The sequence below is a fragment of the Pseudomonas sp. PDM02 genome (assembly GCF_014852285.1).
Taxonomy (GTDB): Bacteria; Pseudomonadota; Gammaproteobacteria; order Pseudomonadales; family Pseudomonadaceae; genus Aquipseudomonas; species Aquipseudomonas migulae.
This window is the reverse complement of sequence record NZ_JACVBL010000016.1, coordinates 1-164736: the sequence shown is the minus strand read 5'-3', so window position 1 is coordinate 164736 and position 164736 is coordinate 1. Positions and strand designations below refer to the sequence as shown.

The following is a 164736-nucleotide window of genomic DNA, read 5'->3' as shown; positions in this document are numbered from 1 at the left end:
GTGCATCTGATCCACCGCGTCGCCTGGATCGCCAGCAAGCCGGCTCCTACAGAAACGCGCACCGCGTTGTGGCGATAGATATGGGACAATACCCGCCACTTTCAGCCATACCCGAATCGACAACGCCCATGACCGCCCCCCGCACACCCCGCCCTGCGCGCAAGAAGCCTGACCCCGCCACCCCGGCCAAAGCCGTGGAACCGCGTGAAAAGGCCAGCTTGCACCCGCGCAACCGCCATCAGGGTCGTTACGACTTCCCGGCGCTGATCAAAACCACGCCGGAACTGGCGAAGTTCGTGATCATTAACCCGTACGGCAAGGAAAGCATCGACTTCGCCAGCCCGGACGCGGTGCGGGTGTTCAACCGGGCGCTGCTGAAATCGTTCTATGGCATCGCCCATTGGGACATTCCGGCCGATTACCTCTGCCCGCCGGTGCCGGGCCGTGCTGATTACGTGCACTTCCTGGCCGACCTGCTGGCCGGCGTCAATGACGGCGAAATCCCGCGTGGTGCGCCGGTCAAGGTGCTCGACATCGGCATGGGCGCCAACTGCGTCTACCCGCTGATCGGTTACAGCGACTACCGCTGGCACTTCCTCGGTTCAGAAATCGACCCGACGGCCGTGGCCGCCGCCAAAGCCATCGTCCAGTCCAACGGTCTGAACAAAGCCATCCAGTTGCGCCAGCAGACCAATCCCAAGCACATTCTGCTGGGCTTGCTCGAACCCGGCGAACGCTTCGACCTGACCATGTGCAACCCGCCGTTCCACGCATCGATGGACGAAGCGACCAAAGGCAGCGAGCGCAAATGGCGCGCCCTGGGCCGCGCCGACCCGAAACGCAAACTGCCGGTGCTGAACTTCGGCGGTCAGTCGGCCGAATTGTGGTGCGAAGGTGGCGAAGCCCGTTTTGTGACACAGCTTATTGCCGAGAGCGCGCACTTTCAGCACAAAGTGCTGTGGTTCAGCACCCTGGTCTCGAAAGCCTCGAACCTGCCGGCGATTGAGACGGCGCTGAAAAAGGCCGGGGTTCTGGAAAGCCAGGTCGTGGAAATGTCCCAGGGCCAGAAGCAAAGCCGCTTCGTTGCGTGGACCTTCCAGACCAAATCCGAACAGCAGGTCTGGCGGCGCGAGCGTTGGGCCAGTAAAAGCTGATTAACTGACCAACAACGATTAACTGTGGGAGCGAGACCGGCTTGCCGGCGATGGCGGTGAATCAGTCGACATCATTGTTAACTGACACGCAGCCATCGCCGGCAAGCCGGTCTCGCTCCCACATTGGTTTTGCGGTGTTTGCGAGCCCAACGCCAAATCACAGGCACAAAAAAACCGTGCCCGGATCACTCCGGAGCACGGTTTTTTTTACTGCGTCTTACTTGTTAACAGCGTCGGTCAGGCCTTTGGCCACAACCAGCTTGATAACTTTCTTGGCAGCGATTTCGATGGCAGCGCCAGTCGAAGGGTTACGGCCGGTACGGGCAGGACGCTCAGTCACTTTCAGCTTGCCGATACCTGGCAGAGTGATTTCGCCGCCGTTTTCCAGCTGATCGGCAACGATTTGGCCCAGTTGGTCCAGAGCGTTACGCGCGGTGGTTTTTGGCGCGTCGATAGCTTCAGCGATGTCGGCGATCAGTTGGTCTTTAGTAAGAGCCATGTAGTGTTCCTTCCCTATCAAATTCATATGGATTGCAGAGTGCAGTGTCAGCCATCGAGCCCGATCTTCTGGATCTGGCACCCTCGGCCAATAACCACGGGATCGGGGTTATAGATACCGAAATCAGGGTTTGGTTCGACCTGACAAATGCTGAATGCACGCTTAACGCAGTGACTTCGCGTAAGACCGGGCAAAACTAGCACAGAGACGGGGAAATATCCGCCTCTAGCTACCCATTTGGTCAGCTTTATTGCTCTAAAACAGGAAAAAACTGCATAAGGGCCGTCGGTCGGCTACGAATTGCCCTTCGCACCACGCCAAAACCAGCGGTTGCGGTACACTTGGCACTTTTTTGGGAGCCTGCCCTGCTCTCTCCAACCAGCCGTATCAAACAGCCGAGAAGCCCATGCCGATCCGTCATTGCATCGTCCACCTGATCGACAAAAAACCCGACGGCACGCCCGCAGTTCTCCACGCTCGCGACTCTGAACTGGCCGAGTCGAGCGCCATCGAGAACATGCTTGCCGACCTCAACGAGAGCTACAACGCCAAACAAGGCAAGGCCTGGGGTTTCTTCCATGCCGAATCCGGGGCGCACCCGTTCAGCGGCTGGCTGAAGGAATACCTCGACGGCGGCAAGGACTTCACGGCGTTCAGCCGCGTGGCGGTGGAACACCTGCAGAAGCTGATGGAAGAGTCGAACCTCTCGGTGGGCGGCCACGTGCTGTTTGCGCATTACCAGCAGGGCATGACCGATTACCTGGCGATCGCGCTGCTGCACCACAGTGAAGGCGTTGCCGTGACCGATCAGCTGGACGTGACCCCGTCCCGCCACCTCGATCTGGGCCAGTTGCACCTGGCGGCGCGAATCAACGTCTCCGAGTGGCAGAACAACAAACAGTCCAAGCAGTACATTTCGTTCATCAAAGGCAAGAACGGCAAAAAGGTTTCGGAGTATTTCCGCGACTTCATCGGCTGCCAGGAAGGCGTCGACGGCCCGGGTGAAACCCGCACCCTGCTCAAGGCGTTCAGCGACTTCGTGGAAAGCGAAGATTTGCCGGAAGAGTCCGCCCGCGAAAAAACCAAGACCCTGGTGGATTACGCCAGCAGCCAGGCAAAAATGGGTGAACCCATGGGCCTGGAAGAACTCTCGGAGCTGATCGACGAAGAGCGCCCAAAAGCCTTCTACGATCACATTCGCAACAAGGACTACGGGCTTTCGCCTGAGATCCCGGCGGATAAACGCACCCTGAACCAGTTCCGCCGCTTTACCGGTCGCGCCGAGGGTCTGTCGATCAGCTTCGAAGCGCACCTGCTGGGTTCGAAGATCGAATACGACGAAGAAGCCGGCACGCTGATCATCAAAGGCCTGCCGACTCAGCTGACTGACCAGCTCAAGCGACGCAACTGATGCTGGGCAGCGTGCTGAAGAAATTCCTGCTGATCCTGCTGGTGGTCGTGGTTTATCAGAACTGGGGCAAGATCGAGCGGGTGTTCAACCCATCGCAGGTGGTGTCGGAGCAGACTCAGGCCAAGGCTAACGTCGTGCTCTATGCGACTGAATGGTGTGGTTACTGCAAACTGACCCGGCGTTTTCTTGATCAGAAAGGCATTCCGTACAAGGAATTCGACATCGAGAAAGACGCCGAGGCGCGCAAGGCTTATGAAGCGTTGGGTGGCGGCGGGATTCCGATCATCGACGTCAATGGAACGCTGATTCGCGGGTATGACCCGGATACCATCCTCGCGGCCTTGAAGTAACTCTCCGGCCCCCACAATCCCCTGTAGGAGCCGGCTTGCTGCGGGCGGCGTTCCGACGATAGCGGTGTATCAGTCAACAAATTCATCGACTGACCCACCGCTATCGTCGGAACGCCGCCCGCAGCAAGCCGGCTCCTACAGGTCGGTGTACGTCGTTAGCTGTTAGTGCGCTCGATACGAAACCCGAACCGCGGAAAGTGCACATGCACCAATCCGCCACGCTCATCCTCACGACGCACGATCAATTCCTCACGCCCGGCAAACAGCAACTCCCCGGCCACCGGATCAACACCGTAATCGGTCGCCGTGATAGCCACCTGCTGACCCGTCTCAAACCCGTTCGGCTCTTCGAACTGCTCATCCGGCAACGCGGCAGGCGTGGCATTACGCGCCACCGCCAGCGCCTCCTCGGATGTCATCTCGCTGAACGCACCATGCCCGAAACCCAGGACCCGTGCATGCCACGCGGCAACCGCCGGGTACGCATCGACCAGCGGTGCAGTCACCGGTGTCGCTTTCAGGAACCACAGCGAATGAGCCAGGGCGAAGTCGGCAATCGACGGTTCACCAAACAGGAAGTCGCCCTGCTCGCGCTGCAGCTGTTGCTCCAGGCGTGCCATGATCGTCGGCCATTGGTGCCGCGCCTGTTCGGCCGACAACTTTGTCGCACTGCCACCGCTGAAAAAACTGGCGCGATCGGCGAGGAACGCCTTGATTGCTTCCGGCGGCAAATGGCCGAAACGCACCGCGACCGACGCAGGCTGAAACACCAGGCTCACGGCATGCTGGAACACCACCGAATCCGCCCACGCGGCGAAGCTCGCGGTGATCATTTCCTGACCTTCCGGGAAGAACGCCGGCAAGGCTTTTTCCTGCTCCAGTCGACGAGCGATCAGCGACGTGTCGCAATAAATATCCGCACCAATCTGCAACACCGGCGTCTTGCGATAGCCACCGGTCAAAGCCGTCAGATCGGGTTTTGGCATCACCGGCGAGATCTTCACCGAGCGCCAGGACAGGCCCTTGAAGCCGAGCAGCAGGCGGGCCTTTTCGGCGAAGGGGGACGTCGGGTAATGATGAAGAATCAACTCGGACATGCTCGGCTCCGCCGCACGAATCAGGAATCTGCAGCTTAGCGCGCAATCCGCGAGCAGCCTACAGATCTGCCTGATGGGAACTGATCAATCAGATTGATAAGTCCGCAGCAAAGGTCGCCACCAGACATTCCTTGGCGCTTTTCTTGAGTTTTTTGATCAGCCGTTCCTGGCGCAGCGCTTCGCTTTTGTCGCGGCAGACTTCGGTGTAGACCAAGGCCACCGCCGGGCTGGAAAGGAAGAACCGCGCGCCTTTGCCGCTCTGGTGAGTGGCGAAGCGGCGGACGGGATCGTCGCTGATCCCGCAGTAGAGCGAACCGTTGGCCGCGCGAACGAGGTAGACGAACCAGGGTTTGCTGACGGGCAGCGTCGGTTCGGCGGCAATGGCGGCGGGTTCGCTCGGCGTGTTCACGTGACGATCAGGGCTTGAAAGAAAACAAGCCGCGATCTTATCAGCGACTGGCCTGAAATGCCTTCAGCCCCTTCAAGGCCTGAGCACGAACGGCGTTTCTCACCAGCGGTGTCCAGCCCAGCAGCAGGCCCTTGAACCCCAGCGCCTGACGCGACCAGGTCCACAGATCAAAACGGTCGTGATGCTCGCAGATCTTGCCGTCGCGAAACACAAAACGCGCCTGAATGTCGTTGACCACGGTATTGCCGGTCTGGCTGAACAGGTACGTCGCCACCCAATGCGCGCCGCCGCTGCGATCATCGCTGCGCACGTTATCGAAAGTCAGGGAAAAATCCTTGGCACGAGTGGTGAGCATGCGCCACATGTCGCCCGCGTCACGCCCGCGCAACTCGCCAAATGCCGGATCACTGAACACCACGTCGTCGGTGTAGCAGGCGCTCATGGCCTCGGCATCCAGGCGCTGGAAGGCCTCATAGAATCGGGTGATCAAGGCGTTGTGGGCATCACTCATGGGCAAGCTCCCTGGTTTGAAAATGGGTTTCGTAGAATTGCCTGCACGATAGTCAACTAATGAACGGAACACTACCGGCATTCGTGGCGGGAATACCCTCAGGTGTGCCGAAGCCTAATGCACCATGCCACTCTCACGGGCATACGCAAACAGGTCCACATCCGTGGAAATGCCCAGCCGCTGCATGGCCATGTTTTTCTGTTTGCTGATGGTCGATACGCTGCGTTTGAAGTAGCCGGCGATTTCACTGACGGTCATTCCGCTGGCGAGCATTCTGACCACCTCGTGCTCTTTTGCCGACAGCGCAGCGCAACTCGACCGGGCCCGGGCGTCGGCCTGAAGCAGTGCCGTGCGCAACGACTCGCTGATGTACCGGCGCCCTTCAGACACGGATTTTATCGCCATCGGCAACTCCTTCGCCGACGCGCCTTTGGCGATGATCGCCACCACGCCTTGTGCGAACGCCGCCCTCAGCGTGGTGACGTTGGCAAACATCGTGACTAGAATGATCGGCATCGTCGGGTAGCCACGTCGCACCCGGCTCAGCATCTTCAGCCCGTCGGCCTGCAAGTTGCCCGGCATGCAAAAGTCGGTGATCAACAGATCACAAGGCGTCGTGCACAGCAGGCTCAACAGGCTGTCGGGACCATCAGCCTCCCCCACCACCACACATGTCCGGTTCAGATCGACGAGCATCCGCAAGCCGATACGAACGACCGGATGGTCGTCAGCAATGATTACGCGCATTGTCGGATTTATCCTGTTTGGTGACTGGAATGCGCGAAAAATAGCGCCGTCCTGTTCCTACCACAACGCCCTTTCCCGACCGTAAAACCGCATCGCCCAATGTAATCGGGGGGGTGTTCTTTCTCCTATAAAACAAAAAGAACCGCCCTACGCTTACAAGCTACATCGGCCACACAGAAGGACTACAGACAACGCGATGCAGGAGGGCGATTTGTAGCCCGCAACACGTTTTCATACACCGGGCCGTTCGTTTTCGTATTAGTTGCATTCCGCCTGGCTACTTCGATCGATAGATTGCGCCCTGTCCATAACAGGGCAACTCCCAACAATCGTTCATCAAGGAAGAGCCAACACATGAACAAGCGTTTATCCCTTCTGACTGCTGCTTTGCTGCTGACTGGTGCCTCGTCGGCGTTTGCGGCGTCCAGTACTGACCTGACTGTGACGGGCATCATCACTCCTGTTGCGTGCACACCGAGCCTGGCCAATGGTGGCGTCGTCGATTACGGAAAAAGATCCGCGAAAGACCTGAATCCGACCACACCCACTCACCTCGGAGTGGAGATCCTTCAATTGAACGTGAACTGCAATGCCTCCACACGGTTTGCAATCAGCACTTTCGACAACAGGAAAAACACCGCTAGCGGTGCTAGCTTCGGTTTGGGCCAGATCAATACGAATGAAAAACTAGGCGGATACGATCTGGGGTTCCGAAACCCGGTCGCCGATGCCCCTGTATCAGTTTTATGGTCGGGAAATGAGGGCGACACTTGGGATCGGTTCGACGCTGACACCGTCATCGCACCTCATCACTGGATCGCGTTTGGAACCCGTACAGACACTGTCTGGGCACCTGACTTCCTCCAAAACGTGACGCTGGATGTAGCGATTGACACCATCATCGCCCCCGCCAACAGCCTGACCCTCACCGACGAAGTCACACTCGACGGCTCCGCAACGCTCCAGATCGAGTACCTGTAACCCTCCGTCATCAACGAGCAACGCCAGCCCCACGGCGTTGCCCGCTCACTCAAAGGACGACCCATCATGGACAGATGCTCCCTCGCTCTATTGACGCCCCTGTTGATCACCTGCGCTCCCGTGGCCTTGGCCGCCAGCAGTACCGACCTGAGCGTCACCGGCCTGATCACCCCCAGCGCCTGCACACCCAGCCTGTCCGATGGAGGCATCGTCGACCACGGCAAATTGACAGTAAAAGACCTGAAACCGGACCAGCCCACAGCCCTGGAAAACGGCACGCTGTACCTGGACGTGAACTGCGATGGCGCCACGCCGTTTACCCTGACGACGATCGACAACCGCGAAGGCTCTTCCGCCTTCCACCCTCATAGTCACGGACTGGGCGTCGTCAACGACGACCAGAACCTGGGCAGTGTCAGGTTCGGCCTGTTCGATACGGTGGCCGATGGGGCGACGGTGAGAACCATCATCTCCCTCAACGACGGTGCCACCTGGCGAGTGTCTTCCTACCTGGGGCACGCCGGCCGGACCGCGTTCGCGGCGTTGACCGACCTGACCACACCGATCGCCATCAAGGATTTGCGTGCGCGGCTCACGGCGTTTACCACCATCGTTCGCGCGAATGACCTGACGCTGACCGACGAAATCCCCATCGACGGGCATGTCACCGTGCAGTTGAACTATTGATAGGCCGGTGTTCCCGGCTCCATTTTTTCGAATATTCAACGAGACACTTCATGACGATGTTTTCCAGAGTCACCCGTCATCTGTTCCATTCCAGCCTCGGCGCATTTGCCCTGCTGCTGAGCGCACAGGCTCAGGCCGACGGCATGGTGCCGAACACTTCCGTGGTCATCGTCAACGAGGCCGACGGCGAAGCGTCCGTGTCCGTGACCAACACCGATGCCAACCTGGCGTTGATGCACGTCACCCTCGAAGACATTGCCGAGGACGGCGAATCGCTGGTGTTCGTGACGCCGCCGCTGGCGCGCGTCGAAGCGGGCAAAACCCAATTGGTGCGGTTTATTCTGCAATCGGAAAAGCCCCTGCTCACTCAGCGTTTGAAACGGGTGATCTTTGAAGGCATCCCCCAGGGCAAAGCCCCCGCCGAAGCCGGGCAGGCCCGAGTCGGCGTGACGGTGCGCCAGAACTTGCCGGTGATCCTGCACCCCAAAGGCCTGGCGCCCAATCGCACGCCGTGGACCGACCTGCAATGGTCGCTGAAGGACGGTCAACTGACCGTGCGCAACGACACGCCTTATGTGGTCCGCCTGGGCCAGGAGGTGCAATTGTTGCCGGCGGCGGTCAACGCAATGTTGCCGAAAACCTACGTGCTGCCCGGTGAGCACATCAGCATCAAGGTGCCCGAAGGCGCCGCCACGCAGGTGCGCTTTCAACCGGCAACGGTCTACGGTTTTGCGGTGCCGCATTACGAGGCGCCCATCCAGTCCTGAACCACTCTGACGGCGTCATCACGGACGGATGAGCGCACATGTTTCAAGGCGACGGCCACCTGGCCGTTGCCACAGGTGTGCCTATAGCCGCACACCGCAATAACCCAAGTGAACCCGATGAACACAGTATCGATTTACCGTGATGGCGAAGCCGTGCCCGTTATTTGGGCCGCCGCTCGCCCTTATCCATGGCGGCGGCGAACCCCAGTGGCGTTGCTGCTGAGTAACGCGCTGATGATGCTCGACGCCCACGGTGAGGCGTCGTTACCGGCGTCGTTCGACAAGGACACGTTGCTGCAGCGCGGCATCGATCCGGCGCTGGCGACGTTGCTGATGCAGGCGCCGCAGTTCACGGCCGGCCGGCACCCGGTCACGCTTACCGTCAACGGTCAGCGCCATGGCCGGGTCGACGTCACGTTCAATCGCGAAGGGGCATTGTGCTTCGACCGCGCGCTGCTCGATGCGGCGAACCTTACGGTGCCCGCGCTTACGCTGGACGATGGCCAGTGCCACGATTTTCTTGGCAGCGCGCCGCAGGCCGTCATCGAACCGGACCCCGCGAACCTCGCCCTGTCGTTGATCGTGCCCACCGACGCGATACGCCCCACGGCCCGGGACTTTTCCGGTTACCAAACCGGGGGTATTGCCGGTTTGATCAACTACGACGTCACCGGTTTGCACAGCCGTTCAGGGGACAGTTCGAGCCGCTACGCCTCGGCCAACACCGAACTCGGTTTCAATGCCGGTGACTGGATCGTGCGCAGCCGTCAGGTACAGACCTGGCAGGACGACATCTCCCGCACCACGCACATTGCGGCCTACGCCCAGCGCACCTTCGCCAGTCAGGAAGCGGTGCTGCAGGCGGGTCAGATCAACCTCTACAACCCGGTGCTCGCCGGTGCGCAGATCACCGGCGTGCAAGTGCTCAATGAGCAAGCGCTGCAGGTCGAAGGGCAAAGCGCGGTCATTGAAGGAATCGCCAACAGTCAGGCGCAGATCGAGGTCCGCCAGAACGGCTCGCTGATCCATTCCACGGTGGTGCCCGCCGGCCCGTTCGCGCTCACCAACGTGCGACGGCTCAACACGCGTTCCGACGTGGAAGTCACGATCAAGGAGGCCGATGGCAGCGAGCGCAGTTTTACCGTGCAGGCCGCGATGCTGGGGGTCAGTTTGCCAGCGCCCGGTTACTCGCTGGGGGCCGGCCAGGTGCGCAGTATCGGTGACTCACAGAGTGACGATCCCTGGGTGATCAGCGGCGGCTGGAGCGGTGCGCTCACCCCGCAAGTGTTGCTCAGCACCGGCCTGACCGGCGCCGCCGACTATCGCGCGGCGGGCGCCAGCGTCGGCCTGTTGCCCTCGCCCGCCACCCAGGTGCAAGCCACGCTGACCGGCGCGCACGCCAGCGGCAAGCAAGCCAGTCAGGGACTTCAGGCGGACCTGAGCGTCTCGTACCGGTTGAGCGAGCAGTGGGCGCTCAATGCCGGCAGCTCTTACCGAACCCTCGGCTACCGGGAACTGGAAGAGGCGGTGTTCGACAACACGTCCGACAACAGCAACTCCCGTTACCGCGATCAGCAGAGCGCAGCCCTGTCGTGGTCGCACCTATGGCTCGGCGCCTTCAGCAGCGGCTTCAGCCGCTCCAGTTCGTTCGACGGCCAAAGCAGCGGCCGCGCCCTCGCCTCCTGGGGCACCAGCATCGCTGGCGTGTCGGTCTCGGCGACCGCCGAATGGCAGGTCAGCGGCGCCAGCCGCAACGATGACAGCGTCTACCTGAACCTCAGCATTCCGCTGGGCGAGAACCGCCGGGCGCGCACCTGGGTGCGCAGTTCCGCTGGCGAGTACCGCAGCGGCGTCGGCTTGAGTGAGCGGGTCAACGATCAGCTGGGTTACCGGGTCGGCGTCGAACACGACACGCGTAACAAACAGGTGCAATCCACGGCTGGCGTTTCACTGCTGCCGCGCTACGCCCAACTCGATCTCAACTACACCCGCGCCGACGATGAACGCTCCAGCTATCAGGCCAGCGCCCGTGGCGGCGCGGTGTTGCACGGCGGTGGCATGACGCTGTCGCCGTACCCGGTGAGCGACACCTTTGCGCTGCTGTCGGTGGGCGACATGGGTTCGGTCAAAGTGTCGACGCCCAGCGGTCCGGTGTGGACCGACTGGCAAGGTCAGGCGGTGATCCCGCAAGTGGCGGCGTACGGCCGCAGCCCGGTGGAAGTCGACACCAAAACCCTGCCGCGCAACGCCGACATTCACAACGGGCTGGCGGTGATTTCGGCCGGTCGCGGCGCCGTCGACAACGTTGAATTCGGCATCACGATGACCCGTCGAGCCTTGCTCAAGGCCACCACCGCCAACGGCGCACCCCTGCCGCGCGGGGCCGCCGTGAACACCGAGGATGGCGAGTTCGTGACCCTGGTGCAGGACGGCGGCCTGGTGTTTTTGCCCAACGCCCTCGACCGCCGTGCGCTGTGGATCAGCGCGCCGGGGCTGGAGCGCTGCGAACTGCGCTTCGAACTGCCCGCCGACGCGGACACCAACGCGTACTACGAAACCGCCCCCGCCAAGTGCCGAGCCCTCTGAGGATGACTTCATGAACCTGTCGCGCTATCTGCTTTTGACCCTCGCGCCGCTGGCACTGGGCGGACTCACGTCACTGGCCTCGGCGTCCACCGACGACTGTCAGTTCAACCTGAGCCAGCCGGAGCTCGATTACGGCTTGATGAACCGGGCGATCCGCCCCGATGCGGCAGCGGAACGACACCTCGGCGAGCGCCCGCTCAGCCTGACCGTGAGCTGTGCGCAGCCCATCGACATGAGCCTGTTCTATCGGGCGATGGCCGCGACTGCCGAACGCTTTCACTTTGCCGAACGCGGCAGTTATCAGGTACGCATTCGCGACGCTGTGCTCGACGGCCAGTCGGTGGAAATCGGCTTGATTGCCGGGGCCGGTCAGCCACCGACCAAAACGGCATCGAACCTGATCTGGCGACCGGAACACGGGATCGTGCCGGTGCAGGCCGGCGTGCCGGTACAGGGGCGCAGTTTTTCGGCGCAACTTGAGCTGACCGCCTGGGTTCAAGAGCAAGGCATGCAGGTGCGTGACGCGGTGACCTGGGAAGCCTTCGGGGTGTTCGATGCCATCGGCGCCGGACGCACCCGCGAGGCGACCTTGCGCGCCCGTTTCGCCCCGGCGGCCTGCGAGCCAGTGCTGTCCAACGGCGGCGTGGCCGACTTCGGCACCCTGTCGAAAAAAGACCTCAACGCCGACAAGGACACGCGCCTGCCACCCAGGTCGTTGACGCTGATGATCGGCTGCGACGCGCCGGCCTCCTTCGCCCTGATCATGCATGACAACCGCTCAGGCTCGACGACGCTCGACAGCGAGTTTTACTACGGCCTGGGCAAGGACAGCCGCGGCAACAAGATTGGCCAGTATTCACTGAACGTGGACCCGGCTCGCGCCAATGCCGACGGATTCGCCCGCCTCTATCAAACCGACTCCTCCACTGCGGGCTCCGCCTGGAACACCGGCAGCGCCAACCCGATCCCCATCGGCCAGACCCGTTACCTGGCGTTCACCGACAGTGCCGGCAGCAACGCCGGCCCGGCGCTGATCCAGAACCTCAGCACCACGGTGACCGTGGACGCCGTCATCGCCCCCACCAACAGCCTGGATTTGAGCACCGCCATCGAGCTCGATGGCGCGGGGACGATCGAGATTATTTACCTGTGACACCCAACCCGATCCTGCTGGATCCGGGGCGCAGTTGAGCGCCTCGGGGCAGTCAGGGCAATAACCATAGAAGTGAGCAAGAAATGTTTAAAAAGTACTTTGCAGCACTCTCCGCCACCGCGTTGATTGGCGTTGCGCCTTATGCGCTGGCGGCTTCGAGCACTGATTTGACGGTGACGGGCCTTATCACCCCGAACGCATGCACCCCGACGCTTTCCGGGGGAGGGATCGTCGACATCGGCAAAATCTCGGCGAAAGATCTCAAAATGACTTCAAACACTTTGGTAAACACTCAGCCAATGCAGCTCACCGTAGCTTGTAACGCAGCGAATAAGTTCGCGCTGAATGCTATTGATAACAGAGCCGCGACCTCGCTGGCCGATAACGCGTTCGGTCTGGGGGAAACCAACGCATTTGAAAAACTGGGTATGTTCCAGGCAGTTATCAAAAGCGCTTTAGCAGACGGGAAGACTGTTCAAGCGATCTATTTACAAAGCGCAGGGTATTGGCCCCGCACAAATCACATAGGCCCCGGTGAGCTGACATCGGTCGGTGCGGGCAGCCCCATTCCCGTCAAAGACCTCACGATGGAGCTGGAAATCCAGACCTATATCGCCCGGGCGGACAGCCTGACCCTGATCGATGAAGTCACTGTCGACGGTTCAGCAACATTTGAAATGAAGTACCTGTAAGCCATGCACCTTGCCCGAGGTCACGCTTCGGGCAAGGACTGATTGCGCTCACCAGACACAGCGAAACCTGTCCCATGAAAACAATTCCACACGCGCTGACGATGGCGATCATCGCCCTGACGTCCCCACTCAGCTTCGCCGCCTCGTCGACGGACCTGACGGTCACAGGCCTCATCACTCCGAACGCTTGCACCCCGAGCCTGTCCAGCGACGGCATCGTCGATTATGGAAAGATTCCGGCCAAAGATTTGAAACAGAACACGTCCACCCCCCTCGAAGAAAGAACACTGACGCTGGGCGTGAAATGCGACGGCCCCACGCCATTCGCCCTGTTCGCCAAGGACAATCGCGCCGGCTCTTCCACGTTTCCTTCCAGCGTGTATTTCGGCTTGGGCAAGATCAATGAAACCCAGAATCTGGGTGGTTATTTACTGACGATGATCAATGCCGTCGCCGATGGCGAAGCCGTGCAGACCATCAAGTCCGTGGATGGGAAGAACGACTGGAAAGCCCAGTTTTTCATGTGGCCCGGACAATACATGTCGGTGGCGGCCATCAGTAATCCTGGCTTGCCGATCCCTATTCAGGATCTGACCCTGGAACTGGGAATCACTACTTCGATTGCGCGGGCCGACGGACTTGACCTGACCAACGAAGTGCTGATCGATGGTTCTGCAACGCTTGAGATGAACTACCTGTAAATCAGGGCGCCGCATTATCGGCAACGGTGATGCGACATCGGTACACGGCAACCCAAGAAAAGGACCTTCATGAATGAACAACTATCTCGCAACCTTCTCGGCAACTTTACTGATCAGCATCACGCCCATCGCTCTTGCTGCATCGGCGGTTGACCTGACCGTCAAAGGCACCCTCACCCCGCTCGCCTGCACACCGATGCTGTCCAACAACGGCCTCGTCGACTACGGAAAAATCTCCCGGCAGGACCTCAGCGTCGACAAACGCACGCGACTGCGCGACCAGACCCTCGACCTCAACATTCAGTGCAATGCACCCGCGCGTTTTGCCCTGCTGATGCGCGACAACCGCGACGGCTCGGCAATCGTCAACAGTGAGATTTACTACGGCCTGAACCACGACCACAACCAAAATAAAATCGGCTTGTATTCACTGAACTTCGATCCGGCCAGCACCGTGGTGGACGACCTGATGCAGGTCTATCGAACCGATTCCACCACGGGCGGCAAGGCCTGGAGTTCGTCGAACAGCCAGGCCATTCCGATTGGCGCCCGAAGTTATCTCGGATTCACTGACATTGCCGGGAGCAGCGCCGGCCCGATTGCCATCCGCACACTGACCAGCCGGGTGACGGTAGAAACGGTCATCGCGCCCACCTCCGAGCTGGACCTCAGCACGGAGGTGCAGCTCGACGGTTCGGCAACGCTGGACGTTGTTTACCTGTAGTCAGACCTTTTCGCTGACCACCTGCACGTACAGCGAACGCCCGGCACCGAGGCCGGCAAGGATGGCGCCGAGGCCGATCACAGCGAAGATCCAGCCCACGGCATTCCAGCCGCCGGTCCAGTCATGCACGATGCCGACCGCGAACGGCCCCATGGACGCCAGGGTGTAACCGAAGCCCTGGGCCATGCTCGACAGGTTGGCCGCCACGTGCGAATCCCGCGAGCGCAAGACAATCAGGGTCAACGCCAGGCTGAACGTTCCGCCCTGCCCCAGGCCGAGCAGGATCGCCCAGCCCCACAAGCCTTCGATGGGTGCGTAGAGGCAACCGAACAGACCGCCGAGGGTCAGCGCCATGACGATGACGATCGCCAGGCGCTGATCCTTGCCGCGCGTCGCCAGCCAAGGTGCGGCCAGCGAACTGGCGAGTTGAACGATCACCGAACCCGACAACACCAGGCCGGCCTGGGTCGGGGTCAGGCCGCGACCGATCAGGATCGATGGCAACCAGCCAAACACGATGTACGCCAACGAAGATTGCAGGCCCATGTACAAGGTCACTTGCCAGGCCAACGGGTCACGCAACAGACCGCGAACCCGGTAAGCCACGTTGTGGGAGCCGTGTTTCTGACCGACTTGCGGCAACCAGAACATAGCCGCCACCAGCGCCGGAATCACCCAGAAGCCAAGTCCCAACGCCCAGCTTTTGTCGAAGTGTTCGCTCAACGGCACGGTCGCGCCCGCTGCCATCGCCGCCCCCAGGCACAGGGCCATGGTGTAGACGCCGGTCATGGTCCCGGCGTGTTTGGCGAAGTCGCGTTTGACGATGCCTGGCAGCAAAACGCCGATCACGCCGATGCTCGCGCCGGCCAGCACGCTGCCGCCAAACAAGCCGATTTCACCGAACGAACTGCGCAGAATGATCCCGCCGGCCAATGTCAGAAGGATGCCCAACACCACGCGCTCAGCGCCGAAACGTCGCGCCAGAATCGGCGCCAACGGCGCAAAAAGACCGAGGCACAGCACTGGCAACGTCGTCAGCAAACCGGCCTGCGCCGCCGACAGGCCCAAGCTTTTCGAGACCTCGCTGAGCATCGGCGCCATGCTCGACAGCGCCGGACGCAAGTTCAGCGCGACCAGAATCAGCCCCAGCAACAACAGCCACGGGCGACGCAGGATTGGCTGACTTTGCTGGACCTGTTCGTCATCGGCCTCGGCGTCGATCAGCAGCTCTTCGAGCTCCGCCGTGCGTTTGGCTTCGGTGATCGTGCTGTGGCTGCTGGACATGGCGTTCTCGGTTTCAAGGTTCATTGATCAACTGCCTCGACAAGGCTTTCGCGCGTTCCGGGTCGCGTTGCTCGACGGCATCGAGCAATTCGATATGCAGATCGAACACTTCCTGGCGGCGTGGCGTGACGCTCAAGGTCTGGCGCAGTTGTGCGCCGACGACGCTGGAGAAATAGCGATACAACTCGCTGAGGGTGGGGTTGTGCGCGGCGTCTACCAGACGACGGTGAAACACCAGGTCGCAGGCGATGTAGCTGTCGAGATCGCCGTGGTAGTGATCACCGCTGACGTTGAGCGCTTCACGCAAGGCCACGAGGTCTTCGTCGGTCCTGCGCAGCGCGGCAAGGCCGATGGCCTCGACTTCAAGGATGTGCCGGGTTTCCCTAGCCTGCTCAAGCGAGCAGCGCGACAACGCTTTCAGGGTGTCCAGCGGATCGATCACCGCCCGCAGATAGCTGCCATCGCCCTGACGGATTTCGATCAAACCGGAAAACGCCAACACGCGCATGGCTTCGCGGACAGTGTTGCGGCTGATGCCCAATTCGGCAGACAGCTCAGGCTCGGTGGGCAGGCGCTGACCGACAGACCAGACGCCTTCGGTGATACGCAGGCGCAACTGGTCCAGAGCCTGATCAACCAGGGAACGTTTAATGAGTGGAGACATGTCTGACATAAGATTCGCCCTTTCATCCAATCATAGGATGAATTTTCTGACATGTTAGTCAGCATCGCCCCACAGGGCAAACGGTTTACACAAACCCTGTAGGAGCCGGCTTGCTGGCGATTACGGTCTGACATCCCACCTGGATGTCGCCTGACCCACCGCTATCGCCAGCAAGCCGGCTCCTACAATTGCGCGCCCGACTCGCCATTTCGCATGCGACACAAACCCTGTAGGAGCCGGCTTGCTGGCGATTCGGTCTGACATCCCACATGAATATCGCCTGCCCCTCCGCCATCGCCGGCAAGCCGGCTCCTACAATTCCGCGCCCGGCTCGCCATTTCGCACACGACACAACCCCCTGTAGGAGCCGGCTTGCTGGCGATTACGGTCTGACATCCCACCTGGATGTCGCCTGACCCACCGCTATCGCCAGCAAGCCGGCTCCTACAATTGCGCGTCCGGCTCGTTATTTCGCACGCGACACAAACCCTGTAGGAGCCGGCTTGCTGGCGATTCGGTCTGACATCCAACATGGAAGTCGCCTGCCCCTCCGCTATCGCCAGCAAGCCGGCTCCTACAATTCCGCGTTCGGCTCGCCATCTCGCACACGACACACCCCCTGTAGGAGCCGGCTTGCTGGCGATTCGGTCTGACATCCAACATGGAAGTCGCCTGCCCCTCCGCTATCGCCAGCAAGCCGGCTCCTACAATTCCGCGTTCGGCTCGCCATTTCGCATGCGACACAAACCCTGTAGGAGCCGGCTTGCTGGCGATTCGATCTGACATCCCACATGGATGTCGCCTGACCCACCACTATCGCCGGCAAGCCAGCTCCTACAATTCCGCGCCCGGCTCGCCATCTCGTGCATTGCGCAAACCCTGTAGGAGCCGGCTTGCTGGCGATTCGGTCTGACATCCAACATGGAAGTCGCCTGCCCCTCCGCTATCGCCAGCAAGCCGGCTCCTACAGGGATCGTGGTGTGTTTTTTCGGGCAAAAAAAACCCGGAACAGCGTCCGGGTTTTTTCACTGCCTGGCTTCGATCAGTGCAGGATCTGGCTCAGGAACAGTTTGGTGCGTTCGTTCTGCGGATTGTCGAAGAAGTCGTTCGGCGCGGCCTGTTCAACGATTTCGCCCTTGTCCATGAAGATCACGCGGTTGGCCACGGTGCGGGCGAAGCCCATTTCGTGGGTCACGCAGAGCATGGTCATGCCGTCTTCGGCCAGGCCGATCATGGTATCCAGCACCTCTTTCACCATTTCCGGGTCAAGGGCCGAAGTCGGTTCGTCAAACAGCATGATTTTCGGTTTCATGCACAAGGCACGGGCAATCGCCACACGCTGCTGTTGACCGCCGGACAGTTGCCCCGGGAATTTATGCGCCTGCTCCGGAATGCGTACGCGTTCCAGGTAATGCATGGCGATTTCTTCGGCCTGGCGCTTGGGCATCTTGCGCACCCACATCGGCGCCAGGGTGCAGTTCTGCAGGATGGTCAGGTGCGGGAACAGGTTGAAGTGCTGGAACACCATGCCGACTTCACGACGGATCGCTTCGATCTGCTTGAGGTCGTTGGTCAGCTCCACGCCATCGACCACGATGCGACCCTGCTGGTGTTCTTCCAGGCGGTTGAGGCAGCGAATGGTCGTCGACTTACCGGAACCCGACGGGCCGCACAGGACGATACGCTCGCCCTGTTTGACGTTCAGGTTGATGTCTTTCAATACGTGGAACTGGCCGTACCACTTGTTCACGCCCTGCATCTGAATAATGCCTTCAGGGCTCACAGGCTTTTTGATTGCTTCGCTCATTACAGAACTCCTAACGCTTGTGGCCAGTGTCGAGCTTGCGTTCCAGATGCATGGAATAGCGCGACATACCAAAACAGAAAATCCAGAACACCAGGGCCGCGAACACATAGCCTTCAGTGGCCATGCCCAACCATTTCGGGTCGGCGGCGGCTTGTTTGACGCTGTTGAGCAAGTCGAACAGGCCGATGATGATCACCAGGCTCGTGTCCTTGAACAGCGCAATGAAGGTGTTGACGATGCCAGGGATTACCAGCTTCAGGGCTTGCGGCAGAATCACCAGGCCCATGCTGCGCCAGTAACCGAGGCCCATCGCCGCAGCCGCTTCGTACTGACCTTTTGGAATCGCTTGCAGACCGCCGCGCACCACTTCAGCCACATAGGCCGACTGGAACAGGATCACGCCGATCAGCGCCCGCAGCAGTTTGTCGAAGTTCATGCCTTCAGGCAGGAACAGCGGCAGCATCACCGAGGACATGAACAGCACCGTGATCAACGGCACGCCGCGCCAGAATTCGATGAAGGTCACGCAGACCACACGAATCGCCGGCATGTTCGAACGACGGCCCAGCGCCAGCACAATGCCCAGCGGCAACGCACCGGCAATACCGACAGTGGCGATCACCAGGGTCAGCATCAGGCCGCCCCATTGGCTGGTCGCCACTTGGGTCAGACCGAAAACGCCGCCATGCAACAGGCACCAGGAAATGATCGGGTACAGCACCAGGAAGCTCAGGCCATACACGGCTTTACGGTGAAAGCGCGAGATGAACAATGGCGCCACGCCGATCACCGCCAGCCACACGGTCAGGTCCACGCGCCAGCGCAGGTCCATCGGGTAGTAGCCGTACATGAACTGGCCAAAACGCTGCTGAATGAACACCCAGCAGGCGCCTTCCTTGGTGCAGTCGGCGCGGGTGGTGCCGACCCAGTTGGCGTCGATGATTGCCCATTCCAGGATCGGCGGGACAATCAGGTAAATCAGATAGAACGCAAACAGGGTCAGCAGGGTGTTGAGCCAGCTGGAGAACATGTTTGCGCGCATCCATGCAACCACACCGATGCTGCTGCTCGGTGGAGGCATGTCAGGCTTGAAAGTATGAGTACTCATGCGCTTTTCCTTACCGCTCGATCAGCGCAATGCGCTTGTTGTACCAGTTCATCAGCAGGGAAATGCTGATACTGATCGCCAGGTACACGCTCATGGTGATGGCAATTACCTCGATCGCCTGCCCGGTCTGGTTCAGCACCGTACCGGCAAACAACGAAACCATCTCCGGATAACCGATACCGGCCGCCAGCGAAGAGTTTTTCGCCAGGTTCAGGTATTGGCTGGTCAGCGGCGGAATGATCACGCGCAGGGCTTGCGGGATGATCACTTTGCGCAGGGTCGGACCGTTGCGCAGACCCAGCGAGTGTGCCGCTTCGGTCTGGCCGTGGCTGACCGACTTGATGCCCGAACGCACGATCTCGGCGATGAACGCCGCGGTGTACACGGTCAGGGCCAGGGTCAGTGCCAGCAGTTCCGGGATCAGCACCCAGCCACCGACAAAGTTGAAGCCTTGCAGCTTGGGCATTTCCCAGTGCACGGGTGCACCGAAGATCAACGCGCACAGCGCCGGGATCGCAAAGAACAGCGCCAGGCCAACCCAGAACTTGTGGAACGGCACACCGGTCGCTTCGAAGCGTTTGGTGGCCCAGCGGCTCATCAGCACGATCGCGACAATGGCCACGACGATGCTGATCACAAACGGCCAGAAACCGTCCGCCATCAACGCGGCCGGCATGTTCAGGCCGCGGCTGCTGACGAAGAAGGTGTCGCCGAAGTTATGGCTGTTGCGTGGCCCCGGCATGGTCAGGAACACCGCGAAGTACCAGAACAGGATTTGCAGCAGCGGCGGAATGTTGCGGAAGACTTCCACATAAACAGTCGCCAGCTTGCTGATGATCCAGTTCTTCGACAGCCGTGACACGCCGACGATGAACCCGAGGATTGTCGCCAGGATCACGCCGATGAAGGTCACCAGCAGCGTGTTGAGCAGGCCGATGACAAACACCCGGGCATAACTGTCCGATTCGGTGTAGTCGATCAAGTGTTGAGCGATGCCGAAACCGGCACTGCGCTCCAGAAAGTCGAAACCGGAGGTAATGCCCCGGTGTTGAAGGTTGGTCTGCGTGTTGTCGAACAGGTACCAGCCCATCGAGACCACCGCCACAATGGTGATGATCTGAAATAGCCACGCACGCACTTTGGGATCGCTGAGGCTGAGCCTCTGCTTTGGTGCGCCGATTGAATTTTGCATGAAGTGCCCCGGATGTAATGGAACAGAACATCACCCGGTGGTTGGCCCACCGGGTGATAGAACCATCAGCGCACTGGTGGTGCGTATTGAATGCCGCCGTTGTTCCACAGAGCGTTCAGCCCGCGGTCGATGGCCAGCGGAGTGTCCTTGCCGAGGTTTTTCTCGAACACTTCACCGTAGTTACCGACTTGCTTGACGATCTGCACGACCCAGTCTTTCTTCACTTTCAGGTCTTTGCCGTATTCACCGTCGGTACCCAGCAGACGAGCGACGTCAGGGTTCTTGGTGCCTTTGGCTTCAGCTTCGACGTTTTTCGAAGTGATGCCGGCTTCTTCAGCGTTGAGCATGGCGTAGCCAGTCCAGCGCACGATGGCCAGCCACTCGTCGTCGCCATTACGTACGACCGGGCCCAGAGGCTCCTTGGAGATGGTTTCCGGCAGAACGGTGTAGTCGTTCGGGGTCGCCAGCTTGCTGCGTTGTGCGTAGAGCTGGGATTTGTCGGAGGTCAGCACGTCGCAACGACCGGATTCCAGCGACTTGGCGCTTTCATCGGAGGTGTCGAAAGTGATTGGGGTGTATTTCAGACCGTTGCCGCGGAAGTAGTCGGAAACGTTCAGCTCGGTGGTGGTACCGGCTTGAATGCAGATGGTGGCGCCGTCGAGCTCTTTGGCGCTTTTCACGCCCAGAGTCTTGCTGTTTACCAGGAAACCGATGCCGTCGTAGTAAGTGATGAAACCAGGGAATTTCAGACCCATGCCCGAATCACGGGAGCTGGTCATGGTGGTGTTGCGCGACAGGATGTCGATTTCGCCAGACTGCAGCGCGGTGAAGCGCTCTTTGGCGTTCAACTGACTGAACTTGACCTTGGTCGCGTCGCCGAAGACGGCAGCGGCCACAGCGCGGCAGTAGTCAGCATCGATACCGACGATCTTGCCATTGGCGTCCGGAACCGAGAAACCAGGCAGGCCATCGCTGACGCCGCACTGTACGAAACCTTTCTTCTGCACTGCATCCAGGGTTGCACCCGCCTGAGCGAACCCGCTGACACCGAGTACTGCGGCTGCAGACACGATAGCCAGGGTGGATTTCAACATCTTCATTCAAACCTCCAGTTTTGCTCTTGTTGTGTCGGAGCTTGAGTCCAGTCGCACCCTTATGAGGCGTAGTTGACCCGTGTTGGTTTTTTTTGGGGTCAACCGACGTAGGACCTGCGCTATGAGTCTAGTAGGAGAAAATCCAAATCATGGACCACTCACTTCTCACCAATCGGCCGAACGGGCTGTAGCCCTTTCACGTTCGCGAAGCCCGTAGCGGCCACTGGCGAACATCCATCACCGGATTTTTTGCTATCCCACCACGAACAATGGCCTGATAGTGTTACCGACAGGCGTGGGATTTTTCGTACAGGCTTCCTATAGCAAAGCCCGTACCAGACCGCTCGCCAAAGCGTTTAAGGGACAGGTCAATAGCAAAACTTGTAGCCTTGCGACATCTTCTTAACGGATCAACCAGACGCGCACTCATCTCTCGCACTCAATGAGAGCGCACGCACACAATTGGAGCAGCCATGACCGAGCCCTTGATTCTTGAACCCGTCAAGCCCGCAGACGCCTGCGTTATCTGGCTGCACGGGCTGGGCGCCGACCGTTACGACTTCCTGCCGGTGGCCGAAGCGTTACAGGAAACCCTGCTGAGCACTCGCTTCGTTCTCCCTCAGGCACCGACCTGCGCCGTCACCATCAATGGTGGCTACGAGATGCCGAGCTGGTACGACATATTGGCCATGAGCCCTGCACGCGCGATCAACCGCGAACAGCTGGAAGCGTCGTCGGACCGGATCATCAAATTGATCGAAGTACAGCGAGCCGGCGGAATAGACGCTTCGCGAATTTTCCTGGCAGGTTTTTCCCAAGGCGGCGCCGTGGTGTTCCACACTGCGTTCCTGAAATGGCAGGGGCCGCTGGGTGGCGTACTTGCCCTCTCTACTTATGCACCGACCTTCAGCGAAGGACTGGAGCTTTCGGCCAGCCAACAGCGGATTCCGGTGTTGTCGTTGCACGGTCAGTACGATGACGTGGTGCAAAACTCGATGGGACGGACCGCCTACGAGTATTTAAAGCAGCATGGTGTCACCGTGACATGGCAGGAATACCCAATGGGTCACGAAGTGTTACCCGAGGAGATTCGCGACATTGGCACCTGGCTCGGCGAGCGCTTGCGTTAACGGCTCAGCTGAAAAACAGCCCATTGATCCATCCCCCTACGCCGCGCCCGATTCTTGCATTACACTGGCCGCCGTATATTCCTTAACCAATTGATGAGATGACCGTGCTCAAAGCACTCAAGAAAATGTTCGGTAAAAGCGAGACTGAGCAGCTCGCGCCAGTCTCCAGCGCTCCGTCTCACAGCCCCAGCCACCGCACCGACGGTAATCAGCCTGGCCGGACCGCCCCCGTAGCGGCACCGAAACAAGAGCCTGTGGCGACACCGGCCGTCCAGCCTGTTGAAGCGGCGGCTGCCGAGCAACCACGCAGCGAAGCGCCGAAGCCCGCTAAACCGCGTCGTGAACCCAAGCCAAAAGCGCCGGTCATCCCCTGGAAACTCGAAGACTTCGTCGTCGAACCCCAGGAAGGCAAAACCCGATTCCACGATTTCAAACTTGCCCCGGAACTGATGCACGCCATCCAGGACCTCGGCTTCCCGTATTGCACGCCGATCCAGGCTCAAGTGCTGGGCTTCACCCTCGCGGGCAAAGACGCCATCGGCCGCGCCCAGACCGGCACCGGCAAAACCGCGGCGTTCCTGATTTCGATCATCACCCAGTTGCTGCAAACCCCGCCGCCGAAAGAGCGCTACATGGGTGAGCCACGGGCGCTGATCATCGCGCCGACCCGTGAACTGGTGGTGCAGATCGCCAAGGACGCCGCCGACCTGACCAAGTACACCGGCCTCAACGTCATGACGTTTGTCGGCGGCATGGACTTCGACAAGCAGCTCAAGCACCTCGAAGCGCGTCATTGCGACATCCTCGTCGCCACCCCGGGCCGCCTGCTCGACTTCAACCAGCGCGGCGACGTGCACCTGGACATGGTCGAAGTCATGGTCCTGGACGAAGCCGACCGCATGCTCGACATGGGTTTCATCCCGCAAGTGCGTCAGATCATTCGCCAGACGCCGCCAAAGAACGAGCGCCAGACGTTGCTGTTCTCCGCGACCTTCACCGATGACGTGATGAACCTCGCCAAGCAATGGACCACCGACCCGTCGATCGTCGAGATCGAGGCGCAGAACGTGGCCAGCGAAAACGTAGAGCAACACATCTACGCGGTGGCTGGTGCCGACAAATACAAACTGCTCTACAACCTGGTCAACGACAACGGTTGGGAGCGGGTGATGGTCTTCGCCAACCGCAAGGATGAAGTGCGGCGCATCGAAGAACGCCTGGTGCGTGACGGCGTCAATGCCGCGCAATTGTCTGGCGACGTGCCGCAACACAAGCGCATCAAGACCCTGGAAGGCTTCCGCGAAGGCAAGATCCGCGTGTTGGTAGCCACCGACGTGGCCGGTCGTGGCATTCACATCGACGGCATCAGCCACGTGATCAACTTCACCTTGCCGGAAGTCCCGGACGACTACGTACACCGTATCGGTCGTACCGGCCGTGCCGGCGCCGATGGCGTGTCCATCAGTTTTGCCGGTGAAGACGACTCCTACCAGCTTCCGTCCATCGAGGCGCTGCTGGGTCGCAAAATCAGCTGCGAAACGCCACCGACGCATCTATTGCGGGCGGTTGAGCGCAAGCGTCCGTAACAGCGGGTCGCAATAAAAGAAGCGCAGCCGGCAACGGACTGCGCTTTTTTTTCGTTCGTCGTTTTTTTTCAAAGGGAGCTTGCCCGACAGAACTAAAAGTCCATAATGGACAAATTAGTTTACTTGCCATTCCCGGAGCCGACCATGTCCAGCACGCCCTATGTGATCACCCAACCCCAGGCCCGCGAGCTGCTGGCACAGGTCGACGTTCCGCAGATCCTGCGCAAGCTGTTCCGCGACCTGGCGGCCGGGCAAGCGGTACAACCGGCGCAACAATTGGTGGAGTTTCCCAAGGGCGCCGGCGATTTCATCAACTACCTGGGCGTGCTGGCCGAAGACGGGGTTTACGGGGTCAAGACCTCGCCTTACATCGTCCGCGAACAAGGCCCATTGGTGACCGCATGGACTTTGCTGATGTCGATGCAGACCGGCGAGCCGCTGCTGCTGTGCGACGCAGGCGAACTGACCACCGCGCGCACCGCCGCGACAACCGCGGTGGCGGTCGATGCCCTCGCCCCGCTGAATGCAAACCGCCTGGCGATCATCGGCAGCGGCAAGGTCGCGCTGGCACACCTGCATTACGTCAAAGGCCTGCGCGACTGGGAAAGCATCCACCTTTTCTCGCCGAACCTGAGCGACCTCAGCCCTGAAGCCGTGGCGCAGATCAAAAGCCTCGACCCACGGTTGACCCTTGTCGACACGCGCGAAGCGGCCGTTCAGGACGCCGACGTGATCATGCTGTGCACTTCGTCTGCCGGCCCGGTGATCGACCCTTCCAGCCTGACCAAACCGGCATTGATCACTTCCATCAGCACCAATGCCCCACGCGCCCATGAAGTGCCGCCGCAGAGCCTCAATGACATGCAGGTGTTCTGCGACTATCGTCTGACCACGCCGGGCTCGGCGGGTGAAATGCTGATTGCCGGCGAACAGCACGGCTGGGACGCAAGCGCCATCGTCGGCGACCTGCCGGGCTTGATCAGCGAAAAAGTCCAGCGCCCCGGTTATGACCGTCACGTGTTCTTCCGCTCGATCGGCCTGGGCCTGGAAGACATCGCACTGGCCAATGCCATCTACCACCTTCAGCACTAACACCACCCCCTGTAGGAGCGAGGCTTGCCCGCGAAGGCGGTGTGCCATTAAACATATATTGAGAATGACACACCGCCTTCGCGGGCAAGCCTCGCTCCTACAGGGGGCACCGACACTATTGGCATTTGCGCTCGACAGGAGACATTCATGAGCCAGGCAGACTTCATCATCATCGGCGGCGGGATCGCCGGCGCTTCCACCGGTTTCTGGCTGTCGCAGCACGCCCGAGTGATCGTGCTCGAACGCGAATCCCATCCGGCCTACCACTCCACCGGACGCTCGGCGGCGCTATTCACCGCCGCTTACGGCACACCGCAGGTCCGAGCACTGACCCAGGCCAGCCGCGACTTCTTCGACGCCCCGCCTGCCGGTTTCTGCGAACACCCGCTGCTGACCCCGCGCGGCGAAATGACCGTGGACTTCACCGGCGACCCGGCCGAGCTCAACAACCAATACCTGAGCGCCAAAGCCACGGTGCCAGAGATGCAACTGCTCAGCGCCGACGAGGCCTGCGCGCGTCTGCCGATCCTGCGCCGGGAAAAAGTCCACGGCGCGATCTACGATCCGACCGCCAGCGACATCGACACCGACGCCTTGCACCAGGGTTACCTGCGTGGCATCCGCCGCAATAAAAGTGAAGTGCATACCGACACTGAAGTCCTGAGCCTGACCCGCGACGGCGAAGGTGTGTGGCAGGTTCAAACCAACAGCCAGACCTTCAGCGCACCGGTCATCATCAACGCTGCCGGCGCCTGGGCCGACAAGATCGGCGAACTGGCCGGCGCGAAGCCGCTAGGTCTACAACCGAAACGCCGTGCAGCATTCATCTTCGCCGGGCCGGAAGGCGCGGACATCCACCATTGGCCGATGCTGGTCAGCCTCGACGAGTCGTTCTACATGAAGCCGGACGCCGGCATGTTCCTTGGCTCGCCGGCCAACGCCGACCCGGTTGAACCACACGACGTGCAGCCCGAAGAACTGGACATCGCCATGGGCATCTACCAGATCGAAGAAGCCACCACCCTGACCATCCGCCGCCCGACCCGCACCTGGGCCGGCCTGCGCAGCTTCGTCGCCGACGGCGATTTGCTGTCCGGGTTCGATCTGCAGGTGCCGGGGCTGTTCTGGGTTGCGGCGCAAGGCGGTTACGGCATCCAGACCTCGCCCGCCATGGGCCAGGCCAGCGCCGCGCTGGTACGCGGCGAAGCACTGCCCGAGCAACTCAAGCGTTTTGGCCTGGACGCCGGGATGCTGTCCCCTGCTCGCTTGGGCTGACCGGCGTCCTCAGGTGACGTGTCGACACGATTACGGCAAACTTCCAGCGCCCTTTTTGCAGGGCGCTGACGCTGCCTGGAGCTCCATTGTATGAACGCACCTGTAAAAGACCCGGCCCTGGACAACTTCCGCGCGATCGCCGATGCAATCGCCACGTTGTTCTTCCCCCACGCCGAGGTGGTGCTGCACGATCTGCGCACACAGAAAGTCGACTATATCGCCAACAACCTGTCGAAACGGGAAGTGGGTGACGACTCGGCGCTGGAAGACATGCTCAGCGATGACATCAGCGAACGAAACATCGGGCCGTATGAAAAGTTGAATTGGGATGGTCAGAAAATTCGCAGCCTGAGCAGCGTGCTGCGCGACAGCGACGGTCATCCGCTGGCGGTGTTGTGCATCAACCTGAATATTTCGCTGTTCGAAAACGCCAAGGCCGCGCTGGACCTGTTCCTGTCGCCGAGCAAGCTGATCCCGCAACCGGACTCACTGTTCCGCGATGACTGGCAGGAGCGCATCAATACCTTCCTTCATGGCTGGCTGCGCGAACGTCAACTGAGCCTGAACCTGCTGACCCGCGACCACAAACGCGAACTGGTACTGGCCCTGCACGCCGAAGGCGCCTTCAAAGGCAAAAGCGCCTCGAACTATGTGGCCAACGTGCTGAACATGGGACGGGCGACGGTGTACAAACACCTGAAAGAATTGAAAGGCTGAAACACCCCGGATTGCCAGCGACACACGCCCTTTAGGAGCACGGCTTGCCGGCGAAGGCGTCCTCAAGATCGCCATCGCCAGCAAGCCGGCTCCTACAGGTTCCGCGTAAGTCACACGATGTTGATACGCCCCGAATCCGTAGGAGCCGGCTTGCTGGCGATGCGATTTCAAAGACGCCATCGCCGGCAAGCCAGCTCCTACAAGGTTCTGCGCCAGTCACACAACTCTGATGCGTCCCCAAATCTGTAGGAGCCGGCTTGCTGGCGAAAGCGATCTTGAGGACGCCTTCGCCGGCAAGCCTTGCTCCTACGGGTTTGATGTTTATTCCAACGCCGAAGCCGGGCCGAAGAACTCGTAGCGGCTTTGCTTCTCCGGTACACCCAAGGCTTTCAGGTGACGCTTCACCGCCGCCATGAAGCCTTTAGGCCCCAGGAAGTACGCATCCAGATCGCGCTGCTGTGGCAACCACTCACCCAGTTGCTCCTGACTCAACAATCCGACCTTGTGCGCCGCCGGGCTCACGCCGTCATCTTCGTCGTAGCAGTAGAAACGCTTGAGTTGCGGGTGACGCTCAGCCAATCCATCAATCCAGTCACGGAACGCATGAACGCTGCCATTGCGTGCACAGTGGATAAAATGCACCGGCCGCTTGGTTTCCAGTGCCGCTTCCAGCATCGCCAGGGTCGGGGTAATACCAACGCCGCCGCTGATCAGCACCAACGGTTTATCGCTGTCGCTCAGGGTGAATTCGCCCGATGGCGGGAACAGTTGAATGCTGGCGCCTACGTGCAGTTGATCATGCAAATGGTTCGAGGCGCGGCCACCGTGTTCACGCTTGACGCTGATGCGGTACTGGCCTTTGTTCGCCAGGGCCGACAGCGAATAGTTACGACGAATCTCTTCGCCATCGAGGATCAGTTTCATGCCGATGTACTGGCCGGGTTCAGCCGCGAGGATCGGACCTTTGTCTGCCGGCTCGAAGTAGAACGAAATGATTTCCGCGCTTTCCTCGACCTTGGCCGCAACGATGAACTCCCGCGCACCACGCCAGCCGCCCGGGGCCTGTTCTTTCTGGTCGTAGATGCTGGTTTCAGCGCCGATCAGGATCTCGGCCAATTGACCGTACGCCGCGCCCCAGGCGCTCATCACTTCCGGTGTGGCAATCTCTTCACCCAACACTTCGGAAATCGCACGCAACAGGCAGGTGCCGACAATCGGGTAGTGTTCCGGGAGGATTTGCAGCGCCACGTGCTTGTTGATGATTTTGGCCACCAGGTCGCCCAATTGGTCGAGCTGATCGATGTGGCGCGCATACATCAACACGCCGTTGGCCAGGGCACGGGGTTGATCACCGGAGGCCTGGTGCGCCTGGTTGAATAGCGGGCGGACTTCCGGGTATTCGGAGAGCATCATGCGGTAAAAATGCGTGATCAATGCTTCACCACCGCTTTCCAGCAACGGCACAGTGGATTTGACGATTGCACGGTCTTGAACGCTAAGCATAAGGTGACTCCTGAACGGCTTGGTTTCCTAACTGACTGCCCTATGCTTATCAGTTTCCGTGCCAGTTATTTAGTCGTTATAAATCAATAAGTTAAAAACATTCTAGTCATAACGACACCCCCTGACTTATAGTCATACCGACTACACGGAGTCACTATGACTGCAAAATCCTTGCTCACCACACTGCTTCCCCTGGTCTCGGACCTGTCCCGCGAACTCCCCGAGGGTGAGCGCTATCGGCGCCTGCTCGAAGCCATGCGCGCCTTGCTTCCCTGCGACGCCGCCGCGCTACTGCGCCTCGATGGCGAGTGGCTGGTGCCGCTGGCCGTCGACGGCTTGAGCACCGACACCCTCGGCCGGCGCTTCAAGGTCAGCGAACACCCTCGCTTCGAAGCCCTGCTCAGCAGCCCCGGCCCGACCCGCTTCGCCGCCGACAGCGACATGCCCGATCCTTATGACGGACTGGTCGATGGCCTCGACGATCACCTTGAAGTCCATGACTGCATGGGTTGCCCGCTGTTTATCGACGAACGTCCGTGGGGTTTGCTGACCCTCGACGCCCTCGACCCGGAACGCTTGGAACCGATCGAACTGGACGCCCTGCAAGCCTTCGCCAGCCTCGCCGCCGCCACGGTCAATGCCGCCGAGCGCATCGAACGGCTGGCCAATCGTGTCGAAGACGAGCATCAACGCGCCGAGGTGTACCGACAGGCCAGCGGCCAGCAGAACCGCGAGATGATCGGCCAGAGCAAGGCCCACAAACGCTTGGTGGAAGAGATCAGCCTGGTCGGCGGCAGTGACCTGACCGTGTTGATCACCGGCGAAACCGGGGTCGGCAAGGAACTGGTGGCACAGGCGATTCACGCCGCCTCGCCCCGGGCCGACAAGCCGATCATCAGTCTCAACTGCGCCGCGCTGCCGGACACGCTGGTGGAAAGCGAATTGTTCGGCCATGTGCGCGGCGCCTTCACCGGGGCAACCAGCGACCGTCGCGGCAAATTCGAACTGGCCAATGGCGGCACGCTGTTTCTCGATGAAGTCGGCGAACTGTCGCTGACGGTCCAGGCCAAATTGCTGCGCGTGCTGCAAAGCGGTCAATTGCAGCGGCTGGGTTCGGACAAGGAACATCAAGTCGATGTGCGACTCATCGCCGCGACCAATCGCGACCTGGCTGAGGAAGTGCGCAGTGGCCGTTATCGTGCCGACTTCTACCACCGTTTGAGCGTTTACCCGCTATTGGTGCCGGCCCTGCGGGATCGCGGGCGGGATGTGTTGCTGCTCAGCGGCTTCTTCCTGGAGCAGAACCGTTCGCGCATGGGCCTCAACAGCCTGCGCCTGAACAGCGATGCCCAGGCGTCGTTGCTGGCGTATGACTGGCCGGGTAATGTGCGGGAGCTGGAGCACTTGATTGGGCGCAGCGCGTTGAAAGCGCTGGGTAACTGCAGGGAACGGCCGAAGATTCTCAGCTTGAGTGCGGCGGATCTGGATTTGCCCAGTGGCAGTGTTGAGGTAGCGTCCGAGCCACCGACCGCGACTCCAGTGACGTTGGTGTCTGGGGATTTGCGCGAGGCGACTGAAAGTTATCAGCGGCAATTGATCAGCGCGTGCCTGGATCGGCACCACAATAACTGGGCGAGCGCGGCGCGTGAGCTGGGCTTGGATAGGGCGAATCTCGGAAGAATGGCCAAAAGACTGGGCATGAAGTGAGCGCTTTTGTAGGAGCCGGCTTGCTGGCGATGGCATCACCACGGTTTGTCTGACGGACCGCGGTGATGCTATCGCCAGCAAGCCGGCTCCTACAGGTCGGGACAGCATTTCGCCGTACATCGGCATTTAGCCTAAAGCCTGCCCCCATCAAGTCGATAACCCGGCATCGATAGCTTTTGGCGACTTCCATTCGCCCATCACCTTTTTCCACAGAAGGTTTTTATGTCCTCCACCAAAGCCCGCGCAGACTCACTTTCGCTTCTGCTGTTTACCTTGCGCAGCGGCAAGTTGATGGCGATCAACCTGCTCAAGGTCAGTGAAATCATTCCCTGCCCGCCGCTGACCAAGCTGCCGGAGTCGCACCCTCACGTCAAAGGCATCGCCACCCTGCGCGGCGCGTCGTTGTCGGTGATCGACCTGAGCCGTGCGATCGGCGAGCGGCCGCTGGAAGACCCGAATGGCGGCTGCCTGATCGTCACCGACGTCAGCCGCTCCAAACAGGGCCTGCACGTTCAGGCGGTGAGCAAGATCGTCCACTGCCTGACCACCGACATCCGTCCGCCGCCCTTCGGCTCCGGCGGTGTGCGCTCGTACATCACTGGCGTGACCTCGGTCGACGGCACGCTGGTGCAGGTGCTGGACATCGAAAAGGTCATCCACGGCATCGCCCCGGCGCAGATCGAAACGGCCCCGACCGAACTGAGCATGGAAGACGCGGAAGTGCTCGGCAACGCGCGCATTCTGGTGGTCGACGACAGCCAGGTGGCCCTGCAGCAATCGGTGCACACCCTGCGCAACCTCGGCCTGCAATGCCATACCGCGCGCAGTGCCAAGGAAGCCATCGATTGCCTGCTGGACCTGCAAGGCACCGCCCAGCAGATCAACCTGATTGTTTCAGACATCGAAATGTCAGAGATGGACGGCTACGCCTTCACCCGCACCCTGCGCGAAACCCCGGATTTTGCGCACCTGTATGTGCTGCTGCACACCTCGCTGGACAGCGCGATGAACAGCGAAAAAGCGCGTCTGGCCGGCGCCAACGCGGTGCTGACCAAGTTCTCTTCGCCGGACCTGACCAAGTGCCTGATCGAAGCGGCCAAGGCGGTCGCCGAACAAGGTCACTGAGTTGGCCGAGGTTTTTTGTTTTCTGATGCGGCGCAACCTTGCGGAGGTTGTGCCCGCAATCACCTGGCCCCAGGGCATTGTCCTGCACGAATATCGTCCAGAACTGGCAGAAGACGTTCATCGTTTGATGGAGCTGGGTTATCTGGACGGTGGCGGGCGCGTGCCGGCATTGGATATCTGGCAACAGCGGTTTGAGACGGACCCTGAATACGATCCCTCCCTGTGCTTCATTGCGCAGGATACCGACGGTATCGTGGGTGTATGCCAGTGCTGGACCAGCGCCTACATCAAGAATCTGGTCGTGCACCCGCGAGCCCAGGGTCAGGGTTTGGGCCGGGCGTTGTTGTTGAATGCATTCAACGTGTTTCAGCAGCGTCGCGAAGGTTTTGTGGATTTGAAGGTATTGGAAGACAACCTTCGGGCGCAGCGGTTGTATGAAAGTGCCGGGATGATTGTGGTCCGCCGGGAGCCGGTTCCGGCCTGATACATCGCCTTTGCGGGCAAGCCTCGCTCCTACATTGTGATCACCGTACCTGTAGGAGCGAGGCTTGCCCGCGAAAGGGCCGACACATTCAACCTCATCCCATCAGGCATACTCGGCCCACCCATGCCCAAGGATGCCTGCCCCATGAAAGCCACCACCCTCACCTTCCTCTGCCTCACCGCCCTCGCCACCCAAACCCACGCCTCCAGCCCAGACGCCTGGGCCGCTTTCGACAAAGCCACGCTCGCCAGTTGCATCAAGGCCAGCGGCCTGACGGACGCTTCCCCCGTCGGCAAAGCCGCACAGTTCGATGACCGTGTCGACTACACCGCCGTGCTCCTGCAAGGCCGCTACCCGCAAAAACACATGAAAGGCCAGCAAGGCACCGAGCTGTGCCTCTACAACAAAAAAAGCAAAACCGCCTACGTGACCGAATGGGACTCCATCCGCCTGCCCGCCAAATCCCGGTAAATGGCGCATAACTTGCTTCGTCGCTGACTTCTGCGGTGGCATTCTGTCGCCATTTCGGGCCCTGACAAGCGACTGATCTTTCAATGAATACAACGTTTTCCTGCGTAGGTTGCGGCAAATGCTGCAATGACCATCACGTCCCCCTGACCCTGGCCGAAGCCCGGATGTGGGCGGCCGACGGCGGTCAGGTGATCGTGCTGGTGGAAGGTTTCCTCGGCAACGGCCTTGGCCTGCCGGTGCAGCAACGCGAACATGCCGAGCGCCGTTCGGTGGTGGTTCAAAGCGGCGACTGCGAGGCCTACGTGGCCATCACGTTTGCGGCGTACAACGTCGGTCCCTGCCGGAATCTTGACGAAGACAACCTCTGCCGCATCTACGAACGCCGGCCGCTGGTGTGCCGCATCTATCCGATGGAAATCAATCCGCACATCCCCCTCAACCCGGCGATCAAGGAATGCCCGCCGGAATCGTGGGAAAAAGGCCCGGATCTGATCATTGGCGGTGAATTGGTCGATCACGAGCTCGCAGGACTCATCCAGCGTTCCCGTCAGGCGGATCGCGACGATATCCGCACCAAAGATGCGATTTGCGCCTCACTGGGGATTCGGACCACGGCCCTGAAGGGCGATGGATTCACCGCGTATCTGCCGGACATGAGCGCGTTCGCCACGGTCATCGATCAGGTGGCGCAACAGCCGCTGACAGGATCGGACAGTGACTGGCAGTTCCACGTGTCGGGTGACGACATCGCCGGGCAAGTGTTGGCGGCCGGTGCGCACGTGGCCACCGAGACGCCGCTCAACTATGCCTTCATTTCGTTGCGCGCGGCTTAACGGCGGGCTCGCCAAAACTCTTGCGCCAACAACCGCAAGTCCCCCGCCAACCCTGCCACATCGGTGGAATTCGCCTGGCTTTGCTGCCCTTCACTGACCGTGACCTCGCAGGCTGAGCGAATGCTGATGATGTTGCGGTTGATGTCTTCGCTGACGCTGCTCTGCTCTTCCACCGCCGAAGCGATTTGCAGGCTCATTTGCGTGATCTGATTGACCCGCCGACTGATCGCGTCCAGCGAATCGGCGGCGCGTCGGGCCTGTTCGACGCTGTTGTCCACCTGTTCACTGCTTTGCTGCATCACCACCACCGCGTCCCGCGTGCCGTTTTGCAGGGTGCTGATCATGCGTTGAATCTCGTTGGTCGATTGCTGGGTACGCTGGGCCAGGCCACGGACTTCGTCGGCCACCACCGCGAAACCGCGCCCGGCATCCCCGGCACGCGCCGCTTCGATGGCCGCGTTGAGGGCCAGCAAATTGGTTTGCTCGGCGATGCTGCGAATCACATCCAGCACGCCGGTAATCTCGCTGCTGTGCCCCTCCAGTTGATGAATCACCTCGGTGGCGCGCGCCAGCTCCTCGGCCAGACGCAGCACCGCATGGCGACTTTCACTCACCAATTGATGACCTTCACGGGTTTCGTTGCCGGCCAGGTCGGCCGCCTGGGACGCCTGCTGCGCATGACCGGCAACCTCGGCCACGCTGGCAGACATCTGGTGAATCGCCGCCGCCACCTGATCGGTTTCCGCCTGCTGGGCCAGCGTGCTGTTATGACTGCCTTGCAGGTGTTCGACCAGTTCAGCCGCGTGCCCGGCCAGGCGCTGCGACGCATCGCCGATGCGCCCCACCACCGCGCCGATCTGCGCTTCGAGCATCTGCAAGGCAAACTCGATCTGGCCGAACTGATCGCGGCGACCGGTGTAAACAGCCTGGCTCAACGGGTTGTCGGCAATCTGCCGGGCGCGTTCGGTCAACGCTTTCAGCGGACGCAACATGAATCCGGTGCCGACCGCTGCCAAACCACTGCCCACGACAAACGCCAGTACGCCGAAAACGGCTGACGAAGGGTTTAGCCACGCCTCGATGCCCACCACACAGGCCAATGTCGCACTGAACAGCGCCGTCACCTTGAGACCCGGACCGAGCACCGGCAGCCGCTGCCACAGTGATGTACGACCACTGCGAAGCTGTGCGTAGGCTTTTTCCGCGGCTTCGATCTGCCGCACCGAGGGTTTGGTCCGGACCGACTGATACTCCACGGCTTTACCGTTCTGCGTCACCGGCGTGGCATACGCACTCACCCAATAGTGATCGCCATTCTTGCAGCGATTTTTCACCAGCCCCATCCATGAGCGGCCGCTTTTGAGGGTCTGCCACATATGCGCGAAAGCCGCCGCCGGCATGTCCGGGTGGCGCAGCAAGTTGTGCGTCGAGCCCAGCAACTCCTCACGGCTGTAGCCGCAGATGTTGATGAAATCGTCGTTGGCGTAGGTGATCGCGCTGGTCAGATCAGTGGTCGAGAGGATATTCGCATCAGCCGCAACGTCGACATTACGGCCGGTCACCGGGAGGTTGATCTTCATGGAAAGCGCGCTCGTTGGATGGAAAGAGTCGGCAGGGCTGCTGACTCTAAGCGCACTGATTCCACAAACGTTGATCTGGCTCAGGATATGAGCACTTAGCCATCACCGCGATTGAAAACCGCGGCCGATGGCCAATGGCGGGGGGGCGTTAAAACTCAGCGTTTACCCATCGAACGACGGGTGCCGGGAGGCGCTGCGCCGGGGGTCTTGGTGTGGCCGTTCTTGGCGCCGTTCTTGTACCAGGGCTGGCTGGCGGTTTTCGCAGCGGCCAGTTCACCCGGTTTGAACGGGAACTTGAATGCCGGGATCGCGGCTTTGGTTTCGCTGTCTGCGCTGGAGTCGACGCTGTCTGGCAGGTCTGCCTGGTCGTCGCTCAAAGCGTCGGCAACCGGCGGTTGTGTCGGGGAAGTCATGAAAGCTCCGGGTGATGCAAAAGAGTCGGGCCCGGTCAGCGAGCCGCGAAAGGCGGCAGTATACCTTCACACGATCCCTGTAGGAGCGAGCCTGCTCGCGAAAAACTGCCAAGCGGCGCATTCATTCAGACAACCCGCGTTATCGTTGACGTCCATCGTCGGAGCGCCGCCCGCAGCAAGCCGGCTCCTACAGGGGTTCACCGTGCCCATTGTAGGAGCCGGCTTGCTGGCGATGAGGCCAGAACAGACAACACAAACTCCAAACTGACAGCGCCGTCAGTTAGCAGTCACCTTCCTGACCGGCGAACAGGTTTATAAAGGAAGGTATAACCCTGACAAAATTCCGTCCTCCCAGCCCCGGCGCCCCACTCGCATGCGAATTCAGAAAAAACCCGCCCTGCTCGCCGCCCTCCTGATTGTCCTGGCAGCGCTGGGCGTGTGGTACGCCACCAAACCGGCCACGGCCAGACTCGCCGCGCCCACGGCGATCCCGGTTCGAGTGGTCAACGTCGCCGAAAAAGACGTTCCTCGTTACGTCAGCGGCATCGGCTCGGTGCTGTCCCTGCACAGCGTGGTGGTACGTCCGCAGATCGACGGCATCCTCACCAGAATCCTGGTCAAGGAAGGTCAATTGGTGAACAAGGGTGATTTGCTCGCCACCATCGATGATCGCTCGATCCGCGCCAGCCTGGATCAGGCCCGCGCACAGCTCGGCGAAAGCCAGGCACAGCTGCAAGTGGCGCTGGTCAACCTCAAGCGTTACAAACTGCTGAGCGTCGACGACGGCGTGTCCAAACAGACTTACGACCAGCAACAAGCGCTGGTCAACCAGCTCAAAGCCACCGCCCAAGGCAATCAGGCGTCGATTGACGCCGCTCAGGTGCAGCTTTCCTACACACAGATTCGCTCCCCGGTCAGCGGTCGCGTGGGGATTCGTACGGTGGACGAAGGCAACTTCCTGCGCATGACCGACACCCAAGGCTTGTTCACGGTGACGCAGATCGACCCGATTGCCGTGGAATTTTCCCTGCCGCAGCAAATGCTGCCGACCCTGCAAGGCCTGATCAACGATCCGGAACACGCCCAGGTGAAGGCCTACATCGGTGCCGACACCGATGGCGAAACCGGCAACCTGCTGGGCGAAGGCCACCTGACCCTGATCGACAACCAGATCAACGCCAACACCGGGACCATCCGCGCCAAGGCCGAATTCAACAACCCTGGGCAGAAGCTGTGGCCGGGCCTGCTGGTAACGGTAAAAATTCAGACAGCGCTGGAAAAGGATGCGCTGGTGGTGCCGCCCACCGTCGTACAACGTGGCCTCGATCAACACTTTGTGTACCGGGTCAAGGGTGACAAGGTTGAAACCGTCCAGGTGCAGATGGTCTATCAAGGCAGCGGTCAGGACATCATCAAAGGCGTGAAACCGGGCGACGTGCTGGTCAGCGACGGTCAGTCGCGCCTCAAGCCCGGTTCGACGGTCCAGGTGCTGACTGACCCCGCGCAAATGGTGCAAACGGAGTCGAAACCATGAAGGGCCACGGCTCGGTTTCCGCGTGGTGCATCGATCATCCGGTAGCGACGATCCTGCTGACGTTTGCCCTGGTATTGCTCGGTGTCATTGCGTTCCCACGGTTGCCCATCGCGCCGCTGCCGGAAGCCGAATTCCCGACCATCCAGGTGGCCGCGCAACTGCCCGGCGCCAGCCCGGAAACCATGGCCTCCTCGGTGGCCACGCCGCTTGAAGTGCAATTCAGCGCCATTCCCGGCGTGACCCAGATGACCTCGAGCAGCGCCCTCGGCTCGACCAACCTGACCCTGCAATTCACCCTCGACAAAAGCATCGACACCGCCGCGCAGGAAGTGCAGGCCGCGATCAACACCGCTGCCGGCAAACTGCCCAAGGACATGCCGAACCTGCCGACCTGGCGCAAGGTCAACCCGGCCGACAGCCCGGTGCTGATTCTCAGCATCAACTCGACCCTGATGCCCGGCCCCGAACTCAGCGATCTGGTGGAAACCCTGCTGTCCCGTCAGATCAGCCAGATCGACGGTGTAGGCCAGATCAACATCACCGGCCAGCAACGGCCGGCGATTCGCGTTCAAGCCTCCGCCGACAAACTGGCCGCCATCGGCCTGACGCTGGCGGACATTCGTCTGGCGATCCAAAACACCAGCCTCAACCTGGCCAAAGGTGCGTTGTACGGTGAATCGAGCATCTCGACACTGTCGACCAACGATCAGTTGTTCCACCCCGAGGAATACAGCCAACTCATTGTTTCCTACAAGGATGGTGCACCGGTTCACCTGAAAGATGTCGCCAAAGTCGTCAACGGTTCGGAAGATGCCTACGTGCAAGCCTGGGCCGGTGACAAGCCCGGGGTGAACCTGGTGATTTCCCGTCAACCGGGGGCCAACATCGTCGAGACCGTGGATCGCATTCAGGCCGCCCTGCCCGCTCTCGAAGCGATGCTGCCGGCGTCGGTGCAGGTCAAAGTGCTGGTCGACCGAACCCAGACCATCCGCGCCTCGTTGCATGAGGTGGAAGTCACCCTGCTGATCGCGATCATGCTGGTGGTGGCGGTGATGGCGCTGTTCCTGCGTCAGTGGTCGGCGACGCTGATCGTGTCGGCGGTGCTGGGTGTTTCGCTGGTCGCCAGTTTTGCCCTGATGTACATCATGGGCTTCAGCCTGAACAACCTGACGCTGGTGGCGATCGTGGTGGCCGTGGGGTTTGTGGTCGACGATGCGATTGTCGTGGTGGAGAACATTCACCGACACCTGGAGGCCGGCGACGGCATGCGCGAGGCTGCGATCAAAGGCGCCGGCGAGATTGGTTTTACCGTGGTCTCGATCAGTTTTTCGCTGGTGGCGGCGTTCATTCCGCTGCTGTTCATGGGCGGCGTGGTCGGGCGGCTGTTCAAGGAATTCGCCCTGACGGCCACGTCTACGATCATGATTTCAGTGGTGGTGTCGCTGACGTTGGCGCCGACCCTCGCCGCGCTGTTCATGCGTGCGCCGGTGCATCACGCCCACAGCAAAAAAACCTTTGGCGAACGCTTGCTGGCCGGCTACGAAAAGCTCCTACGCCGCGCCCTCGCCCATCAGAAATTGATGATCGGGGTGTTCGGCATGTCCCTGGCCCTGGCCATCACCGGCTACATCTTCATTCCGAAGGGTTTCTTCCCGGTGCAAGACACCGGTTTTGTCCTCGGCACCACCGAAGCCGCCGCCGATATTTCCTACGGCGACATGGTGAAAAAACACCTGGCGATGGCGGAAATCGTCGCGGCAGATCCGGCGGTCGCGGCGTTTTCCCACTCCGTCGGTGTGTCGGGCAGCAACCAGACCATCGCCAACGGCCGCTTCTGGATTTCCCTGAAAAAACGCAGCGAGCGCGACGTCTCGGCCAGCCAGTTCATCGACCGGATCCGTCCGCAACTGATGAAAGTCCCGGGCATCGTGCTGTACCTGCGTGCCGGCCAGGACATCAACCTCAGCTCCGGCCCGAGCCGCGCGCAGTACCAATACGTGCTCAAGAGCAACGACGGCGCGACCCTCAGCACCTGGACCCAGCGCCTCACGGAAAAACTGCGCGCCAACCCGGCGTTCCGCGACATTTCCAACGACCTGCAACTGGGCGGCAGCATCACCCACATCAGCATCGACCGCAGCGCCGCCGCGCGTTTCGGCCTGACCGCCAGCGATGTCGACGAAGCGCTGTACGATGCGTTCGGTCAGCGGCAGATCAACGAGTTCCAGACCCAGATCAACCAGTACAACGTGATCCTGGAACTGGACACCAGGCAACGCGGCAAGGCCGAAAGCCTCAATTATTTCTACCTGCGCTCGCCGCTCAGTGGGGAAATGGTGCCGCTGTCGGCGCTGGCGAAATTCGATGCGCCGACGGTTGGCCCGTTGTCGATCGCCCATGACGGGATGTTCCCGGCCGCCAACCTGTCGTTCAACCTGGCGCCCGGCGTGGCGCTTGGCGATGCGGTGATCATGCTCAATCAGGCCAAGGCCGAGATCGGCATGCCGGCCGCCATGAGCGGCAACTTCCAGGGCGCGGCCCAGGCGTTCCAGAGTTCGCTGGCCAGCCAGCCGTGGCTGATTCTGGCGGCGCTGGTGGCGGTGTACATCATTCTCGGCGTGCTCTATGAGAGCTTCGTCCACCCGTTGACCATCATCTCGACGCTGCCATCGGCGGGGCTCGGGGCGGTGATCATGCTGTGGATTTGCGGCCAGGATTTTTCGATCATGGCGTTGATCGGGCTGGTGTTGCTGATCGGTATCGTGAAGAAAAACGGCATCCTGATGATCGACTTCGCCCTCGACGCCCAACGCAACCGTGGCCTGCCACCGGAAGAGGCGATTTTCCAGGCCTGCATCACGCGGTTCCGGCCGATCATCATGACCACCCTCGCCGCCCTGCTCGGCGCGCTGCCGCTGATGCTCGGCTACGGCACCGGCGCCGAACTGCGCCAGCCGTTGGGGATCGCGGTGGTCGGCGGCTTGCTGGTGAGCCAGGCGCTGACGCTGTTCACCACTCCGGTCATATACTTGTGGCTTGAGCGACTATTTCATCGGCCCAAAAAACCAGCGCCCGTACCGGTGCTGGCGACCACAGACTGAGGCGGGGTCATGCGCGTTCTGATTATCGAAGACGAAGAAAAAACCGCGGACTATCTGCACCGCGGCCTGACGGAACAGGGTTACACCGTGGACCTGGCGCGGGACGGCGTTGAAGGCCTGCACCTGGCGCTGGAAAGCGACTACGCGGTGATCGTCCTCGACGTGATGTTGCCGGGCCTCGACGGCTTCGGCGTGCTGCGCGCCTTGCGTGCGCGCAAGCAAACCCCGGTGATCATGCTCACCGCCCGCGAGCGTGTCGAAGACCGCATCAAAGGCCTGCGCGACGGCGCCGACGATTACCTCGGCAAACCGTTTTCCTTCCTCGAACTGGTGGCGCGCCTGCAAGCGCTGACCCGGCGCAGCGGTGGCCATGAACCGGTGCAGGTGAGCATCGCCGACCTGTGGATAGATTTGATCAGCCGCAAGGCCACCCGCGCTGGCACGCGTCTGGACCTGACCGCCAAGGAGTTCTCGCTGCTCAGCGTGCTGGCCCGCCGGCAAGGGGAAATCCTCTCGAAAACCGCGATTGCGGAAATGGTCTGGGACATCAATTTCGACAGCGACGCCAACGTCGTCGAAGTCGCGATCAAACGCCTGCGCGCCAAACTCGACGGGCCGTTCGACGAGAAACTGCTGCACACGATCCGTGGCATGGGTTATGTGCTGGAGAGCCGTGGTGTCCAGTAATTCGATTGCCCTGCGCCTCAGTGGAATGTTCACGCTGGTGGCGCTTTTGGTGTTTCTGCTGATCGGCTGGGCGCTCTATCAGCAGGTCGACAAAGGCCTGGGTTTGCTGCCCGAAGCCGAGCTGGACGCACGTTACAGCGTGCTCGAATCCACCGTCGGCCGTTACGGCACTCCCGAGCATTGGGTGAAGATCAACAACAAGCTCAAGCTGCTCGGCGAAGAAGACAAACGCATCAGTTTCTGGATCACCAGCGGCGATCCGCACTACGAATATGGCAACCCGACGCCGCAGATCCGCGCCTTCGCCGAAGGCCCGCTGGGCATGCGCGATTTGCAACTGCCGGGCCAGCCTTATCCAATGAAAGTGCTGGTCAGCCAGTTCCCGGCCAAGGATCAACGCCCGCCGCTGCGCTTCATGATCGGCATCGACACCGAGACGTTTTTTCAAACCCAGCATCATCTGCTGATTGCGCTGATCAGCCTGGCGGTTGTCGGCGTGCTGCTGGCTTCGGCACTCGGTTATTGGGTGGCGCGGATCGGCCTAAAGCCGTTGATCAAGTTGTCTCAGGAGGCTCAGCGCCTGGCGCCGCCGTTGCGCTCCGGGCGTTTGCGCTTATCGTCGTTGCCGCCGGAACTCAATCAGTTCGTCAACTCCTTCAACTCCACCCTGGAGCGGGTCGAACAGGCTTACTCGCGGCTTGAGTCGTTCAATGCCGACGTCGCTCATGAGCTGCGCTCACCACTGACCAATCTGATTGGTCAGACTCAGGTTGCGCTGACGCGCGGGCGTTCGGCGGAACACTATTTCGAAGTGCTGCAATCGAATCTTGAGGAGCTTGAGCGACTGCGTTCGATCATCAACGACATGCTGTTCCTCGCCAGTGCGGATCAGGGCAGCAAGGCCACCAAACTGACGTCCACCTCGCTGGCGGATGAAGTGGCGACGACGCTGGAGTATCTGGATTTCATTCTTGAAGACGCGCAGGTTCAAGTGCAGGTCCGTGGCGATGCGCAGGTACGGATCGAGATCGCGCATCTGCGTCGAGCGCTGATCAACTTGCTGAGCAACGCGGTGCAACACACCGAGCCCGGGCAGGTGATTCAGGTGCAGATCGACGTCGAGGACCATCAAGTCAGCATCGGCGTGGCAAACCCCGGTGCACCGATTGCCAACGAACATCTGCCGCGATTGTTCGAGCGCTTCTACCGGGTCGATGCGTCGCGCAGCAACAGTGGCAACAACCACGGCCTGGGGCTGGCGATCGTCAAGGCGATTGCGTTGATGCACGGCGGGGATGTGTTTGTGCGCAGTGACCACGGCATGAATACCTTCGGTATTCACCTTCCTTTCTGATCTTTCGTAGATCTGTAGGAGCCGGCTTGCTGGCGATCGGTCTTAAGTTCTGTGATGTTTTTGAAGACGCCATCGCCAGCAAGCCGGCTCCTACAGGTAGTGATCTTTGCTTATCCCGCAACAGTCCTTTATTGAATTGGCTCTGTTTCCCTTCGGCCAGGATCCTTATCTTTGCGCCACCAAACAGCACTTGCCAAGCAAGAAGGTTTTAAAGATGTCCAACACTATGGGTATTGCCAGCGCTTTCGTTTTGTCCTCTTTGTTCCTCTCTCCATTCGCCATGGCTGAAGAGTCGCAGTCCTTCGTCGCACACAATGCAGCACGCGCTGCAGCGTTTGAAGAACATCAGAGCGAAATGACGGCCAAGGCGCAGGGCGCTGCGCAAACCCCTCAAGCGTCGACCATTCAGGCCCAGCCACGGGTCGAGAAAGATAGCTGATCGCTCACATCGCTCTATTTCCCTCGACACTTTTCGTCGGCTCTTCCTGTTGAAAAGTTGTCTTCAAAGCCGCTGCTATCAGCGGCTTTTTTTTGTTGTGGTTCAAATGCTGTCCGGTTCGTCTTCCCTGACAAGAAACATCCCGCACTTCAAAACAATGAAGTGTTCAGTAGACCCAAGGAGCTGTACCGCTAGTGCGTTTCCCTCAAAGATTCAATCCGTTGTTCATTGCAATCGCCGTAACGATGCCGATCAACGCCCAGGCCGCCGACCAAGAAGGTTTTGTCGAAGGTTCGAGCCTCAACCTCAATGCCCGCAACTACTACATGAACCGCAACCGCCTGCAGCAGGCGGACGACAACATTGAATGGGGCCAGGGTTTCCTGGGGGTCTTCGAATCGGGTTTTACCGAAGGCACCGTCGGTTTCGGTCTGGATGCCCACGCCATGCTCGGCCTCAAGCTCGACGGCGGAGGCGGCACTGATAATTCGAGCATCCTGCCGGTCGGCGATGGCAACGGCAAAGCGCCGGGGTCGTTTTCGACGGCGGGTGGCACGCTGAAAATGCGCGCCTTCGATACCGAGCTGAAGGCCGGTGACCTGTTTCTCGCCAACCCGGTGATCGCCGGCGGCGAGACGCGCATGCTGCCGCAGACCTTTCGCGGCGTCAGCTTGACCAATCACAGCTTCGACGGTTTTCTGATCGAAGGTGGCCAGGCGAGTTTCACCAAGCCCTACAACCAAAGCGGTCATACGCGCATCGGCACGTCCTATGGCAGCCTCGCCGAGGGCGACGAAAGCCAGCACCTGAACTGGGCCGGCGTGGCCTGGAGCGGCCTGCCGGGGTTGACCAGCAGCCTTTACGCCGCCGAACTCAAGGACATCTGGAACCAGTATTACTACGATCTGGATTACACCTACGCGCTGAACGAACTGATCAGTCTCAATCCGGGCCTGCACGTTTATCACACGCAGGACACCGGCGATGCGCTGCTGGGCAACATCGACAACAACACTTACAGCCTGCATTTCACCGTCGGCGTGGGCAATCACAGCGTCACCGCCGCGTACCAGCGGGTCAACGGCAACACGCCGTTCGACTACATCAGCCAGGGCGACAGCATTTTTCTCGACAACTCCCAGCAGTATTCCGACTTCAATGGCCCGAATGAACGCTCGTGGAAACTCAAGTACGCCTACGACTTTATCGGACTCGGCCTACCCGGCCTGACCTCGGCGGTGTCTTACTCTCGGGGCGAGCTGGACCTGACCAAAGCCGATCCAGACAGCCGCGGCTACGCCTCGTGGTACAGCGCCGACGGCAAAAATGCCAAGCACTGGGAGCGTGACATTGATCTGAAGTACGTGGTCCAGGGCGGCAAGGCCAAGGATCTGTCGGTACGCATGCAATGGGCCACCAACCGTGGCGGCAAGGGCTACGGCGCGCTGGATCAAGACACCGACGAATACCGGCTGATCGTCGACTACCCGCTGAATGTCTTCTAAGCTTCGCTAAGCAAAAGGCCAGCATTTTTTGCTGGCCTTTTTTTTATCCGGCCTTTATACAAGCCCTCTGGACGCGACCGGTTTCTGGGACTCTGCCCGACTCTTGTAAAAAACTTTCATAACACCTTATTTGCAGAAGCCAGAACCATGAGTGTGAGCAGTGTGAAATCTCAAGATCCGATCGGGTCGACACGATCGGAGCGACTTCTGATTCTCGGCAGTGTGCTGTTGGTGATTGCGATACTCAGCATCGTGACGTTTCTGCTGATCCGTGAGCGCGCCAACGCCGAATTGTCCGCCGCTCGCGCCGCCAACAACATCGTGCAATTGATCGACGCCGACGTGCTGCGCAATGTCGAACTCTATGATATTTCCCTGCTGGGCTTGATCGCCGCCTCCCAGCGAGAGGATCTCAAGAGCGTATCTCCAGCCATTCGCCATATGGCCTATTTCGACCGCGCCACTGCCGCGCCGTACAAGGGCAATATTTTGTTGCTCGACAATAAGGGCGACGTGATCGCCGACTCGGCTTCGGTGGAGCCCAGGCAAGGCAACTACGCCGATCGCGAATACTTTCAATCTCACGTGAACAACCCGGACCCGGGCATGTTCATCAGCCCCCCCTTTAGAGCCAGGTCGCCCGAACAGGATTGGCGTATCAGTTTCAGTCGACGGCTGAGCGGCTCCCAGGGTGAGTTTCTGGGAGTAGCCGAAGCCGCCATGCGCTTGAGTTACTTCGATCAGTTGTTCAACAGTTTGAGCATCGGCCGCGATAGCACGGTCAATCTGATCAGCAAGAATGGGATTCTCCTGGCCCAGCAACCACGCCTGGCCGAAGAGCTGATTGGCAAGGATTTCAGTAATCGCCCCAATTTCCAGCGCATCGTCAAAGAAGGCAATGGCAGCTTCACCAGCATGTCCGATCGATACCGTGACAAGCGTCTGTACACCTTTTCCAAGGTCGGAAATTTGCCACTGATCGTCATCGTTGCGCTGTCCAGTGATGAAGTTTTTGCGGCCTGGAAGCGCACGGCAGTGGTGGTCAGCTCTGCAACCGTAGCCTTGTGCGTAAGCCTGCTGTGGCTGACGTGGTTGCTACGCCGTGAGTTGCGCCGGCGTCACAACGCCGAACACGAGCTGGCGCAACTGGCCGCCACCGATGCCTTGACCGGTGTAGCCAACCGCCGAACGCTCGATCAAACCCTGCGCCATGAGTGGTTTCGCGCGCAACGCTCCGGCAAACCGCTGTCGGTGTTGATGATCGATGCCGACCACTTCAAGGCGTTCAACGATCAACATGGCCATCAGGCGGGTGACGATGCGCTGCGCGCACTGGCCAAGGTGATCGCCGAGAACGTGCGGCGCCCAACGGATCTGGTCGCCCGCTACGGGGGGGAGGAGTTCTCGGTGGTGCTGGCGGAAACGGACAGCGCAGGCGCGCGGCAAATTGCTGAACACATTCGGTCTGCGGTGGAACAACTGCCGTTTGTGGCGGGCGTGGAATCGCCGATTACTGTCAGTATCGGCATCAGCACCTGGACTTCGACGACTGATACCAGCCTTGAACAGTTGCTGATTGCGGCGGACAAAGCGCTGTATCAGGCCAAGGAAAGTGGGCGCAATCGGGTGGTGGCTACGGAGTGAGATCTTTGCTGTAGCGGCCGGCCTCTTCGCGGGCAAGCCTCGCTCCTACAGGGTACGCATTGCCATTGTAGGAGCGAGGCTTGCCCGCGAAGGCGTCATCACTACCACCGCATAACCTTCCCGCAGGCATAAAAAAAGGCCACCCGAAGGCAGCCTTTAAAAACTAGAGAGGTTTTTACTTACACCGCCGCAACCGGACGCATGTAAGAGATCGGTGCAGTGCTGGCGTCTTCGAAAGTCACGACTTCCCAAGCATCTGGCTGCTCAATCAACTTGCGCAGCAGCTGGTTGTTCAATGCATGTCCGGACTTGAAGCCCTTGAACTCACCAATCAGGCTATTGCCCAGCAGGTAGAGGTCACCAATTGCATCGAGGATCTTGTGCTTCACGAATTCGTCTTCATAGCGAAGGCCGTCTTCGTTCAGTACACCATCCGCGTCGACCACAATAGCGTTTTCAACGCTACCGCCGAGTGCGAGGTTGTGCTTGCGCAGGTACTCGATGTCACTCATGAAACCAAAGGTACGGGCGCGGCTGACTTCTTTTACGAACGAAGTGCTGGAAAAATCCACGCTTGCACTTTGTGTGCGGTTACGGAAAACCGGGTGATCGAAATCGATCTCGAAACTCACCTTGAAGCCTTCGAAAGGGACGAAAGTGGCGCGCTTGTCGCCGTCTTCCACTGTCACTTCCCGCAGGATCCGGATGAACTTCTTGGCTGCGTCCTGTTCTTCCAGGCCGGCCGATTGAATCAGGAAAACGAAAGGTCCAGCGCTACCATCCATGATCGGGACTTCGGACGCGGAGAGCTCGACGTAGGCGTTATCGATGCCCAGGCCGGCCATGGCCGAGAGCAAGTGCTCAACCGTGTCCACTTTCACGTCACCGTTGACCAGCGTCGTCGACATAGTTGTCTCGCCGACGTTGGCAGCACGAGCCGGGATCTCGACCACTGGATCGAGGTCGGCACGGCGAAAGACGATTCCGGTGTCGATCGGTGCAGGCTTGAGGGTCAGGTATACCTTCTCCCCGGAGTGCAGACCTACACCGGTGGCACGGATAATATTTTTCAGTGTGCGTTGTTTAATCATGGCTTGGGCCGCTTCAGCGCAAATTGCGAACTGGTATCAACAAAGGCTGGCGATGATAGCAGACCAGACCTTTGCTGAACACCAATCACCTTCATAGCCCTGATACATTCCATTAATCGGCCTGACGACGCAGGAAAGCCGGGATGTCCAGGTAGTCCAGATCATCTTGCGGATTCATCTTCGCGGCAGTCGCAGCACCGGCCTGAGCCTGGTTGCGCATGACGGTCGGACGGTCCAGGTCACGGTAGTTCACCGCTGGAGCTTCCTGACGAGCGGGAGCCGATTGTTGCGGTTGCGGCGCCATGGAAGTGTGAACGGTATTGTCGATGACCTTCACAGGCTTCTCGATTTTCGCGCCCAGACCAGTGGCAACGACTGTTACGTGCAGCTCGTCGCGCATGTCCGGATCGATAACGGTACCGACCTTGACCATCGCGTGCTCGGAAGCGAAGGCTTCGATGATGCTACCCACGTCGGAGTACTCACCCAGGGACAGGTCAGGACCGGCGGTGATGTTCACCAGAATGCCGCGTGCACCTTGCAGGTTCACGTCTTCCAGCAGCGGGTTGCGAATGGCCGCTTCGGTGGCTTCGCGTGCACGGTTCGGACCGCTGGCGCAGCCAGTGCCCATCATCGCCATGCCCATTTCGCTCATCACGGTACGGACGTCGGCGAAGTCGACGTTGATCATGCCCGGACGCTTGATGATGTCGGAGATACCGCGAACGGCACCGGCCAGTACATCGTCTGCCTTGGCGAAAGCCGACAGCAGGCTGGCGTCTTTACCGAGGATGGTCAGCAGCTTCTCGTTGGGAATGGTGATCAACGAGTCGACGCTTTCCGACAGCAGGCGGATGCCTTCGTCGGCCAGTTGCATACGCTTGCGACCTTCGAACGGGAACGGACGGGTCACCACCGCAACGGTGAGGATCCCCATTTCCTTGGCCACTTCAGCAATGATCGGCGCAGCACCGGTACCGGTACCGCCGCCCATGCCGGTGGTGATGAACACCATGTTGGTGCCCTGCAGGACTTCGGCAATGCGCTCGCGATCTTCGAGAGCGGCCTGACGACCTACTTCAGGGTTGGCGCCGGCACCGAGACCTTTGGTCACGCTGGTGCCCAGTTGCAGGATGGTCCGCGCGCTGATGCTCTTCAGCGCCTGGGCATCAGTGTTGGCGCAGATGAATTCAACGCCTTCAATGTTGCTCTTGACCATGTGATTGACAGCGTTGCCGCCGCCTCCGCCAACACCGATAACCTTAATGACCGGGCTTGCGGGGATGTTGTCTACGAGTTCGAACATTTTCCCTCTCCTTTGATTCTCTAGTTTTTTCGCCTACTGCCTGTATCTACAACGGTGCTGCGGTAATTCTTCAGAAGTTGCCTTGTACCCAGCTCTTGATGCGATCGAGCAAGGCGGCTTTCGGTTCGTCATTGCTGTAGCTGTCGCGGCTGCTGATGCCCGAGAACGAAATCCCGTCGGACTGCTTCTGCAGGCCGTACATCAACAGGCCGACGCCGGTGGAATAAATCGGGTTGCGCACCACGTCGTCGAGACCCTTCACGCCATGCGGCACGCCCAGGCGGACCGGCATGTGGAAAATCTCTTCGGCCAGTTCGACCGCACCTTCCATCTTCGACGTACCACCGGTCAGCACGATGCCGGCCGGGATCAGGTCTTCGTAGCCACTGCGACGCAGTTCGGCCTGGATCAGCGTGAACAGCTCGTCGTAACGCGGCTCGACCACTTCGGCCAGGGCCTGGCGGGACAGCTCGCGCGGTGGACGGTCGCCAACGCTCGGGACCTTGATGGTTTCACCGGCACCGGCCAGCTTGGCCAGGGCACAGGCGTAGCGAATCTTGATTTCTTCGGCGTACTGGGTCGGGGTGCGCAACGCCATGGCGATGTCGTTGGTCACCTGATCGCCCGCAATCGGGATCACAGCGGTGTGACGGATCGCGCCTTCAGTGAAGATCGCGATGTCGGTGGTGCCACCGCCGATGTCCACCAGGCACACGCCCAGCTCTTTCTCGTCGTCGGTCAGTACCGAGTACGCGGACGCCAGTTGCTCGAGAATGATGTCGTCGATTTCCAGACCGCAGCGGCGCACGCACTTTTCAATGTTCTGTGCGGCGTTGACGGCGCAGGTGACCACGTGGACCTTGGCTTCCAGACGTACGCCGGACATGCCCAGAGGCTCACGCACGCCTTCCTGGTTATCGATCACGTAATCTTGCGGCAGGGTGTGCAGCACGCGCTGGTCAGCCGGGATCGCCACAGCCTGGGCAGCGTCGAGAACGCGCTCAAGGTCGGCGGAGCTGACTTCGCGATCACGAATCGCCACGATGCCGTGGGAGTTCAGGCTGCGGATGTGATTACCGGCCACACCGACGAACGCCGAGTGGATCCGGCAACCGGCCATCAGCTGCGCTTCTTCGATGGCGCGCTGGATCGATTGCACGGTGGACTCGATGTTCACCACCACGCCTTTTTTCAGGCCGCGGGACGGATGAGTGCCGATCCCGACGATTTCCAGCGTGCCGTCGTCCGAGACCTCGCCTACCAGCGCCACCACCTTGGAGGTGCCGATATCGAGACCGACGATCATTTTGCCGCTTTGCACGTTTGCCATGGGTCCTGCCTCTCTTAATTCTTCGCGACAGCGGGTTGGGCTGTCGTAGGCGCTACAGGTTCCCGCCAGCCAACAGCGAGGCCGTTGGCGTAGCGCAGATCGATGCGCGCAATGTTCGTAATCTGTTCTTTAAGCGTCTTGTCGTAGATGGCAATGAAGCGGCGCATCTTTTCCACCAGGTTGCCGCGGCCCAGCAGCAGTTCGATCCCCGGGCCCGAACTGCCGGCACCGGTGGTCAGGAACCAGCTGCCTCGTTCACGCAACTCCAGGCGTGCAATCGAGAAGCCCAACGGCCTGAGCATCTGGCTCAGCACCTGGTATTGCTGCATCACTTGCTGCTGAGCCCGTTGTGGGCCGAACAGCTGTGGCAAGTGTTCGTAGTTCGCCAGCTCACGCGGGGTGAACGCCTGCCCCTGGTTGTTCAACAGCGATTCGTCGCCCCAACGGGCCACCGGCAGTTGTTCTTCCAGGCGGATCACCACTTGATCCGGCCACACCCGACGCACTTCGGCGTGGGCAATCCATGGCATCTGTTCCAGCTCGGTGCGCATGCTCGCCAGGTCGATGGTGAAGAAGCTCGACGCCACGTACGGGGCGATTCGCTGCTGCACCGCTTGCTGGCTGATGTAACTCAGGTCGCCCTGCACCGCGATCTTGGTGATTGGCCGGTCGGCGTACGGCAGCAAACGCTGTGCGCCTTCGTAAGTGCCAAACCCCAGCGCGACCAGCAGCACCGGCCAGAACAGGCTTTTCAGAAAACCAAAATTGGCTTTCGGCAGGCGCGCAGACATCGGCTCTTTGGCCACCATTCGGCTGGCACCCCGCGGCACCGGCTTGCGGCCGGGTGCTGGAGGGGGCTGATGTCTGAGCTGTGCGCCTTGCATGGTCTTACCCTCGAGCCTCAACACTGGCGGCCAGGATCGCCAGGACCAATTGCTGGAAATCCAGACCGGCGGCACGGGCCGCCATCGGGACCAGACTGTGATCGGTCATGCCCGGTGCGGTGTTGACTTCCAGGAACCAGAACTGCCCGTCGGCGTCCTGCATCACGTCAGCCCTGCCCCAACCGGCGATACCCAGCGCCTCACAGGCTTTCGCCGTGAGGTCCATCAGTTCTTTTTCCTTGTTGCTGTCGAGGCCGCTCGGGATCCGGTACTGGGTATCGGAGGCCACGTACTTGGCGTCGTAGTCGTAGAAACTGTGTGTCGTGCCCAGGGCAATCGGTGGCAACACCTGGTCACGCAGGGTGGCGATGGTGAACTCCGGACCTTGAATCCATTGCTCGACCAACACTTGCGAATCGTAGGTACTGGCCGCTTTCCACGCGTCGATCAACTCAGGCGCGGAAGTCACTTTGGCCATCCCGATACTTGAACCTTCATGGGCCGGTTTGACGATCAAAGGGAAGCCCAGTTCCGTCGCCGCCGAAATACAATCGGCCTCGGAACTCAGTACCGCGTGGCGTGGCGTCGGAATGCCGAGGCTGTGCCACACCTGCTTGGTGCGCAGCTTGTCCATGGCCAGCGCCGACGCCAGAATGCCGCTGCCGGTGTACGGAATGCCCAGGCATTCCAGCAGGCCTTGCATGCTGCCGTCTTCACCGCCACGACCGTGGAGAATGATGAACGCGCGGTCGATTTTCTCGTTGAGCAAACGCTGCAACAGGTCATCACCGACATCGAGACCGAACGCGTCCACACCGGCGCTTTGCAGCGCTGCGAGAACCGCGTTGCCCGACTTCAGGGAAACTTCACGCTCCGCACTCTTGCCGCCGAACAGCACGGCAACGCGGCCGAAGTCTTTCGGCGCGACAGTGGAGACGAGGTTGGCGTAAGCAGCAGTCATTTCAACTTCCCCACGCTTGGCGCGGCAACGGCGCCAGCGAACAACGGACTCTTCAACAGTTTCGGTGCGAGACCGCCGATATCACCGGCGCCCTGGCACAACAGGATGTCGCCGGCACGCAGCAGCGGCTTGACGACAGGCGCGAGGTCGACACCGCGCTCGATGTAGATCGGGTCGAGCTGACCGCGCTGACGGATGCTGTTGCACAGCTTGCGGCTGTCGGCACCCGGGATCGGCTCTTCGCCGGCCGGATAGACTTCCATCAGCAACAGCACGTTGGCGTCGGCCAGTACATTGACGAAATCGTCGTACAGGTCGCGGGTGCGGCTGTAACGGTGCGGCTGGTAGACCATCACCAGACGGCGCTCCGGCCAGCCACCACGCACGGCTTTAATCACGGCCGCGACTTCGGTCGGGTGGTGACCGTAGTCGTCGACCAGCATCACGCTGCCGTCTTCGACCGGCAGTTCGCCATAAACCTGGAAGCGTCGGCCGACACCCTGGAACCCGGACAGGCCCTGGACGATGGCTTCATCGCTGACGCCTTCGTCAGTGGCGATGCAGATGGTGGCCAGCGCGTTCAGCACGTTGTGGTTGCCCGGCATGTTCACCGAGACATCCAGCGGCTCGCGGTCAGGACGCAGCACGGTGAAGAAAGTCTGCATGCCCTGCTGACGCACATTGATCGCGCGCACATCGCAGTCATCGCCGAAACCGTACGTGACGACCGGACGTTTGACCTGCGGCAGAATTTCACGCACCACCGGATCGTCCAGGCACACCACCGCCAGACCGTAGAACGGCAGGTTGTGCAGGAACTCGACGAAGGTTTTCTTCAGTTTGTTGAAGTCACCGTCGTAGGTCGCCATGTGGTCGGCGTCGATGTTGGTGACCACGGCCACCAGCGGCTGCAAGTGCAGGAAGCTGGCGTCGCTTTCGTCGGCTTCGGCGATCAGGTAGCGGCTGGTGCCGAGCTGGGCATTGGTGCCCGCGGCATTCAGACGACCACCGATGACGAACGTCGGATCGAGGCCACCGGCCGCAAATACCGAAGCGATCAGGCTGGTGGTGGTGGTTTTGCCGTGGGTACCGGCGACGGCGATGCCGTGGCGATAGCGCATCAGCTCGGCCAGCATCTCGGCACGCGGCACCACCGGAATACGGCGTTCAAGCGCAGTGGCGACTTCCGGGTTGGAGGTGTTCACCGCGCTCGATACCACCAGCACGTCGGCGGCAGCGGCGTTCTCGGCACGGTGGCCGATAAAGATCTGGGCGCCGAATGATTCGAGACGCTCGGTGACCGGCGAAGCTTTCAGGTCGGAACCGGACACTTCATAGCCCAGGTTCAGCAACACTTCGGCGATCCCGCACATGCCCACGCCGCCGATACCGACGAAGTGGATGCGACGGATGCGGCGCATTTCCGGGTGCGGCATGGCTTTCTGATTCTCAACCATGGGCCACCTCCAGGCAGGTATCGACCACGTTACGGGTCGCATCGGGTTTGGCCAGGCGGCGTGCCGCAGTGGCCATGTCGGTGAGTCGTTGTGGTTGCATCAGGACCTCTGTCAGGCGTGCGGCTAGATCCGCTGCGCCAGTCGTTCTTTGCGGCATCAGGAAGGCAGCGCCTTCACGGGCCAAATAATCGGCGTTGCGGGTCTGGTGATCGTCGATCGCGTGGGGCAAAGGCACCAGCATCGAGGGCAGACCGGCGGCAGCCAGTTCACTGATGGTCAGCGCGCCTGCGCGGCACACCACCAGGTCGGCCCAGCCATAGGCGTGGGCCATGTCTTTGATGAAAGGCTGCACTTGCGCCTCGACGCCAGCCGCGCGATAGCGCTCTGCAGTCACTTCATCGTGGTTTTTCCCAGCCTGATGGAACACGTCCGGGCGCAGGTCGGGGGCGACGTGCGACAGGGCTTCAGGCAGTAATTTGTTCAACGGTTCTGCGCCCAGGCTTCCGCCGAGGATCAGTAAACGCGCCTTGCGACCGGCCAGGGCAGGTCGCGGTGTGTCGAGGAACAGCTCGGTGCGCACCGGGTTACCGGTGGTCCGTCGGCTGTCCGACAGGGTAAAGGTGTCGGGGAACGCTTCACAGACTCGGGCGGCCAACGGCACCAGCAACCGATTGGCGGTACCGGCCACGGCGTTCTGTTCGTGAACGATCACCGGCACACCGGCCAGTTTGGCTGCAACGCCGCCAGGACCGGTCACATAACCACCAAAACCAACCACGCACACCGGCCGCAACTGGCGAATGATCGCCCGCGCCTGCCAGACGGATTTGAGCAACATCAACGGCGCCTTGAGCAGGGACAACTTGCCCTTGCCGCGCAGACCGCTGGCGTTGATCCGGTGCAGCTCGATGCCGGCCATCGGCACCAGGTCATTTTCGATGCCACGCGGCGTGCCAAGCCAATGCACGGTGTAACCGCGGGCCTGGAACTCGCGAGCGCAGGCCAGCGCCGGGAACACGTGTCCGCCGGTGCCGCCCGCCATGATCAATACGTTAGCGCCCATGGGTCGGCTCCTCGGCGAAGTCGCTCTCATGGAACTCCATCTCCTCACTGCCCAGGTGGGTTCGACTCTCCCACTCAATGCGCAGCAACAAGCCGAGACAGGCACAACAGATCACCAACGAACTGCCGCCATAACTGAGGAACGGCAAGGTCAGGCCTTTGGTTGGCAACAGGCCGACGTTCACCCCGATGTTGATCAGGAACTGACCAATCCACAGGAACGACAGACCGTACGCAATATAGGCAGCGAAGAACTGCTTGGCCTTCTCGGCCCAATAACCGATGTACATGCCGCGAATACAGACAAAGACGAACAGCGCCACGGTGCACAGGGAACCCACGGCACCCAGCTCTTCGGCCAGAACCGAGAACACGAAGTCGGTGTGGGCTTCCGGCAGGTAGAACTGTTTCTGCACGCTGTTGCCCAGGCCTACGCCCAGCCACTCGCCGCGACCGAACGCGATCAATGCTTGCGACAACTGATAACCGGCGCCGAACTGGTCGGCCCACGGGTCGGCAAAGTTGGTCAGACGCGCCATCCGGTATGGCTGCACCTGAATCAACAACACCACCGCCGCAACCGCCAGGACCACCATCAACGAGAACCGGAACAGCCCGACCCCGCCAAGGAACAGCATCGCCGCAGCCGCGCCCATCATCACGACGGTGGCGCCGAAGTCCGGCTCCATCAGCAACAGGCCCGCCATCGGCAGCAGCACGATGAACGGCTTGAAGAAGCCCATCCAGCTTTCACGCACTTCTTTCTGGCGACGCACCAGATAACCGGCGAGGTAGATCACCACGAACACCTTGGCAATCTCGGAAGGCTGAACGTTGAAGAAACTGAAACCGATCCAGCGCATCGAACCGTTCACTTCACGGCCGATCCCCGGAATGATCACCATCACCAGCAAGCCGAACGCACCGATCAGCATCAGCCAGCCCAGGCGTTGCCAGGTGGCGATCGGAATCATCATGGTGACGATGCAGGCAGACAGGCCCAGCACCACGTAGATCAAGTGGCGAGTCATGTAGTACAGGGCACTGCCCGACTGCACGGCGCCCACTTCGGTCGAAGCCGAGGCGATCATGACCAGTCCGAGGCCGAGCAAGGCCAGGCAACCGGCAAGCATCGGAAAATCGAGGTCGATGCCGCGCCCGGTGATGAGCGGCGAAGGAAACGGCTTGATGATGTTGAGCAGGCTCATGCCAGATCCTCCACTGCCTGGACGAACTGGTGACCACGGTCTTCGTAATTCTTGAACATGTCGAAGCTGGCGCAGGCCGGCGACAACAACACCACGTCGCCCGGTTGCGCAGCGGCGCGGCATTGCTCCACCGCTTCGACCAGCGAAGCGGCGCGGATCAGCGGCACGGCGTCGCCAATGGCCTCACCGATCTTGTCGGAGTCGCGGCCCATCAGGATCACGGCGCGGCAGTTGGCCGCCACCGGATCACGCAGATCATTGAATTCGGCACCCTTGCCGTCGCCACCGGCGATCAGCACGACCTTGCCGTCGATGTCCGCGCCCAGGCCTTCGATGGCGGCCAATGCGGCGCCGACGTTGGTGGCTTTGGAATCGTTGTAGTAGCTCACGCCGTCCAGGTCACGAACCCACTGGCAGCGATGTTCGAGACCGGCGAACGTGCGCAGGCTCGACAGCATGGCGTCGAACGGCAGGCCGACCGCGTGGCCCAGGGCCAGCGCCGCCAGGGCATTGGACTGATTGTGGGCGCCGCGAATTTTCAACTCGCGCACCGGCATCAGGTTCTGGAATTCGAAGGCGAGGTATTTCTCGCCGTCTTCTTCGCGGATACCAAACGCCTTGAAATCGGGTTTGCTCAAACCGAAGGTCCAGCAGGGCTGACCTTCGCCCATCAACGGACGGCTCAGGGCGTCCTGACGGTTGACCACGAACTGTCTGGCACCACGGAAGATCCGGTGCTTGGCCAGGTGATAGGCCGGCAGGCCGCTGTAGCGGTCCATGTGGTCTTCGCTGACGTTGAGCACGGTCGCCACTTCGGCGTTGAGCTGGTCGGTGGTTTCGAGCTGGAAGCTCGACAGTTCCATCACGTACAACTCGATGTCATCACGAAGCAGGTCCAGCGCCGGCGTGCCGAGGTTGCCGCCGACAGCGACGCGCTTGCCGGCCGCAGCTGCCATCTCGCCCACCAGCGTGGTCACGGTGCTTTTCGCATTGGAGCCGCTGATGGCGACAATCGGCGCCTTCGCGTTACGCGCGAACAGCTCGATGTCGCCGGACAACTTCACGCCACGAGCAGCGGCGGCCTGCAGGGCCGGAGTCGCCAGCGCCAGGCCGGGGCTCACGTAGAGCTCATCGGCGCGGCACAGGAATTCGACGTCCAGCTCGCCACAACGCACTTCCACGTGCGGATAGTCACGCTTGAGCGTGGCCAGTTCCGGTGGATTTTCCCGCGTATCGGCCACGGCAAACGACGTGCCCCGGTTCGCCAGGAAGCGAACCAGGGACATGCCGCTCTTGCCGAGGCCGACAACGATGCGGAAGTGGTCAGAAGCGATCAGAGACACGAGTTTCTACCTCAGCTTCAGGGTGGCAAGGCCGACCAGCACGAGAATCACGGTGATGATCCAGAAACGGACGATCACACGCGGCTCGGGCCAGCCCTTGAGTTCAAAGTGGTGGTGAATCGGCGCCATGCGGAACACACGGCGACCGGTCAGTTTGAAGGAGGCAACCTGAATGACGACTGACAGGGTCTCCATCACGAACACGCCGCCCATGATGAACAGGACGATTTCCTGACGAACAATCACCGCGATGGTGCCCAGGGCCGCGCCCAGCGCCAGCGCGCCGACGTCGCCCATGAAGACTTGTGCCGGGTAGGTGTTGAACCAGAGGAAGCCGAGGCCCGCACCGATCAACGCACCGCAGAACACGATCAGTTCACCGGCACCGGGTACGTAAGGGATCAGCAGGTATTCGGCGAATTTCACGTTACCCGACAGGTAGCAGAAGATCCCCAGGCCACCACCGACCATCACGGTCGGCATGATCGCCAGGCCGTCGAGGCCGTCGGTCAGGTTGACCGCGTTGCTCGAACCGACGATCACGAAGTAAGTCAGCACGATGAAACCTGCGCCCAGCGGAATGCTGTAGTCCTTGAGCATTGGCAGGATCAGGGTGGTTTCGACCGGCGTCGCGGCGGTCATATAGAGGAAGATCGCCGCGCCGAGGCCAAACACCGACTGCCAGAAATACTTCCAGCGGCTCGGCAGGCCTTTGGAGTTTTTCTCGATGACCTTGCGATAGTCATCGACCCAGCCGATGGCACCGAACAGCAACGTCACCAGCAACACGGTCCACACATAGCGGTTGCTCAGGTCAGCCCAGAGCAAGGTGCTGACGCCGATGGACGACAGGATCAGCGCGCCACCCATGGTCGGGGTGCCGGATTTGGACAGGTGCGATTGCGGGCCGTCGTTACGAACGGATTGACCGATCTGACGGTTCTGCAACGTGCGGATCATCCACGGGCCATAGCACAGCGACAAAACCAGCGCGGTCAGCACACCGAGAATCCCGCGCAGGGTCAGGTACTGAAAGACCGCGAAGCCTTTGTAGAACTGTTGCAGATACTCCGCTAGCAGCAGCAGCATTAATGTTTCTCCAGACTGGACCCGCACAACGCGGCGACGATGTTTTCCATCGCAGCGCTGCGCGAGCCCTTGATCAAAATGGTGGTGTTTGTGTCTTGCTCGGCGCCGAGGGCCTTGATCAGTTCAGCCTGAGTGGTGAAGTGATAAGCCTGCTCGCCAAAAGCGTTTACGGCGTGAGTCATCAATGGCCCGACCGCGTAAAGCGCAGAAACCTTGCCACGGGCATACTCGCCCACGTCGCGGTGCCCCTGCTCCGCCCAGTCGCCCAACTCGCCGATATCCCCGAGCACCAGAACGGTGCGGCCGGAAAAGCCGGCGAGTATATCAACGGCCGCGCACATCGAGGTGGGGTTCGCGTTGTAAGTGTCATCGATCACGCGCATGCCATTGCTGGCCAGTTGCGCGACGGTACGGCCCTTGACCGGCTGCACCGCGCCGAGGCCGGTGGCGATGCCGGACAGCGACACGCCCAAGGCGTGCGCGGCAGCGGCGGCGGCCATGGCATTGGCGACGTTATGGGTGCCGAGCAGGTTCAGTTGAACGCGCTCCACACCGTCAGGACTGTGCAGATTGAACGCCGGGCAACCGCGCGCATCGCGATCCAGATCGCTGGCGTAGAAGTCGGCGCTGACGTTGCTCAGGGCAAAGGTCAGCACTTTGCGACCGGCGGCGCGGGTCTTCCAGATGTCGAAGGCCTTGTCGTCAAGATTGAGCACGGCGATGCCATCGGCCGCCAGCCCTTCAATAATCTCGCCCTTGGCTTCCACGATTTTTTCCGGCCCGCCGAACTCGCCGACGTGGGCGGTCCCGGCGTTGTTGAGCACGGCCACGTGGGGCTTGGTCATGCCAACGGTGTAGGCAATTTCGCCGAGCCGCGAAGCACCCAGCTCGATCACGGCGGCGGTATGTTCCGGCGCAAGTTCAAGCAAGGTCAGCGGCACGCCGAGGTCATTGTTCAGGTTGCCACGGGTCGCCAACACCGGACCGCGTGTGCGCAGGATGCTCGCAAGCATTTCCTTGACCGTGGTCTTGCCGCTGGAGCCGGTGATGGCGGCTACAGGATGAGTAAACGCCGCACGGTTCATCGCACCCAGTTGCCCAAGTGCCAGACGGGCGTCCTTGACCAGCAATTGCGGCAGCCCACTGTCGGGCACTTCGCGCTCGACCAGGGCAGCCACCGCGCCTTTGTTCGCCACGTCGTTCAGATAGTCATGGCCGTCGAAACGCGGGCCGGTCAAGGCAATAAACAGTTGGCCCGGCTTGATCGCACGGCTGTCGATGCTGACGCCATCAAACGTGGCATCGGCGATGATCATGCGGCCATTCAGCGCGCCGGTCAGTTCGCTCAGTTTCAAGTGTTTAAGCATGAGCCACCTCCCACGCGGTCAGTGCGCGATCAGCCTCGACCAGATCAGAGAAGTCATGACGCTGGCCGTTGATTTCCTGATAGTCCTCGTGACCTTTACCGGCCAGGACAATCACGTCATCCACCGAAGCACTGGCGATCAATTGCGCAATGGCCTGACCACGACCGGCGACAAACGTCACCTTATCCACGTTGGTGAAACCGGCACGGATGTCATCGAAAATCACTGCCGGGTCTTCGGTGCGCGGATTGTCATCGGTGACCAGCACGCCGTCGGCAAGACGTTCGACCACTTCAGCCATCAGCGGGCGCTTGCCGCGATCGCGATCACCGCCGCAGCCGAACAGGCACAGCAAGCGACCTTTGGCGTGCGGACGCAGGGCCATCAATACTTTTTCCAGCGCATCCGGGGTGTGGGCGTAATCGACCACCACCAGCGGTTGAGTACCGCCGCCCAGGCGCTGCATGCGACCGGCCGGGCCTTCGAGTTTCGGCAGGACCTTGAGGATTTCGTCCAGCGCGTAGTCGAGACCGAGCAAGGCGCCGACCGCTGCCAGGACGTTGCTCAGGTTGAAGCGACCGAGCAAGGTGCTGCGCAGATGATGCTCGCCTTGCGGCGTGACCAACGTAGCCCGCACGCCTTCGTCATCGAACTGCGCTTCGCGGCAAAACAGGTAGGCGCTGCTGTCGAGCAGGCTATAGGTGATCAAGCGCGACTCACGTTTTTCCGCCGCCAGTTGCCGGCCGAAATCGTCGTCGAGGTTCACCACCCGGCATTTCAGGTCGTTCCAGTCGAACAGCTTGGCCTTGGCTTCGCCGTAGGCCTGCATGGTGCCGTGGTAATCCAGATGATCGCGGGACAGATTGGTCATCACCGCCACATCAAACGCCAATGCCGTTACGCGGCCCTGATCCAGACCATGGGAAGACACTTCCATGGCCACGGCTTTGGCGCCGGCCTTTTTCAGGTCGCCGAGGGTCGCTTGCACCGCAATCGGGTTCGGCGTGGTGTGCAGCCCGCTTTCCAGCGCGCCGTAGAAACCGGTACCCAGTGTGCCGACAATGCCGCAATGCTGGCCGAGCAAATCCAGTGCTTGCGCCACCAATTGGGTCACGCTGGTTTTGCCGTTGGTGCCGGTCACGCCGACCAGGTTCAGGTGGCGGCTCGGTTCACCGTAGAAACGCCCGGCGATATCGGACAGCTGCGCCGCCAGGCCTTTGACCGGAATCAGCGGCACGTCGGTGATCGGCAGCACGGTTGCGCCTTCGACTTCATACGCCACGGCTGCAGCACCGCGCTGCAAGGCGTCGGCAATGTGCGCGCGACCGTCAAACTTGCCGCCAGGAACGGCAAGAAACAGATCGCCAGCCCGCACATTGCGGCTGTCCAGTGTCAGTTCGCGGATCAACAGATCGCGGCCAGCGTGGGCGAAAATCTTGTTCAGGCTCAGAGACATCAGCCGCGCCCTCCATTGGCTTTCAGCGGAACAACCGGTGTTGCGTTGGCTTGTTGCACCGGCGGCAGGTTGTCCGGCGTGACGTTCATCAGGCGCAGGGTCCCGGACATCACTTTGCTGAACACCGGCGCCGATACCAGGCCACCGAAATAGCCGGCTTTGGTCGGTTCATCGATCACCACCACGATGGCGTATCGCGGATCGCTCATCGGGCCGAAGCCTGCGAACAGCGAGCGGTAGGAATTCTCGGCATAGCCTTTGGTGCCGACCGACGTTTTACGCGCCGTACCGGACTTGCCGCCGACGTGATACGCCGGCACTTGCGCACGGAATACACCGCGCGGTGCTTCGATCACTTGTTGCAGCATGGTTTGCATGGTCTTGGCGACAGCTTCCGGCAGCACTTGCGTGGTTTGCGGCGCCTTGTCGGTCTTGATCAGGGTCAGTGGCGCGAGGCGACCGTTGTTGGCCAGGGCCGAGAAGGCGTGGACCAACTGGATCGCGGTCACGGAAATACCGTAGCCATAGGACAACGTGGCGGTTTCAGCCTTGCGCCATTCGCGGTAGTTCGGCAGGTTGCCCACGCGCTCGCCCGGGAAGCCGAGGCCGGTGTCCTGGCCGAGGCCGACTTTCTGCGCCAGGCGGAAAATGGTTTCGCCGCCGATATCGAACGCGACCTTGCTCATGCCGACGTTACTGGAGTTGATCAGAATGCCGGTCAGGTCGAGTACCGGGCCTTCAGTCTTGGATACGTCCTTGATGGTGTACTTGCCAATCTGCAGGCTGCCCGGGTACACCTCGACGGTGTCGGTCGGTTTCCAGCGGCCGGTTTCGATCGCGGCACTCATGGAGATCGCTTTCATGGTCGAACCCGGTTCGAACACGTCGATCATTGCGCGGTTACGCATCATCGCCGGTTGCAGGTTGCGACGGTTGTTCGGGTTGTAGGTCGGCTGGTTGACCATGGCGAGGATCTCGCCGGTCTTCACGTCCATGATCACCAGGCTGCCGGCTTTCGCGCCGTTCTCGATGATCGCGTTGCGCAGTTCGCGGTTGGCCAGGTATTGCAGACGCAGGTCAATGGACAACGCCAAGGGCTTACCGGCCTTGGCGTTTTTGGTCACCTGAACATCTTTGATAAGTCGACCGCGCCGGTCCTTGATGACCTGCCGCTTGCCAGGGACACCGGCGAGCCATTCGTCATAGGCCAGCTCGACACCTTCACGACCGTGGTCATCAATGTCGGTAAAGCCGACCATATGAGCAGTCACTTCACCGGCCGGGTAGAAACGGCGGAATTCTTCGATGCCGTAGACGCCCGGCACTTTCAGGTCGAGCACGGACTGGCCTTGCTCAGGCGTCAGCCCGCGCACCAGATAGATAAATTCTTTATTAGCCTGCGCTTCGAGACGTTCGGCGAGGGCTTTCGGATCCTGACCCAACGCGGCCGCCAATGCTGGCCACTTCTCTTTGGCCGTTTGCATTTCCTTGGCGTTGGCCCACAGCGTGGTGACCGGAGTACTGACAGCCAAAGGCTCGCCGTTACGGTCGGTGATCAGACCACGGTGAGCCGGAATCGGAATATGACGAACGCTGCGCGCGTCGCCCTGCCCTTTGAGGAAGGCACGGTCGACCACTTGCAGGTCAATGATGCGCCAGCAAATTGCCGCGACCATGACGCCGAGCAAACCCACCACCAGGCGAAACCGCCATGGAAAGAGTGCGCCTTCGAGTTTCATCATGGCGCCACCATCTGCACGTCAGCGGCGCCAGGAATGTGCATCTTCAGTTGCTCGGTGGCCAGGACTTCGATGCGGCTGTGCGCAGTCCAGGTGCTCTGCTCGAGAATCAACCGGCCCCATTCCGCCTGCGCCTTGTCGCGCACGCTCAACTCGTTGTAAAGCGAGTTCAACAGCTGACGGTTCCAGTGGGCGCTGTACGACACGCCGATGGCCGACACGAGCACGCCAACAAACAGCAGCAGCATGAAAAAGCTTCCGCCGGGAAGTGGCTTGGCGAAAAGCTTGCTCACCGCAGCTTCTCCGCCACGCGCATGACGGCGCTACGGGAACGTGGGTTGGCTTTGAGTTCGGCCTCGGAGGCGGACTGCGCTTTGCCATGGATTTTGATTTTCGGTTCGAACGCGACGTGACGGACCGGCAGGTTGCGCGGCAGGTTGTCGGCTTCGCCTTTCACCAGTTTGCGCATGAACAGTTTGACGATGCGGTCTTCCAGCGAGTGAAAACTGATGACCACCAGGCGGCCACCGATTTCCAGGGATTCCAGCGCAGCTTCAAGGCCGGCTTCCAGATCGCCCAGTTCGTTGTTGACGTGAATACGCAGGCCCTGGAATGCACGGGTCGCAGGGTTCTTACCCTTTTCCCATGCCGGGTTGGCGACTTTCAGGACTTCAGCCAGATCGCCGGTGCGCTCGAACGGCTTGATGTCGCGACGCTCGGCCACGGCACGGGCCATGCGCCCGGAGAAACGTTCTTCGCCGTATTCCTTGAACACCCGGGCGATTTCTTCCACCGGCGCGGTGTTGACGAATTCGGCAGCGCTGATCCCGCGGGACGGGTCCATGCGCATGTCCAGCGGGCCATCATTGAGGAAACTGAAACCGCGCTCAGGGTCGTCGAGCTGTGGCGAAGACACGCCCAGGTCAAGCAGAACGCCGCTGACCTTGCCGGCCAGACCGCGCTCGGCGACTTCCGAACCGAGCTCGGCAAAGCTGCGCTGCACAACGACAAAGCGGCCGTCTTCGGCCGCTAGCGTCTGCCCGGTGGCAATCGCTTGAGGATCCTTGTCGAATCCCAGCAACCGACCCTCGGGACCAAGCTGGCTGAGGATCAACCGGCTGTGTCCGCCGCGCCCGAACGTGCCGTCCAGATAGCAGCCATCAGGACGTACGGCGAGAGCCTCGACGGCTTCGTCAAGCAGTACGGTGATGTGGTTAAAGCCGCTATCAATAGTCACAGGATCAAATCACGCAGTTCATCAGGCATGGCGCCCGGTTGTTGAATAGCAGCCAGGTCAGCGGCAGAAACCGCATCCCAGGCATCCTCGTCCCACAATTGGAACTTGTTCAGTTGGCCTACCAGCATCGCGCGCTTATCCAGCCGGGCATATTCACGAAGACGCGGCGGAACCAGGAAACGACCACTGCCATCGAGCTCGAGGTCGACGGCATTACCAATCAGTAAACGTTGCAGGCGGCGGTTCTCTTCGCGAAGCGAAGGCAGTGCGCGCAGTTTGGTTTCAATAATTTCCCACTCATCGAGGGGGTAAACACACAAACACGGATCAACGGCATCAATTGTGACGATTAACTGACCGGAACTACGCGAAACGAGCTCGTCACGGTACCGGCTCGGCATGGCGAGACGGCCCTTTGCGTCGAGACTGATAGCGTTAGCTCCGCGAAACACGTCAGCGTTTCTCCAAATATTAGCGTTTTGCGTTCAAAAAACCCACTTCATGCCACTTTCCACCACTTGCGCACACTATAGGAATGCGGCCACCGCACCGTCAAGGCGCGGATTAAAGGAAAACCCTTACAGAACTGAGATTTAGGAGCGTATTGGGAGGGGTAACGGCAATCTGGCGGATGAATTTGCTCGATAACTTGAATCAGCACAGAAGGCTGCGTTCAGAAGTTAAAGTAGTTTGTTAAGAGTAAGATTTTTTCGGTATTACAAAAGAGGTTATGCGATTGATTGTGCAGGAGGGAAATTGCCATTACGAGCGCCCTGCTCAACGATTCAAACAGGGAGGGAAAAAGGTGGAGAGTCGATCTGTAAGCCGGGTTCTGTCTTGAACAGTCATTCGTCTACGATGGCCATCACTGGACATCTTTAGCAACCTACCCGGTCCCAGCGCGGGCCACGCCTTGGGACCCTATTTGGTCTTGCTCCAAGTGGGGTTTACCTAGCCACGAACTGTTGCCAGACGTGCGGTGCGCTCTTACCGCACCTTTTCACCCTTACCGGCGCCGAAGCGCTTAGGCGGTTATTTTCTGTGGCACTTTCCGTAGGCTCACGCCTCCCAGGCATTACCTGGCACTTCGCCCTATGGAGCCCGGACTTTCCTCCCCCCCCTAATTTTCATAGAGGGCAGCGACTGTCCGATCGACTCTCCGCCGCGAAGGTTAACGGCAGAGCGGCCGAAGAACAAGCGTTAAACGCCATCAGCCACGCCTGCACGTCGGGATTTACTCGCCCTTCTGCTTATCCAGCGCGACCTGATACAGGACATTCTTGCGTTCGCCGGTAATTTGCGCGGCCAATGCTGCGGCCCGCTTGAGCGGCATTTCTTCGAGCAACAGATTGAGGATGCGCATGGCTTCACTGCTGACGGCATCTTCCGTCTCGGGGGCGGACCAGCCCGCCACCAACACCACGCACTCACCGCGCTGCTGATTGCTGTCCGACTCGACAAACTCACGCAGCTCGGCCAATGGCAGGCCTTTCAGGGTTTCGAAGGTTTTGGTCAGTTCACGCGCCAGCAACGCCAGACGCTCGCCACCGAAGACCAGCTCCATGTCTTGCAGGCATTCCAGGATCCGGTGCGGGGCCTCGTAGAAAATCAGCGTGCGCGGCTCTTCCTTTACCAACTCCAGACGAGCCCGACGACCAACCGCCTTGGCCGGCAGGAAGCCTTCGAAGATAAAACGGTCCGACGGCAAACCCGCCGCCGACAGCGCCGCAATCAATGCACAAGCCCCCGGGACCGGCACGACATTGATTCCGGCCGCACGGGCCTGACGCACCAGGTGATAACCCGGATCGGAGATCAGCGGCGTTCCGGCGTCGGAGATCAGCGCCACATCGTCACCGGCAAGCAGGCGGGTAATAAAGCGGCTACCTTCATCCCGCTCGTTGTGCTCGTGGCAAGCCGCCAGCGGCGTGGGGATGCCGAAATGCTGCATCAAACGCTGGGAGTGACGGGTATCTTCGGCAGCGATCAATGCCACTTCGCGCAGGATCTTCAGCGCGCGCGCACTGATGTCGTCCAGGTTGCCGATGGGCGTCGCCACCACATAAAGCGAGCCAGCAGCGGAATTCAAAGCACCTGGAGCAGTCAAAGCGCACACCTCATGATCGGTAAAAGCCGCCATTGTAGCGCGTAGCGACGATTGCGATACGCGCAAGCAACCCCGGGTTTTTCAGGCTACGGTGCAGTGCTGCAACATTTGTACGAGCTAAATTGATCGATTCACGCCAGTAGCATCGCGCCCCGGCCAGTGCTTGGGTACAATTCCACGCTTATTTGATCGAGTATCAGGAACACTACATGATCGCTTGCCTGCGGCTGTTCACTGCCCTCTGCCTCGCTGCCTTGCTGGCGGCTTGCGCCAGCTCGCCCTCTTCCAGCCTTGGCGAACTTCCACGGACCCCGGATGCCAGTATCGAGCAACTGCTCGATCAGGCCGCCAAAAGCAAAACGCCGGAACAAGCCGCGCTGTTTCGCCTGAGCGCGGCCGACCTCGCTTATCGCCAAGGCAATGCCGGCCAGTCCGCGCAAATCCTGCAACAAGTGCCGGTCGAGCAACTCAAGCCAGGCCAACAGGTCTTCGCCAACACGCTGGCGGCCGAACTGGCCATGACCCGCAATCAGCCGAAAGCGGCGCTGACCGCTTTGAGCCATCCAAGCCTGCAACGCCTGGGTGAATTGCCGGAGGAACAACAGATTCGCACCGGCACCGTGTACGCTCGTGCCCTTGAGGCCGATGGCCAGACCCTCGCCGCCGCACGGGAGCGTATTTTCATCGCGCCGATGTTGAGCGGTGAAGCGGCAGGCAAAAACCACGAAGCGATCTGGACCCTGATCGCTTCGCTGCCAACCGACCAATTGCAGCCAACCACCAAGGACGACCTCGGTGGCTGGATGGGCCTGGCGCTGGCGGTTAAAACGGCCGGCACGCTTGAGCAGCAACAAGCTGCGATCGACAACTGGCGCGCCCAGAACCCTAAACATCCGGCCGCCATTCAGTTGCCGCTGTCACTGACCAAACTCAAGGAACTGGCCAGCCAGCCTTTGAGCAAGATCGCCCTGCTGCTGCCGCAAGACGGCCCGCTGGCATCGGTCGGCAAAGCGCTTCGCGAAGGTTTCATGGCAGCGCACTACCAGGCTCAACAGGCCGGCCAGAAGCCGCCTGCCATCGAGTTCTATGACAGCTCGCGCCTGACTTCCCTTGACGAGTTCTATCGCAAGGCTCAGGCCGATGGCGTGCAACTGGTCGTCGGCCCGCTGGAAAAACCACTGGTCAAACAGCTCAGCACTCGCCCACAGCTGCCGATCACAACCCTGGCGCTGAACTACAGCGAAGGCGAACAAGGCCCGGCCCAGTTGTTCCAGTTCGGTCTTGCCGCTGAAGACGAAGCCCGCGAAGTGTCCCGTCGTGCTCGCGCCGATGGCTTGCATCGCGCCGCGATCATGGTGCCGAAAGGCGAATGGGGCGACCGCGTACTCCGAGCGTTCAGCCAGGACTGGCAGGCAAACGGCGGCAGCATCGTTGCCACCGAGCGCGTTGATCAGCCAGTGCAACTGGCCCAGCAGATTGCCGACATGTTCCAGCTGCGCCAGAGCGAAGGTCGTGCCAAGAGCCTGCAAAGCACCGTCGGTTCGCAGGTCGCTGCCCAGCCTTCGCGTCGCCAGGACATCGAGTTCATCTTCCTGGCCGCCACACCTCAGCAAGCCCAGCAGATCAAACCGACCCTGAACTTCCAATACGCAGGCGATGTGCCGGTTTACGCCACCTCCCACGTATTCAGTGCCAGCGGCGACGTGAACCAGTACAACGACATGAACGGCATTCGCTTCTGCGAAACCCCATGGTTGCTGGACGCCAATGATCCGCTGCGCAAGCAAGTGACCACACAATGGCCACAAGCCGCCGGCAGCCTGGGTCGCTTGTATGCGATGGGCGTCGACGCCTACCGCCTGGCTCCGCGCCTGGGGCAACTCAAGGCGCTGCCGGACAGCCGCATCGAAGGTCAATCGGGCAGCCTGGGCATGACTCAGAACCAGCGCGTCGTGCGCCAGTTGCCGTGGGCACAGTTCGCCAACGGCCAGGTTCAACGCCTGCCGGACACCCCGCGCTGATGCCTGACCGGTCACGCCAGCAAAGCGGTAAAGATGCCGAGCGCCATGCGCTCGAGCATCTGCAACAACAGGGTCTGCGCCTGCTGGCGCAGAACTGGTTGTGTAAACGCGGCGAGCTTGATCTGGTCATGCTTGATGGCGATACAGTAGTATTCGTTGAAGTTCGCTACAGAAAAAACACTCAATGGGGTGGCGCGCTCGATAGCATCGATGAGCGCAAACGGCAGAAACTGATTTTTGCCGCGCAGTATTTTCTTCAGCGCGAGTCGCGTTGGGCCAATTCCCCTTGCCGTTTCGACGTGGTTGCCATCGACAGCAGCCTCGATCAGTTGAACTGGCTGCAGAATGCCTTCGACAGCTGATCGCGTGCGTCCCGAACCGGACACTTTCACCCGACAATTTTGCTCTTTGCTTTGCGGGCTGCACATTCATGTGCCGAGTAGCCGCGCTAATTAAGGTCACACAGATGGACATGCAATCCCGAATTCGCCAGCTTTTTCAGGCCAGTATCGACACCAAGCAAATGGCGATGGACGTACTTGCACCGCACATCGAGCAAGCCAGCCAAGTGATGGTCAACGCCCTGCTCAACGAGGGCAAAATGCTCTCCTGCGGCAACGGCGGTTCCGCGGGCGATGCCCAGCATTTCTCGTCCGAGCTGCTCAACCGCTTTGAACGTGAGCGCCCGAGCCTGCCGGCCATCGCGCTGACCACCGACAGTTCGACGATCACCTCGATCGCCAACGACTACAGCTACAACGAAATCTTCTCCAAGCAGATCCGCGCGCTCGGCCAGCCAGGCGACGTACTGCTGGCGATTTCCACCAGCGGCAACTCGGCGAACATTATTCAAGCGATCCAGGCCGCACATGATCGCGAAATGATTGTCGTAGCATTGACGGGCCGCGATGGCGGCGGCATGGCGTCGCTGCTATTGCCCGAGGACGTCGAGATTCGCGTACCGGCCAACGTCACCGCACGTATTCAGGAAGTCCACCTGCTGGCGATCCATTGCCTTTGCGACTTGATCGACAGCCAACTGTTCGGGAGTGAAGAATGACCCCTAATCGCCTAGGCCTTCTGGCCTTGACCCTGTGCCTCGGCATCAGCGGCTGCACCTCGGTGGTGAATGCCAGCCGTGAAGCGCCGATCGATGATGATCGCGGCACACGCACCTTAGGCAGCAAGATCGACGACTCTCTGATCGACACCAAAGTCGGCGTAAACATCGCCAAGGCCGACCCGGCCCTGGACAACGATTCGCACATCGTCGTCACCAGCTTCAACGGCGTCGTACTGCTCGCCGGCCAAACGCCACGCGCCGATCTCAAGGCCAAGGCCGAACAGGCCGCTGCCGCCGTCCAGCGCGTGAAAACGGTGCACAACGAACTGCAGGTGCTGCCGCCTTCCGGCTTCCTCGCCCGCCAGAACGACACCTGGCTGACCTCCAAGATCAAGACCCAGATGCTCACCGATCCGAACATCCCGGGCTCTCGCATCAAGGTTGTCACTGAAAACGGCATCGTCTATTTGCTGGGTCTGCTGACCAAGCAGGAAGCCGCCCAGGCGACCAATCTGGTGCAGGGTGTTTCCGGCGTGCAGAAGATTGTGAAGCTGTTTGAGTACATCGACTGATACTAGCGGCGATCTAGAGACCGCCCTCGACCTGTAGGAGCACGGCTTGCCGGCGAAGGCGATTTCGAGGACGCCTTCGCCGGCAAACGGAACGCCGCCCGGCCGCTCCTACAGGTAATAAAAAAGGCGATCCTTTCGGATCGCCTTTTTTATTACTTCACCACTTTCAAACTTGGCCGACCGCTTGGGCGCGGCGGCTCACTGTCCGGCGGCGGAAGATCATCATCCGGCTCGATCTCTTCCTCGTCTTCCATAGGCGATTCCAGATCGAACACCATGCCCTGACCGTTCTCCCGGGCGTAAATGCCCAGGATCGATGCGATAGGCACGTACAGGGTGTGCGGCACGCCACCGAAGCGCCCCTCGAAGCTGACCGCTTCGTTATCCATGTGCAGATGACGCACGGCGGCCGGCGATACGTTCAGGACAATCTGTCCGTCACTGGCAAAACCCTGAGGCACCTGCACCGACGGATACTCGGAATTGACCAGCATGTGCGGGGTGCAATCGTTGTCCACAATCCACTCGTAGAGCGCGCGGACCAGATAAGGTCGACTGGAGTTCATAGCGGCTCCTTAAGCCTTAGCGCATATCGCGTTCGACGCCAGACAGACTCGCCTGGAAAGCCTCACGCGCAAACGAGCGCTCCATATAATCAAGCAACGGCTTGGCGGGCCGTGGCAGTTCAATACCCAAAATCGGCAAACGCCAGAGTATTGGTAGTAGGCAGCAATCCACCAGACTTTGTTCCTCGCTGAGGAAAAACGGCTTGTCGGCGAACAGCGGCGACACGCCAGTCAGGCTTTCGCGCAGCTCTTTACGAGCAACGACACGGGCAGCTTCCTTGGTCCGCGAATCCAGGATCAGATCCACCAGACCACACCAGTCACGCTGAATACGATGAATCAGCAAACGGCTGTTGGCACGCGCCACTGGATAAACCGGCAGCAAAGGCGGATGCGGGTAACGCTCATCCAGATATTCCATCACCACGGTCGACTCCCACAACGCCAGGTCACGATCGACCAGGGTGGGCAGGCTTCCGTAAGGGTTCACCTCAATCAGTTTAGGCGGCTGGCGGCCAGCTTCCACGTAAATGATCTCGGCGCTGACACCCTTCTCTGCAAGTACGATGCGCACTCGGTGGGAATAGTGGTCGGCGGGGTCGGAGTAACAGGCCAACCGATTGGTCACGCCCATGGCGGTCCTCCTCGCTTGTTGAAATTATCGGAAGCGGAAAAACGAGCGCGCCCAGAGGGCGTCTCCCGTAACGCCTGGATAAACCAGACTCGTTACACCTTCAGAGACGCCCTTGGGCGCGCGCGATTAACAGCAATTGCTTGAAACTTTATCAGTGCACATCTTTCCAGTATTCGCGCTTGAGCAAGTAGGCGAATACGAAGAAGAACGCCAGGTACAGCAAGACGTAGGTACCAATGCGCTGATGCTGCAGCTTAACCGGGTTAGCCGAGTAAGCGAGGAAGGTTACCAGATTCTTGACCTTCTCATCGAACTGCTCTTCGGTCAGAGCACCGCTCTTCGGCACGATGGTCAGCTGATCGCACGCTTCATGAGTCAGCGCGGTACCGGTCAGCGGATCATATTGCTTCTTGCCGTCTTCGACGATCTGGACCTGTTTGCAACCGACGACCTGACGACCTTGCAGGCCCACCAGGACGTTCGGCATGCCCACGTTCGGGAAGACCTTGTTGTTCACGCCCCAAGGACGCGACGGATCTTCGTAGAACGATTTCAGGTAGCCGTAGAGCCAGTCCGTACCGCGAACACGAGCCACCAGGGTCAGGTCAGGCGGTGCAGCACCGAACCAGGTCTTGGCGTCAGCCGGCTGCATGCCGATGCTCATGTGGTCGCCGATCTTGGCGCCAGTGAACACCAGCTTCGACAGCATCAGATCGTGAGGAATGCCCAGATCGTCGGCAACACGCTCGTAGCGCTGGAACTTGGCGCTGTGGCAGCCCATGCAGTAGTTGGCGAATGTACGCGCGCCATCTTGCATGGCGGCCTTGTCGGAAACGTCGATGTCGACCTTTTCCAACTCAGGACCACCGTGCTCGGCAGCGAAGGACAGTACAGGCAAAGCAGCAAGAATCAGTACAGCAAATAGCTTTTTCATCAGCCAGTCACCCTTTCCGGAACCGGTTTGGTCTTCTCGAGCCTGGTGTAGAAAGGCATCAGAATGAAGTAGGCGAAGTACAGGAAAGTACACACCTGCGACAGCAACGTACGACCTGGAGTCGGCGCCAGAACACCCAGCACGCCCAGAATCACGAACGAGATGCAGAACACCCAGAGCCAGATTTTGCTCAACCAGCCTTTGTAGCGCATCGACTTGACCGGGCTACGGTCCAGCCATGGCAGGACGAACAGTACAGCGATGGCCGCACCCATGGCGATAACGCCCAGGAGCTTGTCCGGAACCGCCCGCAGAATCGCGTAGAACGGTGTGAAGTACCAGACCGGAGCAATGTGCTCTGGGGTCTTGAACGCGTTCGCCACTTCAAAGTTCGGCTTCTCGAGGAAGTAGCCGCCCATTTCCGGGAAGAAGAACACGATCGAGCAGAAGATGAACAGGAACACCACTACGCCGACGATATCTTTCACGGTGTAGTACGGGTGGAAGGCAATGCCGTCCAGCGGTACGCCGTTTTCGTCTTTGTATTTCTTGATGTCCACGCCGTCCGGGTTGTTCGAGCCGACTTCGTGCAGCGCCAGAACGTGCAGCACCACCAGACCGAGAATCACGATCGGCAGGGCAACAACGTGCAGGGCAAAGAAGCGGTTCAGCGTGATACCGGAAATCAGGTAGTCACCACGGATCCACTGAGTCAGGTCGTTACCGATGACCGGGATCGCACCGAACAGCGAGATGATCACCTGGGCACCCCAGTAGGACATCTGGCCCCACGGCAACAGGTAACCCATGAAGGCTTCCGCCATCAGCGCCAGGTAGATCAGCATGCCGAAGACCCACACCAGCTCACGCGGCTTCTGGTACGAACCGTAGAGCAAGCCACGGAACATGTGCAGATAAACCACGATGAAGAACGCCGAAGCGCCGGTGGAGTGCAGCAGACGCAGGATCGAGCCGTACTCGACGTCGCGCATGATGTATTCGACGGAAGCAAACGCTTCTTCCGCCGACGGGGTGTAGCTCATGGTCAGCCAGACACCGGTAACGATCTGGTTGACCAGAACGAGCAGCGCCAGGGAACCAAAGAAGTAGAAGAAGTTGAAGTTCTTCGGGGCGTAGTACTTGCTGAGATGGTCTTCCCACATTTTGGTCGCGGGAAAGCGCGCATCAACCCAATCCATGAACTTGCTCATCACGCTTTCTCCGTATCGACGCCAATGACAATAATCTCATTGGTCTCATAGGAATGCGGGGGAACTGGCAGGTTCAAAGGCGCAGGTTGCGACTTGTAGACGCGGCCAGCCAGATCGTAGTGGGAACCGTGGCACGGGCAGAAATAGCCGCCTACCCAGTCCTTGCCCAGATCAGCAGGTGCCACTTCGGGACGGAAGGTCGGCGAGCAACCCAAGTGCGTACAGATACCGATCAGCAGCAGAACCTCTGGCTTGATCGAACGCGTAACCGGGTCGACATAGGTCGGTTGTGTCGAGTTCTTGGAGGTCGGGTCAGCCAGCTGGCCCTCGATCTTTTTCAGATTCCCCAGGATTTCCTCGGTACGGCGGACAATGAACACCGGCTGACCGCGCCACTCAGCAATCATCTGCTGGCCTGGCTCGATTTTGCTGACATTCACTTTCACCGGTGCACCTGCGGCTTTCGCCTTGGCACTGGGAAACCATGACCCCACGAACGGGACCGCAGCCCCCACCGCTCCTGCAGCACCCACCACGGATGTGGCTGCTACCAAGAAGCGACGCCGGCCTGCATTCACGCCGTCATTGCTCATTCAGTCCTCTCCCATCAGCTTTGTGGCCTGTTAAATCAGGCATCTACTAAGTAAAACTATGTACTTATAAAAATTTTGCCGAATGGTAATGAAAAGCCCCAATTCTGACAAGGTAATTACCGAAGGGCTCCACTGCCAAGCCTTGTAGTATAGGGGCTCTGCGGATGTGGCAAGTTGTCACAGAGCAATTCTTTGATAAATCGCACCCATAAAAAAACGCCCAGCTCCGTGAGGAAACTGGGCGTTCTTTTTGAACGTGAAAGCGAATTAACGCTTCGAGTACTGCGGACGCTTACGCGCTTTACGCAGACCGACTTTCTTACGTTCAACTTCACGGGCGTCGCGGGTAACGAAGCCAGCTTTGCGCAGAGCGCTACGCAGGGTTTCGTCGTAGTCCATCAGAGCGCGAGTGATGCCGTGGCGGATTGCGCCAGCTTGACCACTTACACCACCGCCGATCACGGTGACGTAGATGTCGAACTTCTCGACAGTCTCAGTCAATTCCAGCGGCTGACGAACTACCATGCGGGCAGTTTCGCGGCCGAAGAAATTATCCAGCGAACGGTTGTTGATGGAGATGTTACCAGTACCCGGACGCAGGAAAACGCGTGCGGTTGCGGTCTTGCGACGGCCAGTGCCGTAATTTTGAGTCGCCGACATAATGAACTATTCCGTTAAAACTTCAGTTCTTGGGGCTGCTGAGCAGTATGAGGGTGTACAGCGCCCGCATAGACTTTCAGCTTACGATACATGTCGCGACCCAGCGGGTTCTTAGGCAGCATGCCTTTGACCGCGGTCTCGATCACGCGCTCAGGGGCTTTAGCGATCAGCTTTTCGAAGTTGATCGACTTGATGCCGCCCGGGAAACCGGAGTGGGAGTAGTAGATTTTGTCGGTGGTTTTAGCACCGGTTACACGAATCTGCTCGGCATTGATAACGACGATGTAATCGCCGGTGTCAACGTGAGGAGTGTACTCAGCTTTATGCTTGCCACGCAGACGGCTCGCGATTTCGGTGGCCAGACGACCCAGGGTCTGACCTGCAGCGTCGACGACAAACCAGTCGCGCTGTACTGTTTCCGGTTTAGCAGTAAAAGTTTTCATTCTTTATAGCCTCAGGGGCCGCCCTGTAAATTAGACGGCGGATCTTACTGAATAGTGCGTACTTTGACAAGTCAAAGGCAGCCGGATACAGACGCTTTCGGGGGCTCGGGTCGGCGCGTCCGTTCAACGGCAAGATTCTTCGGCGGCGGCGCATCACTTCCACTGCAGAAAGAGGTGCGCAATTATGCAGATTGCGAAAAATATTTCAACCTGCTTTTATGATTGTTTTGCCCAAGGAGCACCTGATGGATTATCGACAGCTAGGCCGAACCAATCTGAACGTGAGCGCCATCTGCCTCGGAACCATGACCTGGGGCGAGCAAAACAGTGAAGCTGAAGCCTTCGCACAGATTGAACGGGCCAAAAGCGCCGGGATCAATTTCATCGACACCGCCGAGATGTACCCGGTACCACCGAAAGCCGAAACCTACGCCACCACCGAGCGCTACATCGGCAATTATTTCAAAAGCCGCGGTGATCGCGCCGACTGGATCCTGGCCAGCAAGATCGCCGGCCCCGGCAACACCATCGACTACATCCGCGACAAAAACCTGCGCCACAACCGCCAGCACATTACCGAAGCCGTGGATGCGAGCCTCAAGCGCCTGCAGACCGACTACATCGACCTCTATCAATTGCACTGGCCGGAGCGCAGCACCAATTTCTTCGGTCAACTGGGCTACAAACACAAGAGCGAAGCGAACCTGACCCCGCTGGAGGACACCCTCGAAGCGCTGGACGAACAGGTCAAGGCCGGCAAGATCCGCCACATCGGCCTGTCCAACGAAACACCATGGGGCACCATGCGTTTCCTGGCGCTGGCCGAAGCCCGTGGCTGGCCGCGTGCAGTGTCGATCCAGAACCCGTACAACCTGCTCAACCGCAGCTTCGAAGTCGGCCTGGCGGAAATCGCCATTCGCGAACAGTGCGGCCTGCTGGCCTATTCGCCGCTGGCGTTCGGTTTCCTGTCGGGCAAGTACGAAGGTGGCGCGCGTCCGCCGAAAGGTCGCCTGAGCCTCTACAGCCGCTTCAGCCGCTATTTCAATCCACAGTCGGAAGCCGCCTGCAGCCGTTATGTGGCGCTGGCCCGCGAGCACGGTCTGGACCCGGCGCAAATGGCCTTGGCGTTTGTGACGCAGCAGCCGTTCGTGACCAGCAACATCATCGGCGCGACGACGCTGGAACAACTGGACAGCAACATTGCCAGCTTCGAGCTGAAACTTTCCGATGAAGTGCTGGCGGGGATCGAGGCGATCCACAAGGATCACCCGAATCCAGCACCGTAACCCGCACTTGTAGGAGCTGGCTTGCTGGCGATTGGGACAACGCGGTTACAGCCAAAACCGCGTCGCTTCAATCGCCAGCAAGCCGGCTCCTACAGTGACCGCGCAATAATCTCTTTCATGATTTCGTTGGTGCCGGCATAAATCCGCTGCACCCGCGCATCCGCCCACGCCCGGGCGATCGGGTATTCCCACATGAACCCGTAGCCGCCATGCAACTGCACGCACTCGTCGAGCACCTTGCATTGCAGGTCCGTGCCCCAATACTTGGCCATCGCCGCCGTCGGCACATCGAGCTTGCCTTGCAGGTGCAACTCCAGGCAGCGATCGACGAAGACCCGGCCAATCTGGATCTCGGTCGCCATCTCCGCCAGCTTGAAACGGGTGTTCTGGAAGTCGGCAATCGCCTTGCCGAACGCCTTGCGCTCGCGGGTGTATTCCAGCGTCCATTGCAGCGCAGCCTCAGCCGATGCCAGCCCGCCAACAGCAACCGTCAGACGCTCTTGCGGCAATTCCTGCATCAGATACGCGAAGCCCATCCCGGCCTGGCCCAGCAGGTTTTCTTTCGGCACGCGAACATCCTGGAAGAACAGTTCCGAGGTGTCCTGCGCTTTCATGCCGACTTTTTCCAGGCGCTTGCCCTTGGCAAAACCCGGCGTGTCGGCCTCGACCAGAAACAGGCTGGTACCCTTCGCGCCGGCCTTCGGATCGGTCTTGGCCACGACAATCACCAGGTCCGCGAGATAGCCGTTGGTGATGAACGTCTTCGAACCGTTGATCACATATTCATCGCCATCGAGCACCGCCGTGGTTTTCACCCCTTGCAGGTCGGAACCGGCACCCGGCTCGGTCATGGCAATCGCGGTGACCATCTCGCCGGACACCAGTTTTGGCAGGTATTTGTGTTTCAGCGCTTCGCTGCCGTAATGCAGGATGTACGGCGCGACGATGTCGGAATGCAGGGAAAAACCGATCCCGGTCAGCCCCAGACGACCCACCTCTTCGATCACCACCGCACTGTAGAGAAAATCCGCTCCCAGCCCGCCGTACTCTTCCGGCAGGTGCGAACAGAGCATCCCCGCCTCCCCTGCCTTGTTCCAGAGTTGGCGGTCGATATAGCCTTGTTTTTCCCATTGCCCATGAAACGGCACGGCCTCTTTTTCGAGGAAGGTTCGCACGCTGTCGCGAAAAAGTTCGTGCTCGGAACTGAACAAGGTTCTGGGGATCATGCGGCACCTGTCGTTATTGTTAGAAGGAATAGACCTTCAGAGACTAAGCCTCGCTTCCGATACAGGACACTGGACACATCCGACAAAAAATAAGACGATCCAGCCGTCTGGTGACCACTTTCCCCTATAAGAATAAAGTTGAATTATGTCTAACCAAGTCTCCACGCCCTTGCGGCGCGTCAGCATCCTGGCTATCGACCGGGTTTTCGCTTCCACCCTCATGCAAGCCAAGGATTTCTTCCACCTGGCCAGCCTGCGTTACGGCAAACAACTGGGCCAGGGCCTGACACCGGCGTTCGAAACGCGCCTGGTCAGCCCCGACGGCAAACCGGTCAACAGCTTCAGCGACGTGATCATGCCGGTGGACGGCGGCCTGGAAAACGCTGACGTCATCATCCTCCCGGCGTTCTGGGACGATTTCGAAACCCTTTGCCAACGTTATCCACAGATCCTGCCGTGGTTGCGCCAGCAGCATGCGCGCGGCGCGGTACTGTGCGGCGAGGCCACCGGGGTGTTCTGGCTCGCCGAAGCCGGGCTGCTCGACGGCAAGGAAGCGACCACTTACTGGCGCTTCTTCAACGCCTTTGCCGAGCGCTTCCCGAGGGTTTACCTCAATCAGGACAAGCACCTGACCGACGCCGACAACCTCTATTGCGCCGGCGGCACCACGTCGGCGTGCGACCTCTATATCTACCTGATCGAGCGCTTCTGCGGCGCCAACGTGGCCCAGGCCGTGGCCCGCGACATTCTCTATGAAGTGCAGCGCAGCTACTCGCCGGGACGCATCGGCTTCGGTGGCCAGAAGCTGCACCAGGACGTGATCATCCTGCAGATACAGCACTGGCTCGAAGAGCACTTCGCCGACAAGTTCCGCTTCGAGGACGTTGCGCGCGAGCACGGCATGAGCATCCGCAACTTCATGCGCCGCTTCCAGACCGCCACCGGCGACAAGCCGCTGCATTACCTGCAACGCCTGCGCATTGAAACGGCAAAGGGCTTGCTGTCCGGCAGCCGCAAGAGCATCAAGACCATCAGTTATGAAGTCGGTTACGACGATGCGAGCTTCTTCGCGCGGCTGTTCCGCCAGCACACCGAGTTGTCGCCGAACCAGTATCGGCAGCAGTTTCAGCAAGCGGCGTAAAACCCCGCAAACCCTGTAGGAGCACAGCTTGCTGGCGATGGCGTCCTTGAGATAGCCATCGCCGGCAAGCCGTGCTCCTACAGGGGATCTGCAACGCACAAAAAAGGCCTGCAATTGCAGGCCTTTTTCATTTTCCGAAATTTCCTACGGCTTGTGAGCCCGGGACAGGAATTCGTGGGATTGCATTTCCAGCAGACGGCTGAGGGTGCGCTGGAACTCGAAATTCAGGCGACCGCCGGTGTAGAGGTCTTTGAGCTCGACTTCGGCGGAAATGATCAGCTTCACGTTACGGTCGTAGAACTCGTCGACCATATTGATAAAGCGTCGGGCGATGTCGTCGGTGGTGACGCTCATCTGCTCGACACCGCTGAGCAGCACGGCGTGGAAGATCTTGCCCAGTTCGATGTAATCGTTCTGGCTGCGTGGGCCGTCGCAGAGTTCGCGGAAGTCAAACCAGGCCACGTCATCGCAGGTGCGCAAGGCACGGATTTCGCGGTTCTCGATGATCAGCACATCGTTTTCGATGGCCGCCGTGCATTCCGGCGTCAGCGCACGGAAGCTCTTGCGCAGGCTTTCGTGAGACGCTTCATCGAGCGGGAAGTGGAACAGCTCCGCTTGCTCGAGGTGACGCAGACGATAGTCGACGCCGCTGTCGACGTTGACGATCTCGGTGTTCTGCTTGATCAGCGCGATGGCCGGCAGGAAGCGCGCACGCTGCAAGCCGTCCTTGTACAAACCGTCCGGGACGATGTTCGAAGTGGCGACCAGGGTCACGCCGTTCTTGAACAGCTCTTCCATCAGCGTGCCGAGGATCATCGCGTCGGTGATGTCGGAAACGAAGAATTCATCGAAGCAGATTACTCGCGACTCGTCGGAGAAACGCTTGGCGATGATGGTCAGCGGGTTTTTCTCGCCGCCGAGGGTCTTCATCTCTTCGTGCACACGCTTCATGAAGCGGTGGAAGTGAGTCCGGGTCTTTTCCTTGAACGGCAGCGCTTCGAAGAAGGTGTCGACCAGGTAAGTCTTGCCGCGACCTACGCCGCCCCAGAAATACAGGCCCTTGACCGGCGCCTGTTCTTTCTTGCCAAACAGTTTGCCGAGCAGGCCCGGTTTGTTCTGCGAGGCCGCGACCAGATCGTCGTACAGGCGCTGCAAATGGCGCACGGCGGTTTCCTGCGCGGCGTCATGGAAGAATTCCGGGCGTTTCAGATCAGCTTGGTATCGTTCTAGGGGCGTCATAATTCGTTAGCAAGGCAACAAAAACGGGCCGTCACTGTAGCGATGGCCCGTGGGAATGGCAATCGGCCCTTGGTCGGACCGAGCCGTTGATTATTCCTGAACCGGCGTCAGCGCAATCCGCAGAGCGTCGATGGCAACGTCACGGGCAGCAGTGTCGGCGAACGCCGGGCTATCGGCCACGCACTCGCCTTCCAGCCAGACGCTGAAGCTCAGGTCTTCATTGCGCACGTCCAGAGGCTGGCCCGCTTGCAGTTGCTTGGTCACCTGGCCAGCGGTTTTACCGTCAGCAAAGTTGCGCGACAGCAGCAGTTGCTCGCCATCGGCCGCTAGCAGGCGGAAGCGGAAACTGCCGTCGTCTTCACGGAAGCTGACAAAACGCGCAGCTTTCGCGGCTTTCTTCTTGGTGGTCGCCGCGACTTGCGCCTGGGCCACGAAAGAACGCAAGCCGACCGCTTCGCGCAATTCGTTAAGGAAAGGCGTCGCTACGGCACGGGCCTTTTTCGCACCGATTTGCAGGATGTCTTCCAGATCAGCCGGGCGTTCGATCAGTTGGTGATAACGCTCGCGGGACTCGCCCAGTTCACTGTCGAGCAGCTGGAACAGACGATTCTTCGCCTCGCCCCAACCCAGGCCCTGCAACAATTCGCTGCGGAATTCGTCGGACTGTGCCGGAGTGGCAAAGGCCTGAAACAGCGTGAACAGGTGCGAATTGTCTGGATCTTTGGCTTCGCCCGGCGCACGGGAGTCAGTGACGATCCGCGAGATCGCGTCTTTCATCTCTTTAGCGCTGCTGAACAACGGAATGGTGTTGTCGTAGCTCTTCGACATCTTGCGACCGTCGAGACCGGGCAGCGTCGCGACGCTTTCTTCGATCAGCGCCTCGGGCATGGTGAAGAACTCTTTGCCCTGGCCAAACAGATGGTTGAAACGCTGACCGATGTCCCGGGCCATTTCCACGTGCTGGATCTGGTCACGACCGACCGGCACCTTGTGCGCGTTGAACATCAGGATGTCCGCGGCCATCAGCACCGGATAGCTGTACAGGCCCATGGTGATACCGGCATCCGGGTCTTCGCCGGTTTCGACGTTCTTGTCCACCGAAGCCTTGTAGGCGTGGGCGCGGTTGAGCAAGCCCTTGGCCGCAACGCAGGTCAACAGCCAGGTCAGCTCCGGGATTTCCGGGATGTCGGACTGGCGATAGAACGTCACGCGGTCCACATCCAGGCCACCGGCCAGCCAGGTCGCGGCGATTTCCAGACGCGAGCGCTGGATACGCAGCGGGTCATCGCATTTGATCAGGGCGTGGTAGTCGGCCAGGAAGTAGAACGAATCGGCATTGCTGTCGCGGCTGGCAAGGATCGCCGGGCGGATGGCGCCGGCGTAGTTGCCCAGGTGCGGCGTGCCGGTGGTGGTGATGCCGGTGAGGATACGGGTACGAGTCGTCATGGGTAATCGCTTGTCAGACTGCAATCAATTCGAAAGACGCGGCAGGATCAGATCCTTGAGATCGGTCAGCTTGCCATGAAAAAAGTGTCCGCATTCTGCCACTTTCAGCAGCTCATGGGGACGATCGAGTTTCTCGGACCAGTCGTAGACGGCTTGCGGGTCAATGACTTCATCGGTTTCCGGCTGGATCAGGGTCAGCGGGCAGTTCACCGGCAGCAGGTCGTAACCATTGAGCCGGGTGACAGCGGCGGCCACCATGAACAAATGCTTGAGCTGTTCGCCCTGCGTTTCCAGGCGTCCACCGAGACTTGCTGCAACAAAACCGCCGAAGGAGAAACCGAACAACGTCAGCGGCAAATCAGGATGTTTCGCCCGCAACCATGCGGCCGCTGCCTGGGCATCGTCGACTTCGCCGGTCCCCATGTCGTGCGTACCTTCGCTGGCACCGACGCCACGGTAGTTGAAACGCAAGGTAATCAAACCGGCATCGCGCGCGGTGCGCTGCAGGGTCGAGACCACTTTGTTGAGCATGGTGCCGCCCTGCACCGGGTTCGGGTGGCAGATCAGCGCGATGCCGCGCGGCTGCTCGATATCCAGGTAAAGTGCTTCCAATTGCCCGACCGGGCCGTCAATCACTACAGGGGTTTCGCGCATAAGCAAGGAAGGAACTCCGTGACCTCGAATCGGGTCGACTCGTCTAGCAAATTGTCTGTGCCGATGTATTGCGAGTGAATCGCGGTATACAGCGCAGGTTCGAGCCGTTAACGTAAAGCAAAGCCGTTTATAGAGGAAGGACTCGTGGAACACTCGCTCTTAGTTTGGTTGTTGCCGACTCTTGCCCTGGTTGTGGGTGTCGCCATTGGATTCCTGATCGCTCGCCTGGTGCCGAACGCCGCGCCGAGCAGCACCCAACGTCAGCTGGATGACATTCAGGAACGTTTTGACAGTTATCAGAACGAGGTGGTTACCCACTTCAACAGCACTGCAAACCTGGTCAAGAAACTGACTCAGAGCTATCAGGAAGTGCAGGATCACCTCGCCGAGGGTGCCAACCGCCTGGCCCTGGACGAGCAAACCCGCCAACGCCTGCTGGCTTCGCTGCACGCCGACGCGGCAGCGGCCCCACGGGAACGCCTGACGCCACCGCGCAATCAGGAGCCGCCTCGCGACTACGCCCCCAAAGCCCCGAACGCGCCGGGCATGCTTGATGAGCATTACGGCCTGAAGAAGTAATCAGGTTTCGCGCGATACACAAAGCCCTCGGACGAGTGATTGTCCGGGGGCTTTTTTGTTGCTGATCCAATAGCCCCTTCGCGGGCAAGCCCGCTCCCACAGGGATCGCGTACCTATCAAGCGACTCGGTCACTGTGGGAGCGGGCTTGCCCGCGAAGGGGCCAGAACTGGCGACACAAAAAAACCGCCCGATCTGTTTAGGATCGGGCGGTTTTTTTTACGCCTGGGGTTCAGTCAGGTGGGTAAAGGGGCTGCGTTTACTGCTGTGGATACTCTTGACCCGGAATCGCCTTGAGGTTGACCTCGACGCGACGGTTCTGTGCCCGGCCATTGACGTCGCCGTTGCTGGCAATCGGGTTATCCGGCCCGGCGCCACGTGCCGACAGATTGGCACCACTGACACCTTGGGACGTCAGGTAAGTCGCCACGCTCTGCGCACGACGCTGGGACAGGTCCATGTTGTGCTGACGGCTGCCAGTGCTGTCGGTGTAGCCAACGATTTCGATCTGGTTCTGGTTGAACTCTTTGAGCGAACCGGCCAGGTTGTTCAGTGGCTGATAGAAGCTGGATGCGATGTTCGCCGAATCGGTGGCGAACGTGATGTTGCCCGGCATGATCAGCTTGATCTGATCGCCCTGGCGCTGCACTTCAACACCGGTGTTGGCCATGCTGGCGCGCAGCTTTTTCTCTTGCTGGTCGGCGTAGTAACCGTAACCGGCAGCCGAAGCACCCACTACGGCGGCGCCGATCAGCGCACCCTTGCCACGGTTATCGTGGTTGATGGCGGCACCGGCCAACGCACCCGCCAGAGCGCCGAGGCCGCCGTACTTGGCGGTTTTGCTCATGCCCGTGGAACCACCGTCGGCCTGCCCCTGGCTGCTGTCATATGGGTTGGGCGAGGCGCAGCCTGACAGCAAGGCCACAGCCGTAGCGACAATAATCAAACGCTGCTTGGTGAACATGAAGAGCTCCTACTTTTTGCATTCTGGGATGCAACGGGTCTTAGGCATTGGTTCTTTGCGGGCGTTGGATCATTTCGGGCGCAGAAAATTCCGTCGATCCCCTTAAGCCCGCACAAAAGGGTTGTCGCGCATTTCATCACCCAGACGCGTATCCGGACCATGACCGGTCACCACCGTTGCGTCTTCATCAAGGGTGTACAGGCGCTGCTTGATCGAACGCACGATGGTCGCCTGATCGCCACCCCACAAGTCCGTGCGCCCTACCCCGCGACGAAACAACGTGTCACCGGCAATCAGCAGCTTAGCTTCTGAAAACCAAAAGCTCATGGAACCCGGCGTATGACCTGGCGTGTGCAACGCCACGCCGCAACCGCAGGCGAGTTCTTCATCGTCGGCCAACCAGCGATCCGGCGATGGAACCGGCGTGTAAGGCACACCGAACATCTGGCATTGCATCTCCAGATTGTCCCAGAGGAACTGATCCTCTTTGTGCAAGTGCAGGGTCGCGCCGGTTTTCTCCTTCAACTGACCGGAGGCCAGGAAGTGATCGAGGTGCGCATGGGTATGGATGATGCTGACAACCTTCAGACCCAGGGCATCGAGCCGGGCGAGGATCAATTCGTGATTGCCACCCGGATCGACCACGATGGCCTTCTTCGTCACCGGATCGCCGATGATCGTGCAGTTGCACTGCAACGGGCCTACGGGGAAGGTTTCGCGGATGAGGGTCGGTTGTTGGGACATCGGGGCATGCTCGATAAAAACGGGGACGAGGGATTTTCGCACACAATTGCGTCCAGCCATTGACCGCCTGTGTATCGTCACACTACGTCAGCCCAGCACTCCCAATGCCTTGGCCCTCGCCACCGCCTGCGTTCGCCGTTCAACCCCGAGCTTGCTGTTGATGTGGCTGGCGTGGGTTTTCACCGTGTGCAGGGAAATGAACAGCTGATCGCTGATTTCCTGGTTCGAGCAGCCTTGGGCAATGAGTTTCAGAACCGACAGTTCGCGGGAACTGAGTTGCTCGCAGGCTTGCGAGGGCTCTGGAGCAAGGCGTGCAGCGATAACGGGGAGTCGCTCCGACAGGCTCTGCGATACCGTCGCCTTCGTGCAGTTCTGCAGTTGCTCGCGAAGCCAGTCAGGGCATTTGTTCAACAAGCCATCAAAAGGCTGCAGCGCGCCGCCACTGGCCGCTTCAAGGGCCTGAGCGAAAGCCTGCCGGGCTTCAGGCTCGCGGTTGTGCGCAAGGAGCAGTTCGGTTTTTTGTGTCAGCGCCATCACACTGAGCAACTGCCGACCGGTTTGCTGACCATGCTCGAGTAACGCATTCAATCGCCCTTCGGCCAGCATCGGCTGCGCCTGAATGACCTCAAGCAAAGCCTGCTGCAACTCGATATGCAGTGGCAGTTGCGGATGGAATTCCGGCGGTGCCGCAGGCGTTTCGCCGTTGTAGGTCTGGCCCAGTCGTGCGAGCCAGGCTTCGGCCAGATCGGTGCGTCCCTGGGCCAGCCAGAGTTCGCATTTGACCAGGGTAATCATCGCCAGGTAGTAAATCGGCGGGACGTCCCAGATGTGCATCAGCCGTTCGGCTTCGGCGAGTTCGGCAAAGGCCTTGGCGAACTCGCCGCTGCTGCCTTCGAGCCGGGCGATCACGCAATGGCCGATCAAAACACTGATGTCGCGACAGGCGCGGGCCTCAGTCAAACCGGCCTGCAAACGCAGCCGCGCGGTCTGTGGTTGCAGGCGCAGGGCCAGCAGAAATCCTTCGTACAAGGTTAATCGAGCACGCACGGCATACAGCCGTTGCGGCGACAACCCTTGCAGGCGTTGCAGCCCCTGACGGACTTCATCCAACGAACGCAGGATTTCCCCTCGCGCCTGCAACACGCGCGCCCGGTCGTAATGGGCCAGCGCTTCGAACAACGGATTACCCACCCGTTGCGCCAGTTCAAGCGAATCGCGATTCAAGCCACGGGCACGCCACAAGTCGCCGTCGGCAATGGCCAGGTTGGAAAGGGTCGAGAGACACATCAGGCGCTGGCCGTAGCGTTTCGATGGCAGGCTTTCCAGCGCTTCGGTGCAATACAGCAGCGTCAATTCGCGGTTGCCGCGCCCGCGGGCAATGATCCCGCTCAAGGCCAGCCATTGCGCCAGCATGGATTTCTGCGCTGTGGCCGACGGCGCCGGCAGGAAGCGGCTCAGATGATTGGCCAACTCTTCGGCGGCGTCGAGCTGACAGGCCAGCCCCAAGGCCCAGCTGTAAAGCACGATCAACCGTGGCGTGCTGATCAGCAGGCTGTCGGGCAAGTCCATTTTCCAGCGCAGCAACATGCCGACATTCTGTTCCGCCAGCAATTGCTCTTCCGAAAGGTTCTGCACCAGGTTGGCCGCGACATCCAGATGCCCGGCGCGCAACGCCTGCTCCACCGCCTCATCGAGCAGGCCCTGGGCATTGAACCAGCGACACGCGCGCAGATGCAGGCTGGCCGCCGGCACCATCGCCTGTGAGGTTGGCCGGGTACGCAGCAGGTCGGAAAACAGATGGTGATAGCGGTACCAGTGGCCATGTTCGTCCAGCGGTACGAGGAACACTTGGTGCGCAAGCAGAAAACGCAGAATCTCGGCGCTGTCATGCGCTTCGCGAACGGCATCGCACAACTCGCTGCAAAAACGCTCTTGAGGGGCCGTGTCATAAAGGAACGACTGCACCTCGGGGGGCAGACAATCGATGACTTCTTCGAGCAGGTAATCGCGAATCAGCCCTTCCCCACCGTGCAGGGACTGGGGTAACGCACCGTCGGAACCCGCTTCGGAGGCCGCAAGCAACCAGAAACGCAAACCGGCAACCCAGCCTTCACTGCGCTGGATCAGGTTTTCCAGTGCTTCGCCACGCAACGAACTGCTGTGCCGATCGAGCAGGGTCAAGGCTTCGTCGTGGGTCAGGCGCAGATCCTGCTCATGCAACTCAAGCAATTGTCGCGACAACCGCAGCCGCGCCAGATGCCAGTCCGGACGTTGGCGACTGGTGACCATCACCAGCAAGCCGTCGGGAAGGTGATTGAGGAAAAACTGCAGGCAGCGATCGAGCACCGGCCCCTGGGCCAGATGATAGTCATCGAGGACCAGCAGCAATGGAGCTGTCGGCAACAGGTGCACGGCCAACTCATCGAGCAAGCCGTCCAGCCATTCTTCAAAAGCAAACGGCTGATGCCGCTGACGCATTTTCAGCAGCCCCAGAGACTGGCGGCCCAACTGCGGAAAAAAGTCCTGAAGACCTTCGAGCAATCGCTCCAGAAAACGACCTGGATCGTTGTCCCGCGGACTCAAGCCCAGCCAGAGACTTTGCCAATGCGCCGGCAGCCCCTGACAGAACTCCACAGCCAATGAGCTCTTGCCAAACCCCGCCGGCGCGCTGACCAGCAGCAGCCGGCCACCGAGACCGGCACTGAGGCGCTCGCATAAACGAGGCCGCAGCACATGGCCGTCGGGCAGCGGAGGCCGATAAAAACGCCCGTCCAATGTTGCGACGGTAACGCTTGCATGGCCCGGGAGTGGGGACAGATCAGTCATGGCCGGCTCTTGTTTGAAATGCTGTTGGCGGCGTTGCAGATGTCCGCAGACTAGCGGTAAACGAAGAGGTAATGAAGGTTATTGCTACAAATGGCTACAAAAAGTCTACGAACAAAAAAAAGCCCCGAACCAGTCGGGGCTTCTTTCGAGGATGCGGCCTCTGTTCAGTTCAGGTTAACGAACCCCGGTCTGACGCAATGCCGCCGGCGTGAAGTCGCTGGTGGTGGCAGTGAAACCGAAGTTGTATGCCGACTTCTCTTCGTTCTTCATGCCCAGTGCCAGGTAACGGCCGGACTGCAGGTCGTAGAGGGCTTCCAGGGTGTACCAAGGCACTTGAACGTTGTAGTAGTTCTGGGAGTGAGCTTCCGCCACACGCCAGAGCTGGTTACGACCGTCGTAGTGATCGATCACCGCTGCCTGCCAGGTGTCTTCATCGATGTAGAAGTCACGCTTGGCGTAGATGTGACGCTGACCTTCCTTCAGGGTTGCAACCACATGCCAGACCCGGCGCAGCTCATAACGAGCCAGGTCCTGGTTGATGTGACCGGCCTTGATGATGTCGGCGTACTTCAGCTTCGGATCGTCGAGCTTGTAGCTGTCGGAGGCGATGTACATCTCTTTCTTGCCTTCGAGCTTCCAGTCGTAACGATCCGGTGCACCGTTGTACATGTCCAGGTTGTCGGAGGTACGCAGGCCGTCCGCCGCGGTACCCGGCCCGTCATAAGACACTTGCGGAGCACGACGCACACGACGCTGACCGGCGTTGTAGACCCACGCCGAACGTGGTTCCGCCACCTGATCGAGGGTTTCGTGCACCAGCAGCACACCACCGGCCAGACGTGCAGGCGCGGTCACTTCCTGTTTGAAGTAGAACAGGATGTTGCCCGGGTTCGCCGGATCGTAATCCTTCATCTTGTCGCGGAATACGAACTGGTCCTGGAAGTACACCAAGCTGTATGAGCCGTTCGGCTGCGGGGTAGCCTGGGTCACCAGACGGGTCACGCTGCCACCGCGATAACGGGTGATGTGGTTCCAGATAACCTCAACGCCGCTCTTTGGAATCGGGAACGGTACGGCTGTCTCGAAGTTTTTCAGCCCGTTGCCGCCGGACACCAGCTCCGTGGCGGTGGCGTTTCTCTTGATGGCAGCGAACACGTCATCCGGCACGGTCGCGCCGCGATGGGACGGGTAAACCGGCATCTTGAAGGTTTCTGGGTAACGCTTGAACATCGCGTACTGGCCTGGAGCAAGCTTGTCCTTGTACTGATCGACGTTCTGCGCCGTGATGGTGAACAGCGGTTTTTCACTGGCGAACGGGTCGGACAGGAAACCTTTGGCATCGGCGGTGCCGGCGTTCTTCGCCATCGGCTTCCAGGCTGGAATCGAACCGTCAGCATTGCCCGCCATCTCGGCGCCCATTGGCGTCAGGCTCTTGCCCAGCTTGTCCGCTTCGGCCGCAGGGACCGCTGCCATCACACTGGTCGCCAGCAGCGTTAGCCCCAGAACTCCAGCGTTGAACAGACTCTTTGTTGTTTTCATAGGTGTGTTCGTCCTGAAAATGCAGTGCTTAGAAGTTCACGCCGAAGCTGAGCGCAACGAAGTCGCGGTCATCCACGGTGGTGTACTTGCCGTCAAAGAAGTTGGTGTAGGCCAGGGACGCGGTGTAGGTGTTCTGGTACTCGGCATCGAGACCCAGGCTGACCGCTTTGCGACCTTCCTCGAAGTTGCCGCCAGGGCCAGGCGAGTAACCGTCGACGTCATGGGACCAGGCGATGTTCGGCTTGAAGTTCACACCGGCGATCACGTCGTTGTATTCCCAGATCGCACGAGCGCGATAGCCCCAGGAGTCAGTCGTGGTGAAGCCATCGTTTTCGCAGTAGCGGTTGACGTTGTTTTGCGGACCGCCTGCCAGGGTCGAAGCGTTCAATGCCTGGCACTGACCGTTTGGCAATGGACCTGGGCCGTAGCTCGGGTCACGCCCGTAACGGGCTTTCGAAGTGCTTTCCAGGCCGCCGACGTGAGTCCAGCCAACCTCGCCCACCAACGTCAGTCGCTCGGCACCCATCACCTGATCGAAGAAGTGAGTGAAGGTTGTCTGCAGTTGAGACACTTCCTTGCGACGATAGCCATGCTGATCCGCACCAGGCTGCCCTTGCAGCACGGAAACGCTCGGGTTCAGTGGCGTCAGGCCGGAAAAGAGGATGTCGGTGGTGTTGAGCTGTACCGGTGCGTTCGGACGGTAGCTGAACTCACCACTCCAGGCGGTGCCGGTAGGCAACGTGGTGGAGAAGCTCAGGCCATAAAGCCGAATATCTTCCGGGTATTCGATGAAGTAGCTGGAGTTACCCGCCACCACCAATGGCAGGGTTTGCGCCGCCAGTCCGTTCGCGCCACCCACGATGCCAGCTGCGGTTCCCAGCGGAATGCCCGTGCCAACCAGTGCGCCAGTCAGAGCGCCACCCAGTGCCTGTGCGTTATAGGCGCTCGCCGGAGCCCCCTTGCCGCTGAAAATCGGCGCACGGCTGTGGTAGTTCATCATGTAGGCACCGAATTCGGTGTCCAGCGGCTCGAACATGTACTTGAAGGACACGCCGAACTGGCCACTGTCACGCGCATCGCGATCCGGACCGCGACGAACGATCGCGCCTTCGTCCGGGTTACCCCAGTTCACGCCCCTGGCAGCCAGCGTGTTGAGGACCGCGTTGCGCGAGGCGGCTGGCAAACGAGCGGCCGCCAACGAGTTGTTGAGCCCGTTACGGGTCCGCAGCACGGCCAGGTTGTTATCGCAGCCATCGGAAATCACGTCCGGTTGCGAGAAGAACGTACCGCAGTTGTCGGTAACGGTCTGGTCCCATTCCAGTTGATAGAACGCTTCCGTGGAAAGGTTCTCGGTCAGGCTCTGGGACACGTAAAACATGTTGACCGGGATCAGGCCTTCCTTGATCTCGGCACCTGGACGGCGGAACGCGGAAACGTCGATCGGGTTGATCGAGTTGATGCCGCCGCCGATGAACGTACTCTCGCCCCAGCTGACCACTTGTTTGCCCAGACGCACGGAACCCGGCTGATCGGCAACCGAGTAGTTGTGGTAGACGAAGGCGTCGAGAATTTGCCCGCCGGAGGACTTGGCGCCTTCCTTGCGGTTGTTGTCGCTGATGTCCTTGAACGGACGGTCTTCGTCTTTGAGTTCGAAGTCATACCAGTATTTGCCCCGGACGAAGATGCCGGTGTCGCCGTACTTCAATTCAAGGTCATGGATGCCTTTGAAGATCTTCGAGAAGGTTTCCCCGCTCTTGAAGTTCAAGTGGCCGTCATCGGAGGTCTGGGACAGGCCACGACCACCGTTGTTGACGCCGATGAGGTTCTTGTTGGCACTCTCGGTAGACCAACTGGCACCAATCGACAGGGATGAGTCGAATTGACCTTCGATTTCACCAACGTTGAAACTGACGCCGAATGCGGGCCCGGCGAGCGAAGAGGCAAGACTGACAGCCAGAGGCAGTTTTGCCCGGCGCCAGAACTGGTTTACTGATGTCATCGACGCTACTCCATGTGCATTATTGTTATGGCATTGAGTACTTTTAAAAACGCTGTGGTTGACCGGAAGCCAAGGCATTCCGAATTCACTCCAAAGTTGCATCGCCCCGTTTTGTGCGTGTGCCCCGTTCTTAAAAATCCTTGAGCGGACTATAGCCAGCAGGTAGTACTGCTTGATCCCTCTAAAGTGTGATTTGCAGCTGCCGGCCACTCTGGAACAGTCCTTTCGCCAAGCCGACACCTGTCGGCACGGGAATGATGGCTGAAAATTCTGATTTCACAAGCCAAGCGCTTGCTTGGTGGGGCTGGCGTGCCATTTCGGGCACGCCGGAAGACGCTTAAAGCGTCGAGAGGAAGGTGCTGTTGTTGGCTTGCCATTCAGTGATGTCGAGGCGAATTCGCTTCTTGTCGAGTTTGCCGACACTGGTCTTGGGAATTTCAGTAACAAGGGCGATCTGGCTCGGGATGGCCCACTTGCTCAGGTGCCCCAGTTCCACAAATGGCTTGAGGTGCTCCTTGAGTTCCCTGGCCCCAATTACATGGCCCTCGCGGATCACCAGCAAGGCAAACGGGCGTTCGCCCCACTGCGGATCGGCAATGCCCACCACTGCTACTTCGCGTACCGCTGCATGGCGACTGATCAGGTCTTCCAGGTCCAGGGAGGAAATCCATTCGCCGCCGGTCTTGATCACGTCCTTGATCCGGTCGCGAATGTCGATCACGCCCATGCTGTCCAGCGTCGCCACGTCCCCGGTGTGCAGCCAGCCACCGGCCCAGAGCTCCGCGCCCTTCTGCGGCTCATTGAAATAGCCTTCGGTGAGCCACGGCGCACGCAGCACCAGTTCACCCTGGGTCTCGCCATCGGCGGGCAGGAAGTTACCGTCGGTGTCGACAATGGCCGCTTCCACCAAAGGCCCCGGCACGCCGGCCTTGATCCGGTACGTGGTGCGTTCGTCTTCGGTGCCCGCCATCAGCTCATCGTTGAGGTGCGCACAGGAAACCAGCGGGCCGGTTTCCGACATGCCGTACGCAGCGGTCAGCTGAATGCCTTTGGCTTTGGCGGCTTCGTACAACGCACGATTCAATGCACTGCCGCCGATGACGATTTTCCAGCCGCCGAAGTCGGTGCCTTGCGCCGCCTTGGCGTTGAGAACCATCTGCAGGATGGTCGGTACGCAATGCGAGAAGGTGACCTTTTCCTTGCGCCACAGCTCCACCAGGTATTCGGGATCGTAGCGCCCCGGATAAACCTGCTTGAGCCCGAGCATGGTCGCCACATACGGCAAGCCCCAGGCGTGCACATGGAACATCGGGGTGATCGGCATGTACACGTCGTTGGTGCCCAACAGCCGCACGCTGTCGATGGCGCCCATGATGGTCGACACGCCCATGGTGTGCAGCACCAGCTGCCGATGGGTGAAGTACACGCCTTTGGGATTGCCGGTGGTGCCGGTGGTATAGAAGGTGGTCGCGACCGAATTTTCGTCGAAATCCTGGAAGTCGTACTGCGTGCTTGCGGCCGCCAGCAACTGCTCGTATTCACCGACGAGGTTCGGCAGGTCGGCGGTTTTTTCCGGCAAGTCGGTCAGCAGCAGGGTTTTCTCGACGGTGGTCAGGTGCCCGGCAATCGCGTTGTACAGCCCGACGAATTCGCTGTTGACCAGCACGAAGCGGTCCTCGGCATGATTCATGGTGTAGAGGATCTGTTCCGGCGACAGGCGCACGTTGATGGTGTGGATCACCGCGCCGATCATCGGAATGGCAAACATGCATTCCAGATAACGATGACTGTCCCAGTCCATCACCGCCACGGTATCGCCGGCCTTGACGCCAGCTGCCGTCAGCACATTGGCCAGGCGTGCGACCCGTTCGATCAGGGTCGGATAGCTGTAGCGCAATTGATCGCGGTAAATGATCTCGCGGGTTTTCTCATAGCGCGCGCCGGACATCAGCAGCCGTTTGATCAGCAGCGGATACTGGTAAGCGCCTTCGGCTGGGGGGATAACGCGAGTCTGCAACATAAGAATCCCTTTTCTGACTGCACGGTCGTGGCTGAAAGTAAGCACTCTAGTGCCCTTCCATGACAACCAAATCAGCCGAAGGAATGATTTGCAACATTCAGCAAATGCTAGCGTTGCGCCAGCATTTAACAGCTATCCAGACCTGTAGGAGCCGGCTTGCTGGCGATGGTCTTGCAGGCGCCGCATCCTTTCCAGAATAGATGCGTCATCGTTAAAGACCATCGCCAGCAAGCTGGCTCCTACAAGATCAATGCATCTCGGTAAACGCGAGTTTCACGCCGATGGCGATCAGCACGGCGCCCATGGTCCGGTCGAACCAGTGGCCCATGCGGGCGAAACCCGCGCGTACACGCTGCTGGCTGAACAGCATCGCCACCAGGCAGAACCAGAAAGCCGTCGCCGCCGCCAGGTAAACCCCGTAACCGGCCTGCACCGCCAATGGCGTATGCGGATTGATCACCACGGTGAACAACGACAGGAAGAACAGCGTGGCTTTCGGGTTCAGACCGTTGGTCACGAAACCCGAGGTGAAGGCGCCGCGAGCGGTGCGCTCACCCGCTTCCTTGTGCAGATCGTCAGTCACCGGCTTGGCCGGTTGCGCGCGCAGGGCCTTGAAACCGATGTACAGCAGATACGCGGCCGCCGCCCATTTCAAGGCGTTGAACAGCACGATCGACTGGGACACGATCAGGCCGATACCGAGCAGCGAATAGCCAACGTGCAGGAAAATCGCCGTACCGACACCCATCGCCGTCCAGGTGCCGGCGCGACGACCGTGGGTCACGCTCTCACGCACCACCACGGCGAAATCCGGGCCGGGGCTGGCGACGGCCAGCAGGTGAATCAGGGCAACGGTCAAGAACTCTGTCCAATACATGCGGGCTCCTCTGGGGGCTAAACGGTCGAATTATCACTTCCAGGCTGACATCGCCCCTGTGGGAGCGGGCTTGCTCGCGAAGGCGTTGTGTCAGACAACATCAATGTCGACTGACACAACGCCTTCGCGAGCAAGCCCGCTCCCACAAGGTTCGGCGTAGACCTGGCATTGCGTAACGATTTGTTTCATCTGGTAGGCTCGGCAGATTACGCCTTCAGTTCAATGCACAAAAGGTACAGTTGATGACGAACTCTCGCCGCGCCGTTTTCCTCGACCATCCCTCGCTGGACCTCGGCGATCTCGACCTCAGTCCATTGCGCGCCTGCTTCGATGATTTGCAACTGTTTGCGCAGACCACGCAGGATCAAGTGATCGAACGCCTCAAGGGCGCCACCGTCGCCATCAGCAACAAAATCCTGATCGACGCCGCCGCCATCGCCGCCAGCCCCGAGCTGAAGCTGATCCTGATCACCGCCACCGGCACCAATAACGTCGATCTCGCCGCCGCCCGCGCCCATGGCGTGACCGTCTGCAACTGCCAGGGTTACGGCACGCCATCGGTGGCGCAGCACACGATCATGCTGTTGCTGAACCTGGCGACGCGCCTCGCCGATTATCAGAAAGCCGTCGGTGAAGGTCGCTGGCAACAGGCGAAACAGTTCTGCCTGCTGGACTACCCGATCGTCGAACTGGAAGGCAAAACCCTCGGTTTGCTCGGTCATGGCGAACTGGGCGGCGCGGTCGCACGACTGGCCGAAGCCTTTGGCATGCGCGTGCTGCTCGGGCAGATTCCGGGGCGCCCCGCCCGACCGGACCGTTTGCCGCTGGATGAACTGCTGCCACAAATCGACGCGCTGACGTTGCACTGCCCGCTCAACGAACACACTCGCCACTTCATCGGTGCCCGCGAACTGGCCTCGATGAAACCCGGCGCTTTCGTGGTCAACACCGCCCGTGGCGGCCTGATTGATGAACAAGCGCTGGCCGACGCCTTGCGTAGCGGCCACCTCGGCGGTGCGGCCACCGACGTGTTGAGCGTCGAACCGCCGAGCGCCGGCAACCCGTTGCTCGCCGCCGACATTCCACGCCTGATCGTTACGCCGCACAACGCCTGGGGCAGTCGCGAGGCGCGGCAGCGGATCGTTGGCCAATTGACCGAAAACGCGCAGGGATACTTCAGCGGTAAGGCGCTGCGGGTCGTCAGTTGATAAACTGCGGCACTTTTTTTCAAGGAGCAGAGTATGGATCCGCGCAGTGAAGTACTGCTTCGTCAGGCCGAGTTATTCCAGGGTTCGGTGCTGCTGGCCGGCTTGCCCGCCGATGATTTGCTCGGGCGCCTGCCCGACGCCCATGGCTGGTGCTGGCATGCCGGCGATCAGGCCGCGCTGGATGCCCGCTTCACCGAGCGCAGCCATTTTGGCGTGACTGTGCCCGAGCGCGAATTCGACACCGCTGTGGTGTTTCTGCCCAAATCCAAGGACCTCACCGATTACATCCTCAACGCCCTCGCCTCTCGCCTGGCCGGACGCGAGTTGTACCTGGTGGGTGAAAAACGCAGCGGCATCGAAGGCGCGGCCAAACAACTGAACCCGTTTGGCAAACCGCGCAAGCTCGACAGTGCGCGTCATTGCCAGCTGTGGCTGGTCACCGTGGCCGATGCGCCGCAAGCCAAATCCCTGGAAAGCCTGGCCCAGACCTACGAGTTGCCGCTGGCCGAAGGGCCACTGAAAGTCATCAGCCTGCCGGGGGTTTTCAGCCACGGTCGACTGGATCGCGGCAGCGCGTTGTTGCTGGAGCACCTGGACAAATTGCCAAGCGGCCATTTGCTGGACTTCGGTTGCGGCGCCGGTGTTTTGGGCGCGGCGGTCAAGCGTCGTTATCCGCACAATCAGGTCACGCTGCTCGACGTGGATGCGTTTGCCGCCGCCAGCAGTCGCTTGACCCTGGCTGCCAATGGTCTGGAAGCGGACGTCATAACCGGTGACGGCATCGATGCCGCGCCGATGGGTTTGAGTGCAATTCTGAGCAACCCGCCGTTCCATGTCGGCGTGCACACCGATTACTTCGCCACCGAGAACTTGCTGCGAAAAGCCGCCAAACATCTGAAAAACGGTGGCGAACTGCGGCTAGTCGCGAACAGCTTCCTGAAGTACCAACCGCTGATCGAAGAGCACCTCGGCGTGTGTGCGATCAAGGCCGAAGGTCAGGGTTTCCGAATCTACCGGGCCAAACGCGGTTAGCAATTTGTACTTGCCCTATCGGATTTGCCTAGGCAGAATCCGCTCCGTCCTAGGGGAGTAGTCTCCCACGAGCGCCATGCTCGTCCGGCATACGTCAACATACTTGGTCCTCAGACCATGGCGTATGCGACCCAAGCGTCCGCATCAGACGGATCGCCAGGGTTTGACAAGACCTATGACACGAACACCTTACCCGGGGCGGGAAGGCTGTACGTGTCATAGCCGTGTCGACCCGCCCCTTAGGAAAACCCTGATGCTGGATTCACTTTTCGTTCCCACCGCAATCGTTGCCTTGGCCGAAATCGGCGACAAGACGCAACTGCTCGCGCTCATCCTTGCTGCCCGCTTTCGCAAACCGTGGCCAATCATCGCCGGCATCGTCGCCGCCACCCTGGCCAACCACGCGGCAGCCGGTGCGGTAGGTGCCTGGGTCGGCAGTTTCTTCTCGGATGCGGTGTTGCACTGGATCCTCGCCGCAAGCTTCGCTGCGACGGCATTGTGGACTTTGGTACCGGACAAGATGGATGACGATGAAGCCAGCACCGCCCGCAAATTCGGGCCGTTCCTGACGACATTGATCGCGTTCTTCCTCGCGGAAATCGGTGACAAGACCCAGATCGCGACCGTGATGCTGGCCGCGCAATACCCGGAACTGTGGCTGGTGATCATCGGCACCACCCTGGGCATGTTGATTGCCAACGTGCCGGTGGTTTTGGCGGGTAACTTTGCGGCGGACAAATTGCCATTGACCCTGATTCGTCGACTGGCGGCGTCGGCGTTCTTCGTCCTGGCGATTGTCGCGGTGTACAAGGCGATGCAGAGCAGCGGGTGGGTTTGACGTCGTAGGTCGTTAGACCGCGTTATCGTTCTTCGCGGGCGAGCCTCGCTCCTACAGGTCAGTAAAAATCCTGTAGGAGCGAGGCTCGCCCGCGAAGGCGTCAGCGGCATCAACGCATATCGATCAGGACTTCCGCGCGTTCTCGTACAACGGCATCACCTTCGGAATCGCCGCCTGCAACGAAGCAATCCGACTGGACGACGCAGGGTGAGTGCTCATGAACTCCGGTGGCGAACCTTCCGAGGCCTTGCTCATCTTGTTCCACAGAGTAATCGCGGCGTTCGGGTTGTAACCGGCGCGGGCCGCCAGTTCCAGGCCGATCAGGTCCGCTTCGTTTTCATTGGCGCGACTGTTGGGCAGCGTCATGCCGTAGTTGGCCACGGTGTCCGCCAGGGCCAGGCTGTCCTGGCCCAGACCGAGCAAGGCGCCCGCGCCCTGCTTGGCCATTTCGATACCGTACGCCTTGGACATCGCTTCACGACCGTGCTCACGCAGGGCGTGGGCGATTTCATGGCCCATGATCGCGGCGATTTCATCGTCGGTCAGTTGCAGGCTGTCGATCAGCCCGGTGTAGAAAATGATCTTGCCGCCAGGCCCGCAGTTGGCGTTGAGCTCGTCACTCTTGATCAGGTTGACTTCCCATTTCCACTGGGCCGAATCCGGACGGAAAATCGGTGCCTGGGCGATCAGCCGATCAGCGATCACCTGGATGCGCTTGGCATCGTTGCTGGTCTTGTCCAGCACACCTTTGTTGGTCGCCTCGCCAACGGTCTTTTGATAAGACTGGGCGTACATCTGGTTGACCTCGTCCGAGGACAACATGCTGAACATGTACTGCTTGCGCTCCACGCCCACGGCTCCGCCGCTGGTGGTGTTGACCGACTGACAACCCGCGAGCAGCAGACCCGCGCTCAGCGCACACAAAACCAATCGCTTGTTCATCACAAAACTCCCTCGAAACATGCCGCGTATCCTAGGCGTCGATTTGTATCGGCGCCAGATACAACAGACATACAGACGTGGATTTCGGACAAAGCTCTCATCAATAGTAGGAAAAAATTCACATAACCGTCCCCGCCACGGCCAGTCACGGCCGGCAATGATTCATTTGCGACATCGACGGCTCCAAAACAGCCATTTCGTCGCACCTCACTCATGGCCCTCGAGCCCCCTGCCGATACAGCACCGCAGAAGTCCTCTTGCGTGCGGAGCACCCATGAAATTCAAGTCCATCCAGTTTTCCGTGGCGGCCCTCGCTGGCGCCATCGTATTAAGTGTCGTGGCAGCCCTGGTGCTGTACGCGCTGTTTTCCGGCGCACGGACGCAAGACATGGTTCAGGATCGGACCCAGGCGCAATTCGAGCAAGTCATCGAGCAGCGCCTGACGTCCCTGGCGCAAACCCAGGTCAGCCAGATCCAGCGTGAACTCGAAGCGCCGCTGCTGATTGCCGGCGGACTGGTGCGGGTCAACGCCCTGATCGGCACGCCAGGCGCCGATGGCCAGCCGCAACTGAACCTGAGCCGCGAGCAATTGATCAGCCTGATCAAGGAAAACGTCGCCAAAAACCCGAAGATTCTCGGCACCTACATCGGTTGGGAAAAAAACGCCCTCGACCACAACGACGCAGCTTACGTCGACACCAAGGTCGTCGGCATCGACGCCAGCAACGGGCGTTTCCTGCCGTGGTGGTTCCGCAACGAAGACGGCAGCCTGGGCCTGGACAAACTGGTGGACGTCGACGACCAGAAAACCCTGTCTACCGGTGTGCGCGCCAGTGAGTACTACCTGTGCTCGAAAGAAACCAAAAAATCCTGCGTGATCGATCCGGCGCCCTACAAGGTCGGCGACAAAATCGTCATGCTCGCCTCCTTTATTGAACCGATCATGCTCAACGGTGCGTTCCAGGGCATCGTCGGCGCCGACCTCTCGGTGAACTTCATCCAGGAAATGCTCCTGGGTGCTAACCAGAAGTTGTACAACGGCTCGGGCGTCATGGCGCTGATCGGCGGTAATGGCCGGATCGTTGCCTACACCAAGGACCCGAGCAAATTCGGCGAGAAGGTCAGTGACATCCTCGACAGCCAGCAGATCGCCAACATGGCCAATCTGAAGCGCGGCGAAGTCACCTACACCGTCGACAAGGCCCAGGGCCGGATCGAGTTGTACCTGCCGTTCGGCATCGGCCAGACCGACGCTCGCTGGACGCTGATGCTGCAACTGCCGCTGAACGCGGTGATGGCCGACCTGCAAAAACTCCAGGCCGACCTGAACACCCAGCGCAAATCCGACACCTTCGGCATGGCCATGGTCGGTCTGCTGATCGCCGGTGTCGGCTTGCTGGTGATCTGGCTGGTGGGCCACGGCATTGCTCGCCCATTGAAACAAATGGTGGCCATGCTCGATGACATTGCCAAAGGTGAAGGCGACCTGACGCGCCGCCTGACCAGTGATCGCGCCGACGAACTGGGCTCGATCGCCAAAGGGTTCAACACTTTCCTCGCCAAGTTGCAGGCGATGATCACCCAAGTGGTGACGTCGGTGCAGAGCGTCAGCGATTCGTCGGAACACACCGCTGACATCGCCATCCGCACCAACATTGGCGTGCAGAAACAAATGGTCGAGATCGATCAGGTCGCCACGGCGGTGCATGAAATGACCGCTACCGCCCAGGACGTGGCGCGCAACGCGACCCAGGCGGCGCAAGCGGCCAGCCATGCGGATCAGGCGGCCTCTCAGGGCAAACAGATCGTGCGGGATACGTCGAACTCGATCGGTGTGCTGGCCGTGGAAATCGGCAAGGCTGTCGGCGTGGTGCAAAACCTGGCCAAGGACAGCGAGAACATCAACGCGATCCTCACCGCCATTCGCGGCATCGCCGAGCAGACCAACTTGCTGGCCTTGAACGCCGCCATTGAAGCGGCACGCGCCGGCGAGCAGGGCCGTGGTTTTGCGGTGGTGGCCGATGAGGTGCGCAACCTGGCGCAGAAAACCCAGAAGGCCACCGAAGAAATCCAGACCATGATCCAGCAGCTGCAACAAGGCACGCGCGATGTGGTGCGGGTCATGGAAGACAGCCAGAACCGCACCGACGAAAGCGTACAGCATGCGGCGAAAGCGGCTGAAGCGCTGGATGCGATCACTCAGGCGGTGTCGGTGATCAACGACATGAACACGCAGATTGCCAGCGCGGCCGAGGAACAGAGTGCGGTGGCGGATGACATCAACCGGAACGTGATCAACATTGGGCAAGTGGCCAATGAAGTGGCGGGCGGTGCGGATGAGTCGAGCGCGGCGAGTGCGGGTTTGACCAAGCTGGCCGAGCAGCAGCGGCGGTTGATCAATCAGTTCAAGGTTTGATTCGAGGGCCTCTTCGCGGGCAAGTCGGATCGCCGCACCGCTCGCTCCTACAGGGGATTATCGAACCTGTAGGAGCGAGGCTTGCCCGCGAAGACGTCAGCCCAGACACCCCATCAGCCAGGGGTCAAACACTCCGGCCCATACAACTTCGGATCATTCACCAGATTCGCCAACACCCGCTCGCGCAACGCCGCGGGTTCACTGGCCAGTAATCCCTGCAGCACATGCAACGGCGTCTCGGGATCGAGCCACGCCTCCTGCCCCGCCGCATCCAGGATCAACGGCCGACGCTGACTCGCCGCCGGTTGCGTGATCACAGCCGTGCTCAGCCACACCTGTTCCTGTACCGGATACGCCTCCCAGATCGCCGCGAAAAACAGCGTCGAGCCCTCCCCCGGCGTCAGCCAATACGGACGCTTGCGGGTGCCGCCGCGCCATTCGTAAAAACCGTTGGCCGGCAACAGGCAGCGGCGCTCGCGCAGGGCCTGGCGAAACATCGGTTGCTCGGCCACGGTTTCGGCGCGGGCATGGGCCGGCGTGCGGGACAGATCGGTGAGCCACGGCGGCGTCAAACCCCAGCGGGCACGGGCCAATTCACGCGCGCCGTCGGCGCCGGCACGCAGCATCAACACCGAATCATTGGGGGAAATATTCCACTGGGCCTGCTGATCGGCGGGGAAGCCAGGCAGGGCCGCAAAGGCGGGATTCCAGCGAAACAGGGCATAACGTCCACACATGGGGCAACACGACTCTTGATCAAACGAACGTCAGCCTAACAGACCAGCGTGCCGGGAAAGCTTTCCGGTTCATCGCCGGGCATCGGCAGCGCGGCATTGTACGCGGTGATCAACTCCCGGGCGTATTCGGCCTGGTCGTTATCCACCGACAAGCCCAGCAGGCCGAAGATCGGCAATTCGCCGGTGCCGCCGAGCAAATCGCGGCCGACCAGATGCGCCTCGACGCCCTCGCTGGCCAACATGCTTTGCAGCAACTCGCCTTCCATCAGGTTTTCCGGTTCGTAGATTCGCTGCATGGATGCCCTCACTCGTTCTCGCTGAACACTTCGAGATGCCACTCCTCTCCATGAACCTGCAACACAAACGTAATTGGCCGACAACACACCTGACAGTCCTCGATATAGGTCTGATCACCCGCCGACAAATCCACAGTCGTCTCGACCTCTTCACCACAATACGGACATTCATACTCTGCAGTTTCCAGCATCGCGGTCTCCCAAGTGACTTGTGCGTATAATCGCCGGTCTATTTGCAGGGCTATTTTTGTCTGGCTAACTTTTCAGACCGTGCCCCGTTGGTTTTCGATCAAAACCTTTACTTACCCTAGCCGTTTCTAACAAGAGAGCATGATGGGCGAATTCGATGCCATCCGACCTTACGACGACAGCGAAGTCCCAGCGGTGCTGGCACGCTTGCTCGGCGACAAGGCGTTTCTAGATATCCTCACCCACTTCCGCTTCCCGCGTTTTGCCGGTGCCTTCGGCTGGATGCTCAAACCTCTTATAGCTCATCGGCTGCGCCGTGAGTTCGCCGGAATCGATTCGGTGGCCACGCTGCAGGACAAAGTCGAGTATTACGTCGACCACACCATCGAGCGCGCCACGGACGGTGTCACGTACACCGGCGTCGAGCAATTCAAGTCCGGCAGCGCCTACCTGTTCATCGCCAACCACCGCGACATCGTGATGGACCCGGCCTTCGTCAACTATGCCGTGTACCACGCAGGCCTGCCGACGCCGCGCATCGCGATTGGCGACAACCTGCTGCAAAAGCCCTTCGTCAGCGACCTGATGCGCCTGAACAAGAGCTTCATCGTGCACCGTTCGATCACCGGTCGCCGCGAGAAAATGGCGGCTTATCAGCTGTTGTCGGCGTACATCAACCACTCGATCCGCAACGATTGCGCCTCCATCTGGATCGCGCAGGCCGAAGGCCGGGCCAAGGACGGCGACGACCGCACCGAGTCGGCGATCCTCAAGATGTTCCACATGAGCCGCAAGGACGAGCCGTTCGGCGAAGTCATCCGCTCGCTGAACGTCACCCCGGTGTCGATCAGCTACGAATATGACCCGTGCGACCAGGCCAAGGCCCGCGAGCTCTACATCCGCGCCACCACCGGCACCTACACCAAGGCGCCAGGCGAGGACGACGTGAGCATCGCCAAGGGAATCACTGGCTACAAGGGGCGAGTCCACGTGAACTTCGCCGCGCCGATCACCGAGCTGTTCGAAGACACCAAGCAATTGGCGGTCGAAATGGACAAGCAGATTCTCGGCGGCTACCGCTTGTTCCCGGTGCACTACCTGGCTTACGCGCAGTGGAAGGATGCCGACCCGCAGTTGCAGGTGCCGAAAGCGTCTGATGTGTTTGCTGCCGACGAACTGGCGAAAGCCCAGGAAGAATGGCAACAGCGCCTGGACGCTTGCCCGGAAGAACATCGTCCGTTCCTGGTGCTGCAATACGCCACGCCGGTGCGTAATCAGTACCGTGTGAAGGCCGGGTTGCCGTTGTAACTTCAAGCTTGATGCAAACCCTGTAGGAGTGAGCCTGCTCGCGAAAGCGGTGTATCAGCTAAAGAGATGTCGGCTGACACAGCGCTATCGCAAGCAGGCTCACTCCTACAGGGGGTTACGGTGTGCTCAAACGCGCGTGCTGATCCATGACACCAGCAGCGCCAACCCCAGGCAGGCGAAACCGAAGCGGTAGAAAAACCGGTTCATGCGCAAGGTCGCACCATCCAGCATCAACATTGGCTCATCGATGCGACGGCTCTGGCTCCGCGCTTCGAGGCTGGCCAACGCGCGTTGTTCACGACGACGTGTGGCGTGCAGCAGCCAGCTGCCCGGAAAGGCCAGCAGCAAGGCGAGCAGGTTGATCAATTTGGCGGGATGGGCGGTAAACAGCGTCATCAAATGCAGCGACATCACGAACCTCGGACAAAACAGGTGTGGCGGAAGCCAGATCGACGACCGCGGCGCGGATTCTACCGAAAGCCGTCCCTCCTGCCCGCCGCTATACGATAAATAACTCACCATTTGGCAGATTCCTGTCCTGCGTCACGGCTTCGTCATCTGAATGCGCCAATCTCTCGCCCCACCAAAACCGACATGGATACCGTCATGCTGCACGCTGAAAACCAGGATCGCCTCTACCTCATTGCTCAAAGCGACGAACAACAAACCTTGGTCGGCAGCCTTGCCTTCAACGTTCAGGATCGTCATTGGCTGGTGTATTGCGCGCTGGGCGGGCATCAACATGCGGATCTGCCGGAGGCGGATTTGCTGACAGGGGTGAGTGTGCTGGAGTTTTACTCGCAAGCCGCCTGACACCAACGCCAATACCTTTGTAGGAGCGAGGCTTGCCCGCGAAGACGGTGTGTCAGGCGACATCAATGTTGAATGAGAGGCCGCCTTCGCGGGCAAGCCTCGCTCCTACAGGGGGCTAGGTGAATTCGAGATATCAGCAGGCACAAAAAAGCCCGGGGCCATTGCTGGCGCCGGGCTTTTTGATTTCAGCGAAAACTTATTCGCCGAGAATCTGACCCACGGTCGGGTCCTTGAACAGGCGCGTCAATGCATCGCTCAACACATCGCTGACCAGCTTGGTGTTGGTTTCCTGGTTTGGCGCCATGCCGAAACGCTGATCCAGGGATGCACCGTAACGACCGCTGTAGCGGCGGTTGGCGTTCTGCACGTCAGAGCGGAAGGTCGCGCCGATGGTCGCCTCGGTCACATACATGCCTTCTTTAGGCGACTGATACTTCAGCTCGGCCAGGGTCACGGTCAGTTGCGGGGCATTCGGCGCATTGTTAGTCGGGGTAAAGCCGAGCAAGCGCACGGCCGCTTCGGCCTGGGCCTGCAGCTTCGGCAGAATCTGCGCGCCCTGCACCGTGATCGCGCTGGTCTCCGGATACAGACCGCCACGGGTGCCCAGGGTTGGCGACGGACGACCGTCCACCACACGCACCACGACTGGCTGGCCATGGCCGACCGGTGCCAGCTGAGTGGTCAGCTTCGGCTCCGGACTCAGTTGTTGCGGGCTGTGGGCGCAGCCAACCAGGGTCAAACTGGTCACAGTGATCAAACCGAACAACAGGCGTTGCAACATGCTCTTCTCTCCAGAATCAGGCACAAACAGGCCGGCAGTATAGCGGTGCGCCACTGCGGGTAACTAGCGTCATGCAACGAATACCAGAATCTCAGACAAACCCCGTGGACCGCGGTTCCTGTCACACATCGTTCACCCTCCTTTCACCTGCGCGTCACGACTTGCTGACAACGTATGCGGTAAATCCCACGAGGTATTTCCCATGCGCCTTCTCGTCTCCCTGTTCACACCGCGCCCGTTGCATCGCTGCTTCGCCCTGCTCGACCGCAACGGCCATTGCCAGGCATTCAAGCAGTGCAGCCTCCAGCCGATGGGCGATGGCTGGGTCGAAATCGAAGAAATCCGCCTCAACTGGCTGCACCATCCCCTGCCCGCCAGCGCCCGTGTCAACCAGCGCCAACCCCGCGCTCGCGCTCAACAACTGCTGGCGACCTGACCAGACGCCTAATAAAAGTCATTAAACACGTCCATTTCCCCGCGTTTCTTAGATACAATCTCCCCCCGATTATAAGGACGTCTCCTGATCGGGCCTCGCAGCAATCGTCAATGCTTCGGTATTGGCACCCCGCACCGCCCACAGAGAGCCGCCCACACAGATCGAGTGAAGCTGGCGCGCTTGCTGTTCCTTGAGCAAAAACCCCACTTTTCGCGAATCTGCAGAGCTGTCATTACGCTCGGTCACTGAGCTGTTTGCCCGTTTTGCCTGTCATGTATTCCATGGCGGCGATCCATCCGGGCACGGTGCCAGGCTGGGACAGCCCTTTTTTGAGGTTCACGTCTTCAAAAGAGCGTGAAAAAAACGGGTTTTCACAACTTCACAAGAGTGTGGCGAGCAAATGAATAGTTTTGCGTCTGAACATGCACCATTAGCGTCTGAAACAGCCCAACGACACAGGACCGAGTATTCCTCGAACACCGGAGCCTGAAGCCTGTCCGCTACGGATTTGGTTGCACAAACGGATGTCTCGACCATAAGTCGAATTGCCAGTCGCGCGTTGAAATGAGTTCATTGACCTCATAAACCCGGCCGGTAGCGTCCGTCGAAGTTGCGATAAATTGCGAAGATTCGGACATGGCGACACTGCCATGGGTACCTGGGGCATCACTGACACGCCCTGAACGCCTGGCAGCCATGCCGACAATTTGGTGCTGCAGATTTTGGAGACGCGTTAAATGGCGCATAACGAAGCAGTCGACGTAGTACTGGTTGGGGCCGGCATCATGAGTGCCACCCTCGCTGTACTGCTCAAAGAGCTCGACCCCGCGATCAAGCTGGAAGTCGTCGAGCTGATGGATTCCGGTGCCGCGGAGAGTTCCAACCCGTGGAACAACGCCGGTACCGGTCACGCCGGGCTGTGTGAGCTCAATTACACGCCGCAGGCCGCCGACGGCACCGTCGACATCAAGAAAGCCGTGCACATCAACACTCAGTTTGAAGTGTCGAAGCAGTTCTGGTCCTACCTGACCAAAAAAGGCACCTTCGGCTCGTGCAAGACCTTCATCAGCCCGGTGCCGCACCTGAGCTTCGTCCAGGGCGACAGCGGCGTGTCCTTCCTCAAGGAACGCTTCAAGGTGCTGAGCAAGCACCACGCCTTCGCGGACATGGAATACACCGAAGACAAGGCAAAAATGGCCGACTGGATGCCATTGATGATGCCGGGGCGTGACGCTGGCGAAACCCTCGCCGCCACCCGTGTGATCAATGGCACCGACGTCAACTTCGGCGCGCTGACCAACCAGTTGCTCAAGCACCTGACCAGCGCACCCGATGCCCAGGTCAAGTACTGCAAGCGCGTGACCGGCCTGAAGCGCAACAACGGCGGCTGGACCGTCAGCATCAAGGACGTCAACAGCGGCAATACCCGCGAAGTCGACGCAAAATTCGTGTTCCTCGGCGCGGGCGGCGCGGCATTGCCGCTGTTGCAGGCCTCGGGCATCGAAGAAAGCAAAGGCTTCGGCGGCTTCCCGATCAGCGGCCAGTGGCTGCGTTGCGACAACCCGGAAGTGGTCAAGCATCACCAGGCCAAGGTGTACAGCCAGGCTGCAGTGGGTTCGCCACCGATGTCGGTGCCGCACCTGGACACTCGCGTGGTCGATGGCAAGAAGTCCCTGCTGTTCGGACCTTACGCCGGTTTCACCACCAAGTTCCTCAAGCACGGCTCCTTCATGGACCTGCCGATGTCGGTTCGCGCCGGCAACATCGGCCCGATGCTGGCCGTGGCGAAAAACAACATGGACCTGACCAAGTACCTGGTCAGCGAAGTGATGCAGTCGATGGAGCAGCGTCTGGATTCCCTGCGCCGCTTCTACCCTGAAGCGAAAGCCGAAGACTGGCGCCTGGAAGTGGCCGGCCAACGGGTGCAGATCATCAAGAAAGACCCGAAAAAGGGCGGCGTTCTGCAGTTCGGTACCGAACTGGTCGCGGCCAAGGACGGTTCCCTTGCTGCCCTGCTGGGCGCTTCGCCAGGCGCGTCGGTGACCGTTTCGATCATGCTGGAACTGATCGAAAAATGCTTCCCGGCCCAAGCGTCCGGCGAGTGGGCAGCCAAACTGGCGGAAATCTTCCCGGCCCGGGAAAAGGTTCTGGAAACCGATGCTGCGCTGTATCGCAAGATCAACGCGCAGAACAACATCGCACTGGAACTGGTTGAAGAAAGCAGCGAGACACCAAGCTTCGCTTGATCGTCGCGCATAAAAAACGCCCCGTTCTCATTGAGAGCGGGGCGTTTTTTTATGCCTGTTTCACGACAAACCTGATCCTGTGCGCCTGTTCCTTGGCAAATCTGACCCTGTAGGAGCCGGCTTGCTGGCGATGGCATCACCTCGGTCGATCTGACAGACCGAGGGGATGCCATCGCCAGCAAGCCGGCTCCTACAAAAGCGGGTTTAGCCGCGGGCTTTTTCGATCAGTTCGATGTAGTCCGGTGCGTTGCGCTGATCCTTGATCAACGCGACGAAGTCATTGCCGTGCTCGTCCTTGCCGTCCAGATCAAATCCGGCCTCGACGAAGAACGTCAGAAAACGCTCGAAGTCGTCGATACGCAGGCCACGGTAGGCCTTGATCAGTTTGTGCAGGGACGGCGAAGTGGCGTCGACCGGTTCGAAATCGAGAAACAACTTGATCTGCTCGTCGCCGATCTCGTCACCAATCACTTGTTTCTTATCTTTACGCATTGCCGACTCCAGCTCGCAGACATTTCACGGGGCGGGCAGTTTACCCCTCACTGGCCGCCGGGCTCAACGCGGACGAACGGCCCCGGTGTGCAGATCGGCCCAGACATGACCGTTGGCGTAGCTGAGGAACTGGCAATACACCGTGTCATTGCGCAGCAAGTCGATCACCACGCGGTATTGCGCCATCGGGTAAAACAGCGTCAGGGTTTTGCTCTTGTCGTCGTAGATCGGCTTTTTCAGGCTTTTGCTTTCGCCATCGAAATTGACCAGCACCTGATTGATGGTCGCGCCCTTGTTCAAGGATTTGCCCTTGAGGCGGATCAGCAGCGGAGATGTTACCGGGATCGGCTGTTGGGTGGACTGCCGTTGGCTGCCGACCACCACCGAATACTCGGTGACCTGCAGCAATTGTTGCTGCTCCGGTTCGGCATCACGCAGCGTCAGGTCGTCAGGCGGCAGAAACTGCCCGTGCATCAGGGCCGGCGCGGCGGCCAGCGGCAGGCTGAGGGTCAGCAACAGGGCGGCGCAGCTGCGGATCAAAAGGCTCATGACGGGCTCCGAAAGGCGGGGCCGGGCACTTTATCATGGCTGCACACCGTCCCTGTAGGAGCGTGGCTTGCCCGCGAAGGCGGTGTGTCAGTCCCTTAGTTATCGACTGACACACCGCCTTCGCGGGCAAGTCGGACTGCCGCACCACTCGCTCCTACAGTGGGGGGGTGTGTATCAATCGAACTGTGCGCGCATCCAGGCCTGATACTCGGCCACGCCCGGCTCGCCTTCACGCGGCGCCCAATCAGCCAGTTCACCTTCGCCCACAGGACGATAAGGACCGGCCTTGCACTCGAACATCAGGCTGTCGGCTTCCAGCACCACCAGGCCATGAAACACACCGGTTGGCAGGTCCACGCCGACGCAGTCGCCAGCGGCCTGCAGCACTTGCTTGCGTACCACCGTGCCGGACTCGTCGAAGATCAACACGCCAAGCCGTCCCTTGAGGACCAGCAAGGTTTCAGCCTTGTTCTCCCCCAGATGCCGATGAGGCGGGATGTACGTGCCTGGCTGCAAACCCACCGCCATGCGATGGCAAGCGTCTTCCATCTGATGAAAGTTGTGGTGCTGGCGCCCACGCGGATTGGCCGCTGCTTTCTCGGCCAACTCAGAGAACAGGGTTCGATCAAGAAAGCTCGGCGCTGCCATATGTTTACATCCCTTTAACGGCAAAAATCCCGTTGGCGTTACGCCAGTAGCCTTTGTAGTCCATGCCGTAACCGAAGATGTAGCGGTCGATGCACGGCAAACCGACGAAATCGGCTTTCAGGTCCGGACGAGCCTTGCGGTCGTGGTCCTTGTCGATCAGCACGGCGGTGTGCACTTTGCGCGCGCCGGCGTGTTTGCAGAAGTCGATGATCGCGCCCAGGGTGTGACCTTCGTCGAGGATGTCGTCGATGATCAGCACGTCACGGTCGATAAACGACACTTCAGGCTTGGCTTTCCAGAACAGGTCGCCGCCGCTGGTTTCGTTGCGATAACGGGTGGCGTGCAGGTAGGACGCTTCCAGCGGGAATTGCAGATGGGTGAGCAGCTTGCCGGCGAAGATCAGGCCGCCGTTCATCACGCAGAACACCACCGGGTTAGTGTCAGCCATTTGTTCGTTGATATGTGCACCAACGCGGGCGATGGCCGCCTCGACTTCAGCTTCGGTGTACAGGCAGTCAGCCTCTCGCATGATTTGACGGATATGCTCGAGATCAGCGGACATGGCGCTCTCCAAGGGGTGGCATTCAGGAAAAGCGGGCAAAGGTACGCATCCCGCACGGCCAGATCAAGCGTTTGTGGACTAACGTACTCTATTGTCTATAGGACAACACCCTCGGATAGATTAATCTAGGCCGGTTTTTTTGCCCGCCGCCGGAGCCTTTCCCATGCCCATCCTCGAGATCCGCCATCCGCTGATCCGTCACAAACTCGGCCTGATGCGCCGCGCAGACATCAGCACCAAGAATTTCCGCGAGCTCGCTCAGGAAGTCGGTGCCCTTTTGACCTATGAAGCCACCAAAGACCTGCCGCTGGAATCCTACGACATCGAAGGCTGGTGCGGCACCGTGTCGGTCGAGAAAATCGCCGGCAAGAAAATCACCGTAGTGCCGATCCTGCGCGCCGGCATCGGCATGCTCGAAGGCGTGCTGAGCCTGATCCCGGGCGCCAAAGTCAGCGCCGTGGGCGTGGCCCGCAACGAACAGACGCTGCAAGCCCACACGTATCTGGAAAAACTGGTTCCGGAAATCAACGAACGCCTGGCAATGATCATCGACCCGATGCTCGCCACCGGCAGTTCCATGGTTGCCACCATCGACCTGCTGAAAAAAGCCGGTTGCCGCGACATCCGCGCCATGGTGCTGGTCGCCGCGCCGGAAGGCATCGCCGCTGTGGAGAAGGCTCACCCGGACGTGACCATCTACACCGCTTCCATTGACGAGAAACTCAACGAACACGGTTACATCATCCCGGGCCTGGGCGATGCCGGCGACAAGATCTTCGGCACCAAGCAGAAGGACGCTTGAGCATGCAGCAAGAGTTCAACGATCCGCTCTGGCGCACGGTGCTGTCGGGTGCGCAGATGCTGTTCGTGGCCTTTGGCGCGCTGGTATTGATGCCGCTGATTACCGGCCTCGACCCGAACGTGGCGCTGTTCACCGCCGGTTTGGGGACGATTCTGTTCCAGATCGTCACCGGGCGTCAGGTGCCGGTATTCCTGGCGTCGAGCTTCGCCTTCATCACCCCGATCATTCTCGCCAAAGGCCAGTTCGGCCTCGCGGCGACCATGGGCGGCGTGATGGCGGCGGGTTTTGTCTACACCTTCCTCGGCCTCGCCGTGAAGATCAAAGGCACCGGTTTCATCGACCGTTTGCTGCCACCGGTGGTGATTGGTCCGGTGATCATTTCCATCGGCCTGGCCATGGCGCCAATCGCCGCCAACATGGCGATGGGCAAGGCTGGCGACGGCTCCGAGCTGATTCATTACCAGACAGCCATGCTGATCTCGATGCCGGCACTGCTGACCACGCTGATCGTCGCGGTGTTCGGCAAAGGCATTTTCCGCCTGGTACCGATCATCTCCGGCGTGCTGGTCGGTTTTGCGATGGCGTTCTATTTCGGCGTGGTTGATACCGCGAAGATTGCCGCTGCACCGTGGTTCGCGATCCCGAACTTCACTGCGCCGGAATTCAACTGGCAGGCGATTCTGTTCATCGTTCCGGTGGCATTGGCCCCGGCCATCGAACATATCGGCGGCGTGATCGCCGTGGGCAGCGTGACCGGCCGTGACTACCTGAAGAAGCCAGGCCTGCACCGCACGCTGCTCGGCGACGGCATTGCCACTACCGCAGCCGGCCTGTTCGGCGGCCCGCCCAACACCACGTACGCCGAAGTGACCGGCGCGGTGATGCTGACCAAGAACTACAACCCGAAAATCATGACCTGGGCGGCGATCTTCGCCATCAGCCTGGCGTTCATCGGCAAGTTCGGCGCGTTGCTGCAAAGCATTCCGGTGCCGGTAATGGGCGGGATTCTGTGCCTGTTGTTCGGTTCGATTGCGGCGGTGGGGATGAACACGCTGATTCGCCACAAGATCGACCTGGGCGAGGCGCGCAACCTGGTGATCGTTTCGGTCACGCTGGTGTTCGGGATTGGCGGCGTGCTGGTCGGCACCGGCACCGGCCCGGACGACTTCGGCCTCAAAGGCATCGCGCTGTGCGCGGTGGTGGCGATTGCGCTGAACCTGTTGCTGCCGGGGAATGACAGCTGGAAGCACAAGAAGGCGGATGAGCCTTTGTTGTAAACCAGCCTTTAGATCGCCTTCGCGGGCAAGCCTCGCTCCTACAGGTTTTGAGTCGATCCCATCATCGTGGAACGACTCAAAACCTGTAGGAGCGAGGCTTGCCCGCGAAGCTTTTAAAGCGCCAGCGGCGCTCTTTCGCACAATGCGTTCAACGCCTTCGCCCACTGCGGATCATCGTTGAGGCACGGCACCAGCACCAACTCCTCCCCTCCCGCTTCGCGGAACTGTTCTTTCCCGCGATCACCGATTTCTTCCAGCGTCTCGATGCAATCGGCAACGAACGCCGGGCACATCACCAGCACCTTTCTCACGCCCATTCCCGCCAACTCATCAAGGCGCGCTTCGGTGTAGGGTTCGATCCATTTCGCCCGACCCAGCCGCGACTGAAACGACACCGACCATTTGCCGTCCGGCAAACCCATGCGCTTGGCGAATTCCGCTGCGGTGCGCAGGCACTGGCCGCGATAACAGGTCGCGACGACTTCCGGTGGCGCACCGGCGCAGCAATCGCCGCCACCTTCAAAACTGTGCCCCGGGTTGAGCTTCTTCAGATGCCGCTCCGGCAAGCCATGGAAGCTCAGCAACAGATGATCGAAATCCTGCTGCAGATACGGCTTGGCGCTGGCCACCAGGGCATCGATGTATTCCGGCTGATCGTAGAACGGCTCGAGTATCGAGAACTGCACATTGAGTTTGTGCTCGCTCACCACCCGCTTGGCTTCCTCGATCACCGTGGTCACGGTGCTGTCGGCGAACTGCGGATAAAGCGGCGCGAGGGTAATTCGCTTGTGGCCCTGGGCGGCGAGTTGCAGCAGTTTCGACTCAATCGACGGCTCGCCATAACGCATCGCCAGTTCCACTGGCCCGTGGCTCCACTGTGCGCTCATGGCCTGTTGCAAGCGGCGACTGAGCACCACCAGTGGCGAGCCCTCCTCCCACCAGATCGAGGCGTAGGCGTGGGCCGACTGCTCCGGGCGTCTGATCAGAATCAGCGAGACCAGCAAACGGCGCACCGGCCATGGCAGGTCGATCACATACGGGTCCATCAGAAATTGATTGAGGTAGCTGCGCACATCCGCCACCGAGGTGGAGGCAGGTGAACCCAGGTTGACCAGAAGCAACGCGTGATCGGTCATGCAACGTCCTATTTCAGAGGCGGCTGGACAAGTCGTCCAGAGCCGCACGCAGGTCAGTGAACTGGAAGGTGAAGCCCGCTTCCAGCAAGCGCGCCGGGACAGCCTTCTGGCCACCCAGCAACAGCAATGACAACTCGCCCAGGCCCACCTTCAATGCCAGGGCCGGCATGGGCATGAACGCCGGGCGATGCAGCACGCTGCCCAGCGTCTTGGCAAATTCGCGATTGCGCACCGGTTTGGGCGCGCAGGCATTATAAGGACCGCTGGCGTTTTTCTGATGCAGAAGAAAATCAATCAGGGCGATTTGATCATTGATATGGATCCACGGCATCCACTGCCGACCAGTGCCCAAAGGCCCGCCCAGCCCCAGTTTGAACGGCAGCAACAGCCGCGACAAAAAGCCGCCCTCGGCCGACAGCACCAAGCCGGTGCGAACGAAGATCACGCGAATGCCCAAGGCTTCGGCACGCTGAGCGGTTTCTTCCCAGGCAATGCACAACTGACTGGCAAAATCATCGATCACCGGAGGGGAATGCTCAGTCAACTCCCGTTCGCCCCCGTCGCCATACCAGCCAATGGCAGAGCCCGAAATCAACACCTGCGGTTTCTGTTCACGGTTTTCGAGCCACGCCAGCAAGGTTTCCGTCAGGGTGATGCGACTGCTCCACAGCAAGGCTTTACGTCGGTGGGTCCAGAGCCGGTCGGCAATTGGCGCGCCCGCGAGGTTGATAATCGCATCCACCGGTTCCTGACCGAGGTCCTCGAGTCGGGCCACCGCGCGCACCTGGGCGCCACAGACTTTCGCGACTTTGGCCGGCGTCCGGCTCCAGACGCTCAGACGATGTCCCTGGCTCAACCAGTGGCGGCAGAGCTGACGTCCTATCAAACCAGTACCGCCGGTCAGCAATATGTGCATGACTTCTTCCTCGCGTGGCGTTTTACCCTGATCACTAGTCTATTTTTATAAGCAGGGATCTTTGATATCGGGCAGGGTCTGTGTTTAACAATAGGCCAAGCTGTCAGAACGAGAACGCTAAAAGTTATACCGAAAAACAATATTGTACAGGTTTCAACCACGGCGTAGTCTGTACAGAAAGGTAAACGAGGCCCCTATGACTGTACCTATCGCAATCATCGGCACCGGCATTGCCGGACTCTCAGCCGCCCAGGCCCTTACGGACGCAGGGCATGTCGTTCAACTTTTCGATAAAAGCCGCGGCAGTGGCGGACGCATGTCGAGCAAGCGCAGCGATGCGGGTGCGCTGGACATGGGCGCGCAATATTTCACTGCGCGTGATCGCCGCTTTGTCACTGAAGTCCAGCGCTGGCAAGCCAAAGGCTGGGTCGCCGAATGGGCGCCGCAGCTTTATACCTACCACGGCGGCCAGCTCAACCTGTCGCCGGACGAACAGACGCGCTGGGTCGGCACGCCACGCATGAGCGCCATCACCCGTGGCCTGATTGGCGATCTGGAAGTGCATTTTGCCTGCCGCATTACCGAGGTCTATCGCGGTGAAGAACACTGGCATTTGCAGGATGCCGAAGGTTTCACTCATGGCCCGTTCAGTCACGTGATCGTCGCCACGCCAGCACCGCAAGCGACCGCCTTGCTGGCCTCCGCGCCGAAACTCGCAGGCGCCGCCGCCGGGGTCAAAATGGACCCGACCTGGGCCGTCGCACTGGCCTTCGATACTCCGCTGGATACGCCCATGGAAGGCTGCTTCGTGCAAGACAGCCCACTCGACTGGCTGGCGCGCAACCGCAGCAAACCGGGGCGCGACAACACCAAGGACACCTGGGTATTGCACGCGACCAGCACCTGGAGCCGGCAACATATCGACCTGTCCAAGGAAGCCGTGATCGAGCAACTGCACGGCGCGTTCGCCGAACTGCTCCACAGCGCCATGCCTGCGCCGAGCTTCAGCCTCGCGCACCGCTGGCTCTACGCCCGCCCCGCCAGCAGCCATGAATGGGGCACGCTGGCCGATGCCGACCTGGGTCTTTACGCGTGTGGCGACTGGTGCCTGTCCGGTCGTGTCGAAGGTGCCTGGCTCAGCGGTCAGGAAGCCGCCCGCCGCCTGCACGAACACCTGCAGTGAACCGCATCAACCCAAGCAAATTGCTGCTGTCGAAATGGACAGCAGCCCACCCGCAAAACCGCGAAAAACATTTTCTGGTCATCGAGCTGTTCCGCGACGAGGAAGGCACGGTGCTGGACGTCGAATTGCAGGCAGTGCTGACCAAGCGCAATCAACGCCTGAGCTGGCAAACCCTGAAAAACAGCGACGCCTGGATCTCGGGCTGGAATTAGATCCTGTAGGAGCCGGCTTGCTGGCGATGCAGGCGCCACGGTTTAGCAGGTAAACCCCCATCATCGTTCATCGCCGGAACGCCGCCCGCAGCAAGCCAGCTCCTACAGCACGCCAAATACTTATACAAACAATTTGACTTGTACACCTTTGAATCTATGATGAAACACATGTTGTACAGAAATTAAATCCTGTACAGGTTTGGATTCGAGGTGCTCCGATGCTCCACGCCAGCGCGAAACCGAAAATCGCCATCAGCGCCTGCCTGATGGGCGCCGAGGTGCGTTTCAATGGCGGGCACAAGGAATCGCGGCTGTGCAGCCGCACCCTCACCGAGTATTTCGATTTCGTCCCGGTGTGCCCGGAAGTCGCCATCGGCCTGGGCATTCCTCGCCAGCCCATTCGACTGGTCGGCGACGCTGAACGCCCCGAAGCCATCGGCACTGTTCACCCCGAACTGAATGTCACCCGGCCGCTGGCCGATTACGCCCGGAAGATGGCCGCCGAGTTGGACGATGTCTGCGGCTACATCTTCATGCAGAAATCGCCGTCATGCGGACTGGATCGGGTCAAGGTCTACCACACCAACGGTGCACCGGTAGACGGCGGTGGCCGTGGTATCTATGCCCAGGCTTTCTGTGCGCTGCACCCGGACCTGCCGGTGGAAGAAGACGGCCGGCTCAACGACCCGGTGCTGCGGGAAAATTTTCTCACCCGCGTGTTCGCTTACAGCGCCTGGCAACAGTTGCTGCAAGCAGGCCTGACTCGTCGCGGATTGACCGAATTTCACTCGCGCTACAAATACCTGCTGATGGCCCACAACCCGGTGCAGTACAAAACCCTGGGCAATCTGCTGGGCAACATGGGCCGGATCGACCCGAAAGAACTCGGCCCACGCTATTTCAGCGAACTGATGGCAGCCTTGAAAAAGTGCGCCACGCGCCGCACCCACACCAACGTCCTGCAACACATCAGTGGTTACCTCAAGCAGGTCATCAGCACTGAAGACAAACAGGAAGTGCAACACGTCATCGGCCAGTACCGCCACGGCATCGTGCCGTTGGTGGTGCCGCTGACGCTGCTCAAACATCACTTTCGCCAACACCCGGATCCGTACATTGCGCAACAGGTTTACCTGCAACCGCACCCGGAAAACCTCAGCCTGCGAAACGCGATCTGATGAAAATCCCACTCGACACCAGTGCCCGCGAAGACCTCGGCGCCGACTTCAAGAAAGCCCTCGATGAAGGCTGGCTGCCAATTCGTGAAGTGGCCCGGCAGACCGGCGTCAACGCCGTCACCTTGCGCGCCTGGGAACGGCGTTACGGTTTGATCGTGCCGCAACGCACGCCCAAAGGGCATCGGCTGTTCAGCGCCGAACACGTACAACGCATCCTGACAATCCTCACCTGGCTCAATCGCGGCGTGGCCGTCAGCCAGGTCAAGCAACTGCTCGACACCCCGCAAGCCTTTAGCGAATCGATCGAAAACGATTGGCAGGTGATGTGCAACACGCTGCTGCAAGCAGTCACTCGGCTCAACGAACGCACCCTCGATGACACCGTCAACCAGGCGATTGCGTTGTACCCGCCGCGGACTTTGTGCGAACAACTGTTGATGCCGTTGCTGGCCGAACTTGAACAACGCTGGCAAGGCCAGTTTGGCTCGCAGATGGAGCGCGTGTTTTTTTACTCCTGGTTACGCAGCAAATTCGGCGCGCGCATCTACCATAACAACCGTCAACTGCGCACCGCACCGCTGCTGTTGATCAATCACTCCGACCTGCCGCTGGAACCGTATCTGTGGCTCACCGCGTGGTTGATCAGCAGCGCCGATTGCCCGGTGGAAGTGTTCGACTGGCCGTTGCCGGCGGGCGAGCTCGCACTGGCAGTCGATCACCTGCAAGCCCGTGGCGTACTGCTGTATTCCAGCAAAGCCATGAACCTTGCGCAGCTGCCGAAACTTTTCAACGGTGTCAGTTGCCCAAAAATGATTGCCGGACCAACGGTATGCATCCACCACGCCGAGTTGTCCGTAAAAACCACAGAGATTGCTGAATTGTTCCTGGCCGAAGATCCGTTATCGGCGCATCAGGACCTGGTACAGCGCGGGCTTATTTAAATGAATCGTACGGACACCACCATGCAATTGATCTGGCTGCGCAGCGACTTGCGTCTACATGACAACACCGCCCTCTCGGCCGCCGCTTCCCGGGGGCCGAGCGTGGCGGTGTACCTGTTGAGCCCGGAACAATGGCGCGAGCATGACGACGCGCCGTGCAAAGTGGATTTCTGGCTGCGCAACCTCCGTGAACTGAGCCACGCACTCGGCGAGTTGAACATCCCGTTGCTGATTCGCACGGCCTCTCGCTGGGATGAAGCGCCGAAGGTTCTGCTCGACCTGTGCCAGCAGTTGAAGATCGACGCGGTGCACGTCAACGAGGAATACGGCATTCACGAAAGCCGTCGTGATGCGGCGGTGGCCGACGCACTGAAAACCATAGGCGTCGACTTTTATAGCTACCTCGATCAGTTGCTGTTCAGCCCCGGCACCGTGCTGACCAAGACCGGCACCTATTTCCAGGTCTTCAGTCAGTTCCGCAAAGTCTGCTACGACCGTCTGCACCGTTCATTGCCGAGTCTCGTCAGGGCGCCAGCGGTGCAATCGAAGCTGAACATCGACAGCGATGAAATCCCTTCAAGCGTTGCAGGCTTCGACACGCCCAGCGACACCTTGCGCAATCTCTGGCCCGCCGGTGAAGCCGAAGCCCGACGCCGTCTGGACACCTTCGCCGATGCGCAGATCGACTACTACAAAAGTGAACGTGACTTCCCGGCCAAACCCGGCACCAGTCAGCTCTCGGCTTACCTGGCGGCCGGCGTCATTTCCCCGCGCCAGTGCTTGCATGCTGCCCTGCAAAGCAATCAGGGCGAGTTCGAAAGCGGCAAAGTCGGCGCCGTCACCTGGATCAACGAATTGCTGTGGCGCGAGTTCTACAAACACATTCTGGTGGGCTACCCGCGCGTCTCCCGTCACCGCGCCTTCCGCCCGGAAACCGAAGCCCTGGCCTGGCGCGATGCCCCCGACGAACTGGCAGCCTGGCAAGAAGCGCGCACCGGTCTGCCGATCATTGACGCAGCGATGCGCCAACTGCTTGAAACCGGCTGGATGCACAACCGCTTGCGCATGGTGGTGGCGATGTTCCTCACCAAAAACCTGCTGATCGACTGGCGTGAAGGCGAACGTTTTTTCATGCGGCACCTGATCGATGGCGATCTCGCGGCGAATAACGGCGGCTGGCAATGGAGCTCATCCACCGGCACCGATTCGGCGCCCTACTTCCGGATTTTCAACCCGCTCAGCCAATCGGAAAAATTCGACAGCGAAGGCCTGTTCATCAAGCACTGGTTGCCGGAGCTGGCCGGACTGAACAAGAAAGACGTGCACAACCCGGCGAACCTCGGCGGGTTGTTTGGCGTGGCAGGTTATCCGTCGCCGATCGTCAATCTAAGTACATCCCGTGCACGCGCACTGGCGGCGTTCAAAAACCTGCCGTCGCGACAGAACGCGGGAGGCGGTTATGAGTGATTTCCTGCGCCGCTTCGCCTGGCAGTTTGCCGAGCTGAACAAAGACAACCTGCAGCGCCTGAATGAGCTGTACGCCGACGACGTGCACTTCACCGATCCGCTGCACGAAGTACAGGGCCTCGCGCATTTGCGCAGTTATTTCAGCGAGCTCTACGCCAACGTCAGCGAGCTGCGTTTCGATTTTCACGGCTTCGACCAGATCGGCGAAGGCGAAGGTTATCTGCGCTGGGTCATGAGCTACCGCCATCCGCATCTGGCCGGCGGGCGCTTGATTCGGGTGGAGGGCTGCTCGCACCTGCTCTGGCGTGACAAGGTTTATCGCCACCGGGATTACTTCGATGCCGGGGCGCTGCTTTACGAACATGTACCCGTATTGGGCTGGGCAATTGCCTGGTTGAAAAGGAGAATGGGATGAGCCTTACACCTCCACGACGATATTGGCTGACTGGCGCCAGCAGTGGCATTGGCGCCGCGCTGGCCGAGGAGATTCTGAAAACCGGCGCCCATCTGGCGGTCAGTTCACGTTCGCTGGCGCCGATGAAAGTCTTGTCGCAACGCTATCCCGGGCAAGTGCTGGTGGTGGCGGGTGACCTGACCAACAGCCAGACCGTACGCGAAATCGGCGAGCAGATCGCGCAAGACTGGGGCTCGCTGGATACGGTGATTCTCAATGCTGGCACCTGCGAATACGTCGACGTTCAGCAGTTCGATTCGTCGCTCGTCGAGCACGTGGTGCGCACCAATCTGCTGGCCAGCAGTTACTGCATCGAAGCCGCCCTGCCGCTGTTGCGCAAAGGCCTTGCGCCGCATCTGGTGGGCGTCGCCAGTTCGGTGACTTACCTGCCGCTGCCACGGGCGGAGGCGTATGGCGCGTCGAAGGCCGGGCTGCGTTATCTGTTCGAATCGTTGCGCATTGACCTGGCGCCCGAAGGCATCGAAGTCACCGTAGTCAGCCCGGGGTTCGTCGAGACTCCGCTGACGGCGAAGAACGATTTCCCGATGCCGCTCAGTTGGCCGGTGGGCAAAGCGGCGCGGCACATCTTCGAAAAACTGAAGCATCGGCCACTGGAGATCGCGTTCCCGGCGCTGTTCATGGCGGCGCTCTGGCCGCTGTCGAAAATGCCCAACCGGGTGAAGCTCGCCATCGGCAAACGCATGGTCCGCAGCAGTCCGCCGATCAAGGACGTGCCGTGAACATCGCCATCATCGGCAGCGGCATCTCGGGGCTGACCAGTGCTTACCTGCTGAATCGCCGCCACGAGATCACCCTGTTCGAGGCCGATGACCGGGTCGGCGGCCACACCCACACCGTGGACGTGAAGGTCGATGGCGAGCGTCATGCCGTGGACACCGGTTTCATCGTGTTCAACGACTGGACCTACCCGAACTTCATTCGCTTGCTGGGTCAGATCGGCGTGGGTTTCAAAGCGACCGAGATGAGTTTCTCGGTCACCGATCCGGACAGCGGCCTGGAGTACAACGGCAACAACCTCAACAGCCTGTTCGCCCAGCGCCGCAACCTGCTGTCGCCGGGGTTCTGGGGCATGCTGCGCGACATTGTGCGCTTCAACAAACGCGCCCGGCTCGACTTGTCCGAGGGCCGGATCGCGGCGCACACCACGCTCGATGAATACCTCAAGGCCGGCGGTTACGGCGAGCGGTTCATCCTGCATTACATCGTGCCGATGGGCGCGGCGATCTGGTCGATGCCGATGGCCGACATGCTGAATTTTCCGCTGCAATTCTTTGTGCGGTTTTTCAAGAATCACGGTTTGCTGTCGGTCAACAATCGCCCGCAATGGCGTGTGATCGAGGGCGGCTCGAGTGCTTACATCGCACCGTTGACCGCAACCTTTAACCGGAAAATCCGCCTCAACTGCCCCGTGATGCAGGTCGAGCGCGATGCCGATGGCGTCGTGATCCACAGCCGCGCCGGCAGCGAACGCTTCGACAAAGTGGTGTTCGCCTGCCACAGCGATCAGGCGCTGAAACTGCTGGCCAAACCGAGCGATGCCGAACAGTCGATCCTCGGCGCCCTGCCCTACGCCGACAACGAAGTGGTGCTGCACACCGACACTCGCCTGCTGCCGTCGCGCACACTCGCCCGGGCCAGCTGGAATTACCGCCTCGGTGGCGCCGGCCATACGCTGGCGGCGGTCACCTACGACATGAACATCCTGCAAGGCATCCAGAGCGACACCACGTTTTGCGTCAGCCTCAACCAGAGCGCCGGCATCAGCCCGGCCATGGTGCTCGGCCGATTCACCTACGCCCATCCTCAATACAGCCTGGCGGCGGTGGCGGCGCAGGAGCGCTGGGAAGAATTGAACGGCGCGCAACACAGCTTTTATTGCGGCGCCTACTGGGCCAACGGTTTCCATGAAGATGGCGTGGTCAGCGCGTTGCGCGTGGCCCGTTCGTTCGGGGAAGTGCTGTGAACAGCGCGCTCTACAACGGCTGGATCGCCCATCGGCGGTTTGCCCCAAGGCGCCATGAATTCCGTTACCGGATCGGCCTGCTGTACCTCGATCTCGATGAACAGGACGCCGTACTCGGGTTATCGCCGCTGTCGGGCAACCGCCGTTTCTCGCCGTTTTCGTTTCGCGAAAGCGACTACCTCAAAGCCTTCACCGGCAATGGAATGCGCCTGATCGATGCGGTGCGCGAACAGGTCCGCCAGGCCATTGGTCATGCGCCACAAGGTTCAGTCTGCCTGCTGACCCAGCCCCGCAGTTGGGGCCTGGCGTTCAACCCGGTGAGCTTTTTTTATTGTTACGAAGCCGACGGCCAACTGGCGGCAATCGTTGCCGAAGTCACCAATACCCCGTGGCGCGAGCGTTATCACTACGTGTTGCCGGCCAGGACACCGGATGACCTGCGCGATTTCCATCAGCATTTCGCCGTGGCCAAGGCCTTTCATGTGTCGCCGTTTCTGCCACGCGATCTCGAACACCGTATGAGCTTCAGCCCTGTCGCGAAAAAACTCGGCGTGCACATGGCCGACTGGCAGGGCGAACTGAAGCTGTTCGACGCCACGCTCAACCTGAAACGCGAAGCCCTGAGTCGCGCCAGCCTGCACCGATACCTGCGGCGCTTTCCGTGGATGACCGCAAAAACCTGCCTGGCGATTTATTGGCAAGCCCTGCGCCTGCTGTTCAAACGCGCGCCGATATTTGCTCATCAAGCTGCCGACGGCAGCTTTCAAACCGCCACCGTTCCGCCCAAGGATCGCCGCCATGAAATCCTCTAGCGTCTCGGCCAAAGCCACTCTACTCAGCACTAACGGCTTGACCGGGACGTTGCTGCGTCGCGGTGTGCTGCGGCAACTGGCGCACCTCAAGCACGGGCAACTGGTGGTGATCGAGGACGGCGAGCGGCAGGTCTTCGGCACCGCTGGCAGTCATTTGCAGGGGGAAATCCACATCCTCGACGCAGCGGCGTGGGGGTTGGTGGCGAGTAACGGTTCGATCGGCGCGGGCGAGGCATTTATCCACGGTTACTGGAGCTCGCCGGACCTGACGGCGGTGGTTCGCGTGTTCGTCAGTAACCTTGAAGTACTTGATTCGCTGGAAGGCGGCCTGGCGAAACTCGGCCGGCCCTTCGTTCAAGGCCTGCACTGGCTCAATCGCAATACACGCAAGGGTTCGCAGAAAAACATCGCCGCTCACTACGACCTGGGAAACGACCTGTTCGAACAGTTTCTCGACCCGACCATGATGTATTCGGCCGCACAATTTCTAAGTCCCGAGGACAGTCTGGAACAGGCGCAGCTGAACAAACTGGAGCGGATCTGCCAGAAACTCGACCTCAAACCCAGCGATCACCTGCTGGAAATCGGCACCGGCTGGGGCAGCATGGCGCTGTACGCGGCGCAGAATTATGGCTGCAAAGTCACCACCACCACGTTGTCCAGGGAGCAGTACGCGTTTACCGCGCAACGGATCGAAACCCTCGGGTTGCAAGACCAGGTCACCTTGTTGCTCAAGGATTACCGCGACCTCACCGGGCAGTACGACAAACTGGTGTCGATCGAGATGATCGAAGCCGTGGGCCATCGCTTTCTGCCGACCTACTTCAAGCAGTGTGCGCACTTGCTCAAGAGCAATGGCTTGATGCTGTTGCAGGCGATCACCATCCGCGAACAGCGCTACGAGCAGGCCAAGGGCAGTGTCGACTTCATTCAGCGCTACATCTTCCCCGGCGGCGCCCTGCCCTGCGTGCAGAAAATGCTCGAGATCGTCAGCCGCGACACCGACATGAACTTGCTGCACATGGAGGATTTTGGCCTGCACTACGCGCGAACCTTGCGCCTGTGGCATGAGAATTTTCGCCGCGCCCAAGGCCGCTTGAGCGAATTGGGCTACGACGATTATTTCCTGCGGCTGTGGGAGTTTTACCTGTGCTACTGCGAAGGTGGTTTCCTGGAGCGCACCATCGGCACCGCGCAGTTGCTGCTGGCCAAACCTTCGGCGATCACCGCGCCGCTGCTCGGCCGTTTCGATGCTTGAACGCCAGGCCAACGCCGTGCTGTTCCAGCTCGGCTGGCTTGCCTGCGTGATCGGCGGCAACAGTCTGTGGTTATTGGTGGCGCTGGGCGCTTTGGTGATTCATCTGCTGTGGATAAGTCGTTGGGCGGACGAAGGCCGGCTGATTCTCAGCGTTGTGCTGCTGGGCACGACCGTCGACAGCTCATTGCGCTGGCTGGGGGTGTTCGAGTTCAACGATGTCGCGCCGCTGATTCCGCTATGGCTGATGCTGTTGTGGGCGTTGCTGGCCACGACGTTGCGCCATTGCCTGCAATGGAGCGCAACGCCCTGGTGGCTGGGCTGCTTGCTGGGCGCCGTGGGTGGGCCGTTGTCGTATTACGCGGGAGGACAACTGGCCGGGGTGCAATTCCCTTACGGCCAATTACCGACGCTGATCGGCATCGGATTACTCTGGGCGCTGCTGTTTCCCACGCTGCATTTCATGGCCCGGCGCCTGGCGTCGTCCGACACCCACGACTGAGCGTCCGTCCGGCCTTTCACACAGCACCGACCGACTGACTTACACTGCGTGCCATGAAAACCATTCCCCACACGCAAATCACCGAGCCTGCGGTCACGTGCTCGACCTGCGCGGCCTGCTGCTGCCAGCTCGAAGTGATGCTGATCACCGACACGGGCGTGCCCGAACGTTTTATCGATACCGATGATTGGGGCGGGGAAGTCATGCTGCGCCTGGACGACGGCTGGTGCGCTGCGCTGGATCGCAACACGATGATGTGCACGATCTACGAAAAACGCCCGCTGATCTGCCGGGAGTTCGAGATGGGCGCACCGGAGTGCATCGAAGAGCGCCAGGGGATTAGCACGGCGTATCGATGATTTAGAAATGTGTTGCCTGATCTGACGCCTTCGCGGGCAAGCCTCGCTCCTACAGGTTTTGCGATATGTCGTAACGGTGAATACGACATGAAACTTGTAGGAGCGAGCGGTGCGGCGATCCGACTTGCCCGCGAAGCTTTTGACCTTACAACGGCATCGTGTAGTGCAGCGCGTAACTTTCTACACCATCGTTCGGGCTGCTGAGCCCCGCATTAGAATAGTGCGTCGCACGAATCCCGACTTCATGCCCGCCCGCAAAACGCAGACCGAAGCCGAAACGGTCTTCGAACTGAAAGGCACTGCCCAGTTCGTTGCCTTCAAGTTCGGTATTCGAGAACGCCGCCACGCCAACCCCGAGCTCTAGATAAGGTTTGACGTTCTGACCGGCAAACTCATAAACAAGCACCGGCGAGAAAGACAGGCTGTGGTTGCTGGAAGTCTTGTCGCCTTCCCAATAGGTGTAGGCACCACTCCAGTAACCGGTCAAACGACCGACGTCACTTTGCAACCAGCTCTTGTCCCAATCGAATTGCATGCCCAAACGATAGGTCATGGTCGAATCGCTGGTCTGGCCGACCCCGAACTCCACGCCTGCCGCCTGTGCGGTATAACTTTGCCCCATCAATGCGGCCGCAATCGCGGCCAAGCAGAATAGTCGCTTCATAGAAACATCCTTTTCCGTACGATTTCGTATGGTTTTTTTGTTGCTTACCGCAATAGAAGCCGACGCTTAATCAGAAGTTCACCCCAATTACCCGTTTCCCCAAACTACCTATTGAAGCTTTGCACAACGCCAGCGGTATTCCACAGTATCGGCAAGATATTTCTGAAATGTTCCGGATCGGCACTCGTCCAGAATTGCGCTGCACGAACTGGACCCTCAGCCAGCAATTCACGCTCGGCCAACAGCCGCTGAAGTTGTCGCGCGACGGCGGCGCCGGTATCGATCAGGCTGATGTCCTCGGGGATCATCTGCTTAAGCAACGGCTTTAGGAAGGGGTAATGCGTGCAGCCGAGAATTATCGTGTCGCAGCCCGCGGCGAGCAGCGGCCCGACATAGCGGGCCAGCAACTCACGCAGGGCGGGACTGTGCAGATCGCCGTTTTCAATCAGCTCCACCAGCCCCGGGCACGGTTGGGTGATCACCTGCACATCGGTGGCGAAACGGTCGAGCAACGCAGCGAACTTGGCGCTCTGCAAGGTGCCCGTGGTGGCGAGGACACCGACCACGCCGCTGCGGGTCGCGGCGGCGGCCGGTTTGACCGCAGGCTCCATGCCGACGATGGGCCACTCGGGGAAGTCGCGCCGCAAATCGGCAACACCGGCCACCGTCGCCGTGTTGCAGGCCAGCACCAGGGCCTTGGCGCCTTGCTGCTGAAAAAATTCGGCCATCACGCTGCAACGATGGCGAATGAATTCCGGGGTTTTCTCGCCGTAGGGAATATTGCCGCAATCGGCGACGTACAGCAGAGACTCGTTGGGCAGCAAACGCTGGACCTCGGCCAGCACCGACAGCCCACCGACCCCGGAGTCGAACACGCCAATGGGCGCTTCACGCATGTTTCGGCCCACAGACGCTGCAGCCCGGATCACGCTTGACGCGCAATTCACGGAAGCGCGAACCCAAGGCATCGATCAACAACAGGCGCCCTACCAGCGGTTCGCCGAAACCGGCCAACAGTTTCATGGCTTCCAGCGCCTGAAGGCTGCCGACCAGTCCCACCAAAGGACCGACGACGCCCGCTTCACTGCACGTCAATTCAGCTTCGCTGCCGTGCCCGTATAAACAGTGGTAGCACGGACTGTCCGGACGGCGCGGGTCGAACACCGACAATTGCCCTTCAAGACGAATCGCTGCGCCGCTGACCAACGGCTTGCCGGCCGCCACGCACGCAGCGTTGACCGCTTCGCGGGTGGAAAAATTGTCGGAACAGTCGAGGACCAGGTCCACAGTGGCCACCACAGCGGCCAGGGAATCTTCGTCCAGCGCGGCACGATGGGCGACCAGCTTGATCTCGGGGTTGATCGCGCTCAGGCGGCGGATCGCCGAATCGACCTTGGTCTGGCCGACGCTGTCGGTGTCGTGAATGATCTGGCGTTGCAGGTTGGTCAGGTCGACGGTGTCGAAGTCCGCCAGATGCAGCTCGCCGACGCCCGCGGCGGCGAGGTACAGCGCAACCGGCGAACCGAGCCCGCCGAGACCGATGATCAACACGCGGCTTTCTTTCAATCGCAACTGGCCGTCGATGTCGACGTGCTGCAACAGAATCTGCCGACTGTAACGCAACAATTCCTGATCATTCAGCACGGCAGGCGCCCCAGGCTGATCCGTTGGTGACCGCCCAGATCGGTGCGGCTGTGGACTTCTTCAAAGCCGCGTGTCTGCAACAAATCGCGCACGGCTTCGGCTTGATCATAACCGTGTTCGAGCATCAGCCAGCCGCCCGCTTCCAGATAATCCGGGGCCTGGGCGACGATCAAACGCAGATCGTCGAGCCCGTCGACTCCAGCCACCAAGGCACTGGCCGGTTCGAAGCGCACATCACCTTCCACCAGATGCGGATCGGCGGATGCAATGTACGGCGGGTTGCTGATGATCAGTTGAAAACGCTGACCTTCCAGGGCGCTGAACCAATGACTGCTCAGCACGGTGGCGTTGTTCAGGTGCAAACGCTGACGATTGCGCTCGGCCAAAGCCACGGCTTCGAGTACACGATCCACAGCGGTGACGCTCCACGCCGGACGCTCGCTGGCCAGGGCCAACGCAATGGCGCCGCTGCCGGTGCCAAGATCGAGGACCTTCGCGGGCGTGGCGGGCAACAATTCCAGCGCGGCTTCCACCAGCAATTCGGTGTCCGGGCGCGGGATCAAGGTGTGCGGCGCAACTTCCAGATCCAGCTTCCAGAAACCTTGCTGGCCCAGAATGTAAGCCACCGGCTCACCGCCACGACGGCGTTGCAGGTACTCGGCAAACTTCAGCGCGGCGTCGCTTGGAACGATGCGCTCCGGCCAGGTGTGCAGAAAACTGCGGGACTTGCCCAACGCCGCCGCCAGCAGCAATTCGGCATCCAGACGCGCCGTCGGCGAGTCGGGTAAATCAGCGGCGCGCAACAAACTGGCAATGATCGTCATTTAGTCACCTATCGCTGCCAATTGGTCGGCCTGGTACTCGGCCAGCAACGGTTCGATCACCGCATCGACACCGCCCGCGAGAATTTCGTCGAGGGAATACAGCGTCAGGTTGACCCGGTGGTCGGTGACCCGGCCCTGGGCAAAGTTGTAGGTGCGGATGCGCTCGGAGCGATCACCCGAACCGACCAGCAACTTACGCTCGCTGGCGATGGCATTCGCCGCTGCGCTGGTCTGCTGATCATTGAGCTTGGCCGACAGCCAGGACATCGCCCGGGCGCGGTTCTTGTGCTGGGAACGTTCTTCCTGGCACTCGACGACGATACCGGACGGCAAGTGCGTGATGCGGATCGCCGAGTCCGTCTTGTTGACGTGCTGGCCACCGGCACCGGAAGAACGGTAGGTATCGATCCGCAGGTCCGCCGGATTGATCTCGATCGCTTCCTGCTCATCCGGCTCGGGCAATACCGCCACGGTGCACGCCGAAGTGTGGATACGCCCTTGGGATTCAGTGGCCGGAACCCGTTGCACGCGGTGCGCGCCGGATTCGAATTTCAGCTTGCCGTAGACGTTGTCGCCTTCGACGCGGGCGATGACTTCTTTATAGCCGCCATGCTCGCCCTCGTTTTCCGAGAGGATTTCCACACGCCAGCCGCGACGCTCGGCGTAACGCGAGTACATGCGGAACAGGTCGCCGGAGAAGATCGCCGCCTCGTCACCGCCGGTGCCGGCGCGGATTTCAAGGAACACGTTGCGCCCGTCGTTCGGGTCCTTGGGCAGCAGCATGCGTTGCAGGCTGGCTTCGATCTCGATCAATTGCTCTTTGGCTTCGCGGACTTCTTCCACGGCCATTTCACGCATGTCCGGGTCGTTGTCCTTGAGCAGTGCCTGGGCGCCTTCGAGGTCGCTCTGTACTTTGAGCAACTGTTTATAGGCGTCGACAATCGGCTCGACTTCCGCGTATTCCTTGGAATAGGCGCGGAATTTGGTCTGGTCGGAAATGACCTCGCCGTCGCCAAGCAAGGCGGTCAATTCCTCGAAACGGTCCTGGAGGATGTCCAGCTTATTGAGCAGTGACGCTTTCATTGCGGTTTTTTATCCGAAAAGCTATCCGATGAGCCCTCACCGAGGGCAAAGAGTTCCTGGGCCATGGCCAGTGCGTCGAGGCGACCTTCGGCTGAGAGCTTTTTCAACTGCACGCTCGGGGCGTGCAAGAGTTTGTTGGTCAAGCCACGCGCCAGTTGCACCAGCACGTCTTCGGCGCTGCTGCCGTTGGCCAGCATGCGTTGGGCCTTCTGCAATTCTTCGTCACGCAGGCGTTCGCTTTGTTGGCGATAGGCCTTGAGAACATCCACCGCTGCCAGTTCGCGCAGACGGATCATGAAATCTTCGGCGCCGACCGAAACCATCTCTTCCGCCGCTTGCGCAGCGCCTTGACGGCTCTTGAGGTTTTCGGCGACCACTTCGTGGAGATCGTCGACGCTATAAAGGTAAACGTCGTCCAACTCGCCGACTTCAGGCTCGATATCGCGCGGGACGGCGATGTCCACCATGAAGATCGGTTTGTGCTTGCGCAGTTTCAAGGCACTTTCCACCGCACCTTTACCGAGGATCGGCAACTGGCTGGCGGTGGAACTGATGACGATGTCGCTGCGCACCAGTTCGGCCGGGATGTCCGAGAGCAACACGGCATGGGCGCCAAACTGCTCGGCCAGAATGCTTGCGCGCTCCAGGGTGCGGTTGGCGACGACGATGCGTTTTACCCCCAGTTCATGCAGATGGCGGGCGACCAGGGTGATGGTCTCGCCGGCACCGATCAGCAAGGCCTGGCTGCGTTGCAGGTCGCTGAAAATCTGTTTCGCCAGGCTGACTGCGGCAAACGCCACGGACACCGGGTTCTCGCCGATGGCGGTGTCGGTGCGCACTTGTTTGGCCGCATTGAACGTGGCCTGGAACAAACGCCCGAGCAGCGGACCGATGGTGCCGGCCTCGCGGGCCACGGCGTAGCAGGATTTCATCTGGCCGAGGATCTGCGGCTCGCCCAGCACCAGCGAATCGAGCCCGGAGGCGACCCGCATCATGTGACGAACTGCCGCATCATCTTCGTGCACATAAGCGCTCGCGCGCAGCTCGTCGAGGCTCAGATGGTGATAATCGGCCAGCCAGCGCAGCACGATGTCCGCCGAAAGGTGATCCTGTTCTATATAGAGTTCACTGCGATTGCAGGTGGAGAGGATCGCAGCTTCGCGGCTGTCGGTGAGTCGGCAGAGCTGCTGCAAGGCCTCCACCAGCTGCTCAGGGGTAAAGGCCACGCGCTCGCGGACGTCTACTGAAGCAGTCTTGTGGTTAATACCGAGTGCAAGGAAGGCCATTCAAGGTCGCTGATGGTGACGTGAAGCCGGCAATTGTCCTACTTCGACAGATTCAGAACAACTACTCGATCTCTATTGACCTGGTAGCCGATGCCCGAATTTGCGAGCGGTTCTCGTTTACCCGACTTCCACGCAACCTTTGTAGGAGCCGGCTTGCTGGCGATGGTCGTGAACGATGGCGCATTTATTCCTGGAAAGGATGCGGCGCCTGCAAGTCCATCGCCAGCAAGCCGGCTCCTACAGGGGTTTGTCGCGTGCTTCAGGGAAAATGCCCGGCCGGTTATGTTTGGCCGAAGGCTTGTGTCATGATGATCTAACCGCAGGTTAGTCGTCCTCTTCCTATATGAATAGATCTTCCGCGTTGCTCCTCGCTTTTGTCTTCCTCAGCGGCTGCCAGGCCTTGGCACCCGTTTCGTCGGACGGTACGTCGCCGGTCGAAGACAGCACTCCGGCCCCTGAAAAGCCCAAGGTCTACAGCTCATTCAGCGAAGAAACCATCTTCAGCCTGTTGAGCGCCGAACTGGCTGGCCAACGCAATCGTTTCGACATTGCGCTGGACAACTACGTGACCCAGGCCATCAACACCCAGGATCCGGGCATCTCCGAACGGGCGTTTCGCATCGCCGAGTACCTGGGCGCCGATCAGGCCGCCCTGGACACTGCACTGATCTGGGCGAAAAACGCCCCGGACGACCTCGAGGCGCAACGGGCCGCGGCCGTGCAACTGGCGCGCGCCGGGCGTTATGACGACTCCATGGCCTATATGGAGAAAGTCCTGCAAGGCAAGGGCGACACGCATTTCGATTTTCTGGCCCTGTCTGCGGCCGATACCGATCAGGAAACCCGCAACGGCCTGATGAAAAGTTTTGACCGTTTGTTGCAGCGTCACCCCAACAACAGCCAGCTGATTTTCGGCAAGGCCTTGTTGATGCAACAGGACGGCGACAGCAAAGGCGCACTGACGCTGCTGGAAGACAACCCGCCGGATGACGGCGAAATAGCCCCGATTCTGCTGCGCGCACGCCTGCTGCAAACGCTCAATCGTGGTGATGAGGCGTTGCCGCTGCTGCAAAAAAGCATCAAGAAGTACCCGGACGACAAACGCCTGCGCCTGACGTATGCCCGCATGCTGGTCGAACAGGACCGGATGGACGACGCCAAAGTCGAGTTTTCGAGCCTGGTTCAGCAATACCCCGAAGACGACGAATTGCGTTACTCCCTGGCGCTGGTGTGCCTGGAAGCCAAGGCCTGGGACGAGGCCAAGGGCTACCTGGAAGACCTGATCGCCCGAGAAAGCCATGTCGACTCGGCACACCTGAACCTCGGCCGTATCGCTGAAGAGCGCAACGACCCCCAGGGCGCCCTGATCGAATACGCCAAGGTCGGCCCGGGCAACGACTACCTGCCGGCACAATTGCGTCAGGCCGATATCCTGATGAACAACGGCAAGACCGCCGAAGCGCAAAGCCGCCTGGCGGCCGAGCGTGACGAACAACCCGATTACGCGATTCAGCTGTATCTGATCGAAGCCGAAACCCTGTCCGCCAATAAACAGGGGGACAAGGCCTGGAATGTTCTGCATAAAGCCTTGCAGCAATACCCGGACGATCTGAATCTGCTGTACACCCGGGCCATGCAGGCGGAAAAACGCAATGACCTGGCGCAGATGGAAAAAGACCTGCGGCTGATCATCAAGCGCGACCCGGACAACGCCATGGCACTGAACGCCCTCGGCTACACCTTGTCCGACCGCACGACGCGTTATGCCGAAGCCAAGGCCCTGATCGAACAGGCGCACCAGATCAATCCGGAAGACCCGGCGGTACTCGACAGCCTCGGCTGGGTGAATTTCCGCATGGGCAATCTCGACGAAGCGGAAAAACTGCTGCGCAAGGCACTGGATCGTTTTCCCGACCAGGAAGTGGCCGCTCACCTCGGTGAGGTCCTGTGGGCCAATGGCAAGCAGCGCGAAGCCAAACAAATCTGGGGCAAGTTCCTCAAGGAACAACCCGACAGCCCAATCCTGCGCGGCACCATCAAGCGCCTGACCGGATCAGAGACTCTTTAAGCTTATGTTTTTGCGCCACTTCATCGTTTTCAGTTTCATCGCCCTGCTCGCCGGTTGCGCGGGCTTCGGTGCCCGCGAATCGGTACAGGGTCAGGGCGACGCCGGCCTGTGGCGCGTTCACAAAGAACAACTGACCGGCCTCGACGGCTGGCAGATCAACGGCAAGATCGGCATTCGCGCGCCAAAAGACTCGGGCAGCGGCACGCTGTTCTGGTTGCAGCGCCAGTCCTATTACGACATTCGCCTTTCGGGCCCTCTGGGTCGCGGCGCCGCACGCCTGACCGGACACCCCGGAAAGGTTTCGCTGGAAGTCGCCAATCAGGGGCGCTATGAAGCGCCGACGCCGGAAGTGCTGCTCGAAGAACAGCTCGGCTGGAAGTTGCCGGTGTCCCATCTGGCGTGGTGGGTCCGCGGACTCCCGGCGCCGGACAGCAAGAGCCGCCTGACCCTGGACACCGATAGCCGCCTGGCCAATCTGGAACAGGATGGCTGGCAAGTCGAATACCTGAGTTACGCCGAGCAAAACGGCTTTTGGCTGCCCGAGCGGATCAAACTGCATGGCACCAACCTTGATGTCACGCTGGTGATCAAGGAATGGCAACCGCGCAAACTGGGGCAATGAACATGACGACCCCACGCTTGACGCTGCCCTCCCCGGCCAAACTCAATCTGATGCTGCACATCCTCGGTCGCCGTGAAGACGGTTACCACGAGTTGCAGACGATTTTTCAGTTTCTCGACTACGGCGATGAAATCACTTTCGCCGTGCGCGACGACGGCGTGATTCAACTGCACACCGAATTCGATGGCGTACCGCACGACAGCAATCTGATTGTTCGAGCGGCAAAAAAACTTCAGGAGCAATCCGGTTGTTCGCTCGGCATCGACATCTGGATCGAAAAAATTCTGCCCATGGGCGGCGGCATCGGTGGCGGCAGTTCAAATGCCGCGACGACTTTGCTTGGGCTCAATCACCTCTGGCAACTGGGTTGGGATGAGGATCGACTGGCCGCACTGGGCTTGACGCTGGGCGCCGACGTCCCGGTTTTCGTGCGTGGCCACGCGGCTTTCGCCGAGGGTGTGGGGGAGAAACTCACCCCTGTAGACCCCGAAGAACCGTGGTATCTCGTGCTTGTGCCGCAAGTATCTGTAAGTACAGCAGAAATTTTTTCAGATCCGTTGTTGACACGTAACTCTTCTCCCATTAAAGTGCGCCCCGTTCCCAAGGGAAACAGTCGAAATGACTGCTTACCGGTGGTTGCAAGGCGTTATCCAGATGTACGTAACGCATTGAATTTGTTAGGTAATTTTACCGAAGCAAAACTCACCGGAACTGGAAGTTGTGTGTTTGGGGGCTTCCCAAGCAAAGCTGAAGCTGATAAAGTCTCGGCCCTTCTTACAGAGACCCTTACAGGGTTTGTAGCAAAGGGAAGCAACGTTTCGATGTTGCATCGCAAGCTGCAAAGTCTGCTCTAAAGGAACCGATTACTGGGTAATCGTTGCAACAGATACAGGGGCGTCGCCAAGCGGTAAGGCAGCAGGTTTTGATCCTGCCATGCGTTGGTTCGAATCCAGCCGCCCCTGCCATTTTCTATACTCATCCAGGTTACCCTCAGCCTCTAGGTACTGCGCGTGTCCAAGATGATGGTCTTTACGGGGAATGCTAACCCCGATCTGGCTCGGCGTGTCGTACGTCAGCTGCATATCCCTCTCGGTGACATCTCTGTCGGTAAGTTTTCCGACGGCGAGATTACAGCCGAGATCAATGAAAACGTCCGCGGTAAAGATGTCTTCATTATTCAGCCGACTTGCGCTCCGACCAACGATAACCTGATGGAACTGGTAGTGATGGCTGATGCCTTCCGCCGCTCCTCGGCTACTCGTATTACTGCTGTTATTCCTTACTTTGGTTATGCCCGTCAGGATCGCCGTCCGCGTTCCGCACGTGTGGCTATCAGCGCGAAAGTCGTTGCTGACATGCTTACCGTAGTCGGCATCGACCGTGTTCTCACGGTTGATCTGCATGCTGACCAAATCCAGGGTTTCTTCGATATTCCGGTAGATAACATCTACGGCTCCCCCGTTCTGGTGGATGACATTGAAGATCAGCGCTTCGAAAACCTGATGATCGTGTCCCCGGACATTGGCGGCGTCGTGCGTGCACGTGCTGTTGCCAAATCCCTGGGCGTGGATCTCGGGATCATCGACAAACGCCGTGAGAAAGCCAATCACTCTGAAGTGATGCATATCATCGGTGATGTCGAAGGGCGTACCTGTATTCTGGTCGATGACATGGTCGATACCGCCGGCACTCTGTGCCACGCGGCAAAGGCTTTGAAAGAGCATGGCGCTGCCAAGGTTTTCGCCTACTGCACACACCCTGTGCTGTCCGGTCGGGCGATCGAAAACATTGAAAATTCCATGCTGGACGAACTGGTGGTGACTAACACCATCCCGTTGTCCGCTGCTGCTCAAGCCTGCTCGCGTATCCGTCAACTGGATATCGCGCCGGTTGTTGCTGAAGCGGTCCGCCGCATCAGCAATGAAGAATCGATCAGCGCGATGTTCCGTTAAGGGCCCTGCCCTTCTCGAACAGCTCGTTGACGAAAAGCGCCCCGCCCCGGCATTCCTGTCGGGGCGGGGCTTTTTTGCCCATATCGCCTTTAGCGCTGGTCGCAAACGCTGGGGCGAATGTGGTTATTTTGGAGATACAACATGAACGATTTTACTCTGAATGCTGAAGTGCGTTCCGACCTGGGGAAAGGTGCGAGCCGCCGCCTGCGTCGTCTCGCAAGCCTGGTACCAGCTGTAGTTTACGGTGGCGAAAAAGCCCCTGAATCCATCAGCATGCTGGCTAAAGAAGTTGCCAAACTGCTCGAAAACGAAGCGGCTTACAGCCACATCATCGAGCTGAACGTTGGTGGCACCAAGCAAAACGTAATCATCAAAGCTCTGCAGCGTCACCCGGCCAAAGGCCACGTGATGCACGCTGACTTCGTACGCGTAGTTGCCGGCCAAAAGCTGACCGCTATCGTTCCAGTGCACTTCATCAACGAAGAAGCACCAGCGAAGAAAGGCGGCGAGATTTCGCACGTTGTTGCTGAAATCGAAGTGACCTGCCTGCCAAAAGACCTGCCTGAATTCATCGAAGTCGACCTGGCTAACGCCGAAATCGGTTCGATCATTCACCTGTCCGACCTCAAAGCCCCTAAAGGCGTTGAGTTTGTTGCTCTGGCACACGGCGATGACAAGGCTGTTGCCAACGTCCACGCTCCACGTGTTGCTCCAGAAGCTGCTGAAGGCGCTGCAGAGTAATTCACTCTGTGATGCCGGAGTGACCCGGTAACATCGCGGACTGGAACGTAGCGAGAAAGCGGGCGAGAACGCGGAGTTTACATAATGGTAAATGAGCACTTGTCGTCCACTTTCGCCGCACACCCGGATTGCAGCGATGTTATCCACCACTCCAAAGAAGGGCCCCTATCGTGACTGCCATCAAACTGATCGTTGGCCTGGGAAATCCAGGCGCTGAATACGAACAGACCCGGCATAACGCAGGGGCCCTTTTTGTTGAGCGCATCGCGAACGCACAAGGCGTCAACCTTGTGGCGGACCGCAAATATTTCGGCCTGACCGGGCGCTATTCGCACCAGGGTCAGGATGTTCGCCTGCTGATTCCCACCACGTACATGAACCGCAGCGGCCAGGCCGTGGCGGCACTCGCAGGATTCTTCCGCATCAAGCCTGAAGAAATCCTCGTGGCGCATGACGAACTCGACCTGCCACCGGGCGTTGCCAAACTCAAACAGGGCGGCGGCCATGGTGGTCACAACGGGTTGCGCGACATCATCGCGCAACTGGGCAATCAGAATACCTTCTACCGCTTGCGGCTTGGCATTGGCCATCCGGGCGTAGCCAGTATGGTTTCAAATTTCGTCCTGGGTCGTGCGCCACGCGCCGAACAGGAAAAACTCGATGCCAGCATCGACTTTGCCCTCGGCGTGCTGCCGGATATCCTCGCCGGGGAATGGAACCGCGCGATGAAAAACCTGCACAGCCAGAAGGCCTGACTCTACTCCTCGGGGAAAACACCATGGGATTCAATTGCGGCATCGTCGGCCTGCCTAACGTCGGTAAGTCCACCCTGTTCAACGCCCTGACCAAATCCGGGATCGCGGCCGAGAACTTCCCCTTCTGCACCATCGAGCCGAACAGCGGTATCGTGCCGATGCCGGATCCGCGCCTGGATGCCTTGGCGGCCATCGTCAAACCAAAGCGCATCCTGCCGACCACCATGGAATTCGTCGACATCGCGGGCCTCGTTGCCGGCGCCTCGAAAGGTGAAGGCCTGGGCAACAAGTTCCTGGCCAACATCCGTGAAACCGATGCCATCGCCCACGTGGTCCGCTGCTTCGAAGACGAGAACGTGATTCACGTCTCCAACAGCGTCGACCCGAAACGCGACATCGAAATCATCGACCTGGAACTGATCTTCGCCGACCTCGACAGCTGCGAGAAGCAACTGCAGAAAGTCGCACGCAACGCCAAGGGCGGTGACAAGGACGCAGTGGTCCAGAAAGGCCTGCTGGAGCAACTGATCGCTCACTTCACCGAAGGCAAGCCGGCGCGCAGCCTGATGAAGAACATGGGCACCGATGAGAAAGCGGTGATCAAGGGCTTCCACCTGCTGACCACCAAACCGGTCATGTACATCGCTAACGTCGCTGAAGACGGTTTCGAAAACAACCCGCACCTGGACGTGGTCCGGGCCATCGCCGAAGAAGAAGGCGCCGTGGTTGTTCCGGTGTGCAACAAGATCGAAGCGGAAATCGCCGAGCTGGATGACGGCGAAGAGAAAGACATGTTCCTCGAAGCCCTGGGCCTCGAAGAGCCTGGCCTGAACCGCGTGATCCGCGCTGGCTACGAAATGCTGCACCTGCAGACCTACTTCACCGCCGGTGTCGAAGAAGTCCGCGCCTGGACTGTCCGCGTTGGTGCCACCGCACCGCAAGCCGCTGGCGTGATCCACACCGACTTCGAAAAAGGCTTCATCCGCGCCGAAGTCATCGCCTACGACGACTTCATCCAGTACAAGGGCGAAGCCGGCACCAAAGAAGCCGGTAAATGGCGTCTGGAAGGCAAGGACTACATCGTGAAAGACGGCGACGTGATGCACTTCCGTTTTAACGTGTAAGACAGCAGCCCAAGAAAAAGCCGCGTTTGATACGCGGCTTTTTTGTGCCTGAAATCCCGTTCACCGTAATCCTGTAGGAGCCGGCTTGCTGCGGGCGGCGTTCCGACGATCCAGACACCGCGGCTAACCAGCCAGTCCGCGTGATCGTTCATCGTCGGAACGCCGCCCGCAGCAAGCCGGCTCCTACAGAAGAAATGTATAGATCAGGCCTTTTTGGTTCTTGGCAGGAAGATCGCCAACACGCCCAACAACGGCAGGAACGAGCACAGGAAGTACACGTATTCGATGCCGTGCACGTCCGCCAGATGCCCCAGCAACGCCGCGCCAATCCCGCCGAAACCGAACATCAGCCCGAAGAACACCCCGGCAATCATCCCGACATTACCCGGCACCAATTCCTGTGCATAAACCACAATGGCCGAGAATGCCGAGGCCAGGATGAAGCCAATCACCACGCTCAGAATGCTGGTCCAGAACAAATCAACATGCGGCAGGATCAGGGTGAACGGCGCAACCCCAAGGATCGAAAACCAGATCACCGCCTTACGCCCGATCTTGTCGCCAATCGGCCCGCCGAAGAAAGTCCCCGCCGCCACCGCCCCCAGAAACAGGAACAAATGCAGCTGCGAACTGGCCACCGAGAGGTCGAATTTCTCGATCAGGTAAAAGGTGAAGTAACTGGTCAGACTGGCCATGTAGAAATACTTGGAGAACACCAGCAGCCCAAGCACCACCAACGCACTGGTGACCCTGCCCTTCGACAAGCCATGAGTGGCCGCCTGACCTTGCTTGAGCTTGAACAGGTTCAAGTGATTGGCGTACCAACGGCTGATCCGGTAGAGCACGAACAGCGCAAACAACGCGAACAAGCCGAACCACGCCACATGGCCCTGGCCGAACGGAATGATGATCGCCGCCGCCAGCAATGGACCGAAGGCCGAACCCGCGTTACCGCCCACCTGGAACGTCGATTGCGCCAGACCGAAGCGCCCGCCCGAAGCCAGTCGCGCCACACGGGAGGCTTCCGGGTGAAAGGTCGAGGAACCAATACCGATCAGCCCTGCCGCCAGCAGGATCATCGGAAAGCTGCCGACCACCGACATCATCAAAATACCAATCAACGTACACACCGTACCGGCCGGAAGCAGCCAGGGTTTGGGATGACGATCGGTGTGGTAACCGACCCACGGTTGTAACAGCGAGGCCGTCAGTTGAAAGGTCAGGGTGATCAGGCCGACCTGGGTGAAGGTCAGGCCGTAGTTGGCCTTGAGCATCGGGTAGATCGACGGCAGCACCGACTGAATCAGGTCGTTGATCAAATGCGCCAGCGCCACGGCGCCGATGATGCGCATGACCAGAGGGCTGCTTTGTGACGTCGCGGATGCCGGCGTCGCGCCGGTCTGGGCATTGCTGATAGCCATGGGAGTTTCCGTACAACAGATGGGTGCACACGGGCAGGTGCGTCAATGTGCCATTTTTCAGTGCAGCAGCGCCATCCCCTTAGCCAGCTAACGAACTAATTTCCGCAAGTAATAGCGCAACGCCATGGTCTGAATCTTGCCTTGTTATCCGCTTCAACGCGGCGCCCTTACAAAGGGCACCGAGAATGGGAAGTTTCGCTACAGAGTCGGCCTACAGAGCTGGCGAGGGTGAACTTTCGAGGCCTTTAAAAAGGGCACGAGTCGCGGTCGCAACGACCTCGACGCACGCCATTGGTGCGTGGTGTCCAGAGGAGTCATGGGGCATGCAGGCTTTTTTATCTCCGGGGATCGGGTTGCTGGGGCGTTTCGGCTTCGCCCGTAAATTTCAGTTGTTGTTTCTGCTGTTTATCCTGCCACTGGCGGGTAGCCTGCTGATGATCGGCCAGGACTATCGCGCCAAACTGAACCTGATTTCCGGCGAACGTGCCGGGGTTAGGCAGCTGCTCGCGCTGGATGCGCTGGATAACCTGCTCGCCGCCCAGCGTGACCGCGCCGCGCGCTGGCGTGCCACCGAGACCAATCGCCAACCGACACCGGCCACCCTCGCCGCGATGGCGGCGTTCGATGCCGTTCAGCCGGCGGTCGCGCAAGCCACCACGGACCTTGGCAACGCGTTGCAAACCGAAGGCGCCGAGGGCGAAACCCTCACTCGCTACCAAGCGCTGCAAACCGCGCTCAACGGCCTCGATTCGAAAAGCCTGAGCAGCGTCGGCTGGTGGCCGGACGGTTACGACCGTTTCACCAACGCCTTGAGTGCCCTGCAGGCCCTGCGCGAGCAGATCGCCATGGACAATCGCCTGACCCTCGCACCGTGGCTGGAAACCTACCTGCTGACGCAGATCTCGACGCAACACGCGCCGGACCTGATTGAGCGCGTCGGCCGTCTGGCCAGCGTCGGCCAGGCGTCGGTGGTGTCCGGGCAATTCACCCTGCAAAGCCGCCTGCAATTGCGCGACCTGCGTAGCCGCATCGGCGACGCCCGTGAGCAGCTTGTCAAAACCGCAGGCCTGCTGGAAGCGCGCCTGCCCAGTGCCTTGCAGGCGTGGGCCGGGCAGTACCATGACAACCTCAAACACCTCGACGCCGAGCTGAAAGTCCTCGATGACGGCGTGTTTGGCGGCAGCATCAAACTCAAACCCGAGGAGTTCGAACGCAGCCTGGACAGCCTGCTCACCGACCTCGCCTCGCTGCGTCAGCAGTCGTTGGTCTCGCTGGATCAGCGTCTGGACTACTACCATGGCTCGGCGATCCGCCAGTTCATCCTGGTGGCCGTGATCTTTGGTTGCCTGCTGCTGGCCGCGTTGTACCTGTTCATCTGCTTGCAGGCTTCGATCCGCCGCAGCGCCAGCGGCATCACGCTGCTGGCCGAAGCCTTGCGCGACGGCAATCTGAGCCTGCAAGTGCCGGTTGAAGGCCGCGACGAACTGGCGGCGATCAGCACCGCGCTCAACGTTGCGGTGGTGCAACTGCGCAATAGTCTGTTGGGGGTCGATCACGAAACCTTGCAGCTGAGTAACGCGGTGCGCACGCTCAATCACCATTCCAGTGGCGCCTTGGGCGAGGTCGAGGCGCAGCAATTGCAGATCAGCCAGATTGCGGCAGCGGCAACGCAATTGGCCGCCACTTCCCAAGGGGTTGCCCAGAGTTGCGAACAGGCCTCCGGCAGCGCTCAGCATACCCAGCGCATTGCTGCCGACAGTAGCCGTGACAGCCAGCGCACAACGGCGAGCATCCAGCAGCTCAACCAGCGTTTGAACGACACGGCGGCCGCACTCGGACGGGTCAGCGAACAAGGGCAGCAGATTCAGTTGGTGGTCGACACCATTCGCGGTGTCGCCGAGCAGACCAACCTGTTGGCGCTCAACGCCGCTATCGAGGCCGCGCGTGCCGGTGAACAGGGCCGTGGCTTTGCGGTGGTGGCCGATGAAGTGCGCAGCCTCTCGCAGCGCACCCAATCGTCCACTGCGCAGATCGCCGGCACCGTCGACAGCCTGCGCAACACGGTGAACGAAGCCGTGAGCCTGATGGAAGCCGCCTGTGGCCAGGCGCAATCCGATGCGCAAGCAGTCACTGGCCTCGGCGAACGACTGGGGGAAATCGCCAGTGCCGTGCAGAGCGTCACCGACACGTTGGCGCAAATTGCCACGGCGGTCGACGAGCAAGCGACCACTGCCGACGAAGTCAGCGGCAACATCCAGCAGGTCGATCAGGCGGCTGTCCGTTTGCTCGAAGGCGCGCGGGCGGTGAACCTGGCGGCGGACACCTTGAGCCAGGGCAGCAAGGCCCTGAGTGCCAATACCGGGAGATTCCAGCTCGGTTGACGCCCTCCCCCGGTCCGGTTTTTCGGCTCTGGAGGATAAGCGGTTGAAAGTGTAGAGAAATATTTTAGATTTACGCTTGACGCATCTGCATTACCGGTGAATAATGCGCGCCACTTGGCTACATAGCTCAGTTGGTTAGAGCATAGCATTCATAATGCTGGGGTCCGGGGTTCAAGTCCCTGTGTAGCCACCAAGTACTAAAAACGGCTTACCGAAAGGTAGGCCGTTTTTTTATGCCCGGAGAAAAGTGCACGGATTCTTTGGCCAACACATACACGGGCATGTGTCATGCGCGAACTCTTTGCCCGACACAAAACCTGTAGGAGCCGGCTTGCTGGCGATGGCGGCCTGACAGGCTCCACAAAACCTGAACCGGACCACAACGCCTGTCAGGAACGCATTGCCGCCAGCGCCGACAACCCCCGCTCCCATATCTGCCACGTACGCAACCAGACCATCGCCTGCCAGTCGCTGTCGGCAGGATAGAACTGCTCCAGCAGATTCAGTTTGATCTCACGCCCTACCGCATCACTCGGATTGCCGTGCAGATGCAGGCAATGATCGTCACGCAGATGACGATGAACCTCGGCCCCCGGATACGTCCCGCACTCAATCACGAAAGGCATCAGGCGCACCTGCGGCAACGCGTCGATCAGCGCCTGCGAGGTGTAGCCGGTTGCCGTCGCGGCCACGCCGGTTTCGCTCAGCGTATCGGCACCGGTCAGCAACGTGTAGAGCCATGGCCCGTAAATGGCCTGCGCCTCTGGCAGCGCCGGGTAGGCCGACTCGGTGATGGTCAGCAACATCGGATGGCCGTACTCCCCGGCGCCGGTGTGCAGGTCAAAGCACATCGCGACCTCCGCGTGGGCGACATGCTTTTGCAGGATCTGGTGCAACGTACGGTTCGACCAGGCCGGTGCCCGCCCGCCATAAAACAGACCATCGGGATGACTGTGCTGGCCGCCCTCGACAATCGACATCACCGCCGGCCAGCCGTGATCGTGGATCTGCTGGTTGAGCAGCGCATCGGCGCGATCACGCTCGGGGCCTGCCAACTCAGTGCAGGCATAGATTTCATGCAGCGAGGCGTAGGCCCGGTTGTCCGGCAGTGGATGCTCAAAGTTCAGGTGATTGCGGTTCAGGTCGATGTTGTCTTCGTTGACCCGGCGCAACCACGCCGTGCCCCAGGGATTGATCAGATGAACGAACACCACGGCGACATCAGCCGGCAGTGAACGCTTGCCCAACTCCTGCATCCATTTGATCTGACAGCCCGAGCCATAGAAACCTTCGACCCCGTGAGTGCCGCTCAACGCGACCAGCAAGCGCTTGGCGCCCGGATCACCGAGTACCGCCACATCGGTGCTCAACGGCTCACCGAACGGCCCTTTGAGCGGATGCGGGTACTCAGTCAGCGTCGCGCCGGCCGTGGTCGCTGCGGCCAGAAACTGTTCACGCTGGGTGCGATAGCCGGGCTGGGTGGGAAAGTCGGTCTGCATGTCTGCCTCTTGTTTGTTTTCTGGCCTGCCTGTTGCCCTCGACCCTACAGAAAATCCGCCAATGGATGAAGGACAAAACGTCCTGTGGTTTGCGTCGCTTCCTGTCGGCCGATAAAGTCCCCTGAACTTTTCCCACGGACGGAGTGCCCCGCGTGTTCTCAACCCTTCATTTGAGCCGCTATCGCCTGTCAGCCCTTTCGCTGATTGCCAGTGCATTAATCCTCGCGGCGTGCAGTGCCCCGCCCTCCTCGACCTTACCGGTCGCACCGGAAACCGCCTCGGGCTATCGCACCGACCTGCAAACCCGCCACGCCTCGAAACACATGGCAGCAGCAGCCAACCCACTCGCCGCCGAAGCCGGACGGGCGATGCTGCGTCAGGGCGGTTCGGCGATTGATGCCGCCATCGCCATGCAAGCAGTGCTGACGCTGGTCGAGCCGCAATCGTCGGGTATCGGTGGTGGCGCGTTGATTGTGTTGTGGGATGGCAAAGCCGTGCGCACGTACGACGGTCGCGAAACCGCACCGGCAGGTGCCACCGAGAAGCTGTTCCTGCAGGCCGATGGCAAACCAATGCCGTTCACTCAGGCGCAGATTGGCGGTCGTTCGGTCGGCACACCGGGCGTGTTGCGGGCGCTGGAACTGGCCCATCAAAAACACGGTCGCCTGCCCTGGGCGCAGCTGTTCGAGCCGGCGATCAAACTCGCGGAACAAGGCTTCGCCATCTCGCCGCGCCTGCATCAGTTGATTGCTTCGGATTCGTCCATGCAACGCTCGCCGGACATGATGGCGTACTTCCTGAATGCGGATGGCAGCCCGAAAGCCGTCGGCACCTCACTGAAAAATCCGGCACTGGCCGCCGTATTCAAACGCATCGCCAAGGAAGGTCCCGATGCGCTGTACAAAGGCCCCATCGCGCAGGAAATCGTCGCCAAGGTTCAGGGCCACGCCAACCCCGGCACGCTGTCGCTGAACGACCTCAACGGTTACACCGCCAAGGAACGCGCGCCGCTGTGCACCGATTACAAACGCTGGCAGGTCTGCGGCATGCCGCCACCGTCGTCGGGCGGAATCGCCGTGGCGCAGATTCTCGGCACCTTGCAGGCGCTGGAAGCCCGCGACCCGCGTTATGCCCTGGCTCCACTGAAGCCAGTCAAAAGCACCCAACCCGCCGGCATCGAACCGGCCCCTGAAGCCGTGCACCTGATCTCCGAAGCCGAGCGCCTCGCTTACGCCGACCGTGCACAGTACGTCGCCGACAGCGACTTCGTGCCCGTCCCGGTCAAAGGCCTGGTGGACCCGACCTATCTGGCCAGCCGCGCCGCTCTGATCGGTGATCGCAGCATGGGCACGGCCAAACCCGGCACCCCGCCGGGCATTGAGGTCGCCTACGCGCCGGACCGCTCGCCACTGCGCATTTCCACTTCGCAGGTGGTGGCGGTCGATGACCTGGGCGGTGCGGTGTCGATGACCACCACGGTCGAATCCGCGTTCGGTTCGCACCTGATGGTTCAGGGCTTTCTGCTCAACAACCAGATGACCGACTTCTCGTTCATCCCCGAAGAAAACGGGCAAAAGGTCGCCAACCGCGTCGAACCCGGCAAACGCCCGCGCTCGTCCATGGCGCCGAGCCTGATCTTCGACCGCCAGAGCGGCGAATTCCTCGCCACCATCGGCTCTCCAGGCGGCTCGCAAATCATCGAGTACGTGGCCAAATCCACCCTCGGCCTGCTCGACTGGAATCTCGACCCGCAAACCGCCATCAACCTGCCCAACTTTGGCAGCCGCAACGGCCCGACCGAACTGGAACGCGGGCAGTTCAGCGCCGAGCTGATTCAGGCGCTGAAGGACAAGGGGCACAACGTGAGCGAGATCGACATGACCAGCGGGACGCAGGCGATTGTTCGGGTCAGGGATGCGCAGGGGAAAGCGTCGCTGGCGGGTGGCGCGGATCCGCGTCGGGAGGGGGAAGCGTTGGGGGATTGAGTCCTGCGCAGTGCTGAAAGCCGGATGCTCCTGAATCCGTTGCAGGAGCGAGCTTGCTCGCGAAAAACGTCTGGAGAACGCGGTCATTCAGATAGCACGCGTTATCGTTGACGATCTTCGCTGGCAAGCCAGCTCCTACAGGGAAATACGTCGCTTGAGAGGCTGAGCCTGAACAATCGCACGCAAACTAACGAGAAATCTTCAACACCTGCCGTGCCCTGTGCTTCTCCAGCGCCAGCTCGATCAGACGACTGACCAGCTCGCTGTACGTCATGCCCGTGGCCTGCCACAACTTGGGGTACATGCTGATGCGGGTGAAACCGGGCAGCGAGTTGATCTCGTTGATCAGCACTTCACCGCTCTCCGTCAGGAACACATCGACCCGCGCCAGCCCGGAGCAGCCGAGCACCTGAAACGCCTCGACGGCCAGGGCACGAATGCGTTCGCTGGCTTCGGTGCTGATGTCAGCCGGAACCACCACTTGCGCGGCCTGTGCGTCGATGTACTTGCTGTCGTAGGAATAAAACCCGCTGCGCACGACGATTTCGCCACAACCACTGGCAATAGCGTCTTCGTTGCCGAGCACCGCGCATTCGATCTCGCGACCGCTGACGGCGGATTCGACCAGCACTTTCTCATCGAAACCGAGGGCCAGTTCGACCGCTGCCGTGTACTCGGCCTCATCGTTGACCTTACTCACACCCACCGAAGAGCCCTGATTCGCCGGTTTGACGAACAGCGGCAGCCCGAGTTTGCCCCGGACCTCGGCGAACCCGGTGCGCTTGGCGGTTGCGCGGGTCAGGGTCACGAACGGCGTCACCGCCAACCCGGCATCGCGCAGCAGGCGTTTGCTGATGTCCTTGTCCATGCACACCGCCGAGCCCAGCACATCGGAGCCGACAAACGGCAGATCGGCCATGCGCAGCAACCCTTGCAGGCAACCGTCTTCACCCAGCGTGCCGTGGACGATCGGGAAGATCACATCAACGTGGCCCAACAGCTCCTGACTGGAAGTCTCCACCAATTGCTGACGGGTTTTGCCCGGCACCACGGCGAGTTCGCGGTTGGATTGGTTGAGGGCGATCAGCGCCGGGTTTTCCTGGTTGAGCAGGAAATTCGACGGGTCGTTCAAGTGCCAATGACCCTGTTTGTCGATACCGATCAACACCGGATCGAAGCGCGAACGATCCAGCGCGTCGACGATGTTTTTCGCCGATTGCAGCGACACTTCGTGCTCCGCCGAACGGCCGCCAAAAATAATGCCTACCCGCAGTTTGCTCATTCAGAACTCCTCAGCGACTGGCCACCAGATGCGCACCGAACAACAGATAGCAACTGCCGGCAAAGCGATCCAGCCATTGGCGCGAACGGTCATACACCCGCGCCATCCGACGGCTGGAGAAAACCAGCGCCACGCTGCAATACCAACTGAACGACAACGTCGCCATGGTCATTACGGCCAGCACCAGCAATGTCGGGGGCACCGTCGCGGGCATGGCGGTCGCGAAGATCGTCGCCACGAACAGTGCGGATTTTGGGTTGGTCATGTTGCCCAGAAAACCCTGGCCATACACCGACCACAATGTGCGCCCCGCGCCGTCAATCAAGCGGCTGTCGCCCGCAGTAACCGGCGGTTTGCGCTTGAACTGCTTCAAGCCGAGGTAGATCAGGTAACAACCACCGGCAATCTTGAAGCTCAGGTAAAGCGTCGGCGCCGCGCTGAACAGCGACTTGATACCCAACCCGCCCGCCAGCCCCCAGAGCACCGTGCCGGTGGCCACGCCCAGCGCAGCCACCACGCCGTGACGCTTGGATTGACTGGCTGCCAATTGCGCAATGTTGAAGAAGTTCGGTCCCGGCGTCACCACCGCAACCGTCCACAACAGCGCCAGCGACAACAACGGAGCGGCATAGCTCAGGTGGGATATTTCCATAATGGGGGTCGCCTTCTTGGCTGCAGAGGATGCGCAACACATTGCAACATTTGCCCTCGGTTTTCTACTCACGCGAGACCTTCCATCCGCCAGCAGACAGACGACCGGTCACTGAGCTAACGTGTTCGGCATCAAGCTCAAGATAACGATCACCATGGCTCGACACCCGCCTCGCAATGACTGGTTCCACCGCGCGCCCGACGTTTCCGGCCTGCAGCGTTTCGAAGCGTTTTTTGCCGGTCATGGCTACGACTTGCACCGCCACGACACCTACGCCATCGGTCACACCTTGGCCGGCGTGCAGAGTTATCAGTATCGCGGCGCCTGGCGCCACAGCCTGCCCGGCGGGACGATGGTGCTGCACCCGGACGAAGTCCACGATGGCGAGGCCGGGACCGAGAGCGGGTTCCACTACCGGATGATGTACATCGAACCGGCGCTGATCCAGCAGATGCTTGGCGGTCAGCCGCTGCCGTTCATCAAGAACGGGCTGTCGACCGACCCACGCCTGTTCGCCGCCACCCAAGTGCTGCTGCGCAGTCTCGATTGCCCGCTCGAACCGCTGGAAGAACAGGACGCGCTGTTCGATCTGGCGCAAGCCTTGAACACTGTCGGCGGAGTGACCACCACGCGCCCAAGCTTCGACTATGTGGCAGCGGAACGCGCGCGCGAGTACATGCACAGCGCCCTGGATCGCACCGTGACCCTGGAAGAACTGGCGCACCACAGCGGTCGGGATCGTTGGAGCCTGTCACGGGACTTTCGCCTGTTGTTCGGCACCAGCCCTTATCGATACCTGACCATGCGTCGCCTGGACCTGGTCCGTTCGCTGCTGATTCAGGGCCAGTCGCTGGTCAGTGCCGCGCTGATCGCCGGCTTCACCGATCAGAGCCACATGACCCGCCAGTTCAGCAAAACCTACGGCTTGTCACCGGCGCGCTGGATGAAAATGCACCGGCGCTGAGCCACGCACAATCGTACAAGAAGCGCGCCGTTGCGCTGGTTACCGTGGTTCTACGATCAACCACGAGAGCTGCTTCATGAAAGCTTACGAAAGCCTGAACTTCGCCGAAAAAATCTCACGAATCGACTCGCACTGGACACCGCGCGTCATTGCCGAAATGAACGACTACCAGTTCAAGGTGGTGAAGCTGCTGGGGGATTTCATCTGGCACGACCACCTCGATACCGACGAAGCCTTCATCGTGCTCGAAGGCCAGTTGCGCATCGATTTTCGTGATGGTCACGTGCTGGTGAACGCCGGCGAAATGTACGTGGTGTCCAAGGGCATCGAGCACAAGCCGTTCGCCGAGCAAGAGGTGAAACTCCTGCTGATCGAACCCCGGGGCGTGTTGAACACCGGCGACAAGGGTGGCGAGCGCACGGCGCAGAATGACCTCTGGGTCTGAAGTCTTACGGCTGCAAGGCTTTGCCGTCCACCGGATCACCGATGGTCAGGAAATGCCCGCCCGCCACGTGGTGCAAGGTACGTAACGCATCGTGCCCCTCGAAGTGCCAGCGACCGTCGCTGAACACGCGCTCGTCCGCCTGGGCCGCAATCACTTCGGCCAGGAACAGATCGTATTGTTGGTGGTTGTTCGGTTCCGGCAGCAACCGGCATTCCAGCCAGGCCACGCAACCTTCGAGCATCGGCGCATCGATCAACTCGCCGCTGAAGGTCTGCAAGCCATAGGTCTGGAACTTGTCCCGACCCTGGCCTTGAGTCAGCTCCAGGCCCGAGGTCGAGCCGACGGTTTGCGCAATATCGGCCTGGGCAGCACAGGGTACGTTCAACACGAATGTGCCCGACGCTTCCAGCAGGTGCCGGGTCCAGGTGGACTTGTCCAGCACCACGGCAATTTTCGGCGGTTCGAAATCCAGTGGCATGGCCCAAGCCGCCGCCATGATGTTGCGCTGCCCGTCATGGGCCGCACTGACCAGCACGGTCGGCCCATGGTTGAGCAGGCGATAAGCCTTGGACAAGGGAACCGGACGGCGATGGGAAGCGCTCATGGGATCTGCTCCTGGGAAAAGAGCCGATTGTAGCGATATCCGCCCGGTTCGCAGGCATCAAGTCGTTAGCTGGTTGGCAAACTGCCCGACCGCGTTCACCACTTTCTGCGCACCGTCCTGAATCTCGACAATCACCGTGCCCGCCTCTGCCGCCAGCGCCAGCCCCTGCTCTGCCTGAGTTTTGCCGTCGGTCATCAGCGACACCGCATTACGCGCCATGTCCTGGTTCTGACGCACCACCAGGACAATTTCATCGGTGGCCTGACTGGTGCGCGAAGCCAATTGCCGGACCTCGTCCGCGACCACGGCAAAACCACGACCCTGCTCACCGGCACGGGCCGCTTCGATCGCCGCGTTGAGTGCCAGCAGGTTGGTCTGTTCGGCGATGCCGCTGATGGTTTTGACGATGGTGCCAATCACCAGCGACTGCTCGTTCAAGGCCTCGATGCCCTCGCCGGCCGTTTGCATGTGCTTGGCCAGGTCGCGCATCACGTTCACCGCTTGCGTCACTACGGCCGTGCCGCGCTGGGCGCTTTGATCGGTTTGCTGCGAGGTGCCGTAGGCAATGTTCGCCGCTTCAGCGACGGCCAGCTCCTGATTGACCTGATCGGTAATCACCGTGGCGAACTTCACCACTTTGTAGAGTTTGTTATTGGCGTCGACCACCGGGTTGTAGGACGCCTCCAGCCAGACCGTACGCCCGTGGCTGTCGATGCGTTTGAAGCGGCCGGCCACGAACTCGCCGGAATTCAGGCGACGCCAGAAGTCCTGATACTCGGCACTGGTGTGCTCCTGCGCTTCACAGAAGAGACGGTGATGTTTGCCTTTGATCTGCGCGAGGCTGTAACCCATGCCGTTGAGGAAGCGGTCGTTGGCCGACAACACGTTGCCAGCGAGGTCGAACTCGATCACCGCCGTCGAGCGCACCAGCGCGCCGATCAGGTTCTCGTGTTCACGGGATGCCTCGATGGTGCGGGTCAGGTCACTGGAGTAAATCGAGAAGTGCTTGATCCGCCCGTCCCCGGAGCGCACCGGCTGCACAATCGAACGCAACCAGGCCTCTTGGCCATCGCCACGCAACAAGCGCACCGCACCGGCAAAGTGCTCGCCTCGGGTCAGCGCAGCCTTGAAGCGGTGATGGAATTCGTCGGACTTCACGTGAACAGGAACGATGTCTTCGATAGGACGATCGATCAGGTCGTGGCTCTTGTAGAGCATCTCGCTGAGAAAATTCTGATTGACCGATTGAATCCGCCCGTCGGGATCCAGGGTCAGGACCAGCATCTCGCTTTCCAGACTTTCCTTCACTTGCTGAAGGCTGGAGAGTTCTTCGCGAAGAGCCGACAACTCTTGCTTCAAGCGTTTGTTGAACATGGGAAAGCACCGATGGACAGAGATAGAAAGCGGCATGCAGCCTAGCCATCGGCCTTGGGGATGTTTTCTGAAGAGTGTTTCAGGGTTGTCCTACAAAAATAGTTGTCTTGGACGCAGCGCCACCTTCAATCAGATGGCGCCAGCCGCCGGGCAATTGCCTGTGCTCGGCGTACGCGCGCCGAAATACAGCGCGCTGCTCACGCCCACTGCGCCCATCACCGCGCAGAAAATCACGCAGATCCAAGGGCTCCACGGCATCAGACCGATCAGCAACAGCGGCGTGATACTTGCCCACGCGGCGTAGGCAATGTTGTACGTGAAGGAAATCCCCGAGACGCGAATCCGCGCCGGGAACAGGCTGACCATCACCGACGGCACCGCGCCGACCACGCCACAACTGAGGCCGGCAATCGCATACGCCAGGCCGATCCAGTTGCCGCCGATGATCAGGCAGGTATAAAGCACGCCGATGCCCAACGGCAGCAGCAGGCTGTACAGCATCACGGTGCGCCAGGCGCCGATACGGTCGACGAGCAAACCGGCGAGCACGCAGCCGATGTTCAGGAACACGATGCCCAATGCGCTCAGGCCAAAGGTGTGGCTGGCGGTCATGGCGAAGGTTTTCTGCATCATGGTCGGGGTAATGACCACAAACACCACCACGGCTGAAGTCAGCACGCAGGTGAGGATCATCGCCGGCAAAATGGCCAGGCGATGCTCACGCAGGACCGTGCGCAGTGGCAGTTCGACGGCGGCATCACGCTTCGCCTGCATCGCCATGAACACCGGGGTTTCATTGAGCCAGCGGCGCAGCCAGACGCCTATCACGCCAAATACGCCGCCCAGCAGGAACGGGTAACGCCATGCGAAATCGAGGATCTCCGCCGGGGTGAACGCCTGTGCCAGAAAGGTCGCTGTCAGCGCGCCGATCAAGTAGCCAAAGGTCAACCCGGCCTGAAGGAAACCCAGTGCATAACCGCGATGCCCGGCCGGCGCGTGCTCGGCGACGAACACCCAGGCGCTCGGCACTTCACCGCCGACCGCCGCGCCTTGCAGTACCCGCAGGACCAACAGCAGCAAGGGTGCGAAATAACCGATCTGGGCGTAGGTCGGCATGATGCCGATCAGCAGGCACGGCAGCGCCATCATCAGAATGCTCAGGCTGAAGACTTTCTTGCGCCCCAGCCGGTCGGCGAAATGCGCCATCAGAATCCCGCCCAACGGCCGCGCCAGGTAACCGGTGACAAAAATTCCGAAACTTTGCAGCAGGCGCAGCCACTCAGGCATTTCCGGCGGGAAGAACAGCTGACTGAGGGTCAGGGCGAAAAACACGAAGATGATGAAATCGTAGATTTCCAGCGCGCCGCCGAGGGCCGCAAGGCCGAGGGTCTTGTAGTCCGAACGGCTGAACGGTGCCGGGCGCGAATCGTTAAGGGCAGTCATCAAAAGAACTCTGGCATGGGCAAAAAACCAAGGCGCCCATGGTCTACGCAAACGCGCCAGCGGACAACCCGTTAGACCATAGTCCCGTATCGGTAAAACTTCGTCACAAATCCTGACCGATTGATTTACTGTTGGCGCCTGTCCAGACGGGCGTTGCAGCCAGTGCCGATCAAAAACTGTAGGAGCGAGCCTGCTCGCGATGGACTCGAGTACGCCGCGTTTAACCAGTAAACACGCGTCATCGTTTACGACCATCGCGAGCAGGCTCGCTCCTACAATAAAAACGGCGTTAGGCCTTTGCAGCCCTGAAGACCACAACAATCATAAAAATTCGAGGTACTCCCGTGGCCGCTGATATCGAAGATACCCGCTCCGCCCGCTTTGCCCTGCGCTGTTCAAGTTTTGCCGAACGCTGGTTTCCTGATTCCTGGGTGTTTGCTGCGCTGGCGGTGATCATCGTCGCCGTGGCCACTCTGTTCATGGGCGCCAAACCCACCGATGCCGCGATGGCCTTCGGTGACGGGTTCTGGAGCCTGATCCCGTTCACCATGCAGATGGCGTTCGTGGTAATCGGTGGTTATGTAGTCGCCAGTTCGCCGCCCGCCATCAAGCTGATCGACCGTCTGGCGCGCATCCCCAAGAACGGCCGTTCCGCCGTGGCGTGGGTGGCGCTGATTTCCATGGTCGCATCGCTGTTGAACTGGGGCTTGTCGCTGGTGTTCGGCGGCTTGCTGGTGCGCGCCCTCGCCCGCCGCACCGATCTGAAAATGGACTATCGCGCCGCCGGTGCTGCCGCGTATCTGGGCCTTGGCGCGGTGTGGGCCCTGGGCCTGTCGTCGTCTGCCGCGCAGTTGCAGGCCAACCCGGCCAGTTTGCCGCCGTCGATTCTGTCGATCACCGGGGTGATTCCTTTCACGCAAACCATCTTTCTCTGGCAGTCCGGCGTCATGTTGCTGGCGCTGATCGTGATCTCGCTGATCATTGCCTACGCCACCGCCCCGGGCCCGAACTCGGCCCGCGATGCCAAAGCCTGCGGCATTGACCCGAGCTTCAACCTGCCACCGCTGCAACCGCGCACTCGCCCCGGCGAATGGCTGGAACACAGCCCGCTGCTGACGATTCTGCTGGTGCTGCTGGCGGCCGGGTGGCTGTTCCACGAGTTCTCGACCAAACCGGCGATCAGTGCGATTTCCGGGCTGAACACCTACAACTTCCTGTTCATCATGCTCGGAGCCTTGCTGCACTGGCGTCCGCGCAGTTTCCTCGATGCGGTGTCCCGCGCGGTGCCGACCACCACCGGCGTGCTGATCCAGTTCCCGTTGTACGGCTCGATCGCCGCGCTGATGACCACGGTCAAAGGCACTGATGCGCAGACCCTGGCGCACCACATCTCGACCTTTTTCGTACAGATCGCGTCCCACGACACCTACGCACTGCTGATGGGCGTGTACTCGGCGATCCTCGGCTTCTTCATCCCGTCGGGCGGCGGCAAGTGGATCATCGAAGCGCCGTACGTGATGCAAGTGGCCACCGACCTGAACTACCACCTGGGCTGGGCCGTGCAGATCTACAACGCCGCCGAAGCCCTGCCGAACCTGATCAACCCGTTCTACATGCTGCCGCTGCTGGGCGTGCTGGGCTTGAAGGCGCGGGACTTGATCGGGTTTTCGTTCGTGCAACTGCTGGTGCACACGCCGCTGGTGCTGTTTCTGCTGTGGGCGCTGGGGACGACGCTGACGTATACGGCGCCGGTGATGCCGTAATGCAAAAAGGGGCCGATATTTCTATCGGCCCCTACTTCTCGTTCGGCCTCTTCTGTTTCAGTATGTCTTCGCCCGTTCTCGAGGGCCCACACGCTGAAAAGGATCTGAGCATGTTCAAACTCGCAGCACTCACCCTTGCCGCCCTGACCCTGAGCACCACCGCCCAGGCGGATGCCGATCTGAAGCTGGGCAGCACCGAGCGCGTCACCCGGCTGTTCGCTTACCCCAACAATTGCAACGTGATCTGCTTTCGCAACTGGACGCTGGAGCAAACCGTCGAGCATTACCTGACGCAGAGCGTGCAGCGTGATGGTTACAGCGATGCGAAGGTGCAGGTCAAAACCGATAACAATCAGCTCTATGCCGCAATCACCGGTGTGCCCAGGGGCTATGAAAAGCCGTTGGCAGCGCTGCTCGATGCCGGCGATCTGGCTTATACCGGCGCCAGCAAGCTGAATGCCGATGGCAAGTGGGCTTACAGCTGGTACTTGTTCCTTCCGCTGGGCATGGCCCTGGAGAACCGCAGAAGTGTCGAGTTGCTGCATTTCCCGCCGGATTACTCGCTGACTCAGGCCCAGGACTATCTGGAGTCCAAGACCACCGATCGTTGGGCCACGCTGCTGACGATCAACGGCATCCCTGCCGATCAGACGCCGGCTTTCCAGACCATCATCGACATCGCGCCGATCGCCGCGCCCTCCAACGCCGGCAAGGATCTGGAAGGCGTCTATGACTACTTCAAGGACTACCAGACCACCATGGTCAAGGAAGTCAGCCAGAACGCCAGCGGTGCCGCGTTGCCGATGGTCGCGTTCGGTGCGCCGGTGCGTAACTGGATCAAGCAGCAATACGGGCCGACCGTAAACGTGCTGGGCCTGGCCACCATCAGTCCGAAAGAAGGGGTGAAAGTGCCGGTGCTGGGTTCCAACCACCCGAGCTACATCTGGTACGCCGCCGACCCGGACAGCTACACCGGCAAAGATGCCCAGGCCCAGGCCGACGCAGCGGGCCTGAAAGTCATGGGCCAGGACTTGAGTGCCGCATGCTGGCAGGCCGCCATGGGCCGCGACCTCGACAGCAATCCAGACATTGAGCTGAGAAGTTGCACCCAGACCTGGCAAGTGGCCCAGGCAGTTAAAACCTGCGAACTGTTCTACACCTCGATCCGTAACCTGACGCCTGGGCAAGCCACGGCCAAATGCGCGACGACGCCGATCAAGGCTCAACTCAAACAGCTCAAGGTCCCCACGCCTGCGACCGCAGTGCCCGCTACGCATCTGTAAAAAACTGAACGGCGTTCCTGCGTGAGCCTTGGCTGACGTGGGAACGCGCGCTTTTCCTCTGTCAGTTATGACAGTAGACCGGTGGTTTTTTTTGCGAGAGTCTTGAGGCGTACCCATGTGCTGCAGGGCTGACAGGATGTCAGCTGACGGAGGTCGCAGCGCCCCGCCGACAAGGATTGTGATGAAACCCCATGCTGAGCAAGGAATCACCTCACCGCCATTCAATGGCATCTATCCGTTTATGGAATTGCCCCCTCGACTGGGATTCCCTACCACGGAAGACTTTCAAATCATCAACAATGCTCAGGGAGAGCCGATCGCTGTCGCCGCTTTGCGCGAATTCCCTCGGCTCAGCCGAATCTGCCGTATTTCCGGGCATTTGCTGCCCTATCGCTGCCGACGCACTCGGCAAATGGCGCCGGGCATTCATGTCTATGATCCGCGCTTCTGCGGATTGCTTAACCACGCCTGCGACCCCAACGCCTTTCTCGACATGAGTGAACTGTGGTTATGGGCGCTGAAGGACATCAGAAAAGGTGATCGGCTGACGATGGATTTCGCCACGACGGAAGACAGGCTGCAGCGGCAGTTTGCCTGCCGCTGTGGTTGTACTTGCTGCCGTGGCTGGATCACCGGCTACGACGAATCGCCGAATGCCGATGGCCAGTTGTTCTTCCAGAACTGGCGCCGATGACGCCGGGGGCTTTTACAGCGGCTCGAATGGACGCAGGCGGTACTGCGGCGGCAACTGCTCGAAACCACTGATGGTGGCATTCAGGCTCTTCCACCGACCGTCCTTGATGCCATAGATGCAGCCGTGAATCGACAGTTTCTGCCCGCGGTGCCAGGCGTTTTGCACAATGCTGGTGTGCCCGACGTTGGCCACTTGCTGGATCACGTTGAGCTCGCAGAGGCGGTCGACCCGCTCTTCTTCGGTCGGCAGTTTGGAGAGTTCTTCGCGCTTTTCGTAGTAAAGGTCACGAATCGACCGCAGCCAGCCATCGATCAAGCCGAACTGGCGATCCTGCATCGAAGCACGCACACCGCCGCAGCCATAGTGGCCGGTAACGAGGATGTGTTTGACCTTGAGCACGTCCACCGCGTACTGAATCACCGACAGGCAGTTGAGGTCAGTGTGCAGCACCACGTTGGCCACGTTGCGGTGGACAAACAGGTCGCCAGGCAGCATGCCGACAATCTCGTTCGCCGGTACGCGGGCGTCGGAGCAGCCGATCCAGAGGAATTCCGGCGTTTGCTGACGCGCCAGTTTGGCGAAGAAATCAGGATCTTCTTTGGTGATCGCGTCAGCCCAGCGCTCGTTGTTATCAATCAGATCTTGTAAGTCGTTCATGCAATGAAGCCTCGAGAATGATGCGCTGCTTTGACAGACAACCGTCCGTCGGGGTCACGCGCAAGATGCAGATTGCCGATGAGGCATATTACCGGTGTTCCCTGCCGGCGGAATTCCGGGCAGCCCAGTGGGTCTACCGTAGTAAGGCTCACAGTATGAGGAATTACCATGAATGATTCACGACGTCCGTACGATGCGGCGCAACCCGAGCCCATCGACGACAACGAAGACCGCATGGGTTCGCTGCAGGAGCTGGATTTCGAGGAGGAAGAACCCAGCGCGAAAATCGGCGACGAACTGACGCAAACGGAACGCGAGCGACTGATACCGCGCGCGCGCGTGCGTGAAGCCGGCATGACCGGCGCCTCGACCGCTGATCATGAATCCACCGATGATGACTTGAGCCCGGAAACGTTGATCCGTGAAGACGGTGCGCGGGATGCGCATGAGGCCGGTGACGATTACCGGGCCGATTGGGATTTGAGCATCGTCGATGAAGATGACATCGGCGGGGGTAATGGGTTGGATGAGGAAGAACTGGCGCGGCTGGATCCGCTGGATGGGAATCGGTGATCTTCAGCGTCAGTAAGGACGCCTTCGCGGGCAAGCCTCGCTCCTACAGGGTTTCGGCATTCATGCATTTGTGAACGCCGAAACCCTGTAGGAGCGAGCGGGCGGCGATCCGACTTGCCCGCGAAGCTTTTAAGGCTCAATCCACCAAAGTGCACGCCATGACCACCGCATCTTCGCGCCCACCCACCGCCGGATAATAATCCCGACGCCGGCCAATCTCGTTGAACCCGTACCGCTCATACAACCGGAACGCCGAGCGATTGCTGTCGCGCACTTCCAGAAAACATTCCCGCGCCTCAGCCTTGTAGGCAATCGACATCAGGTGTTCCAGCAGCGTCAAACCCAGGCCACGGCCCTGGTTTTCCGGTTTGACGGTGATGTTCAGCAGATGTGCTTCATCCAGAATGATCTGCACCACGCCGTGCCCGACCTGCTGCGAACCTTCGAACATCAGCCAGATCTGGTACTTGCCCAGCCCATCGAGAAAAATCCCGCGGGTCCAGGGATGGCTGTACGCCGCGAATTCAATTTTCAGGACAGCGTCCAGGTCCGCCTCGGTCATCGGGCGAAACGATACAGCGTCACTCATTCGATTCTTTCCAGCGCGCCATCAGCCGACGCATGGCTTGCCAGACATCAGCCTTACGCTGTGGCTCTTCCATTAATAATTCCAGGCCCGGCAGGGCCCAGACCGCGCCCAGGCCTTCGACCTGAAGTTCACGATTGAAGGATTCGGCGTTGGCCTCGCCGGCAAAACGCACCGCCGGCAGGCCGATCAGCCACACGCAGACGCACGGTGCGTCTTCCAGCCGGGCCGAGAGAAAACCTTGTACGAAATCACGAGCCGCTTCCGGGCCTTGATCCATGGTGCCGCGAACCAACAATGGCCAGCGCACCGGTTCGCCGACAATTTGCGGGCTGTCCGGCAGACCGGCGGCGCGCAACATGTCCTTGAGCAGCAGATAGGCGGGATCGCGGGTCTGGAAGGTTTCGCCTGTGGGTAACTCCACCAGCAGCAGGCAACGACCGGCGCGCAGCAATTGCAGGGCGAAACGCGGAGGAGGCACGATCGGCGCCTTGACCGCGACCGGTGCCTCTTCTTCTTCGACCTTGGCGTTGGTGCGCGTGCTTGCCAACGATGGCCGCGGCACCTCGATTTTTACCCGTTCGGCCGGTTTGACCACAGGTTCCGCAGGTGCATCGGCCACGGGCAACGGCGCCACCGGGGCGACGACCAACGGCTCGGGCATTTCCAGCAGCTCGGGCCGCGAGGGCGCGGCAAAGGGCAATTCGGTGCGCGGCAGCCAGTTGACCACCTGCATGGCGGTCAAATAAGCGCGGCGACGGGACTCGATTAGCAAAGGTCGGCCACTTGTGGATAACTAAAGTGCGCTGATTCTACCGCCCTTCGCTCAAGATCGCCCGCGCTTGATCGATACTCTTTCCCTTAGAAACAGCTACAGCCCGTCCCGAGAGTGAATCGCATCGGTCCCGATGCAGTACAATCGCGGCTTTTAATCGCCAACCAGCCGGCCATTCCGATGATCGAACCCAAGCGCGTCTTGCGCGCCCTCGCTGAACACTGGGCACTTCTGGAGCCACTGTGCGAGCACTTCGACCAAGGCACACTGAGCCTCAACGAACTGCGCACGCAACTGGCCGCCCAGCAACTCGACAGTACGCCGCAGGACATCACCAGCCTGTTGGACGTGTGGATCCGCCTCGACATTCTGGTTCCCGTGGCGAAAAGCCCGAACCGTTTCGAGCTCAACGCGCAGATCCACGACTTCCTCGCTTACCTGCGTCGTGAGCACCGTCTGGGCCTGTGCCTGGAAATCGAAGCCTATTTGCGCCACCTCGAACGCCTGGCCGGTTACATTCAGGACGCCTTCGACATCCGCGACGGCCACGACCTGGCGCGCCAATTGCGCCTGCTCGACATGCGTGTGCGCGATGTACTGAAGAAGCTCGCCAACGACGAACAGGCCCTCGTGGCCGTCGCCGAACGCGCCAAGACCAGCGATCGGCAGATTCCGCTGCGTCAGCGTTACGCCGAAGTACTGGCGACCTGGGACGAATACGTCGAGCCAATGATTCAGTTGGTGAACGCCGACGGCGCCTTCGAACAAGGCGTGCGCAAGGTCGAAAACGTTCTGCTGAAAATGCTTACCGAGCAGCAACGCCTCGGCCACCTGGTCGATGACGACATGCTGTTGCGCACCCACGCGCGCATCCTTGAAATGCAGACCAGCGCTCAATTGACGCTGCGTCATGCCCGCGAACTGCTACTGCCGCTGCGTGAAGAAGCCCGTCGGCACAACGCCGTGACCCGTGGCGCAGCGCTGGCCTTGTCGGCCATCCGTCGCAAAGGCATCGACGCGGTGCCACAAGCGGCGATGCCGATGTTCACCCGGCCGCAAAGCACCTTCCTCGGCAGCGCCAGTCAGGTCGAAGCCTACGTCTACGCGCTGGCCCGTTTCGAGCCGAAACCGGCGCGTTTCCCCAAGGCCCACAAGACCCAGAAAGGCGAAGCGCCGCGCGCACCACGTACCGTTCGCGAAATGCTTGAACGTTGTGAAGACGCGCTGCCAATGCCAGACCTGATGACCTGGCTGCTGGAACAGGAACCGAACGGCGCCACCGACGAATTGCTGTACTGGTTCTCGCGCCTGTCGCGGGAAAAACGCTTCAAACGCGAGCGTCTGGAACGCCGCGATTACCACACTCATGAGCACCAGGTCAGCCTGCGCTCCTTCGCCCTGCTCTCGGCCAGCGACACCGCCGCCGAGGATTCTGCGAGCATTCCACATGCATCTTGATCTATCCGAACTGTCCCAGCTGGCGCCGATCTTTCGCGAGCTGTTCAAGGGCTACCACGTCAGCCGCCGCGATCCGGAGCTGTACGCGCAACTGTCGAACTTCCAGGACCAGTACCGCACGCTGTTCAAGGCACTGGGTTTTGAACTGGTTTGCGACACCCGCGGTTTCTACTACTTTGTGCCGGACCTCGCCGCTGCGGCGGTGAACAAGACCGCGCAGCGTCTGGCGCTGTTCACCTTCATCCTCGTCGAGCATCTGGCCGATCAGGGCCGTGACCCGATTGCCGTGCTCGACGGCGGCAGCCTCGGTCGCGATGAATTGCCGTCGTTGCTGGAAAAGTACCGCGACCTGTTCATCCAGGCCGAAGTGCAGACCGTCGAAGAACTCGAAGAAAAAATCATGCGCCGCATGACACAGCTCGGGTTCGCCGGCGAAGAAAACGGTGTCTACCGTTTCCTGCCGCCGATGCACCGTTTCCTCGACGTCTGTCTGTCGGTTCAACAGGACCGTGACCTGGCCGCCAGCCTGCACAGCGTGCTGCCGCTGCCGGTTCCGGTACTGATCGACGACGACAGCGACGAAAAACTGCTGCAAACCGATGACCCGCTGGACCTCAGTGACTTCGCTGAAGAAAGCGAAGAAGACGCTCTGGCCCGCGCCATTGCCGAAGAACAGGAGACCGACGCATGAGCAAGGAACGCTACGGCATTCGCCGCTTTGCCCTTTTGAACACCGCCGGTTACAGCCTCGGCCTGTTTCCGCTGGAAGAACCGTTGTCGGTCTACGGCGCGAACAACCTCGGTAAATCCGCGTCGATCAACGCGTTGCAGTTCCCGATTCTGGCGCGCATGTCGGACATGAGTTTCGGCAAGTACAGCCTGGAACAATCCCGGCGTTTCTACTTCGCCTCGGACACCAGTTACATCCTGGTGGAAGTCTCGCTGCCCCACGGTCCGCACGTGATCGGCGTGGTCGGTCGCGGCCCGGGCGGTGGTTTCGGTCACCAGTTCTTTGCCTACGCCGGCAAACTCGACCTGGCCCACTACCAGAAAAACGACACCTGCCTGCGTCAGAAAGAGCTGTTCACCAACCTTGAGCGCGAAGGCCTGAAAGCCTACGAACTCAAGCCGGACGAACTGCGTCGTTTGCTGGTCGGTGGCCACACCTCGATCCCGCTGGACCTGACCCTGATTCCGCTGCGCTCCACCAGTGAGCAGAGCCTGAAGACCTTCCGCGCACTGTTCATCAACCTGCTGCACATGCGCGAAATCACCGCGGCCAAGCTCAAGCAATTGTTCCTCGATGCTTTCGAACACAGCCTGCGTTCCGGCAGCGTCGATTACATCGCTGCGTGCGAAGAAGCCTTCCGCGATGTACGACGCATGGAGCAGGACTACAACTCGCTGGTCACCGCCGGTCCGCTGGTTGAAGCGCTGGCCGCAGGCGTTGCCCAGCGCAATATTCTGCGCGGCAAGCTGCACCGGATCTCGCCGCTGCTCGATTCGTTGCTCGGCACCTGGTCGGACTATGCCAGTGCACGCAAGGAAGAGCTGACGATTCAGGCCGAGCACTACCGCAACGAACAGGACGCGCTGCAAAACGATCAGCGCGGCGGCACGCAGGAGCTGATGCGTCTGGAGCGGGAAATCACCGGTATCCAGCGCTGGCTCGGCGAGTTGTCGGTGCTCAAGCATCGCTTCGCGCTGGTGACTGACGTCAAGGTCCTGGAGCAGCAATTGCTCGCGGCCAAGGACGCGCACGATGAACTGGCCGGTGCGCTGGCGCAGTCGCGGCAGTTCTCTGCCGAAGACCTGGAAGAGCGTCTGCGCGATCTGGAAAAACGCCTGAAATCGGTGAAACAGCAACTCGATCACGCCGACAACAACAGCTACGCCCGCCTGCGTGAAGAGTTTTCGCAGCAGGATGTCGAGCGTCTGATGCGCCTGTTCAACAGCGCGCTGTTCAGCCTGCCGTTGGGCGAGCATGGCATCACGCTGGACGAGGACGGTCAGTGGGTCAAATCCATGGAGCTGATCCTCGACGGCTTCAAAGGCGAGCGCTTCGAAGTGCCGGGCCTGTCCATCGATATCTCGCACATTGAGCCTCCGGCGTTGCAGGCCCTGGCGGACCGCGCCGCGTTACGCGATCAGAAAGACCGCCTGGAAAAAGAACTCAAGCAACTGAAAACCCAGGCTGCCGTGGTCGCCGACCGCGCAGCGAGCAAGACCCAGACCGAAGCGCTGTACCAGCAAGTGCTGGACGCGCAGAAAGCCCTGGAAGATTTCCGTCGCGCGCAAACCCTGAGCGCCGAGGAAGACGACAAGCTTGAGCAACTGGCGCAGATGGAAGCGGCGCAGGAAGAACTGAAGCGCTCCAGCGACGCCTTCACCGAACGCGTCCAGCAACTGTCGGCCAAGCTGCAACTGGTCGGCCGGCAGATCGGCGACATGGAAGCCAAGCAACGCACCCTCGACGACGCCCTGCGCCGCCGTCAGTTGTTGCCGGCAGACCTGCCGTTCGGCACGCCGTTCATGGACCCGATCGACGATTCCATGGACAACCTGTTGCCGCTGCTCAACGACTATCAGGACAGCTGGCAGGGCTTGCTGCGCAGCGATGGCCAGATCGACGCGTTGTACGCTCAGGTGCGCCTCAAGGGCGTGGCCAAGTTCGACAGCGAAGACGATATGGAGCGTCGCCTGCAACTGCTGATCAACGCGTATGCGCACCGCACCGACGAAGCCCTGACCCTCGGCAAGGCACGCCGCGCCGCGGTTACCGACATCGCCCGGACCCTGCGCAATATCCGCAGCGACTACGACAGCCTCGAGCATCAACTGGCGCTGTTCAACCGCGAGATCAACAAGCGTCAGGTCTCCAACTTGCAGAGCTTCCGCATCGTGCTTGCGCCGAACAAGGAAGCGCTCAAGCACATCGACCAGATCATCCACAGCGCCGGTCAGTACGAAGAAGGCGAAACCCTCTCCGTGTTCGACCTGAGCCAAAGCGCCGATCAAGACAACAAGAACGAAGAAGCCAAGGAATACCTGGCGCGCCTGGTAGCGGCGAACCACAACCAACTTGGTCTCAAGGACTTGTTCGAACTGGCGTTCGAGATCACCAAGGTCAACGGTCAACCGGTGATCCACACCGACATCGACGGCGCTGCGTCCAACGGCACGACGATGACCATCAAGGCGCTGACCAACATGTACTTGTTACTGCACTTGATGGACCGCGACCAGGCCGGTCGCGTGCGCCTGCCGTACTACCTCGACGAAGCGGCGGACATCGACGAGAAAAACCAGGCAGCGTTGCTGGAAACCAGTCTGCAACTGGGCTTCGTGCCGATTCTGGCGAGTGTGAAGCCGCAGGTCTGCGCCAGTGTGGCGATTGACCTGGAAGGCGGTAGTGGGCCGAACGGGATCTACATCGATGAGGCGGACTGGAAGTACATCCGTCGTCACGATGAGGTGAAGGCTGTGGTTAATGTTGAAGCGGATGAACCGGAGCTGGATGCGGTCTGATTTGCATTAATCGAAGGCAATAAAAAAGGCCGCGATCCAATCGCGGCCTTTTTTGTCTGGTGGTTATGTGTTGGTTATCCGGACCTCTTCGCGGGCAAGCCTCGCTCCTACAGGTTCGGTGCTGATCTGTAGGAGCGAGGCTTGCCCGCGAATGCGTTGTCCCAGACACCAACAGATTATTTACCGAGCGAAATCTTCGGCGCCCACGTCAGCCATTCATCTTCAAACTTGTCGAACAACGGGAAGGTTTGCTCCGCTCGCGCCGGGTTACCCATGCGATCCCCATCCGGCGTGGCGAATGCGATGCCGCCCTGAATCAGCGTCTCCAGCGATTCGGTACGAACCGTCGCGCCTTTGAACAAACCGTAATCGAAACCGAAACCGCTGGTGTTCCAGAATCGTGTGCCGCTGCGCACCAATGGCGCGTACTTCGGCTCGATCAGAATGTGTATCAACACACGGTCAGCCGTCTGGCCCAGTTCATACCCCGTCACCTTGCCCACGGTGACTTCGCGATACGTCACTGGCACGCCGGTTTTCAACGAACCTCGGCGAGCGGCGCTCAGAACCAGACTTAACCCGGCTTCCTGTTTGGCGGTTTCAGGAGGATTGGCCAGTGCTACGAAGTTATTCTGCGGCCCGAGGTTTTTCGCGGCCGGCTGCACTTCGATGTATTGACCGGTCACCAGGGTTTCCAGGTTCGACGTTTTGAGCAGACCCAGCTCGGGCTTGACCACCCAGAACTGACTGCCGGCCCGAGCGATACGCTCCGGCACTTCGGTGATCCGCGCGGTGAGCATCACCGATTGCAGGTCATCCGTGAGGTCGACGTCTTCAATCTTGCCAACATCCAGGCCTTTGAATCTCACCGGTGTGCCGCTGCGCAAGCCATCGGCGCGATCGACCTTGATCGTGATCACGGCGCCTTTCTGGTTGGCTTCGTCATGGCTGGCGAACAGACGGAAACGCGGAATTTTCTTTTGCAGCGGGGCTTTGGCCAGCGGGGTTTCGAAGGCGATACCGCCGGCCATCAGGCTTTGCAACGATTCACTTTTGACCTGGATTCCGCCAGTCAATCCGCCCGTGAGCGTAATGCCACTGGCATTCCAGAATCGGGTCGAGGCGTTAACCAGCCCTTCGTATTCCTTCTCGATGTGTACGCCAATCACCAGTTGTTTTTTGGTGCGCGAGAACTGATAGCTCTGTACCGAACCGACCTTGACCTGCTTGTAGAGAATCGGACTGCCGACTTCCAGCGAACCAAGATTTTCGGTGAACAACACCAGGTGCAGGCCAGGCGAACGTAAATCCAGCGGCGGCGCCTTGGCCCGTGCCACGAACTCACGTTGTGGTGCTGCGCCTTTATCGCCGGGACGCACAGCGATGTAGTTACCTTTGACCAGCGCTTCAAGCCCGGTGATACCGGCCAGGGAGATCGACGGTTTGACCACCCAGAATTGAGTGCCTTCGACCAGGTAATCTTCGGCCAGAGGATCAAGGGTCAGTTCAGCGGTAGCACCGGACAGATCGGGATCGATCTTCAACGCTTTCAGATTGCCGACCTGAATGCCTTTGTACATTACCGGCGTACGACCGGCCTGCAGGCCTTCGAAATCGCTGAGTTTAACCTTGACCCGTATACCGGCCGCCGCCGCATCGAAGTCTTCATAGAGACGGAACGGCAGGCTCGGATCGGTGGGCGGGCTGTCCCTGCGGTTTTCCGGCGTGGCGAATGCGATACCGCCGGCGACGATGCTGGCCAGGGACTCACTGCGCACCTTCACACCGGACAGGTTGGCGTCGATGCTGATGCCGCTGGCGTTCCAGAAACGTGTGTGTTTGCGTACGAGCTTGGCGTACGTGGGTTCGATGAAGACTTTAAGCTCAACCGTGCTTTGGTCTTCGGACAGCAAGTAACTTTTGATCTGTCCTACTTTGATCTGCTTGTAGAACACCGGGCTGCCACGGTTCAGCGAACCGAGGCGGTCAGCCTTGATGGTCAGGTGCAACCCGGGCTGGGCATCCGACAGCGGCGGTTCTTCAGCCAGGGCCTTGAACCGGCGTGTGGGCTCGCCTTCCCCCGGACTGATCGCGACGTAGTTACCGGAAACCAGGGTTTCCAGGCCCGTGATACCCGCCAGGGTCACGCTCGGCTTGACGAGCCAGAAGCGTGTGCTGGTCCGCAGGTATTGCTCCACGTCCTTGTTCATTTCAACGGTGGCGATCACTCCTTTGGAGGCGCCTTCATCATCGAGCGTGAGGGTTTTCACCTTGCCGACCGACATGCCTTTGTAGACCACTTCGGTCTTGTTGGCCTGAATGCCTTCACCGCTTTCGAAACGTACCTGAATCTCGATGCCGGTCTCGTTGTAGGCACGCCAGCCGAGCCAGCCGCCGATGATCAAGGCGATCAGGGGCAACACCCAAATGGCTGACCAGTTCGAGGCCGGTCGGGTTTTCGCTGTGGGCAAATCAGTCATGGTCGTCGTCCGACTCCGTGTTATCCCAAATCAGTCGGGGATCGAAAGTTACTGCGGCAAGCATCGTCAGAATCACCACACTGGCGAAAGCGATGGCGCCAAGATTGGCTTCGACACTGGCAAGCCGTCCAAAATTCACAACCGCCACCAGGATGGCAATCACAAAGATATCGAGCATTGACCAGCGACCGATGAACTCGATAAAGCGGTACATCCAGATCCGTTGACGAGCCGAAAGCGGCTGGTGGCGCTGCACCGAAAACAGCAGCAAGGCGATGCCCACCAATTTGAACGTGGGCACCACGATACTGGCGATAAAAACCACGGCGGCGATGGGAAGCATGCCGTGTTGAACCAGTTGGATCACACCGGACATGATGGTGCTGGGATCTCCCTGACCGAGGGAACTGACCGTCATGATAGGCAGTACGTTGGCCGGAATGTAGAGAATCGCTGCCGTGATCAGCAACGCCCAGGTACGAGCGAGGCTGTTGGGGCGGCGGGCGTGAACCAGCGCACCGCAGCGGGTGCAGACCTGCTCGTCGGTGTCCGCTTCCTGCTTGTTCAATTCATGGCATTCGGCGCAAATCAGAATGCCTGCATCAATCGCCCGCATGGGCATCCTCTCCTGATAAAGCCTGCCAGATCTGATGGGGCGACATCACAACCTCCAGCCAGACCTGGACCAACAACAAACTGATAAAGCACGCCAGGCCGAGACCGATGGTGATTGCTGCCATATCTGCCAGTTTGACGATCGCCACCAGCACGCCCATGAGGTAGACCTCGAGCATCCCCCAATCGCGTAGATGGTGATAAATCCGATAGAGCAACAAACCGTAACTACGGCCGATATCAAAACGAATGCTCAGCAGCACGGCCAGTTGGCAAAGCAGTTTGAGCAACGGGATCCCCATGCTGCACAGGAACACAATCACTGACACGCCTTGCATTCCGGTATCGAACAGGCCGACAACGCCACTCCAGACAGTATCTTGCGACGACTGCCCGAGTAGATTGAGCTGCATGATGGGTAAAAAGTTCGCCGGGATGTACAACAACAGCGCGGAGATGACCAAGGCGAGACTGCGTTGCACAACATTGTGCCGATGGGCATAGAGTTCGTAACCGCATCGCGGGCACAGGGCTTTCTCGCCATGGACGAGCTTGGGCTTGCGCATCAGCAAGTCGCACTCATGGCACGCCACCAAGTCGTCCAGCGGTAATTCTGACAGCCCGGGGGCGTCAACCGGATCTGGCATAAAGGCACTGACTCCGAAAAAGTTGGACCTATTCTAGTGTCCTGAGTCGAAAATAACTGTGCAAATTTGTGCTCGTCCGGAGTGTACTTTTTTCCAGGCAAAACAAAACCCCAACTGCTTTCGCAATTGGGGTTTCGGAATTTAATCTTGACGATGACCTACTCTCACATGGGGAAACCCCACACTACCATCGGCGATGCATCGTTTCACTGCTGAGTTCGGG

General features: G+C 60.1%; 154 protein-coding genes, 2 tRNA genes, 1 other RNA gene, 4 pseudogenes and 1 riboswitch. Of the genes and pseudogenes, 78 read left to right on the top strand and 83 right to left on the bottom strand.

Annotated features, from left to right (window positions below):
• Positions 1-128 precede the first annotated feature (128 nt).
• Complete coding sequence (gene rlmF / locus IB245_RS25060; RefSeq protein ID WP_192228993.1) at positions 129-1154, top strand: 23S rRNA (adenine(1618)-N(6))-methyltransferase RlmF; 1026 nt, start codon at positions 129-131, stop codon at positions 1152-1154.
• A 217-nt stretch (positions 1155-1371) separates the two neighbouring features.
• On the opposite strand, the gene IB245_RS25055 is transcribed toward rlmF, so the two are convergent.
• Positions 1372-1653 (bottom strand): HU family DNA-binding protein, encoded by a 282-nt coding sequence (locus IB245_RS25055; RefSeq protein ID WP_007905514.1) that lies wholly within the window; start codon positions 1651-1653, stop codon positions 1372-1374.
• A gap of 406 nt (positions 1654-2059) precedes the next feature.
• Here IB245_RS25055 and yejK point away from each other — a divergent pair, with 406 nt between their 5' ends.
• Complete coding sequence (yejK, locus tag IB245_RS25050) at positions 2060-3064, top strand: nucleoid-associated protein YejK (RefSeq protein WP_008026670.1); 1005 nt, start codon at positions 2060-2062, stop codon at positions 3062-3064.
• The gene (locus tag IB245_RS25045) at positions 3064-3414 is read left to right on the top strand and encodes a glutaredoxin family protein (RefSeq protein ID WP_008042471.1); all 351 of its coding nucleotides are present in this window, start codon (positions 3064-3066) and stop codon (positions 3412-3414) included. Before yejK ends, IB245_RS25045 begins: the two co-directional genes overlap by 1 nt.
• Positions 3415-3569: 155 nt before the next feature.
• Here IB245_RS25045 and IB245_RS25040 read toward each other — a convergent pair whose 3' ends face one another.
• From IB245_RS25040 to IB245_RS25025, 4 genes are all read right to left on the bottom strand, one after another.
• The gene (locus IB245_RS25040; protein ID WP_192228992.1) at positions 3570-4511 is read right to left on the bottom strand and encodes a glutathione S-transferase family protein; all 942 of its coding nucleotides are present in this window, start codon (positions 4509-4511) and stop codon (positions 3570-3572) included.
• An 88-nt stretch (positions 4512-4599) separates the two neighbouring features.
• Positions 4600-4920 carry a GIY-YIG nuclease family protein gene (locus IB245_RS25035; protein WP_192228991.1) on the bottom strand — a complete coding sequence of 107 codons (321 nt, stop codon included), beginning with the start codon at positions 4918-4920 and terminating at the stop codon, positions 4600-4602.
• A 40-nt stretch (positions 4921-4960) separates the two neighbouring features.
• Positions 4961-5431 (bottom strand): nuclear transport factor 2 family protein, encoded by a 471-nt coding sequence (locus tag IB245_RS25030; protein WP_008026662.1) that lies wholly within the window; start codon positions 5429-5431, stop codon positions 4961-4963.
• Between the two features lie 114 nt (positions 5432-5545).
• A complete protein-coding gene (locus IB245_RS25025) occupies positions 5546-6178 on the bottom strand; it encodes a response regulator transcription factor (protein WP_192228990.1) in 633 nt (210 codons plus the stop codon).
• A 354-nt stretch (positions 6179-6532) separates the two neighbouring features.
• Here IB245_RS25025 and IB245_RS25020 point away from each other — a divergent pair, with 354 nt between their 5' ends.
• From IB245_RS25020 to IB245_RS24985, 8 genes are all read left to right on the top strand, one after another.
• Positions 6533-7159, top strand: coding sequence for a DUF1120 domain-containing protein (locus tag IB245_RS25020; protein ID WP_192228989.1), 627 nt, complete (start codon positions 6533-6535; stop codon positions 7157-7159).
• A gap of 66 nt (positions 7160-7225) precedes the next feature.
• On the top strand, positions 7226-7846 hold the full coding sequence (locus tag IB245_RS25015) for a DUF1120 domain-containing protein (RefSeq protein ID WP_192228988.1): 621 nt from the start codon (positions 7226-7228) through the stop codon (positions 7844-7846).
• 50 nt (positions 7847-7896) lie between these two features.
• Positions 7897-8613 carry a fimbria/pilus chaperone family protein gene (locus IB245_RS25010; protein WP_192228987.1) on the top strand — a complete coding sequence of 239 codons (717 nt, stop codon included), beginning with the start codon at positions 7897-7899 and terminating at the stop codon, positions 8611-8613.
• A gap of 117 nt (positions 8614-8730) precedes the next feature.
• The gene (locus IB245_RS25005; RefSeq protein ID WP_192228986.1) at positions 8731-11199 is read left to right on the top strand and encodes a fimbria/pilus outer membrane usher protein; all 2469 of its coding nucleotides are present in this window, start codon (positions 8731-8733) and stop codon (positions 11197-11199) included.
• A gap of 10 nt (positions 11200-11209) precedes the next feature.
• The gene (locus IB245_RS25000) at positions 11210-12352 is read left to right on the top strand and encodes a DUF1120 domain-containing protein (RefSeq protein ID WP_192228985.1); all 1143 of its coding nucleotides are present in this window, start codon (positions 11210-11212) and stop codon (positions 12350-12352) included.
• Between the two features lie 83 nt (positions 12353-12435).
• Positions 12436-13044 carry a DUF1120 domain-containing protein gene (locus IB245_RS24995; RefSeq protein WP_192228984.1) on the top strand — a complete coding sequence of 203 codons (609 nt, stop codon included), beginning with the start codon at positions 12436-12438 and terminating at the stop codon, positions 13042-13044.
• Between the two features lie 74 nt (positions 13045-13118).
• Positions 13119-13745, top strand: coding sequence for a DUF1120 domain-containing protein (locus IB245_RS24990; protein ID WP_192228983.1), 627 nt, complete (start codon positions 13119-13121; stop codon positions 13743-13745).
• Between the two features lie 73 nt (positions 13746-13818).
• Positions 13819-14469 (top strand): DUF1120 domain-containing protein, encoded by a 651-nt coding sequence (locus IB245_RS24985; protein WP_192228982.1) that lies wholly within the window; start codon positions 13819-13821, stop codon positions 14467-14469.
• Here the strand turns inward: IB245_RS24985 and IB245_RS24980 are convergent, their stop codons facing one another.
• The 6 genes from IB245_RS24980 to IB245_RS24955 all read right to left on the bottom strand — a co-directional run bounded on the left by IB245_RS24980 (position 14470) and on the right by IB245_RS24955 (position 21624).
• Positions 14470-15777 (bottom strand): CynX/NimT family MFS transporter, encoded by a 1308-nt coding sequence (locus IB245_RS24980; protein WP_192228981.1) that lies wholly within the window; start codon positions 15775-15777, stop codon positions 14470-14472. It abuts the gene before it with no gap.
• Complete coding sequence (locus IB245_RS24975; protein ID WP_192228980.1) at positions 15767-16426, bottom strand: FadR/GntR family transcriptional regulator; 660 nt, start codon at positions 16424-16426, stop codon at positions 15767-15769. Before IB245_RS24975 ends, IB245_RS24980 begins: the two co-directional genes overlap by 11 nt.
• A 1033-nt stretch (positions 16427-17459) precedes the next feature.
• A complete protein-coding gene (locus IB245_RS24970; RefSeq protein ID WP_090188113.1) occupies positions 17460-18224 on the bottom strand; it encodes an amino acid ABC transporter ATP-binding protein in 765 nt (254 codons plus the stop codon).
• A gap of 10 nt (positions 18225-18234) precedes the next feature.
• Positions 18235-19332, bottom strand: a complete 1098-nt coding sequence (locus IB245_RS24965; protein ID WP_008026632.1) for an amino acid ABC transporter permease — start codon at positions 19330-19332, stop codon at positions 18235-18237.
• 10 nt (positions 19333-19342) lie between these two features.
• Positions 19343-20524, bottom strand: a complete 1182-nt coding sequence (locus IB245_RS24960; RefSeq protein WP_008026631.1) for an amino acid ABC transporter permease — start codon at positions 20522-20524, stop codon at positions 19343-19345.
• A 65-nt stretch (positions 20525-20589) separates the two neighbouring features.
• Positions 20590-21624 carry an amino acid ABC transporter substrate-binding protein gene (locus tag IB245_RS24955; protein ID WP_008026630.1) on the bottom strand — a complete coding sequence of 345 codons (1035 nt, stop codon included), beginning with the start codon at positions 21622-21624 and terminating at the stop codon, positions 20590-20592.
• Between the two features lie 467 nt (positions 21625-22091).
• Between IB245_RS24955 and IB245_RS24950 the strand changes: the two genes are divergently transcribed.
• The 5 genes from IB245_RS24950 (at position 22092) to IB245_RS24930 (ending at position 27418) form a co-directional block, all read left to right on the top strand.
• Positions 22092-22748: an alpha/beta hydrolase gene (locus IB245_RS24950; protein ID WP_008026629.1), complete on the top strand. Its 657-nt coding sequence runs from the start codon at positions 22092-22094 to the stop codon at positions 22746-22748.
• A gap of 98 nt (positions 22749-22846) precedes the next feature.
• A complete protein-coding gene (gene rhlB, locus IB245_RS24945; RefSeq protein ID WP_008026628.1) occupies positions 22847-24334 on the top strand; it encodes an ATP-dependent RNA helicase RhlB in 1488 nt (495 codons plus the stop codon).
• 144 nt (positions 24335-24478) lie between these two features.
• Positions 24479-25426, top strand: a complete 948-nt coding sequence (locus IB245_RS24940) for an ornithine cyclodeaminase family protein (protein ID WP_192228979.1) — start codon at positions 24479-24481, stop codon at positions 25424-25426.
• Between the two features lie 147 nt (positions 25427-25573).
• Complete coding sequence (locus tag IB245_RS24935; protein WP_192228978.1) at positions 25574-26701, top strand: NAD(P)/FAD-dependent oxidoreductase; 1128 nt, start codon at positions 25574-25576, stop codon at positions 26699-26701.
• Positions 26702-26791: 90 nt separating this feature from the next.
• Positions 26792-27418: a transcriptional regulator gene (locus IB245_RS24930; RefSeq protein WP_008026625.1), complete on the top strand. Its 627-nt coding sequence runs from the start codon at positions 26792-26794 to the stop codon at positions 27416-27418.
• 321 nt (positions 27419-27739) lie between these two features.
• Here IB245_RS24930 and hmpA read toward each other — a convergent pair whose 3' ends face one another.
• A complete protein-coding gene (gene hmpA / locus IB245_RS24925) occupies positions 27740-28921 on the bottom strand; it encodes an NO-inducible flavohemoprotein (RefSeq protein ID WP_192228977.1) in 1182 nt (393 codons plus the stop codon).
• Between the two features lie 156 nt (positions 28922-29077).
• Between hmpA and norR the strand changes: the two genes are divergently transcribed.
• The 5 genes from norR to IB245_RS24900 all read left to right on the top strand — a co-directional run bounded on the left by norR (position 29078) and on the right by IB245_RS24900 (position 33541).
• Positions 29078-30628, top strand: coding sequence for a nitric oxide reductase transcriptional regulator NorR (gene norR, locus IB245_RS24920; RefSeq protein WP_192228976.1), 1551 nt, complete (start codon positions 29078-29080; stop codon positions 30626-30628).
• A 222-nt stretch (positions 30629-30850) separates the two neighbouring features.
• Complete coding sequence (locus tag IB245_RS24915) at positions 30851-31753, top strand: chemotaxis protein CheV (protein WP_008026621.1); 903 nt, start codon at positions 30851-30853, stop codon at positions 31751-31753.
• Between the two features lie 25 nt (positions 31754-31778).
• Positions 31779-32237 (top strand): GNAT family N-acetyltransferase, encoded by a 459-nt coding sequence (locus IB245_RS24910; protein WP_192228975.1) that lies wholly within the window; start codon positions 31779-31781, stop codon positions 32235-32237.
• A gap of 144 nt (positions 32238-32381) precedes the next feature.
• The gene (locus IB245_RS24905; RefSeq protein WP_192228974.1) at positions 32382-32708 is read left to right on the top strand and encodes a hypothetical protein; all 327 of its coding nucleotides are present in this window, start codon (positions 32382-32384) and stop codon (positions 32706-32708) included.
• Positions 32709-32791: 83 nt separating this feature from the next.
• Complete coding sequence (locus tag IB245_RS24900) at positions 32792-33541, top strand: YkgJ family cysteine cluster protein (RefSeq protein ID WP_008037308.1); 750 nt, start codon at positions 32792-32794, stop codon at positions 33539-33541.
• Here IB245_RS24900 and IB245_RS24895 read toward each other — a convergent pair.
• The 3 genes and pseudogenes from IB245_RS24895 to IB245_RS24890 form a co-directional block, all read right to left on the bottom strand.
• A complete protein-coding gene (locus tag IB245_RS24895) occupies positions 33538-34581 on the bottom strand; it encodes a methyl-accepting chemotaxis protein (protein WP_412548046.1) in 1044 nt (347 codons plus the stop codon). The genes IB245_RS24900 and IB245_RS24895 overlap by 4 nt on opposite strands.
• Positions 34582-34839: 258 nt before the next feature.
• Positions 34840-35121 (bottom strand): annotated as a pseudogene (locus tag IB245_RS29455) (PAS domain-containing protein); the annotation flags it as partial.
• A gap of 155 nt (positions 35122-35276) precedes the next feature.
• Positions 35277-35534 carry a hypothetical protein gene (locus tag IB245_RS24890; RefSeq protein WP_008026610.1) on the bottom strand — a complete coding sequence of 86 codons (258 nt, stop codon included), beginning with the start codon at positions 35532-35534 and terminating at the stop codon, positions 35277-35279.
• Positions 35535-35907: 373 nt separating this feature from the next.
• On the opposite strand from IB245_RS24890, the gene IB245_RS24885 reads away from it, so the two are divergent.
• From IB245_RS24885 to IB245_RS24855, 7 genes are all read left to right on the top strand, one after another.
• Entirely contained in the window at positions 35908-37068 is a 1161-nt protein-coding gene (locus IB245_RS24885; RefSeq protein ID WP_008032295.1) for an efflux RND transporter periplasmic adaptor subunit, read from the top strand.
• Positions 37065-40169: a multidrug efflux RND transporter permease subunit gene (locus tag IB245_RS24880; RefSeq protein WP_192228972.1), complete on the top strand. Its 3105-nt coding sequence runs from the start codon at positions 37065-37067 to the stop codon at positions 40167-40169. Before IB245_RS24885 ends, IB245_RS24880 begins: the two co-directional genes overlap by 4 nt.
• 9 nt (positions 40170-40178) lie before the next feature.
• Entirely contained in the window at positions 40179-40856 is a 678-nt protein-coding gene (locus IB245_RS24875; RefSeq protein ID WP_007916978.1) for a heavy metal response regulator transcription factor, read from the top strand.
• Positions 40846-42210 (top strand): heavy metal sensor histidine kinase, encoded by a 1365-nt coding sequence (locus IB245_RS24870; protein ID WP_192228971.1) that lies wholly within the window; start codon positions 40846-40848, stop codon positions 42208-42210. The genes IB245_RS24875 and IB245_RS24870 overlap by 11 nt, the downstream gene beginning before the upstream one ends.
• 214 nt (positions 42211-42424) lie before the next feature.
• Positions 42425-42649 carry a hypothetical protein gene (locus tag IB245_RS24865; RefSeq protein WP_032832350.1) on the top strand — a complete coding sequence of 75 codons (225 nt, stop codon included), beginning with the start codon at positions 42425-42427 and terminating at the stop codon, positions 42647-42649.
• Positions 42650-42843: 194 nt separating this feature from the next.
• Positions 42844-44154 carry an OprD family porin gene (locus tag IB245_RS24860; protein WP_192228970.1) on the top strand — a complete coding sequence of 437 codons (1311 nt, stop codon included), beginning with the start codon at positions 42844-42846 and terminating at the stop codon, positions 44152-44154.
• A 147-nt stretch (positions 44155-44301) separates the two neighbouring features.
• The gene (locus tag IB245_RS24855; RefSeq protein WP_192228969.1) at positions 44302-45798 is read left to right on the top strand and encodes a sensor domain-containing diguanylate cyclase; all 1497 of its coding nucleotides are present in this window, start codon (positions 44302-44304) and stop codon (positions 45796-45798) included.
• 179 nt (positions 45799-45977) lie between these two features.
• Here the strand turns inward: IB245_RS24855 and lpxC are convergent, their stop codons facing one another.
• The 18 genes from lpxC to rsmI all read right to left on the bottom strand — a co-directional run bounded on the left by lpxC (position 45978) and on the right by rsmI (position 65468).
• Positions 45978-46889 carry a UDP-3-O-acyl-N-acetylglucosamine deacetylase gene (lpxC, locus tag IB245_RS24850; protein ID WP_008025989.1) on the bottom strand — a complete coding sequence of 304 codons (912 nt, stop codon included), beginning with the start codon at positions 46887-46889 and terminating at the stop codon, positions 45978-45980.
• 112 nt (positions 46890-47001) lie between these two features.
• Complete coding sequence (gene ftsZ / locus IB245_RS24845) at positions 47002-48195, bottom strand: cell division protein FtsZ (RefSeq protein ID WP_008025988.1); 1194 nt, start codon at positions 48193-48195, stop codon at positions 47002-47004.
• Between the two features lie 70 nt (positions 48196-48265).
• On the bottom strand, positions 48266-49525 hold the full coding sequence (gene ftsA, locus IB245_RS24840; RefSeq protein ID WP_008025987.1) for a cell division protein FtsA: 1260 nt from the start codon (positions 49523-49525) through the stop codon (positions 48266-48268).
• Positions 49526-49539: 14 nt separating this feature from the next.
• The gene (locus IB245_RS24835; RefSeq protein ID WP_008025986.1) at positions 49540-50409 is read right to left on the bottom strand and encodes a cell division protein FtsQ/DivIB; all 870 of its coding nucleotides are present in this window, start codon (positions 50407-50409) and stop codon (positions 49540-49542) included.
• Between the two features lie 4 nt (positions 50410-50413).
• Positions 50414-51370: a D-alanine--D-alanine ligase gene (locus IB245_RS24830; RefSeq protein WP_192228968.1), complete on the bottom strand. Its 957-nt coding sequence runs from the start codon at positions 51368-51370 to the stop codon at positions 50414-50416.
• Entirely contained in the window at positions 51367-52827 is a 1461-nt protein-coding gene (murC, locus tag IB245_RS24825; protein WP_008037298.1) for a UDP-N-acetylmuramate--L-alanine ligase, read from the bottom strand. Before murC ends, IB245_RS24830 begins: the two co-directional genes overlap by 4 nt.
• The gene (gene murG, locus IB245_RS24820; RefSeq protein ID WP_008037296.1) at positions 52820-53890 is read right to left on the bottom strand and encodes an undecaprenyldiphospho-muramoylpentapeptide beta-N-acetylglucosaminyltransferase; all 1071 of its coding nucleotides are present in this window, start codon (positions 53888-53890) and stop codon (positions 52820-52822) included. Before murG ends, murC begins: the two co-directional genes overlap by 8 nt.
• Positions 53880-55097 carry a putative lipid II flippase FtsW gene (gene ftsW / locus IB245_RS24815; RefSeq protein ID WP_008037295.1) on the bottom strand — a complete coding sequence of 406 codons (1218 nt, stop codon included), beginning with the start codon at positions 55095-55097 and terminating at the stop codon, positions 53880-53882. Before ftsW ends, murG begins: the two co-directional genes overlap by 11 nt.
• A complete protein-coding gene (gene murD / locus IB245_RS24810; protein ID WP_192228967.1) occupies positions 55094-56440 on the bottom strand; it encodes a UDP-N-acetylmuramoyl-L-alanine--D-glutamate ligase in 1347 nt (448 codons plus the stop codon). The genes ftsW and murD overlap by 4 nt, the downstream gene beginning before the upstream one ends.
• 6 nt (positions 56441-56446) lie before the next feature.
• Positions 56447-57529, bottom strand: a complete 1083-nt coding sequence (gene mraY, locus IB245_RS24805) for a phospho-N-acetylmuramoyl-pentapeptide-transferase (RefSeq protein WP_008037292.1) — start codon at positions 57527-57529, stop codon at positions 56447-56449.
• Complete coding sequence (locus IB245_RS24800) at positions 57529-58896, bottom strand: UDP-N-acetylmuramoyl-tripeptide--D-alanyl-D-alanine ligase (RefSeq protein WP_192228966.1); 1368 nt, start codon at positions 58894-58896, stop codon at positions 57529-57531. The genes mraY and IB245_RS24800 overlap by 1 nt, the downstream gene beginning before the upstream one ends.
• Positions 58889-60352, bottom strand: coding sequence for a UDP-N-acetylmuramoyl-L-alanyl-D-glutamate--2,6-diaminopimelate ligase (locus tag IB245_RS24795; protein ID WP_192228965.1), 1464 nt, complete (start codon positions 60350-60352; stop codon positions 58889-58891). Before IB245_RS24795 ends, IB245_RS24800 begins: the two co-directional genes overlap by 8 nt.
• Positions 60352-62091 carry a peptidoglycan D,D-transpeptidase FtsI family protein gene (locus IB245_RS24790; protein ID WP_177318160.1) on the bottom strand — a complete coding sequence of 580 codons (1740 nt, stop codon included), beginning with the start codon at positions 62089-62091 and terminating at the stop codon, positions 60352-60354. Before IB245_RS24790 ends, IB245_RS24795 begins: the two co-directional genes overlap by 1 nt.
• On the bottom strand, positions 62091-62384 hold the full coding sequence (ftsL, locus tag IB245_RS24785; RefSeq protein WP_032828607.1) for a cell division protein FtsL: 294 nt from the start codon (positions 62382-62384) through the stop codon (positions 62091-62093). Before ftsL ends, IB245_RS24790 begins: the two co-directional genes overlap by 1 nt.
• Positions 62381-63328 carry a 16S rRNA (cytosine(1402)-N(4))-methyltransferase RsmH gene (gene rsmH, locus IB245_RS24780; protein WP_008037287.1) on the bottom strand — a complete coding sequence of 316 codons (948 nt, stop codon included), beginning with the start codon at positions 63326-63328 and terminating at the stop codon, positions 62381-62383. Before rsmH ends, ftsL begins: the two co-directional genes overlap by 4 nt.
• Entirely contained in the window at positions 63325-63780 is a 456-nt protein-coding gene (gene mraZ, locus IB245_RS24775) for a division/cell wall cluster transcriptional repressor MraZ (RefSeq protein WP_008025967.1), read from the bottom strand. The genes rsmH and mraZ overlap by 4 nt, the downstream gene beginning before the upstream one ends.
• A gap of 353 nt (positions 63781-64133) precedes the next feature.
• An RNA gene (gene rnpB / locus IB245_RS24770) (RNase P RNA component class A) lies at positions 64134-64487 on the bottom strand.
• Between the two features lie 75 nt (positions 64488-64562).
• Positions 64563-65468 carry a 16S rRNA (cytidine(1402)-2'-O)-methyltransferase gene (rsmI, locus tag IB245_RS24765; protein ID WP_162130705.1) on the bottom strand — a complete coding sequence of 302 codons (906 nt, stop codon included), beginning with the start codon at positions 65466-65468 and terminating at the stop codon, positions 64563-64565.
• 176 nt (positions 65469-65644) lie between these two features.
• Between rsmI and IB245_RS24760 the strand changes: the two genes are divergently transcribed.
• The 4 genes from IB245_RS24760 (at position 65645) to IB245_RS24745 (ending at position 69091) form a co-directional block, all read left to right on the top strand.
• A complete protein-coding gene (locus IB245_RS24760) occupies positions 65645-67456 on the top strand; it encodes a penicillin-binding protein activator (RefSeq protein WP_192228964.1) in 1812 nt (603 codons plus the stop codon).
• Entirely contained in the window at positions 67456-67818 is a 363-nt protein-coding gene (locus tag IB245_RS24755; protein ID WP_008025963.1) for a YraN family protein, read from the top strand. The genes IB245_RS24760 and IB245_RS24755 overlap by 1 nt, the downstream gene beginning before the upstream one ends.
• A 104-nt stretch (positions 67819-67922) precedes the next feature.
• Positions 67923-68516, top strand: coding sequence for a phosphoheptose isomerase (locus tag IB245_RS24750; RefSeq protein ID WP_008025961.1), 594 nt, complete (start codon positions 67923-67925; stop codon positions 68514-68516).
• The gene (locus tag IB245_RS24745; protein WP_008025960.1) at positions 68513-69091 is read left to right on the top strand and encodes a BON domain-containing protein; all 579 of its coding nucleotides are present in this window, start codon (positions 68513-68515) and stop codon (positions 69089-69091) included. Before IB245_RS24750 ends, IB245_RS24745 begins: the two co-directional genes overlap by 4 nt.
• Positions 69092-69243: 152 nt before the next feature.
• Here the strand turns inward: IB245_RS24745 and IB245_RS24740 are convergent, their stop codons facing one another.
• From IB245_RS24740 to rplM, 7 genes are all read right to left on the bottom strand, one after another.
• A complete protein-coding gene (locus tag IB245_RS24740; RefSeq protein WP_008037283.1) occupies positions 69244-69657 on the bottom strand; it encodes a ClpXP protease specificity-enhancing factor in 414 nt (137 codons plus the stop codon).
• Between the two features lie 16 nt (positions 69658-69673).
• A complete protein-coding gene (locus tag IB245_RS24735) occupies positions 69674-70291 on the bottom strand; it encodes a glutathione S-transferase N-terminal domain-containing protein (RefSeq protein WP_007905304.1) in 618 nt (205 codons plus the stop codon).
• Between the two features lie 151 nt (positions 70292-70442).
• Positions 70443-71225 carry a cytochrome c1 gene (locus tag IB245_RS24730; RefSeq protein ID WP_008025956.1) on the bottom strand — a complete coding sequence of 261 codons (783 nt, stop codon included), beginning with the start codon at positions 71223-71225 and terminating at the stop codon, positions 70443-70445.
• Complete coding sequence (locus IB245_RS24725; RefSeq protein WP_007943720.1) at positions 71225-72436, bottom strand: cytochrome b; 1212 nt, start codon at positions 72434-72436, stop codon at positions 71225-71227. Before IB245_RS24725 ends, IB245_RS24730 begins: the two co-directional genes overlap by 1 nt.
• Complete coding sequence (gene petA / locus IB245_RS24720) at positions 72436-73029, bottom strand: ubiquinol-cytochrome c reductase iron-sulfur subunit (RefSeq protein WP_008025954.1); 594 nt, start codon at positions 73027-73029, stop codon at positions 72436-72438. Before petA ends, IB245_RS24725 begins: the two co-directional genes overlap by 1 nt.
• Before the next feature lie 267 nt (positions 73030-73296).
• Entirely contained in the window at positions 73297-73689 is a 393-nt protein-coding gene (gene rpsI / locus IB245_RS24715; protein ID WP_003228056.1) for a 30S ribosomal protein S9, read from the bottom strand.
• Between the two features lie 14 nt (positions 73690-73703).
• The gene (gene rplM, locus IB245_RS24710) at positions 73704-74132 is read right to left on the bottom strand and encodes a 50S ribosomal protein L13 (RefSeq protein ID WP_007905295.1); all 429 of its coding nucleotides are present in this window, start codon (positions 74130-74132) and stop codon (positions 73704-73706) included.
• A 245-nt stretch (positions 74133-74377) separates the two neighbouring features.
• On the opposite strand from rplM, the gene IB245_RS24705 reads away from it, so the two are divergent.
• Complete coding sequence (locus IB245_RS24705; protein ID WP_008025952.1) at positions 74378-75418, top strand: NADP(H)-dependent aldo-keto reductase; 1041 nt, start codon at positions 74378-74380, stop codon at positions 75416-75418.
• A gap of 89 nt (positions 75419-75507) precedes the next feature.
• On the opposite strand, the gene IB245_RS24700 is transcribed toward IB245_RS24705, so the two are convergent.
• Positions 75508-76644, bottom strand: a complete 1137-nt coding sequence (locus IB245_RS24700; RefSeq protein WP_192228963.1) for an acyl-CoA dehydrogenase family protein — start codon at positions 76642-76644, stop codon at positions 75508-75510.
• Positions 76645-76888: 244 nt separating this feature from the next.
• Here IB245_RS24700 and IB245_RS24695 point away from each other — a divergent pair, with 244 nt between their 5' ends.
• Positions 76889-77785: a GlxA family transcriptional regulator gene (locus tag IB245_RS24695; protein WP_177318159.1), complete on the top strand. Its 897-nt coding sequence runs from the start codon at positions 76889-76891 to the stop codon at positions 77783-77785.
• Positions 77786-77929: 144 nt separating this feature from the next.
• Here IB245_RS24695 and zapE read toward each other — a convergent pair whose 3' ends face one another.
• The 3 genes from zapE to IB245_RS24680 form a co-directional block, all read right to left on the bottom strand.
• Positions 77930-79024: a cell division protein ZapE gene (zapE, locus tag IB245_RS24690; RefSeq protein WP_008025947.1), complete on the bottom strand. Its 1095-nt coding sequence runs from the start codon at positions 79022-79024 to the stop codon at positions 77930-77932.
• A 90-nt stretch (positions 79025-79114) separates the two neighbouring features.
• Entirely contained in the window at positions 79115-80470 is a 1356-nt protein-coding gene (locus IB245_RS24685; protein WP_192228962.1) for a tryptophan--tRNA ligase, read from the bottom strand.
• A 24-nt stretch (positions 80471-80494) separates the two neighbouring features.
• On the bottom strand, positions 80495-81124 hold the full coding sequence (locus IB245_RS24680) for an alpha/beta hydrolase (protein WP_192228996.1): 630 nt from the start codon (positions 81122-81124) through the stop codon (positions 80495-80497).
• Between the two features lie 144 nt (positions 81125-81268).
• Between IB245_RS24680 and IB245_RS24675 the strand changes: the two genes are divergently transcribed.
• The gene (locus IB245_RS24675; RefSeq protein ID WP_008025941.1) at positions 81269-81703 is read left to right on the top strand and encodes a YhcB family protein; all 435 of its coding nucleotides are present in this window, start codon (positions 81269-81271) and stop codon (positions 81701-81703) included.
• Between the two features lie 257 nt (positions 81704-81960).
• On the opposite strand, the gene IB245_RS24670 is transcribed toward IB245_RS24675, so the two are convergent.
• The 7 genes from IB245_RS24670 to IB245_RS24640 form a co-directional block, all read right to left on the bottom strand.
• Positions 81961-82665: an OmpA family protein gene (locus tag IB245_RS24670; protein WP_008037276.1), complete on the bottom strand. Its 705-nt coding sequence runs from the start codon at positions 82663-82665 to the stop codon at positions 81961-81963.
• Between the two features lie 102 nt (positions 82666-82767).
• Positions 82768-83409: an MBL fold metallo-hydrolase gene (locus IB245_RS24665; RefSeq protein ID WP_008025937.1), complete on the bottom strand. Its 642-nt coding sequence runs from the start codon at positions 83407-83409 to the stop codon at positions 82768-82770.
• Between the two features lie 87 nt (positions 83410-83496).
• The gene (locus tag IB245_RS24660) at positions 83497-86235 is read right to left on the bottom strand and encodes a LuxR C-terminal-related transcriptional regulator (protein WP_192228961.1); all 2739 of its coding nucleotides are present in this window, start codon (positions 86233-86235) and stop codon (positions 83497-83499) included.
• A 174-nt stretch (positions 86236-86409) separates the two neighbouring features.
• A complete protein-coding gene (locus IB245_RS24655; protein ID WP_008037263.1) occupies positions 86410-87774 on the bottom strand; it encodes a DUF1329 domain-containing protein in 1365 nt (454 codons plus the stop codon).
• A gap of 28 nt (positions 87775-87802) precedes the next feature.
• On the bottom strand, positions 87803-89773 hold the full coding sequence (locus IB245_RS24650; protein WP_008037261.1) for a DUF1302 domain-containing protein: 1971 nt from the start codon (positions 89771-89773) through the stop codon (positions 87803-87805).
• A gap of 337 nt (positions 89774-90110) precedes the next feature.
• Complete coding sequence (locus IB245_RS24645) at positions 90111-91793, bottom strand: fatty acid--CoA ligase (protein WP_008025929.1); 1683 nt, start codon at positions 91791-91793, stop codon at positions 90111-90113.
• 247 nt (positions 91794-92040) lie between these two features.
• Positions 92041-92670 (bottom strand): LysE family translocator, encoded by a 630-nt coding sequence (locus IB245_RS24640; protein WP_008025927.1) that lies wholly within the window; start codon positions 92668-92670, stop codon positions 92041-92043.
• Positions 92671-92912: 242 nt separating this feature from the next.
• Between IB245_RS24640 and IB245_RS24635 the strand changes: the two genes are divergently transcribed.
• The 3 genes from IB245_RS24635 (at position 92913) to IB245_RS24625 (ending at position 95748) form a co-directional block, all read left to right on the top strand.
• The gene (locus tag IB245_RS24635; RefSeq protein ID WP_008025925.1) at positions 92913-93878 is read left to right on the top strand and encodes a 2-hydroxyacid dehydrogenase; all 966 of its coding nucleotides are present in this window, start codon (positions 92913-92915) and stop codon (positions 93876-93878) included.
• A gap of 33 nt (positions 93879-93911) precedes the next feature.
• Complete coding sequence (locus IB245_RS24630) at positions 93912-94910, top strand: class I SAM-dependent methyltransferase (RefSeq protein WP_008037258.1); 999 nt, start codon at positions 93912-93914, stop codon at positions 94908-94910.
• A 40-nt stretch (positions 94911-94950) separates the two neighbouring features.
• Positions 94951-95074: riboswitch (yybP-ykoY riboswitch) on the top strand.
• Between the two features lie 89 nt (positions 95075-95163).
• On the top strand, positions 95164-95748 hold the full coding sequence (locus IB245_RS24625; protein WP_192228960.1) for a TMEM165/GDT1 family protein: 585 nt from the start codon (positions 95164-95166) through the stop codon (positions 95746-95748).
• 123 nt (positions 95749-95871) lie between these two features.
• Here the strand turns inward: IB245_RS24625 and IB245_RS24620 are convergent, their stop codons facing one another.
• Positions 95872-96690, bottom strand: a complete 819-nt coding sequence (locus IB245_RS24620) for a M48 family metallopeptidase (RefSeq protein WP_192228959.1) — start codon at positions 96688-96690, stop codon at positions 95872-95874.
• Between the two features lie 19 nt (positions 96691-96709).
• On the opposite strand from IB245_RS24620, the pseudogene IB245_RS29450 reads away from it, so the two are divergent.
• Both IB245_RS29450 and IB245_RS29445 read left to right on the top strand, forming a co-directional pair.
• Positions 96710-98251, top strand: a pseudogene (locus tag IB245_RS29450) (HAMP domain-containing protein); the annotation flags it as partial.
• Positions 98252-98263: 12 nt separating this feature from the next.
• Entirely contained in the window at positions 98264-99106 is an 843-nt protein-coding gene (locus tag IB245_RS29445; protein WP_411736649.1) for a methyl-accepting chemotaxis protein, read from the top strand.
• Positions 99107-99219: 113 nt separating this feature from the next.
• Here IB245_RS29445 and IB245_RS24610 read toward each other — a convergent pair whose 3' ends face one another.
• The 3 genes from IB245_RS24610 to IB245_RS24600 are packed head-to-tail and all read right to left on the bottom strand — an operon-like array spanning position 99220 to position 100330.
• Positions 99220-99843, bottom strand: coding sequence for an SOS response-associated peptidase (locus IB245_RS24610; RefSeq protein ID WP_192228958.1), 624 nt, complete (start codon positions 99841-99843; stop codon positions 99220-99222).
• A 35-nt stretch (positions 99844-99878) separates the two neighbouring features.
• Positions 99879-100139 carry a putative signal transducing protein gene (locus tag IB245_RS24605; protein ID WP_008025915.1) on the bottom strand — a complete coding sequence of 87 codons (261 nt, stop codon included), beginning with the start codon at positions 100137-100139 and terminating at the stop codon, positions 99879-99881.
• 8 nt (positions 100140-100147) lie between these two features.
• Complete coding sequence (locus tag IB245_RS24600; RefSeq protein ID WP_192228957.1) at positions 100148-100330, bottom strand: CPXCG motif-containing cysteine-rich protein; 183 nt, start codon at positions 100328-100330, stop codon at positions 100148-100150.
• Positions 100331-100469: 139 nt separating this feature from the next.
• Between IB245_RS24600 and IB245_RS24595 the strand changes: the two genes are divergently transcribed.
• Positions 100470-101636, top strand: a complete 1167-nt coding sequence (locus IB245_RS24595; protein WP_032828604.1) for a 1-acyl-sn-glycerol-3-phosphate acyltransferase — start codon at positions 100470-100472, stop codon at positions 101634-101636.
• A gap of 126 nt (positions 101637-101762) precedes the next feature.
• Here the strand turns inward: IB245_RS24595 and IB245_RS24590 are convergent, their stop codons facing one another.
• Positions 101763-102047: a hypothetical protein gene (locus tag IB245_RS24590; RefSeq protein WP_192228956.1), complete on the bottom strand. Its 285-nt coding sequence runs from the start codon at positions 102045-102047 to the stop codon at positions 101763-101765.
• A gap of 195 nt (positions 102048-102242) precedes the next feature.
• Here IB245_RS24590 and IB245_RS24585 point away from each other — a divergent pair, with 195 nt between their 5' ends.
• Positions 102243-102449, top strand: a complete 207-nt coding sequence (locus IB245_RS24585) for a hypothetical protein (RefSeq protein ID WP_008025908.1) — start codon at positions 102243-102245, stop codon at positions 102447-102449.
• A gap of 196 nt (positions 102450-102645) precedes the next feature.
• Here the strand turns inward: IB245_RS24585 and IB245_RS24580 are convergent, their stop codons facing one another.
• Positions 102646-103230, bottom strand: a complete 585-nt coding sequence (locus IB245_RS24580; protein ID WP_192228955.1) for a YajG family lipoprotein — start codon at positions 103228-103230, stop codon at positions 102646-102648.
• A gap of 202 nt (positions 103231-103432) precedes the next feature.
• Here IB245_RS24580 and IB245_RS24575 point away from each other — a divergent pair, with 202 nt between their 5' ends.
• Both IB245_RS24575 and mqo read left to right on the top strand, forming a co-directional pair.
• Entirely contained in the window at positions 103433-103666 is a 234-nt protein-coding gene (locus IB245_RS24575; protein WP_008025904.1) for a hypothetical protein, read from the top strand.
• 737 nt (positions 103667-104403) lie between these two features.
• Positions 104404-105912: a malate dehydrogenase (quinone) gene (gene mqo / locus IB245_RS24570; RefSeq protein WP_008025902.1), complete on the top strand. Its 1509-nt coding sequence runs from the start codon at positions 104404-104406 to the stop codon at positions 105910-105912.
• 204 nt (positions 105913-106116) lie between these two features.
• Here mqo and IB245_RS24565 read toward each other — a convergent pair whose 3' ends face one another.
• From IB245_RS24565 to IB245_RS24550, 4 genes are all read right to left on the bottom strand, one after another.
• Positions 106117-106404, bottom strand: a complete 288-nt coding sequence (locus IB245_RS24565) for a PA4642 family protein (RefSeq protein WP_008037237.1) — start codon at positions 106402-106404, stop codon at positions 106117-106119.
• A gap of 63 nt (positions 106405-106467) precedes the next feature.
• The gene (locus IB245_RS24560) at positions 106468-106953 is read right to left on the bottom strand and encodes a hypothetical protein (RefSeq protein WP_008025899.1); all 486 of its coding nucleotides are present in this window, start codon (positions 106951-106953) and stop codon (positions 106468-106470) included.
• Positions 106954-107127: 174 nt separating this feature from the next.
• On the bottom strand, positions 107128-107601 hold the full coding sequence (locus IB245_RS24555; RefSeq protein ID WP_192228954.1) for a WbuC family cupin fold metalloprotein: 474 nt from the start codon (positions 107599-107601) through the stop codon (positions 107128-107130).
• A gap of 4 nt (positions 107602-107605) precedes the next feature.
• Positions 107606-108163 carry a hypoxanthine-guanine phosphoribosyltransferase gene (locus tag IB245_RS24550; RefSeq protein WP_008025895.1) on the bottom strand — a complete coding sequence of 186 codons (558 nt, stop codon included), beginning with the start codon at positions 108161-108163 and terminating at the stop codon, positions 107606-107608.
• 163 nt (positions 108164-108326) lie between these two features.
• Here IB245_RS24550 and upp point away from each other — a divergent pair, with 163 nt between their 5' ends.
• Together upp and IB245_RS24540 are read left to right on the top strand one after the other, a co-directional pair.
• Positions 108327-108965 carry a uracil phosphoribosyltransferase gene (upp, locus tag IB245_RS24545; RefSeq protein ID WP_008025893.1) on the top strand — a complete coding sequence of 213 codons (639 nt, stop codon included), beginning with the start codon at positions 108327-108329 and terminating at the stop codon, positions 108963-108965.
• A gap of 2 nt (positions 108966-108967) precedes the next feature.
• On the top strand, positions 108968-110242 hold the full coding sequence (locus tag IB245_RS24540) for a uracil-xanthine permease family protein (protein WP_008025891.1): 1275 nt from the start codon (positions 108968-108970) through the stop codon (positions 110240-110242).
• Between the two features lie 113 nt (positions 110243-110355).
• On the opposite strand, the gene hemH is transcribed toward IB245_RS24540, so the two are convergent.
• Both hemH and IB245_RS24530 read right to left on the bottom strand, forming a co-directional pair.
• Positions 110356-111378 carry a ferrochelatase gene (gene hemH, locus IB245_RS24535; RefSeq protein ID WP_192228953.1) on the bottom strand — a complete coding sequence of 341 codons (1023 nt, stop codon included), beginning with the start codon at positions 111376-111378 and terminating at the stop codon, positions 110356-110358.
• Between the two features lie 13 nt (positions 111379-111391).
• Complete coding sequence (locus tag IB245_RS24530; protein WP_192228952.1) at positions 111392-112294, bottom strand: TIGR01777 family oxidoreductase; 903 nt, start codon at positions 112292-112294, stop codon at positions 111392-111394.
• A gap of 196 nt (positions 112295-112490) precedes the next feature.
• Here IB245_RS24530 and IB245_RS24525 point away from each other — a divergent pair, with 196 nt between their 5' ends.
• The 12 genes from IB245_RS24525 (at position 112491) to IB245_RS24470 (ending at position 122641) form a co-directional block, all read left to right on the top strand.
• The gene (locus tag IB245_RS24525; protein ID WP_008037229.1) at positions 112491-113477 is read left to right on the top strand and encodes an NAD(P)/FAD-dependent oxidoreductase; all 987 of its coding nucleotides are present in this window, start codon (positions 112491-112493) and stop codon (positions 113475-113477) included.
• Positions 113474-113689, top strand: coding sequence for a TIGR02450 family Trp-rich protein (locus tag IB245_RS24520; RefSeq protein WP_192228951.1), 216 nt, complete (start codon positions 113474-113476; stop codon positions 113687-113689). Before IB245_RS24525 ends, IB245_RS24520 begins: the two co-directional genes overlap by 4 nt.
• A gap of 218 nt (positions 113690-113907) precedes the next feature.
• Positions 113908-114867, top strand: a complete 960-nt coding sequence (locus IB245_RS24515) for a YbgA family protein (protein ID WP_192228950.1) — start codon at positions 113908-113910, stop codon at positions 114865-114867.
• Positions 114867-115808 carry a MerR family transcriptional regulator gene (locus IB245_RS24510; RefSeq protein WP_192228949.1) on the top strand — a complete coding sequence of 314 codons (942 nt, stop codon included), beginning with the start codon at positions 114867-114869 and terminating at the stop codon, positions 115806-115808. The genes IB245_RS24515 and IB245_RS24510 overlap by 1 nt, the downstream gene beginning before the upstream one ends.
• Before the next feature lie 21 nt (positions 115809-115829).
• Positions 115830-117275 carry a deoxyribodipyrimidine photo-lyase gene (gene phrB, locus IB245_RS24505; protein WP_192228995.1) on the top strand — a complete coding sequence of 482 codons (1446 nt, stop codon included), beginning with the start codon at positions 115830-115832 and terminating at the stop codon, positions 117273-117275.
• Entirely contained in the window at positions 117268-117690 is a 423-nt protein-coding gene (locus IB245_RS24500; protein ID WP_192228948.1) for a nuclear transport factor 2 family protein, read from the top strand. The genes phrB and IB245_RS24500 overlap by 8 nt, the downstream gene beginning before the upstream one ends.
• Positions 117687-118469: an SDR family NAD(P)-dependent oxidoreductase gene (locus IB245_RS24495; RefSeq protein ID WP_192228947.1), complete on the top strand. Its 783-nt coding sequence runs from the start codon at positions 117687-117689 to the stop codon at positions 118467-118469. Before IB245_RS24500 ends, IB245_RS24495 begins: the two co-directional genes overlap by 4 nt.
• Positions 118466-119713, top strand: a complete 1248-nt coding sequence (locus tag IB245_RS24490; RefSeq protein ID WP_192228946.1) for an NAD(P)/FAD-dependent oxidoreductase — start codon at positions 118466-118468, stop codon at positions 119711-119713. The genes IB245_RS24495 and IB245_RS24490 overlap by 4 nt, the downstream gene beginning before the upstream one ends.
• On the top strand, positions 119710-120525 hold the full coding sequence (locus IB245_RS24485) for a DUF1365 domain-containing protein (RefSeq protein ID WP_192228945.1): 816 nt from the start codon (positions 119710-119712) through the stop codon (positions 120523-120525). Before IB245_RS24490 ends, IB245_RS24485 begins: the two co-directional genes overlap by 4 nt.
• On the top strand, positions 120512-121783 hold the full coding sequence (locus IB245_RS24480) for an SAM-dependent methyltransferase (RefSeq protein ID WP_008025867.1): 1272 nt from the start codon (positions 120512-120514) through the stop codon (positions 121781-121783). The genes IB245_RS24485 and IB245_RS24480 overlap by 14 nt, the downstream gene beginning before the upstream one ends.
• A complete protein-coding gene (locus tag IB245_RS24475; protein ID WP_192228944.1) occupies positions 121776-122282 on the top strand; it encodes a DUF2878 domain-containing protein in 507 nt (168 codons plus the stop codon). Before IB245_RS24480 ends, IB245_RS24475 begins: the two co-directional genes overlap by 8 nt.
• Before the next feature lie 53 nt (positions 122283-122335).
• Positions 122336-122641 (top strand): YkgJ family cysteine cluster protein, encoded by a 306-nt coding sequence (locus IB245_RS24470; protein WP_008025864.1) that lies wholly within the window; start codon positions 122336-122338, stop codon positions 122639-122641.
• A 145-nt stretch (positions 122642-122786) separates the two neighbouring features.
• On the opposite strand, the gene IB245_RS24465 is transcribed toward IB245_RS24470, so the two are convergent.
• The 6 genes from IB245_RS24465 to hemA all read right to left on the bottom strand — a co-directional run bounded on the left by IB245_RS24465 (position 122787) and on the right by hemA (position 128142).
• Positions 122787-123305, bottom strand: a complete 519-nt coding sequence (locus tag IB245_RS24465; protein ID WP_192228943.1) for an acyloxyacyl hydrolase — start codon at positions 123303-123305, stop codon at positions 122787-122789.
• Positions 123306-123409: 104 nt separating this feature from the next.
• Positions 123410-124201, bottom strand: a complete 792-nt coding sequence (gene murI, locus IB245_RS24460) for a glutamate racemase (protein WP_008037212.1) — start codon at positions 124199-124201, stop codon at positions 123410-123412.
• Entirely contained in the window at positions 124194-124949 is a 756-nt protein-coding gene (locus tag IB245_RS24455; RefSeq protein ID WP_008025859.1) for a molybdopterin-synthase adenylyltransferase MoeB, read from the bottom strand. The genes murI and IB245_RS24455 overlap by 8 nt, the downstream gene beginning before the upstream one ends.
• A complete protein-coding gene (gene prmC, locus IB245_RS24450; RefSeq protein WP_008037210.1) occupies positions 124943-125773 on the bottom strand; it encodes a peptide chain release factor N(5)-glutamine methyltransferase in 831 nt (276 codons plus the stop codon). The genes IB245_RS24455 and prmC overlap by 7 nt, the downstream gene beginning before the upstream one ends.
• Positions 125774-126856 (bottom strand): peptide chain release factor 1, encoded by a 1083-nt coding sequence (prfA, locus tag IB245_RS24445; protein ID WP_008025856.1) that lies wholly within the window; start codon positions 126854-126856, stop codon positions 125774-125776.
• Entirely contained in the window at positions 126853-128142 is a 1290-nt protein-coding gene (hemA, locus tag IB245_RS24440) for a glutamyl-tRNA reductase (protein WP_008025854.1), read from the bottom strand. Before hemA ends, prfA begins: the two co-directional genes overlap by 4 nt.
• 343 nt (positions 128143-128485) lie before the next feature.
• On the opposite strand from hemA, the gene IB245_RS24435 reads away from it, so the two are divergent.
• The 8 genes from IB245_RS24435 to ychF all read left to right on the top strand — a co-directional run bounded on the left by IB245_RS24435 (position 128486) and on the right by ychF (position 135404).
• Positions 128486-130210 (top strand): tetratricopeptide repeat protein, encoded by a 1725-nt coding sequence (locus IB245_RS24435; protein ID WP_008025853.1) that lies wholly within the window; start codon positions 128486-128488, stop codon positions 130208-130210.
• 4 nt (positions 130211-130214) lie between these two features.
• Positions 130215-130832 (top strand): lipoprotein insertase outer membrane protein LolB, encoded by a 618-nt coding sequence (lolB, locus tag IB245_RS24430; protein ID WP_192228942.1) that lies wholly within the window; start codon positions 130215-130217, stop codon positions 130830-130832.
• A gap of 2 nt (positions 130833-130834) precedes the next feature.
• Complete coding sequence (gene ispE / locus IB245_RS24425; RefSeq protein WP_032828609.1) at positions 130835-131686, top strand: 4-(cytidine 5'-diphospho)-2-C-methyl-D-erythritol kinase; 852 nt, start codon at positions 130835-130837, stop codon at positions 131684-131686.
• A 36-nt stretch (positions 131687-131722) separates the two neighbouring features.
• A tRNA-Gln gene (locus IB245_RS24420) sits at positions 131723-131797 on the top strand.
• A gap of 45 nt (positions 131798-131842) precedes the next feature.
• Positions 131843-132784 (top strand): ribose-phosphate pyrophosphokinase, encoded by a 942-nt coding sequence (locus tag IB245_RS24415; protein WP_003208392.1) that lies wholly within the window; start codon positions 131843-131845, stop codon positions 132782-132784.
• A gap of 141 nt (positions 132785-132925) precedes the next feature.
• Positions 132926-133525, top strand: coding sequence for a 50S ribosomal protein L25/general stress protein Ctc (locus IB245_RS24410; RefSeq protein ID WP_008025849.1), 600 nt, complete (start codon positions 132926-132928; stop codon positions 133523-133525).
• A 170-nt stretch (positions 133526-133695) separates the two neighbouring features.
• Complete coding sequence (gene pth / locus IB245_RS24405; RefSeq protein ID WP_008037207.1) at positions 133696-134280, top strand: aminoacyl-tRNA hydrolase; 585 nt, start codon at positions 133696-133698, stop codon at positions 134278-134280.
• A gap of 23 nt (positions 134281-134303) precedes the next feature.
• The gene (gene ychF / locus IB245_RS24400) at positions 134304-135404 is read left to right on the top strand and encodes a redox-regulated ATPase YchF (protein WP_008025847.1); all 1101 of its coding nucleotides are present in this window, start codon (positions 134304-134306) and stop codon (positions 135402-135404) included.
• 203 nt (positions 135405-135607) lie between these two features.
• Here ychF and IB245_RS24395 read toward each other — a convergent pair whose 3' ends face one another.
• Complete coding sequence (locus IB245_RS24395) at positions 135608-136825, bottom strand: MFS transporter (protein ID WP_008037203.1); 1218 nt, start codon at positions 136823-136825, stop codon at positions 135608-135610.
• 185 nt (positions 136826-137010) lie between these two features.
• Between IB245_RS24395 and IB245_RS24390 the strand changes: the two genes are divergently transcribed.
• Together IB245_RS24390 and IB245_RS24385 are read left to right on the top strand one after the other, a co-directional pair.
• Positions 137011-139206 carry a methyl-accepting chemotaxis protein gene (locus IB245_RS24390; protein ID WP_412548045.1) on the top strand — a complete coding sequence of 732 codons (2196 nt, stop codon included), beginning with the start codon at positions 137011-137013 and terminating at the stop codon, positions 139204-139206.
• Positions 139207-139322: 116 nt separating this feature from the next.
• Positions 139323-139399: transfer RNA gene (locus IB245_RS24385), tRNA-Met, on the top strand.
• Positions 139400-139595: 196 nt separating this feature from the next.
• Here IB245_RS24385 and IB245_RS24380 read toward each other — a convergent pair.
• Entirely contained in the window at positions 139596-140705 is a 1110-nt protein-coding gene (locus IB245_RS24380) for a DUF2817 domain-containing protein (RefSeq protein ID WP_192228941.1), read from the bottom strand.
• Positions 140706-140857: 152 nt separating this feature from the next.
• Between IB245_RS24380 and ggt the strand changes: the two genes are divergently transcribed.
• Positions 140858-142690, top strand: coding sequence for a gamma-glutamyltransferase (ggt, locus tag IB245_RS24375; protein ID WP_192228940.1), 1833 nt, complete (start codon positions 140858-140860; stop codon positions 142688-142690).
• 187 nt (positions 142691-142877) lie between these two features.
• Here the strand turns inward: ggt and ddlA are convergent, their stop codons facing one another.
• Both ddlA and IB245_RS24365 read right to left on the bottom strand, forming a co-directional pair.
• Positions 142878-143972 (bottom strand): D-alanine--D-alanine ligase, encoded by a 1095-nt coding sequence (ddlA, locus tag IB245_RS24370; RefSeq protein ID WP_192228939.1) that lies wholly within the window; start codon positions 143970-143972, stop codon positions 142878-142880.
• Between the two features lie 10 nt (positions 143973-143982).
• Complete coding sequence (locus IB245_RS24365) at positions 143983-144624, bottom strand: LysE family translocator (protein ID WP_192228938.1); 642 nt, start codon at positions 144622-144624, stop codon at positions 143983-143985.
• 154 nt (positions 144625-144778) lie between these two features.
• On the opposite strand from IB245_RS24365, the gene IB245_RS24360 reads away from it, so the two are divergent.
• Positions 144779-145588: an AraC family transcriptional regulator gene (locus IB245_RS24360; protein ID WP_032832348.1), complete on the top strand. Its 810-nt coding sequence runs from the start codon at positions 144779-144781 to the stop codon at positions 145586-145588.
• 76 nt (positions 145589-145664) lie between these two features.
• Positions 145665-146033: a cupin domain-containing protein gene (locus IB245_RS24355; protein ID WP_192228937.1), complete on the top strand. Its 369-nt coding sequence runs from the start codon at positions 145665-145667 to the stop codon at positions 146031-146033.
• 4 nt (positions 146034-146037) lie between these two features.
• Here the strand turns inward: IB245_RS24355 and IB245_RS24350 are convergent, their stop codons facing one another.
• The 4 genes and pseudogenes from IB245_RS24350 to IB245_RS24340 all read right to left on the bottom strand — a co-directional run bounded on the left by IB245_RS24350 (position 146038) and on the right by IB245_RS24340 (position 149454).
• Positions 146038-146637, bottom strand: coding sequence for a flavin reductase family protein (locus IB245_RS24350; protein WP_008025833.1), 600 nt, complete (start codon positions 146635-146637; stop codon positions 146038-146040).
• Between the two features lie 57 nt (positions 146638-146694).
• Positions 146695-147129, bottom strand: a pseudogene (locus IB245_RS29440) (methyl-accepting chemotaxis protein); the annotation flags it as partial.
• A 159-nt stretch (positions 147130-147288) separates the two neighbouring features.
• Positions 147289-147921 (bottom strand): annotated as a pseudogene (locus tag IB245_RS29435) (PAS domain-containing protein); the annotation flags it as partial.
• A 219-nt stretch (positions 147922-148140) separates the two neighbouring features.
• On the bottom strand, positions 148141-149454 hold the full coding sequence (locus IB245_RS24340) for an MFS transporter (RefSeq protein ID WP_192228936.1): 1314 nt from the start codon (positions 149452-149454) through the stop codon (positions 148141-148143).
• Between the two features lie 344 nt (positions 149455-149798).
• On the opposite strand from IB245_RS24340, the gene IB245_RS24335 reads away from it, so the two are divergent.
• The 3 genes from IB245_RS24335 (at position 149799) to IB245_RS24325 (ending at position 153194) form a co-directional block, all read left to right on the top strand.
• A complete protein-coding gene (locus tag IB245_RS24335; protein ID WP_192228935.1) occupies positions 149799-151217 on the top strand; it encodes a short-chain fatty acid transporter in 1419 nt (472 codons plus the stop codon).
• Between the two features lie 110 nt (positions 151218-151327).
• The gene (locus tag IB245_RS24330) at positions 151328-152500 is read left to right on the top strand and encodes a hypothetical protein (protein ID WP_192228934.1); all 1173 of its coding nucleotides are present in this window, start codon (positions 151328-151330) and stop codon (positions 152498-152500) included.
• Positions 152501-152681: 181 nt separating this feature from the next.
• Positions 152682-153194: an SET domain-containing protein-lysine N-methyltransferase gene (locus tag IB245_RS24325; RefSeq protein ID WP_032832343.1), complete on the top strand. Its 513-nt coding sequence runs from the start codon at positions 152682-152684 to the stop codon at positions 153192-153194.
• Between the two features lie 12 nt (positions 153195-153206).
• Here the strand turns inward: IB245_RS24325 and can are convergent, their stop codons facing one another.
• Positions 153207-153851: a carbonate dehydratase gene (can, locus tag IB245_RS24320; RefSeq protein ID WP_008025819.1), complete on the bottom strand. Its 645-nt coding sequence runs from the start codon at positions 153849-153851 to the stop codon at positions 153207-153209.
• A gap of 168 nt (positions 153852-154019) precedes the next feature.
• On the opposite strand from can, the gene IB245_RS24315 reads away from it, so the two are divergent.
• Positions 154020-154424, top strand: a complete 405-nt coding sequence (locus tag IB245_RS24315; RefSeq protein ID WP_192228933.1) for a serine kinase/phosphatase — start codon at positions 154020-154022, stop codon at positions 154422-154424.
• A 136-nt stretch (positions 154425-154560) separates the two neighbouring features.
• Here the strand turns inward: IB245_RS24315 and rimI are convergent, their stop codons facing one another.
• Positions 154561-155013, bottom strand: coding sequence for a ribosomal protein S18-alanine N-acetyltransferase (gene rimI / locus IB245_RS24310; RefSeq protein ID WP_008025817.1), 453 nt, complete (start codon positions 155011-155013; stop codon positions 154561-154563).
• Positions 155006-155746: an energy transducer TonB gene (locus IB245_RS24305; protein ID WP_192228994.1), complete on the bottom strand. Its 741-nt coding sequence runs from the start codon at positions 155744-155746 to the stop codon at positions 155006-155008. Before IB245_RS24305 ends, rimI begins: the two co-directional genes overlap by 8 nt.
• Positions 155747-155965: 219 nt before the next feature.
• Here IB245_RS24305 and mksB point away from each other — a divergent pair, with 219 nt between their 5' ends.
• From mksB to mksF, 3 genes are read left to right on the top strand one after another with little or no spacing between them, the layout of a single operon-like run.
• The gene (gene mksB / locus IB245_RS24300; protein WP_008025814.1) at positions 155966-157243 is read left to right on the top strand and encodes an Mks condensin complex protein MksB; all 1278 of its coding nucleotides are present in this window, start codon (positions 155966-155968) and stop codon (positions 157241-157243) included.
• Positions 157233-157934: an Mks condensin complex protein MksE gene (gene mksE / locus IB245_RS24295; protein ID WP_008025812.1), complete on the top strand. Its 702-nt coding sequence runs from the start codon at positions 157233-157235 to the stop codon at positions 157932-157934. The genes mksB and mksE overlap by 11 nt, the downstream gene beginning before the upstream one ends.
• Positions 157931-160771 (top strand): Mks condensin complex protein MksF, encoded by a 2841-nt coding sequence (mksF, locus tag IB245_RS24290; protein ID WP_008037179.1) that lies wholly within the window; start codon positions 157931-157933, stop codon positions 160769-160771. Before mksE ends, mksF begins: the two co-directional genes overlap by 4 nt.
• A 176-nt stretch (positions 160772-160947) precedes the next feature.
• On the opposite strand, the gene IB245_RS24285 is transcribed toward mksF, so the two are convergent.
• The 3 genes from IB245_RS24285 to IB245_RS24275 are packed head-to-tail and all read right to left on the bottom strand — an operon-like array spanning position 160948 to position 164513.
• Positions 160948-163251: an intermembrane transport protein PqiB gene (locus IB245_RS24285; RefSeq protein ID WP_192228932.1), complete on the bottom strand. Its 2304-nt coding sequence runs from the start codon at positions 163249-163251 to the stop codon at positions 160948-160950.
• The gene (locus IB245_RS24280) at positions 163244-163867 is read right to left on the bottom strand and encodes a paraquat-inducible protein A (RefSeq protein WP_192228931.1); all 624 of its coding nucleotides are present in this window, start codon (positions 163865-163867) and stop codon (positions 163244-163246) included. The genes IB245_RS24285 and IB245_RS24280 overlap by 8 nt, the downstream gene beginning before the upstream one ends.
• Positions 163854-164513, bottom strand: coding sequence for a paraquat-inducible protein A (locus IB245_RS24275; protein WP_192228930.1), 660 nt, complete (start codon positions 164511-164513; stop codon positions 163854-163856). Before IB245_RS24275 ends, IB245_RS24280 begins: the two co-directional genes overlap by 14 nt.
• Positions 164514-164736: the final 223 nt, after the last annotated feature.

Coding starts and splice junctions, on each gene's coding strand:
- rlmF (WP_192228993.1), top strand. CDS start 129: ATGACCGCCCCCCGCACACCCCGCCCTGCGCGCAAGAAGCCTGACCCC.
- IB245_RS25055 (WP_007905514.1), bottom strand. CDS start 1,653: ATGGCTCTTACTAAAGACCAACTGATCGCCGACATCGCTGAAGCTATC.
- yejK (WP_008026670.1), top strand. CDS start 2,060: ATGCCGATCCGTCATTGCATCGTCCACCTGATCGACAAAAAACCCGAC.
- IB245_RS25045 (WP_008042471.1), top strand. CDS start 3,064: ATGCTGGGCAGCGTGCTGAAGAAATTCCTGCTGATCCTGCTGGTGGTC.
- IB245_RS25040 (WP_192228992.1), bottom strand. CDS start 4,511: ATGTCCGAGTTGATTCTTCATCATTACCCGACGTCCCCCTTCGCCGAA.
- IB245_RS25030 (WP_008026662.1), bottom strand. CDS start 5,431: ATGAGTGATGCCCACAACGCCTTGATCACCCGATTCTATGAGGCCTTC.
- IB245_RS25025 (WP_192228990.1), bottom strand. CDS start 6,178: ATGCGCGTAATCATTGCTGACGACCATCCGGTCGTTCGTATCGGCTTG.
- IB245_RS25020 (WP_192228989.1), top strand. CDS start 6,533: ATGAACAAGCGTTTATCCCTTCTGACTGCTGCTTTGCTGCTGACTGGT.
- IB245_RS25015 (WP_192228988.1), top strand. CDS start 7,226: ATGGACAGATGCTCCCTCGCTCTATTGACGCCCCTGTTGATCACCTGC.
- IB245_RS25010 (WP_192228987.1), top strand. CDS start 7,897: ATGACGATGTTTTCCAGAGTCACCCGTCATCTGTTCCATTCCAGCCTC.
- IB245_RS25005 (WP_192228986.1), top strand. CDS start 8,731: ATGAACACAGTATCGATTTACCGTGATGGCGAAGCCGTGCCCGTTATT.
- IB245_RS25000 (WP_192228985.1), top strand. CDS start 11,210: ATGAACCTGTCGCGCTATCTGCTTTTGACCCTCGCGCCGCTGGCACTG.
- IB245_RS24995 (WP_192228984.1), top strand. CDS start 12,436: ATGTTTAAAAAGTACTTTGCAGCACTCTCCGCCACCGCGTTGATTGGC.
- IB245_RS24990 (WP_192228983.1), top strand. CDS start 13,119: ATGAAAACAATTCCACACGCGCTGACGATGGCGATCATCGCCCTGACG.
- IB245_RS24985 (WP_192228982.1), top strand. CDS start 13,819: ATGAACAACTATCTCGCAACCTTCTCGGCAACTTTACTGATCAGCATC.
- IB245_RS24980 (WP_192228981.1), bottom strand. CDS start 15,777: ATGAACCTTGAAACCGAGAACGCCATGTCCAGCAGCCACAGCACGATC.
- IB245_RS24975 (WP_192228980.1), bottom strand. CDS start 16,426: ATGTCAGACATGTCTCCACTCATTAAACGTTCCCTGGTTGATCAGGCT.
- IB245_RS24970 (WP_090188113.1), bottom strand. CDS start 18,224: ATGAGCGAAGCAATCAAAAAGCCTGTGAGCCCTGAAGGCATTATTCAG.
- IB245_RS24965 (WP_008026632.1), bottom strand. CDS start 19,332: ATGAGTACTCATACTTTCAAGCCTGACATGCCTCCACCGAGCAGCAGC.
- IB245_RS24960 (WP_008026631.1), bottom strand. CDS start 20,524: ATGCAAAATTCAATCGGCGCACCAAAGCAGAGGCTCAGCCTCAGCGAT.
- IB245_RS24955 (WP_008026630.1), bottom strand. CDS start 21,624: ATGAAGATGTTGAAATCCACCCTGGCTATCGTGTCTGCAGCCGCAGTA.
- IB245_RS24950 (WP_008026629.1), top strand. CDS start 22,092: ATGACCGAGCCCTTGATTCTTGAACCCGTCAAGCCCGCAGACGCCTGC.
- rhlB (WP_008026628.1), top strand. CDS start 22,847: ATGACCGTGCTCAAAGCACTCAAGAAAATGTTCGGTAAAAGCGAGACT.
- IB245_RS24940 (WP_192228979.1), top strand. CDS start 24,479: ATGTCCAGCACGCCCTATGTGATCACCCAACCCCAGGCCCGCGAGCTG.
- IB245_RS24935 (WP_192228978.1), top strand. CDS start 25,574: ATGAGCCAGGCAGACTTCATCATCATCGGCGGCGGGATCGCCGGCGCT.
- IB245_RS24930 (WP_008026625.1), top strand. CDS start 26,792: ATGAACGCACCTGTAAAAGACCCGGCCCTGGACAACTTCCGCGCGATC.
- hmpA (WP_192228977.1), bottom strand. CDS start 28,921: ATGCTTAGCGTTCAAGACCGTGCAATCGTCAAATCCACTGTGCCGTTG.
- norR (WP_192228976.1), top strand. CDS start 29,078: ATGACTGCAAAATCCTTGCTCACCACACTGCTTCCCCTGGTCTCGGAC.
- IB245_RS24915 (WP_008026621.1), top strand. CDS start 30,851: ATGTCCTCCACCAAAGCCCGCGCAGACTCACTTTCGCTTCTGCTGTTT.
- IB245_RS24910 (WP_192228975.1), top strand. CDS start 31,779: ATGCGGCGCAACCTTGCGGAGGTTGTGCCCGCAATCACCTGGCCCCAG.
- IB245_RS24905 (WP_192228974.1), top strand. CDS start 32,382: ATGAAAGCCACCACCCTCACCTTCCTCTGCCTCACCGCCCTCGCCACC.
- IB245_RS24900 (WP_008037308.1), top strand. CDS start 32,792: ATGAATACAACGTTTTCCTGCGTAGGTTGCGGCAAATGCTGCAATGAC.
- IB245_RS24890 (WP_008026610.1), bottom strand. CDS start 35,534: ATGACTTCCCCGACACAACCGCCGGTTGCCGACGCTTTGAGCGACGAC.
- IB245_RS24885 (WP_008032295.1), top strand. CDS start 35,908: ATGCGAATTCAGAAAAAACCCGCCCTGCTCGCCGCCCTCCTGATTGTC.
- IB245_RS24880 (WP_192228972.1), top strand. CDS start 37,065: ATGAAGGGCCACGGCTCGGTTTCCGCGTGGTGCATCGATCATCCGGTA.
- IB245_RS24875 (WP_007916978.1), top strand. CDS start 40,179: ATGCGCGTTCTGATTATCGAAGACGAAGAAAAAACCGCGGACTATCTG.
- IB245_RS24865 (WP_032832350.1), top strand. CDS start 42,425: ATGTCCAACACTATGGGTATTGCCAGCGCTTTCGTTTTGTCCTCTTTG.
- IB245_RS24855 (WP_192228969.1), top strand. CDS start 44,302: ATGAGTGTGAGCAGTGTGAAATCTCAAGATCCGATCGGGTCGACACGA.
- lpxC (WP_008025989.1), bottom strand. CDS start 46,889: ATGATTAAACAACGCACACTGAAAAATATTATCCGTGCCACCGGTGTA.
- ftsZ (WP_008025988.1), bottom strand. CDS start 48,195: ATGTTCGAACTCGTAGACAACATCCCCGCAAGCCCGGTCATTAAGGTT.
- ftsA (WP_008025987.1), bottom strand. CDS start 49,525: ATGGCAAACGTGCAAAGCGGCAAAATGATCGTCGGTCTCGATATCGGC.
- IB245_RS24835 (WP_008025986.1), bottom strand. CDS start 50,409: ATGCAAGGCGCACAGCTCAGACATCAGCCCCCTCCAGCACCCGGCCGC.
- IB245_RS24830 (WP_192228968.1), bottom strand. CDS start 51,370: ATGACTGCTGCTTACGCCAACCTCGTCTCCACTGTCGCGCCGAAAGAC.
- murC (WP_008037298.1), bottom strand. CDS start 52,827: ATGGTTGAGAATCAGAAAGCCATGCCGCACCCGGAAATGCGCCGCATC.
- murG (WP_008037296.1), bottom strand. CDS start 53,890: ATGGGCGCTAACGTATTGATCATGGCGGGCGGCACCGGCGGACACGTG.
- ftsW (WP_008037295.1), bottom strand. CDS start 55,097: ATGAGCCTGCTCAACATCATCAAGCCGTTTCCTTCGCCGCTCATCACC.
- mraY (WP_008037292.1), bottom strand. CDS start 57,529: ATGCTGCTGCTGCTAGCGGAGTATCTGCAACAGTTCTACAAAGGCTTC.
- IB245_RS24800 (WP_192228966.1), bottom strand. CDS start 58,896: ATGCTTAAACACTTGAAACTGAGCGAACTGACCGGCGCGCTGAATGGC.
- IB245_RS24795 (WP_192228965.1), bottom strand. CDS start 60,352: ATGTCTCTGAGCCTGAACAAGATTTTCGCCCACGCTGGCCGCGATCTG.
- IB245_RS24790 (WP_177318160.1), bottom strand. CDS start 62,091: ATGAAACTCGAAGGCGCACTCTTTCCATGGCGGTTTCGCCTGGTGGTG.
- rsmI (WP_162130705.1), bottom strand. CDS start 65,468: ATGGCGGCTTTTACCGATCATGAGGTGTGCGCTTTGACTGCTCCAGGT.
- IB245_RS24760 (WP_192228964.1), top strand. CDS start 65,645: ATGATCGCTTGCCTGCGGCTGTTCACTGCCCTCTGCCTCGCTGCCTTG.
- IB245_RS24755 (WP_008025963.1), top strand. CDS start 67,456: ATGCCTGACCGGTCACGCCAGCAAAGCGGTAAAGATGCCGAGCGCCAT.
- IB245_RS24750 (WP_008025961.1), top strand. CDS start 67,923: ATGGACATGCAATCCCGAATTCGCCAGCTTTTTCAGGCCAGTATCGAC.
- IB245_RS24745 (WP_008025960.1), top strand. CDS start 68,513: ATGACCCCTAATCGCCTAGGCCTTCTGGCCTTGACCCTGTGCCTCGGC.
- IB245_RS24740 (WP_008037283.1), bottom strand. CDS start 69,657: ATGAACTCCAGTCGACCTTATCTGGTCCGCGCGCTCTACGAGTGGATT.
- IB245_RS24735 (WP_007905304.1), bottom strand. CDS start 70,291: ATGGGCGTGACCAATCGGTTGGCCTGTTACTCCGACCCCGCCGACCAC.
- IB245_RS24730 (WP_008025956.1), bottom strand. CDS start 71,225: ATGAAAAAGCTATTTGCTGTACTGATTCTTGCTGCTTTGCCTGTACTG.
- IB245_RS24725 (WP_007943720.1), bottom strand. CDS start 72,436: ATGAGCAAGTTCATGGATTGGGTTGATGCGCGCTTTCCCGCGACCAAA.
- petA (WP_008025954.1), bottom strand. CDS start 73,029: ATGAGCAATGACGGCGTGAATGCAGGCCGGCGTCGCTTCTTGGTAGCA.
- rpsI (WP_003228056.1), bottom strand. CDS start 73,689: ATGTCGGCGACTCAAAATTACGGCACTGGCCGTCGCAAGACCGCAACC.
- rplM (WP_007905295.1), bottom strand. CDS start 74,132: ATGAAAACTTTTACTGCTAAACCGGAAACAGTACAGCGCGACTGGTTT.
- IB245_RS24705 (WP_008025952.1), top strand. CDS start 74,378: ATGGATTATCGACAGCTAGGCCGAACCAATCTGAACGTGAGCGCCATC.
- IB245_RS24700 (WP_192228963.1), bottom strand. CDS start 76,644: ATGATCCCCAGAACCTTGTTCAGTTCCGAGCACGAACTTTTTCGCGAC.
- zapE (WP_008025947.1), bottom strand. CDS start 79,024: ATGACGCCCCTAGAACGATACCAAGCTGATCTGAAACGCCCGGAATTC.
- IB245_RS24685 (WP_192228962.1), bottom strand. CDS start 80,470: ATGACGACTCGTACCCGTATCCTCACCGGCATCACCACCACCGGCACG.
- IB245_RS24680 (WP_192228996.1), bottom strand. CDS start 81,124: ATGCGCGAAACCCCTGTAGTGATTGACGGCCCGGTCGGGCAATTGGAA.
- IB245_RS24670 (WP_008037276.1), bottom strand. CDS start 82,665: ATGTTCACCAAGCAGCGTTTGATTATTGTCGCTACGGCTGTGGCCTTG.
- IB245_RS24665 (WP_008025937.1), bottom strand. CDS start 83,409: ATGTCCCAACAACCGACCCTCATCCGCGAAACCTTCCCCGTAGGCCCG.
- IB245_RS24660 (WP_192228961.1), bottom strand. CDS start 86,235: ATGACTGATCTGTCCCCACTCCCGGGCCATGCAAGCGTTACCGTCGCA.
- IB245_RS24655 (WP_008037263.1), bottom strand. CDS start 87,774: ATGAAAACAACAAAGAGTCTGTTCAACGCTGGAGTTCTGGGGCTAACG.
- IB245_RS24650 (WP_008037261.1), bottom strand. CDS start 89,773: ATGACATCAGTAAACCAGTTCTGGCGCCGGGCAAAACTGCCTCTGGCT.
- IB245_RS24645 (WP_008025929.1), bottom strand. CDS start 91,793: ATGTTGCAGACTCGCGTTATCCCCCCAGCCGAAGGCGCTTACCAGTAT.
- IB245_RS24640 (WP_008025927.1), bottom strand. CDS start 92,670: ATGTATTGGACAGAGTTCTTGACCGTTGCCCTGATTCACCTGCTGGCC.
- IB245_RS24635 (WP_008025925.1), top strand. CDS start 92,913: ATGACGAACTCTCGCCGCGCCGTTTTCCTCGACCATCCCTCGCTGGAC.
- IB245_RS24630 (WP_008037258.1), top strand. CDS start 93,912: ATGGATCCGCGCAGTGAAGTACTGCTTCGTCAGGCCGAGTTATTCCAG.
- IB245_RS24625 (WP_192228960.1), top strand. CDS start 95,164: ATGCTGGATTCACTTTTCGTTCCCACCGCAATCGTTGCCTTGGCCGAA.
- IB245_RS24620 (WP_192228959.1), bottom strand. CDS start 96,690: ATGAACAAGCGATTGGTTTTGTGTGCGCTGAGCGCGGGTCTGCTGCTC.
- IB245_RS29445 (WP_411736649.1), top strand. CDS start 98,264: ATGATCACCCAAGTGGTGACGTCGGTGCAGAGCGTCAGCGATTCGTCG.
- IB245_RS24610 (WP_192228958.1), bottom strand. CDS start 99,843: ATGTGTGGACGTTATGCCCTGTTTCGCTGGAATCCCGCCTTTGCGGCC.
- IB245_RS24605 (WP_008025915.1), bottom strand. CDS start 100,139: ATGCAGCGAATCTACGAACCGGAAAACCTGATGGAAGGCGAGTTGCTG.
- IB245_RS24600 (WP_192228957.1), bottom strand. CDS start 100,330: ATGCTGGAAACTGCAGAGTATGAATGTCCGTATTGTGGTGAAGAGGTC.
- IB245_RS24595 (WP_032828604.1), top strand. CDS start 100,470: ATGATGGGCGAATTCGATGCCATCCGACCTTACGACGACAGCGAAGTC.
- IB245_RS24590 (WP_192228956.1), bottom strand. CDS start 102,047: ATGTCGCTGCATTTGATGACGCTGTTTACCGCCCATCCCGCCAAATTG.
- IB245_RS24585 (WP_008025908.1), top strand. CDS start 102,243: ATGCTGCACGCTGAAAACCAGGATCGCCTCTACCTCATTGCTCAAAGC.
- IB245_RS24580 (WP_192228955.1), bottom strand. CDS start 103,230: ATGTTGCAACGCCTGTTGTTCGGTTTGATCACTGTGACCAGTTTGACC.
- IB245_RS24575 (WP_008025904.1), top strand. CDS start 103,433: ATGCGCCTTCTCGTCTCCCTGTTCACACCGCGCCCGTTGCATCGCTGC.
- mqo (WP_008025902.1), top strand. CDS start 104,404: ATGGCGCATAACGAAGCAGTCGACGTAGTACTGGTTGGGGCCGGCATC.
- IB245_RS24565 (WP_008037237.1), bottom strand. CDS start 106,404: ATGCGTAAAGATAAGAAACAAGTGATTGGTGACGAGATCGGCGACGAG.
- IB245_RS24560 (WP_008025899.1), bottom strand. CDS start 106,953: ATGAGCCTTTTGATCCGCAGCTGCGCCGCCCTGTTGCTGACCCTCAGC.
- IB245_RS24555 (WP_192228954.1), bottom strand. CDS start 107,601: ATGGCAGCGCCGAGCTTTCTTGATCGAACCCTGTTCTCTGAGTTGGCC.
- IB245_RS24550 (WP_008025895.1), bottom strand. CDS start 108,163: ATGTCCGCTGATCTCGAGCATATCCGTCAAATCATGCGAGAGGCTGAC.
- upp (WP_008025893.1), top strand. CDS start 108,327: ATGCCCATCCTCGAGATCCGCCATCCGCTGATCCGTCACAAACTCGGC.
- IB245_RS24540 (WP_008025891.1), top strand. CDS start 108,968: ATGCAGCAAGAGTTCAACGATCCGCTCTGGCGCACGGTGCTGTCGGGT.
- hemH (WP_192228953.1), bottom strand. CDS start 111,378: ATGACCGATCACGCGTTGCTTCTGGTCAACCTGGGTTCACCTGCCTCC.
- IB245_RS24530 (WP_192228952.1), bottom strand. CDS start 112,294: ATGCACATATTGCTGACCGGCGGTACTGGTTTGATAGGACGTCAGCTC.
- IB245_RS24525 (WP_008037229.1), top strand. CDS start 112,491: ATGACTGTACCTATCGCAATCATCGGCACCGGCATTGCCGGACTCTCA.
- IB245_RS24515 (WP_192228950.1), top strand. CDS start 113,908: ATGCTCCACGCCAGCGCGAAACCGAAAATCGCCATCAGCGCCTGCCTG.
- IB245_RS24510 (WP_192228949.1), top strand. CDS start 114,867: ATGAAAATCCCACTCGACACCAGTGCCCGCGAAGACCTCGGCGCCGAC.
- phrB (WP_192228995.1), top strand. CDS start 115,830: ATGCAATTGATCTGGCTGCGCAGCGACTTGCGTCTACATGACAACACC.
- IB245_RS24500 (WP_192228948.1), top strand. CDS start 117,268: ATGAGTGATTTCCTGCGCCGCTTCGCCTGGCAGTTTGCCGAGCTGAAC.
- IB245_RS24495 (WP_192228947.1), top strand. CDS start 117,687: ATGAGCCTTACACCTCCACGACGATATTGGCTGACTGGCGCCAGCAGT.
- IB245_RS24480 (WP_008025867.1), top strand. CDS start 120,512: ATGAAATCCTCTAGCGTCTCGGCCAAAGCCACTCTACTCAGCACTAAC.
- IB245_RS24475 (WP_192228944.1), top strand. CDS start 121,776: ATGCTTGAACGCCAGGCCAACGCCGTGCTGTTCCAGCTCGGCTGGCTT.
- IB245_RS24470 (WP_008025864.1), top strand. CDS start 122,336: ATGAAAACCATTCCCCACACGCAAATCACCGAGCCTGCGGTCACGTGC.
- IB245_RS24465 (WP_192228943.1), bottom strand. CDS start 123,305: ATGAAGCGACTATTCTGCTTGGCCGCGATTGCGGCCGCATTGATGGGG.
- murI (WP_008037212.1), bottom strand. CDS start 124,201: ATGCGTGAAGCGCCCATTGGCGTGTTCGACTCCGGGGTCGGTGGGCTG.
- prmC (WP_008037210.1), bottom strand. CDS start 125,773: ATGACGATCATTGCCAGTTTGTTGCGCGCCGCTGATTTACCCGACTCG.
- prfA (WP_008025856.1), bottom strand. CDS start 126,856: ATGAAAGCGTCACTGCTCAATAAGCTGGACATCCTCCAGGACCGTTTC.
- hemA (WP_008025854.1), bottom strand. CDS start 128,142: ATGGCCTTCCTTGCACTCGGTATTAACCACAAGACTGCTTCAGTAGAC.
- IB245_RS24435 (WP_008025853.1), top strand. CDS start 128,486: ATGAATAGATCTTCCGCGTTGCTCCTCGCTTTTGTCTTCCTCAGCGGC.
- lolB (WP_192228942.1), top strand. CDS start 130,215: ATGTTTTTGCGCCACTTCATCGTTTTCAGTTTCATCGCCCTGCTCGCC.
- ispE (WP_032828609.1), top strand. CDS start 130,835: ATGACGACCCCACGCTTGACGCTGCCCTCCCCGGCCAAACTCAATCTG.
- IB245_RS24410 (WP_008025849.1), top strand. CDS start 132,926: ATGAACGATTTTACTCTGAATGCTGAAGTGCGTTCCGACCTGGGGAAA.
- ychF (WP_008025847.1), top strand. CDS start 134,304: ATGGGATTCAATTGCGGCATCGTCGGCCTGCCTAACGTCGGTAAGTCC.
- IB245_RS24395 (WP_008037203.1), bottom strand. CDS start 136,825: ATGGCTATCAGCAATGCCCAGACCGGCGCGACGCCGGCATCCGCGACG.
- IB245_RS24390 (WP_412548045.1), top strand. CDS start 137,011: ATGGGAAGTTTCGCTACAGAGTCGGCCTACAGAGCTGGCGAGGGTGAA.
- IB245_RS24380 (WP_192228941.1), bottom strand. CDS start 140,705: ATGCAGACCGACTTTCCCACCCAGCCCGGCTATCGCACCCAGCGTGAA.
- ddlA (WP_192228939.1), bottom strand. CDS start 143,972: ATGAGCAAACTGCGGGTAGGCATTATTTTTGGCGGCCGTTCGGCGGAG.
- IB245_RS24365 (WP_192228938.1), bottom strand. CDS start 144,624: ATGGAAATATCCCACCTGAGCTATGCCGCTCCGTTGTTGTCGCTGGCG.
- IB245_RS24360 (WP_032832348.1), top strand. CDS start 144,779: ATGGCTCGACACCCGCCTCGCAATGACTGGTTCCACCGCGCGCCCGAC.
- IB245_RS24355 (WP_192228937.1), top strand. CDS start 145,665: ATGAAAGCTTACGAAAGCCTGAACTTCGCCGAAAAAATCTCACGAATC.
- IB245_RS24350 (WP_008025833.1), bottom strand. CDS start 146,637: ATGAGCGCTTCCCATCGCCGTCCGGTTCCCTTGTCCAAGGCTTATCGC.
- IB245_RS24340 (WP_192228936.1), bottom strand. CDS start 149,454: ATGACTGCCCTTAACGATTCGCGCCCGGCACCGTTCAGCCGTTCGGAC.
- IB245_RS24330 (WP_192228934.1), top strand. CDS start 151,328: ATGTTCAAACTCGCAGCACTCACCCTTGCCGCCCTGACCCTGAGCACC.
- IB245_RS24325 (WP_032832343.1), top strand. CDS start 152,682: ATGAAACCCCATGCTGAGCAAGGAATCACCTCACCGCCATTCAATGGC.
- can (WP_008025819.1), bottom strand. CDS start 153,851: ATGAACGACTTACAAGATCTGATTGATAACAACGAGCGCTGGGCTGAC.
- IB245_RS24315 (WP_192228933.1), top strand. CDS start 154,020: ATGAATGATTCACGACGTCCGTACGATGCGGCGCAACCCGAGCCCATC.
- rimI (WP_008025817.1), bottom strand. CDS start 155,013: ATGAGTGACGCTGTATCGTTTCGCCCGATGACCGAGGCGGACCTGGAC.
- IB245_RS24305 (WP_192228994.1), bottom strand. CDS start 155,746: ATGCAGGTGGTCAACTGGCTGCCGCGCACCGAATTGCCCTTTGCCGCG.
- mksB (WP_008025814.1), top strand. CDS start 155,966: ATGATCGAACCCAAGCGCGTCTTGCGCGCCCTCGCTGAACACTGGGCA.
- mksE (WP_008025812.1), top strand. CDS start 157,233: ATGCATCTTGATCTATCCGAACTGTCCCAGCTGGCGCCGATCTTTCGC.
- mksF (WP_008037179.1), top strand. CDS start 157,931: ATGAGCAAGGAACGCTACGGCATTCGCCGCTTTGCCCTTTTGAACACC.
- IB245_RS24285 (WP_192228932.1), bottom strand. CDS start 163,251: ATGACTGATTTGCCCACAGCGAAAACCCGACCGGCCTCGAACTGGTCA.
- IB245_RS24280 (WP_192228931.1), bottom strand. CDS start 163,867: ATGCGGGCGATTGATGCAGGCATTCTGATTTGCGCCGAATGCCATGAA.
- IB245_RS24275 (WP_192228930.1), bottom strand. CDS start 164,513: ATGCCAGATCCGGTTGACGCCCCCGGGCTGTCAGAATTACCGCTGGAC.